The sequence below is a fragment of the Flavobacterium piscis genome (assembly GCF_001686925.1).
Classification (GTDB): Bacteria; Bacteroidota; Bacteroidia; order Flavobacteriales; family Flavobacteriaceae; genus Flavobacterium; species Flavobacterium piscis.
The window spans coordinates 634,386-865,071 of record NZ_LVEN01000027.1; the positions used below are offsets into that span (position 1 = coordinate 634,386).

A 230,686-nucleotide genomic window follows, 5' to 3' on the forward strand; every position below is an offset into this window, starting at 1 on the left:
TGATAAAGTGGTTGTTACAGATGTAAACGGAGTGTTAAAAAACAGTTCCGGTGCTATGCCCAAATTCTTTTTTATGCCCGCCATTACATTCGATACTAGTGTAATAACAGCAGGATTAACTAAGAATTTATATCAGGAATATATCAATCAGTTTACAAACGTAACGGTAAAAAGTACTAGTGCTCCTGTTAATATTCCATTTATGCCGAATAGCACTGATCTTTACTACTATGTTACCTATTTTGATCCAACTGTTTTTGCCAATTTAAGTATTGATGATAATGGTATTCTAACCTATGATATTATTGGCTCAGGCACACCGACTTCTTATTTGAATATTGTATTTGTATTAAAATAGAACATTATGAGAGTCAACTCAACAGATCATAAAAAATATCATTTTAAACTGCTGATTCTTTTGGCCTTGTTTTCTCCATTTTTTATTGTTAAAGTAAATGCGCAATTTACTTTTAAGGATGATTTTAAAAAAAATACTGCTCCGGATGTTATTATCGGCGGGAGTGGTGGAATCAACGGAACTGCTTATCTGACGTCAGGAATTGACGATCCTTTAGGTGCAGGGTGGCTTCGTCTCACAAAGGCTACTACGAATCAGGGGGGGTATGCGTATGTAAATAAATCCTTTCCATCAACTCTGGGAGTTGTAATGGATTTTGAATATAAAATGTGGAGAAATGTTCCCGATTCTTTTGACGGTGCAGATGGTATTGGGGTATTTTTATTTGATGCTGCCGCTGTTGAAGCTAATGGTTTCAGGCTTGGAGCTTATGGTGGCGCTTTAGGATATACTTCAAATACAGATGAAGGGATAACATATGGATTAAGAGGTGGTTATATCGGTATTGGCTTTGATGCTTTAGGAAATTATGCTAATACCGTGTTCGGACCTAAAAATGGTGGTGTAGGAATTCGCCCAAATGCCGTATCGCTTCGTGGTCCGACAAATGATACTGATTTAACACAATCAAATGTTTTTTTAACGGGTGTAACTATTTTAAATGGACATAACATTGTGCCTATTACTACTCAGGGAAATTGGACAGACAACGAACTTGATTATAATACAACTGTAAGCTCAAGACCTGACGATAATACTTTTTATAGAAGAATTCAAATTGAAATGCAGCCCGTTATGGGAGGCTATCGTATTACTGTGCGCTGGAAAACAGCTCTTAATAGTGATTTTGTTCAATTAGTAGATTATACCACAACATTGCCTCCTCCAGAACTATTGTCAGTAGGTTTCGCAGCTTCTACCGGTGCCGGAGTCAATTTGCACGAAGTTCGTAATTTAACTTTAACAACACCCGGAAACCTTCGAATAACAAAACAAACTGATAAAAGTTATTTACAAGCGATTACTGGTTCAGGTTTGAACCAGATTACATATTATATTGATGTTGTAAACGATACGCCGGCAGCTTTGCAAAATATCGATTTTGCAGATGTATTGACTGATGTTAACGGAAATCAAATTGCGCCTTCTATGTTTGCCATTACTAGCATTTCACATACTGGTTTTTTAAGTGGTACAAATTTGCCTGTCACTTCGGCTGTAAATCAGTTTAGCGGAACATTAAATATGGCGGCCAATAGTACAGGCCGGATTATAATTACCGGGGAACTGGCCGCCAACCAAATTCCGACAGGTAATATCCTGAACAATAGAGCCGAAGTATCTCCAACAGACATTACAGATGAAGATCTGGGAAACAACATAGCAGAAGTTGCGGTACCTGTACTCGCAGAAAATGTTGACATAGTGGCTATAGAAGAATCAAATAATTTTTGTGTTACCGGAACCAATCAATTTAAACTTCGAGTTGCCAATATAGGAACAACACCTGCAACATATAGAAGAATAGGAACTGCGGGACAACGTATTGCAGTTACAAAAACAGTTCCGTCAACTTATACTTATGATGATAGTGCAACTCCCGGTGGTTTCGATAATTCTGGTGTTTCTACTACAGCAAGATGGTCAAAATTTATTACGCCAGATTCTCCTTCAGCAGGACAAACAACCTATACTTATGTAGCCAGATCTCCTATTGATGACAACGATCATACATTGGCAGGACTAGGTACTGTTTATGAACCGGATTATCCCATTACTTATTCTATTACACCAGCAGTTGGTACTATCTCTTATGTAAACGCTGCCACTGTTTCTTATACTGATGTTTGTGCAACTGACCCTGCTAATTGTTATACAGGTGCTAATTTGGAACCTCTGACACCTTCTGATAATACGGCCAATAATACAATTTCAGAAACTATAAATACTGCACCAATTGCTCCTGCGGCCACAGCAACGATTCAATATTGCCAGAATGCTTCGGCTGTCTCATTAACTGCCACAGCAGATCCCGGAAATACTTTACTATGGTACACTACTTTAAATGGATCTTCTTCGACAATAGCGCCGGTTCCTTTAACAAATCAGTCCGGAATTTTTACTTATTATGTAAGTCAGGAAAATGGTTTATGCGAAGGGCCAAAAACGACTATTACGGTTACGATACTAGATTTACCAACAAGCGGATCAATTGCCGCTTCGCAAACCGTATGCAACGGACAATTACCAGCTTTTATTAACTCTGCTTCTGCAGGAACAGGAACAAATATTTCTTACAGATGGGAATCTTCGTTAGATGGAATTAGCTGGACAACAATAGCCGGAGCTACTGATTCTTTTTACCAGCCGCCTGCACAAACAGTAACGCACCAGTACCGACGCATATCTCAATCCAATTACCCTGGTGGTCCAGTATGTGAATCTGTTCCAACCAATGTGTCTGTAGTAACGGCAAAAAGATGCGAGGTGGTTTCAAATCCCATGGTTCGTCAACGAGTTAAATAAGAATGATTAATTCAGAAAAGAATAAAATGAAAACAAAGATTCTTATACTGCTATTTCTGTTTTTGATTAAAACATCAAATGCACAAAATGCCCAAACGGTGAATGAAGGTTTACTGCATGTAAATCCGAATACACTGGTTAGCATCGAGTGGAATTTCGACAACAAAAATACCGGTGATTACGAAAATAATGGTGAAGTAATTTTTAAAGGAAATTACAACAACGACGGAATTACTACTTTTGATCCTTTATTTCAGGGATTTACCCGTTTTGAAGGTTTTCAGAATCAAGATATTAAAGGCACAAAACCATCTGATTTTTTTGATGTATTATTCAATAATATAAATCCGCAGCCCGCTTTTAAATTATATAGCGAAATGTATATTAGTGGTGATGCTGATTTTAGTAAAGGTATCGTACAATCTGATGATTTTGGAGGAAGTATGATTTTTGAGCGAAACGCTACGCATACTCGTACTTCAAATGAGAGTTATGTTGATGGTGAGGTCACTAAAAACGGTGGTGAAGGATTTTTATATCCTATTGGCGATAAAGGATTTTTCAGATATGCCAGTATTTCTTCTTCAGGAGATAATAATGGTAGTTTTAATGCCCATTACCTTTTTGAAAATTCTAATGCATTATACCCACACGATAAAAAAGACGCTGTAGTTATTGCCATTATAGATGATAAAGAATATTGGACAGTTGATAAAAACACCAGTTCTACAGATATTATACTGACACTGAGCTGGGATGAAGCGACTACTCCAGCCGCTATCACTGCTTCTCCGCAAGACGCTATTCATATTGTCAGATGGGATCAAAGCAAACAATTGTGGATAGATGAAGGCGGAATTGTAGATGCAAATGAAAAAAGTGTTACCACAATAGCTTCAGTTTCCGGTTATGGTGCTTTTACTTTGGCACGAATAAAAGAAAATGTTGATGACGATGTTGAAATTCATGATGCAATTAGCCCAAATGAGGACGGAAAAAATGATTATTTCTACATAAAAAATATTACGAAATATCCGGATAACAGAGTGCAGATTTTTAACCGTTGGGGAATAAAAGTATTTGATACCGCAAATTATGATTCGAATGGAAATGTCTTTAGAGGCTATTCTGATGGAAGAGCTACCATTAGCCCTGATAATTTACTTCCGGACGGAACTTACTTTTATATTGTTCAATATACAAAAACAGCTGGCGGAACACTCAATACTATTAAAAAGGCTGGATATTTGTATTTAAGCAAGAGTTAATTGATCTCTCGGTATTTAATACTAAATAACATTACTTCACAAAAAGATTGCCTTTGAACTACCTCTTAAAATCAATTTACGATGTAGAAATAAAAATGTTTTTCTTTTGCCTGCATCTAAAAGTATGAGAACTATTTTTTTGAGTTCTTATGCAAATCATCTCCTGTTTTAAAACTTCCAGAATAAATTGCATTTCTGCCTTATCAGTGGTCAATTCGATACTTTCCCAACTTATAATTTTGAAATAATTAAAGAGTTAAATGTAAGTGTATTGATTTGGACAGAACTACATTTAATCTTTAGAATTTCCAACTCAATGCTAAACAAAACACGGAATTTTAGTTCGACTAAAAAAGGTTTTGAATTAAATGATTTATTGACACACGACCATATTAAATAATACATAGTGACATCAAAGACAAACAAAGCAGATTGTGTGCAGGATAACAATCTTTAGCTAATAATAAAAACAATCAAAATGCCTATAACTACTTGTACTATAAAAAATACCGAGATTATCTGGATTGATGCTGTTGACCCAACAAGCGAGGAACTCTCCAGTATTAGTGTCAAGTATAATCTAAATTCTTATGCATTATTGGATTGTCTTGATCCGGACCATCTTCCTAAATTTGAAGAACATAACAATACTCATTTTCTTATAATAAGAGTAGTCAATGATAATAAGGAAAAATTACAGACCGTTCAATCGCTGAGCTGTAAAATCGCTATTTTTTATAACGAATCTTTTATCATAACAGTACATCGTACGGCTCAGCCTTTAATTTCGACTATAAAAGAAACGTATGTTGATACAGGTAAAGTCAAATCAAGTACGGGCATAGTAATTCATATTGTTCGCGATGCATTGCATTCCTTTGAGCAGCCTGCCATAAATTTATCTAATGAAATAGATGGTTATGAATCTAAATTATTTTTGAAAAAAAATATTCCGACCGATATGATCGAAGCTATTTATTACCTGAAAAACAGAGCAAGTTTGTACAAAAAACTGCTGTTGCTCAGTAATGAGGTCGTAAATTCAATTCGTGCAGAAGGCGAAGAAGCTCCTGCGCTTCGGGATGTTCATGATCTTCATACCAAGCTTTTAATGCTCAATGACCAGGTTCAGGAAGATGCCAAAGAATTACTCAATATTTATCTTTCCTTATCGGCCAGAAAAACAAACGATGTCATGAAAGTATTAACTGTATTTTCAGTTTTCTTCATGCCGCTGACTTTTATAGCAGGAATATACGGAATGAACTTCAAATTTATGCCGGAACTAAATTATTACTGGGGATATCCGATTTCTTTGTTTGTAATGGTTTTAGTTTCTATAATAATTTTTCTTTGGTTTAAAAGAAAGAAATGGCTTTGATAGCAACAGTTTACAATATTAAATAACAGCGATAACAGAACGAAAATGAAAAAGGAAAAAATGAAAAAACGAATTGCAATTTTAGGTGGAGGACCTAGCGGACTGTTTATGTATAAAAGACTGGTAGAATCCGGTAAATCAAATTTTGAAGTGGATATTTATGAACGAAAAAATACTCTTGGTGCAGGAATGCCGTATAGCCATGAAGGAGCAAATGAGGAGCATGTAACCAATATATCGGATAACGAAACTCCCGGCATAGTTACTTCAATTTCGGAATGGATCTTAACGGTTCCCGACGATGTATTGTCAAAATTTAATATTGATTCAGGTAAATTTAATGAATATAAAGTACTGCCCAGATTACTTTTTGGATATTATCTTGCCGACCAGTTTAAACTATTGCAGCAGCAAGGTGATGAAGCCGGCATTGTAACCAGAGTGCGTCACCAAAGCAATGTTGTGGACATTAGTTACAATGAAAAAGAAAAAGAAGTATGGGTAGAAACCGTTACTGATAAAGATAAATTTGATTATGCAGTAATCTGTACCGGACATAATTGGCCAGTACGTTATGAAGGAAAAGTTAAAGGATATTATGATGCTCCATATCCACCATCAAAACTTTTACTAAAACTGAATCACGCCGTTGCTATAAAAGGATCTTCCTTAACTGCGATTGATGCCATACGAACACTCGCAAGACAAAATGGTTCATTTGAAAAAGATGAAGATGGAAATCTAAGCTTTCAAAGTCATGCCGAAAGTCCGGACTTTAAAATGATCATGCATTCCAGAAGCGGAATGCTTCCTGCTGTCCGGTTTCATCTTGAAGATTCCCATCTTAAAAGCAGCTCTCTTCTTACGGAAGAAGAAATTGAGCTGCACAGAAAAAACAATGGAGGGTTTCTATCCTTAGACTTTGTTTTTCAAAAAGATTTCAAAGAGATTTTTAAAGATAAAGATCCTGACTTTTACAACAAGATTAAAGACCTGAGTATTGAAGATTTTGTAGTAGAAATGATGGAACTTCGCGAACGACTCGAGCCATTTCAGCTTCTAAAAGCAGAATACGTTCAGGCAGAAAAATCAATAAAAAGGCAACAATCGGTGTACTGGAAAGAAATGCTGGCAGTATTGAGTTTTGCTATGAATCATCCTGCAAAATACCTTTCGGCAGAAGATATGCAGCGCCTTCAAAAAGTGCTGATGCCTTTAATTTCAATTGTAATAGCATTTGTTCCGCAAAAATCCTGTACAGAATTACTGGCCCTTCATCATGCAGGCGTTCTTGATATTATTCCTGTTGGTGCAGAAAGTACTGTAGAACCTCAAAACGGCGGCGGAATTTTGTATCATTTCTCTGATCAGGATCAAAATCCTCAATCGGTGTATTATGAAACTTTTGTTGATTGTGTGGGTCAGCCTCATTTATCTTATGCTGATTTTCCTTTTAAAAGTTTACGCTCTCAAAAAGCAATTGCACCTGCTAAAATAAAATTCAAATCCAATGAAATAGGGCATTTGGCTTTTTCAGAAGGCAATAGTGCTATAGAAAAAGACAGTACCGGAAATTACTTTTTAAACGTATCCGGAATTGCCATTAATGATAATTTTCAAATTATTGACCAGTACGGGGCATATAATGAAAACCTGTATATTATGGCTGTTCCTTACATTGGTGGTTATAATCCGGATTATTCAGGACTGGATTTTTGCGAAGCAGCATCATTGCGCATTCTAAACAGTATGGAGGAAAACGGAATTAGCTAATTAAATTTCGCCCAAATTAGGGATTGTATTTATTTTTTAAAGTGCTGATAATCTGAATCAAAATAAGTTGATTATGTGTTAAATAAGGTAAGCCTGAAGTTTTACAAAATCTGCTTTTTTTTTAATAAAACATTTCTCATTTCCCAATATTTAAAACCCTATATTTGTTATATAAAATTACAAAATTATACCACATGCAAAATAACTTCCTGGGAGGCTTGAAAGAGCACGAAAATAAATTATTAACAATATGGTCTCAGCTTTTAATCGAAAGTGGATCAGATGACGGAGCAGTTGAAGAAGAAGAATCAAAAGAATTTGCTTCTCTTTTTTTAAGCGCGCTGGCAACATTAAAGGGCAGATTTCAGGATTCTCCGGAATTTGAAAAAGTAGAAGATTTAATTGTTGGAATCTCGTCTTCAAGAGGTAAACGTGGCTTTTCACCAAGAGAAAACGCCCAATATCTTACCACTTTCAAACAAGCATCTTCGCAAATTCTTTCAGAACTAATAAACGATACTCAAGAGTTGTATCAGGCCAATTTGCAGTTGAATGCTATTTTGGATAATATGACGATTATGACTTTTGAAGCCTTCATGAGAGGAAGAGAAGATGTAATATCAAGACAAGTAGATGAAATCAGTGAAATTTCGACTCCGGTTATTACAGTTTGGGAAGGTATAGTTGCACTGCCAATTATTGGAACTTTAGACAGCTCAAGAACACAGATTGTAATGGAGAATTTGCTGCAGCAAATTGTTGATACAGGAAGTTCTATTGCTATTTTGGATATTTCCGGAGTTCCTGCGGTAGATTCACTTGTAGCGCAGCATCTTATCAAAACAGTAAGCGCAACAAGATTAATGGGAGCAGAATGTATCATTAGCGGAATTCGTCCTGAAATAGCGCAGACTGTAGTGCATTTAGGTATAGATCTTACAGGTATTATTACCAAAGCATCACTTGCAAGCGCTCTTAAAACAGCATTTGATATGTTGCAGCTTACAGTTGTTAAAAGAAAATTAGTTTAAGATTTTATAATTAATATGGAGAGAATTCCTATACTAAAAATGGGCGATTTTCTGCTTGTTACGATACAGGTAGATTTGTACGACCAACTGGCAGAAAATCTTGAATCAGATTTAATTAACACCATCAGCAAGCACAGTTCAAAAGGGGTGTTAATTGATATATCTGCTGTTTCTATAATCGACTCTTTTATGGGGCGTATTTTAGGAAACATAGCAGTCATGTCCAAAATTATGGATGCACAAACAGTTGTAGTTGGAATGCAGCCTGCTGTTGCTATTACCCTTGTTGAACTTGGATTATCCTTAAACGGAGTTATAAGTGCCCTGAACGTTGAAAAAGGCATGGATCTACTGCGCTCAAAAATGCACATCAGCGATAATGAAGAGCAGGATTATGACTACGATAACGAATAGCAGAGAAGAAGCCTTAATTGTAAAAGAACAAGATGTGGTGCCGTTACGCAACCGTGTAAAGGAGTATGGGGTAAAAATGGGTATGAGTATTTTAAATCAAACCAAATTAATTACCGCAACCAGCGAACTTGTTCGTAATCTCCTAAAATATGGCGGCGGTGGCAGAGTCATCATTGAATCGGTCAGTAATGGCCGTGATAATGGCGTACGCGTTACTTTTATAGATAAAGGTCCCGGAATAGCCGATATATCATTGGCTATGAAAGATGGATTCAGTACAGGAAAAAGCTTAGGCTTAGGACTTCCTGGTACCAAAAGACTTGTCAATGAATTTGATATTAAATCAGAACTGGGTAACGGAACTACCGTTACTATAACAAAATGGAAAAATGGATAATACTTTTTCCAGCTATAAAATTGACGATCGAAGCCTGATTGCTTTTATAAAAAGAGAAATACACAACTTAGCACTTCACATAGGTTTTACACCACACAGAGCTGCTGAGACCGATATTATTGTTGCAGAATTAACTTCTAATCTAATCAAATATGCAAAGGGAGGAGAACTTCTCTATCGCGCTAATTTGGAAGATGGAAATAAAATAATCGAAATATACTGTCTGGATAAAGGTGTGGGGTTTGAAAATTTAGCCAAAGTGATGAATGATGGCTATTCTTCATCCAACACGCTCGGTAACGGATTAGGTGCCATTAAAAGATTGAGTAACGATTTTCAGATCTATTCCATGAAAAATTGGGGATGTGTGCAGTATATCAAAATCGGTGAAAAATCAGATTTGCCTTTGACTGCTTTGCAAAGCGGTTTAAATTATGCTGCAATTGCAGTTAACTACCCGGGAGAAAAGTTTTGTGGAGACGGCTACCATATTAAGTCAACAAAAAAAGGTTTTCAAATATTTTTAGGTGACGGTTTAGGTCACGGTGAAAATGCAAATGAAGCCATTCAGTTAGCTATAAAAGCTTTCAGGCAGTCTGTAGAAACGGATCCTTCGGAAATTTTAAGGGATATTCATGTAAAGGTAAAAAAGAGCAGGGGACTTGTTGGCACAATAGCATCTGTTGATTATAATTCAGAAGTATGGAGTATCTGCGGTATAGGCAATATTAGTACCCGAATTTACGACGGATTGGAAAATAAAACCTATACGCCATATAACGGAATTATTGGCCATAATATTCCGCGTACTTTAAACAATACTATCGTTCCTTATAAAAAACATCAAATTATTGTCATGCACAGTGATGGATTACGCACCAGATGGAATTTAAACGAAATGACCTCAATAGTAAAACAGCATTCTGGTATAATAGCATCGGCTATCCTTAAAGAAAACATAAGGGGTACAGATGACGCATCAATTCTTGTAGGTAAAATAATGTAAGTGCCATGAAAGATATTATTAAAATAAATCTTGACAACGAAATGGACTTGATACTTGCCCACAAACGATGCATGAAAATTGCCGAAATGTGTGGTATGCCTTCATCATTCCAGACGAGATTTTCGACAGCGGTTTCTGAAATTGCCAGATGCGCCATTGCAAAAGGCAAAAATTCGCTTTTGGTGATTGGTATAAATACGATTAAGACAACACAAAAACAAATTGTTGCAATTATCACAGATAGTGTTGATTTAAAAAGCACTAACCCGGAAGCCTTTAATTATGCTTCTAAAATTTCAGGAGATATAGAATACAGTTTTAAAGGCAATCAATCTACTACCAGAATAATTCAGCCTGTAATCTCACCTGGGCTTCTTTCAGAAACAAAGATAAAATCGTTTGTTGATTATTTTAAGTTTGAGCCTCCTTTATCTCCTTACGACGAGATCAGGAAAAAAAATATTGAATTAATTGCGTTATCAGAGAAGCTTTCAGAAAGTGAAAACCGATACAGAAAATTAGCCAATACAATTCCGATCTTGATTTGTGAGGTTAATGATCGAAATAAAGTGCTTCTTTATAATGAATCACTGGCGAATTTTTTAAAAGTTCCGCCACCCAATTTTGAAAGAAAAAATTTGATGAATTTTGTTCATCCTGACGACATTGAAATAATGGTTGATGGATGGAATAAAGCAAAAGCGAACCGATCTTCCTTTTTAGCTGAAATCCGAATTACAGACACTACTACATACGCTTGGCATCTTGTTAGTATGATTCCGAATAAATCAGAAGATGGTTCTTTCAACAGCTGGCTCGTTTATTTTACAGATATAAACGCGCAAAAGATGGTCGTTGAAACGCTGAAAGATAATTCAGAATTAAAAATGATTCAACGTGAATTAGAAAGTGTTAATTCTAAATTACTATTTAAAAATAAAGAGCTGGAACAATTTGCCTATATTGCCAGTCACGACTTGCAAGAGCCGCTTCGTAAAATTATGATTATGCTTTCCCGTGCAGGCCAGCATTTATCAGAAGAGCAAAAGAAGCAATATTATTTTGACCGAATTACATTATCAGCAACACGATTATCAGAATTAATTACAGACGTTCTCAATTATTCAAGAATAGACAACAGCAAGCAAATTTTTAAAGAAGTAGACCTTAATGAAATAGCTGATGAAATTTTAGGTGATTTGAGCATGATCATTGAAGAAAAAAATGCAGTAATTACTATTGAACCTTTACCAGAAGTTTTAGGACTCAGTACACAGTTGCGCCAATTGTTTTACAATCTGGTTAATAATGCACTTAAATTTAATACAGCACTTCCCTTAGTTACCATTTCTTCCAAATTGATGCCCGATGAAAAAGATCAATTGGCACTATCAGGCAATTACAATATTATCTCAATTGCAGATAACGGAATTGGAATTGATAGCCAATATTCAACCCGGATCTTTAATATGTTCCAGCGATTGCATGAAAGAGATCAGTACGGAGGGAACGGAATAGGTCTCGCACTATGTCGACGTATTATTGAAAATCATAACGGAGTAATTAATTTTACAAGTACACCTGGAAAAGGAACTGTTTTTTGGATTTACTTGCCCAAAAAACAAGAATAGAAAAGAAGTATGAAAAGTGTAGAAGTTAAAGGAATATTATAAAGTATTGAAGTAAGTTTCTTTTGTATATTTTAATAACGGTGTCTTGCAGTTGATTTGTTTTTTTGGACCAGGACATTTATTCTTTAAAAAAACCTCTTAGATTTATTTCTAAAAGGTTTAACTTAAATATTGATAAGCTGCAGAATTAGTTTCCTAAATATTTTGCTTTTACTATTGGTCAATTTAACTTTCTGCTGTAAAAGTACGCTTGTCCTGACTATAATTGTGATTATTAGAGTAGGCTTCCCCTCAAAAATAATTTCAAAAACGCTTTCGTGGTATGGGCGTAATTAAGCACAACTATCCCCGTAAAAAACACTCTTAGATGTTTCCCTGGATAATCCTAAATTAATTACTAAGACCCTTGCTGTGCAGTTGTTTGATAATTTTCTATTTGCGAATTGATAACATCCTTATATTTTGCAAGTCCTATTCCTATTATTGGAATAGATAATTTTCCTATAATAGAACCAGCTTGTGTATGGCCTGTTTTATTTAAATAACTTGACAAAAGCAAAGTCCCTATCGCGCCAAAAAGAATTAATTCTCCCGGAACGTCGGCAATTTTATTTTCGATTAATGTTCTGATTTCCTCAAGATTTTCCTGATTGATTAAATTTTCCATATTTTCTGTTTGTTAAAATGTTACTACTTTAATGAACTTAAAATTACAGGTAAAATCAATCATTACTTTATATAATAGAATCATCAAGTTATATAATTATCAGGATGTTGCAGAGTGTATTGATTACTTTTTTGCTGTTGCGCAGGCTATTTTGGCAAATGATTTTTTTTTCCTATCTTAACCATAACGTTAGATCAGGTATCTGATAATACTAAAGGCAACTTGAGATTACTACTAAATAGATAATTTATGAAGGCACTTCTTATTGGAGCTACGGGCTCTACCGGAAAATTTCTGCTCAATGAACTCATTCAGGATAACGATTACACTTCTGTAACCATTTTTGTAAGGCGGTCGACAGGCAGATCGCATCCAAAATTGACAGAACATGTTATTGATTTTTCTACTATAGAACAGTATCAGCAACTCATTACCGGAGATGTTCTCTTCAGTTGTCTTGGTACGACACTCAAAGCGGCCGGTTCAAAAGAGAAGCAATGGGATATCGATTTTAATATTCCCGCAACATTTGCTGCTATCGCAAGGAAAAACAGAGTCAATTCGCTTGTATTGGTTTCCTCTGCAGATGCTTCTCCAACGAGCAGAATTTTCTATTCCAGAATGAAAGGAGAACTGGAAACCGCAATTACAGAGATGGATTTTGGACAGTATATTATATTTAGGCCAGGTCCATTATTGCGAATAGGTACAGATAGACCAGCCGAGAAAATAATGGTAAACGTGCTTAATATCTTTAACAGTATAGGACTGCTAAAAAAATACAAGCCTCTTCCAACCGAAGTCTTGGCCATGAAACTGGCAAAGGCACCTTGGAAATTACCTCAGGGAACTTCTGTTATAAAATTGGCGGAAATCGCCAGTTTTTAACAAGGCGACTTTAGAAATAAAAAAAGCAACAAAGCCTCTCTAAAGGTTTTATTGCTTTTTATTTCTTGTTTGTGTCTATTAAAAAATATTGAAAAAAGAAGAAATTTTCAATTCTGCTACTGCAGAGCGGTATAAAATTCTAGCTGTTTGTAGCTGCGCTTCCGCTACTTCCTGCTCCGCCTGAGTTGTTGTTTCCTTCATCCTCGTGACGGTCGGGATCTGTTCCTGCCTCGTCGTCGTCGTCAATATCACCCCAATCTCCTGTGTTGGGCTTTTCCCGCGGATCATTATCATTATTGCTGGCAGCCGCTTGCTTTGGGCTATGATAAGGACATTTTTGCAATTCTTCAGCTGTGTATAGATTTGAATTTTCCATGACTTTATTTTTAAGTTGTTAATACGTTTAAAATTAAGTCAGTAATGATATTAAGTTCTTACAATAAAAATGGTTTTTGTTGTGAAATTTGCATTTTGATACAACAAATTGTTACAAAAAACGGGACAAAAGAATTTATCTTTTGCCCCGAATGATGACACTTTTTAGGAGCTGAATAATTAATAAAAAAACTGTTCAAAAACTATTTTACCTTCTTGTACCTTATATACACAGATTTCATCCATTGTAAATCTGTCTCTTCCTTTAAATGTCATATCAGCTGACCATGAAACTGTAAAGTAGTCGCCACCGATCACTGGATCTGAAATAACGCGCCCATGTACCTGCTCAACTAAAGATTCAAATAATTCTGATTTTTTCAAAATTTCCTGTAGTCCTTCGACAGTTTTTGGCAGAAGAAAATCATTCGCTTCGACGCTTACGCAGTTATCGGCATACAATTGTGTTTGTGTTTCATAAAATTTATCCTGACGAACCAGTTCTATAAATCTGGCTGCAACCTCTTTTGTTGTTAAATTTTTTTCTTTCATTTTAAATGGATATTTATTTAATAATCTTATTTCAGCGGGCAAAGTTAGGATATAGAACTTACCATATGATAGTAGTTTCCTAAAGGAAAGCGCTAACCTTTACGAAAGTTTATTACCTTTCGGACATGAAAACGACAGAAAAAAAAATGGCGCAAGACCCAGCAGAATGTGCCCAATCACTCAGCAATGTGATTGATGCTATGTTTGTTCTTAACGGAAAATGGAAATTACCATTAATTCTCTGTATCTCTCAATCCCCGAAGCGTTTTTCTGAAATACAAAGCGAAGTTCCCATATCACCTAAGGTTTTATCAAATGAACTCAAGCATTTGGAATTAAATAACTTTATCAAACGTAACGTTTTTCCAACCACACCTGTTACTATTATTTACGAAGCAACGGAGTACTGCCAGACTTTAAAAAATGTGATATGTGAACTAGATCAATGGGGAGGGATGCATAGAAAAGTGCTTACAGGGAAGTAAACTTTTTTAGAAAAACTTGCTGTTATCCTGATTATTAGACGGAACAGAGGGATATTTTCCCCCAAAATCCTTAGCTGCGATCCTGATCAGAAAGCCCTGAACTTCAACATCAGTACTATTTTCTAATCAAATAGCGCTACCAATACAAGTAATGTTTTCTTAGGGTTTATTTAATTATTTAATAAATTTATTTTTTAATAATTCGCTATAAAAGATTCAGGTGAATCTGATATCTAATATCATTATTAAAATTAGAGAGTATATTTACAACTTCATATTTACTGTTTTTTCTAGATTACGAACTTCAATAAATGGCAAAACTATTATTCAAATTTTTGTGGCGGGTTCTGAGAAACGGAAACAGCATTTTACGACCCTCTTTTCAGGGGTACTTGTTCTTCTGTGTCCTCTTTTTTTCTCTTAGCAGTAAAGTTTTTTCACAAGATCTTTTATTCTCTCCAATTGAAAACAGGCATCAGCTGAATGAAGAGAAAATTAGGAATTTTATTGAGCTTCAGGATGGGAGAATAGGTGTTTTTACTGTGGGAATGCTCAACTTATACGATGGTGCAGATTTTAAGACAATAGAAATGAATGATGATAATTCTGCGCCCCTTATATCATATAGGGGATTTCATCACAGTTATGTAGAGAACAATCGCATTTGGTTTAAGCATAAAGGAAAGATCAGCCTCATTAATGTTGCAAAAGAAAGGAGTGAAGCTGATCCAATTCAAAAGCTGCGCATTTTAGGATTTAAAGGCACACCGGTTGATTTATTTGTTGATGAAAAAAAAGATATATGGGTTGTAAATGATTTGGGTGCACTGCTTTGTTATCAGCAGGATTCAAAAAAGGTAGTCTGCTTTTTAAACAAAATTTTTATAAAGGGCAGTCCTGATGAGCTGCTTTACGATCTCGTTGTTCATCAACAAAAAGTATATTTAATTTATAAGTCGGGATTAATTCGTTGTTTTGACCGCTTCACAGCAAAAGAAATTTATAAAGTAATTGTTGTCAAAGACGCATTGAATAATTTTGCTGATTGGAATCACACTACAGCGGTTGGTAAATATCTCTATCTTGTAAGGTCCGGAATCGCAAAAGGACAATTGATTCGATATGATACTCAGACCAGGCAGTCAATAGTCTTATTAGAAGCCAATACCTATTGGCTGAACACCTTTGCAGCAAATAAAAATGGAGACTTTTTCATGAGCTGCAGCAAAGGGCTTTGGTACTTTAGGTCGGGCAGTACTGCGGGCAGTTTTTATCCGGAGTTAAATTTAACAGAAAAAGACAAAATAAAAACCGAAGTAAGTACAGTTTTATTTGATTATCAGGGCGGACTCTGGATTGGGACATTAAATAAAGGAATTTACTATCAACATCCGGATCGTTCTCGTTTTAAATATTATCAGAAAAGTAATTTCAACTTAAAAGATAATGACGAATTTCAGGTAAATTGTTTTGAAGAAACTGTTGACGGGAAATTACTTATTGGTACAAATAAAGGACTCTATATAGCCGAACTTCCTCTCAGTCATAGTAAATCATTCAAGGTTTTGCTTGCTGAATTGCATTGTCATTCTCTGCTCAAAGATGCTACAGGTCAGGTATGGATTTCGACTAACAAAGGACTGTATGTATTGGACACAAATGGGTTTATAAAACAATATACAAAACAGCTTACCATTAGTGTTTATCAAACCACTAAAAAAGAGATATTTGTATGCACTGACACTGGAGTTTTCAAGTGGAATAATTCTTTTCAGTCTTTTGGTCTCTCCTTTTTGATGGATTCTCCTGCTGATGTATTTCAAATCACACAGTGGAATCATCAATTAATAGGCATTTCTTTTGATGGCCCTTTTATAATGAATATTTCAGGGGATAAAATTATAAGACCTTTAGCAAAAGGACATAAAAAAATACCAATGTTCAGCCAAAAAAGCCATAAATACAGCTGTATTTTATCTGACTCTGATCAGGATTTGTGGCTGGGCACCTATAATGGACTTACAATTTGGGATCATAAAAATCAAAAACTGTATGAATTAAATACCGATAAAGGTTTAGTAAACAATAGCATTAAGGCGATAGTGGAAGATGTAGATCGTTCCTTTTGGGTGACGACCTCACGTGGCTTAAGCCATATTATTAAAAAAAGAGCAGCAAGCGGACTTACTTTTAGAATTGTCAATTATGATAAATTTACCGGAGTGCTGGAATATCCATTTACTGATCGCGCTGCACTTATTTCATCAAAAAATGGATTGTTTATAGGGGGAATAGATGGTATGAATAATCTAAAAAGAAATGATGCCAGAGACAATCAATATATTCTTAACCCCATATTATTTAATTTTAAATTGTTTGGCAAAAATGTGAAAAGTGGTCAGAAAGTAAACAATGAGATAGTTTTAAAAAATTCTATAACATCCACAGATACCTTAAAGCTAAAACATGATCAAAACTTTTTTAGCATTGGGTTTTCCGGACTCAACTATATCAATGAGTCACACACTTATTTCAGATATAAGCTGGAGCATATTGACAGGAATTGGCGCAGCGAGAATTCTGCCTCAGGACTAGGTGAAGCCAGTTATACCAATATCGCTCCAGGCCACTATAATTTTATGGTACAGGCCAGTTCTGATGGTCTTCATTGGCCAGGCAAGAAAAAAAATCTTTTAATTATAATCGAACCTCCCATATGGAACACGATTCTTGCCAGAGTGCTTTATTTGCTAGTACTGTGTATAGGGATTTCTTTAATTTCTAAAGCACTTATAAAACGCAGTGCCGTAATTCGCAAGAAGCAACAGGATTATGCTATAGAAAGAGCAAAATCGGATTTTATAACCAACATGAGTCATGAATTGCGTACGCCCCTAACATTAATAATAACACCTTTAAAATCGCTGCTTGTAAAAGTAGAAGATGAGAAAATAAAGAAAGAACTGCTGCAAATTAGCTCCAGCAGTGACCTTTTGTTGGATACTGTGAATCAGTTGCTTGATTTTAAAAAAATCGATAACGGAGAAGAAATCGTACATCGCAATTTTTATGATAATCTTTCATTCATTACTGAATTGTGTAAAGCCTATGTGTCAATAGCAGAAGAAAAAGGAATTGATTTTATCTGGGATATCGACCCGCAAAACGATGATTTATATCTGGACAGGCAAAAAATTACCAGAGTAATAATTAACCTGCTTTCTAATGCTTTTAAATTTACAGGTTCAGGCGGTAAAGTTAAATTTTCAGCTGTAATTGACAATAAGGATAAAGCTCTGACAATTGTGGTTGAAGATTCAGGAATTGGAATTTCTAAAACAGAAATAGATAATATTTTTAATCGTTTTTATCAGGCAAAGAATCAAAATGGGCTATCCTCTGGCAGTGGAATAGGTCTGTACATGGTAAAATATTATGCAACAATACATGGCGGCTCGGCAAGTGTTACGAGTAATCCAGGCGAGGGAACTTGTTTTAAAGTACTGTTTTCAGTTGGTAAAGAAAGCGAATTAACCTCTTTTAAAGAAGAGGAAGAATCCACAAGAAAAAATATACTTATTGTCGAGGACCATATTATTTTTAGAAGTTATCTGGTTGATGAATTGAAAAAATATTATAATGTGATCGCAGCCCATGATGGAGAAGAGGGTTTAAAGAAAGCCATATTGCATGTTCCGGATCTTATCGTAACAGATATGATGATGCCCCAAATGGATGGTCCGGAATTAAGTCAAGCCGTTCGAAATAATATTGCCGTGAGCCATATTCCTATTATTATGCTTACGGGAAGAAGCTCTGATGAGGCACGATTTGAAGGTTATAACGCTGGAATCGATGCTTATATGGTAAAACCCTTTGATATTAATTTACTGATACTCCGAATTAATAAACTACTGGAGATAAACGAAGCCAGACGAAAAACGTTCAGTAATAAAAAGGAAGTGCAAATTGATGCCTTAACAGATAATCCAATTGATCAGGAGTTTTTAAAACGCGCGTTTCAGTGTGTCGTAGATAATTTGTCTAATGCTGATTATACTGTAGAAAAGTTCAGTGAAGATATGAATATGGATCGTACTGGTTTATATCGAAAACTTGTGGCACTTACAGATCATTCACCCACAAATTTTATTCGCACCATCCGACTTAAAAAAGCAGCCGAATTATTATTGGATAAAAGACTTACAATTGCAGATGTATCTGATCAGGTAGGTTTTAATAGTATTTCTTATTTTACCAAATGTTTTCACGACACTTTTGGTAAAACACCCAGTCAGAGCAGAGCGTAAAATCTTTCAAAAACAATAATTTTTATATTTTTAATGTATTGATTAGATGTGTTTTGTAATGCATTACTGAATGGTTTCAACATGAGTTATAATTATTTCAACATAGTTTAAAGGATTTCAAAATGACAAAAGTTATTTTTATTTCACTATAAACTATTTAACCCAATTGAAATGAAAATTATTTACTCCTTATGTACTATGTTGCTTTTTTGCTTTCATAGTAATGGGCAGAAATTCCAGAAAACCACTCAGGGAATTAAAACGATGGCCAATAGCCATAACATAGAAATACAGTTTTACAGTCCTGCTATTGTCAGGGTTATTAAATTTCCTGAGGCAACAAAATTTTCAAAAGAAAGCCTTTCGGTAGTTTTACAGCCTGCCAAAACTTCATTTAGTGTCAAAACGCATGGCGATATTATCTTTTTAAAGTCGGATCAATTAACGGTTAGTGTAAATACTGTTTCAGGCGATGTAGCATTTGCATCCGCTGATACTGAATTATTAAAAGAAAAATCTCAAGGAACCAAATTTGAACCTTTTGATGATACAGGAGTAAAAACATTTACAGTCACACAATCTTTTATCTTAGATAAAGAGGAGCCTATTTATGGATTAGGACAACATCAAAGGGGAGATTTGAACCAAAGGAATCAAAAATATCATCTGGAGCAGGGCAATGTAGATGATGCGGTGACTTTTTTTCAGTCCATAAAAGGATATGGGCTTTATTGGGATAATTATTCTCCAACAGAATTTACAGATGATGCCACTCAAACTTCCTTTAAATCAATTGTGGGAGATGGTGTTGATTACTATTTCATGTACGGGGGCAATGCAGATGGTGTAATTGGAAAAATGCGGGAGTTAACTGGAAAAGTACCCATGTTTCCTTTGTGGACCTACGGTTTTTGGCAGAGTAAGGAGCGATACAAAAGTCAGAATGAATTGGTTGAGGTCGTTAAAAAATACCGTGAACTATCTGTGCCGCTTGACGGAATAATACAAGATTGGCAGTATTGGGGCAACAATTATTTGTGGAATGCCATGGAGTTTTTGAACCCTGAATTTTCAGATCCAAAAAAAATGGTGGATGAGGTTCATAATCTTAATGCCCATATGATTATCTCGATTTGGTCTTCCTTTGGTCCGCAGACAAAACCCTATAAGGAAATGGATCAAAATGGAATGTTATTTAATATTAAAACCTGGCCAGAATCCGGTTCAGAAATATGGCCTCCAAATAAAGATTATCCTTCGGGCGTTAGAGTATATGACCCCTACAATCCTCAGGCAAGAGATATTTACTGGAAATATGTCAATAAAGGATTATTTTCTCATGGAATTGACGGTTGGTGGATGGACTCTACAGAACCGGATCACTTTGAGGCAAAACCAGCAGATTATGATACAAAAACATATCTTGGATCTTTTAGAAAAGTGCGAAATGCATATCCTTTAATGACTGTGGGTGGTGTTTACGACCATCAGCGTAAAGTAACATCAGACAAACGTGTATTTATTTTAACCCGATCTGCTTTTGCAGGCCAACAGCGCTACGGCGCCAATACGTGGTCTGGAGATACAGGTTCGAGTTGGGAAACGCTTCGCAATCAGATTCCGGCGGGTTTGAATTTTACACTTACAGGCATACCACATTGGAATTCAGATATAGGAGGTTTTTTTGCAGGAGCCTACAGGCAGGCATGGAATGAAAAATCAGGAGCCAAAAATCCTCTTTATCAGGAATTGTATGTACGTTGGATTCAATTTGGTACTTTCAATTCAATGATGCGTTCTCATGGTACAGATGTACCAAGGGAGATTTATAATTTTGGTATAAAAGGCGAGCCCATATACGATGCAATTGAGAAATTTATTAATCTGCGTTATGCACTTCTTCCTTATATTTATTCCACTTCATGGGAAGTTACCAGTAAGCAGTCCAGTTTTATGAGGGCATTATTTATGGATTTTCCAAAGGATAAAAAAGGATGGGACATTAAAGATCAGTTTATGTTTGGCAGGTCAATTTTGGTAGTTCCAATAGTCGAGGCACAATATACTCCGGAGAAAATAGTAAAAGTTAACGAATCAACGGGCTGGAATCAGCAAGGAGATAAAAAAAATGCAGAAAAAACAACTGTAGACTTTACTTCAGAAAAGTCAAGAAATGTTTATCTGCCCGCTGGCACAAATTGGTACGACTTCTGGACAAATGAAAAAATTAGCGGAGGTCAGGAAATTACAAGAAAAACAGCCATTGATATGCTGCCCCTTTATATAAGGGAAGGATCAATTATTCCTTTTGGTCCCAAAGTACAATTTGCAACCCAGAAAAAGTGGGATAACTTGGAGATAAAAGTATATCCGGGTAAAGATTGTTCATTTGTGCTTTATGAAGATGAATTTGATAATTACAATTATGAGAAAGGACTTTATGCTGAAATTGAATTTTCATGGAATGAGTCATCAAAAAAATTAACGATTTCAAATCGAAAAGGACAATACAATGGAATGCTAACCAGCAGAAAATTTACTGTCGTAATGCCAAATGGAATAACAAGGATTATTAATTATAATGGTAAAAAAGTGGAGGAGAGATTTCAGGACTAATTCATTACAGTTTTCCTAAACTTTCCCAGGCAATACATATCCCCAAAACAAGATATTTATTGCCTTATAACACTCTCGGAAAATCAGCCTAAAAGCTAAACCCTTTCATCTGATAAATTGCTTTTTGTTTGATTGTAAATGTGCTAGTCCTAATTGTTTACAGTTTGCACTGAAAGATAAAACAAACGTAGAGTAAGATTTGCATTGATATTTAAAGGTTTCCTTGCAGTAATGCCTCATGCAATGCTGTGCCGGGTTACTTTATGAATTTGTACTAGATGATGTAGTTGAAAATGAAAATTTACAAAACCAATTCAAATGCCGGGAAAAATAAACGAAAATATAAAAAACATCAGGGAACTTAAAGACTATACCCAGGAATATATGGCCTTAAGGCTTAACATGACACAGGCAGGCTATAGCAAGATTGAAAAAGGAGTCATAGCGTTAAGTTGCGATAAACTACAAGAAATCGTCTCTATATTTGAAATGGATCTCATTAGCATTATAGAGTTTGAAAGTAGTTTGTACCTTAAAAGCAATTATAGTAAGCCCAGAGCGTATGAGCAGGGTGATCTTTCTAATATAGAGAGGCTGTACAGAGATAAAATTGTACTGCTGGAGAAACTGCTGGACAGAACAGATAATGAACTTAAAAATTACAAGGATAAATATGGCGGCCTGTAAATAATGGCTTTTAGAATTTTTTTCAAGAATCTGGGTGATGGTAAAAACATTGCAAAGCTGAAGTGTCTTATTTATTGAAATCTTAGCAAACAATTACAACTTCATCGCTAAATGGTTTTTGATTTATAAACAGTATCGTTAATTATTACAATTAGTTATATTTTACATCCTTTGCAAGAGCATTTTAACGTCAAACTCCCGTAGTATTGCAAGGTGAGCACTTAACTTTTCGATAATATCGAAAAGGTCTTGAGATTCCCTCTTATAAATTTAACAGGAGAAGTTATAATATGACTAATTATATAGTTAACCTTAATTCGGATTTGGTTTTAGTAGGCATTGCTGTTGCCTACGGATACTATATCACGATAATAAAAAAGAAGAGAAGGTAAGCGCCTTATCAGGTGCTTACCATTTATAGAACAGATAGAAGCATAAAATGGAAGATTATGTTTTTATGGACAGCCGTCTTGCATTTGTTGCAAGGCGGTTTTTTTTATCCTATGCTGCTTTTAATAGCTCAACAGGATATCATTGCAAAGTTCTTTTTATTGAAGACTATTACGATTTTTACCCATCAAAATCATGGCAACACCAAAGCCCAGTCCTGCAAATAACGCTAAGCTAATATTTCGCTTTGTTTTTGAAGGCGGATTACCATATACCCGAAGTGGTTCTTTAGAGTTTGTCAAAACATTTCCAGAGTCATCGTTTTTATCTTTATTAAGTTTCATTTTCATGCGTAAGGCTGCAGATGCTGAATTAATGACCATTTTTGGAAATAATTTGTAAGTGGTAGTCAATGCGGCAGCAGTAAAATCAGGGAACATATCTTTTTTGGGATGTTTGGCCAGATCCACCATTTTCGCAGCAGTCTCTCTTGGATCAGAAGCTATAAAAGGAATTTTCATGTCAAATCCCGAGTATTTGGCTGAATGTAAATTACCGGTAGAATTTTGCAATTGAGGGTACAGATTGCAGATGTGGATATGCTTGCGATTGGATATTTCACCCTGCAGGCATTCCATCATTCCTCTGATTCCATATTTGGTAGCCGAATATACAGCACTGTAGGGTGCAGGCATAAAACCTCCAATAGATACATTATTAATTAAAATACCCTGATCTTGTTGTTTAAAAATTTTGATGGAATTATAAGCTCCGTGCATGTATCCAAACAAATTGGTTTTAATGACCTGCTGGTGAACTTCTAACGGAATTTCTTCAAATTTTCCACTGGCCATTACACCGGCATTATTTACCCATACGTCAATTCTTCCGTCAAGAGCCAAAGCTTGCTGTACAACTTTATCGACATCCTCTGCAACAGACATATCGGCACTAACGCCAACAGCCAAAACATTTAGATTCCGGCAATATTCTACCACCTGATTGATACCTTCCTGACCTCGGGCCACTATGACTACATTGCATCCTTCCTGCGCAAAAGCTTCTGCCGCAGCACGCCCAACACCACTGCTGGCACCAGTTATAACAACAGTTTTATCTTTAAGACTGTTGCTTAAATTTTTAGTTTCTTTCATAATATAATATTTTATATTACCTTAAGTTACTAAAAATAAGCTTTGTAGTTGCAGTAATTTAAGAAAATTTTAATTCTGATCAGTCCATAATAAAAAGTGCTTCATCATAAATTATGGTTGATGGCGTTTCAATTTAGAACTTGAACTTCGTTATCTGTTTTTTCTTTTCAGATAAAGTGATGCCGATTGGCTCATGGTAATTAATGAGGCTCCTAGTATAACTATATCTTTAAGTACCAAACGCCCACGTCCTGATAAATAAGGAAATCCGTATTGATGATCTGTCAAATGTGGCACCCAACTTTCCGGAGTTGTTACTAAAAACGAAAGTGTACCGATGGTGAGTATAAATACTAAAATGCTTCCAAACATACTTGCAAGAGGAGCCCAGTTATGAATGGCTACTAAAAAAGCAATACCAATTAATAAAATTCCCAAGCCATTCGCAAAACCATAGGTATTATTTTGAATGTTCCATTGGTGATTTTCGGTAATTAATTCACCTTCTTTATTGCTGTATTGTTTATACTCAGATGGATTGTTATAGAAAAAAGACATAAAAGGACTGTTGGCCACAAAAGGCACGATTCCATCAGCTTCATAATTAAAGAATTTAAGTCCGCCAATCCATAAAAAAACGATTACGATACCAGCGCGTACTGCATTTTTACCAAGATTATCAAGATTTGCTATTGTGTTTAAAAGAGCATTTTTCATTGTTTTGATTTTTAAGTTTTTGTCATCATTAACAATGCAAAGTTATCTCGTCGATAAGCAATAGGAAATGGATAAAAAGCGCTATTAGCTAGACAAATCTGCCACAATAGAAATACCGGTTGTTTTTCTGAAGGTCTGAGGAGAGATTTTAGTCATTTTTTTAAACACGCGGCTAAAATAATATTCATCCTGGAATTTTAAGGCATAAGCAATTTCCTTGATACTCAATCGGGTGAGATGAAGTTGCTTCTTTGCCTCAAGAATTAATCTTTCCTGAATCATTTGCGTAGGCGTTTTATTGAAACGTTTGCTGCATTGTTTAGTGAAATTATTTGGTGTCATATACAGTAATGATGCGTATTCACTTGGTTTATGCAGCGATAAGAAATTTTCTTCAAGCAATATTTTAAACTGATCCATTTTTTCATCTTTTTGAAAATTTTGTTTCTCAGTAGTCATTTTCAGACTGCTCGATTTGGCAAGTACCAGCTGAAGATAGGAGCGTAATACAATTTCTGACGGATTCTGTTGTTGTATCTCGTCAATAATATGATCGACTAACTGGCAATACAATTGATGTTGTTGAGTAGTTAATTGTATCGAAGGCTCAATGTAAATATTGTTAAATAATAATCCATTGCAGGCCACCTCTTTTCTATGATATTCTATACAGTAAAAGTCACCATGAAATTGTAATGTGGTGTAGGTTAATGGCGAAATTTCCGTGATCGATATAGATTGTTGCGGCGTTGAAAATAGTATCACAGGAGCACTAAAAGAAAAAGAAGCAAAATCAGCATGATAAATTCCTTCACCTTTACTTACCAATAAGATAGTATATTCGCTAAATTGTAAAGGAGTATCTAATAAATTAGTTTCAGATTTTTCTATTCCTAAGAGTAAGGTTTTGTTTTCTGAGAATACTTTGTTCATTTTCGACTTTGGATTGGATATGATTGTAAATTTATACAATGAATTGTTGCTATTCAATACTATTTAGAAAGATATCACAAAATAGCATTAAATTATATAATAAAGTATGCATTAAGTGCGTCGTTAGATGCTAAGACTATTTTGCTTACTATTTTGTGTTTATCAATTTGGCGAATTGTTTCAGGACTAAAAAGAGCAAATTATTTGGACTAAAAAGAATAATTTTTTTCTTAATGCGTGGGTACCATTATGCAAATTGCACACCCAACAGTTTACAATTAATTTTTATATTTGATGATTAAATGAATAAAATGAGCGAAAAAACGAAACCGTATGCCTTAATAACTGGCGCCAGCAAAGGCATTGGAAAAGCTATTGCTTATGAATTGGCCAAACAGGGTTATCCGCTATTGCTTGTTGCAAGAAGTGAAGCCGAATTAAAAGCACTATCTGATGAGCTGAAGATTAAATACGACATCAATGTAGCTATTTTATCGATTGATCTTTCGACAGATGGTGCATCGCAAAAAGTAACCGATTGGATAAAAAGCAATAACTATCCTGTTGGCGTTTTAGTAAACAATGCCGGTTATGGTGTGTGGGGCGATTTTAGTCAGTCTTCTCTAACCGATCAGCTTGGCATGATGCAGCTTAACATGAATGTCGTAGTAGAACTTTCACATTTATTAATCCCCATACTTTCACAAGAAAAACAAGCCTACATTTTAAATATATCGAGTACTGCTGCTTACCAGGCTGTACCTACGCTGGCGGTGTATTCGGCTACAAAGGCTTTTGTTTTATCGTTTACGCGTGCTTTGCGTTTCGAACTTGCCCAAACTTCCATTTCAGTAACCTGTTTTAGTCCGGGTCCGGTTGCTACTGGTTTTGCTTCAAGAGCGGGTTTAGACGCTTTCAGCAAAATGGCCGAAAAGTTTAATATGCAGCCTGATGAAGTGGCAAAAATGGCGGTAAAAGCCATGTTCAACAAAAAATCAGAAGTTATTCCGGGTTTTACCAATATCATTTCGGTTTATGCCAACCGCATACTACCAAAGGCTTTCATCGAAAAAACCGCTGCCGGAATTTATAAAATTTAATTTTTTCAAAAAAAAAATAAAAAAATATTCTTTGCAAATAAGAAATTATATTACATTTGTATAAATATCTACTAATTCTATAGAGTATATCTAATATGAGAAATAAGTTTAATTTTACTAAAGATCGAATGCACGCCAACACTATGCGAATGTGTTGCTGTTGTTGCTGTTGCTAATTCTTTAGATAAAATTTCAAACACTATTATTTCATTTATTAAATATATTTATCATGGTATCTTCATATAAAACATTTACCCTTACTGAGCAATTAACTGCTGAGCAAACAAACTTTTTTAACGAACATGGCTTCATCCATTTCAAAAAATTTATAAATCCGGAAACGGTTTCATCCATCATTGATGCATCAAAACAAGTGGAGCAAAAATGGATTGACAACGACCTTCAAAAAGTAAATGGTGTTCCCATTAAATACGGAAAAGATTTAGATGGTTCTCCAATTGTACAGCGTTTTGCTTTTATCAATCAGCATCATCAAACCTTAAGCGGACTTTTACTTGATCCAAGATTCAATAGTTTATTACCATTGGCAGGCGAGGGGTCGAGATTGGGTACTGAAGAAAAAGACGGAATGGTTTTCAATCACTATATCAACGGGCCGGAAAGTAAGTTTACTAAAATGGGCTGGCATACAGACGGTTTAAGAGATATTTTTTATGGTGGAAAATTAAACCCGATGTTAAATGTGGGTATTCACTTGAGCACTTTACAACCCGAAAACGGCGGCCTTAAAATCATTCCGGGTACGCACAAGCAAAGTATTTATCAGATGCTTTTTCGTAAAAAATACTTTTTAGATAATAAACCTGATCCACAGGAAGTTGCTATCACTCCGGAAGCTGGAGATTTAACCATTCACGATGGCCGTTTGTGGCACAGAGTGGCAGAATCAACCATCCGTGGCGAAGCAAGCAGAAGAAGAGTTATTTATGTTCCCATTATAGCCGGAAAATATGCTCCAAAAGATGAGAACAGCCCAACGGTTTTTTATCAACGTTTTGCGGGTATTGTTAAATAATTATGCTGATTGCCCTTGCATTTAGTTATCTGGTTAGATCAGGTAAGCTAAAAAGAACCAGCGATTTCTTTAAAAATACGCAAAGAAAAATAAAATTGAAAATTATAAAACTAGAATTGGCTTACTCTCAGGCTTAGTAATATTGTTTTATTAATGGGAAAAGAAACACAGGTTGAAGATTATAATGAAATTGCACAAAGAACATTTTCAGACCGTAAGCGAACTAATATTTTAAAAAAAGCAGAACAGTCAACGATTGTATTTTTGCTTCCAAAGGTGCCTAAATTCATTTCGCCCAACGTGCTCACTTTAATAGGTACATTGGGTTCGGGACTCGTTTTTTTAGCTTTTGTTTTAGGTACTTATTTAGCCAATTGGTATTTGCTTTTGGGTATTATCGGATTGGCTATAAATTGGTTAGGCGATTCTTTAGACGGAAGATTGGCTTATTATAGAAATACTCCGCGCCGCTGTTATGGTTTTGCACTCGATATTATTGCCGACTGGATTGGCATTGTACTTATAGGCTTTGGCTACTACATTTATGCTGAAAATGCCACACAAATAGTAGCTTTTGCTTTTGTCGCCTTGTATGGCTGGTCGATCATCATCAGTCAGTTACGCTATAAAATCACCAATGAATACAGTATAGATTCTGGCGCTGTCGGCCCAACAGAGCTTCGGTTTATTATTGCTTTTATTTTAATAGCAGAAGTTTTATTTCCGGGATCCATTACCTATTTGGCTGGCTTAATCACTATTATATTGCTTATAATTAATATCATAGACAGCGTAAAACTTTTAAAGCTAGGCGATTTAAAAGATAAAAACCAATACTGAAATGTTCAGGAAAAAATCCATAATCACTTTTCTACAAGCACAAGTTGCGGCATTTTTAGGCGGCATTACCGATTATGGCTTGATGATTTTACTAACTGAAGTATTCAAATTACATTTCACTTTTTCTATTCTAATCTCCGGAACCGTTGGCGCCGTTATCAATTTCAGCATCAATAGATTTTGGGTATTTAAAAATCAATCTGGTTATAGCAGTCCGATCAATAACCAGCTTTTTAAATTTGCGTTGGTGGTGTTAGGAAGTATTTCCCTAAAATCATTTGGAACGCTTATGTTGCAAAAATCATTTCAAATCGATTATAGAATCGGAAGATTGATCATTGATAGTTTTGTTTCTTATGGATTTAACTATCCGCTGATTAAAAATTGGGTTTTTAGGTCAAACGATAAACAGAATGTAGTCGAATCAAATTAAGTATATCAATAACCAGTTGGGTGTAATTTTGTGGTTTTTCTGTTCTAACACATAGTCCCAAAGCCCAATGTCATTAAGTTAAGGAAGTAGTAAAAAGACAGAGAAGTAAAACAAAGTTTGTCATCTCGACGAAGGAGAGATCACACTAGTATTTCCGGTCAGATATTCGCCAATCTTTGTCGAGTTTCTTGTGTGATCTCTCCTTCGTCGAGATGACAAGATTGCGGATTCTGAAAGAGTTAATCTTCATTAAAACATGTGAAACGCCTTTTTAAATGTCTTAAAGCTATGTTTCCAGCCTGGACTGAGCGGAGTCGAAGTGTGTTTAAATAATTACACCCAATGTCATATAAAAATTTCGTTTATGAATAAATTACCCTTTAAATATTTTACAAAATCTCTAATCGTTATAACCCTCTTAGTCAATATAATTTCCGGAAATCTATTGGCACAATCCAAAAATCCATCGCCGTTACATTTTCCAACACCTAAAAATATAGATAATATGCTGTTTTACATTCAGCGCGACCCCAATACAAACACTGCTATTTATGCCATTAACTACCAGGAAAATGGAAAAATAGACAAAAGCAATCCTATAAAAGCCTATTGGATTCGGTATGCTGAGAAAGGAGAAAAAAAAGATCTTAATTATTTACAACGCAAATTTGCCTACGGAATAGAAAGTAAAACGGTAAATAATGAAGAGTTTGAGTTTCAATTTGTATCGTATAAAAAGTTATCCTTAACCTTGAAAAAGATAGATGCAGATCAAAAATATCATGTTTTTGTAAATGTAAATCAGAAAAAAATTCAGGTAGAAAAAATATTTGTGCGCATTGAAGGAGGTTCTTTTTGGTTTCCAAATGTAAAGTATGCTGAAGTTACCGGGGTTGATGTTTCTTCTAATAAAGTAATTACTGAGAGGATGTTGTTGAAATGAGCTTTCTATACTTCGATGTATAAATGATAGCACAGAATTCTTCCGTGCCCATTCCTATATTAATAAAAAAAATTCTACAAAATATTATTGCCAATTTTAAAGACTTTTAATTCAGAGTTGATAACTAATTATATGCATTATGAACATCTAGTTTCTTATGCTTCTTCAGCTTTTAACTCACTGTATTTTTGAGACATTGATGTATTTTTAATTTTTTCAAATTTATTTCTTTCGTTATCTTTTAGATAGTCGAAAAAACTTATAATATTTTCCTTTTTTGAATTATTTACTAAATTTTTATTATTTAACAATTCACATGCATATGTTGGGGAATGTTTAAAAATCTTTGAAAATATATCGCTTAAATTATTGTTCTTTATAATAGGTTCAGATATTAAATCAAGATACTCCGTTTTGCTATTTATTGCGAAATAAGTTGCACAATATTCAAATTTTCTGTCATTTGGTTCAGTGGCTACTAAATCGACAAAGTATTTTTCGATTGCATCATCATTTTGATAAGTGAGTAGACGAGCAAAAAAATCTTTATCTCCTTTATTTACATCAGTTCTTTTTAAAAGTCCAATTAATCTAAGTATTTGTAGTTTTGATGCTGTTTCGCCATTAAGACTTTCTAAATTTGTATAATGAGTAGGTAAAGTTTGTTCTTCTAGGTTTTCAAAAGATTCGATTGCTTGGTCTATAGTTTTTGTAACCCTTTTTTTCATGTGTTCGTCAAATCGATTCTCAAAATTTTCTTCAAACTTTAGTAATAAATTTTGAGATTGTTTTAATGCATCTTGCGCAGGTTTAAACTGAAAGATATAAAATAATAGGGGAAATATAGCTCCAAATAAAGCTATTAAAATTGTAAATCCATTGTAGTATAGATCATTTAAGTCTTTATATTCTCGACTAATATTTTTTGAATAATTCATTTCAATTGAATTTACTTTTTTATCAAGAATTGATATTTTATTTTCGATTAAATTATTCCTTTTTTGTGTAGTTTCTTTTGAGAAACCAACATTTAAAATTAAAAAAGCAAATAGGGTAATTATATATCTCATATTAATATTTTGTTATTTCTCTCAACAATCTCTTTTTAACTTCTCAATCAATTCGCTATTGCATCTCCAATCGAAACTTAAATTTATTACAGATCATTATTTAGTTTTATTTTGTTTAAATCTTTTAAGATATACTTTACGGGCAGGGATTACAAATCCTCGAGATCGAGTTTTAAAGGATAATTTTACATCTCTAATCGTAATTTTTCTACTACTTTTTCTCCATCTGCAGTTAACGTATAATATTTTGCTGCACTAGTATAATTTGTCTTAAATTTGATTAAACCTATTTGTAAGAAATAGTCGAGCGATTTATCGTTATTTTGAATGGGTTCACCCCGTTGAATATTTAGACACAATCTTAAAAATTCTTCAATAGTACTTTTGCTTCTAATACGACTTATGAATGAATCTGTTTTATCTGCATTATTGGAAGACTGATCATTATCTGTTTCAGTAGTTATATTGCTTTTAATTTTGGAAATGTCTAATATTTCATTTTCTAAGTTTTTAATACGAGTTTCTAATTTTGATTTACTTTCACGTTCCTTATCTAATCGAATTTGTAATTCATCATTTTCGGAGCGAATTCTATCGTATTCTTCTTTTAAAACTATTGATTTAGAATCTGTTTTTTTATAAATCCAAGGAGTTAAGCGTTTTTCAGATAAATTGACAATAACTCTTGAAATATTTACTAATATATAAGTTAAGATTAAAAGTCCAAATGACCATAAAATATTTATTAATAGATTTTCGACAAAATTAATTTTATTATAGTAGTCATTAACGAATTTTATTCTTTCTCCACGTTTTGAATTTGGGTCAAAATTGAAAAGACTGTAAACTAAATCCCAATTTCTAATCAACCATACTAGCAAATATGTTCCAAGAAATGGATTCTTACTTTTTTCTTTAATGTTTTCTGAAAATGAAATTAAAAAATCTTTAATCATTTAATAATCTATTTATGTATAGTTTCTTGCTAATGTATGATTTAAATATGATTTTATTAAGACTAAATTTTCAAATGTTTTGGATTACTAAATCAGTTTGTGAATTTTCGTTAAAATAAATATTATCGTAATAAGAAATAATCATATTAGGATTAAAAACACATTTTAACAGGATAAGTTTATTTTTTGTTGATAATTATATTAAAATACTTAAAAAATATAATTTTATTGCAATATTTTATTCTTATTATTGTAAAAAAAGAAATATGAGTACAACTATAAATAGTGAATTGGAAATTGATAAAAGATTGTTAAAAGCATTTTCTGTTGAGTCTTTGAAAGCCGTTTTTAACTTAACAGAAAGTAAAGAACGACAGGCTGGATTATTAAACATAATTTCACGTTCGTATACTACTGACGATTTATACAGTATTGTTTTCGAGCACTTTTCATTATTGAAACAGTATGTTTATTTATATGAATTTAAAGGAGCTTTAGATGATGAATGGCTGGACAAACATCCTTCATTCATAAGCAAACAAAAAATTAGCAATAGTCACTCAATTTTTAATTTGCTTATTCCTGTTACTTATGAAGGGTATAATAAAACACAACGTGATGTTCAAGAATTTAATTTTTTAGTTCCTGTACAAATCCATAAAAAGAAAAATATCCTATCTATTCATATTAATTTACTTGAACGTGATATAGCCACAATAACATCTGATACAATTTTAAGTCCCAGACGTGATATAAATGACGAAAAAATTTTAGCAAGTATTACACCATATGCTAATCCAACTCATTTATATAAATACGATTTAAACAAGGGGATAAAAAAACTATGGCACGAAAATGAAATTGAAGCAATGAAGGTAAAATTTAAAAAGGCAAAATCAACTTCCCAAGAAGTAATGGATGAAAGCGATTTTGGTATTAAAAAAGAAATGCCTAAAGAATATGCGGAATTGATTAAAACACCAATACGTCAGACTACATTTAGATTATTAGAGAAAGAGAATTTAGTTAATTTTTTTGTTGTTGACCCAACCACTGGAATTTTTAATTTTTCAGTTTATCCGCCGTACTTAAATGGAATTAATGACTTAATAGATTTAGTAGTAAAAAACAATAATTAACATGTTTAAAAGTCTACAGGCTAAGCGAGCTCAATTAATTAAGGAAACTGACCCTGACAGAATTTATGTAGAAAATGTCAGAAGCTTTTTTAATATATCTACACGTTGGGCAAGATTTTTATGTAAGATAGCTGTTAGACAAGGTATATTCCGTAGAAAATTTGCTGTTGAATGTAAAAATGAAAATTGTACACGTATTATAAAAGTTTATAACAATTTAAATGATATACCTGAAGAGATTAATTGTTTTACTTGTGAGCTTGAAGGAAAAGAAAAATTTACTTTTAAGACTGAAGATTTAAACATTCTGGAATACTATCAATATATAGAATATGGCCACTAAGAAGGAACAGCAAAACATTAATATGTTTCGTGAAATGAATGATATAAGGCTTAAGGCAGCTATTACAATTGTACTACTAAGTTGTTACGTTATAGTACTTATTTGTTTACTGGTTTTAGTATGTTTAAATCGTCCCTTTGAAAATATGAAAATAATTGCAGTAATCGAAACACTTTTAACTTTTGCGTTACCTTTTATTTTTAGACATTTTTTTCCGACAAAAAAAAATATAACAAATGATTCGGAATAAATTTTTATATTTCTATAAATATATTCTCTTATCTGTAAACATCTGAGTAAATCGTTTCCCAAACTCCAAACTTCGTAAAGCCATGGGACATTAGTAGTAATTCTCTATACTCTTAATAGACATGAAGACATTTTATGCTGATGACACATACTGCAAATCGGACAAATCCGACAAAACGAATCGGATTCATCTTTTCGGCGGTATTCTAATTAGCAAAACTGACGAAACAAGATTACTCGAAATCATAAGCAATGCTAAATCAAAATATACACATCCAAATTTACCGATGAAATGGAATTTTAAGGACACGGTAATAAAAGATAAGTTTCTGGAATTCAAAAGACTAGACGAGTATAAAGCTATGCTTGCGGAATCAAATTGTTGGCGTAAAGAAATAATTAAAAATTCTCTCGAGTTAGATTATACAATAGTTTGTGGAATAATTGAAAGTTTTTCAGATGATATGAAATTGGCAAAAAAATCCAAACCAGAATTTCTGAAATATTCTTTTGAAAATCTTTTGATGCGTATTGGAATTGATGCTATGAACAAAGATTACGAAACTTATGTTATTTTAGATTGGCCGCCAGACGGCAATCCTCAACCTTTAGTCCAAGCATATTATCGATTATTTCATCAAGGAAAATCTTCTGCTGGAACTACAATAAAATGTGGAAAATTATCAGATTGTAATTTCTTTCATTCACTTCTGTTTGCAAAATGTAACCACAGTCCACTTTTACAATTCAGTGACTTAATAATTGGTTCGATAAAAGATTATTTAGATGCGAAACTTTCAAAACGTCAAAATTTATTTGCCACAGAAATTTTTGAACTTTACAAATGCAAAATTAGATACGGGAATGGAACTATGCTAGGTTACGGAATTATTCCTCCTAGTGGTAACCCATCTTTTAGAGGGAAAATTAAAAAAATTCTAGAAGAGTAAGAAATGCTCTTAACAACACAATGCCTCCGCTCTTCAAAGTCTTCCTTATGACAAACGCAAATGTCTCTGACTTTGTGCATTTTTTTGCTTCTTAGAAATTCTACACCTGATAAAAGTCTCTCGACTTTTTATTGTTAGTTCTTATTTTTCCTTTATTATTTTAATTAATGTACTTTTGGTTTAACCAAAATATTATTTATAAAAGTAAAATATGAAAAAAATTATTGTTAGTATGTTTGTTCTGAGTCAATGTTATACTATACAGGGACAATCGATTGATAAAATTATTACGAACAAGGAAGTAACTCGTATAGAGAAGATACTTTCGGCTGATGATATGCAGGGCAGGAGAACTTTTACTCCCGGTATAGACAAAGCATCGGCCTTTATAGAATCGGAGTTTAAAGCAATTGGTTTGCAAACTTTCAATGCAGGAACGAATTACAAACAAGAATTTTCGATGACTGACTCTAAACCACTTTCTTCAAAAATTACTATTGACGGCAAAGAAATCAATAACAATCAAGTTGCAACATTCTCGTACCTTCCTCAGGTTTATTTAACTGAAAAAAGTGATATTGCTGTTGTAAAAATCAATAAAGGAGATAACATTGGCGAGAAATTTAATGAATATTATAAAAGTCAGAAAAATCTTTTGGTACTGGTTGACCCTTCATTTGATAAAGTTTTACCGAATATTCAACACATTGAACGAATAAATGCGACTCCTGGAAACAATACGATTGTGTTTGTTTTTGGTACCACAGCAGCGACTACTTTTTCTGTTGAATTAACGAATACAATCTCCAAAAAAACATTGAATAATGTTGTTGGAATATTACCCGGAAAAACGAAACCAAACGAGTATGTGATTTTTTCAGGGCATTATGATCATTTAGGAATTGGCTCTCCCGAAGAAGGTGCTCCGCATCCTGCAGCAGATTCTATTTATAATGGTGCTAATGATGATGCCGCCGGAACAACAGCAGTTATTATGCTGGCGAAATATTTTAAAAAACAAAATAACAACGAGCGTACTATTATTTTTACCGCATTTGTAGCGGAAGAAATAGGGGGTTATGGAGCCAAATATTTTTCTAAACAGCTTGCGCCGGAAAAAGTGATTGCAATGTTCAATATTGAAATGATAGGAACAGAATCTAAATGGGGTAAAAACTCTGCTTACATTACAGGCTTCGAAAAGTCGAATATGGGACAGCTTTTACAAGCTAATTTAACAGGAGCAAGTTTTAAATTTTATGCAGATCCTTATCCGGAACAACAATTGTTTTACCGTTCAGACAACGCTACGTTAGCCAGGCTTGGAGTTCCTGCTCACACTATTTCTACTTCAAAAATGGATAATGAACTAACGTATCACACGGCCGATGATGAATTTGAAACGTTGGATATTGATAACATGACCCAAATAATAAAAGCAATTGCATTAAGTTCTTCTTCGATTATTAGCGGAAAAGATACGCCAACAAGAGTAGATACTACTCAATTGAAATAAAATAAATAAATTATAAATAATCGAAAAAGCACTGAAAATGATTGGTTTTCAGTGCTTTTTTATTATTTGTGTGTGCGGGTAACTATAAATTAGTATCTAAGAAAATTAGCTGTAAAGTCAGAGACTTTATGAAGTTTCTGTTTTCAATTATATTTCTTTAAAATGGCGCAAAGTCAGTCCCTAAGACTTTTGGGATTGCGCATCGTAAAGAAGAACACTTCGGAGAGCAGGGTTAGAGCAAAATTATATTTCCTGATCTTCTATATGAAATGTTACGGTTAACCATTCAGGATTCGTTGTCCAGAACTAATTATTTCACTAACTTTAAATCAATTAATCATTTAAACGGATTATTTTCAAATTATCTAAATAATTTAAATTATGAAAACGCACTTACATTCAAAATTTATAGTACTCCTGTTGTTTACTCAATTACTATTTTCATGTAAAGGTAATTTAAGTGCGGGAGTGGGCAGTGACGGAAAAAGTCTTGACTCGACGGTCACTAAATCGGACACGACTACCGTACCAAAAAAGAATTCGCAAGAAGTAAAAGAATAGTTTTTTAACCTCTGTTTGGTTTCATTTTATAAAATGAAACATCTTTACTATTTTTCGATACTTGGAGGCATTAGCTTGTACATTACAGGAGTTACAATTCTGGACAAAATGGTCGAACTTATTAGTCCGCCGATAAGCACAATAGCCAGCGGGGCAATTAAAGGATTCGAATTCAGCGCAAGGGGAATAAGGCCACAGATTGCCGTTACGGAAGTCAGCACCACGGGTAGAAAGCGTGTTTCTCCGGCAATAGCAATTGCTTCATCAATAGAGTGTCCTTCTTGTCTGAGCTGATTGGTAAAATCGACCAGCAGCAGTGAATTTTTAACCTGAATACCCGACAGACCAATAAAACCAATAATAGCTACCAACGACATTGGACTTCCGTTAATAAGCAGTAATACAACCCCTCCTAAAATTCCCAATGGAATAATGGAAAGTACGATGATGATCCCTTTGAATGTTTTGAATTGCAACAGCAGTACAGCAATGAAAAGGAATGTACTCAGAATAATTACCGAAAGGAAATTCCCTCCAAGCGCATCTCCTTCGGATTCTTTTTCACCTGACAATTTATAATAATAGCCTTTTGGCATTTTAAGTTTATCCAGTTTAGGGATGATCTCTGTTAGTAAATCATTAGCATAATAACCTTTGTCTGATAAAGCCGTAACCTTTGCAAAACGGGATTTATTGAAATGATTAATCGTTGTTGGCGAAGTTTCAAAAGAGATGTCTGCAATTTGATTCAATGCAATTGGCGTTCCCTGAATATTATTGACATACAGGTTTTTTAAAGCATCCAGATTAGAAAATTTATCTCTGGGCAGTGTGAGTGTGACATTTCTTGCATCACCTCTGTCATCGATGTAATCGCCAACAGTTAATCCGGCTACAGCAAGACGCACTACTTTATCTGCCTCGCTTGTCATCACACCCAGTGTTCGTGCTTTTTCTTTATTAATTTTTACTTTGACATCTGTTTTGTATGTGTTGAGTTCATTGTTGATATAAACTGTTCCTTTCTGATTGCGTAATATCGTTTCAACTTGAGAAGAAAGCTTACGCAGAACAGCCGGATCATCTCCAAAGAGCCTCACTACAATGTTGGCCTCGAGAGGCGTTCCCTGTTCAAAATCTTTCACTTCGATTTTAGCATAAGGCATTGTTTTGAATTTCTTTCGGAGCCTTTCAATCAAAGCTATTTTTTCGGTAGGTTTTGCCTCGTCTTCCAACTGTACAAAAATCTGTGCAAAATCAGGTTTTCTGTCCTGCGGGTGTACATTATAATAGATCTGCGGATTTCCCTTGCCAACATTTGCCGTATAAAAGACAATTTCTTTATGGTTTTTCAGTTCAGCTTCGATTAGTTTTGTTACCCTGTCACTTTCTGTAAGATTGGCCTGAAGCGGCATTTTTATATTAATAAGAAACATTGGTTTCTCTGAAGTTGGGAATAACTTAAATCCGGTAGCTTTAAAAAGTCCAAAGGCAGTTAGGCTCAATGCTATGGATATAGCAATTGTTGCTTTTGGGAATTGCAATGCTTTAGGCATAATCCTACTGTAAGATCGTGTCAGGAATTTTTGCAGGTACTGAAGAAAAACATTCCCCTCGCCATGTTCGTGTGTTTTTAAAAACCGGCTTCCCAAAAACGGAACCAATGTCATGGCAACAATCATTGACGCCAGTACACTTGTAATAATTGCCATAGGAAGACTTCTTATAAATTCACCTGAAACATCAGGAAGAAAAGCCAGTGGCAAAAAAGCAATAACAAGAGTGGCGGTGCAGCCCACAACAGCAAGACCAATTTGTTTGGTGCCTTTTAAAACAGCATCCATTTTAGAATGACCTTCACGAAGCCAGCGCTCGATGTTTTCGACGACCACAATACTATCATCCACCAAAAGTCCCAAAGCCACCACCAAACCTACAATGCTTAATTGATTTAACGAATAACCGAATGCATTCATGACAATGAGCCCTAAAGCCAATGAGAGCGGTATGGATATCATAACAATTAAGGAAGCCCTTGATCCTAATGGTAAAAGCGTAATGATAACCAAAACAATCGCAAGAGTGAAATCAAAACCCAAATGGCCCAGACGCTGTGACACCATATTGGCCTGGTCAAAGTTTTTAACCAGCTTTATGTTTTGAGGCAGGTCTTTAGAGAATTCTTCTACTATTGGTAAAAATTGTTTTTGGACATCGGTTATGTTGACGTTGTCTTTCATGCCTACGGTAACTAAAACACAGCGATGTCCGTTGATGCGGGTAATATGATCTACTGTTTCAGATTTGTAGCCTACTTCGGCGACATCTTTCATATAGATTATTTTACCATTTGCATTGTAGATAACCGTATTCGCAACATCATCGGCATTTTTAAATTTACCGCTTGTCTTTACATTAAACACCTTACTGTCAAGATTGATGCTTCCTCCGGGAATATCGGCAGCTTCACTCTGAAGACTTCCCATGACCACGTTTAATGGAATCTTTAACTGCGCCAGTTTATCCAGCTGCAGGTCAATTCTAATTTCCTGTTCCGGTATTCCGGCATATTTTACGTCTTTAAGATTGGTGATTTTTTCCAGTCTTGTCTTCAGCTCATCTGCTGCATCACGCAGTTTTTTATCTGATGCATTTTCTGAAATTAAAGCCACCTGAAGAATTTTTACATCTGATGAAGCAATTTTCTCGGTTTTTATCAGGTAAATATCCTTGGGAAGTTCACTGTTTTGAAGCGCATTCATTTCCGTAGAAATTTCCTGGTACTTATTATCTACATCAACTCCATATTTAAATTTTACCTGAAAGGCAGCTACGCCATCTTCAACAGTAGTGAGGATTTTATCGATGTTCTCCAGCCCGTAAATTTTATTCTCAATAGGTTTTACTACCTGTTCTTCCATATCCTTTGGACTGGTTCCGGGATAAATAACCGTAATCAGATATTGGGGAGGGTGAGTAGAAGGATCTTCTGATCGCGGCATCGAAAACAGGGTCAGATACCCTACAACAGACACGAGAAGAAATATGATCAGCGTGAACTGATAGTTTTTAACGGCAAAGTTTGTTATCTTCATGGTGCTTATTATTTAATGATCTTAATCTTTGATTCTTCGTTTAGATAGGCGCTGTTCGAGATCACTATCTGATCTGTTTTTTCAAGGCCGTCTTTGATATAGACAATTTTGTTTTCAAATTTGTAAATGGTCACAGGCTGTCTTCTCACTTTGTTATTCTCCACTAAAAAAACAAAAGCCTTATTACCGTCTGCTTCAATAAGCGCGTCATAAGGGATCGTGATCAAATCCTGGGAAGTATCGGCATGTATATCGGCTTTGCCAAACATACCCACTGCAGGTTTACTGTTTTTCATGTCTAGTTTTAATTCTACCTGAAAAGATCCCAAAGCAGCATCAGCAGACTGTGATTTTCTAAAAACCACGGCATCAAATTTTTGATCAGGATAACCATCCAGCGTCACGGATGCTTTCTGGCCAATTTTAACCGATGCCCATTCTTTATCTGTCAGTCCAATTTTTAACAGATAATTATTGTTGTGGGATGTTTCATTTATAGCTAAGATGGGAGAACCTGGCCCAACAACTTCGCCTTCATTGGCTATTTTTTGAGATACAAAGCCATCTGCCGCCGCATATATTTTGGCATAACGGGCATTAAAAGCAACGGCATCTTTTTGTTTTCGGGCAATGTCAAGACCTGTTTTTGTATTTTGAAGCTGCTCTAAAGTATATACACTGTCTTTATAGAGATTATTGGCGCGCGTATAATCCCTCTCGTATTTTTTTACGTTTAAATCGGTCTGGTTTAAACCCGCACTGATTTCGGTTTCATCTAATGCGGCTAAAAGCTGTCCTTTCTTAAAAAAATGCCCCTCCTCGACATAAATATGCTTTACTAAACCGCCAATTTTAAAGCTGTAATTGGCAGTGTTTTCTGTTGTGACCAAACCAGAAGCGCTTATATTACTTGTAACAGCTAATGATCCGGCCGGTGCTGTTTTAATGGATACAATATCCGCGGATTCAAATTGGTTATGCTCTTTTTTCTCTTCTTTACAGGCATAAAAAACAGGAAAGGCAAAAAGACATATTACTATTGATTTTTTACTCACAAGCGTAAAATATTTTTTTTTGTGTTCGTGCCCCGCGTCTGAAAGGCGAACGGATGAATTAATCTTTGATTTCATAAGTGTTGTTTTTGGATTATTTTAAAGTAAAAGTGGCGTTGGCCCTTTCTAATTCTGCATAGGCAATCCAGGAATTATAAAGAGATATATTTGTATTAAGCTGTGCATTTACCCATTGATTCTGCGCATCCAGAAGTTCAATGTAGATGGCTTGTCCTTCTTTATATAATTTGGTTATGTCCTCATTATATTTTTTGGCTGCTGCTTTTTGATTTTTATCGGCATTAAATTGTTCCAAAGCGGAGATTAAATTATTTCGGGTAACCTGAAACTGGAGCAGCAGCTGCTGTTTTACATTATCAGTCTGCGAACTTATTTTTTTACTGTCTTCCTGAACCTGTTTGAGCCTGTATTTGTTTTTGTTGCCTGAGAAAATAGTCCATTCTAAAGCAGCACCGGCAAAATAGTATCTTGATTGTTTATTCACTTCGAAATCAAAGTCCTGAAATCCGAAATCGGCAAATCCGCTCAATTTTGGGTACCAATACGATTGGGTAAGCTTACTTATATTTTCATTTATATCTTTTGCCATGGTAAGTTTTGAAAGTTCCTCCCGGTTTGAAGTGTTTTCGGCAACCAATACATTCGGCAAGCTTTCTTTATCCGAATCAATCTCAATTTCGCTGTCAAGCTTTTGATTAATTAAAAAATTAAAATATGTTTTAGCGTTATTACTGACTTGTTTGGCTGTTTCCAGATTTGCTTCAATACGGATTACTTCATTATGACTTCTAAGAACTGCCGTACGGTTTATCTTGTCATTTTTAAATAAGGACTGGTTCACCCTTTGATTTTCCTTTACCAATGCCAAAGCATCCTGATAAATATTAATTCCTTCAATTGACTGCAGGTATTTATAGTATGCCGTTTTTATTTCTTTAACCAGCTCCCTTTGGTAGATTTCAAGCTCTATTTTCTGTAAAGAAGTCTGCTGGCTTTTGATTCTTTTGTTATAAATAATTTCATAGTTCAGCAGCGGCATTGTGGTATGAATTTTAGCATCGTAGAAATTATCCGGATTAATTAAAACAGACTGGTTTTGCAGCGCAGGAAAAGCATTCGAATTGGTTATTTGATTAAGTGTGCTGTATACAGGATTCAGCATATCTCCAATTGGGATATCAATTGTTCTTCCGCCATCGGCTTTGGTATAATTTGCATTTAATGAAACAGTAGGGTAGAACAGGGAACGGGCTTCCTGCAGGGCATACATGCTTTTATTGATGTCGAAGTTATGCTGCTTGATTACCTCGTTGCTTTTTAGTCCAGTTTGGATGTAAGTATCGAGTTTGCTTTGGGAATATCCTATACATCCAAAACAAAGAATGGTAAATGTAATTGCTTTTTTCATTTTATTGTACATTGTTTTTAAATTGAACATTGTTCATTTTTTTGATCAAAAAAAAGTTTAAAGTTTCTTTATTATTTTTAAATATTCGTTGTAACCCTCAGAAAGGATCGTATCAGGATTAGAAAATTTTACACCTTTGGTTCTCTGGCGTATTTCCAGACAGCACATTCCGTGAACTAAACTCCAAATCATAAAGGATAGTGCTTCTAATGAATGTCCTTCAAAATGCCCTTCATTCATGCATTCCTCGACAGTTTTCTTTAGCGCATTAAAAGTGTCAGCACCTTCAGTCCACGCTTCTTTTTCGGTACTTTCAATAAACTCCATTGGCGCTTTAACGATAAACATCAGATCGTACATTTCAGAATTTTCCATCGCAAATTTCAAATAGGTAAATCCCATTTTTCGAAGACGTTCCATTGGATCTTTAATAGCGAACAATTCGGTAAAATACCCGCCTAACTCCTGAAAACCAATAGAGTGGAGGTCATGAAGAATAGCGTTTTTATCTTTAAAGTAAACATACACAGTTCCTACACTGTAATCAATCTCATCAGCGATGTTTCGAATCGTAGTCTGTTCAATGCCTCTTTCTAAGAAGAGTTTTTTGGCTCCTTTAAGGATCAGCATTTTTAGAGCTTCTTTTTCACGTGCTTTTCTTTCTGCTGTACTCATGGTGCAAATGTATGTATATTTTTTGAACAACGTTCATTTTTTTTTAAAATATAATTTTTAAGTGTTTTATATCTATTAGCAATTCAGCATTATATTTATTTTTAAGAATTTAAATCTCTTCATTGTCACCGTATTCTTCAAAATGATAAACCCGCCCAATACAGTTAAGTAAAGGGCGGGTGTCCATAAACATAATCTTCCATTTTATGTTTACTAAAAAATTTATCATTGTATGCTGCAATATTTGCCAATTGAGCTTTACAAGCTAAATAACAAATTAGAGATAAGAATTTTTTAATTTATTTGTTTAAAAGCAGCTAAATATAATATTCTGCCTGTTTTACAGGAAGGATTACTGTAAATTCAGCACCGTTATCTTTTTCTCCGGAGGCTGTGATAGAACCATTGTGTCTTTCTGCTATTTTTCGGCACATGGCAAGACCAAGACCATTTCCTTCGAACTCATCTTTTGAGTGCAGTCTTTCAAAGGCATCAAATATTTTCTCGGCAAAAACCGGATCCAGTCCAATGCCGTTGTCCTTTATTTTTATTTCCAGCATTTCAATGTCTTGTTCATTTTTAATCACAGTGCAAGTGATTATCACTCGCGGCGGCTGATCGGCTTTTGAGAACTTCAGGGCGTTTTGTATAAGGTTATAAAAAAGCTGGTGGATAAGTATCGGCGCACCTTCAATTTCAGGAAGCTCACTTACGATAAGTATAGCTTGCTTTTCATTTATGATGAGCTCCAGATCGGTTTTGATATGTTCAATCATTTGATCAAGATTAATCCTCTTTACAGGCTGCGATCTTTTATCCAAAGTCGAATAGGCAAGAATACCTTCAATGATGGTCTGCATTCTTTGGGCAGAATGGTCTACTTTACTGAGGTAATTTTTTGCATTTTCATTAAAAATAGTTTCCGGTTCATCCTTTAGAAGATTGCTGAAGGTTTTTATTTTACGCACAGGTTCTTTCAGGTCATGACTGACCACATTGGCAAAATGCAACAGATCATCATTAGAACGCTGCAGTTCCTGTGTGTTTTCTGCAACCTGTTTTTTGAGCTCTTCTTCAAATTGCTTTTGCTTTTGTATATCCTGTATTATCCCAATAATAGTGATGGGATTTCCATTTTCGTCTTTGATGATTTTACCATCTATTTTTACCCAGCGAAAAGAGCTGTCATCATTTACAATTCTGACTTCATAGGACATTTTTCCTGTAAGCTGTGCCTGCTGATGCGCTTTTTCTCGTACCGAATAATCCTCAGGATGCAGTTTTGCAATAAGCTGCTCATTGGTAACTTCTCCTTCAATAGACCAGATGGCATTGAAATTTCCGGAAGTTTTTATTTTTTTTGTGGCAAGGTCTATTTCATAAGTTCCCATGCCGGATGAATCAACTGCCATCCTGAGTTTCTCATCTGAGCTTTGAATATCCTGCTTGGCCTGGTGAAGGGCTGTTACCTCCGCGGCTGTATGCATGACCCCGTAGATCTGCCTTTCTGAATTAAAAAGCGGTATAAAGCTATAATTGTAATATCGAAATTGTTGTGCCTCGTCAGTAGCCAGATCTACTTTTTTGTCCCTGGCATGAAAAGGAATGCCGCTTTGAAACACCGTTAATGCCTGTTTAAAAATATGTTTTTTTTGGGCTTCCGGCAGCACATCAAGAAATTTTTCCCCAATGATATCATCACCTTTTCCCCACATTTTTATCATTGCAGGGCTGGCTAGTGCTATCTGGAGTTCATTTCCTGTATAAACGGCTGTCGGCAGAGGGGTGCTATCCACAATGTCTTTCAAAAGCATTACATTATCGTACATCGTTGGGTTGTTTAGATACTACGAAAGTATCTTTTATTTAATCCTAGTGTATTACGTAAGTATAGAAGAATGTTTCATAATTCCAATAGTATTTTTTAACTGCTTTGCCTCTAATCAAAGTTTAACATTCAAACTTGTGGGCATTGCTGCATACCTCGGCAGCAGGAATTGCAGATTAAACCGCAATGCAATATTGGCAGTTATAATTTTAAAAATACATAGGACAGTCTTTATTTTATAATATATTTTGTAAAATTAAATTGTACGCAATTTAATTATCTTGTATCTTTGCAGTATTATTTTGATTCAAATAATTTTAAGAATCAGATGTTTAATTTATAAAATAAGAAACAATGTCGTTAATAGAAGATTTAAACTGGAGACATGCCGTAAAAGCATATGACTCAACAAAAAAAGTATCAGAAGGAGATTTAAATAAAATTTTAGAAGCCGCAAGGCTGGCTCCGACTTCATCTGGTCTGCAGCCTTTTCGCGTGATTGTGATAGAAAATCAGCAATTGAAGGAGAGCATGGTAAAAGGTGCTTTAAATCCGGAAGTTATGAGAGATTGTTCTCATGTACTGGTTTTTGCAGCATGGGACAGTTACTCTGATGAGAAAATCGATAAAGTTTATGATCATCACACTGATGTAAGAGAATTACCAAGAGGCCGTTTCAGCAGTTACACCGATCAGATCAAAAAGATCTATGGAGCTCAAACCCCTGAACAGCATTTTGCGCACACAGCAAGACAGAGTTATATTGCCTTAGGTCTGGCAATGGCTCAGGCAGCTGAACTCAAGATCGATTCTACTCCGGCTGAAGGTTTCAGTAATGAAGTAGTAGATGAGATTTTGGAGCTAAAAAAATTAGGATTGAAAAGTGTTACACTTTTGTATCTAGGTTACAGAGATACTGAAAATGACTGGCTTTCTCATATGAAGAAAGTTAGAATTCCAATGGAGGAATTTATCATCAGAAAATAGTTTTTTACTCTAGTTTTTTATTCTAGTTTTTTTCTTCAGATTATGGAAAATCACCACTCGCTTCAATTGGAAAACCAGCTTTGTTTTCCTCTTTACGCTATTGCAAAGGAAATTATCGGTTTGTACCGGCCGTTTCTCGATGCGATTGATATTACCTACCCGCAGTATCTTGTAATGATGGTGCTTTGGGAGAGGGACGGCTTGACGGTAAATCAGATCGGCGCAAAACTGTATCTCGACAGTGGAACATTAACACCGCTTTTGAAAAGACTTGAAGTTAAGGGGTTTATAATTAGAAAAAGAAAAAAAGAAGACGAAAGGGTGGTTGAAGTTTTTTTAGCTGATAAGGGAAGAAATTTACAGCAGAAAGCATGTGAAATTCCGGCAAAAATGCAGGAAAAACTAAACCTGACGATAGAAGATCTGGTCGAGCTTAAAGAAACTGTTCAGAAAATTTTAAATAAAATTCAAAAATAAATGAAAACATTATATACAACCAGCGTTACGGCAAAAGGCGGAAGAAACGGACAGGTAAAAAGTGAAAACGGAATTTTGGACTTTGAGGTAAGAATGCCTAAAGCTTTAGGCGGCACCAGTGATGAGTTTACCAATCCCGAAATGCTTTTCGCAGCAGGATATGCAGCATGCTTTGACAGTGCACTGAATTTGATTATTAGTAAATCTAAAATTGAAACCGGTGAAACATCTGTTACTGCACAAGTGAGTATTGGGCAGAATCAAGACGGCGGTTTTGGTCTTGCTGCAGAACTGGAGGTGAACATTCCGGGAGTCTCTATTGAACAGGCACAGGAATTAACAGAAAAAGCGCATCAGATCTGCCCTTATTCAAATGCAACAAGATCTAATATGGAAGTTAAGCTTACGGTGAGAAATAGCTAAACATTAATTTCTTTAAATGACATAAATCTGCTTCTTTTGAGGCAGATTTTTTTTATTATATCAGGATTTTAATATAAAAAATATCTTGATCTCCAAAGTGAAGTTATTTCCCGTAAGTCTTTCATTGGCTTTGTAAATTTGGTTTCGATGTCCTGTTGAAGATTTATGAAAATTTATGTGATTGATCTGTCTGGTGATTTCTCAATTTTTTTTTTAGGGACCGGAAAACTATTTTCTATGGTTGTCTTATCGGTAAATGAAATTGTTTATAAAATTATATTATTAAATAAAGTCAGTTAACTATTTCATTTAGCATATAAATGTTTGTGCCGTTTTCCCCATTGCTCCATTTGCTGGATTATTGGCCTTAATTCATAGCCAATTTCTGTTAATTCATATTCTACTTTAGGAGGAACTTCAGCATATACCTTTCTCTTTATAATATTATCTTGTTCCAATTTTCGCAGTTGCAGCGTTAGCATACGTTCTGTAATATTTGGTATAGATTTTCTTAATTCGCTAAAACGCATTTTGCCTTGTAAGAGCCAGGAACAAATTACAAGTGACCATTGGCCGCCAATTATGTTTGCCGCGTATACTTCTGAACACTCATCTCCTAAGATTTTCTTATTTTCAAAATTTGTGCTTGTAACCTTAACTTTCGACATAACTTACATTTTTGATAGTACCTTACAATTGGTTGTGAATAAAGTCACTATGAGTTTTATGTTATAGCTTCGCAGAACTATTCTATATAATTTAAAGTTCAAAATTAAATCAAAAAAGGTAATTATGAAGAAAGGCTTAACAAATATTTTATTATTTATGTCAGTACTCAACATTTATTCTCAAAGTGAAAATCTAAAATTAAAAAAGACAACAAACATGAAAAACACATCTATATTAGTTAATGCAAACGAGCATGTAAAAAAAGGAGAATACGAAGCGTACTTATCCTATCTCACTGAAGATACCAAATGGGTGTTTGTTGGTGAGAGAACTCTTTTAGGAAAAGAAGCAGTAAGGCAATATATCAAAGAATTCTACCTGGCACCACCAGTATTTGATATGGAAAAAGCGATAGAGGAGGGCGACTTTGTAACTGCAACAGGTAACATTTCCTTAAAAAATGTGAATGGAGAATACGATCATTACATTTATTGTGACATTTGGCGATTTAATAATGGCAAAATAGCTGAATTAAAAGCATTTGTAATTGAGAAAAAGCCCTGATTTGAGTAAGCCACATGATAAGGTGGAGCTTATACTGTGCAATAATTAAGCTTTATAATTTTATTAAAAAAAATAGCGGTCTTTTATAACCGCTATTTTCAATATATCATGGCCTAATTATTTAGGAAGTTGCGCAAGAAATAACAATATATCATTACCGATTTCTTTATAATGAGTTTCAAGGGCAAAATGACCCGTTTTATAAAACTTTACAGCAGCATTTGGATTGTCATGTTTGTAGGCTTCTGCTCCTGCGGGAAGAAAATAAGGATCCTGACTGCCCCAAACAGCTAACATCATAGGCTTTTTATCTCTAAAATAAGCTTGAAATTTAGGATATAAAGCAACATTGGTTCTGTAATCTTTTAGCAGGTCAAGCTGTATCTCGATGTTTCCCGGGCGATCCAGAAAATGCTGATCCAATGTGTAGGTTTCAGGTGCGATAAGAGCAGCATCCGAAGCACCTTCGTGATACTGAAACCACGTTGATTCTTTTGAAACAAAATCCTTAAGTGCATCTCTGTTAGCCTGCGATGGCTCTTTCCAGTATTTCTGAATAGGATTCCAGCCTGTACTCAAACCTTCTTCATAAGCATTGCCATTTTGTGATATAATGCCGGTTATTTTTTCCGGATTAGCAAGAGCTAGTCTGTATCCGGTTGGTGCGCCATAATCGAAGACATACATGGCAAAACGTTTTAAACCAAGCTTATTAATAAATCCCTGCATAGTGTTGGCAAGATTATCAAAAGTATATTGAAAACTAAGATGGTCCGGTGCATCTGAATACCCAAAACCAGGCAGGTCCGGAGCTATTACATGATATTTTTTGCTTAAAATAGGAATAAGATTTCTAAACATATGAGATGATGTAGGGTAACCATGCAATAATAATAGAGTTGGAGCATCTTTAGAACCTGCTTCACGATAAAATATCTTTAATCCGTTGACTTCCATGTTATTGTAATGAGTGGTCTGAATTTCAGTGTTCTCTTTTGTTGTTAAAGAGTTTTTAACTTGTGCATTTGCAGCTGTTTGTTGTAACATAATTAGAGTTAGAATTAGAGTTAAGGATTTAATTGTGCTTTTCATGTTTTCAATTGTTTAAGACAAAAATACACTCTATATTTGATACGTGAAAACGATTTATAATGATCTAATCGATCACTAAAAGTGATACTATGAATAGTAATGACCTGAAAATATTTGAAGCCGCAGCAACACTCGGAAGTTTTACAAAAGCTGCAGAAGCAACCTTTACGGTACAATCGAACGTAACGGCTCGCATAAAAAATCTCGAAGATGAATTTGGAGCTGAACTGTTTAGAAGAGTATCCAGAAAAGTGGTTCTAACTGAAGCAGGGGAAACACTTTTGCAATATGCTAAAAAAATAGGTCGATTATTGGATGATGCAAAAAGTGATATACAGAGTGCAGACAAAATAGGAGGAACAATACGCATAGGGTGTATTGAGACCACTATGGCTTTTAAAGTACCGGAAATCATCAAAGGTTTTGCAGAGCTCTATCCCAATGTAGAGCTTGAATTTTATTCTTCAATGTTGTCAGCACTGATAACCGATGTAATCAGTTATAAACTGGATGCTGCTTTTGTTGCAGCACCCATAAATATTCCTGGTTTACAGCAGCTTATTGTTCGTGATGAAGAACTTGTAATAATTGCAGGTGGTGATGTGGATAAGCTTTCGGTCGTATTGAAACAAGAACCTTTAAAAATAGTAGTTTTTGAGCAAGGTTGTTTTTTCCGGGCGCGGCTTGAAACCTGGCTCGGTTCAAAAGGAATCCTCCGTTATAAAAGTACCGTAATCAATTCGATAGAAGGCATTATTAATTTTGTGGAGGCAGGTCTTGGTATTAGTATACTTCCTGCAGAAGTCGTAAATCAGTATTACAGCAACAGAAATATAAAAACTTTTCCTATAACTAAAGAACTTGCCACGATGACCACAGTGTTAATTTATAGAAATGATGAAGCACCTTCAAAAGCCTTAAACGTATTTTTAGATCAGTATCGAAATTAAAGTCACCTTGAGCGAAACTGAAGTTGTACAATGCTGCGTAAGATCAGATGGTTAGACCAGGGGTAACTATATTTAAATCATTCTGAAAATTAACTTTGCAACTGTTGAATTACTTAAATTCTTATATTCAATGTTGACATATGTGACAGAGCCTCAAAAAGCAGATTACTTTGAAATTTTACCTAATAATTAAAATTAAAATGTGATTACCAATTTCCCAAAATGTGAGCCACTTTCAAGTTTCTTAAAAGCATCAATTGTGTCCTGAAATAAAAAGGCCGAATCTATAATGGGATGAATTTTTTTTGCTTCTAATGCATTATTCATTCTCAGAAACATTTCTTTAGAGCCAACGTTAATACCCTGCAATTTAATTTGTTTGCTCATTAATTGTGCAGTATTTATATTTCCGGTCAGTCCGTTCATTATTCCTATTACAGAAATAGTGCCGTCTAAAGCAACGGCTTCGATAGATTTGTTGATATGGTCACTGCCCACAACCTCTACGATGTGTTTTGCACCAATTCCGTTGGTAATTTTCATGACTTCATTTTCCCATTTCGGCACACTTTTATAATTGATCAAATGGTTTACGCCCAGTTTTTTAGCACGTTCTAATTTGTCATCACTTCCGGATAATAAAATAACTTCTGCGCCTGCAGCTAATGCAAATTGCATTGAAAATAAGGATACTCCGCCAGTTCCCTGTATCAATACGCTGTCGCCGGCTTTTACATTTCCTTTTTCCATTAAACCATGCCAGGCGGTTATTGCAGCACAGGGCAGGGTAGCGGCTTCTTCATTGGTAAGATAATCAGGTACTTTAATTACTTCATTTTCTTTTAGGATAACATATTCCTGAAGCATTCCATCATTGGCATTTCCTCCCAATGAATTGACTAATTTTTCAGAAGATAGTTTTCCATCCATCCAATTGGGGAAAAATAAACCTGCGACACGATCATTTACGGCTACTTCCGTTACCTGATTTCCAGTCTCTACTACAATTCCAACGCCATCAGAAACGGGAATTCGACCAATGGGTGGTTTCCATTTATCAACGCCTTTAATAACGAGCAAATCCCTGTAATTTAGAGAAACTGCTTTTATCTGAATTAAAATTTCATTTGGGAGCAGTTTGATATTATTTTTCTCCACCTGTTTTAAAGTTTCGATGCTGTAGTCCTTCGTTATTTGATAAGCTTTCATAGGATTAAAAGTCAATGAGGATAGGCAAAATCTGATTACTAAATACAATGTTCCAGACTTCGTTTCTCAATTGGCACTACAAATGTAGGACTTAATCAAAGCTCTTAATCCGTGTTTGCCAATTGTGAGTTACTCATAAATAAGTGAGTAAGGGTATTACAGCCTGTAAAAACATTTATTAGTTTCAAGATGTAATAATTATTCTTTTGAAGAAGAAAAAAAGCTGAAATGATAACAGATAAACCTTAAGATTTTTTCAGTGAAGTAGTTGGCTGAATACGAATTTCATAAGGAATATGTAGTTTACCCCAATTACAAAGTTCATGCAAGACTTTAACTAATTCCTGTCCACTCTCTGTAATACTGTATTCTACACGAAGCGGAATTTCTTTAAAAACTTCTTTTTCAATTAATTTTTCCGCAACCAATTCGTTTAAAACTTTGGAAAGCACATTATCCGAAATGCCATTTAAACATTCCTTCATACCAGAAAAACGTGTGACATCTTGTTTTATAAGTACCAAAATCTCAGAAACCCATCTTTTTCCAATAATACGTACCACCTTGTTTAAAGTGCATCTTTCATCAAGGTAATATTCATTTAAAGTATTAGTGGAGTTCAATTTCTTTTTGCTCATAATATATTTAGTTAGTAGCAGTCAACATAAGAAAGTCTAAACAAAAATAATTAAAATTTTGCCAATGCACTTTATTAATTCAATTGGTTTTAAAACAATTAAGACAGCGTATAATTGATTTTAAAATTTTGCTCCAAAAGTAAAATCGTTTAGAATTTTGATCTAAAAAAGTGCCAATTATTATCAATTGGAAACCGTATTATCTTCATCTGGAAATTTGCATTTCTGATGATCCGGCAGCCTCTAACTGTTATTATTACCAATTATCTGTTCTAAATGGGGCTGTTGGTAAACCACTTGAGTTATAAAGCATGATTTCTCCCGGTGCATCAGCCCACAAATAACGGACTGCTATAGGATTTGAAACTTCAGAACTTGTCAATTTTATAGTCTTTAAATCGGCTTGCAAAAAAGCAGTTGCCGGATAGAATTTTTTATCGCTTCCGGCAATCATAAAACCATTTATGTTTGATTTTGCAGATTCGGTAGCGAAAGTCCCTTCTTTAAAAGTTACTGTAATCGAATTTCCGTCAGCTTTATAACTGTCAAAAACAGGTGCAGAGGCTGGAACTTCTTTTTCTCCATAAGCAATATTTTGGGCAATTAAAGCCATTCTTTTTCCAACAACTTGTTTGTGAATAGGATGTATATTGTCGTTTTCACCAACGTCAATTAGAACAGCCATTCCTGTGTTTTTCAAATTCAGTGCTTTTGCTTGTGACTCACGAAGCGTAATCCAGCGGTCATTTTGGTTATCGTAATTTGGCAATTGAGCAAAAATAAACGGAACGTCTGATTTCCAGTTTTTTCTCCAATCAGTAATCATTTCCTGAAAGAGGGTTGCGTATTCTTTTGCGTTTTTTGAATTGGCTTCGGCTTGGTACCAAATAATTCCTTTGATTTTTATTCCGAAGAAAGGTGCGACCATTCCGTTGTAAAGCGATGTTGCATATTTCGTTGGGTGTTGTCTCTCAGGAACTTCCTCGATATCTTTTGTTCCCACTTCATAACGCCATTGTCCCGCCAGTGAAAGTTTTTGTGAAGCTGTTTTTAAATTTAAAGAAGAAGCATCTCCACGAAAACCTCCAATGTCTCCTGTGTTTTTTACACGAATTGTGATGATGTTTTTTCCAGCCGTCAAAACAGTTTTTGGAACCTTGTAAAAGCGGTCTAAGTCTTTTTGAGTGCTTTCGCCAACTTTAATTCCATTGATATAAGTAATGTCTTCATTATCAACACGTCCGATGCTTAAAATGAGATCGTCTGAAGCGAGATCTTTTGCCGTCAAATCAAAACTTCTGGTTACCCAAATTACACCATCATTAGGCGTTATTTTAGCTTTGCTCCAATATACAGGAAGGTCAATTGGTTTCCAGGAGGAAGTGTTATATGTTTTTTCGTGCCATTTTTCTTGTGTTCCAACATCAAGGCGATCCGCTTTTTCTTCCCAGGCTTTAAATTGCTTTTTGTACGTTTCTACCGTATCAGCAAAATTCATTGTTTTCATTTTGTCAATGACTTTCCTTGCTGAAGCATGTTTTCCCATCAAATCTTCGCTCATCCAGGCCTCAATATTGGTACCTCCCCAAGAAGAGTTTATCAAACCTATTGCTACATTGTATTTTTGTAACAATTCTCTTCCAAAGAAATAAGCAACTGCCGAAAAGCCTTCACCGCTTTTTGGTGAACATGTTTCCCATTGGCCTTTTTCAATATCATTTTGTGGTGTTCCGGCCATTGTTCTTGAAACCTGAAGCAGTTTTATTTTTTCGTAGTTCGCTTTTGATAATTCTTCTTTTCCGTTTAAAGCATCTTCCAGTTTCCAGCCCATATTAGATTGACCGGAACAAAACCAAACGTCTCCTATATAGATGTCTTTAAAAATAACCGTGTTATCTTCTGAAATCTTCATTTCAAAAGGGCCTCCGGCTTTTTCTGCCGGGAAATCAACAGACCATTCACCTTTTTGATTGGCTTTTGTCTCCAGATTTTTATTATTAAAACTTACTTTGACTGTTTTTCCGCTATCAGCCCAACCATAAACTGTGATCGTAGCTTCGCGCTGCAAGACCATGTGGTCTGAGAAAAACTTTGGTAGTGAAACTTTTGCAAAAGCTCCTGTGAAAATCGCTAAAAAGAGTAGTGAAAATATACGTTTCATAAAGAATAGGGATAAATAAGTGCGGTAAATGTATATAATTAAAATTGGTTAACCAAAAATTATATTACGATTTTTTTAATTTTAACTAATAATAATTGCGTTGTATGTAATTATATAGTGAAATTATTGATGAATATTTAGAGATGGGAAAAGGTAGAACTTTTAAGTGTGAGGTGTAGAAAACAAAACAGGAGCCTTATCTGTTGATAGACTCCTGTTTATTGGTACGTTACACATCCATTGTGCAAAGTTGCATCGCTTGTGGGAAGTGGAAAATGGTTTTACCGTCTGAATGCAGTATAATTGTACCTTTATAAAACAAAAATACATATAAATATTAGTTTTAGTATGAAAAGTCTGTTAATAATTATGGAAAAAACGATTTATTTTACACTATTTTCTATTATTTATTGGCGAAAACGTTTTAGTTTAAATGTTAAAAGCTCACATATTTCAAATTATATAGTTTGTATTTAACCTTTGTATTGATTTATGTTTAGTATAACTGTATTTAAATTTTATTATATGTAAAAAATGAGTTAATATTTGCTAATATAAAAAAATGCGTATATTTGGTCAACCAATTTATAATTACAATGCAGGAATTTAGTTTAAATAGTTTTAAATCTCCGGAAGAAGAACAAATCATTCAAAAGTTGAAGGAATTAATTACTTCAAAAAAGTTGAAACCTGGTGACCGATTGCCTTCAGAGCGAAAATTATCTGAAGAATTTGGTGTGAGCAGAGGTAACGTGAGAGAAGTGATTCAGAAATTAGAATTTTACGGATTACTTAAAACTTTGCCACAAAGTGGAACTTTTGTTGCCAATCTTGGAGTTCCGGCATTAAGCGGAATGATTACAGATATTTTGCAATTAAAAAAACCTGATTTTAAGTCATTAGTTGAAAGCAGGATTATGTTGGAAATGCAAGTTGTGGCTTTAGCTTCTGAGAGGAGAACTGAAGCGCAACTAAAAAATATTGAAGAGGCATTAATTGCTTACAAAAATAAAGTAGAGCAAAATGAAAGTGCTGTTGAAGAAGATTTGATGTTTCACTTGAAAATTTCTGAAGCCAGTGGAAATCCAGTGCTGAATACCTTGATGTTAATCATCACTCCTGAAATTATTACAAATTTTGAAAAATACCATGTTTGTAAAAATTCAATGAATGGAGAAAATATTATAGAACACCAACAAATTTATGAAGCTATAAGAGAAAAAAATCCTGAAAAAGCCAAACGTGAATTGCAATTTCATTTTAAGACGTTATATGAGTATTGCAATAAAACAGAAACTTTAATGAATATCAACGAAAGTATTTTTTAAAATTTCTTCCAAAAATAATAGACGGTTATGACCATTGTGTGAAGTTGCATCGCTTGGGGAAGTGGATTTTACTACGCATTTAAGTCAAGATTAAACATCTGATTTTCAGATCTTATTTATGAAAAAGCATTATCGGCCATAAACCGGTCAGGATGCTCTATATCTTAATGTTACTGATTGTAAGCTTATATCTTTATGAAATTAAAAAACTTTATTTTACTCTCGGCTTTGATGCTGACCTCTTTTGTTTTTGCGCAAGAGAAATATACTTTAACGGGAACAGTCATTGCAGATTTTGATAAATTATCATTGCCTGGCGCAAATGTCACTGTTCTGGGTTCAAAAACTACAATAATTACAGATACCGAAGGTAAATTTTCTATTCCTGTAAACGAAAACAGCTCAATTCAAGTTTCTTTTGTCGGAATGAAAACCAGAGTTGTATTAGTTAACGGCCAACAAAATATTACAATTTCTCTTGTTGAAGACAGCAAAAATCTTGACGAAGTTGTGGTTGTTGGATACGGAACCCAGAAAAAATCTTCAATCACAGGATCTGTTTCCAAATTAGAAAATACAAATCTTGACGAAATTCCGGTTTCTCGTGTGGATAAAGCTTTGCAAGGAAGAATTGCGGGTTTACAAATACAGAATACAACTTCGGAAGTTGGTGAAGCGCCACAAATCAGGATTCGTGGAATGGGCTCGATTTCTGCGAGTAGCGATCCATTGGTTGTGGTTGATGGTTTCCCGATTTCAAATGGTTTGGAGTTCATAAATCCAAGCACAATCGAATCTATCGAGGTCTTAAAAGATGCAAGTTCAACGGCAATTTATGGTTCTCGCGGAGCAAATGGTGTTATTCTGGTGACTACTAAATCAGGTTCTGAAACAAAGACTTTATATCAATTTAAATCATTCTTTGGGGTTAAATCGGTTTACGAAAAAATTGATATGTATGATACTTATGAGTACACGGATATGTTGCGAAGAGAACGCCAACTGCACGAAAATTATACGGCAGGTTTAAGTGGAGCGGCTCCAGCTACAATAGGTTATACTTCTCGTGAAAAAGGAATGCGTCAAGTAGCGAATTATTCTGGTGGCGGTACTGATTGGCAAGATGAAGGAATCAGAAATTTTGCAACCATAAAAAACTATGAAATGAATGTTTCTAGTGGTGGAAAAAACGCAACATATTATATTTCAGGTCAATATATTGAAGATGAAGGTTTGATGAAAGATAATTTCCTGAAGCGTGTGAATTTTCAAACCCGCGTAAAAGCAAAATTAAGCGACAAACTTACACTTGACGTGAATGTAAGACCTTCTTATAGTTTTAAAAGAAGATCTACAATTTCTTATTCAGATTTGACCCGTTCTTTAAGTTTTATGCCTTCAAGACACAACGAGTATACTGCTGCCTTGACAGGTTATCCTGTTGGCGAGTACGCACAAGGAAGACATTTTAATAACGTAAATTTTAATTACGTAGATGAAAATGGCGTACAGCAAAACTTCACAACTTCACTTTGGGGAACAAATAACAATAGCCCGATTTCAAGAATGGAAAACGAAGAAAGGTACATTCACGATTATAGAATGCTGACCAATTTTGCATTAGAATATAAAATCAATAAACGTCTTACTTTTAAGACTTCTGGCGGCGTAAATCTGGATTATTCAAATTATGAGCGTTTCAGAAACTCGCAAGCAGATCAAACCGGCCAAGCGATCGGGGAAGATGACAGTAATTTAAAAGCAGATCTTCTTACTGAAAATACTTTAAATTATAAATGGAAAGGTAAAAATCACAGCATTGACGCCTTGGGAGGAATTACATACCAAAAAACAAATATTAAAGGAACCGGAATTTATGGAACGCAGTTTCCTTCAGATTATATTGGAACTTTAAACGGAGCCAACGTAATTGACGCCAACGAAACATTCACAAGAAAAGAACAAATTGGTTTGCTTTCTTTTCTGGCAAGAGTAAATTATGCTTATAAAGATAAATATTTGCTTTCGATTGCAGCACGTGCTGACGGTTCATCTTTGTTCGGACCAGATAATAAATACGGAATGTTCCCTTCTGCCTCTGTGGGATGGAATGTGGGCGAAGAAAATTTCTGGAAAGAAAACATCCAATGGATCAACAGATTTAAATTGAGAACAAGTTTCGGAATCACCGGAAACAATGATATTACCAATTATTCTTTCACGAATTTATTATATTCTTCCAATTATTCTTTGGGTCAGGGTGCCGGAAGCGTGACTTCAGGACTTGGTGAAACTGGTGATGTTCTTGGGAATCCGGAAATCGGTTGGGAGCAAACCTTAGAGTATGATTCAGGTGCTGACTTGAGTTTCTTTGGAAATAAATTAAACGCGACTGTTGACTATTATTATTCGATTACAGATAAATTGTTATTGCAACAAAACGTTTCTTACATCACAGGACACAATCAATTTTTCAACAACATCGGAAAAATCCAAAATAAAGGTTTTGAGGTAGAAATTTCAGGAAATGTTCGTGCCAAAAACTTCACCTGGAAACCAGCATTTAATATTTCTTTCAATCAAAACAAGCTAATTTCTCTTGGTGGTGAAGCGCAATTCATTAGTCAGGGTGAAAGAAACGAAGAATATATTGCCAAAGTTGGCGAGGAAGCAGTTCAATTTTATGGTTATAAAATGATTGGAGTTTGGCAGACTGCTGATGAATTGGCAAACAATCCACACTCTGCTGATGATGCTGTTGGAGGTATTAGAGTAGCTGATATTAACGGTGACGGAGTTATCAATGCTTCAGACAGAACCACTTTAGGCAGCCCATTCCCGGATTTTACCTGGGGGTTTTATAATGCTATCACTTTCAACCGTTTTGATATGAATTTCCTAATTCAGGGTTCTGTTGGCGGCGAAGTTTTCTTTGGAGACGGTTACTATAATGAGATGCGTTATTTATACAAAGATTTTGTCCAGGACAGATGGTTCAGCGAAGGTGTTCCGGCTTCAAAACCTCGTGAAAATAATGGTAGAGCCTGGCAAAACACTTCTTATTTAGTTCAGGATGCAACCTATATGTCTTTAAGAAATGTGACTTTAGGTTTCTCTGCACCCGAAACTTTTACAAGTAAATTAGGAATTACAAAAGCAAGATTTTATTTGTCTGGCGAAAATCTGCTTTTTGTAAAATCATCAGGATTCTTCGGATTAAATCCAGAAGGAATTACAAATTCAGGAGTTTACAGCTCGCCATTGATTTCAGGTTATCAAAGAGGTGCTTTCCCTGTTCAACGAACAATTTCTTTCGGAATTGACATTAATTTCTAAAAAAATATAAAAGGTTATGAAAAAATATAATTGGTCTTTCAAAAACTTAAAAGTTTTAATATTAAGTACGGCTTTTCTTTTTGTAAGCTGTGATGAGACACTTGATTTACAACCCGTTTCAGAAATTAGTGTAGGGGAATTTTATACTACTGCGGCAGAAGTAAACCTGGCAGTAATCTCGATTTACAACAGTCTTTATGGAATGCAGAATAGAGAATGGCTGCTGACAGAAATTCGTTCTGATAATACCTATATGAATCCAAATTCGACTGAAACTAAAGACTTGGCTGTTAGAGAAGTGGATCGTTTTGTGCAAAGTTCACAAAATGTTTATCTCCAGGAATACTGGAAAGCGTGTTACAAAACTATCAATCTTTCAAATGTTGTTTTGCAAAATTTAAACGTAGTTGCTGATCAGGCACAAAGAAATCAATATGAAGGAGAAGCACGTTTTTTAAGAGCACACGCTTACTTTAATTTGGTGCGTCTTTGGGGTGGGGTTTTCATCGTTGAAACTCCTGTTTCAGGAAAGGATGCCAAAACAATGGATAGAAGTTCGCAAAGCGAGATATATGAATTTATTGCAAACGACCTGCGTTTAGCATCAGAAATGTTGCCTCCAACGCAAAGCGGATCAAACCTTGGAAGAGTGGCATCTGACGCGGCAAAAACATTACTTGGAAAAGTATTTCTTACTTCAGGCGGCAACGCAAATTTAAGTGAAGCAATAACTGTTCTTACAGAAGTTGTTAGTGGTAATTTCAGTTTGCAACCCACATACGGAGCGGTTTTCAATATTGGAAATGAATACAATAACGAAATTATGTTTGCAGTTCGTTACCAATCAGGAAGCGTTGGTTTAGGTTCGCCTCACCCCAACTTTTTCGCGCCTTTGCAAAGCGATAATTATGTAGTTTTTGGCAACGGCGATGGTTTGAATGTGCCAACAGATAATATGTCGCAGGCTTACACGGCTGGCGATCCGCGAAAAGCAGCTTCTATGGCTAACACCTGGTTAGGTTTCAATGGAGCAATTAAGGCAGATAAGCATATTACAAAATACAATTCGACATTTAACGCAGTTGATGATGGCGGAAACGACTGGATTATCCTTCGTTATGCTGATGCTTTGCTTTTGTTGTCAGAAGCAATTAATGAGCAAAGTGGCCCAAATTCAGAAGCCTTGAGTTACCTGAATAAGGTTAGAATGCGATCACTTGGAGCGAGTGCTGGTTTAAAATTGGCAGATGTTTCGACTTATTTCAATTTCAAAATTGCTTTGGAAAATGAAAGAAGAGTAGAGTTTGCTTTTGAAAATCATCGTTGGTTTGATTTGGTCAGAACCGGCAGAGCAGAAGTAGTTATGACACAGCATTTTGCTACTGAATTTCAATATAATGATCCGGCGCATCCTTCTTTAAATACAGGTCCGTTACAACATTACCAAATTTTATTGCCGATTCCGCAATATGAAATCGACCTGAATCCAAAGATTGCACAAAACACAGGATATTAATTTTAAGTATATGAAAAGTTTAAAATATTCACTAACAGCTTACTTGTGTTTGCTTTTTTTAGCCAATGCCAATGCCTCAGAAATAAAAGTTTCAAATACGGAGGAATTGACAGAAGCTATTGCAAAAGTAAAACCGGGAGACAGAATTGTAATGTCAAATGGAATCTGGAAAGACACGGCAATTGATTTTAATGCAAAAGGAGTTTTAAAAGATTCTATTTTTCTGGAAGCAGAAACAGCAGGAAAAGTAATTCTTTCCGGCAAGTCTTCACTGAAATTATCAGGTGATTATTTGGTTGCAAAAGGGCTTTGGTTCAAAGATGGTTACAGCACATTTGTAATCTCTTTTATGAACAAAAGCAAAGTGGCCAATAATTCAAGAGTGACCAATTGTGCCATCACAGATTTTAATCCTGAAACAAAATCAGAATCAAACCATTGGGTAGAATTATGGGGAAAAAACAATCGTTTTGATAACAATTATATCGCAGGAAAAACAAACGACGGATGTACTTTGGTCGTTTGGCTAAAAGGCGAAGAAAATCATCAGAATAACCACAGAATTGACCACAATTATTTTGGAGAACGTTCTCCTTTAGGTTCAAATGGTGGTGAAACGATCCGCATTGGAACAAGCCATAATTCGATGTTTCAATCCAATACAATCGTGGAATGGAACAAGTTTGAAAAATGCAATGGCGAAGTAGAAATCATTTCGAACAAATCGTGCAATAACATTTTCAGAAACAATTTATTCTTAGAATCTCAAGGTTCTATGGTTTTTCGTCATGGAAATAACTGCCTGGTTGAAAATAATGTTTTCCTTGGAAATAACCAGCCATACACTGGTGGGGTTCGAATTATAAATGAAGGTCATACGGTAAAAAACAATTATTTCTACGGGTTAACAGGTCAAGATTTTAGAGGTCCGCTGGTGGTGATGAACGGTGTTCCAAACAGTCCGTTAAATCGTTACAATCAGGTGAAAAATGCCAAAGTAATAAATAATGTGTTTTATAATTCCAGTTCTTTTCAATTAGGCGCCGGAAAGGATGAAGAACGATCGTTAGCACCTGTTAATTCTGCGATTTACGATAATATTATTTATAATGAAAGCGATACAGAAGCGATCGTTTTCTTTGATGAGATGAAAGGAATTGTATTCAAAAACAATATAATTGACAGTAAAAATTCAAAGAAAATAGAAGGCTTCACGGCAAAGAAATTATCGTGGAAAAAAGAAGGGGAAATTTTTATACCAAATGAAAAAAATGGTATTGATTTTTCTGTTTTTCCCAAGGTAATTGCAAATAAAACCGGTACTTCCTGGAATCCAAAGACATCAAAAGATGCCATTCAAGAGCAAACTATTAATGTAGAACCAGGAATTGGAACTCTTGAAAAAGCAGTAAAAAAAGCAAAAGGAAAAACAAAATTGATTCTGGCATCTGGAGATTATCTTTTGGATCGTTCGGTTGTAATTTCGGATAACATTTCGATCATTGGTGAAAGTGCCGAGAAGACAATTATCAGCTTCAATCCAGCTGCTGAAAAAAACTCAAATTATTTGTTTAGAGTGGAATCCGGCGCAAGATTATCTTTTGAAAATGTAAGCCTTACGGCAAAAAATACGGCAGCGGTAAAATACGCAATTGTTTCTCCAAAGGAAGATACTCCGGGTTCTTACAGCATTTTTGTAAACAGATCAATTATCTCGGATTTCACAAATGCAGAAGGCGGTTCTGTGATTAAAGTTTCAAAGGGAACCTTCGCAGATACTATTAAAATAAGCAATTCGATCTTGAGAAATAATTTCCGCGGCATCAACCTTTCTTCTGAAAAAGACGACACAGGAAAATACAATTCAGAGAATGTAATTCTGGAAAACACAGTTTTTATCGATTTCAACCAATGGGTTTTGAATTATTACAGGGGTGGAAATGATGAGTCGACTGTGGGCGGAAATTTAGTTGTAGACCATTGCATTTTTACCAGAACAGGAACTACAGAAAAAGATATGGTTTTTCAAAACAAAGGAATCGTGAACGTAAAAATTACCAACAGCGTTTTCTTTGATAATCCAAAAGTGGCTAACCCAATTCGCCTGAACGGAAAAAACAACTCCATTAAAAATTCAGTAATCTACAATTCAGGAGAAATGAAATTATCCGGAAAAGCCGTTTCAGAAAATATCATCGATAAAAATCCTTCGTATCAAGAGACTAAGAATTTTATATTAAAGGATAAATCGCCTTTAAAAGCAGCGGGTACAGATAAAAAAGACATAGGAATTTTAGTTGTTAAATAATTTTAAAAAAAACATATGAGAAGTACAATACTTAAAAATATTTACAAATCAATCTGCTTGGTTCTGGTAGTTGCAGTTTTTGCCTGCGATGCTAATATAGAAGTGGATAAGACTTTTGAAGAAATATTGGCAGCACAACCAACGGTAGTATCATTTACACCAGCGTCTGCACCCATCCAAAGCTTGGTAACCATTACGGGAACAAACTTAAATTTTGTAACGCACGCTTATATTGGCGGCGTAGAAGCTGAAATTTATTCTCGTGAAAACCAGCACACTTTAATCATAAAAGTACCAGCCAGCGCAACAGGTGGTACTATCAGACTGACAACAGATTCTAATAAAGAAGCTTCATCGGCAGAAAGTCTGGTTATCCTTTATCCGGTTCCGGAAATTAAATCTGAGATTCCAATAATGTCTGCGGTAAACGAAGTGATTACGATTACGGGAAAAAATCTTCAAGTGGTAACAAGGGTGACTTTTGGAACCGTTGACGGAGTTATCGAGCACCAGGATGACCGGACTCTAATTGTGAAAACGCCAAACACAGGACCTAGTCCATTGGTTTTAGCGTATAGCTACAACACCGTTTCGGGCGAAGTTTCGGTTCCGTTAAAAGACAATTATACCGTGGATATTCCAACTCCGGAAGTTTCGGGTTTCCCAAAAGCAATCTTGAAAAATACGCAAGTTGTTATTGGAGGAACGGATATGAATTTAGTTACGGCAATTAGTTTTGGCGGAACTGCAATTGCAACTTTTGACGTAACGCCAACAAGTGTTTCATTCGCACCGCCGGCAGATTTGCCAACAGGGTTTTACGTAATCAATTTGATTTATGGCGAAGGAATGGTAGTTTCAAGTCCGCAAGTGGCCTACATCAATAGAGATGTTGAGACGTATTTCAACTTTGAAACACAAGGGATGGAAGTAGTTACCGCGGGTCAGGCAGCACAAATTAAAGCGAACCAGCTCAACGGAACGGTAGAACAACCTCCGTTTCCAAGCAGTACAAATTACCACCACTTAAAAATGCTGTCTCCAACAGATAATGGAAGCACTATCGCATACATGAGATTCTCTTTTGCAACTAACACCACTTGGAAAACAGCATTTGACAAAGGTGCTTTTAACAACAATCCGGTATTGCATTTTTGGTTGAATACAAACAATACTACACCAACATTACGCTTATACGCAACTGCTGCAGCAAGCAAAAAACTGGTTCGTTATAATACAAACGGAAAATGGGTTTTAGTGGCTGTTCGTTTGAGAGATATGTTTCCAACGGTTACAGCTTCTGATTTCGTAAGCGGAAACTACATGAGAATGAACTACTTGACAGATAATCAAGCCAATATTCCTTTAGAAGTAAACACAGATTGGTACATCATCACAGATGAAGTTTTGACAGGAGTTGGAGCAGTCGATTTGACAAACTCTTTTAATTAAAAAATACAAGAATGAAAATTAAAACCATAAAAGCAATAGGGCTTACAGCACTTTTTTTAGTGCTTACAAATACTGCTTTTTCCCAACAGTATGAGCCTCTTTTACTTTTGTCAAAAGCTGAAGCGAAGAATATCAGTCAGCATTTAGGTGACTATAAAATCTTAGAAAAATCTTTTTCAAAAGTAGTAAAGGATGCTGATAAAGCATTGGAAAATAAAATTGAAGTCCCAATTCCTGTAGATAATGGTGGCGGTTACACGCACGAAAAACACAAAAAAAATTACAGGGAATTGTATTATGCCGGACTAGCTTTTCAGGTTACCGGCGAAAAGAAATATGCCAAATTCGTTGAAGAAATGCTTTTGGAATATGCCAGGATTTATCCGGATTTGCCCCTGCATCCAAAGAGAAAAGCAGAGCAGAATTCCGGAAAATTATTCTGGCAGGGACTAAACGATTGCGTTTGGCTGGTTCACGGAATCCAGGCGTATGATTTGGTTAAAGAAAGCATCGATGCAAAAAATCGTGAAATTATAGAGAGAGATGTTTTCAGAAGTATGGCTGCATTTTTAAGCGAAAGTACAGGCGGAAAGGATACCTTCAATAAAATCCACAATCACGGAACCTGGGCTGTAGCCGGGGTAGGAATGACCGGTTATGTTTTAGGCGATAAAGATATGGTGGAACGTGCATTGACTGGTTCTGCAAAAGACAAAAAAACAGGTTTTCTGAAACAAATTGATATGCTTTTTTCGCCTGACGGATATTATTCTGAAGGACCATATTACCAACGATATGCATTGCAGCCGTTTATTGTTTTTGCAGAAGTGATCAATAGAAATCAACCGGAACTGAAGATTTTTGAATATAGAAAGCAATTGCTAAAAAAAGCATTAAATACCGTTTTGCAATTGACGGATGCCAAGGGTTATTTCTTCCCGATAAATGATGCTTTGAAGGAGAAAAATTATATGACAGAAGAATTGGTTTTTGCCACCAATATTGTCTTTGAAAATTATAACGATGCTTCGGTTTTGCCGGTTATTCAACAGCAAAATGAAGTTTCAATTACAGGCGCGGGTTTAAAATCTGCAGCAGCTGTAAATGGGATGAAGAAGCAGGAATTCGTGAAAAACCCGTTGATTATTTCAGACGGACCAGAAGGAAAATCAGGAGGTTTGGCACTTTTCAGAATGAATACGAAGAAAAAAGACGAACAGTTGACGGCCGTTTTCAAATTTGCTTCGCAAGGTATGGGTCATGGACATTTTGATCGTTTGGGAATACTGCTCTTCAATAATGACAAAGAGATTCTGCAAGATTACGGTGCGGCACGTTTCTTAAATGTAGAATCAAAAAGCGGTGGAAGATATTTGGATGAAAATAAGACTTGGGCACAAACTTCAGTTGCACATAATACGGTAATTGTTGATGAAAAATCACATTTCGATGGCGATTGGAAAGAAGCTGAAAAACAAGTACCAAAAACAATTTTCTCTGATATTTCGTCTCCGGAAAAAATACAGATTGCAAGTGCTTTGGAAGTAAATGCTTATCCTGGCGTTGAAATGCAAAGAACAGTTGCTTTGATTGGAGCTGATACGCCGTTTATCATCGATATCTTTTCTTTGAAATCAAAAGAAAACCATCAATACGACTTGAACTTTATGTTCAGCGGTCACGTTATGGAAACCGATTTTAAATACGAACCAGCCTTAACAACGCTTTCTCCATTAGGGAAAAATAACGGTTACCAGCATTTATGGAAGTTGGCAGAAGGCAAGGGAAATCAAGGTATTTCAAAATTTACCTGGTTAAACGACAGCCGTTTTTACACGATTTCTACTTTGACAGATGATACAAATAGTTTGGTTTTGACAAGACTTGGAGCAAATGATCCAAATTTCAACTTGAGAAATGAGTCGGGTTATATGGTAAGAACGAAAGACAAGAAAAATTACACATTTGTCAGCATTATTGAGCCTCACGGAAGCTTTGACCCAAAACTAGAGTCGGTTCAGGACCCGCATTCAAAGGTAGAAAGTATTCAAATTTTGAAACAAGATGAAAGTTACACAGCAGTTTTGGTGACTTTCAAAAATAAGAAATCATATACGTTGGCATTTTCAAATAAAGAAGCAAAACCAGATTCAAAACATAAGCTTTCCATTAACGGAAAAAGTATGGAGTGGAAAGGAAATTACATATTAATTACAAATTAAGACAAAATGAATATTAGAACAGAAGCATTTTATGTAGAAAACGAAAATCCCTGGGAAACAGTTTCTCAAGGTGTAAAAAGACAAATTACAGGTTATGATGTGAGTATTATGATGGTTAAAGTAGCCTTTGAAACAGGAGGAATTGGTCCAGTTCACCAGCATTATCATTCGCAGACTTCTTATGTTGTTTCGGGAAAATTTGAAGTGACAATTAATAACGAAAAGAAAATTCTTCAAACCGGAGACGCTTTTTACATTGAGCCAAACATTCTTCACGGAGCAATTTGTCTCGAAGCCGGAATGTTAATAGATGTTTTCAGTCCCATCAGAGAAGATTTTTTACCGTAATCCGCGTATGCTGTAAGATTGGAGTAATAAATCAATACTTAATAAACAAGATTTTGGAGCCGTTGACGATCTCGAATCATCATGCGATTCTCCAACTAAGGATGTGGGTGAATTTAAAGTCGGGAATATTGCAGAATATCCAAATCTCATGAAGAATGTTTTGAAACGAAATAGTAATCTGGCTTAAAAAAGCCTTTTAAAGTAAATTATGAAAGTAAAAGGATTAAGATGGTGGATCATTACCTTGATTGGTATTGCAACAATCATCAATTACATCGACCGTTCTGCATTATCGATTATGTGGCCGGCTATAAGTAAGGATTTGCAAATGGATGAAAAAGATTATGCTTTTGTCCTCAATTGCTTCATGGTCGCTTATGCAGTGGGACAATCTTTGTCGGGTAAGCTTTTTGACAAAATTGGTACGCGTCTTGGGTTTGTAATTGCCATCGGAGTTTGGTCGCTTTCTTCGTTATTTCATTTTGCTGTAAAAGGTGTAATGTCATTAACATTAGTAAGAGTGACACTCGGAATTTCTGAAGCCGGAAACTGGCCAGGTGCCGTAAAAAGTAATTCGGAATGGTTTCCTTTAAAAGAAAGAGCAATTGCACAAGGAATTTTTAATGCAGGAGCTTCTATTGGAAATGTAATTGCGCCACTTTTCATCGCTTACATGTTTGCAGGTTATGGATGGAAAACAACCTTTGTTGTTATTGGTGCTATGGGATTAATCTGGATTATACCATGGTTAATTGTGTATAAAAAACTTCCAAAAGACCATCCCTGGATTACCGAAGAAGAGAGAAGATTAATCTTAGACGGAAAAGCAGCAACATCAACAGTAGAAGAAGATGTAGTAAAAGGTAAATCAATATCAGAGATATTGTCTTTTAAAGAAAGTTGGGGCGTCATTGCCTGTCGCTTTTTTATGGAACCAATATGGTGGCTTTTTGTGGGTTGGATGCCCTTATATCTTCAAAAAACGTATGGTTTTGATGTAAAACAAATAGGTCTTTTTGCATGGGTTCCTTATGTTGGGGCAGCAATAGGAAGTTTAGCAGGCGGATGGTGTTCCGGAATGATTATAGCCAAAACACAATCGGTTGATAAAGGCAGAAAAATTGCCATTATCATTGGCGGAGTCATTATGTTTTTAGGATTATTGGCTACCATATTTTACGGAGACACACCACTGAAATTCGTGGTAATTGTTTCTTTCGTATTGTTTGGATTTCAGTTTGCCATTGGAAATATTCAAACATTGCCAAGCGATTTGATGGATAAAAAATCAGTAGGAACATTAGCAGGTTTAGGCGGTTCAATTGGAGTTGTTTCTGTTATTTTAATGAATTTTCTGATCCCTGTAATCACTCAGGCATCATACACTCCCGCATTTATTATCATCGCCGCATTTGTGCCGCTCGGAGTTTTTTCAGTCTTCGCATTAATCAAGAAAATAGAGCCAGTAAAATAGTTAAAATTTAAATAAACATTAAATAGAATCAAAATGAAATTAAAAGGAAAAACAGCCGTAGTAACAGGGGGAGCAAGAGATATTGGAAGAGAAGTGGCTATCAAATTAGCTAAAGAAGGTGCCAATGTTGTTGTAAATTATTTTCTAAATCAAGAAGACGGGGACACAACTTTGAAATTAATAGAGGAAGCCGGCGGAAAGGCAATCATCGTACAAGGTGATATGACAAAACAGGAAGATATCGATAACCTGGTAAGCGAATCTAAAAAAGCTTTTGGTGAAGAAGTACACGTTTTAGTAAACGTTGCCGGAGGACTCATCGCTCGTAAAACAATTGAAGAAATGGACGTAGATTTCTTTGACGTGATGATTAACGTGAACTTCAAATCTGTTTTCCTGGTAACAAAAGCATTCAAGCCATTGATGAAATCAGGTGCTTCAATCATCAATTTCGCTTCGCAGGCTGGTCGTGATGGTGGTGGTCCGGGTGCTGCATTATATGCTTCTGCAAAAGGTGCTGTGATGACTTATACTAGAGGTTTGGCAAAAGAATTTGGTCCTCAGGGAATCCGTGTAAATGCGCTTTGCCCAGGGATGATTGCAACAGCTTTTCACGATACTTTTACAAAACCTGAAGTTCGTACAAACGTGGCAAACGGAACACCTTTGAGAAGAGAAGGAAAAGCATCCGAAGTAGCTGATTTAGTAGCTTATCTGGCTTCTGATGAATCTTCTTTCCTGACAGGGAACAATATTGATATCAACGGTGGTTTGGCATTTAGTTAATAATTTTCAATAAAAATAAATGAAAAAAGTAGTCACTTTTGGTGAAATACTAGCAAGGTTGACACCTCCGGGATTTAAAAAAACATCCCAGACCAATCAGCTTGAAATTTATTATGGAGGGACCGAGATTAATGTTTCGGTTTCCCTTTCCATTTTAGGTTGCAATGCTGTTCACGTTAGCCGGGTTTCAGATGATTTTTTAGGAAAAGCTGCTATCTGCAATCTAAAAAGTAATGGAATCGATACTTCTTTTGTGCAAAAAGGCGAAGAACCTTTGGGTTTATATTTTGTAGAATCAGGAGCTGTTGTTCGTTCAGGAGTCATTGCTTACAACCGGGAACATTCGGCTTTCCGGGCTTTAAAACCAAATTCAGTTCCGTGGGCCACAATCTTAAAAGATGCCGATTGGTTTCACTGGACAGGAATTACGCCTGCTCATTGTGAAAATAATTTTTTGGCTTTAAAAGAAGGTTTGGTGCTTGCCAAAGAAATGGGAGTAACCGTTTCCTGTGATCCTGCATACCGCGCCGGACTTTGGAAATATGGAAGAAAAGCTGAAGAAGCCTTAAAAGAATTAGTAGCGCTTTCAGATGTTTTTATCGGAGGAAGTGAACAATTCAATGAACTTTTAGGTACTGATTTTTCGCTTTCTGATGAAGACTTCAAAGAGGGAAGCAAGGCATTGATGGCACAATTTCCTAAATTGAAAAAGGTTTATGACAAGACAAGAACCGGAAAGAATGCATCCTGGCACAAAATCGAATCCCGAATGTGGAATGGCAAAGAGATGTTTTCTTGCGAACCGATTGAAATAACCCACATCGTGGACCGGATAGGGACAGGAGATGCTTTTGCAGCCGGAGCGATTTTTGGAGAACTGCATAATTTTTCTGAAAAAGATTCAGTGGCTTTTGCCAATGCAGCTTGTGCCATAAAACATACGATCGAAGGTGATGCCAACCTGGCCGACTTTAACGAAATAAACCAAATTGCGGAAGGAAATACTTCTGGTAGATTAATACGATAAACAATGGCAGGATTTTCAAAATTACAGGTTTTAAATGCGATAAATGAAAACGGAATAGTTCCTGTTTTTTACCACCACGAAGTGAATGTCTGCAAAGAAATTCTAAAAGCGGTCTATGATGGAGGTATTCGGATTTTCGAATTTACAAACAGGGGAGACAATGCACACAAGGTTTTTGAAGAATTGGTGATTTTCGCCAAGGAAACATTGCCGGATTTAATCCTGGGCATCGGTTCGGTAATTGACGCAGGTACTGCTTCGTTATATATTCAGAGTGGTGCCAATTTTATAGTTGCACCAATTGTTAACCCAGAAGTTGCTTCAACATGCAATCGAAGAAAAATTCCCTGGATGCCGGGCTGTGGTTCTTTGACGGAAATTAATTATGCTGAAAGTCTTGGTGCCGATATCGTAAAGATTTTTCCGGCACAGCAGGTGGGTGGCCCAGAATTTATCAAAGCGGTAAAAGGTCCGTGTCCGTGGTCAAATATTATGCCTACAGGCGGTGTACAACCTGAAGAGGAAAATCTAAAAGAGTGGTTTTCTGCAGGAGCCCATTGCGTTGGTTTAGGTTCTCAGCTTTTTGTGAAAAATATGGAAGGCCATTTTGATTTTGAAGAAATTAATAGGGCAGCAAAATTATCTGTTGAAGCGTTTAAAAAATATAAAAAGTAGGCTAAGTCAAACATTTAGCTTTGCGAAACTTTATAAAAAAACTTAAATGCACATTAAAAATAAGATTTCGCAAAGAAAAAAAAATCCGGAAACATGAAAATAGTACATCTTTCAATCTTCTTACTAGCCCAAATTTCTTTGGCTCAAGTTACATTATCTGCAGATGGTCCAGGAAATACCTATGAATTAATTAATAGCGTTTTTGCTCCTGGTTATGACGTTACGGAAACCCCGGATTGTGTTCATACTAATTTTGGTCGCCACATAGAAGAAGTTTGGGACGCACAATTGAAAAAGTACGTTTTCAAATTTCACATTCACGTTACGCCGGATAACGACCGATGCATTAAGTTTGACAGACAGCGTAATGAAATCAAGACCTACAATCAATCGGCAGATAATTTGATTGGAACGTATGGAGAAACAGTGATTTACAAATGGAAATTTAAGCTGGATGCAGGTTTTCAGCCATCGAATAAATTCACGCACATTCACCAGATAAAAGCCTATGGAGGTCCGCACGAAAGTATTCCTGTAGTTTCCTTGATTACAAGAGGAGGAAGTAACCAAAAAATGCAGGTAATGCATTCTGATAGTTTGGTAGCAAACGAAGTAGCGAGCGCAAGTTTGTCTTCTTTTAAAGGAAACTGGGTCGAAGTTACCGAAACAATTACCTATGGGGAGAATGGAAAATATGCTGTTTTAATTAAGAAAATCAGCGACAATTCTACATTGATAAATTACTCCAATAATAATATCAGAACGTGGCGCGACAATGCAGAGGGAATCCGTCCAAAATGGGGAATTTACAGAAGCCTTTTAAGTCAGGAGCAATTACGCGATGAAGAAGTATTGTTTGCAGATTTCTCTATACAAGAAATTGTAAGTTCATCACTTTCCACTTTAGATATCGAAAAAAAAGAATCTTTTCTATTTCCAAATCCGGTAAAAGACATGCTGAATTTTAATCAGCAAAGGCAATTTGAATATATCATAATTGTGGATGTTCAAGGCAAAAAAGTTTACGAAAGAAAAGATGTAAATGTAAGTTCAATTGATGTTTCCCAACTGGAAGAAGGGACTTATATATTAAAATTCAAAACCGATAAAAAGTCATTTACGGAAAAATTTATAAAGAAATAACAGGTCCGTTTTTCATGTGATACGATTTTAAATACAATTCAAACAGAAATTCAATTCTAAGAGATTTAAATCATAGAAAAATATTCTTTTTCATTACTACTGGTGTCTATTCGATTAAATCGATTACCTGTTTACCAAAATCCGAAAAATTGTCTTTTTCTTCCTTATAACTCTGATGGCTGATCATTCTAACGGCAACAATATTATTTATTGGATCAACAATAATGTAATTACCTAAATATCCATCGGCACGATAGGTTACCTTGCCGCTAAATTCTCTTTTGCGAAGACGTAATCCCGATGTTAGATTCTTATTAATATCTTGATAAGGATTCTCGCCAAAAACCGATTGGAGTTTTGTCAAATACTCATCATTAGAATGGTAAACACCTTTCATTTTAATAGCCTTTTTGATGAATTCCTTTGATGCATTACCTTTTTTTAATTCGGTGATAATTTGCTCATCAACAATTGAGGTTGTATTTTCATAATCCAGCCACCATAACATTCCGTAGCCTTGATACTGAGTACATGGTTTTACAACTTCATTGATATGTTCTTCAGAAATAATCTGATTATTATTGTATTTTCCTTTGTTGGCTACTAACAACCCCAATTTAATCATATCCTTCGGCTTAATTTGGCATCCCGACATAACGTGGGGATTTCCTTTCTGATCCAGAGTCCAGCTGTAATCTGTAATCTGCAGATTTTTAAAAAGTCTTTCGCCTATGTACTCATCCATGCGTTTGCCAGTTATTTTTTGTATTACGCCGGCCATGAGATTTAAAGATTTATTATTGTATTGCCAAACCTCTCCCGGTTTTTTTGAAAGTTCGGCGGCAAGGGCCAATTGTACAAAATCTGGGCTAGGATAAATTTCTACCGATGCATTGGGATTGTTTTGCATACCTGAGGTCATATTCACCAAATGCCGTATGGTAACGAACTGTTTTTGACCTTGCATCCATTCAGGGTAATATTTGGCTATTGGAGTATCCAGATTTTCAATAAGTTGATCAGTAAGCATACAAGCGACTGCTAGTCCTACTATACTTTTGGTACAGGACATGCTTTCAATTTTCGTGTCTGGCTGTCCAATTCCAAAATATTTTTCAGCAACCAGTTCATTGTCTTTATAAATGATGACAGCTTCTGAGTGTGTTTCGTCAGCCTTTGTTAAAAGTGATTCAAGTTTACTTTTGTTGATATTTTGTCCATAAGTATAACCTACCAGCATTCCAAAGAATACTATTAAAGCTTTTTTGCGCATTTTTTTTTTATTTAATTAAAACTCCACTTATTTGATTGAATTTTAATTATTCAATTCAGAATTATTAATACACATCTCAAATATTTCATTTGCAAAGAAACCAAATGGTTCTCTTTTGAAATTGTAAAAATGGAAACACCATTAAATAAAAAGCCACACATTTTCTTTTTGTGTATCTACATTTTTAAAGAAAAATTTTGGATTGTTATGGGTCAAGTCCTGGAAATCTTTAATGAAATGCGATTGATCATAGAATAAGTTATTGCACGATAATTCGGTTAAGTTTTTTGCTTTGTTTTTTTCAATAATTGATCTTCTGAATCGGTGTATTTTTCGATATTCAGAGGGAGGTTTTCCAACATTTTTTTGAAATATTTTGTTGAGATACTGTCTTGAAATTTTATGTTTGTCTGCCAGTTCAGTGATTTTGGCATCCGTTTCTATATCACGGATCAATTCCTGAACCTGTGAAACATCCTTTTCTCGGAATTTCGATAACCAGTAAAGCTCTAGTGTTTCAATCTGTTTTTGCCTGTTGCTGATATTAAAAATTTTCTCCATTTCCGTTTTAAAATCAGTATAGGGATCAAATTCAATTTTCTTTGTATGATCTTTGGAATAAAAATCATCTACATTATCGATAAAAAAATTCAAACCCAGCGGCTTAAAATATAGGGTAATCTCATTGATTGGTTTCAGATATGATATTTCGATTGGAGTATTATATCGGTAAACTATATTAGAAAAAATATTATTTTCTTTTGAAGGCGTAATTATTATCATCCCGTCTTTCTGTTGCAATGAAATATTCTGCGCAATAGTAACAATGACATAATTATTAGGGAATGTACGATAAATTAAAGGATCAGATTTCGAATCTTCCACAATAAAATAAAATCCTTCAATATACTTTTTCAGCAGCGTATTTTTTGGTCTGTAAAATTCTAAATTCATTTTAATAATTAACTTTATAGATCACTCGAAAGAGCATTATTAAACAATAAAAAATAATATTAAACTTTTTGTCTCAAAAAACAAAAAGTTTAACATATACCTAAGAAACATGGTAACTTTTCTTTCTCGTGAGTACTTAATTTGCTTATTTTACATTTTTATTTTTGGAAGAATTTGCAAATTATCCCGTAATTCCAATAAACCTCTCAGAAAAATAATGCCGCATCTTCTGACGTTATAGCAGATAATAAATAGTATTTAAATTTATATGATTGAAATGAGTAATGACTTTAAAGCTATTCGTGAACTTGTACTGCATTATATTGATATCGATGACATCGAATGGGAGCACTGCAAATCGATGTTTAGTTTAAGGCGTATTAAGAAAAAAGAAATCATTCTTCGTAAAGGAGAGGTCTGCCGCGGCATCTATTTTGTGGTAAAGGGTTTATTGAGGATTTACTTTATTGATCAGAATGACGAAGAAAAAACATTCCATTTCTCATTAGAAAATACATTTGCTACAGATTATCAAAGTTTTTTAAAAGTGACCGCCGCGGATTTTCACATTCAGGCACTTGAAAATACAACAGTGATAATGATTAATTATGAAATGCTGCAGCTGCTTTATACTAATCTTCGACATGGGGAAAAATTAGGAAGGGTTATTGCGGAGGATTATTTTTTTTTAATGAACGATAAAATCAAGGGATTTTACACTCAGACTCCCTTGCAGCGCTACAACAATATGAACGCTTCATTTCCAAAAATACTTACCCGAGTTCCCCAGCACTATATTGCCTCCTACCTAAATATCAGCCCGGTTCATTTAAGCCGTCTCAAGCGTGGGGTAGAGTGAATTGATGCAAAACGTAAACAAATGTTATTGTTCTTTTTCTTTTTGAAACTTAATTTTGCACGCAAATAATAACGAATATTCAGCGGTTTATCACTTGCAGGCTCTTGATGTCTGGTAGTTTGCAATGTTTTTTTTGATAAAGCTCTGGACGTAATACAAGATGAAATGTTAATAGGCGATAAGATTAAAAGTATCAGGGAGTTAAAAAATTATACACAGGAATACATAGCGGATCAGCTTGGCATAACTCAGGCCGGTTACAGTAAAATTGAAAAAGGTAAAACAAGCCTGAGCCTTGAGAAATTGGAACAGCTGGCCGTAATTCTGGAACTTCCCTTAGAGAATATAATTAACTTTGAGATTCAAGAGTATTTTAATCAAAACCATAATGACCAAAAAGTTAACGCTCTATACAGCCAGAAGAGATTTGAATTAGTCGCAAAACTCTACGAGGATAAGATTATACTTTTGGAAAAACTTCTTGGAAAAACAGACCAGGAGCTTCAGTTTTATAAAGAGAAATGTGCACTGATGTAACATTGTAATTTATTACTTACTGGTAAACATTTCATTAGATTCTTCTGATGTAATTTCAATAAATCTTTCGTAGTGTTTAAGAACATCACTTATGAGTTCATTTTTAGTAAAGTACTGAACGTCATATCCTGCTCTTGTATCGCCAAAATAAGTTTTGGGATAATAAGTTTCACTGTCCTGCAGTTCCGGAAGGTTTTGTTCTTCGACCAGATATTCTGATATTGTTTTCGCCTGCAGCTTAACTCCGTAAATAAAATTATGTACCACATTATGCGAAATTTCCATTTCCATACCGAAAGGATTCGTTGCTGACTTAATGGTTACATGAATTCCTCGCAATGCAAATTCAGTCTGCAATTCGGTAAATGCCTGCTGTACTTTGGTATGAATAAACTCTTCAACAGACGACTTGTCTTTAAAAGAAACAATTTGTCGCAAACGCTCTTTCCATAATTTCCCTGACCAGGGTACTGTTGAAACAGAAAAACTACGCTGGTAATATCTGTAATCTATTACCAATCCTTTCATCAAAGCGGCGGCTATAAAAAGCATGATAACAGCAAAGGGCAGGGCAGTTATAAGGGTCATCGTCTGAAGTGCTTTTAATCCTCCTGCCTTTAAAAGCAAAAGCGCAAGAGCGGCAAGCATTACACCCCAAAAAATTTTCTGCCATGTTGGCGAGACCTGGGAATTTTTGGTTGCAATACTGTCCATTACCAAAATCCCTGAATCAGCGGAGGTCATAAAAAATATAATGACTATCACAATTACAAGCGCCTTAGAGATTAGTGGGAAAGGTAAATATTCTAAAAAGCTGAACATTAATGCTTCTGGATTATTTACAAGACCGCTTAGTTCTCCTCCGGCCATATGAAAATCTGTCCAGATGGCACCATTGCCAAAAACAGACATCCAGATCAAATTAAATAGTGTTGGTAACAAAAGCACGGCTGATATAAATGATCTGATGGTACGTCCCTTTGATATGCGTGCTATAAACAAACCTACAAAAGGAGCCCATGAAATCCACCAGGCCCAATATAAAATAGTCCAGTTGTAGAACCAGGGAAGGGATTTTTCATCATACACATGAGTATTGAAAGATATCGTAAAAAAGCTGCTGATATAATTTCCCAGTCCATCTGTAAAGCTTCCAATTATATAAACAGTTGGACCGGCGAAAAGCACAAAAAGCATTAAAATTATAGCGGCCGATACATTAATATTACTTAAAATTTTAATGCCTTTACTTACTCCTGAGATGGCTGAAAAAATGGACAGTGTCACCAGTACTGCGACGATACACACCTGAGAGGTGAAATTAGAGCCCAATACAATATTTAATCCCTTAAGGCCTGAATTGATCTGGACTACTCCAAAACCAAGCGTGGTTGTGATCCCAAAGAAAGTGCTGCATAGCGCAAAGACATCGATGGCATTTCCCCATCCACCGTTAATTTTTTCCTTTAAGAGCGGATAAAGACAGCTTCTAAGAGACAAAGGCAAACGATAACGATAGGAAAAATAAGCTAAAGAAAGACCTACCAGACCATAAATGGCCCAAGCGTGAATGCCCCAGTGAAAAAAAGTATATAATTGTGCATTTTTGGCCTGATTGATATAATGATCACCGGTAAAAGCTTCATCAGCATAGTGCGACATGGGTTCTGCTACAGCAAAATACATCAGTCCAATTCCCATTCCGGCTGCAAAAAGCATGGAGATCCAGGAAAAGAAAGAATGCTCCGGTGTGCTGTCGTTATTTCCTAATTTTATATTTCCGTACTTACTGAACATAAGATAGACCAGAAATAGTACAAATATTGTTACAGACCATACGTATACCCAATTCAGGTTTACAAAAATGAAATTTTTAACATGGTTAAGAACGTTTTCGGTTGGTTCAGGAAATAGTACCGTAAAAGCGCAAATGCCAAGAATAAATAGCAGTCCGGGTATTGTAACGCCCTTATCAAAGGTGGTATTTTTTTTACTCTTTTCCATAGTAAGTAGTGTTTATTGCAAATTACGACTAAATTGCGTCAATTTATTTTTTTTTGAAATTTTCTGCGGGGTTGGCTCCAAAAGAGTTAATTAGGTGGAACAGGCTGCACTAGAAAAGTAAAGTATTATAGTATCTTTGTCTCATAAATGCATTCCTGCGGTATTTGTTTATTCAGCTAAGGTACAGAATTGGATTTTTTGGGCAGGCAGCATTTTAGATTAATTATTTTATCAAAAAATTACGGAAGGATAAGGTTTTATAAACTTTTATCTTAATTTTTAATCCAGCTTTCTATACATTTATATATCGAAAAGAAATCACTGGAAATTATCAGCATTTTTAAATACTTTTGCACAAATTATTAGCCTTATCTTTGGATGAGGAATGGAGAAAAAAACTTTTTAAAAAAATTATATATGCCATACAAGAATATACTTCTAATTGATGATGACAGCGACGACACCCTTTTTTTCGTTGAGGCTCTCAGTGCGGTAGACAAACCAATCAATTGCCGCACTATACTTAATCCTGCCAGGGCTTGGGAAGAGTTGCAGGTTTTGGAAGAACTGCCTGATATTATATTCTTAGATTATAATATGCCGCTTTTAACCGGACTGGAATTTATAAAGCGCATGCAGGGTGTAGAGCGTTTAAAGAATGTTGAGGTGATTGTACTCTCCACACCTTCTGAGCAGGTAATGGCGCCGTGGCTGGAGACTAACAATACTGTGGTGAAATACATATCCAAACCTGACAGTATAGAAGAGCTTACAGCCATACTGCAGGAATTGCTATGATGTAGTGTTGTAATAAATTTATCTGAATACCACTTGATGACGGTTTAAACCGTACTTAATTGAATCTTATTGCTTAGAAATAATTATAATTTAAGGATTATAAAATCTTAAAAATACAATGTTCAAACATCAGGGAAGCAGAAGAAATACAAGGCATAATCTTAAAATTGCCTCTCTATTATCGTTTGTAGCAGGACTGGTAAATGTAGCAGGATTTTTGGCAGTTCAAAAATTAACAACAAACGTTACAGGGCACTTTGCTTTTTTTGTAGATGAGATTTTTAAGTTTAATTTCAAACAGGGATTTATTTACTTTTTCTATATCTTCTTCTTTTTCCTTGGATCTTTTTTTTCAGGTTTACTTGTTGAGTTTCTCTTGCGAAAAAATGAAAAATACAGTTATGTAATTCCAACAGCAATAGAAAGCATAATCTTGTTGGGGATTGCTGTCTTTGGAGAGTATTTAATTATAAAGAATTCTGAAGTTATAGCCTATACCTTATTATTTGCAATGGGTTTACAGAATTCTTTGGTAACAAAAATATCTAATGCCACTGTAAGAACAACACACCTAACAGGGCTTTTTACAGATTTGGGAATCGAATTATCCCAACTGTTTTTTTATCATGAGGATTCCTTTAGAAAAAAGCTGTTTGTATCAATAAACCTACGAATGACCATTATCAGTTTTTTCTTTATAGGCGGTATTACGGGTGGTATTTTTTATTCTAATTTGGGATTGCATGTTTTATTAATAGGAGTTATGGCTTTGCTTTTAGGCCTCTTATATGACAGGATCAGGTTTAATGCTTTTTTGTTGCAAAGGAAGTACAGAAGGCATGCACCGCGCAGTACCAAAGTGGATCAAACTGAAGGTTCGAAAAGAACTTGACACAATACAGCAGTAAAATATTATTGAATCAAACGGGAGACTGATCGTAAAGGACACGGAGATCATCCTAAAAATATCGTGTTTGCTTATATTGGAACACTTAGAGGATTCTGACGCTCACATTTAATAAATCCATCCCATTTTAAATCCAGGAAAAATCACGAAACCATTTCTCTTACCAAAATTGAACTGCCGGTTGCTAAAAAATTACAAAGAGTATTTATTAGTCTTTATAATTTCGTACCTAAAGCAATACATTTCATACCTAATTGCCCATTTGATAACGAATTGCGGTGATTTTGAATTTATTTTGCCTCATAAATCTAAATTAAATAATTTATGAAAAAGCTATGGTTTAGGAGATTCCTATATGGTACAATAATACTGTTTGCCCTTTTGATCGGTGCATTTATTTGGGCAGATAATGAATTAAATAAAGTTTTAGGAAAGTCAACTAATGTCATAAATATTTCTTCAATAGTTAAGCCATCCACAATAACTATAATTAAAAATGTTAATGTGCTTGCAGAAGATTGCAGCTATTTTGTAAAAAATCAAGATGTGACAATTAAAGATGGGATGATAATTCAATTAGGAGAAAATAAAATACTCGATAGCATAGCTACTGTTATTGATGGTAAAAATAAATTCCTTATTCCAGGGCTTGTAGATAGTCATGTGCATTTAAAAGAAAGTAAAAACGATTTGTTCTTATATTTAATTAATGGTGTTACCTATGTGAGGGAAATGGCCGGAAGTCCTGTCATTTTAGAATGGAGAAAAGCAATACAAAAAACGGGTTTAGGACCCAGGATGTTTATTGCATCTCCGCCCATATTTAGCGAGAGCGGATTAATGGGGTATTATTATAGCTGGACACGGCATTCCATCAATTATTCGACTAAAAATGATGCTGAAAGAGCAATATCAAAAATAAACGAACAAGGCTATGATGCGGTTAAAATGTACGGTTTTGTGAATCCAGATATGTTTAAGGCAACAATAGAAAGTGCTAAAAAGCATAATATTCCGGTAATTGGTCACATCCCATTAGTGAATTTAGAAACTTTTTATCACTCAGGTCAAGTTGAGGTTGCTCATATTGAAGAATTAGCTATAAAAACTATTGATGACTTCGGAAAATCAATTTCTAAAAATCCAGAAGAATATCTCAAATTTTTAAAAGTTAATTCAATGCATATTGCAAAAAAAATGAAAGAGAATAACATTAGTGTTACTTCAACGGTTTGGTTATGTGAAAGTTTTCCAGGACAAAGATTTGATTTAAAATCCAAGCTTAAAGAGACAGCACTAAAATATGTTAACCCCAAAATTATTGAGGGAACAATGCTTTATAAATTGGGATGGCTGCCCGGTACAAATGGGTATGAATATGATGGGAAAGAGGACCAGAGTGCCAAAAAATTATCACAAACCTTTTGGAATACTTATGTTCAGGCAATTCATATCATGACAAGAGCATTAGTGGATAATAAAGTGGTAATTATGGCCGGAACCGATAGCAATGTAGCAACTGTTGTTCCCGGTTTTTCGCTTCATAATGAATTAGAATCTTTATCTAAAGCTGGAATAACCAATGCAAAAGTGCTCTACTCAGCAACTGTTGCGCCCAGCACTTGGATGAATAGTAATACCGGAAAAATAAAAACAGGCTATAGATCTGACTTAGTGTTATTGACAAAAAATCCGTTAGAAGATATTAAAAACACAAAGACTATTGAATATGTATTTTTTAATAAATATAACATCAATAAAAGCCAAATTGAAACTATTTTAAAAGCTATAGAAGATGCTAATAATGAAAACAGAAGTATAAAAATAAAGGAATACTTGTGATTTAGAAAAAATAATTCCTAATCGTCAAATTCCCGAATTTTCTAAGATGATTTAAAATTATGGATATAGTAAATGATTAATTGAATTTCTTAGGTTTGATAGATTAATACCACAGCAAAAAAAGCCTCCGCAGTGTAATCATTGCGGAGGCTTTCTGTTTAGTTAATACTTCGGTAAGATGACATCTTTAATCCTCGTCATCTTCATCCGCTTCTGACTCGTCTAAGGTTCTTCTGTCTGCATCGTCATGATCCAGTTCAGTTGGCTGATGGTCGGCCGATCTTTCATCGTCATAATGCTGGTTGACTGCCGGATCCGTGTGCTCCATGGTTTCCGAGTGGATGGATTCTTCCCCCATGTGATACATGCTATCGTCGTGATTGTACGTATCATAGTTTTTTTGTGGTATCATAATGTTTTAATTTAAATGGTTTGTAATTTTTGTAAAACCTTCCTTGTCTTTCTGGCTTATTAAAGACCTAGTCAAGGAAGAATAGTAAAATTAAAAATTAGCGGATGGATTAAATTACAGCATATTTCTGTTTAATTATATTATTTTCAGATTGTTATGATGTGATTGTATCGCATTGGGAGCAATGAGGTGTAAAATAGACAGAATGATTCAATGCTTGAATCGATGGTCTATTTAAGAATTGTTACCGGAACCGCTATATTTTGCACCCGAGCTCCAGCGAACTAGAGAAGCATCCCAGTTCATTAAAATTTTCGCTGAGAAGGTTTATTATTTTGGAGTGTACTATGACCTGTCTCATTCCGGGTAAGTTCATCGTTTTTAAGCTCCTCATTGCCAAGTTCTCCTATTTCGAATTCTTTGTTAACGGGATTGTCCGGATCTGGTTCAATGGTTTGAAATTTGTCACTTTCAGCCTCATCGCTTTGATCGGTATCAATTTGAGTTTCAAATCCTTCAGACGGATCATTATTTTTAAGATCCTCTTCAATGTCCTTCTCAGTTAAATCTTTGGATTCACTGTCCGATTCATTGTCAAGATTCTCTGAATCATATCGATTGCTGTTTGGATCGTTGCTTTGTGAGTCTGTGTTTGCATTTTGAAAATTCTTGCCATCCTGAGCGTAATTTTCCGGTGTATCTAAGTTCATTATCTTATTTTTTTAAAATTAAATTTTCACTGTTGTTTTTTTTAAAAGAGTGTCCTGAGCAAGTATACCCGTAACACCGTTATTGTCAGCGTTGTCCTTTTTTCAAATTTAAAAAGAATAGTAGCACTTTTTTTACAGAATAACGATCTGAATTTTATAAAATAACTATCAGATAATCAGTTGGGTGCATACAATAGTTTTGCAGTAATCCAAAGCATAAAAACTCATTGGTTTAATTATTTCTTTATAAGCCAACCGCCTTGCTCGCAGGCAGTAAATGAAGAATATAATCTTGTGAAAAGTAAAAATTATAAGAGGTAAGTATAAAGATGCGATTTATTATTCTACAGCTGCATGGATGACCAATGAAGAGATTGGAGTACTACTGGTAGGGCATGTCATTATATGGCTTAAATCAATTTGGTTTGAATGTCCTGTTGAGGATCGATCCTGTTTTTTGTTTTTAGAGAAAACCTTTCAAAATTCATATTGCTAACTGATATTTATTTTTGCTTGATTATATGTGATACAATGTAAATAATTCAAATTGTATGTCTTTGCCCCTCAAATTATTTTTTCCTACTGATTCTACGTTGTAGTAAGGACTAAGGTCAAGTTTCTCAGCAAGGGAGTCAGATACTAAAATATCTACATCATAATTGTTGCATAACCCTTCAATTCGTGCTGTTGTATTAAGTACATCACCGGTAAATATGATTTCTTTTTTTAAGACACCTATTTCTCCAGTGGTAACTTTTCCACAATGCATTCCTGCTTTAAACTGTGGTGATAATCCATATTTTTCTTTATAAGAAGTTGATTTGTCCATTAAGGATTTTTTCATAGCAAAAAAGCATCTTATACAAGTATTGTTTTTTACTCCTTTTTCTAATCTCCACGATATAATCATTTCATCTCCAGCATACTGATATATTTCACCTGAATAGTCAATTACCGGACCGCTTAAATCTGAAAAATACTGTTGAAGCATCTCAAAATATACGACATGTCCTAACTTTTCTGCAATCGTCGTAGATGATTTCATATCCAGAAACATAAATATTCTGTCTTCTTCGACAGGTTTATTGTATTTTCCGAGGAAAAAATTACTGAGAAGACCTGTTCCCATACTTTCACTCACCTCAGTGTAGAACTGTGTCATTAGAATAATGCTGGCAATATAGGTTAGGATTCCGAGAAAGGAATAGTCCGTAAAGAAGTCTAACATTAAAAGCCAAAAGCCCTCACTGGAAATTGCACTGGGAATTTCATTAGCGGTTGTCAGGAATATGATTATCAAAAGGAAGATAATGATGAGCAGGTAAATCGAAGATTTGTATAAAATTTTTTTAGTGAAGCTAATTTGAATAAACCATTTATTAAAGTAAAGGATTTCGAGTATACCTATTATTGTTCCAAATATAGTAGCCAACAGTGGAATCGCTATAATATTTCTACTAAAAACATATTGATTACCCGATGAAGGGTAAATGTTTAGGTCGCCTAATAGTCCTCGCTCAAGGATAGTATAAATCAAACTAAATACAAGCCATATTAAACCAAATGGTAAAATACGATTAATGTTTCTTTTGTATTTTGGTGTTATCATCATCTAAGTTGGCAAATCCCAAAGATATTCATTTTTGGTGTGCTTATGTGGTCTTAAAATTGAAAACGCCAAATAGTTACAGCTTTTTTTACTTTGTATTTTTAACTTTTAGGACATAAGTTGTTACTTCAGTGTAACTGATTTTGGACTTCTTATTCGAATAATATTTTTTTGTGATATTTAATTCAAAAACTGCTAAAAACGTTGTAATTATTAAAGTCAAAATTATCACTGTTTTTATTTCTTTGTATTCCATTTTTAAGAAGTTTTAATTTATTCAATAGGAATACAAAAATCTACGATACTCATTTTTTCCGGATGCTTATTGAAATCATTATAATAAATTTCATAAGGATTTCGATCAGCTTTTTTATATCCGTTTTCGCCCATCCAAATAAAAAGACCGCTCCATGATTTTTCAAATTCGTTTATTTGAATTTCAAAATGTCCGACAATAAATCTGCCTTTTTCTATTTTAGTTAATCCAACTTCTCCATCAACTTCCACTTTTTCTTTCAACGAAATGCAGGCACTCATTCTAACTTTTTCAGGTTCACTTATTTTAAAACTATCGTGATAAATGGCAACTATTTTTTACGTTTAAATTTTCTAGAAGCCTCCTTGAAGTTGCCCACTTAATTAATTTTGAATAAGAATTCTGCATTCCGTTGTGCCCAATTTGTGTAATATAGGCAAGATCTAATTCTGGGAGTTCTTTAATTTCAATTTTTGCTTTCATCTTAATCCAGTTTTTGAGATTATTAATGGTGCAAATATATTGGTGAGATAATCCATTTTCTTGTCCATTCTTGCTATTGGCTTTACCAATCTTGCTAAATTTATTCGAATTAACCATTCTGAATTTTTTAGGGCTGATTCCGTAAAATTTCTTAAATGTTCTGGTAAAGGAGGAGTTGCTGCTGAACCCGTATTGTAATGAAAGTTCTGAAATAGTTATTTCTCTTTTGTGGAGAAGTATTGAGGATGTTTTTTCAATTCTTTTGCGAGTAATGTATTCATTTATAGTTTCATTTGTAATTGCTTTAAAAATTCTATGAAAATGAAATGGCGAGTAATTTCCAATTTTAGCTATATATTCCAAATTCAGTTCCTGATCTAAATTTTGCTCAATTAATAATTAATACATTATTAATTCATTTTATATAATCTTCTTTCATATTTAGGTTTTCGTCGTTCTAAATTAATCTTTGAAATATTAATCAATAGCTGAATCAAAATTATTAATTTAAAAACATTTAAATGCTCTTCTGGCTAGTATGGACAATTTTTTTTAAAGATTCTTTATTTGATGATAGAATGTAAATTGGAATTAAGCAAAGCGTTTTGGGTAAAAAATAATATTAGAGGTTTTTAATATATTTGAATTTCTTAACTTTGAAAATGAAAGAGAAGATAATAAGAGAAGTTTCGAGTTTTAATAACGAACTGAAACTGCAGGGATTTAAAGCATTCCAGATAGAAGATGATGGTGCAGAAACCAGAACGTACAGCAGAAAGGAGTTCTATAAAATCTGCCTGACAACAGGTAAAAGCAAGATTCATTATTCTGATAGGACCTATGAGCAGGAGGGTACGATTCTTTTTTTTGGAAATCCTCATATTCCATATTCATGGGAAACTATTTCAACAACTTATACGGGTTATACTATTTTATTTTCAGAAGAGTTTTTTAAAAACGCCGAACGTTCTGAAAGTCTGCAGCAATCGTCTTTTTTTAAAATTGGCGGAACACCTGTTTTGAAAATCACAGAACAGCAAAGAGGTTTTCTTAATACTATTTTTCATAAAATGATTACCGAACAGGAAAGTGATTATGCTTTTAAAGATGAGCTGATTCGCAATTATATCAGTCTCATTATACATGAATCGCTAAAGATGGAACCTTCTGAGCATTTCGAACAAAATAAGAATGCCTCTACCAGATTGTCATCTGTATTTTTGGAATTATTGGAAAGACAATTTCCAATTGAAACTACTTCTAATCCACTTCAATTAAGAACAGCCCAACATTATGCCCAACATCTGAATGTGCATGTCAATTACCTGAATCGAGCTGTAAAAGAAGTTACAGGAAAATCGACCACGACTCATATTACAGAGCGAATCATCACAGAAGCCAAAGCACTCTTACTTCATACTGATTGGAGTGTATCTGAAATTGGTTACGCACTTGGGTTTGATTATCCAACCTACTTCAATAATTTCTTCAAAAAAAATACGGGTACCAATCCGTCCGCATTTCGTCAGGCAGAAGTTTGAATTTCTTAATCTTTGGTTTGAAAATCGTTACTACCTTGCTTAAAGGCAGTCTTACCTTTGTATCTGGTTATTTAATTCAAATATTATGTCAGATTCAAACTCTATTTTCGATGCCGCACCATTTCAAAAAGATATTTTTGAGAGACTTTTAATCGGTGAAACCATACTTCCTAATGATTCGCAAATAGGCAGATTGAGAGCCGAAGCATTCGCTGTGAAAGCATTACTTAATCAGATGAATAATGCTGTAAATCCTGAAGAAATCACGCAGATACTAAGCAGAATCTTAGATAAAGAACTTCAGGATGTTACTGTATTTACACCTCTTCATATCAATTGCGGAAAACATATTACAATTGGTAAAAACGTATTTATCAATTTTGACTGCACCTTTTTGGCATTGGGTGGAATTACCATTGAAGACGATGTTTTAATAGGCCCTAAAGTCAGCCTCATTACCGAAAATCATCCGCTAAATCCTGAGGAAAGAAAAGGACTAACAGGTAAACCAATTCTCATCAAAAAAAATGCATGGATTGGTGCCAATGCTACGATTTTACCCGGCGTAACAATTGGAGAAAATGCAGTTGTCGCAGCAGGAGCAGTAGTCTCTAAAGATGTTCCAGATAATACTATTGTTGGCGGAATTCCGGCAAAATTCATTAAAAATGTTTAACCTTAAAAGAGATAATTATGAAACTGAAATCTTTAGTGACAGTTATCGCTATGCTTTTTGCTTTTTCTTTTTGTAGTGCAAGTTGCAGCAATGATAACGAAAGAGCACCAAGAGAAAATAATGAGAATGGAAATAACGATACTATTTCAACAATTAAGATGAAAATTACAATTGGTACAACAGTTTTTACGGCAACATTGTATAACAATCCAAGTGCAGCAGAATTGAAAGCAATGCTCCCGCTGACCCTAAATATGACCGAATTTAATGGTAATGAAAAGTACTATGATTTCCCTGGTTCGTTTTCAGTAAATGCTTCAGTTGGAGGAGATATCAAAGCGGGCGATTTAATGCTTTACGGGGACAATGTGCTGGTGCTTTTTTATAAAAATTTCAACACTTCCTATCGGTATACAAAGCTTGGGTATATCGACAATCCAACGGGTCTTGCTACTGCACTGGGTGCCGGAAATGTAGCTGTGAAACTTGAAAACAATTAAAATTAAATTATTAGGAAAAATATAAGTTTAAAAATAATTCAAAAGAAAATGAAAAAAATATTAGCAATCGCAATATTATTCCTGATAACAGGGCTTGTATCTGCACAAAAAGTACAATCAAATTTAGAAAAAATGAATACATCAAAAGAACATTATACATTTCAACTTAGTGACAAAGTGATACGCCAAAAAGTGAGCTTCAAAAATCGTTACGGCATTACTTTAAGTGGTGATTTATATCTTCCGAAAAATACAGGAAACGAAAAATTGTCTGCATTAGCCATCAGCGGACCGTTTGGAGCGGTGAAACAACAATCGTCTGGATTATATGCCAACCAAATGGCAGAACGCGGTTTTGTAGCTTTGGCTTTTGACCCATCTTATACAGGTGAAAGTGGGGGCGAACCACGAAATCTGGCCTCTCCCGAAATCAATACAGAAGATTTCAGCGCTGCGGTTGATTTTTTAGGATTACAAGAAAAGGTAGACAGAAATAAAATTGGTATCATCGGGATTTGTGGTTTTGGCGGTTTTGCTTTAAATGCTACTGCTATTGATAAACGAGTAAAAGCCGTTGCTGCGACAAGTTTGTATGATATGACCAGGGTAATGTCGAAAGGATATAATGATTCAGTAACTCTGGAACAAAGAACCAAATCATTGGAGAATTTAGGTCAGCAACGTTGGAAAGATGCCGAAAACGGAAAACCGGCAGATGGTCCAAGAAATTTGCCGGAAAAATTGAAAGGCGATGAACCACAATTTGTAAAAGAATATTTTGATTATTACAGAACGCCCCGTGGTTTTCAAGTCAATTCTGTGAATTCAAATGGAGCTTGGCTGATAACCAATCCGATCTCTTTTATGAATATGCCAATATTAGCTTATGTAAAAGAAATTTCGCCACGACCAATGCTTTTGATCGCGGGAGAAAAGGCGCACTCAAGATATTTTAGTGAAGATATTTTTAAAGTGGCAAATGAACCAAAAGAATTAATAATTATCCCAAATGCAGTTCACGTTGATTTGTATGACAAAGTAGAGGTAATTCCTTTTGATAAATTAGATGATTTTTTTAAAGAACATTTGAAATAAAAACCAGATCAAAAAAACCGTTGATGAATATCAACGGTTTCTATATTTAAAACTAATTCAGAGCATCATTTACAGTTTGGCTATCGACAAACTGTTCGAAACTGATAATTTTACTATCTTTCAGTTTCCAAATGTGAGCCACTTTGGCGGTGAATGATTTACCTGTAATTTTATAAGTTCCCGTGTAAGTTCCGTAAGCGACTACTTTATCATCGCTGGCAACATAATCTTCAGGAGTAAATTTGTAATCAATCCATTCGCTTCCTAATCGGTGAAAGACATTTTTGGTTACATTTTCTAAGCCAATGTAAGTTCCTGCATACGGAAAACCTTTAGCTTCTGTCCACGAAATATCTTCGACAACATATTTAGCCAAATTTCGACCATTTTCTTCCGAAGTTTTTCCTTCGTAAGTGCTTTTAACTATTTCAAGATTTGTCATTGTCTTTTTGTTTAAAGAACAGCCTGACAATACAAAGAGTGCCGTCAGGCTGTAAATGATTGATTTTACCATTTCATTTCTCCAGTATTCACTTTTGCACCAATCATTAAGGCAGTTTCAAAAGTAAGTGTTGGATATTTTGTTTTCAAAGCGGTAATTAAAGCTTCTGATGTTTTATTGGTTTTCAAAGCCTCTTCGTAGAATTGAATGTAACTTTTGGTGTGATTTACAGCAGCGATATCAAATGGAGAATTGGAATTGGCATGAGCCGGAATTACAATTTCAGGTTTTAAAGCCGAGATTTTATCTAATACGGCAATCCAGTTTTTGCGGGCTTCAGCAGTTTGAGCATCCGCCATCCAAAGATGAAAACTAGTTCCAAAAACATTAATTCCGCCCAGAACTGCTTTGATAGAAGGAATCCATACAAAAGTTTTATTCGGAAATTCTTCCAAACCAACGATTTCTAATTTCTGACCTTCCAGTTCAATGCTATTTCCTTTTAAAACTTGCGGCAAAACAACATTTGACGTAATAGCTTTACCTAATCGTTCGCCCCAAACGTCTAGTTTTTTTTGCGCCGAAGCCTTAATTGCTTCTACAGAAGCAGGTGATGCATAAGCAACTACATCCGGGAAATATTTTTTAAATATTTCCAATCCAAAATAGTAATCAGGATCTGCATGAGAAACAAAGATGGTGGTTAATTTTTTGCCACTTGTTTTAATCTCCTGCGCTACTTTTTCGGCATCCGCCAAAGTAAATTGAGCGTCAATCAAAATTGCATCTGTCTTTCCGGAAACGATTACCGATGCTACGCCAAAACTGTTTTCTGATGCGTTGTAAACCTGAAGTTTTAAATCTTTAGTTTCAATTGTTTTAAAACCTTGTGCTTGTGATTCCATATTAAATAAAATTAAAATTGTTATAAATACTCTCGAGATAGTTTGTTTCATTGCTTATGCTGGTTTAAATTAACACTGCAAAGATGGAACGTAATGCGATCTCAAAACATTAAACTAGTTTAATAAATAAAAGGAAAAACTTATTTTTTGACAGCTATTTTCTTTCGAATATTACTCAAAAAAACATTGGTAATTCCCAGATAGGCAGCTATCTGTATGTTAGAAAGCCGTTGTATTAGCTGTGGGTATTTTTCTATAAATTCTATATAGCGGGATTCTGCTGTTTTACTAAGGTTATCTATCATTCTTCGTTGAAGGGCAACGTGCGTTTTTTGTGTCATTACCCGAAATAGCTTTTCAATTTTAGGCAAATTAGTATAAGCAAACTCCTTATCTTTTTTAGAAATCACAAGCACTTCGCTGTCTTCGAGTGCTTCTATGAAAAGTTGTGAAGGGGTTTCAGTAGTAAAACTATCAATATCAGTAATCCACCAATTTTCAATAGCAAAATAGAGTATTTGTTCAAAACCATTTTTATCAATATGATAAACCCGAAAAAGTCCTTTGGTAACAAAACCTTCAAATTTGCAAATCTCGCCTTCTCTGAGTAAGAAGTTTTTTTTAGGAATTAACTTTTGCTCAAATAAATTGCAAAAATCTTCTATTTCATTTTCTGAAAGAGAAATATGTTGAGCAATATTTTGTTTTAAAAGTGCTTTCATATAAAAGGCTAAAAAATGCTTGAGAAGCATTTTTTAGCCTTGCTAAGGTACATAAATATTTAAATAAAAGGATTCGAACCTTAAAATTGAAACCTGTGTATTTCCTGTATATATAATTTTTCCAGACCTTTATCTGTTGTATTATCCACCTATTATAACATTAAATGCTCCAATGATAATTGTTCCCCCATGAGCGGTTTTATCTCCTATTCTCGCAGCAGGTATACCGCATATCATAACCGTTGCCGATCCTGTAATGATAGAATCTGGAGGTTCTACACAAACCAGCATATCTCCAACTCTGGCGGCGGGCAGTCCTGCTATTAAAACTGTAGAAGCACCTGGGCCTACTATAGGCCCGCCTACATGGGGAATTGGCGGCAGCCCGGGAGTAATGTTAATAGGGATTATAGGTATAAAAATGGATTTTCCGTTACAGTCTTTGTTTTTTGATAACGAGTTTCTTATTTCGAGTGGTACAATTCTGTTCCGAGATTTACTTCGAATCTAAACTTTAAATTAAAATTCGCTTATTGGAGTAATTATTTAATTAACTAGAAGTTGCCATTTGCTGTTGAAATGTCAAAACAATAAATTCAGCAGGATGAACAAGAGCGACTTTTATTGTTACATTCATATAACCCTTTAAAAGATCATCTGGAGTCATTGTCGAGCCCAAACCGCATGCTACAGAAAAAGCGTCAGAAGCACTGGCTCCCTGCAAACCTCCTTGTTTCCAGATTGAAGTAAGAAAACTACTTATCATAGCAATTACAGCTTGCCAGGTGTTTTTATCATTAGGCTGAAATGCGTACGCCTGAGCAGCGAGTTTACAAGATTGTTCTAAGAATATTACCGTTCTTCTCACTGGAATATACCTCCAATCAAGGCTGTTTCCGTCTAGTGTTCTTGCTCCCCAGATTAGAATCCCCAATCCGTTAAATGTTCTAATGGCATTGATAGATTTACCAGACACGGGATCGATGTTTAAATTGGCTTGCTGACTTTCTGAAAGGGAAATAGGCAATGATACTACACCAACAATTGAAGTATTTGCAGGTGCTTGCCATGGCCCAATAGAATTATCTACTGTTGTAATAACTCCTGCAATACCTCCGCTTGGAGGAAGAATATTAGCAGCAGTGACGATGTGTTTAATCATCAAGGAATAAGTCTGGCTTGCATTAAGAAGCGCATTGTGATTTTGCGCCACAGTCAAAGTGCTTGCCGGATTTTGAATATTGGCAATAATTGAGGCAACGGCAGAATTAGGTGAGCTTGGAGGATTAAGAATAGCTTCAAGCTGTTTTAAATCTCCACCAAATAAAGTAGTGTAATCAATATCAGAATTTTGCATTATCGTCGTTCCTGTAAAAGGATAATATGCCGTTCCGTAGCTTAATCCAACAGAACCCGTGTACATTCTGAAGTTTGTAATGTCTTGAGTATATAAAACAGGATCTGGGGCGTCACCGCCAATAATGTCGAACAGGCACATTGCCGTTTTCATTTGTGCAGCCTGAAGAAGCATTGACTGCATTAATGTTCCATTGTCTTCTAAGCTTAATAAAGTGGCTTCGGGACAAATGTACATTGTTGGTTCCTGTTCATTTATCAATAAAGAAAGGCCTTTAGTCAAATCATTCAGCTGCACATTTAGGTTTACAAGCGGAACTCCAAGAGCCGCTGGTTTTTTTGATGGAGGTCCGTAACTGCCTACAGAAACTATATAAGCATCTCCACCGCCATTTTCGTAAAAAAGCCTTACGCTGTTATATAAATAGTAAACCGTGTCAGGATCTGGAACTATTGAATAATAGGTTCCTGCAATGAGCATGTAGTCTCCCTTTAGTGGCTGGCTTTTTTCAGCCGCCAAATAGTATTCAGGCTTGTACTGTTTAGAAATATTTGCAGGTGCAGGGGGATCTGGCAAACAGAAAAAAGCCTGAAAATCACCAAATGAAGTGATTTTTACTGGCACATTTGTATACGATTTTCCTTCGTAAGCAGCCTGAGGTGTGTACCCTATAAATGCTGGTACTGCGGTAGGAATTCCAACAACAGAATTGGGAAAAGCATTTAATTCTTGAATGTAAACACCAGGAGTTTGAATGGTAGATAAATTCATTGATTTTTGTTTTAGCAGTTTTTTATTATAATACTAAAGTACTTTGAATAAATGTTTTGGGAGTACGTATTTTTACCTGTTTTTAGTGAAACAGCTTGTTTTCAGGTATTGACAAAAAACTTATTTCCTGATTAAGGAAAATAACACGATTTCTGCGCTAGATTTACTATTGGCAAATATAATTAGATTTTATATCAGCAGTTTTTTTATTATTTTGGACTGCAGCAGGAATATAATAATATCAAGTTGCTGGTTCCAAAATCTTTATTATACGGAATACCGTAAAAAACTTACAAATAATTGAGTTATATTGCAGCTGGTATTTATATAATTTGTAAATAATGTTGGCAGGAATTTTTATTGAATACAGTAGGAATCAAACACTAAGAAAAATTGGCATTAATTAAAAAAAATAAGCTCAGCTCCATTTAAATGAAGATAATACAAAGTTTTTGGACCGGTAATTCGACTGATATCAAAAGTAATTACGGCTGGTTTTCTTATAAATACAATTGGCTGAGCTGGATTTTGAGCTCTCATCAATTAGTGAAATTTCATAAAGAAGTAGAATTGTACACAGATCGTTTTGGATATGAGATCTTAATTACAAAACTCCAGCTGCCCTACACAAGAGTTCATGTCGTTTTAGATGATTTAAATCATTATCCCAACGATCTCTGGGGTGTTTCTAAAATTAAAGTGTACCAGATGCAGACCGAACCGTTTCTGCACGTTGACGGTGATGTTTTTGTTTGGGAATCTCTGGATGTAAAATTTCGTTGTGCCGCTTTACTGACGCAGAATTTGGAAATTACTGGCGATAATTACACTAAAATGTGGAATGAAATTTCGCCAGAGCTTCTGTACATGCCCGATGAAATGGAGCGCTATCATAAACGTTCCGACAATTTTGGATGCAATATGGGAGTTACAGGAGGAAATGATATTGATTTTTTTAAAGAATACGCTGCAATCAGCATTGATTTTTTAGATAAAAATAAAAAAGCCTGGCCCAAAATCAACTGCCTTAATTTTAATTTATTTTTTGAACAGGTATTGTTTTACCAGTTTGCTCAGAATAGGGATGTAAAGATTGATTTTTTGTTCGATGAAGTATACAATGACGGCTACTATTCCGGTTTTGCTGAATTTCAGGATGTTCCCGATAAAAAGTATTTACATTTACTGGGAGCCTATAAAAAAAATCCCGCAATATGTAAAGCTATGGAAGTTTATGTAATGAAAAATTATCCAGAGTGTTATTCAAAATGGGCTGTAATGATCAATGAGGCGGAAGGGGAGCAGAATGAAATTGAATTTCTGACCCCGGAAAAGTCTGCAGAATTTATTTCGTTGTTTGATGATGAGCTTAAAAGAAGAAAGTTTTCTGCCGAGCATTATCTGCTAAAAAGGGATTTGTATACGGAAGGTCTGCCGGGCAGTTTTAAAAGTCTGCTTAGGAAAAAAGAAGATTTTAATATCGTGCTGTTAGACGGCTTGGAACAGAAGGTGTCTGAACTAAATGATGAAGAAGTGTTGTTTCTGGAAATAAAGGAGCATAATGCTGTGCCTGGGAAATACGAGCTGGACGATTTAGATCAAATTGCATTAGCTAGAATAGAACAGGGAATCCTGTATTCTGAGTTTATTACTGAAATGATGGTTCATTTTGATTGCGAAACGCAGGAGCAGCAAGACAGTGTTCTAGCACTTTTAAACGGACTTCTGACCAATTATATTGTATTAAAAATAATAGCGATTTACAGATAACATAAATCTAAAACGATATTTATAAGATCATGTTATCGGTTTATGTTTTTATGGATGATTTTAACACCTGTCTTGATGCAAAATCATGAATTGTGTTAAAATTTAAAAATAAATAGGTTTTAAGTAAGTAATTATCGTAAAAATAATTCATATTTGTAGGTATAATTTTGGTTTTGTGAACACACAACTTAATTATGATATTTCAGAGTTAATACAAAGATATGTAAGCAGAAAAAACTGCAATAACACAGACAGAAATTCCAGGTGTCTTTAAATGATTGGAATAGTAATCACTTTAAACTATAAGTTATGTTTGACAAAAAAACAAAAGACAAAGAAGTTAAAAAATTTCTACCGAGTGATGTGCAAAAGCTGACTGAAAAACAGCTAAAACAGACTATGGGAGGTTATCAGTACCCTCATCTGTGTTATGATGAAATTAGAAACAGATATTATAAGTGCTAATAGAGCCTTGAATAGAACAGCAGGATAACTGCAACTCATTTTTAGTGCTGTTCTAAAGGGATTTATCAGCCCGGACAATATGTCAAATGGGGCTGAAAGACACTTTATAATTCAAAATTAAACTGCTGGTATTTATGCCTGCAGTTTTTTTTTATCCAATTGTATCTTTATTGGTAAAGTTGAGAGCGTTGTTACTTTTTATGATGATTGGCAATGGAGAGGCTGGTTGGAGTAGAATCTTATTTGAATTAGAGTATTACTTATCTTCATTACATTGGTAATAATTTTAATGTACCTGGGCTTTTGAAGAGCTGTTTGGCTTTTTATTTTTCCATCACTGCTTAAAATGCCATTTGTACAATGTACAAAGCCTGCTGTAATTATATACTGCAGGCTTCCTATTTTACTATTTAGGTTTAAATTAGCTTGACTTTTTTAAAGTATACAGTCCGCCTGCTAAAAGAGCTGCTGCTACTCCAAGATAAAGAAAACCCTGCATTTGTCCCGATTCGTTCGAAGCATCAATTTTAAGGCCTAAAAAGTTAATTTCTTTGGTGCTGTCTGATACCCTGTTTAATCCCACATAGCCTGCGGCCAGGCTGATCACTATAAGTACAATACCCACTATTTTTGCTGTATTCATCATATTTCAATTTAATGTTTCTTAAATGTAAGAAAAATAATTTTGGTATGGAAATTAAGAAGTTAAATATTGCTGTATTTCAGAATGATTATCACCATGATATAAAGTTTCGAACCTAAACTTTTTAGACCTCTATTTTGCTTGCGTTCTATTTTTTTTTAACTATGTGCCACGATTCTGCCCAAATTAGATTATTTGCGGTATCATTGCATGATTCTTGGCGTGACTTTTTTCACTTTAAGCAGTTTTTAAGGATGATAAGATTAACCTTGCAGTGACCTCCAAAGCACTGTATTATTCACTGGAAAAATACATGAATTCAGATCAATTTGATCCGAAAAATACTTTGAGTTTTGAGTTGATACAGGATGTATTTACAACGCCATCAAAAGAAACATTTGATACCTATACAAAAGACAGTCCAGACGAACTTAAGCCAAATTCAAATCAAAATAAAGTGAAATAGATTTATCATTATTTTTTTGTTCGCTTTGTTCTATTAGTAAGCTTCTTTAAGCTAATAGTAATTTTTTTAGTTATGTAGTAAGGTTTTTATTTTTAAAATTATTAATTACAACTAGAAGTTATATTCTACAATTTAAAATAGAGTAAAAACTGGGAGTTACAAAGTATTTTTGTTAAAACGAATATTGTTTCATATTTAAACAGCATCCCTTTTTAGGGCTTTTAGAGCTCTTCCTTTGTCATTAAAGCTGTTGTCTTTCCTTTAAAAAACGGTGTCTTTTTGTAGTTTTCTACAAACAATTCTTACGGCTGGTTTGTAATAATGAGTTTAATTCTACAGGTAGAAATATGGACAGATGTAAATCTGAGGGATCATGTTCTTATATTTAAAGATCGTTTATTTTTTAAAATTAATATACTAATAAAAATGGCAGTTATTCTTGAGAAAACAAAAATTCTGGTTTATGATAAGAGCGGGGTTTTTCTCAGGTATTTTACAAAAGGAATTTCTGATTGTGACTTTATAGCTTTTTCAGGAACTGAAGGTGCTGATTTCAGTTTGTATGATTATAATTTAATTCTTTTTGTGGCGGACAACGAAATTAATTTAAATGAATTCTTTAAACTTTTAAATTCCCGAGTTCAGATACTATTTGCGTCATCATTAAAAAATAATCCTGAGGACATTGAAGAATTAAAAAGCTGGTTTGATATTAAATTTATTAATATCAACGGTACAAAAAAAGAGGTGATACTTCAGCTTAGGTTCCATTTAAATCAGTATTCTAAAAAGAGGCTTGATGCCCAAGTATATATTTAAATTTAGTCAGACGGGTAAGTAGTTTTGGAAGATTATTACTTGTTTGGGTACCCTGTAATTTCTATTGATTTTGCAGGGTACTTTTATTTTGACAATAGCGTTGATGTTAAAAAAAATCAATGCCTTTTCGGTATCATGATATTTTTGATGTTTGGAAAAATAACTAGTCTTTTCGCCAGAGATCTCTATGTTTAATTTAAAATTACTTAAGTCCTGATATGTAATTCTGACAGATGAGAGAGAACCTTATTGCTATTCTATAATAGAAACTTTGGGATTTTTAACAAACATCTTTTTGCATAAATAATTAACTTATAGTATTTTTAATTAATATCTTACAGGTTAATACGAATAGCACTACTTAAATATATGAAAGCACGTTTTTTAGAAGTCCGAAAAAAAACTGAAGAAATTTGTAATCCTTTGCTTACTGAGGATTATTCAGTACAGCCAAGTGATTTTGCTTCTCCTCCAAAATGGCACTTAGCCCATTCAACCTGGTTTTGGGAAGAATTTTTACTAACAAAGTACGCTCCTGATTATTTAGTTTACCATCCTGATTTTTCCTATTTGTTTAATAGTTATTATAATAATGTGGGAAAACGTGTGCAGCGTCCTTCCAGAGGATTGATGACACGACCAGCTGTAGCAGAGGTTTATGCTTATAGAGCTTATGTTACTGCTGCAGTCGAACGATTTATGAACAACGATTTAAACAAAGAGATACTTGATGTCATTGAAATCGGAATCAATCATGAAGAGCAACATCAGGAACTTTTGGTGTATGATATCAAATACATACTAGGAACCCAGCCGACTTTTCCGACTTACGGAAATAGTTTTTTACCAACTGCAGAAAGACAAGATGCTGGTTTTATAAAAATAGAAGCAGGAGTTTATGAAATAGGACATACAGGAGACTTTTTCTGTTTTGATAACGAATTAGGAAGACACAATGTTTATGTAGCTGATTTTGAGATTGCGAACACGCTGGTTACAAATGGTCAATATTTAGAGTTTATTGAGCACGGTGGCTACCAAAATTTTAATTATTGGCATGATGAGGGATGGGCATGGTTGAATGAAAATGAAATTGAAGCTCCATTGTACTGGCATAAAATGGAAGATCAATGGTTTGAGTATACTTTAAATGGTATGCAGAAAATTGTACCCGATTTACCTGTGATGCATATCAGCTATTTCGAAGCTTTTGCCTATGCACAGTGGAAAGGATTGAGATTGCCAACAGAATTCGAGTGGGAAATAGCCAGCAGTCAATTGAATTGGGGGAAATTATGGGAATGGACCAACAGCGCTTATCTGGCCTATCCTAATTTTAGTAAAGCGGCCGGTGCTTTGGGAGAATACAATGGAAAGTTTATGGTGAACCAAATGGTTTTGCGAGGTGCTTCGGTGGCAACACCGGAGAATCATAGCCGTAATACCTATCGTAATTTTTTCAGTGCCAAAATGCGCTGGCAGTTTTCCGGATTGCGATTAGCGAAATAATTTTTTTAAAACTAAAAGACTATGAAAAACTTTGATTATATTATTATTGGAAGTGGGCAGGCAGGTGTTCCTTTGGCGTTTAGCTTATCAAAAAAAGGTACGGTTGCTATTGTCGAAAAGAGTTTTTTAGGGGGGACATGTGTTAACAATGGCTGTATTCCAACTAAAGCCTATGTAGCAAGTGCCCGCAGAATGTGGGATGCTTTTCATGGTGATGCATTAGGCATTGAAATTCCGGATGGAACTAAAGCTAATCTTGAAAAAATTAAAGCGCGTAAAGATAAGCTCGTACATGAATCCCGATTTGGTATTGAAAAATCGCTTACGAGCAACGAAAATATTACCTTGTATAAAGCTGAAGCTTATTTTTTAAGTGATTATGTGGTTCAGGTGGGAGATACGGCAATTACGGCAAAAAAAATATTTATAAATGTGGGGGCAAGAGCAGTAGTTCCTCAAACTTACGAAGGAGTTCCTTTTTACACGAACGAAAATATTTTAGAAATCAAAGATATTCCTAAACATTTGATCATCATAGGCGGCAGTTATATTGGTTTGGAATTTGGTCAGATCTTTCGAAGGTTTGGCAGCGAAGTTACCATTATTGAGTCCCATGAAAAATTAATAGCAAAGGAAGACGATACAGTTTGTGATGCAGTAGCCGAAATATTGAAAATTGAAGGGATACAGCTTGTGTTTAACGCAAAGGAAATTGCTGCTATTGAAAACAACCAAGACGGCATTAGCGTTACAATCGACAAAAGTGAAATAAAAGGATCTCACTTGTTATTAGCTGTCGGACGTTTGCCCAATACCGATACTTTACGTATTGAGAATACCCATCTAGAAGTGGATGAGAAAAACTATATAAAAGTCAATGATTACTGTCAGACTAATGTTGAAGGTATTTTCGCCATTGGAGATTGTAACGGAAAAGGAGCTTTTACGCATACCTCGTACAATGATTTTCAAATTGTAGAAAGTTTTCTTCTAAGTAAAAAAGAGCGAAAAATTAGTGATCGAATAACTACTTACGGTTTGTTTATCGATCCGCCGCTGGGCAGAATAGGCATGACCAAGAAGGAAGCTCTAGAGAAAGGATATGAAGTTTTGGTTGCACACCGTCCTATGACAAAAGTAGGACGCGCTAAAGAAAAAGGAGAAAGCTTAGGTTTTATGGAGGCGGTAATAGATGCTAAAACCAATCTTTTTTTAGGGGCTTGTGTTTTGGGAGTTGGCGGGGATGAAATCATAAACGGAATCACCAATTTAATGTATGGCAAACAACCTTATACCATTTTTCGGGACGCAGTGCACATTCATCCTACGGGTAGTGAACTAATTCCCACGATGCTTGAAACTTTAAAACCAATTCATAAATAAAAAGTATTTTGATTTCAAAACGCTACAGTCATTTTCGAGCAAATAATTTACTATTATATGGGATGCTTTTTGGAGCTGTCTTCTTTATAAGTGGCATTTTGGCACCAGATGGTTTACTTGCTGTTTTAAGTCGGATAAATCAGCAATTATTAGCAGTTTTTAGTACCTATTATTTGGTATTGGGGCTAATTGTGGTGCTGGCTTCTGTGGCGCTTTTATTTTTACCAATTCGGAATCAACGATTGGGTAGTGAAAAACCAGCTTATTCCTATTTCAGTTGGATTGCCTTGCTATACAGTACCGGAATGGGTTCAGGGTTATTGCTTCGTGCGGTGCAGGAGCCGGTTTATTACTTGAATAACAGTCCTGTAGTGACCTCTAATGCTAAAGAAACGGCGCTGCAGTATACCTTTTTTCATTGGGGATTTACACCTTGGGCTATGTATAGTTTATTTGGATTAATGATTGGGTATAATCTATATGTAAAAAAAGCACCTAATTTATTGCACGCGATAGTACCTTATGTTAAAAGTAGTGTGCTGAAATTTAGTGCCATTCTTTTTATTGTATTGATTACCATTACCGGAGTAATTGCTTCACTGGGTCTGGGAACAGCACAATTAGTAGGTGGGCTGAATTATACTTTTGGCGCGGCGTTTGGAACTAATTTTTTAGTAGGCTGTGTCTTTATAATGGGTGCCATCGCCACATATTCCGCTTTGACCGGGATTACAAAAATGATTAAATTTTTGGCTGATTTTGATTTTCTCTTTTCCATTATTTTAATGCTATTTGTAGCCTTGTTTTTAAATTTCAGTCTTTTTATAACGCAAACTTGTACGGCTTTTTATCACTATGTAATTCATTTTTTTGAAATGAGCCTTGCAATAGGAGATTATACAACCAAGGGCCATTTTACACAGGATTGGACGGTTTTCTATTGGGCATTCTGGTTGGCCTGGGTTCCCTTTACGGGGATTTTTATTGCTCGCATTTCAAAAGGAAGAACGATCAAAGAATTTTTAATTGCTACAATTTTAGTACCCACTTTAGCCACCATTGTATGGTTTGCCATATTTGCCAATAAGGCTTTTGAAATCACATCTAGAGGTAATTCAAAACAGTTTGATGAATTATTCAGTTCTTTATTTGTTTTTTTAGAACATTTTCCTCTGCATGAGATTACCTTTTTGATTGCAGGGATTTTAGTTGCAATTTCAATTATTAATTCGATTGATTCAGCCATTTTTGTATTGGGTATGTTTAGTGATAACGGTAATGAAAACCCATCCAGACCCCATAAACTCGGTTGGGGTATCATAATTACTTCCACCGCGGTAGGGCTCACTGCTCTTGGTGCGGATGAATTGCTCAACGGGATAAGCAATTTGCTTATCATTATGGCTTTGCCTTTTAGTTTTTTGTATCTTTATTGTATCCTCTCATTCTTTAAAAAGAACATTTTTCTCAAATAATGTAACATCCGGCGGGGGGATCTCTTGTATTTTTACTTCAATTAAAAACAGATAATCACCAATAGCCATGCTTATGAAAGATGCAATGATTTTAAATAAAAAGGAAACCCTGAAAAGTATGTTAGAGCAATTCAAAAGTGAAGTGAATGAAGGTTTAAGTAATTCAGTAAAATCATTGCCTTCTAAGTTTTTTTACGATAAAAAAGGAGATGAACTTTTTGTTGAAATTATGCATTTGCCTGAATATTATGTCACGCGTTCGGAGCATGAAATCTTTAAAAATAAAAGCCTGTCAATCATTCAAGCACTACAGCTAAAGCCTGACATCTATTTTGAACTTATAGAACTTGGTGCAGGTGACGGGATGAAAACTAAAGAACTTCTGCAACAATTATCACTGCAAAATTTCAACTTTGATTACCTCCCAATCGATATTTCGCAAAACGCTCTGGATAAACTCGAAATGGATTTGAATAAAGAAATGCCTAATATTTCTGTAAAAACAAAACAGGGAGATTATTTTGATGTTCTGGAATCGCTAAAAGAAAATCAACACCCTAAAGTAATATTGTTTTTAGGTTCAAATATTGGGAATATGTCTGATGAACTGGCAACCCATTTTATATCGAACCTGGGGGAAAATTTAGGTTTTGGAGATAAGCTATTTTTGGGTGTCGATTTAATAAAGCCTTCAACAGTAGTTTTACCTGCTTATAACGACAGTCAGGGCATAACCGCTGCATTTAATCTTAACCTATTGGATCGTATCAATCGCGAACTCGATGCAGACTTTGACATTGAGCATTTTAAGCACCAACCGGAATATGACGAAAAAGAAGGAATTGCAACGAGTTTTTTAGTAAGTACCAAAGAACAAAATGTATTTATAAAAAAACTCAATAAAACCTTTCATTTTGCTAAAGGCGAGAAAGTTTTAACCGAGATTTCAAGGAAGTACAACGATAAAATTTTAAATAAAATTATAAAAAAGGCAGATTTTGCCATTAGGGACAGAATAACTGACAGTAAAAAGTATTTTGCTAATTATATTTTGGAGCGTTTATAATGAATATAAAATCACTTGGGATATTAGGATTAGGAAGTCGTTCTACTCTTTTTTATATCAGAGAATTAAACCGTCTTTATCACGAAAAAAAAGCAGGATACAGCACGTGTCCATTTAAATTATGGAGTGTCAATTTTGATCCTATTAATAAGTTACTTCCTCAAAGCTCCAAAAAACTTGAAGTACTGATTCTTAATTGTCTAGTGGAATTGCAGCAGATGAAAATAGACGCTCTTTTGATTCCTAATATAACCCTTCACGAAACCGTAGATGCCTTAGATTTAAAAATAAATATCATTCATCCCGTAGTACTTGTCATAGCCGAGCTTAAAAAACAAGGTATTGAAAAAGTGGTTTTATTTGGCTCACTTCACAGTATGGAAACCGATTATATAAAAGGTAATTTTAAAAAAGAAGGCATCGAAGTATTGATTCCTTCAAAAGAAGATCGAATTTTTATAGATACTGTCCGGAAAAATATTTATGCAGAAACAGAAACCCCGGAACTACTAAAACAATATAATAATACAGTTGTAAAATATACTGAATTTTATCCGGTAGTATTAGCTTGTACAGAATTGTCAATAGCCTGGAACGACGCCAACGGGAATGTTTATGATATGGCCCGAACTCAGATAAGAATCATTATTGACAATATGGATTAATTTTAAGATTATAAAGCAAAAAAGAAAAACGAGTTAAATATATTAACTCGTTTTTTGTTTTAGTTTTCTATTTGGATACTATGAAGCTACTCAATTCTTTCACTTTACTTTTATCTTTTAATTTAAGGTAAATAAAAAGTTTAAATTTTATTTTCGTCTTCAACAGCATCCTGCCATTTATCCCAGACTTTAACACCTGCATTGTAGCCATCATAACCGTAGTTCTGACTTAACTGACCTTTAATATTAGGCTCTATAGCAAGTCTAAATGGAATTGGCCAGTAATTATTACGTTTGTCCATAGAATAAAACTTTACACCTGGCTTAATAGAAATACCAGCTGGATATTTGTTATAAAGAGTATAATGTACAATACGTTGGTACCAATAACTTCCTCCAACTGCATCTGTTCCGGATTGTTTATCCCAATTATCTTTACTGTAAGTTTGGCCCCATTCATCTGGTTTTCCGCTAAGAGCCAAACAGTGTGAAATACGTTTTAGCTCTACATTTCTCCATTCTTCGAGATAAAGTTCTCTTCCTCTTTCTGCACAAATGTCACCAATAGTTACAGTAGTATACATTTGTGAAGCTTTTGCTCTTGCTCTTACGACATTTACATCCTGAGCTGCTCCAGAAGTATTACCTTGATAAAAACGGGCTTCTGCACGTAATAAATAGGTTTCGGCTAAACGATAGATGTATAAATGTGCACTAGCTCCTGCAGTAGCGCCCTGAAAATCATTGGCTGCCGGATTCGCTTCGGCTACAACATCATGCATAAAGATTTTATAATGTGGAAAATCATACCAATCACGAATTGAATCTTGTGCTAATAGTTTACCGGAGGCATCCCTCATTCTAAAATTTTGTCCGGCCCATGTAGCACTACCGCCTGCTCCGGGAGCATATTTAAGATCTTCCATATTCACCCAGTTTCCAACCGTGCTGTTATGTCTAAGATCCTGTTTATCCTCAATATTATTCACAACCCACATAGGATGCTGAGAATAATAAGAACCACTGATAACACCAATGCCGCGTCCTATTGCTCTTTGATAATCATATTTTGCATTATAATTCGTTTTATCGGTCAGTGGAAAACGCGGTGCTGCTGTTTTACCATCAGGAGTAATTAAATTAGCATCATTCCAGTTAGGTCCAAAAATTCTCATCGAAGAAAATGCTAAAAATGATTGTGCTCCTCCATTTGGTGCAACCAATATCGCTTCAGTATTAGCAGAAATTACCTTGTTCTCAGGTCTGTGTAAATCCCAGATCACATTTCGGGTAATAGGCCACGCAGTCGGATTTCCTCCCGGATCAAAAATCCCTAAAGTGTTTTGTACCAAAGAATATCCTGATTGATTAATCAAAATATTGGCTTGTGCTTCTGCATCAGCAAATCTTCCGGATGCTAAATAGCACTTAATTAATAACTGACGACATGCACCTTTGCTAACCATACCTACATATCCTATTTTTGATTGTTCCGGCACAAATTGTACAGCTTTTTCCATATCCGCCGTAATCATTTCAATGATGGCTTCCTTTTTAGTAGAATAATAACTCTGTTTAGGAACCGACAAGATTTTGGTAATCAATGGAATGTCTCCAAATTGATACACCAGATTAAGATAACGGTAGGCTCTGTGAAAATAAGCTTGCCCGATATATTTATTTTTAACTTCTTCGGATAAAGTGGTCACATTACCAATAAAAGTTAGTACAGTATTCGCATTTTTAATACCCGTATAGGCTTCTGTCCAGAGAAATCCAAGATAAAGTGCTTCTCCGCCTGCATCTCTTCGAAAATCTCCGGTAGGAACAATAGTATTGGCGTAATCAGCAATATTACTACCTGTATCCGTTTTTCCATAATGAGCCATATCAGAGAAAAGATATTCTGAAGCAATGGGAACACTTACACCAGAATAACCATAGTGAATATAATTATTACGCAGTTGTTTATCACAAAGTGCTAAAGTGGCCTGCAAGCCGGCTTCAGTATTAAATGTATTTTCAGGTTCGTAAAACGAAAGCGGATCTGCTTCGAGAAAATCTTTTGAACAGGAACCAGACAAGGCAGCCAATACAATAAGAGGCACCAGTCTTGTAATTTTATTTTGTATATATCTTTTCATTGTTGATAATTATTAAATTTGGAAATTAAAGCCTAAATTAAACTGTCGTGTAGCCAATCCTCCTGTTTCCGGATCTCCAAAATATTTCCATTCTTTAGAGGCAGACCATGTTGCAACGTTTTGAACTGAAGCATAAATTTTTATATTTTTAATATGCACGCGATCTAAAAGATCTCTTGGAAGCGTATAAGCTAACGAAATGTTGTCCAGACGAATAAAACTGCGATCATACAATTTTCCTGGTGCAACAGGAGTTCCGGCAGGTCCTTTAGCGTCAAGACGTGCCCAATCATTAGTTGGGTTGTCAAGTGTCCAATACGGATTTACGTATGGATTGAAGTTGAATTTATATAAACTGGCATCGTTGAACGTATTCATATAATTTGAATTAAGAGATTTACCTCCCACGTTGGAATACATACTGATTGCCAAATCCCAATTTTTATAAATCTTAAAATCATTACGAAGCGACCACTGTACAGGAGAGTTTGAATTTCCTAAAAACTGCTTGTCTTTTTCATTATAAACCGCTTTTTTATAAGGAACACCATCTGGTCCTACAGCATCTACATCGTCTGTAGTATAACTGTTTGCTACTTTAGGATCTCCAGGACGCTGTCCGAATTTTTGAGCTTCTTTCCATTCGTCTTTTTGCCAGATACCAGTCACGCGATAATCCCAGATTTGAGAGATGGGTCTGCCTATAAACCATCCGTTAGCTGAATCGTTACCCTCTTTTTTCCCAATAACATTCCCATTATCATCCTTAATATCTACCATATTACCGTATAATGAGACAATTTTATTTTCGTTATAAGATATTCCAAATGTAGTACGCCATTCAAAGTTTGGTTGTTTCATATTAAGAGTGCTAATACTTAATTCAAAACCTTGATTTTGAACCTCTCCAAGATTGGTTGCAATGGATGAAAATCCAGTAAAACCAGGCAGGGATTGACTCATAATCATATCATGAGTAGATGATTTGTAAAAGTCTAAAGTAGCCGTTACACGATCCTGCAAGAAGCCTAAGTCAAGACCAATATTTGTTGATGTTGTTTTTTCCCATTCCAAACTTGGATTTGCCATACGATCAAGTGCTAAGTACTTAATTTCAAGCGCTTTTCCCGAAGGGTCTAAATAACCCATTGTTCCGGTATTTACAAGGTTTGCAAAAGAAACGTAAGGATCCGCAAGTGACCTGTTTCCATTTTTACCCCAGGACAAACGTAATTTACCTGTGCTCATCGCATCCCAATTAAACCAGTTTTCATTTTTAAAGGTCCATGCCACTCCAAAAGAAGGGAAAACGGCGTAAGGATTTGAAGCTCCAAATGCAGAATATCCATCTCGGCGGACAGTCGCTGTTAGCATATAACGATTATCATACGAATAGAAAAGTCTTGCCATCAATCCATCTGCGGTTTCATGCGTGTCGTTTGATCGAATTGCGCTATTTGCCATTGTTGCAGTATTCACCAGATGAAATCCTAAAGCATCTGATGGCTGGATATTATAAGCGTCCATTCCATCTGACCAATAACGGCGCTCTTCTGCTTCCTGAACAAAAGTGGCTACGATGTGATGTTTTTGAGCAATTGTATAATCCCAGGTTAATGTATTATTCAGGTTGTAATCAAATCTTGTAGCATTATTTCTATTTGCTCCAGTGGTAGCTGCAGGCCAGTTTGGGTTTTGTGTTGACCTGAAATAACGATCGTGATAAAATTGATAACGAGGAGCAATGTTAAATGAATAAGTAATCCCTAAAGGCAAACTTACCTTTGCATTAAAAATGGTATTCAATGTTGTATATCCTGTTTCCTTCTCGATAAATTGGCGTTCGTAGTAATAATTATAATTTTGCCCGGAAACATTTTTCCCCATAGGCTGTCTCTCATAATTGCCATTTGCATCTCTAAAGGTTCCAAACGGGCTGGTTCTCATCATATTGTTATCCCCGGCGTTTGTACCTAAAGAGGGAGTGATATCTCCATCTGATCGGTCCTGAAAATTAACGTTTATTCCAAGATCAAGCCAGTCTGTAACTTTAGCATCCACTTTCATATTAGAACGAGCTGACTTATAATCATTTCCTACAATGGCTCCTTCTGAAGTTAAATAACCAAAAGACATATAATAATTGACTCTCTCGCTTGCTCCGGAAATACTCAAATTATTATCATGATTAATCCCGGTTCTAAAAGAACTATTGCTCCAATCGTGTGTTTTATCTGCTAAGAAATTAGCCATCAGCGAAGGATCAAAATTCAGTCCCAAACGTGCTCCCCATACTTCTTTCGAACTTTTTCCTGTTGTCTGCGCATTTGGTTGGTAAGCTAACCATTGGGCTTCAGTAATACCCCATTTACCTAAATCATTAGGACTTGAAAAATACCCCGGTTTACCAGCAGCAACTGCCCCTGATATCCACGCTTCGTATTGCCCGGTTGTTGTATTAGCTCCATAAGTTTGAGCGGTTTCCCAATCTTCACGATACTTTAAATATCCCTCTGGAGAATATACGCCGCGATAAGCACTCTTATTACTAATCGTTGTATTGGTAGTAAAACTAACCATAGGCTTGCCGGTTTTACCTTTTTTGGTTGAAATAAGAATAACACCCGCTGCTGCTCTCGATCCATATACAGATGCTGCCGATGCATCTTTTAAAATATCAAGCTGGGCAATATCATCAGGATTGATTTCTGAAAGTTCACCATAAAACTGCATTCCGTCTAAAATAATAAGCGGGGAGTTATGAGAACCTGCAGTGTAAACAGAACTCTGCCCACGAACTTGTATATTTCCTCCTCCTTTTGCAGAAGGATCATAGCCTACTCTTACACCAGGAGTACCTCTTAATATATCCTGAACGGTCTGCGGATTCTGGTTGGCTAATTTTTCTGGTGTTACCTGAACAATTGCACCCGTTAAATCCTTTTTCTTCATTTTACCATAACCTACTACAACTACCTCATCTAAGGAAGTGGTTGCTTTTTGCATTTTTAGAGTAATTGAAGTTTGTCCTTTTATGGCCACTTCTTTATTCGAATAGCCCAGAAAAGACACTATTAATACTGCATTCTCGTTATCTACCTTTAAAGTAAATTTTCCGTCAAAATCTGTTAAAGCAGCATTTTTGGTACCTTTTTCTAAAATGGTTACTCCCGGCAGCGGCATACCGTTTTCATCATTTACCTGTCCGGTAATGTTTTTTTGCTGTTGTAAATTTTGATACTCTGTTGTACCCGTAGAACTAACAGCGTATCCATCAACCTGAGATAAAGAAAGTAATACGCAAAACAGCATTACTCTCTTATTCAAATTAAATCCAGATACGCGATCAGGACTTTTTTTAATCCTAATAAAATTTGTCATTTTGGTTTTGTAATTTTTGGTTATTTAATTAGTTAGTTTTTGAAAATCCCTATAACATATGTTTAAAAGATTTAGTGATTTAAGTTGACAAAAGTGATTAATAATCTTTTTTGTAAGGAGTAATAAAATACAAATAAGGGGGTTCAATAGTCTTGTTTAATCGTTATTATTGTTTTTTTTAACCTTAAAATTTATAATTGTAAAAAAAAACACAGAAATAACAAGAATGCTTAAAATTGTAAAGTGCGTGAATAATTAATTTTAAGCCTATATGCAAAACTTTTATAAGTATATAATCGGTAAAAAAACTGCAAAAACTATTTTGCAAAATAAATATTGAAGCAAAAGTTGCAGCAGATTTATTTACTAAAAACTAATTACATATCATTAAAATTACTGAGTAATTATTGAATTAATGCTTGCAGCCGAGCAATGGAAGAACATGTAAAAATACAGGTTCGTAAATTGAGATTTAAGCACATGCGGCCTTGCATGCAGATTTGAATTTAATCCGCATCTGCATGGACATTTTGTTTGGAAGTTAATTGACCTTTTAAAATTAATGTCAAAAGAAGTGTATTTACTTCGGGAAGGTTGCTGTAGAACACAGAGATTTTTGAACTCAATTATTATTATTAATATGTTATTACTTTAATAATTTTTTAATAATAAATCAATCAACTGTTGGTTAAAAGTATAAAAAACAGTCTCAATATATAGATAATATATTGCTCCTCAGTAGTTTTGGTAAGGTTGCTGATAAGTCTTCTCTGCATCCCGACTTGGAGTTTAATGAAAAGACAAGCGAAAGAGTTTAAGAAAAATCAACTTTTATTTTGTGACAAAAAAGGTATTAACTCAAATGATCTGATAATAATACTTTGAGTCATCCTGGTATTTAGTTATAACTTTTTTTTTCTTCCCCACCAAATTAAAAATCCAGTGATTGGCAGTGTTACTGCAAAAAGGCAAACTAAAAAAGCAAGTATTTTAGTTGGGTATCCAAAAATACTTCCCGTATGTATAGGGTAAATAAGACGGCGAACTTTATCGCCTCGGCTAAAAGATTTGTAAGGTTTTATTTTTAAAAGCTCTCCCGTATATTTATCAAAATATGCAATACTTGAAATATTCGGAATCGATTTTTCAAGGTTTAGCTTAATCACCATAATACTGTTAATGGTGTCAGATGGGATTCTGATTTGAGTGTCTCCTTTATATTTATAAATACTGTCTGTTTTTGAAAACATATTTTGGTAAAAATATGTTTTGTCAACCTTAGGATCAATTTTTGTTGGATTTTCAACTTTAGCCGAAGGCTTTTTTGCGGTTCCGTCTGCCAGTAAATAAATACCGCTTTCAAACCATTTAAAAGACCAGGTCAGTCCGGTTAGTGATATGATTAAAAGGATAGAGAAAGTGTAGCAACCGAAAGTCGAGTGAAAATCCCAATTGACTCTTTTAAAAGAAGCGCTCCATTTTACGGTTAATCTTTGCTTTAGGTTTTTTATTTTTTTTGGCCACCATAAGATAATACCCGAAATGAGCATGAAAACAAAAATTAGACAGCTGCAGCCCGTAATAAATTTTCCAACTTCCCCCAAAATTAAGTGACGATGCAGATCAAGCACAACAGAAAAAAACCTGCTTTTTTCAGAAACTCTTGCCAATATGTTTCCGGTGTAAGGATCTACAGAGAAAATCTGGTCATTTTTATCGGCATCAGGTCCGGAAACAATTACAGTTCTTTGAGGATCTTCGTACGTTTGAATACGATCTAACTGAGTGATTTTATATTTTTTCTGAATAGCATTTACATAAACATCAACGGGTAATTTTTTTGTTCCGATAGTTGAAACCTGATAAAATTCAGGATTGATAAAAGCATCAATTTCATCTTCAAAAACTAAAATACTTCCGGTAAGTGCCACAATAAACACAATAAGCCCGGACGAAAGTCCGAGCCATAAATGTAAAAAGCCAATATTTTTTTTAAATGTTTTATTCATATAAATAAATACCAAAGAAGAGTTTCTGATAACTTGACTTTCTTAAAAGGAGTAACCAAGAGTTAAAAGCCAGTTGGAAGGCGCCCCGGGAAACAATCGAATATAATCATAACCACCAACCCAGTAGGTTTTATTCAATATGTTATTGGCATTTACCTGGATTTTAAATTTATTAATGCTGTAATACAATGCCGCATTAAATAAAGTATAGCCAGGAAGTGTCTGCTGGTCAGTTTGGCTAAGTGTACGTGTGGTTGCAAAATTGCTTCCAAAACCAAGTCCAAAATCTTTCAAAGCTCCTTCAGTAAAATTATAACGTGTCCATAAATTACCCTGCTGGCGTGGAGTATTTGGTTTTTGTCTTCCAATTTCAGATTCAATCGGGCTTTCAGAAATTGCAGCTTCATTATAAGAATAAGCGGCAGAGATACTCCAGTTTCGTGTAATATTTCCGTTCACATCAATTTCAATACCTTTCGATTCTTCTTCACCTACAGCACGCATTAAATCAGGATTTGTAGTATCGTTTGCCGGATATAAAGTGTTTTTCTGCTTAATTTTGAAAAGGGCAACCGTTACAAAAAGTCTCTCTTTAAACCACGAAGATTTTCCTCCAAACTCAATCATATTACTTTCTAACGGATTAAAAGGTCCTCCCGCATTTGGGTTTGATAAAGAAGAAGCCGTTTGTGGGTTATATCCTTTTACGTAAGTTCCGTACAAATTAATGTTTGGATTAACGGTATATGTAAGTCCAAAACGGGGTAAAAACGAATGCTGTTTTACTTTGTTTTCATTTGTCTTTTTGTAGTTTTCCTTATCGCTGTATTCGTCGTAACGCAACCCAATTAAAGCCTGAAATGCACCAAACTTAATATGGTCCTGAAGATAAACTCCGTATAAAGAATAAAAAGTAGGATCAAAAGGACGGGCTGCATAAAAATACTTACTCATGTCTTTTAACTGCTGTGACCCAGACGGATTTGTCAGGTCAAAATGCGCCACGTTTGGCACCGGATTGCCTTTAGAATCCAATAAATAATTGGCTTTATTAGCTGGGTTGTAGGTTGCAATCGATCCTGTATTTGCAGCATTTCTATATCCTGTAGCCTGCAATTGTGAACCTCCGGCAGGAACTTCCTCCTGTGCATAATCGTAACCTAAAATCAGGTTATGTTCTAATGCTCCGGTTTTGGCTTCGTATTTAAAAAAGGTCGAAAGATTATCGATATAGCGTTTACGTTTTCGCATAAAAACCTGCATTTCTATAGAAGTAGGAATCGTAGTCCCGTCACCAGCCGATGCATATTTATTGGCACCACGATGTTCCAAAAGATCTTCTGTATAACCGGTACGAATGTAAGATCCTGAAAAGGACAAACGATCTGTAAACTGATGATTTAAGGAAGTCGTGACAATGTATGTTTCTTCATTTAAATAATCGTTGGTAGAATTTAATGAATTGGATATTTTGGTAGAGTATAAAGTATTTTCATAAGTTGATTGTCCACGATCCAATATACTTTTTGAACTTGTATAAATCAGATCAAAATTGACACTGGTTTTATCATTTGGAAGAAAAGACAGGGAAGGAGCAAGGACAATATTTTTATCGAATTGTAAATCCCTAAAAGAATTTGCATTTTCGTAGCCTAAGTTCAATCGGTATAAAAGCGATTTATCCTCAGTCAATGGCCCTGTAAAATCGGCTAAAGCTCTTAAAGTATTAAAACTTCCTGTAGAAAAACTCACGCTGTTTGCAGCCTGATCCAAAGGTTTTTTGGTCACTCTGTTGATGACTCCTCCGGGAGAAGCGTTTCCAAACAAAGCAGATGAAGGCCCTTTCAAAACTTCAACACGTTCCAGATAATTGGCAAGTGGCTGTTTCCAGAATCCTGTAGAGGTTCGCATACCATTCAGTAACTGGGTGTTGCTTCCTCCGTTTATTCTAAAACCTCTGATAGAAATATCATCATAAAAAGTAAACTGGCTCACCCCGCTGAAATTTTTCACCACTTCGCCTACGCGGATAGCACCCTGATCGGCAATTAACTCTTTGGTAGCATACGAAACGGCCTGTGGTAAATCTTTTAAAGCAATTTCTGTTTTGGCTCCGATAAAAGATTTCGTGTTTTTATATGATTTCTCTTTACGGCCGGTAATTTCTACAGTCTGCAGCGTATTTACGTTTTCCTGTAAAACTATCGAAACTTCAAGGTTTTCATTTTCATGAAGTTCAACTGTTTTTTCCTGAACAGAAAATCCCATCGAAGAAAAAGATAAAGTATAATTTCCTGGTGTCAGATTATTGATTTCAAAATTTCCTTTGTCGTCAGAACTGGTATTTTTTTTAAGGCTTTTAATTGAGACAGAAGCAAAGGAAACAGCTTCATTATTTTCGGAAACAATCTTTCCTGTAATTTTGGCATTTTGTGCCAGGCCAATATTAAAAACGGCAAGCAGCATTAAGGAGAATGTAAACTTCATGGCGGTTATTTATTTTTGAGACTGCAAATCTAGATTTATTTAGATTAATTACAAATAATAAATAAAAAAAATAGTCTGAATTATTTATAATTTATCTGTGAGGTCTCTATAATTGAAGTTTGGATTCTAAGTGTGGTGCTGTCGCATCTGGGAATAACTTTTATTTTTGAATTTTAAATCCATTTAAAAATGAATACGAAAGGGCATTGCTATCCGAAGTATATTATATTGCAGGCAGTATATTTCAAGCTTAGGTTTACATTTATATAGACCAGTTGAAAGGTTTGGTAATACAGTTGATTTCTTATTACCATCTACTTTTTAAGAAAGAAGCTGCAATCGCAGATTATTTTTATTATTGGTACTTTCTGGATTTCAAGATTTCAATTTTACTTCGTGTATTTTACCTGTTTTTTTTCTAATTCCCCAAATATTATTTCGATATACTTTTGATGAAGAAATTAAAAGAAAAATTAATAACAAGAATCAGGTTGGTTAAATAACAAATTATTTTGTCAGCGTATTTGGCAATTCTATACTTAAAAAAGAAGCTAATTTCCCCAATGTAAAAAGGAATTAACTAATAATAAGAAAAATGGAATTAACTAACGACCAAAAAATTCTGGATGCCATTGTTAAAAAAGCCTGGGAAGATCCAACTTTTAAAAGCAATTTGATAACTAGTCCCGTCGCGACAATAGAAAGTTTTTTAGGACACCCAATTCATTTGCCCGAAGGTAAAAATATTGCATTTGTTGATCAGACAGATTCGTCGACAATTTTCATCAACATTCCTGCTGAAGTCAATATGGAAGATGTAGAATTGAATGAAGAACAGCTTGATCTAGTTGCTGGTGGAGATGGAGATATAACCCCGCCTATCATTATTAAGCCTACCAATCTTTCTGGTAATCTCTTTTAATAAAATTAACCTATTGGCAATTTTAAAAATTAAAAAACGTACCTATTCCAGAGTTGAATATGTACGTTTTGATATTTATTAAAACATACATATTCATGAAAAGAAACATAAATATTGTTTTCTCTGTATTTCTATTATTTAATGGAATGCTGTTTTTTGGTCAATCAAAAACGAAGCAAGAGATCGTGATAAATAGTAAGAATGCCGATTCCATTCTTAATTTAGGTATGAAAAGTCAGGATGCAGGCAACTATCCAAAATCATTACTGTATTTCGATAAAAGTTTAGTCTTTTATAAGTCTTTGGGTAAAAGTCGAAAAGTGGGTGATTGTTATAGTTATAAAGCGGTAACTTATTATTATCAAGGAGATTATTCAAATGCTTTGTTCTTTTTTAAGAAAAGTACCGAGGAATATAAAAAAACAAAATATAAAAAAGGAATCTCTTCGATATTAAATAATATAGGAGGTGTTTATTATTACTTAGGAAATTATCTTAATGCCTTAAACTACTACAAACAAGCTATTATTATTCAGCAAGAACTAAACGATACAAAAATGATTGCGGCAACTTCGCAAAATATTGGCGGAATCTATTCGCAGGTTGAAGACTACCCAAATGCATTAAAATACTATAATAAATCGTATTCCATTTATAAAAACAGTACGGATGTAAAAGCCATATCTCAAAACTTAAATGCTTCAGGAATCGTTTATATAAAATTACATAATTACGATAAAGCTCAGAAAAATCTGAACCAGGCACTAGTGAATGCAGGTAAAATCAATGACAAACAATTAAAAATTGAAGTATTATCCAGTTTAGGAGAATTGTTTTTTAAACAATCAAATTTTGAGAGAGCACTATATTACTATAACCTGTCACTTAAATATGCTACTGAAATTAATAGTTTACAATATATAAGTATCGCAGAAGTTGCCCTTGGAAAAATACTAAACAAATTAAATCAAAACAAAGAAGCAATTGCTAAATGCTTAAAAGGATATAAGAATGCCGAAAAAATAGGCGCAATGTCAGTTGAAAAAGAGGCTTGTGAGTGTTTGTATAATGCTTATAAGGTTGCCCAAAACGACAAATTGGCGCTTTATTTTTATGAAAAATCAAATAACTTCAAAGACAGCTTAAAATCTGGAGAAACTTCTAATAAAATGATGATTATGGAGTTTCAGCATCAACAATTACTGGATAGCATATCTCATGTAAGGAAAGATCATGTTGTTGAATCCAAGCATAAAGAAGAAGTACAAAAAAAGGAAAAGCAACAAAATATTATTATTATCTCTTTGTGTTTTATTGTTCTCATAGCTTTAGGATTATGGAATAGATTAAACTACACGCGAAAATCTAAAATAGCGCTGAAAATAGAAAAAGACCTTTCTGATGAACTTTTACTCAATATTTTGCCGGAAGAAATAGCACAAGAACTAAAACAAAAGGGTTTTGTGAATGCCCGTGACTTTAATTTAGTTTCTATACTTTTTTCAGATTTTAAATCCTTTACTCAAACCGCTGAGAAAATGTCTCCTAAAAATTTAGTTGAAGAAATAAATGCCTGTTTCAAAGCTTTTGATTTGATCACCGAAAAATACAATATAGAGAAAATCAAAACAATTGGAGACTCTTATATGGCTGCGGGAGGAATACCCAAACCAGATCAACAATCTTTGACAAATATTGTATTGGCAGGATTAGAAATGCAGGATTTTATGGCTCAAAGAAAAATTAAGAATGATGCCAGTAATAATCCGGCTTTTGAGATGCGATTAGGTATTCATGCAGGACCAATTGTAGCGGGTATTGTAGGGATAAAGAAATTTCAATATGATGTATGGGGTGATACTGTAAATACCGCCAGCAGGATTGAAAGCAACGGTATCGTAGGTAAAGTGAACATCAGTGAATCGCTTTATAATCTTATAAAAAGTGAAGAATGCTTTCGTTTTGAATATCGAGGAAGTATTCAGGCAAAGGGCAAGGGAGAACTCAAGATGTATTTTGTAGAAAAGGAGATTAATTTTTAAGTTCCTTTTTGTCAGTCTATTTGGCAAATTTATAGAAAACCCCCGCTTTATCTTTATGATTAAGAAAACTTAGTCTGCTTTAAAATTTGAGACTTTGTATGTAAAAAAACAGACAATAAAAGTTTTTAAAAAAAACACTTTTCAATTTAACAAAAAAACATTCAAATATGAGAACAACAACTTTAGAATATGAAAAAATAGAGGAATTTTTGTATTTAATTCCTTCTTTCCCAAAATCTATAGAAAGATCTTTCTTTGAAGAAGACGAAATGAAATTGTTTGAAGCTCTCCACGAAAAGGAATTAAAAGAAATATGTGGAGTGAATAAAGAAGATAGTGCAAGGATTGATAATATTCGTAAGGAATTGACTGAGATTGTAAAGGAATTGTTATCTAAAACTACGGGTTTAGATAATTCTTTTAAAAAATATTTAGCAATAGAGCAAGAAATTGAAAATTCCTTTTTAGGGAATCAATATATATATGTAAAACAGCGAACATTAACTGTTAAGGCACTGTATTATCACAAAACTGAAAATTTTGACAAAGCACTTCTTTTTACATTGGAAGCTACTGCTCTAATCGAATATTTAATAAAACAGGGGATATATACTTTATGCACAAGATGCTTTGAACAAAATAAAAATATATCGAGAATATATTTTGCAAGTAATCAAATGAAATTAGGTAATAAAACAGCAAAAAGTTTAATGCTTTATTTGTTTAACGGAGAATACAACGAAGGTTTGTTTGGAAATATCTTTAAAAACAATTTCTACTGGAGTAAAAATCCTTATGTAAGAGAGTATTTTGCTCATGAAGCCTTTATAAGTATTGTAGAAAGTACCGTTAAGTCTAATTTGAATAATCATTTTGATTTTTTGCCAAATGAATGGAACATAGATTTGAATTTTGGAATCGACAATCCTGACAGACAAATAATTTACGATTGGATTTCTGTAAATAAGCATTTAAAAAATGGCCATTATGAGGAATACTTTGATTTATTAATTTCCTTTTTTCAGCAAGCCTATAATAAACATTATGATATTCTAAAAATAGCTTTACTGATTGATTTAACAAAACTTGTCATTAAGCTAAATTTTGAAAATAAGGAATTGTTTACCGAAAAAATAAATGACTTTTTTTATCATAAAATAATTTCTAATAAGGGCTTATATAATACGTGGATTTCGAACCAATATCTCTATAATCAAGCCAGGTTTTCAATAGAGAAAAGTTTCTTCTAAAATATTTAATAAAAATCAATTTTGTCAGTTTTGGAGTATTATCTGGCAAATTTACACATAAAAGTAGTTTTATCTTTACATTATAGAAATCAAATACTATGGAAGACAGAAAGCAGCAAGTTATACAAAAGGTCATTTCTAAAGCTTGGGAAGACATCAAATTTAGAAAAGAATTATTGGTGAATCCTGTAGAAGCAATAGAAAAACTAACAGGTGTTAAGATAGTTTTGCCGGAGGGAAAAGAGTTGGTTGTTGTTGACCAAACAGATAGATCTAAAGTATATGTAAATCTGCCTGCAGAACCAGAAATAGAGAATCTGGAACTTACAGAAGACCAGCTGGAAGCAATTGCAGGAGGCGAGCAAATGATGTGGAAGAATTTAACAGATTCTTTATTTTCTACACTCAAAAATTGTATCAGGTTTTAAAGAATAATTTTTTTAAAAGACTGTGCGGAAATGCAATTTTTTAAAATTGATAAACCTGAAAGCATACAAATTAAGTATAAACATTAACCTTAAATATAAACCTTAAAATTTAAAATCATGAGTAAAATTCAATTAACAGACGATTCAAAAGTAAAAGTTAGAGAAGTTATCCTTAAATCTCTTAATGATGCTTCTTTTAAAGAAAGATTGGTAAAAAACCCTAAAGCAGCAATCGCAGAGCTTTATCCTGATCTTATCGAAAGAGAAACAAGAAACATAGTTGTATTTGATCAAACGGATAAAAATACAATTTATGTAAATGTATCTGCAACGCAATATGTTTTGCTTGATGGAGATTCAGATGCAATCGAATTAACTCAGGAAGATTTAAATTTAGTAGCTGGTGGAAAAGAGGCAGCGCTAGCTGTAGAAAGTTGTTACTTTTTATCTTGCTAAACAAAGAGTTAGTATAAAAAAATTATCAATTTTAAGAAATTGTGCTGAATACAATTTTTTAAAATTGATAAACCCAAAAACAATGTACGAGTAGCGACATTAAAAATTAAATATAAATATTAAAATATTAAAATCATGAGTAAAATTCAATTAACAGACGATTCAAAAGTAAAAGTTAGAGAAGTTATCCTTAAATCTCTTAATGATGCTTCTTTTAAAGAAAGATTAGTAAAAAATCCTAAAGCAGCAATTGCAGAGCTTTACCCTGATCTTATCGAAAGAGAAACAAGAAACATAGTTGTTTTTGATCAAACGGATAAAAATACAATTTATGTAAATGTATCTGCAACGCAATATGTTTTGCTTGATGGAGATTCAGATGCAATCGAATTAACTCAGGAAGATTTAAATTTAGTAGCTGGTGGAAAAGAGGCAGCGCTAGCTGTAGAAAGTTGTTACTTTTTATCTTGCTAAACAAAGAGTTAGTATAAAAGAATCATCAATTTTAAGAAATTGTGCTGAACGTAATTTTTTAAAATTGATAAACCCAAAAACTATGTACGACTAGGTACATTAAAAATTAAATATAAACCTTAAAATATTAAAATCATGAGTAAAATTCAATTAACAGACGATTCAAAAGTAAAAGTTAGAGAAGTTATCCTTAAATCTCTTAATGATGCTTCTTTTAAAGAAAGATTGGTAAAAAATCCTAAAGCAGCAATTGCAGAGCTTTACCCAGAACTTATCGAAAGAGAAACAAGAAACATAGTTGTTTTTGATCAAACGGATAAGAATACAATTTATGTAAATGTATCTGCAACACAATATGTTTTGCTTGATGGAGATTCAGATGCAATCGAATTAACTCAGGAAGATTTAAATTTGGTTGCTGGTGGAAAAGAAGCAGCGCTAGCTGTAGAAAGTTGTTACTTTTTGTCTTGCTAAAATAAAGAGTTAGTATAAAACTTGTTTTCAAGTAATAAAAAGAGGCTGTTTGAAAACTCAAAACAGCCTCTTTTTCTGTTAGTTGTAAATTTAAGGCGTTAAAACATTGAAATTGAGCTTTGATTAAATATAAGATAAAAAATATGAATATAATAGACACACCTTTCCAGGTTCAGGAAAAAACCAATTCGGCTATTTGCTCCTTATATGAAAAAAGTATAATAGATCTATTATCTATTAGCATTGCAAACAATAAAGATTTAATTTTTGAAGATTTTTTTGAGGATTTAAAAAATAATGACTGGAAAAACCTGGGTCAGCTATTTCCGGTTTTAGGCGAGATTTTACCACTCCAAAAAAATAATATTCAGAAATTGTATGAAAAAATATTACATTCCTATAAAAATGATTCTGCTGAGTTGTTTAATAATGGTTTGATTAAACACAATGATGAAGAAATTCAAGACATTAAACTTGGCGAAGGTGATTTTCATAATGGTGCATCAACAGCTATAATTGATTTTGAAAATGGTAACTTAGTTTATAAACCAACAAATGGAGCCATTTCATTTCCTTTTTTTCAACTATTAGATTGGTTAAATGATTCTTTTTCTTTGGGTAATTATAAGTATAACATCTTAAATAAAAACCAATACCACTGGCAAGAATTCGTAATAGAAAAAGCTTGTAATACAGAAGAAGAAATTAAAAGATATTATGAGAGAGCCGGATATTTATCCTGTGTTTTGTATGTATTAAACGCCACTGATTTTCATGCAGAAAATCTTATTGCTAATGGAGATTCACTAGTATTTATTGATCATGAAACCATAATACAGCCAATGATTAATGATAGTCTCACAAAATATTTTGGTACATCTGACCTGGATAAATATAGTGATTTAGATCAATTAGGAGATTCGCTGCTTATGTCGGGTTTGTTACCCAGCAAGGATGAAAATTCCTCTTCTTGTGTAATGTGTGGTCTGGGATACTCCAAAAAAACATATGGTTTTTATTATAAAAGAACCGGAGTCAATTCATATACTAAAGACTGGAAGATGGTAAATAAGGAAATGAAAGAGGAGTATATTAAAAAAAATATTCCGACTTTAAATGGGGAGAAGGTTTTTATTGATAAGTATTTACAGGAATTCCTTATGGGGTTCGAGGAATGTTATACCCTTTTATTAAAGCAAAAGTCCTTTCTATTATCTAAAGAATCTCCAATACAAAAATTCCATAATCAACCTATAAGACATATCTGGCGGCCTACGAATGCTTATGGACGCATTTTGAGATTGATGAGCTTACCGCAAAATTTAAAAAATAAGGAACTTTATAAACAAAAAATAGAAGATTATTTTTCAATTGCTTTCAAAAACGTGCCTCTCGACTCTAATTTGCGTTTTATCTACAAACACGAAACAGCACAAATGATGAGAGGTGACATTCCTTATTTTGAGGTAAATTCATCTTCCAGAGATTTACATACAGAGTTTGGAGTAATTAAAGATTACTTTGAACTTAGTGCAGTAGAAAATATAGAAAGAAAACTAAACAAACTTTCATTAGAAGATTTAGAATTTCAAAAAAATATAATTTTAGAAAGTCTTACCTGGAGCTACTAATTAAAAATAAACAAATAAGCTGCAACCTCAAATGTTCCCATGCTAAAAGCAAGGTACATTTGAGGTTTTGCCGTTTAAATCTTCTCACGAAAGTTAAAGCCTTATTCTGATTCAGAAAGCCCGCTAAAACGCCATTATAAAACATTTTCTTATTACTGATACTGATAAAACGATACCGCTTTTTGGTATTTAGCAATTCAATGTTGGATTAAAAAATGACATTATTTGGTACACTAATTAGTTAACTTTTCTTAAAATATAATATTTAAAGTAAGAATTTTAACATTTTTTACACTTTTAGTCTAAAGTAAAACTTTAAAATCGATATAGATTTGTCTAAGTAATATTACAAGTACAAGGAATTCCTAAAAACATTTTTTAATCACTCAACGGCTGATAAAAAGTTGTTGTTCCAATAAATATTTTCTAAACTAAACCAAAAAACACCATGAAACATTTTTATTATATTATCGCCATTATATCACTGTTAGCCACTTTAAATTCTTGTACTGCAGACGAAATTGAAACTGAAACGCCAAAGGCTAAAATCGAAACTCGCGCTGACGTTGATCCAAATAATCCTGGCAGCATAATCCCACCAAAAAAATAACTTTTAGTTTTTAGTATTATTTTTTAAACATATTAAAAAGTTAAAAAAAATGTACTTTTACCTTTATATAATTAAGCACGATTGAAACTACTTACAACAATATTATTTTTTAGTATTTTTTTTATTAGCTGCGAGCGTAAAAATGAAAATTCTTATGCTCTAAACGCTAGTAAGTTAGATTCGTTGATTGCCACTTCAACAAACAAAAACAAAACTAAAAATGAAAGGTTACAAAAGGCTTTATTGGCCTCAGAAATTATTCAAAATAATGACACTTTAGTAACCTCTGCTGACTATTATTACCAATTGGCAGATTCATTTTTACAACTTGGGGAGACTGAAAAATGTCTGGAGTTACTTCAAAAACTGTATAAAAAATCAACATTATTAAAAGATAATGAAGGTATTCAAAATGCAAGCTACAGTATTGCAACTGTTTACAATAAAGAAACAAAATATGATTCTGCCTATTATTACTTTACAAAATCAGAAAAAGTTCTTTTGAAAAAAAAAAATGAGAATTTACTGGGAAATGTAAAGATATGGAAAGCAGAAATTTTATCTTTTAAAAATGACTACGTAGGTGCTGAAAAATTAGCGATTGAAGCCTTAAAATTTGGAATTGAAAAAAATAATAATCTACTGATTTACAATTGTTATCTCACTTTAGGAAGCACGCTGGTAGGTTTAAATAATTACGAAAAAGCTGTAGATTACTATAACAAAGCTATCGAAATTTCTGAAAAGTTAAAATCAAATCCAAATTATTTATCTTACAAATGCCAGCCTTATAATCATATCGCCAATATATATGTAAAAACCCAGGAATACGAAAAAGCGATTGCATTTGCGAAACAAGGATTAGCTATAGCCAATTTCAAAAAAACAGATCCTCCAATTTATTGTTATCTTACCAATAAACTGGCTTATTCTAAATTTAAACTGGGTAATAAATCGTCATTGAAACAGTTTGAAGAAACCTTAAAAATTGGCGAAAAAATAAATAATATTCCAGTTCAGATTACCTCAAAAACTTATTTAGGAGAATATCATTTAAATCAAAGAAACTTTTCAATAGCAAATTACTACTTAAAAGACGCATTGCTCAAGGCGCATGAAAATAATCTTTTTGAAGACGAACTCAACATTCTTAAATTATTAACCGTCGCAAATCCTGAGAACGAATTCTATTATACCAATAGATACATTAATCTTAAAGATAGTCTTCAGGCTGTAGAGCGTACTTCTCGTAATAAATATGCCCGGATAGAGTTTGAAACCGACCAGATAATTCAGGAAAAAATAGTAGCCGAGAATAAAAAGAATGAAATCTCAAAACAATTCATTCTGTATGCAATAATGAGTGCCCTGGTATTGCTATTATTGTTAATTATTTTATATCATAAAAACAGAAACATCAAACTTGAAAAACTGTTTCGCAAACAAGAACAAGCGCTAAACGATTCGCAGATTTATAATTTGATGCTTTCAAATCAGCAAAAAATGGAAGAAGGCAAACTTATCGAAAAGCAGCGTATTTCCAGAGAACTGCATGATGGCATAATTGGAAAATTGTCGGCAATACGAATGAATTTGTATGAAATAAAATACAGTCAATCAGAGGAAACAATAAAAAAACATCTGGTATATATCGCTCAGATGAGAAATATCGAAGAAGAAATTCGCAATCTGACACACGAACTCAATACGAATGTTTTTTCAGGATCTGATGATTTTGAAACCACGATAAAAGCATTATTTACGGAATTAAACCAAAATCCTATAACTAAAATAGATATAGAAATTGATCCGAGGATAGACTGGTCATTGGTGGATATAAATGTAAAAATGAATCTTTACAGAATTTTTCAGGAAGCATTGCAAAACATCAATAAATATGCTGATGCTCATGTCATAACAATTGCAATTGCCAAGAGTGAAACAGGTATAAGTATTCAAATTGCCGACAACGGTAAAGGTTTTGATTTGACGCAATCAAAAAAAGGAATTGGATTAAAAAACATGAATCATCGCGCAATGGAACTTAAGGGGCAATTCTCCCTGGAATCTCAACAAAATATTGGTACAAAAATAAATTTGTCAATTCCGATAGAATTCAATAGTTTTGAGTTTTAAAGACCAATGACAAAAAAAATACTAATAGTTGAAGACCACTCTTCGATGATTACTGGATATCAAACCATTCTCTCTCACAATAAGTTAGGGCATGAGTTAGAGTTTTATTCTGCAAATAATTGTAAGGCTGCTTATGATCGTATTTCAGATGAAACCCAGCCAATTTCTTTTGATTTGGTAATGCTGGATTATAGCTTGCCACCTTTCCCTGAAAAAGACATTTTGAATGGTGGTGATTTAGCACTTTTAGTTCACAAACATATTCCCGGTGCAAAAACATTAATTATTACTTCGCATTTTGAAAGTGTTATTTTGTACAATATTTTTCAAAAAACTCATGTCAACGGAATAATGGTCAAAACTGATTTTGACGATGAAGAATTGTTGTTGGCTTATGAAAAGCTCATGAATGGCGAAAGCTATTTTAGTAAAACTGCTAAAAAAGCAAAAACAGAACGCTTGTTGGCCGAAGGGCATTTTGATAGTGTTGACCGCCAAATCATAACACTTATTTCTCAGGGTTGTCAGATTAAAACCATTGCAAACACTATAAAAGTTTCTGAAGACACTGTTAAAAAACGCAAAAGTAAAATAAAAGATATTTTAGGCATTGATAAAGGCAATGACGAAGATATCCTGCGTGAGTGCAGATTACTACAAATGATATAGACGCAGTTTCCAACATCTTGTGTTATGCAAATCCTTTTTGCAGACTTCTTTCTTTTATACGAAATCATTTAAAAAATTCAAAATTTAGTAATTCTCTTTTAGATATTTTTTATCAAAAGAGTTCCTGTTACATTATTTTTTGATGTTTCTGCACGATTTATATTTTGGGTCAATTCTTATCTAGTAGCTGCCTTTTTCGTCTGTATAAAAAATGCGTAAACAACTTAAAATTTAAGTTCCATCCCTTAAAGGAGCTGAACTGTTCCTAATTTTTAACTTTTTTTACACTTTAGGTGTAAAACCGCACAAAACTCTTACACTAGCTTTGACATATCAAATTACTTCAGAATTATTTATAACCAGGAATTTTGAAGTTCATAAAAGCCATAAAAACAGCCTAATTGTATAGTAATACAAACATATCAATTGTTTGTAAAGTCTGTTTTTTTAGATTTTTCAAAATGAAAAGTCAAATGGTTCTGAATCTGCTTAAAAAGATAGTAGTACTCGATTTTTGAAAATTAGTAATCATAGAATTAATTACCAGTACAAATCATGAATACAACAGCAAAGAAAACGGCAATAGATTGGTCTTCACCAGATATTTTAAATCATCTGTTCCTGCATATAAAAAGTCCATTAGATTCTATTATCACCGCCAGTACTCCCAGCACATCCGGAAACGAGGTTAAAAATGAAATTATTTTTTCAAGCAGTAATGAAATTAATGATTTGATTGAGCAAATATTAAATGAAATTAAATCTAAATCAGTAAGCTTAACCATACAAAGCCGGCCTGATATTTTTGATATTTATGAATCAAATAAGAATGTTCAGGATGTATGTTCCGGCAAGATAACTCCCGAAAAAGTGACAAAAAACGATCAGAAATGGCTGATAAACTTAGAAAAAGAAATTTATAATTCTATTTCTAAAAACGATCTCGACTTATGTTATTTATCCTATAAAATGGCAGTAAGCGAAAGACAGCTTCATAGAAAAATTGCCAATTTAGTTTACTTAACTCCCAATAAATACATTCGAATCTTAAGGCTGCATAAAGCAAAGCAGCTAATCGATAATTATATTCAGGATTCCATTTCTCAGGTTTCTTATTCAGTTGGATATAATGATTCCCATTATTTTTCAAAATTGTTCATTGATCAATATAATATATCACCCAAAGCATTAATAAACTCATTAGCCTAAAGAGTCACAAAAGTCTATAAGATTCTTTAATGATTTTTTTAATCAAGCATAATTAAATAAACATAACCTTAAAAATATATATTATGAAACGAGTGCTTTTTTTCTTAGGCCAATTAGATGACAGAGATCTGGAATGGATGATCCAGAATGGTCAAAAAATAGAATTAAAAACTGGAGAAACATTGATCAGGAAAGGAAATTATGTAGATAATTTATACATTTTATTATCTGGCGAATTGTCTATTTTTTCAGATGGAATTGACGGAAAGGAAGTTGCTCTTCTTGGAGCGGGAGAAGTTGTTGGTGAAATGTCTTTCTTAGAATCCAGACCACCTTCAGTTTCTGTTATTTCAAAAAAAACATCTGTAATTTATAAAATATCCCGAAACGCAATAGAATTGAGGCTTTCTTCAAATCCGGATTTCAAAGCTAATTTTTATTATTCACTAGCATTATTTCTTTCCAACAGGTTAAGAAAAACAACAGATCGTTTGGGATATGGAATTCCTGAGGAAGAGGATTTAATTGATACAAAAGTATTAGATGTAGTTTCTCAGGCTGGTGCGCGCTTCGGTCAAATATTAAATAAGTTTTCTGAAGTTAAGTTAAGTGTTAATTATTAAGGCTCAAATATGAGGAATTACTTTTTGTGTGGCATTTTATTGATTAGTAGTCTCTTATACAGTCAGTCTGAAATTAAGTGCGATTTGATAGAGGTTTCAACTATTGCTTTTAGTAAAAATCCAAATATTAAATTTGCTAATTACGCTATTCAAAATGCTGAGGGTAATTTTCTAATTCAAAAGAGTATTTTTGACTTTAACCTAAATTCTGAAATTGCATATAAAAATGATAGATACAATCTTTTGGATGCTGATTCGAGGAATAAATACGTCGATAAAACGCTAAAAAGTAATTCGCTGGATGTTTCAGCGGGATTACAAAAAGCATTACGTTCCGGACAAATCCTGGATCTAAGCTTAAATTATAATTATAAAGATAGTAACTATCCGTACAACAATTTTAATGAGCTCGTTGGTCCTTTTTATGGTAATCATTTAAGCACTGTTAATCTTCAATTAACCCAGCCTCTTTTAAGAGGAAGGGGAGCAAAGATAACTACAGCCTTAGAAAAAGCTTCTGTTTTTTATATCAATAAAAGTAAATATGATTCTGAATTTACCAATTCTTATGAAGTTGAGCAAATTGGTATTGCCTATTGGAATTACTATACGTCGTATAAAAGTCTGGCCATTTATATTCAAAATGAAAATAGGGTAAGAGACGTATTAAATATGACTATTGAACTTGTAAAAGCGGATAAAAAACCAGAAAGTGATTTAGCTCAGGTCAATGCCGATTTAAGCAATCAGGAAAGGTTAACCGCTTCTGCAAAACAAGATTTATATAATGCAAGATTAAATTTAGGGAGAGTTATTGGTCTAATCGATGAAGAAAGTCAAAAATTGGATATTCCGGTTAATGACTTTCCCACTATTTCAGAATCCGGATATGTGGGGAGTATTAATAAAGAGGCACTTATTAAACTTGCCAAGGATAACAGAGGTGATGTAAAGGCAAATGGAGAAGAATACAAAGCAGTTGAATTTCAGTACCTTGTAGCAGAAAACAATCTAAAACCTGTATTGAATTTATCAGCATTTGCTTATTATGGAAGTACAAGCGCCGGAAATGGTATTGACCAATCCTGGGCTTCTCTTACTAATAATCACGGTCGGGACGTAGGAGGCGGAGCTAAACTAACATTTGCTTTTCCACTGAATAACAATCTGGCCAAAGGGAATTATGCAATACGTAAAATCGCTTTGCAAAATCAATCTACAATAAATGAAAACACGCAAAGAAATATTGAATTGAATATCGATATAGCAATCAATAATTTGATTAACAATGCTTTAATTGTCGAGAAATCAGAAGAAGCTTATGGTTTTTGTCTAAATGCATATAACAATGAACAGATAAAGTTTCAGGCAGGTTTGACTACACTTTTAAATTTGATGATATTTCAGGAAAGACTTACTTCTTCAGAATTACAAAATTTAAGCGCACGGGAACAATTTTCAAATGCAATCCTAATTCTTAGACATGAAACCGGTACCCTTATTTCTAAAGAAGAGCTTGGGTTCAAAATCACTCAAAATGCATTTTATACGATTCCGAAGACGGAAAATTAAAAATAAATAACATTATGTCAGCACCTTTTTTTAGAAAATCGGCATTAGAAAAACTTTCTACTCCAGAAAAACTTGATCAATTGATTAAAGTTACCGGCACAAAAGCCTGGATAGCTCTAATTACCATTATGGTGGCAGTTTTTACAGCATTAATCTGGTCATTTATGGGTACTGTAAAAACAAAATTGGATGTGGTTGGCGTTGTATTGGGTGGAGACGTTCATGAAGTAGTGGCTACTGCACAAGGACAATTAATAGACTTAAAAATAGCCATAGGTAATAATGTTAAAAAAGGAGATGTTATAGCTACAATACGTCAACCGGAACTATTTCAACAAATAGAAGATGCAAAAGTGGTATTGTCAGACAGAAAATTTGAAATGGAAAAGCTAATGTCTTACGGAAATCAAGGCGCTCAGTTACAAGGTCAAATAATTAGTCAGTCACGTGTAAGTATTACAGGTGAAATCGAATCCGAAAAAAAGAAAATCATATTTCTGAATAATCAATTGGAATCAGAGAATGCCCTTCTTGAAAAGAGTTTAATAACGAAATCGCAAGTTGCAACTACAAAACAACAAATAGAGGCTTCAAAAAATACAATCGAGAGATTAAAAGGACAAATCGTAGAAACATCCAGTCAACAAAATAATTTGGGATTTGATACACAACAGAAAGTTACATTACAAAGACAAAGAATTGCGGAAGCGGAAAGAAATCTTCAGTTTTTAACTGAAAAATATGACAATCAAAGAAATGTAAAAAGTCCGTATGACGGAGAAGTAGTGGAAGTTTTAACCGATGCCGGAATAGTAGTTTCAGCGGGATCTCCCTTATTTAAACTTAAAAATACACTTAATACAAAACAATCTCAACTAAGAGGAATTCTTTACATTCCTTCCAAAGATGGAAAAAAAATTAAAAAAGGAATGGAAGCTCTAATTGTACCTTCGACCGTGCAACCTGAAGAATATGGTTTTATAAAAGGAAAAGTAACGTATGTATCTGATTTTCCGATAACACAACAAGGAATGCTAACCTCTGTTAAAAATGATCAGCTTACCAAACAACTATTAACAGGCGGTCCTTTGTTTGAGGTTTACGTTGATTTTGAAAAAGATGCTGTATCGTATAGTGGCTATAAATGGACTTCTGCTAAAGGACCTGATATTTTTCTGAAAGAAGGCACGTCATGTTTAGGTAAAATTACTATTAAACAAGAGCCTCCTGTAACACTAGTTGTTCCTGCATTTAAGAAATTTTTCGACCTATATTGATCCATCAAATGAAAAATAACACAAACATACTTATCAAGAAACCAGCTAAGCCTGTTAAAGTACCGACTGTTTTACAAATGGAAGGCGTTGAATGTGGTGCCGCAGCTTTAAGTATTATTTTAGGACATTTTGGCAAGTTTGTTCCGTTAGAAAAATTGAGAATAGCGTGTGGAGTATCACGAGACGGATTGAAAGCGACCAATATTTTAAAAGCAGCCAAAGAGTACGGATTAGAAGGAAAAGGCTATGCGAAATCTATTGAAAAACTAATGCAATTAGAAACTCCATCGATTATCTTCTGGAATTTTAACCATTTTTTAGTCCTGGAGGGTTTTACAAAAAAGAGGGTTTACCTTAGTGATCCTGCACAAGGAAGATATTCTGTAAGTCATCAGGAATTTGACGATTGTTATACAGGTGTAGTTTTAACCTTTAGTCCATCAAAAGAATTTGAAAAAGGAAATCATAAAAAAGGATTAATGACATCTTTGATTTCAAGAATTGCTAATTCTAAATTAAGTATTGCCTACATTGTTATTACGAGCTTATTTTTAGTAATTCCAGGTTTAGTAATTCCTTCATTCCTTAAAATATTTATAGATAAATATTTGATCAATAATTTTTCAGGTTTTGTAATGCCCCTTTTACTAATTATGGGTGTAGTCTTAATTGTGAATGCTTCTTTGGTTTATCTCCAGCAGTACTTTTTACTTAAATTAGAAACAAAATTGGCGCTGGTAACTTCCAGTAAATTTCTTTGGCATGTTTTTCATTTACCAATTGCTTTTTTTACTCAACGATACAGTGGCGAAATAGGTAACAGAGTCGCATTAAATGATAAAGTAGCAAAACTACTAAGTGGTGATTTGGCAAATGCTGCATTAAATGTTATCGTGGTGATTTTTTATGCCATTTTAATGTTCTCTTATGATGTTCTCCTGACTTTAATTGGTGTTTTTATGGCAGCACTAAATGTTGCCGCCTTAAAGTATGTTTCAACAGCCAGAAAAGACGGAAGTAGAAGATTAAGCAATGAAATGGGAAAGTTATTAGGAACAACTACCTCAGGAATTAGTATGATTGAGACATTGAAATCATCTGGTAGAGAAAATGATTTTTTTACCAATTGGATCGGATATTTGGCAAAGGTAATGAACGCTCAACAGGAATTTGGATGGTTGACAATAAGGCTCAATATACTTCCAAATCTAATTTTATCTTTAACCAATACTCTCATTTTAGGAATCGGCGCATTAAGGATAATGGAAGGAGAAATGACTTTGGGAGCTTTAGTTGCTTTTACTTTCTTAATGAATAATTTTATTACTCCGGTCAACCAACTGGTATCGGCAGGAGCCATGCTGCACGAAACAGAAAGTGATATGGCGCGTATCGATGATGTAATGAACTATGAGATTGACAAACAATTTATAGAAACGGAAGATGAAACTATCCAAAAGACAAAAAATCAATTTACTAATAATAAATTGATTGGCTACTTCGAAATGAAGAATGTCACTTTTGGATATACTCGCACCATGCCTGCGTTAATAGAAAACTTTAGTTTAAAATTAAGACCCGGAAGCAGAGTAGCATTAGTTGGAGGTTCGGGGAGCGGAAAGTCGACCATTGCAAGAATAGCTTCAGGACTTTATGATCCGTGGGAGGGAGATATTTTACTTGATAATAAAAACAGAACTCATATACCCAGACATATCATAACAGAATCGTTAGCGGTAATAGATCAGGATGTCCTGGTTTTTAATGGTACCATCAAAGAAAATATTTCTTTTTGGGATACTATGATTCCTGAAAAAAACATCATAAACTCAGCAAGAGATGCTGATATTCATGATGTTATTGCTGCCAGAAGTGATGGGTACGAAAGTTCTGTATTAGAAGGTGGTTCGAATTTTAGTGGCGGACAACGTCAGCGAATAGAAATTGCAAGAGCATTAGTTTGTAACCCAACAATTTTAATTATGGATGAAGCTACAAGTGCGTTAGATTCTACTACAGAAAAAATTGTGATGGATAATATTAAGAAAAGAGGATGTACTTGTTTAATCGTTGCCCATAGATTAAGCACTATAATGGATTGTGATGAAATAATTGTAATGGAGTTAGGTAAAATCGTAGAACGAGGCTCTCATAAAGAATTATTAAAACAAAATGGTGTTTATGCAAAATTGATTGAAACAAAATAAAATTAAGATATGTCAACGAAAGATAAAATAGCTATAGGAGTTGAAGAACCATTGATACTGAATAGTTCCGGTAAATTCTGGATGGTACTTTCTGGTGAAGTAAATGTGTTTTATGCCAGAGTTGATGAAAACGGAGAATACCTATGTGCGCTAAAATATCTTTATTCTGCAAAAAAAGGAGAGCTATTATTTAGTTTACTATCTCCTGACTGTAAGGATGATATACGTTTAATTGTTTTTTCAAACGAGGCCAATTTATTATGTATAAATAAACACGAGCTCATTACTATAGATCATTTCTTTCTAAAAAGTATGATTGATAAATGGATCTTAAAAACGTCATTTAAAATTAATTCGGGTAACGCTCCAAAATCTTACACCACATTTGACAGCTATAATGATTTTATTTTAAATCAAAATACCATAGCATACCCTTCTCAGGGAATAAATTGGATCAGTTTAATTCAGGGAAAACTTTCCGTTTTCTCCGAACAGGAAGCTATTAACTCAGACGATACCCTACAATTTCCAATTCCTGTTTGTAATAAGTTATGGGTTAGATCCTTGTCTGAATTTTGTGAGCTGAAATTGATGAGTACCAGAGAGGTTTTAGAAGATGAAATTAATTTTTTAATTGCTTTAGAAAAATTACAAGTCCATTTTTACAATCAGCTTTGCAAAAATATGGAGATCAATAGTTTGTTCGAAAACAATAACCTCAATGATAAATTAATTCATCAGGAAGAAGAATTAAAAAATACTTTAGAAAAAATAAAATCTATAGTTACAGGTAGTAAAAAAAAATTACATCACCCGAATAATAAAAAGCAAAACATACTGTATTTAACATGTCAATTAATTGGAGAACATGCCGGCTTTACATGTCAGGAGCCAAAACATTTTGAATCAGATATACACAACGCAAACAATCTTCTATATGCTATTGCTCAAAGCTCTAAAGTAAGAATACGAAAAATTATTTTGAGAGATGTCTGGTGGAAAGATGAAAACGGGCATTTATTAGCCTTTATAAAAGAGTCTAATGAACCTGTTGCTCTTATACAGCAAAATTCGACAACTTATATCATCAAAAATCTTTCAAAAGGAACAGAAACTGTTGTCGATAATGAAATAGCCCAATCTTTAGATCCTATAGGGTATATGTTTTTTTCTGGATTTGATGTAAAAATGGATTCCATAAAAAAAGTAGTAAGTTTTGCTATGAATGGCGTAAAAAAAGATGCCAAACTATTATTACTGGCTTCTTTTCTCGGAAGTCTGATTGGTCTGTTAATTCCTGTACTGTCCGGGATGATATATGATGATGTAATACCAACTGCAGACAAATCTATACATTTAGAAATCTTCACGATTATGATCATTATAGCTTTGGTATCTGCCGGACTGCAGCTTACGCAAGGAGTCTTACAAATGAGAGTAGAGTCAAAATCCAGTATTAACCTGCAAGCCGGAGTGATGGACTATATACTTAGATTACCTGTAACCTTTTATAAAAAATATACTTCTGGTGACCTTACAAATAGAGTTCTAAGTATTAATTCAATAAGACAAATCCTTTCAAATACACTTATGACAGTTGTACTTAGTGGTGCATTTTCATTTGTAAATTTATTACTTCTTTTTTATTATGATTCGGGTTTAGCATGGGTAGGAGTTGGACTTGCTCTAATTGCTATTGTTTTTATGGTTGTAATGGGCTGGCTAAAATTGAAGCATGATCGTGGTGTGTCTCGATACGAAGGAGAAATTCAGGGTTTTCTTTTTGAGTTTTTATCCGGAATTAGTAAAATAAGAATAACCGGAGGTGAGAAAAGAATTTTTTCATTATGGGGTGACAAGTTTTCAAAATTAAAAAAATTAGGATTTAGTTCGGGGAGTTATCAAAACTTTGTAGAAGTTTTTAATAGCTCATATCCACTTTTTACAAGTATTTTATTTTTTTCATTTATATATTACACGGTTTTAAATGCTCAAAATGCTCAAAATCCCGCGATATTATCGGTAGGATCATTTATGGCTTTTATCATTTCCTTTAATAAATTTTTAAATGATAGTTTACGATTAAGTATGGCATTTATTACGTCTCTTAGCGTTATTCCTTTGTACGAAAGAGTAAAACCAATTTTAGAAGAAAAACCAGAATCGATAGAAGATAGTATTGATCCGGGTGAGTTAATGGGAGAAATTGAACTGAATTCTATTTCCTTTAGATATTATGAAGACCAGCCGCTAATTTTAAAAAATGTTACATTTAAAATAAAGCCCGGCGAAATGGTTGCTTTTGTTGGCGCGTCTGGTTCTGGAAAGTCAACAATCATGAGACTTTTATTAGGTTTTGAACACGCGGAGTTAGGTTCTATATTCTATGATGGAAACACATTTGACGCAATGAATAAAGAACTCACAAGACGACAAATAGGTGTAGTCCTGCAAAATGGAACTCTTATGTCGGGGAGTATTTATCAAAACATTGTGGGCAATTCAGAATTAACACTTGAAGATGCCTGGGAAGCAGCGCGTATGGCCGGTATGGAAGATGACATAAAGAATATGCCTATGGAAATGCATACCTTTATTAGTGAAGGAGCAGGCACATTTTCAGGAGGTCAAAGACAAAGATTAATGATTGCCAGAGCAATTGTTCATAAACCCAGATTATTATTTATGGATGAGGCCACAAGCGCTCTGGACAATAAAACTCAAAATATTGTAGCCGAAAGTTTAGATAAACTTCAGGCTACCCGCATCGTTATTGCACATAGGTTGAGTACTATAAAAAATGCTGACCGTATTTTTGTTCTGGAAAAAGGAGAAATCAAAGAATCAGGAACTTATGATGAGTTAATTCAAATGGAAGGTTTGTTTACAGAACTTGCTAAACGTCAAATTGCTTAACAATGGTAAATCAATCTCCTTTTAAAGAAGAAGTACCTCTCATTGATAATGGTCTTTCTGAGGAACTGAAAACCTACTTATCAAATAAATTTAAATCAAACAAAACAATACTTTCTTTCGAAAATGAAACAGGTATTGAATACTGGGAAGATCTTGCCAAAAAAATTACTGAGGATAAATTATTATTTAATGAATTAAAAAAGTGCTATCCGCAATTGAACTTTCCAATTGAATTAGGGATAGAAGAAAAACAAGAATACAAAGATGTAGTTTTGAAAGGTAAAACAGAAAATATAAAATTGGCTTCTGCATTAAGATTAAACGATCCTAAAAATATAACCCTCAAAATTGGTGAAAGTATTGCGGGTAAAATACCAATACTAACAGTTCCAGATCAAGAAGACTTTATAAAAATTCTGCAGTGCTTATTGTATAAAAATAATCCTAAACCTGTGCCGCAATCAATGGGTGCAGTTTTGATTAATGGACTCAATAATTGGCAAAAAATAGCTAGTTTAAAAAGTGATTGGTTAACAAGCCATACTGTAGATAATTGGAGCAAAGAGTTTTACCTGAATATTTTACCAAATTATAGCTTATATAAAGATAAGTTAATCATTATAAGTACAAAACCTTATAGTAATGTGTCTGCAAAGCAGTTGGGATTGAATGAAAGTCTTTGGTTATTGTATTCCCTTTCGATTAGAGAAAAACATGAATGTACCCATCTGTACACTCTTAAAAAATTCGGAATAGCGTCGAATAACCTGCACGATGAGTTAATTGCAGATTACATAGGAATTGTAAAAACAATTGGTAAATATAATAAGTCATGGATGTTTATGTTTATGGGGATTGAAAACTCTCCTAAGTACAGGCAAGGGGCAAGGTTGGAAAATTATATATCAGACGATAAATTGTCTAAAAATGATTTTATAAAGTTAATTGAGATAGTAAAAATGGCTATTGAAAACATTTCTATATTTGATGAATCTGCAGGGAAATTACAATCAAATATAGATCAAATGTGTAGAATAGACGCCCTTTGTGAAACAAGTCTGGAAGAATTATCATCTACAAATGGAGCTTCTTTACTTATTGATAATTATAATAAAAGGTTGTAAAAGGGAATTAAATTTTGAAGTATAGTCTTGTATTCTGTTTTGTAGGTTTGTCCCAGCCTGAAATAGCTTTAATAATTGTTGTTGTAAATGTCCTTTTTTGGGAAGTTATGAAAAGAGAATTTCATATGCCAGAGATTTGCTAGATAATAGATTTAAAGTGATGATTACTACATTAGTAGGCAAATAGCTTTAATAAAAAAGGAAAAAAAAGAACATTTTTACTTTGAATCTAAATCTATTAAAAAAAAGCTTGGCACGATGTAAAGGAAAAAGTTATCAATAGAAATTTTATTTTTCAGAACTTCCACCATTTTTTGTCCTTGTTTTTAGCTGTATCGGTAGCAATGTCTGAACCTAAACTCTCGCCTGAAATAGCTTTTGCGTCTTTACCAAATTGCTGATCCTCTGAAGACTCTGCATCTGCAAGCTCATTGAGGTTCTCGTCAAATGGATTTTTTTGGGATTTCAAATGAGATTGTAAATCCTGTGCAGAATCTTTATTAATATTTTCATTTGATTCTGAAGTAGAATCGTCGGTTATTTTTTGCAGGAAGCGGAAATTGAAGTCTATTGGCTTTTCTTTGCCAATTTCAAAAAAGTCGATTATATATTGGTTTTTATCCAGATTTACTGCCTTGATTCTCCCTTTTTTAAATACCTGGTGGGAAACCAGATCTTGACAAAACTTTGTTGTAGACAGTTTATTGTTATTCGAGTAACCATTCTTTAGATTTTGTTATGGTTTTTGTGTTATCTGAAACTTCAACATCAGGAGTTATCTTTCCGATGTATTTTTTCTTTGTTCTATCTTCGCAATAGGCAGTCGCTAAAAAAAGCATTGCTCCATTTGATAATTTAAAATTCTGATTTGCTGTAGTATAACCACTTGTTTTTGTTCCAAAAGATTTTGAATTTTCCCTGCCTAACAATGATATTGCTGCCATTTCTCCACTGCTACCTGTTAATGAATCAATTAATATTGCTATCTTGTTATGTAGGTTTTTGCATTTATACTTGTTTTTAGAAGTACTTTGCCATTTTATTCTTTTTCCTTTTGACACGAAATATCCGACAGTTCCATCTTCAATAATTGGGTTTAGCCCTGCTAACATTGGCCACATATTTCCGCCCCCATTTCCTCTTAAATCTACAATCCAGCCTTTTATGGAATATTTTTCATCCAATAATCGAATTTGTTTTCTTAATGTATCGGCATAGATAAAATTATCTTTTTCATTCATCGACAAATGTGTAGGTAGAGAAATATAGCCAATTGAATCATCGATAATTTTTGATGATGGATAATTTAAAGTTGTATCGTTTGATACTATTTTTTTTAAATTAGACTTATCAGAATAAAAAGAATGAAAATCTCCGTACTGTCGTAGTTTATCCAGAATTGAAGAAAAGATAATTTTATTTGAATCAACGTCATCCAATTTTGTAATTTTTGTCAAAATATCTCTACGGAATTCTTTCCAGTTTATGGAGTCAGTAACTATTGAGTATTCTTTAATGTATGTCAATATCTCATTGGATACTTTTTTTAACTCCTCTCTATCTTTATTTTGACTATAACAATTAGTCATAAGGATAACTACAAAGAATAGTGTAAATATATACTTCATACGATTATGATTTTAAATTTATGTGGTGTCCAAAATTGCCTACAACTTTCTGGCACTACCGCAGGTTTGATATTAAATTAATCTCTATTTTCGGATTTGCCGAACACGCGAAGCATCCGAGTCCTTGGAAAATATTGAAATTTTAAGTTGAAAACGAAGATTAGATAGTCGATTTTGGCATTTTAGAATAGTCTGTCAATCCCAATTTATTTCCGAACGGATCTTTGAACTCAACAGAGAGTCCGGTCTTAATCTCGAACGGCTCACTTAAAAACTCAACTCCTTTTTGTTTTAGGTCTTCGTATGCATCTTGAACATTGTCAACGGTGAACCAAATTGCGGGTTTCGCATTTTTAATAGTGGTCACAATAATTGCAGGTTCGTTACTACCAACTTTAAAAGCAGTCATACCTTTATCAGGAAAGTCAAACTTGATGCCAAGCCCAAGCTTTTTTGTATAGAACTCTTTTGCTTGGTCAATATTGTCGACAGGCAGAAAGAAATTATCGTAATTGTTAATGATACTCATGTTTTTCTGATTTTATTTGTGAATGGTCTATCGCCAGTTTTGTAAATTCTTGCCGCCCCTTTTGTCAGATGTAAAAGTGTTTGTTATTCGGATTATCCTTTGCAATCCACCCTTTATCTGCGAAATGGACTAAAAGAAAGATTCCAATTGTCCCGCCAATGAGTATGGCTTTTATAGCCGGCTTTGTGCCATTGGTAAGATTCTTTAGCGAATATAACAATAATATATTAAATCTCTTAGCTGTGCAGCAGTAGACTTTGAATGAGTTGTTTTACCTGGATGCTGTTTTGCTGTAGCTTAAAATCAGCTGATTTAGTTTTAGACCTCTATTGATCCAGTATCAGGAATTGCCCGGGGAATCTAGACCAGGGTATGCCCATCACTATTTAGTAAGCATAAAGATGAGTTTAAAGCAGGGCTGCAGATTTCAGCTTTATTCCGATTGATTCTCGCTTTTAGTTTCCTTTGAAGCTCGCCTTACAAGTGTATAGAACTCTTTTAAATGCCACCAGGCAGGGCACATCTCAAGGTCTCCTTTATAATGGTATATAGTAAGGAAACAGCTTTTAAGGAAAAGCTGGGAATCTGTGATTTTAGCCCAGGGCTTTAACTCCACTTCCTCAGGCAGGGGAGTGGCTTCAAAATAGCGTTTTATTTCTTCTGGGGTCATGGGGCAAAAATAGGTAAAAAGTTCAGGTTTGTCAAGGGGTGAGGGGGGGTTGTTGGCTTAAAATTTAAGTTATCTTCTCTGCTTTTGTTCCAACTATACTGGCAGTCATTAAATTATCGTGCCGAATTTATTTTTAGTTTTTAGAATCGGTTTCAAACCCCCTTTAAAGGGTCATTCTCTACAAGGTCCTTCAATGTCCTTTCAGGTTATGTCTTTGGGGCCGCTTTGGGGTTCCTTATAAGGGTTGTGCGGGTTATAGGGGTTGGGTGTTTTCTGCTGCGGTTTTTGGGTCTTTGATTTGGTTTGGGAATTACGGTGGTGCTTGTCGTAATTTTTTGCTATATCTTTTTCGGTTTGATATTATTTTTTTTTTTTGAGTTTTTTCCCGCTATCCGTTGCAATCTTTTCTGCCGAACGCCGGCAAAAAAGGATTTCCACTTCTATCGGGTAGGGCTGCTGAGGAGCCCGGCTCTTTAGACTAATAAAAATAAGTGAGATTATAAAAAAATGGCGCCAATTGTCTTCAATTGGCGCCATTTGGCTTGTTTGTGACCCCGACGGGACAAATTTCAACATTTTTTTTGGATGATTTGAAGATATTGGCCTACTACTGGTAAAGGCTGTCTTTCGTTGGCTTAAAGTATTTGGTTTGGATGTCCTGTTGGGGATGCTCTAAATAAAATTTAAAAAAGTAATTTTATTTAGAGCAGAAATTATTATTTCATTTTATTATGCTTGACTAAAACTTAATCTATTTATCTTTAAAATGAATTGTAATGGTTAATTTTTTTGATATGGTTTAATTAGATTTTTTATATTTATGCATTTTACTTTTAAGAGAATGAATACAGAAATTCCAATACCACACAACGAATTAGCGCGTTTGGCAGCTTTAAAGCGCTATAATATTCTGGACACTTTACCCGAACATGCTTTTGATGATGCAACTAAACTTGTTTCTTATATCTGTGGCGTACCAATAGCGCATATTTCCTTTATTGATGAAAGCCGTCAGTGGTTTAAATCTGAAATTGGAATTGGTGTACCAGAGGTGCCGAGGGAAATTAGTTTTTGCCGATACACCATTTTGGAGTCGGATATGGTTGAAATACCGGATACGCATTTAAACGAAAGATTTAAAGATGATCCCAATGTTACTGGCGGTTTTAAGGTGAGGTTCTACGCAGGAGTTCCGTTAACAACACCCGACGGTTATAATATTGGAACTATTTGTGCCATCGATCATGTTAGTAAAGAACTTAACGAAAACCAGCGTAATGCCATTTCTATAGTAGCAAAACACGTGATAAACCAATTGGAATTAAGAACAAAAAACATTGAACTTGACGCCCAGAAAAAGATAGCCGAACGTGCTGTCTTGGCGAAAGATAGTTTTTTGGCCAATATGAGCCACGAAATCAGAACTCCGTTAAATGCCATTATTGGTTTTACAGACCTTTTAGCCCAAACCAAATTGGATACGGTTCAACAGGATTACATTGGTAGTGTTCAGATAGCAGGAGAAAATTTACTTTTGATTGTTAACGACATTTTAGATCTTTCTAAAATAGAATCTGGTAACTTGGTTATTGAAGGGCAGTCCTTCAATTTAAAAAAGACACTTAAACATATTTATAAGCTGCTAAAAGTAAAAGTTCCGAAAGACATTGAATTTAATCTTTTCCTTGATGCTGATATGCCCGACAATGTAATTGGTGATCACGGAAGACTAAATCAGATTTTGGTTAACCTTACAGGAAATGCCCTAAAATTTACCGAAGAAGGAGAAGTTACGGTTTCTGTAAAATTAGTTGATGAAACAGAGGATCATTATGCGCTCAGATTTTCAGTTAAAGATACCGGTATTGGTATACCTGAGGATAAACTTGCAACTATTTTTGAACGATTTAAACAAGCAGAAGAAAGTACAACCAGAAGATTTGGCGGTACCGGTCTTGGTCTCAATATTGTCAAACAGCTGGTTGAATTGCACGGAAGTGAAATTCAGGTGAAAAGCAAACCAAACAGAGGCTCGGAGTTTTTCTTTGTGTTTCAGTATAAAAAAGTAAACCATGATGAAATAGCTGCAGAAGCAGTTTCAGAAGATAAACTGGGTAAACTTAAAATACTGCTTTGCGAAGACAATCTTTTAAACCAGAAATTGGTAAGAAGTGTTATTCAAAATTTTGGTTTTGAATTGGATATTGCCGAAAATGGAGAAGAAGGAATAGCATTGTTATCCAAAAACAGATATGATCTGGTACTGATGGATCTTCAGATGCCCGTTAAAGATGGTTATCAAACGACAGAATATATCAGGAATGAAATGAAATTAACCATTCCGATTATCGCCATGACAGCGCACTCGCTGGTAGGTGAGCAGGAACGTTGTTTTGATGTCGGTATGGATGCTTACGTACCAAAACCATTTAAGCAGCCAGTACTTTTAAAGGCTATTAAGACGGTAATGAACAAAGATCTAAATGCTGTAAAGAAAAGGAAAATCGACTTTTCTTATTTAGACGAGATGGCGTGTGGTGATCCGGCGTTTAAAAAAGAAATGATAAGTCTTTTTATAGAAAAAATCCCGGCCGAATTGGAGCATTTAGAAGAAGCATTCAATAGCAAAAGTCATGATAAAGTAAAGAAATTATCGCACAACATGAAGTCTAGTGTAGACATGTTTATGCTAATGGATCTTAGTCATTCTTTGTCTATTATTGAGGGAGATGCTACAATGGGACAGTTCACTTCTGAAACGGCCAATCAAATTAACCTGTTAAATTATGGCGTTAAAGAAGTAGTTAAAATTCTAAATGAGCTATGAAAAGAGAGAAATATACTCTAGCTTTACGTTAGATCCAAAAGCTATAAAAGCAAATTTGCCTCAAAATTAAGTAACCTATGAGAATCATTTTATCTGAAGATAATGATATGCTGCGTAAATCATTATCCTTTTTCCTGGAGTCGAAGGGATTTTCCGTTGACCAGTTTTCTGATGGAAAAGAAGCATTAGATGCAATTGAAACAAATAATTATGACTTGATCCTGACAGACATCAACATGCCAGGCATAAGCGGAATGGAAATTACGCAATATGTGAGAGAAACCATAGGCTCTGATGTTCCGATCATTATTTTTACTTCTTCAGGTGTAGAGCAAACGGAACTCGATTCATTTGATCTTGGCGCAAACGAGTTCATTGCGAAACCCGTTAGTCCGGCCGTGCTTTTAGTGAGAATTAATAAATTACTAAAAACGCGTGCTTAATGAAGTTTCTATATTATACAATTTTCCTGCTGCTTATTTCTCCTGTCGTATTGGCACAGAAAGATACTATTGATGATGTAATGAGGCACGCAAAGCGTGAAGCAGAGAAAGGTAACTATGATGCTGCTTTAGCACTCACTGAACCTTTAAGTGTAAAATTCCCTGAGAATGAAGAAATAAAAATTTACAACGGACGTATTTACAGCTGGAAAAAAGACTACAACGCTTCCATTAAAATTTTAGAGCCAATGGTAGACAGGATCAATTCAAGTCCCGATGCTTTATTGGCGATTATCAATACGTACTATTGGTCACAACAATTCGATAAGTGTATTACGTATTGCGATCGGTATTTGGCTATTGAACCCAATTCGCTTGATGTTTTACGGATTAAAGTGACCTGTCTTGAAAAACTAAATCGCGACAAAGAAGCTTTAGCCATTATCGAAAAAGTATCAATTACAGATAACAGTACTCAGGCCTTTAGAGGAGTGAGAACACTGATTGGAGAGAAGGCAACTAATGCAATATCGGCTTCTTATTTAAATATTTCTACGTCGAGTCCCGGACAATCACCATTGCATTATGGCTATGTCGAGTACTCTCATAAGTTCACCAAATCAGCACTTGTGGGACGCGCTAATGCAGGTCATGTAAATGGCGATACACAAATGCTGTTTGAAGCAGACTATTATCAAACTTTCGCTAAAAAGAACTATTTGTATGTGAATGGTGGGGTTTCAACAGGAGAGACTGTGTTTCCTGTAGCAAAAGCCGGTGTTGAGTATTATTTTGTTCCGCATAAAAAGTTTGACTATGCCTTGGGTGTTCGGTATATGCATTTTGAAACAGAAGATGTAACCTTATTAACAGGACAATTGGCATACCATATTGGTGCCAATACAATTTCCTACAGACCTTATTACGATACGACAAACGAATTATTTTCTCATGTCTTGAGTTTTCAGAACACAAATGAAGAAAAAGAAAGCATCATAAGGTTTGAACTGCAATATGGAAATGTCCCATATCTTTATCTTTACAATAACCTGACGCAACCTTTAAGGTCATACAGAGCAGGTATACAATACCAACGTCGTCTTGGTAATTCCTTTTTTATCAGACCTGTCTTTCTTTACGAGTACGAAGAGTATCTGCCTGATGCCTACAGAAATAGATTCAATGTTCAGGTAATTCTAACGAAACGCTTCTGATATGACGAAACTATGGGAACTTTATAAGAGCGGAACCTGGGTAGAACCTTTTTTAATTCTGTCCATAGGCCTGTTTATACTAACATCATTTATTCTATATTTAATAATAATAAGCAGCCGAAGCAGGAAGATAAGAAGAAACAGACGCCTTACGGAATATACTATCATTATTGAAAAATTAATGTTTTCGGTGGTTTTTCAGGACATGTCCTTTTCAGAAGTTAATAAGGAGGAAAATTTTAATAAACTCTTTCGTAATTCCTTTTTCAGGGAAGTTATGATCGATTCGATTATGAATCTTCATAAAAATTACCAAGGAAATTATGCCGAAAAGTTAGAGCAGTTTTACAAAGATTCAGGATTGATAAAAGATTCCTTCAAAAAACTCAGGAGCCTGAGGTGGGAAGTAAAATGCAAAGGAATTACAGAATTATCAGAAATAAATTGTACTGATGCTTTTGATAGTATCGTTAAAGCTTCTAAAAGCGGAAATAAAATTTTAAAAATCACAGCCGTGAATGCTGCTATAAAGCTTGGAGGTACAAAAAGCCTGCCGTATCTCACAGAGCATCCAGATCCAATTGATGACTGGACTCAGATCAATATCATACATGCTTTCAAAAAGCACGATATTGGCGATATTAAAGGGGTTGAGTTATTACTTGAATCTCAAAATACAACCGTAATTGCACTGGGCTTAAAACTTATTAAGGAGCTTAAACTAACACAAAAAATTCCTTACCTGACAAAGCTGGTTGCTAATGCACCCAATACATTAATAAAGTACGAAGCGCAAAATGTACTTCAGCAATTAACTGTTTAATAGAATAAACAATGACTTTTTTTACTACTGAATTAGCAATGTTTTTTGAGGAATATCTGATCCTTATAATTGGTTATGCAGTACTGATTATGTCTTCTTATCTTTTACTGGCTCACTTATCTACCAGAGAACTTAGGGAATATCTTAAAAAGAATAGTTTTGTTGATTATGATGTGCTTCTGACAAGTGAATTTGCGCCAAGCCTCTCTCTAATAGCTCCTGCTTACAATGAAGGTTTTACAATTGAAGAAAATGTAAAATCACTACTTTCCCTTAATTACAATAATTACCAGGTTATTGTGGTCAACGACGGAAGCAAGGACAATTCTATGGAAATCCTGATTAAAAAGTACGATCTTGTCCTGACAGAACTTGCTATTCATCCAAAAATAGAAACAAAAAAAATTAGGGGAATTTATAGTTCCAGAAATGCTGCTTTCAAAAAACTAATCGTAGTTGATAAGGAAAATGGAGGTAAAGCCGATGCACTAAATGTCGGACTTAATATCGCCCAAAATCCTTATGTGGTTTGTATTGATGTTGATTGTATACTGGACAAAGATTCGTTACTCAAGCTGGCGAAACCTTTTCTGGAATCTTACGGTAAACGTATTATCGCTACTGGTGGCGTAGTCAGGATAGCAAACCAGTGTGTTATTAAAAACGGTCGTTTAGTTGAGGTAAATATTCCAGATAAGATGCTCCCGAGAATACAAGTGTTAGAATATTTGAGAGCGTTTCTTTTAGGCAGAATGGCATGGAGCAGGCTGGATGGCTTATTGCTTATAAGTGGTGCATTTGGCGCCTTTGACAAAGAGATCGCTTTACTGGCTGGTGGTTATAACACAAAAACAGTTGGTGAAGATATGGAACTGGTGGTGAGAATGCGCCGTTATATGCTGGAAAATAAAATACCCTACTGTGTTAGTTACATACCGGATCCGCTTTGCTGGACAGAAGCACCTGAAGATTTTAAAATATTTAAGAAACAGCGCAGCCGCTGGATGAGAGGGACAATTGAAACACTTAGTCTGCACAAAAAAATGTTTCTGAATCCGAAGTACAAATTGTTGGGTATGATTAGTGTGCCTTATTGGACATTGTTTGAATTCCTAGCTCCCGGTATAGAATTTATTGGCCTTGTAATAACATTTGTATTTATTGTAATGGGCTTACTCAACTGGCATTTTTTCGTATTGCTGGTTCTTTTTGTTTACTTTTTTGCTGTTATGTTTTCGGTTATAGCACTTTATAGTGAAGAGTATTCTTATCACAAATACCCAAAACAAACCGATTTTTTTAAACTTTTGATTGCTGCTCTCATAGAACCTATCTATTTTCATCCACTAACAGTTTATGCCGCCTTAATTGGTTATAAAGAAAAAATCATGGGAACTAAAGGCTGGGGAGAAATGACAAGAAAAGGTTTTACGAAGAAATAAAAAAATGATCTAATATATTGCTAAATAGTTTTTTTTAATAAAAATGGCGCCAATTGGCGCCATTTGGCTTGTTTGTGACCTCGACGGGACAAATTTCTATACATTTTATGGAGGATTTAAAGACATTGGCTTACTGGAAGTAGAGGCTGTCTTTCATTGGCTTTATGAATTTGGTTTGGATGTCCCGTTGGGGATTGATGGAAAATTATTAGCATTAATCCCTATACAGCTGAGTGTTCTCTATGTTTTTTATAAGTTTAAAAAATCGTAGCTTTTTTTTATTTGGAACTTGAATTTTAGTCAAGGCTTCTTTTTATGATATTATCAACAAAAAGCCGATACCGGCTTTTAATTCACTTTTTGGTTCATGTTAACAATGTCCCACCATCAATAACGAGGCTTTGTCCTGTCCCATGCTGTTGTTTCATCAGATATAAGAATCCGTCGGCAACATCTTCAGTTTCGCCCACTCTTTTCAGGAGGAGCGTATCTTCATAATGATTATACATAGCCTCGCGATCGGCATGGGGCATTATATCCCACAAATTGCTTCTTAAAACACCCGGCACTACACAATTAACCCGAATAGGAGCTAATTCAACTGCCATAGCCCTTACAAAAGCCTCCATAGCGCCGCATATAGCAGAAGCAATTGACCATCCCGCTCCCGGACGTGCATTGGCAGTTCCGCTGGTGAGGGAAATAGAACCACCCTGATTTATAAAAGGCGTAGCATATTTTACCGCCGTAACAGCACTCCAGAAACGCAGGTCAAAAAATGATTTTGTAGTATCAATATCGGTTTCACTAATAAGGTTTAATTGAAGATTCTCACCAGCTGTATAAATCAGATGGTCAAAATTTCCAATTTTCGTAAAGAAGCTCCCGATATTACTCTCCTTGCTTAAATCTATCGCAAAGCCTTCTGAATTTTTAGGCAGCTGACTTAGAGCAGTATTGATTCGATCCAGATTACTGGACACTATAATAACTTTTGCTCCCTCTTGCGCAACGGCGATAGCAGTAGCTAATCCAATGCCGGAACTGGCACCCAATAAAATGATCTTCTTACCCGAAAGGGTTTTTAAATTTGTATTCATAAAATTAAATTAGATAAATGGAGATTAGTAATAATTAAAAAGAGCAAGTGGCATTATCGATATTTCATTATTTAATTATGATTGCAAATCTCTTGAGAATAAAACTTGCGACACTTAACAAATGGTAAAAACGTATCGGTTTTTTGTAAGGTCTTATTCAAAATTAAGTTATAATTTTGATTACCTAACTAATTGGGATCAACATGCCAGTCATCACTAACAACCTCATTTCTTTTTTGCAGCAGTATCATATATTTGACGAAAATGAAAAAGAATTAATTTTAGAATATTTTATAGAAAGTAGCCATAAGGAAGGAGATTATCTTTTTTATTGTGGGCATGTACCAGATGAATTATTCTTTATCAGTTCGGGTGTCCTCAGAATTTTAGTGCAAAATGAAAAAGGTAATAATGTTACCCATTTCTTTTTAAAAGAAAATCAATTTTGCACTATTTTAAACAACTTTAAGAATGGTACAATTGCTACAGAAAGCATCCAGGCAGCTTGTAATACCCTGGTATTTACGATTTCAAAAAAACAACTGGAAGCACTCTATTTAAAAATTCCTGCCATTGAATCAATTATAGCACAAAGTATTCAACAAACTCTATTAGACAAGATTCTGATCCGTAATAGTTATCTGGGACAGGATTCAACAACTAAATATCGAAAATTCATGGAGCAGCAGCCCGATATTGCATCTCGTGTATCGCTAAGTGATATTGCAGCTTATCTTGAAATAACACCACAATCTCTGAGCAGGATTCGAAGAAATATTAAGTAAAATAGTCACCTCATAAAAGGATGATGAAAAAAACAAAGAAATCAATCTCTAGAACTCAGTTGGAGATGTTTTTAAAAAATATAGGTTTCGACTTGGATTCAATATGAGCGAGCAGGTTTTAATTTCAATTATACCCAAAACTAATATTTGTTTTAAATAATTAATACTTATAAATCCGTATAGCCTTTGAAAATTCATTTAAAACAATCTAGAGAGTATAAAACTTAATTTTCGGTGCGTTCTTGGTGTTCGAATCCTCTTAAGTTATCATACATTAAATTTAAAATTTCTATTATTTTTTATTGGAAGATGTATTTTTTTTCAAACAATTTTCTGATTTGTATGTCTAAAAAAAAGGAAACGAAAATAAAAAAATCAGTAATATAATGATTAATAGTTTTGTTAAATAAAAAATGGCGCCAATTGTCTTCAATTGGCACCATTTGGCTGTGTAGTGACCCCAAGGGGACAAATTACTATAAAATTTTTGGAGGATTTAAAGAGATTGGCTTACTACTGGTAGGGCATGTCTTTCATTGGCTTTATGAATTTGGTTTGGATGTCCTGTTGGGATTGAACTGTTATAGATCAATAGTTATTTACAGCAAGTTTCAGGATTAAATTTGCTAACTTATCTGGGTATTTCTGATACAGTTCGAAAATTGTTTGCAAAAGCTAATAACGTCTATGAAAGATTGATCTTATATGTTTTTTCAATTTGAGAAGAAGCGTGTGTCGGTGAAAGCTGTCCAATTTGAAATACTTTTTCAATAAAGTCAATACTTTCATCCACGCAAGTATTTTCATTTTTCAAGTGGCTTGCAAAGTGGTTTGTTATTTTTTGAATAATCCTGGCGCTAATTAAATCAACCTGAGCGACATCAAAATTGCTTGTTTTCTTTCTCTGAAAAGCCAATTCGCTTGCCACAATATCATTAAGTTTAGCTTTTAACGCATGGATAGTTGGCGCATATTTTCGACCATTTATCCATGTATTGAATTCTAATTTCATATCCTCAATAATAGCTTCTGCAGCAGGAATATGTTGCTTTCGTCTCTCAAGGGTATCATCTGTAACCTGAGACAAATAATCGAGATGTATTAAAGTTATTCCTGGAATTTGCGCTACATCTGGATTTACATTTCGTGGAATCGATAAGTCCAAAATCAGTAAGGGTTTCTTTCTGTTAAGTAGTGTTTTGTCTATAGTTGGATTTTGTGCACCTGTTGCGACTATCAACACATCGGTCTGTTTTATTTCTTCTTGTAAATTCAGAAAATCCTTTACAATAACGTTTAGTTTACCAGCTAATTCTATGGCCTTGTTCTTTGTTCTGTTTATAAGGGTAATATGGGTATTCTTTGTATGTTTTACTAAATTTTCGCACGTATTGCTGCCAATTTTCCCTGTTCCGAATAGTAAGATATTTTTATTTCTAATATCTTCTACATTTCTGATAATATATTGAACAGCTGCAAATGAAACAGATGTAGCACCGGATGAAATTTCAGTATCTGTTTTGACTTTTTTGCTAGCCTGTATAACCGCGTTTATTAAACGATCCAGGAATGTATTGATTAAGTCCTCGAGTTTGCTATTATTAAAAGCGATTTTAATTTGACTAATGATTTCAAAATCGCCTAAAATCTGACTATCTAAACCCGTTCCCACACGAAACATATGGTTAACAGCTTCCTGATTCTTGTATATATAAGCGACTTGTTGAAATTCTTCTACGGAGCCCTTGCTGTTTTGGCAAAGTAATTTGATTAATTCATATGGATGATTGGCAAAACCATATATTTCGGTTCTGTTACAAGTAGAAATGACAATTAATGATTCGATCCCTTCTGCCTTTGCCTGCAACAAAAGATCAGATTGTGCTTTAGTATCCAAACTAAACTTCCCTCTAATTGCTGCATCTGCTTTTTTATAACTTAAGCCTAAAGCATAAAAGGTGGTATTTTTGGACATGTTATATTTTTCCATATTATGCTTTTCTTAAAGTTCAAAAAAATATTAGTAGGTTATTGTAAAACACGATGAAACTTGCTTTAATCCTAAAGAATAATGGATTCAGACATAATTGTATATAAGTTGTCAGCAGGATTCAAATATAAAACGCTACCTGTTTTTCAGGTAGCGTTTAAGATAAATTATTTTTGAACTATTGGAGTTCTAAGTGATTCTAAGACCGCAACAATATCTGTATAAAGCTCTGTATTTGAAGCCACACCATTTGCATTTGCAGCTGCTCCTACATATCCTTCAAATTTTGTATAATCCGCAGTACTTGATTTTGTTCCCATACGAGGATTTTTCGCAGGATCGTGCGCAGCTACCATATTCAAACCAGAATAGGTATTTACGGCATTTGTACCACCAGTGTTAAACGAAAAGAAATCAGTCAGATTGTCTGATAGTTTAGCAATATTTGTAGACTGGGTAGTTCCTGTTTCGGCTAATACGGGGGCAAAATGCGCTTGTAGATTCCCCGCTGCATTCGACTGAACATCGGCAACAATTAATCCTATAGTTGAATTTACCACCTTGCGGAAACTCAAACGCCCTTGCTCGATCATTTGGCCAGCGTTATCCGGATCTGAAACCATTTTAGTTCCGCCTAATCTTTCGTAAATAGATGCCTTTACTGGAGGAGTTACAGGGGCGTCATCATCATTACTACTGCACGAAGCCAGTGTTGCAGAAGCTGCGAGTAATACACTAAGTGTAATTTTGGAATAAATTTTCATAATAAAAATATTAAAGGGTTAATTAAAAAAGCGGTTAAGTTTTTGAGACATTTTATAACTCAAACTATTTTGATTCACTGGACAAACTTCTTTGCCAGCCAAATTTTCTGGTAAAATATAACGCTGAGCATCATAATGTCCTATGGCTATCAACTGGTCAAATACTTTTTTAGAATTAGTGATCTTGTTGTTGTGGAAGTAAACAACCACATTTCTTTTTACGATTATAGAATCGGAGGTTAATCCTTTGATAGATCTCAAATCTGAACATATTTGTTTGGCTTGCACGGAATCTATATTGGTTTTAAAATCGATTCGGCTTACCTGAAGATTAGGGCTTTCGTAAACAGCAGGCTTAGCGGTAATGATGTGGAATAGAAAAATGGCAAAAAATAGTACAAAAATGATCAATCCCGACCAAAGTATTTTTTTAATAAATTTGTTAATTTTCATATAGCGGATTTTTAAAATGATTTTAGGTTTTCAAGATCATATACGAGCCCTTTTCTGGCTTGGTTTTATTTAAAACGGGCAAAATAGTAGTTTAGATTTGTTTTAAATAACAACACGTTGAATTACAGAGTTTTTTAGAAAACTCTCGCTAAATTAAACCCAAAAAAAACATCTCCCTTAGTCCAGTCTCCTGTAGTTCTTCCAAGATATCCAGCCTCGTCAATGGCCTGGGAGCTGGTAAAATGCATTTGAAAAACATGTCCGCCGGTTTCAAGGTCAAAACCAATGGATAATGGATTTTTATAAATAGAATTTGAGGCCCTGTTTAAGTGTGCCGCATAATCCATATTCAATGACCAGCGTTTAGCAAATTTATATCTACCGCCAAAGCCAATGGCATATTGCGAGTTGTTTTGCTGGGGGTCCAGCACGAAATTTTCATGGAAAAATGATGGAACAATCTCCAAAGAGAGTTTTTCAGAGAATTTTCTGGAAATTAAAAGTTGAGCCACATAGGTGAGCCTGTTTTCAAATTCAAGTTTAGGATATAGGCTTTCCTTTAGCGTGTTGTTGATAGACAAACTATTAAACCCTGCAATAGTGACCGGAAATCCGTCTTTTATTTGCGGCAATAACATATATTTTGTGGCAAAGTCATAAGCAAATTCACTTCTGGCGGCGCTTATGTTAATTCCCGGGGTCAATCCATAGATGAATTTTATTTGAGTATTGGCATTGTCCAGTCCATAGAAGCCCTCAAATCCGTCTTTTATAGAACCAAACCGGTGTGCAACAACAAAATACAAATCTCCTTTTGCTGCCAGTTTGGTGGATTCGAGATTGACAATCTTCAGGGCTTTAAATGCCGATGTCACCTTTTCTTTTGTGATTGGCACTTCAACTCCCGATAATAGGTCGTCTTGCGAATAGGTTAGTAGTGGAAATAAAAACAATAATAGAATGAGCTTTTTCATGTGGTTAATTTTAATTGTTATTTGTTTTGGTGTACAAGGGAAGATTGATCTATTTTAAATTCCTGTAAGAGCTCATCATATCCTAAAAAACGCCCTTTAATTTTTAGCATTCTGCCAATTTCAATGTTTATGGGCAAACTGTCTTTGAAGGTTGCAAATATTTTTTCGCCAATAACGATTCCCTTACTGGCGGGTTCAACAGCTGTTACTATTGCAGTTACTTCAATTGTTTTGTCCTGGTATTTGATGGTAGCCAGACTATCGCTCAAAGTGAATTCTTTTTCAAGATCATCAACTGTTACAACATAATCTGCAGTTTCTGATTCGATATCCCTATGGCCTTTGTAACTGTAGAGGTAAATGCAGATCCCGGTTATCAGGAAGAGGGGAATTGTGATAAGTATTTTTTTTCTCATGGCTGGTTTTTAGTATTTGGATTATCTACGTTAAAAAATACCTATTGGATTTAAATCATCAAATATCACTGTTGCTAAATCTGTATGATCCATTTCACCGTATATGATTTCAAAATGCTTTAAATATTAAATCATTTAGCCTTTCTAAAACTAAAAACCAATCCCATGAATTTAAAAACTTGTTTGCTTATTCCATCATTTGTTTTACTGCTAGTAAGTTGTACAGATGATAATCCCAGTACTTTAATTGACACTCCACCAATTACCGGTGTTGCCACATACAATCAGAATGTGAAATCTATTATTGATAATAATTGTGTGGTATGCCATGCAGCTGTTCCCAAAAATGGGGCGCCTATGTCATTGGTTACTTATGACCAGGTTAAAAATGCGGTCTTAAATCGCGGGCTGCTCAACCGTATTTCTTTAGAAAACGGAAATAGCTCCTTAATGCCGCAGGGAGGGCCAAGACTGCCTCAAACCACAATTGATGTTATTAAAAAATGGGAACAAGATGGATTATTAGAGCAATAATCCATAGTAAAAAACATGAAAAAAATCATAGTAATGCCAATGATATTGGCTTCGTTCCTTGTTTTTTCGCAGGAAAAAATCTTAACTAAATCATCAACAATCACTTTTGAGGCTTCGGTCCCGTCTTTTCAGCCGGTTTTGGGAACCAATACCAATGTGACTTTTGTTTTAAATCCGGCAACAGGTGAAATTGCATCCTTAGCCCTGATAAAAGGATTTCAGTTTGAAATGCCTTTGATGGAAGAACATTTCAATGAAAATTACATGGAGACCGATAAATATCCGAAAGCTATTTTTAGAGGAAAAATAGAAAAATTTGATCCAAAAAATTTGACTGAGGATTATAAAGATTACTTAATAAAAGGAAATTTAGAACTTCATGGGAAATCAAGAGATATAAATGCGAGCGCAAAAATCACCAGAACGGGTTCCCGAATTACCATTATTTCAGATTTTTTTGTTAATGCTAGTGATTTTGGCATTCCAATTCCATCGCTTATCAAGTATAAACTTGATGATAAAGTAAAAGTTCAGATTATTGCTGTTTTAAAATAAAAAAAAATCAAAAGGATTTTTAACATAACATAATATAAAAGCAAACCATGAAAAAAATTATACTCGTTGCCATGCTTTATGTCTGCGCTATTGGTCTCGCGCAAGAAAAAATGATCAGTAAAGCAGGTAAAATAACTTTTGAAGCGTCTGTTGCTTCTTTTGAAGAGGTAAAGGCAATGAATACTAACGTCACTTTTGTCTTAAATCCTAAAACAGGGGAAATTGCAGCTTTAGCCTTAATGAAAGGATTTCGCTTTAAAGTAGCCTTAATGGAAGAACATTTTAATGAAAATTATATGGAGAGCGATCAGTATCCAAAAGCAACATTCAAAGGAAAAATAGAGGCCTTTGACCTGGATAACCTTAGCGCAAATCCTAAAGATTTTATCATAAAAGGTAAATTAGAACTTCACGGAAAATTGAAAGACATAAACATCCAGGCAAAGGTAAGCAAGTCAATATCAGGAATTAGTATTCTATCAAATTTTACCGTACTAGCCAGTGATTTTAATATAGAAATTCCAAGTCTGGTTAAAGGTAAGCTATCCAATAAGGTTAACATCTTAATCGATGCAGTTTTAAAATAAAAGATCTAAGATGAAAGAAGAAATAAAAGTTGAAGAGGACTTTACTATTGTCTGTTTTCAGAATGACAGTTCAGAACCTTTTTTTACGCGCTGTCAATTAAACAGTGCTCTAATACAGTTTCATTTCGTACTGAAGGGTAATGCCAAATTTTCGTCCAATGATGTTAATTATGATTTGGAATTGAATGAAGAAAAATCATTGCTGTTGTACAATGCACAATGGGATTTGCCACTGCATTTAGAGCTTTCTCCAAATTCGTGGGTCGTTTCTGTTATTGTTTCGATCAACAAATTTCATGCGCTGTTTTCTGTTGACACAAGTTTAATTACTTTTTTAAGCCCTGACAATAAAGTTAATAATTATTACAAAAAAGCAAATATCAGTCCTTCAATGGCAATTGTTTTAAGTCAGCTTTTTCATTATAACCTTCATCCCTCTATAAAAAAACTTTATTATAAAGGAAAAGGATATGAATTACTAAGTCTGTATTTTAACCGAAACGAAGATCCAAATGCAGAACAATGTCCATTTTTGATTGATGGCGATAATGTTTTAAAAATAAGAAAAGCAAAAGAAATCATTATTGAGAATATGGCTGAACCACCTGGTTTACAGGAATTGGCTGATGAAATTGGCCTGAATTTGAAGAAACTAAAAATGGGTTTCAAACAAATTTATGGCGATACTGTATATGGCTTTCTATTTGATTACAAAATGGATTTCGCCAGAAAGTTATTGGATAGTGGCTCTTATAATGTAAATGAAGTGGGGTTGAAGATAGGTTACAGTACCGGAAGCCACTTCATTGCTGGATTCAAGAAAAAATTTGCCACAACTCCGAAAAAATATTTGATGTCGATTAATACGAATTTTTAAAAGACATAGATTATATTGATTAAAGCCCAGTGCTTAAAACATAAAGAAAAAAATAATGAAAGGCATACTATTAGTAAACCTAGGATCACCGGAAAGTCCAACTACAAAAGATGTAAAACCATATTTAGACGAGTTTTTAATGGACAAACACGTGATCGATGTTCCGTATTTGTTGAGAGCATTTTTAGTTCGTGGTATTATCCTAAGAAAAAGACCGGAAGAATCAGCACATGCATATGCTAAAATCTGGTGGGATGAAGGTTCTCCGTTAGTGGTCCTTTCTGAAAGAATGCAGAAAAAAGTACAGCCTTTAGTAAATGTTCCGGTTTCTTTGGCAATGCGTTACGGAAGTATGACTATCGAAAAAGGGCTTCAGGAATTGCACAATAAAGGAGTTACTGAAGTAATGCTTTTTCCGTTATACCCACAATATGCAATGGCTTCGACTTTGACTATTTTGGTTAAAGCGGAAGAAATCCGCAAGAAGAAATTCCCACAGATGATCTTTACTGATGTTCCTGCGTTTTACAACAAACCAGATTACATCAAGAATTTAGCTGATTCGATCAATAAACATTTAGTTGGGTTTGAGTATGATCATTTATTATTCTCGTATCACGGAATTCCGGAGCGTCATATTCGCAAAACAGATGTAACCAAATCTCATTGTAAAATTGATGGTTCTTGTTGTAATACGCCTTCGGCGGCACACGATTTCTGTTATCGTCATCAATGTTATGAAACTACAAAACAAGTTGTAAAACTACTAGGACTGCCTGCTGATAAATACAGTTTGACTTTTCAATCGCGTTTAGCGGGGGATAAATGGCTAGAGCCTTATACTGATGTTGAAATTGATAAAATGCCAGCAAAAGGAATTAAGAAATTAGCAGTTGTAACACCAGCTTTCGTATCGGATTGTTTAGAAACTCTGGAAGAAATCGCCATGCGTGCCAAAGAAGATTTTGAAGCACAAGGAGGTGAGGAATTCTTAGCGGTTCCGTGTTTGAATGATGATGATGAGTGGTGTCAGACGGTGAGTAATTGGATTAATGATTGGGCTAAATAAGTCTAAATTAATAGCATAGAATATTACATTTACTATTTGTAGTTTTTTTAATCACTACATTCATATCACTCTATTTGTTTTAGTTTAGTACGCTAAATAACTTTAAATTTGGAAGATTTGAATTAAGTTTACCTCGTTAATCACTTTTGATTATTAATTTATTTAATTAAATACAAGTAGTAAAAAATAGATTTTTCCTGTTTTAGATTATCTAATCTTTTTGCTTAATCCTCAACTTTGCACTTGATGCTTTTATGTCCTTTAAAAAAGGAAACAAAAATAAAAAAATAGCTAATATATTGATTAATATTTTTTTAAATAAAAAAAGGCGCCAATTGTCTTCAATTGGCGCCTTTTGGCTGTTAGTGACCTCGACTGGATTCAAACCAGTAACCTCTTGAGCCGTAATCAAGTGCGCTATTCAGTTGCGCCACGAGGCCTTTTTTGTTATCAATAAGCTGATTTTTCGTAGCTTTGTTGATTGCTTATTGCGGGTGCAAAGATAGACATAAATGCGAGATATGCAAGCATAAAATAACATAAAAATAAAAAAAAATGACGATTAAAAATTATGTACGTGATATTCAGGGATTTCCAAAAGAAGGAATTTTGTTTAAAGATATTACTCCACTGCTAAATGACCCAATTGCGACCAAAAAGTGTTTGTCGGTTTTAGTTGAATCTTTAAAAGGACATAAAATAGATAAAGTAGTAGGAGCAGAGAGCAGAGGGTTTTTCTTTGGAATATTATTAGCTCAGGAATTAAACGCAGGTTTTGTTCCTGTTAGAAAGCCTAAAAAGTTACCGTATGAAACCATTTCGGCTACATATGAACTGGAATATGGTACAGATAGTTTAGAGATGCATACAGACGCAATAAAAAAGGGAGACAGGGTTTTTCATGATGATGTTTTGGCAACAGGAGGGACCGCAAAAGCGGTTTGTGAGTTGGTCGAGAAACTAGGAGGCGAAATTGTACAATGCAATTTCCTGATGGAATTAACTTTCTTAAACGGAAGAGAAAAAATTAAAGACCATCCTATTTTTGCTGCAATCACATACTAACAATAAAGGCGACAAAAAAAATCCCAATTCTAAAATATTTTCAGAATTGGGATTTTGCATTTTACTACAATAATTTTTATCTTAAACTAGCGCCAAGCTCCGTTTCAAAAGCATGTTGCAGTTTCGACATGATTTTATCAATCTGAACATCTGTAAGCGTTTTTGTATTGTCCTGAATGGTAAAGCTCAAAGCATACGACTTTTTGTCTTCAGGAAGCTTACTTCCTTCATAAACGTCAAATAGATTAACATCTTTTAAAAGTAACTTCTCTGTTTGCTTAGCAAGATTAAAAATACTTTCATAAGTCGTGTTCTTGTCAATCAATAAAGCTAAATCCCTGCGAACTTCAGGATATTTAGGAATGTCAGAATATTTGATTTTTCCGGTGATAATCTTCAATATCAAATCCCAGTTAAAATCAGCAAAATAAACATCTTGTTTGATTCCGAAATGTTTTAGGATTGACTTTTTAACCACGCCCATTTCTACTAATGTATCATTGTTGTAGCAAATTGCAGTTCCTTCCGAAAAAATATCAGATTGTACAGGAGCATTCGAAATTTTATCAATTCCTAAACGAGCCAGAATTCCTTTTACATATCCTTTTAATAAAAAGAAATCAGTAGTTTTTTGCGGATTGGTCCAGCTTTCTTTGTTTCTGTTTCCGGAAATCAACAAAGTTAAATGTTTGTGTTCTTCGTATCCGTTAAGATATTTATGATATGATTTTCCGAATTCGAATAATTTTAAATCAGCATTTTTTCTGTTAATGTTATACGAAATCGCTTCTAAACCAGAGAACAATAATGATTGACGCATAGTAGATAAATCGCTGCTTAACGGATTCAGCATTGTAACATTATGCTCTTCTTTTAAAACAGTTGATAATTTAGCGTAAGCTGCTGTTGTCAAAGAGTTGGCCATCATTTCATGAAATCCCTGAGAATTCAATTGCGATGCGATTACGTTTTGTACTTTATAATCTTCTGTTCTTGGTGAATTAGAAACCGTTGCATTGAATTTTTTAGAGAAATTAATATTGTTATAACCGTAAACTCTTAAAATTTCTTCGATAACATCAATTTCACGCTGCACATCTACACGATAGGCAGGTATTGTTAGTCCTAAACCCGAATCAGAAACGCTGTTTACTTTTATATCTAAAGAAACCAGGATTTTTTTGATCGTATCTTTTGGAATTTCCTGTCCGATAATTTTAGAAACATGACTAAAGTTCAGTAAAACAGAGAAATCTTCTATTTTTTTAGGATAAACTTCTACAACATCAGATGTTATTTTTCCGCCTGCAACTTCCAGAATTAAAAGAGCAGCACGTTTCAATGCATATTCTGTAATCGTTGGGTCAATTCCTCTTTCAAATCTAAAAGAGGCATCCGTATTCAATTGATGTCTTTTTGCTGTTTTACGAACACTTACAGCATCAAAATAAGCACTTTCTAAGAAAATAGTTGTTGTACCATCAGATACTCCTGATTTTTTTCCTCCAAAAACACCTGCAATACAAAGTGGGCCTTTTTCGTCGCAAATCATTAAATCTTCTTTGTGTAATGTTCTTTCAACATCATCCAAAGTAACAAATTTAGTACCTTCAGGAAGTGTTTTTACAATTATTTTTCCGTTGATTTTGGCAGCATCAAAAGCATGTAAAGGTTGTCCTAACTCATGCAAAACATAATTAGTAACATCGACAATATTATTTTTTGGAGTTAAACCAATAGCTTTTAAACGATCTTGCAGCCATGCTGGAGATTCCTGAACAGAAATTCCTGAAATGGTTACACCGCAATATCTTGGAGCCATAAGCGGTTCTTCGACATTAACATCAATTTTTAAAGTACGCATGTCTACTCTAAAATTACTCACAGAAGGTGTGATCAATTCTACGTTTACACCACGCTGAAGCATTCCGGCTCTTAAATCACGCGCAGTTCCAAGATGACTCATGGCATCAGCACGATTTGGTGTTAAGCCAATTTCGAACACTTCATCATTAGCTACCTTAAAAACTTCAGCAGCAGGAGTTCCTGGTATTAACTTTTCATCCAGAATCATGATTCCGTCATGGCTTGTACCTAAACCCAGCTCATCTTCTGCACAAATCATTCCGTGACTTTCCTGTCCACGTATTTTTCCTTTTTTAATGGTGAATTCACCACCATCTTTATCATATAAAACGGTTCCTATAGTGGCTACAGGCACTTTTTGTCCTGCTGCAACATTAGCTGCACCACAAACAATTTGTATAGGAGCTTCTAAACCAATATTTACAGTTGTAACTTTTAATCTATCTGCATCAGGGTGCTTCTCGCAAGTAAGTACGTGTCCTACAACTACTCCTTCTAAACCGCCCTTAACTGATTGGTATTTTTCGACAACTTCTACTTCAAGACCTAAATCTGTAAGTAATTCTGAAGTTTGCTCAGAGGTCCAGTCTGTTTTAATAAATTGTTTTAACCAGTTGTAAGATATTTTCATGTTAACTTTTTTATTCTTGTATAAGGATACAAATATAAGGATTGCGGGTGGTAGTAAGAAAGAATTTATTTGGTTTTTTTGTGATGTTTTAATTTCCTTCAAAATCGATTTGTATTGAATAGTTGCTATTTTTAATGCTAATATTTTACTAATTAATTACTAAAACATTGTTATAAAAACGAATGTGTAAGTTTTGTGCTAGTAGATGAATGAAAAGTGCTATTCTGTTTCAGATTATGAAGGTAAATTTGAAATGAATCAAAAATGATAATGTTATGAATAATGCCACACAAAGACCTGAATTTAAGGCAAAATACGATAATTACATTAACGGAAAATTTACAGCTCCGGTAAAAGGAGAATATTTTGACGTTCTTTCTCCAATTGATGGAAAAGTATTTACAAAAGCAGCACATTCAGGAAAAGAGGATTTAGAATTGGCTGTTGATGCAGCTTATGAAGCGTTTAAGACATGGGGAAAAACCTCAGTTACCGAAAGAAGTATTTTACTCAATAAAATTGCGCAAAAAATAGAAGACAATCTTGAGTATATTGCAACGGTAGAAACAATCGATAACGGAAAACCAATTCGTGAAACACTTGCGGCGGATATTCCACTGGCAATTGACCATTTTAGATATTTCGCAGGTGTAATTCGTGCCGAAGAAAGCTCTATTGCAGAATTGGATTCCCAGACGGTTTCGATTGCTTTAAGCGAACCATTAGGTGTTGTTGCCCAGATTATCCCGTGGAATTTCCCAATTCTAATGGCAGTATGGAAAATCGCTCCTGCACTTGCCGCAGGAAATACGATCGTTCTGAAACCTGCAGAAAGCACACCAATTTCTATTTTAGTTTTAATGGAATTAATAGGCGATATCCTGCCTCCGGGAGTGCTGAATATCGTAAACGGTTTTGGTGCCGAGCTTGGTCGTCCGTTGGTTACCAATAAAAAAGTGGCTAAGGCAGCCTTTACCGGATCAACCACTACAGGACGATTGGTAATGCAATATGCTACAGAAAATATTATTCCGGTAACGTTGGAACTAGGAGGAAAATCTCCAAATATTTTCTTCCCTTCAGTAGCAGATCACGATGATGATTTCTTTGATAAAGCAATCGAAGGCGCGGTATTATTTGCGTTAAATCAAGGTGAAATTTGTACTTGTCCGTCGAGATTGTTAATTCATGAAGATATTTACGAAAAATTTATTGCTAAAGTAATCGAAAGGACAGAAGCTATTATTGCCGGAAATCCATTGGATAAGTCGACTATGATAGGTGCGCAGACTTCATTGGTTCAGAAAGAAAAAATCATGTCCTATATAAAATTGGGTAAAGAAGAAGGAGCAGAACTTTTAACAGGTGGAGACGAAAATCATTTAGGAGGAGATCTTGAGGGTGGTTATTACATTAAACCAACCTTGTTTAAAGGACATAACAAAATGAGAATTTTTCAGGAAGAAATTTTTGGACCTGTTCTCGCTGTTACTACTTTTAAAACTACCGAAGAAGCGATCGAAATTGCCAATGATACGATGTATGGTTTAGGTGCCGGGGTTTGGACACGTGATGCACATGAAATCTATCAGGTTCCAAGAGCCATTCAGTCAGGTCGTGTCTGGATCAATCAGTACCATTCTTATCCGGCCGGAGCACCTTTTGGAGGTTATAAACAATCCGGAATTGGTCGTGAAAACCATAAAATGATGTTAGGACAATACCGTCAGACAAAAAATATGCTGATTTCTTATGATAAAAAGAAATTGGGCTTCTTTTAATTTGTTATTATGTTGGTTTGAAAAGGGTAAGTTTCTGACTTGCCTTTTTTTGTAAATTTAATTTTAAAAAAAAGATCATGATAAAGAGACTGGATGCCACCGATAATGCCATTGATTTGATAAAGATTCTAAAAGAAAAACACGGTGATTTGATGTTTTACCAAGCAGGAGGATGTTGCGAAGGAACACAGCCACAATGTTTTGAAAAAGGAGGATATTATCAGCGAATGGGAGATGTTTGTATTGGCACTATTGAAGATACAGAATTTTGGGTCGATAAAGATTTATTCGAATATTGGAAACACGCGCATTTTACATTAAAAGTAATCGATGCTTTTGGAGTTGGCGGTTTTTCGTTAGAAACTCCTTTAAAGAAAACATTCCAAATCGAATATAGAATTTTTACCGAGGAAGAGGAAAAGGATTTGGAACCGGTTAGTTTTATAGAATAGGTTCTAAGTGGCTAAGATTCTGAGGTTCTAAGGTTTCAGAGAGACAAAGCTTCAGAGATACAAAGAGTTCAGAGGAACAAAAAGACAAAGGTTTTGATGCGCAAAGATTAACCGTAGATAGGAAGCAGTGCGTCTAACATGTTCTGTAAATTGAAAGGGAAAATTGGTATGTAAAACAGGAGTGTAGACCCACTGCTGTTCGTCTCTACAATAAATGGTATGTTCATAAACGTTGATTTATAAACTTTGAGAAATGAATATTACACAATAAACAGCCTAAAAAAACTCAGAATCTTAGAACATTCAATTAACATACAACAACTGATATTGTTTAGGCGTAATTCCTTCATGCTTTTTAAAAAGTCTTGTAAAATAATTAGCATCTTCAAAACCGGATAAATAGCATACTTCATTAATCTGAATACCAGGATTTCTTAGTAGCTTTTTGGCATGTTTGATTTTTTCATTCAAAACATACTCAATCGGACTCATGCCTAATTCCCGTTTGAAAAAGCGATAAAAAGAAGCTGTACTCATGCAGGCTTTCTCGCTCAAACTTTTAAGGTTGATGTTTTCTTTTAAATTTAGTTTGATAAATTCAGTAACTTCAAAAATTGGATTATTCGATTGGATTAAAATTCCTTCGTCGATAGCTTTTACGGTCTGCGTCTGAATAATTCGGATTAATAATTCCTGCAATGTTAAGTCGGCGAGCGCGTCTTTTGTAATCGATGTGCTCATGCATTCTTTGATTAGTTTATTGATGGTAGCGGCAAGATCAATATTATTGTAGAAAAAATAATTCTGATAATTTAATTGCCAGTAGGCGTCGCTGCCTTCTTTAGGATAACGTTCATTTAAAAAATTTAAAGTATCGGTTATTTTAGATTTGTCTATTGCCAGAGCCAGGCATTGTGTTGGGTTTTCTCTTGAGGCTTCCGGAAAGTCAATTTTCATTTCGACGTTTGACGGAATAACGACTGTTTCTCCCGGTAAATAATCGAATCCGGGATCATCAAAAAGGTGCATAATCTTTTTACCTCTTAACATACTGGTTACTACAAAATCATTAAACTTTAGCGGAACTAGTTTAGAAGATTCGTAAGTTTCAAAAATATTTAATTCACAATGATTTAAGGTGTAAACTGTTCTGTTCTCGACAAGTGTTTTTAATGATTTTTCATTGGATAAATGAGGAGGATTGATGAAAGCACGTTGATTGTTCATTGCGATTAAATTTTTTAGTGGCGACTTTAAATTTAATCAAAATAGAAGTAACAATGGCAGTTTTAACGTTTTATTAAATCAGTTCCTCAACATGTTTTTTGATGTTTTCGGCTATTTTTTTGGTAGGTAAATCATTTTCATCGTCACCAAACGGATCTTCTATTTCCTCTGCAATAAGCTCTAAACTCGCCAGTACATAAAAAATAAAAACCACAACCGGAGCAACAAAATACCCCAGACTAATGGAGTAACCAAAAGGCAGTGTCATAGTATAAAAGAAAATAAATTTTTTGATAAAAGCACTGTAAGAGTAGGGAATAGGCGTGTTTTTTATTCTTTCGCACGCACCACAAATATCTGTAAAAGATTGTAATTCTTCGTTTAAAATGATGAGTTGTTCTCCGGTAATTTTTTTAGAATCATACAAATCATTGATTTTATGAAACATCATTCTTTTTACCTGATTGGGTTTGTGTTTGTGATGATCAATTTCTAAATCTACATCATCAAAAAGCTGTTTACTGGTTTCAGAATCATGAAGATGCCTGTGCAAAATTAAAGCATAAGTTGGAATGAATTTTCTGAAGAATTTTCGATCATTTTCATCTTTAAGCATTGCCGAAAGTTTAATAGCCAGATTACGACTATTATTTACGAGACCTCCCCATAATTTTCGTCCTTCCCACCAGCGATCGTAAGCAGTATTGGTTCTAAATACAAGCAGTAATGAAATCACAAAACCTAACATTCCGTGCATGATTGGGATGTTATGGATATAATCATTTTTACCAACTTTAAAATAGGCGATTTCAAGATACCCAATTATAGAAGAATAAATTCCGATAGCAATCATTATCGGAAACAGTTTTCTTACTGTGTCTGATTTATGAACATGGAAAATAAAAGTAAACCAATCCTTGGTATTATATGAGATCATTTAGTTTGTTTTGAAACAAATTTACTTTAAAAATTAATATTTCCTGCTAATTCTTTCAAGGCAATTTCAGATAATTTAGCCTCGTATTGTGCGTTGCTGTAACGCACTTTGGCATTCACATAATTCAGCTGAGCCGTTCTGAAATCAAGAGTTGTTATGGTTCCAATTCTGAATTTATCAAGCGTAATGTCTAAATTTTGTTTCGCAATAGCTTGATTATCTTCTTCTAAATCAATTAATTCTAAGTTGGTTAAATACGTTTGAAAAGCCGTGCTCAATTGCGAATTCAAAATCATACTTTGCTGTTCGATGGCAATTTGCGAATTTTCAATTTGCAATTTGGCTACTTTTTCATTTCTATGCTGATTCAATCCATCAAAAATATTCAGCGAAGCATTAAAACCATAATTAAAACCTTTTGAAGAGTTTTCGCTTGTAAATCCTAAACTTGACTGGCTTTCAGAAAAATTATAACCTGAAGTTAAATTTACCGTTGGATATCGGTTTGCTTTTACTTGTTTTAGTTGTAATTCGGCAATACGTTTATTGATTATTTGCGATTCTAAAGCCGGATTTTGTTTTTTTGCAAGATCCATTAAATCTATCAAAACCAATTTGTTATCTACTGTAACCACATCAGTTACTGCAAAATCAATCTGGGGGTCACGTGCCAAATATTGATTCAGTAAAATCTTGGCATTTTTATACGATTCTTTTTGTCTTAGTAAAGCAACCTGATCTGTGTTTAAATCAACCTGAGCATTTAGAACTTCTAATTTTGAAGCTTTACCAATGGTAAAACGGTTTTGTGCTAATTGAACTCTTTGTTTAGAAATTACAATTGTAGTATCTAAAGCTGCTAATTGATGTTGTTGCTGCACTAGATCATAATAAGCAGAATTTACCTGACCAATTTTAACCAAAATAGTTCTTTTCAGTTCCGCATCACCTAATTTTTGGAGTTCTTTTAACTGATCATATCTGGCAAACATTCTCATTCCGTCAAAAACAGTCCAGCCCAAACTAACGCCATATGTTAAACTGTTGTTTTTGGCATTGTTTAATGTAGTTGATGTTCCGTCCTGGCGTACCTGCGTTGAGTTTGTAACGTTGTTATTGTCTACAATATTAGCTGTTGCGGTTGGCAAGATACCAGCGTTTCCAACGGTAACGTTTGTTTCGCTTATGGTTGAATTATTTTTAGCAATCTTAATTTCAAAGTTATTTTCTAAAGCTATTTTCATAGCATCCTCAATAGTCAGGACTTGTGCGCTACTTTTTGCTATACAAAACAAAAATAAAATGAAACTTATTAAGGTTATTTTAGTTTTCATATGATGACTTATTAGCTGCGGAATTTTATTAAAAAGAAATTCCCAGCTTCTATATTATTTCAAATTTAAATATCTATTTATGGCTTTCTCTTTCATATTCTTCAATATGATCAAATTCAGGATAATGTTTTCTGGCTTTGGACCACATCAGATAAATAGCCGGAATTACAAAAAGTGTCAAAGCCAATGAGAAAATAGTTCCTCCAACAATTACAACTCCCATCCCGATTCTACTGGTAGAAGCAGCTCCAAGCGACATTGCAATTGGTAAGGCTCCTAAAGCAATTGCCAAACTGGTCATTAAAATAGGACGTAAACGCGCTTCTGACGCTTCCAGAATAGCTTCTAGTTTTGGTTTTCCCTGTTCTCGTAACTGATTGGCAAATTCTACAATCAAAATACCGTTTTTAGTTACCAAACCAATAAGCATTACGGTACCAATCTGGCTAAATATATTCCAGGTTTGATTGAATAACCATAATGAAAATAAAGCTCCCGCAACTGCCATTGGCACGGTCAGAATAATAATCAACGGATCAATAAAACTCTCAAACTGCGCTGCAAGAATCAAAAATATTAATAACAAAGCCAATCCAAAAGCAAAAGAAGTATTCGAACTACTTTCGACAAAATCTCTCGATTCACCACTTAAATCGGTGGTAAAACTCTGATCCAAAACTTTAGCTTTAATTCGATCCATTTCCTGAATACCATCGCTAATACTTTTGCCTGGTGCTAAACCTGCAGAAACTGTAGCCGACATGTATCTGTTATTATGATACAATTGCGGCGGATTACTTTGTTCTTCGACTTTTACAACATTATCCATCTGAATCAGCTGACCGGATTTGTTGCGCACAAACATTGAGGTTAAATCCAATGGTTTCGAACGGTCTTTTTGATCAAACTGACCAATTACCTGGTATTGTTTTCCGTTTTTAATGAAATATCCAAAACGTTGTCCGCTTAGCGAAAGCTGTAAAGTTTGTGCAATATCCATAATTGATATTCCCAAACTTTCTGCCTTTTCACGATCAATACTTACATTGATTTCGGGTTTATTAAATTTTAAATTAACATCCGAAGTCGAGAAAACATCACTTTTACCTACTTCATTCATAAAAACAGGAATTTTTTCTCTTAGTTTTTCAAAATTTGGAGCCTGAATGATGTACTGAATTGGTAAACCTCCACGTCTGTTCACGGCAATTGTAGGCTGCTGAATGACAGATGTTTTGGCATCCGGATATTTTTTAGTCCATTTGGTTAATTGATCAGCAATTTCTTTTTGAGACTTAGTTCTTTCACCCGGTTCTTTCAGCGAAAGCCTGATAAAACCTGAATTTGTTGCAGAACCTCCGGAACCTCCCGCGGTAATAACCAGACTTACTTTTTTCTCCGGAATAGAATCATCTACCAATCTTGACATTTCCTGCATAAAACGATTGGTATATTCATAAGAAGAACCTTCAGGAGTAGTCATACGCATCGTTACAGAACTACGGTCATCATAAGGAGCAGTTTCTTTTGGAAGTATGGTAAAAAATAAATAAATCAACCCAAAACAAGCAATAAGAATAGGGAAGGAGATCCATTTTTTATTCATAAAACGGCTCAATGAGTCAGCATATCCGCTATTTAATTTTTCGAAAAAAGGTTCGGTTTTAATGTAGAACTTTGATTTTTTCTGTTCTCCGCCTTTCATCAAATAAGCATTCAGCATTGGTGTTAATGTCAGGGATACAAAGGCCGAAATTAAAACCGCGGCCCCAATTACGACTCCAAATTCCCGAAAGAGTCGGCCTACGAATCCTTCTAAGAAAATTACGGGCAAAAATACGGCAGCGAGCGTTACTGAAATTGAAATTACAGCATAGAAAATTTCATTAGAACCTTTAATAGCCGCTTCAATTGGCGACATTCCTTCTTCGACTTTTTTGAAGATATTTTCTGTTACAACAATTCCGTCATCAACCACAAGACCGGTGGCTAAAACAATAGCCAAAAGCGTTAATACATTAATGGAAAATCCAAAAAGCCACATGATAAAAAATGTAGCAATTAAAGACACTGGAATATCTATTAAAGGTCTGAAGGCAATGGCCCAATCCCTAAAAAACAGATAAATAATGATAATTACCAAAATAATCGAAATTCCTAAAGTTTCAGCTACTTCAAGTACCGATTTTTTTACGAAAAGTGTATTGTCAAGTGCAATGTTTAATTTGATATCCTTTGGGAGATCCTTTTTTAAAGCGTCATATTTTTTATAAAATTCTTTTGAAATATCAAGATAATTGGCTCCCGGCATTGGCACAATGGCCATACCAATCATTGGAAGTCCAGAAGATGTTAAGGAAGTCTCGATATTTTCAGGGCCTAATTCAGCACCGCCAACATCGCTCAAGCGAACAATTTTATCTCCGTCTGTTCGAATGATAATATTATTAAATTCTTCCGGTTTCGAAAGATTTCCAATTGTTTTTACAGTCAATTCGGTATTGTTTCCGGTTAATTTTCCGGAAGGCAATTCTACGTTTTGTGCGTTCAATGCGTCCCGAACGTCAGAAACCGTGCAGTTATAAGCATTTAATTTTACCGGATCGATCCACAAACGCATGGCATAACGTTTTTGTCCCCAAATCTGAACACCACTCACTCCGGGAATTGTTTCTAAACGCTGTGAAATAACATTTTCAGCATAATCACTTAATTCCAAGGCACTTCGGCTATCACTTTGTACCGTCATCGAAATAATAGATTCACTATCAGCATCGGCTTTAGAAACTACCGGTGGCGCATCAATATCCTGTGGCAGACTTCTAACAGCTTGCGAAACTTTATCACGGACATCGTTTGCAGCTTCTTCAAGATCTTTGTCCAGATTAAACTCTATGGTAATATTACTACTTCCCTGATTACTTGAAGATGTGATGTTTCGAATCCCGTCAATTGCATTTACCGCTTTTTCAAGAGGTTCTGTAATTTGTGATTCAATAATGTCAGAATTGGCTCCTGTATAATTCGTTCTAATGGAAACCTGCGCAGGGTCGATCGAAGGAAATTCGCGAACACCCAAAAAAGTATAACCAATGAAACCGAACAGAATAATCAGAAGATTCAGTACAATGGTTAAAACAGGTCTTTTTATACTAGTAGTTGATAAGCTCATGATGAGATTTTATATTTTAGAGTTCAGATTTTAGATTTTAGAAAATAGAATAAAGAAAATAGAAATAAGACTTGATGCTTAAAACCTATAACTCGGATCTAACTCAGAACCCATAACTCTTAACTTAAAATTATTTTTTTATTTTGACTTTTATTGGTGCCTCATTTTTTAATGACATTACGCCACTGGTAATTAAGGTGTCTCCGGCTTTTAATCCTGATAAAATCAAAATCGAAGCATCAGTTCTTGTAGTAGCATCCACCATCACTTCTTTGGCTTTGCCCATATTGGCGATGTATACTTTTTTACCGCTTTGTACCGGAACAATAGCTTCTGTAGGTACTACAATCGCATCTTTGATAATATTTAAGGGTAATTTTACATCAGCAAAAGTTCCCGGAAAAAGTTTTCCATCCATGTTATCAGCAATAGCGCGAATTTTTAAGGTACGTGTTGCTACTTCAACTTCTGGCTCAATGGCATAAATTTTTGCATTGTATACTTTATCAGATCCTGAAACCGAAAAATCGATTGTTGAACCAGATTTTACTTGCGAAGCATATTTTTCAGGAATAGAAAATGTGATTTTTAATTTTCCTGTATTTACTAATTTGGCTACTAAAACGGTTGGAGTAATGTAGGTTCCTGGTGATATAGAACGTAAACCAATTTTGCCAGAGAAAGGTGCTTTTACAGCGGTTTTTGCAATTTGCGCTCTTATCAATTGGGTTTGTGCTTTCATCGAAGCATAGTCAGCATTTGCAACATCAAATTCTTCCTGACTGATAGCTTCTTTCTGCAATAGCAATTTTGCTCTTCTTTCGTTTTCACCCGCGAGGCCTTCTTTGGTTACAGCCTGTCTTAATTGAGCTTTAAGTTCGATATCATTTACCTTAAACAGAACCTGACCTTTATTTACGAAACTACCCTCAGTAAAATAAATCCCTTCAACAATTCCCGAAACTTCACTATGAATTTCTATTTGTTCATTTGCTTCAATAGATCCTGAAAGTGATAAGTTATTATCGAAAGTGGCAGTTTTTACTATAATTCCCGTTACTGTGGTAGGTTTATCCTTGTCTCCAAAATTTTTCGATTCGTCATTCTTCTTTTTATTCGAAACTATTCTATAGGTGATAAATCCTCCGATGCATATAATCAGCAGGGCATAAATAAGGTTTTTTACTTTCATAAAATTGAGGTAAATGTTTTTTTGGTATGTGTTTTTAGTAAGCCAACAAAATTAACTTTTTGAAACGAAAACAAAAGACGTTGTGTTTTATTTAACACTTGTATAATGTTAATTTTAAATGTCTTTTAACAGCTTTGTTCCTTTCTTTTTTGTAATTAGATATGCTTTTCGGAAAAAGGTTTAATGAGGTTGAATTTATTTTGAGGTTTTAATCTTTTAGGATTAGATAATCTATTCCTGATTTAACCAAAGTATAAAAAATGACTTCATTTTGAAGGAGTTATAGATCTTGAAACATAAGAAGATTTCTAGAAATCCCAATTTTTAAAATCCCAAATTTCAAATTTTTGTTCTAAAAAAAACTCAGAAACTTAGCACCTCAGAACCTTAGTCCCTTTCCTAGCTAATATAATTCCAAATATTCTTCTTCTTAGTCAATTCTATAAAAACGGCCTTTAAAACGGCATGTTCCGGTTTTTGTAAAGGGCCGTCTTCTTTTAAGATTTTCATGGCGTAGTTTCTGGCTAAGCCTAAAATATCCCGGTCACGAACAATATCAGCAATTTGAAGGTTTAAAACCCCGCTTTGTTGTGTTCCCATTAAATCTCCAGGTCCGCGTAGTTTAAGATCTACTTCGGCAATTTCGAAACCATCATTGGTTTGTACCATGGTTTGCATTCGGGTTTTACTGTCATCGCTTAATTTGTGGCTTGTCATTAAAATGCAATAACTTTGTTCAGCACCACGACCCACACGGCCACGCAATTGATGCAGCTGAGACAATCCAAAGCGTTCTGCACTTTCAATAATCATTACACTGGCGTTTGGTACGTTTACACCAACTTCAATTACAGTTGTTGCAACCATAATATTGGTTTTTCCTTCAGAGAAACGTTTCATTTCAGCATCTTTATCTGCCGGTTTCATTTTTCCGTGTAAGATGGAAATCGAATATTGAGGCAATGGAAAATCGCGAGATATACTTTCGTAACCGTCCATTAAATCCTTGTAATCCATTTTTTCGGATTCCTGAATCAGCGGATAAACAATATATATTTGTCTTCCCAGCGCGATTTCGTCTCTTAGGAATTTCCACACTTTCAATCGGTTACTATCAAAACGATGTACGGTTTGAATAGGTTTTCTGCCGGGAGGCAATTCATCAATTACCGAAATATCAAGATCGCCGTACAAACTCATCGCCAAAGTTCTCGGAATAGGAGTGGCAGTCATCACCAGAACGTGCGGCGGAATATCATTTTTCTTCCACAATTTCGATCTTTGTTCTACACCAAAACGGTGCTGTTCATCAATTACAGCCAAACCTAAATTCTGGAATTTTACTTTATCTTCAAGCAAAGCATGTGTGCCAATTATAATATGTAAACTTCCGTTTTCCAGTTCTTCGTGGATGATTCTTCGTGCTGCTATTTTAGTCGAGCCCGTTAATATTTTTATGTTAATATTTAAGGTTTGAGCCAACTCAGATAATCCAATAAAATGCTGATTGGCGAGGATTTCCGTTGGCGCCATAAGGCAAGCCTGAAAACCGTTATCAATAGCCAAAAGCATACTTAAAAAAGCGACAATGGTTTTTCCTGAACCCACATCTCCTTGTAGTAATCGGTTCATTTGGGCATTACTTCCCATGTCTGAACGAATTTCTTTTACTACTCTTTTCTGGGCATTTGTGAGTTGAAACGGCAAATGATTCTGGTAAAAATCATTAAAAAGTTCACCCACTTTTGTAAATGGATGTCCTTTTATTTTGTGTTTCCTAATCAGGTTTTTGGTGATCAATTGTAATTGAATAAAGAATAGTTCTTCAAATTTCAATCGGAATTGGGCTTTCGCCAAAGCATCAGTGCTTTTAGGAAAATGAATGTTGAATAAAGCGGCTCTTTTTGGGATTAATTTTAATTCTTCGATTAAATAAGGCGGAAAAGTTTCTGTGAATAGCGCCTGCGTTTCAAGAAACAATTGCTCCATCATTTTATTGATCGTTCGGTTTGAAATTCCTCTGTTGGTCAGCGTTTCAGTCGACGGATAAACGGGCTGCATAGCAGATCGAAGACTTTTTTCGTGCTCGCTTAACAATTCAATTTCCGGATGCGCCATACTGAACTGACTTCCGTAAAGTGAACATTTACCAAAAATTACACAAACCTCATTTATTTTTAAACTCTCCCGAATCCATTTATGTCCCTGAAACCAGTTTAAGTCAATTTGCCCTGTATCATCCACGAAAGTGGCCACCAGACGCTTTTTGTTTTTAGCAAATTCAACGGTTTTTATATTGATGATTTTACCAATAATCTGTACTTCGGCACCAGTATTCTGTAGTTCGTTAATCTTATAATAACGTGTTCTGTCAATATACCTGTTAGGAAAAAAATTAACTAAATCCCTGTATTTATGAATGCCCAATTCCTTACGAAGCAATTGGCCACGACTCGGACCAACACCTTTTAAGTATTCTATTGGGGTTTCAAGGAGATTATTAGACATTAATTATTTTAGATTTTAGATTACTGATTTTAGAATAGTGAACAAAGACGAAATCTATATTCTATTATCTTTCTTTTCAGAAAAGCGAAGATAGTTTTTTGTTGGGAAAATTAAAAATAAGAGAATTTAAAGTATAGAAAATAATATCTTTGAAAAATGACAAAATATTTAGCACTTCGCAAGGTATAATATAAGTGCACTTTCCTTTAAGATATTTTTTGTCAAAGTGTTCATGAGTGTAAAAATAAAAAAAAATAAAAGAATTAAAATTTAACATTTGATATTGAGTCCTAAGAAAATTTTTATCTTTAGTACAGATATAAATATTAATTAAATGGAAGAATACAGCAATGGTTTAGTTATTTTTATTAGTGCTTTAATACCAACCTTGTTAACCCTTTGGTTGAATGAAAAAGTTAAAGGTAATGTGAAAAATTCTTTTGATGAAAAACTTGCGCAATTCCAAATAGAGCTTAATCATTTAAAAACCAAAGAGAATTTTAAGTTTACAAAACTGCACGAAAGAAGATTCGAAGTCTTGCAAAAGACTTTTGAATATTTGAATAATAATCTCAATATTTTAGCAAGTCTTACAGCACCATTCAAAATTATACCACAAGGTCAAAACTATGATGAAAGTGAACAATTAGCAAGTCAGAAATATCGTGATGCACACAATGAATTTTTAAAGTACTTTAATTATAATTCGATTTATTTTGATGAAGAAACTGAAGCATTGCTTTTAAACTTCTTTCATGAATCTGGGAATATTTTTAATGCTTATGACCAGAAACAAATTTATCAATCGATGGGTGAGAAATTAGATAAGGAAGGTCATTTAAATTTCGCAAATGCACACAAGAAAATTCCAGAAATAATTCATCCTTTAAAAAAACAAATTGAAACTAAATTTCGTGAGTTATTAGGTGAATAACCTTTTCAAAAAATGCTATTATGAATTATACAGACTACATATATCAGATATTAGGTTTTGTTGGCTTGCCAGCCTTATTTACATTGTATTTAACTGAAAGAGCTAAAAGTAGTATCAAAAGCACATACGACCGTAAGTTAGAAGAAATTAAAAAAGAAAATACTAAAGAAATTGAAGAAGTAAAAAAAGAACATTCAAAAGAAATTTCTCAATTTCAATCAGAGTTAAATTATATCAAATCTAAAGAGAATTTTAAGTTTACAAAACTGCACGAAAAGCGGTTTGCAGGCTTAGCGGAAATTTACAGTTATTTATCACAGCTATTAGAACTTTTACATGTATACAGTGTATCTATAAAGAATCAACAAAGTAATAATGCAGATAGCATTGAAATTGGTAATGCTCAAAATAGTTTTATAAATATCTATGCTGAATCAACAAAGTATATAACTCGAAATATGTTATTCTTTGATGACAAAACGGAGCAATTACTTATAAAATATATGATACATTGTAGAGATTTTTTTAATACATATGACCAATATAAGTATATGCAAGAAATTAATAAAGAAGACAATCTTGACTTTACATTTAACTTTGATTCAGAATATCAAAAACTGGAAAAATTAATATTCCCTCTTAAAAAAGAAATTGAAAAGGAGTTTCGTAAATTTTTAGGTGAATAATTATTTTAATCCGATGGCTTTTTTGAAATCATTCTGAAGATAATTATCAAATTTGGATGAGTCGACAGTCTTAGTACCCAAACTGATTTTTGTAATTAATTGGTGAGCAATCTTTTTTGTAAACTGATAAAACTTTTCATTTGTTGGAAATCCTTCTCTAAAATCCGTTTCATCAGTTATAAGTTGTGCTTGGATAGTAGTAATAAGTAATTCCTGAAATAGATTAGAATATGCATTTACTTCAAACATTAATGGCTCATCAAGATATGCATTTGATAGTACATTTAGCCTTATTAATTTTTTAAATAATTCGTCGGTATCAATTATTGATTTGATTCTATCGAGTTCAACTTTGTAATCCTCAAAATAGTCACGAGTTAAACTACTAATGTCATTTAAGTTATTATGATATTGTTGAAGACTAAAGTAAAGTTTATGTAATAAATCATATTCGACAATTGTTGATGAAAGTAATTCATAAATTTCTTCACATTTACCAACTATAACTTGCTTTCTATTATCTTCTGAGCTTATTCTTATGGCACGTACTGCGACTATTAAAGCTCCAACCGCCACTAATGATGATATTAAACCATTATATGTATTTATTAGCTCGAAAAAATAAATTACACAACCTATTATGATATCAATTATCCCCATTTACAAGTATTTGTTTTCTTTTACGACGTTTTGAAACTCTAATGTTATACACAGGGTTATCAGTTTAATTGATTAAAAATTCACACTCTCTTATTAATTCATCTTTAATTGCTTCCTTATCATTTTTGTGATTTTAAATTAAATTATCCTACTAAGATACAGGATTGATTTAACGCCTTTTGGCCGCATAAAATTTTTTATTAACAGATTTATTAGGTTGTATTGAATTTGTAAATTAAGGGATGAAAAATAACAATTATTTATATCATTATTGGAGATTCTTTTAAATCCAAGCTTAGAAAATAATATCTTTGAAAAAATAATATTCAAAAAATGACAACACATTTAGCACTTTTACGCGCCATCAACGTTTCTGGTCACAATATGATGAAAATGGAAGCTTTGAAAACCATGTTAGAAAATATTGGTTTTACCAATGTGCGTACGTACTTGCAGTCCGGAAATGTTTTTGTTGATACGGAAGAAGAAAGTGCTTCGAAAGTAGGTTTTATGATCAAACAGGAAATTTTTAAGGTATTTGGTCATGAAGTTTATACCATTGTAATAAAAAAAGAAGATTTAGAATTGTGTTTTAAAAACAGCCCTTTTTTAAAAGAAAAAGAGGTGGATACCAAAAAACTATACGTTGCTTTTGCTTCGGTGGAATTAAAAAAGGAGAATATAAACGATCTGAAAATTAGTCAGTTTAAGCCGGATGAAGCCAGTATTGACGGAAACCGGATTTTTATTAAATATGCCGTTGGTGCCGGAAAAACAAGATTGGAAGGTAAATATATCGAGAAAAAACTGAATGTTATTGTAACAATGCGAAATTGGAATACTATTACGAATTTGCTGAATATGTATTCAGAATAGTTTTTAAAATTAGAAAATTTTCTAATCTTCGAATTGGCGCATTAATCCCTTAACCATTTTTGCATTGCAGGAAAAGCTTCTTTATCTTCTTTAAGTGCACGATCTTTACTGAGCGTAATTCCAATCCATTCTAAAAATGGTAATCCAATATAATTTTCATCATTAAAATTAGAAATAAACCATTCCGATGCATTTTTATATCCATTAGGATGAAACACAAATTCAAGCGGTAATTGCAAATGATTTACAGCCGCAAATGACCATAAAATCGCACCAATTTCTTCAGCCTGAGTGGGCCATTCCGGTGACATTTCGCTTGTGCCAACTTTATTTCTTTCAGAAGATGTGGTAACTGCTAAGTGTCCCGCTTCGTGCAAAATATCACCAGGATATAATAATTTATCGTAATCAACATAAATGCAATTTGGTCCCAGGCTTAATCCGGGTAAAAAACTTTCGTTTACTTCTTTTTCAATGACATCAATTCTTATTTCATTAAGAAATTTTAAAACCTTTTTTATTTCGCAACTAATTTCTTTTACAGGCATATTATGGTTTAATGAAATTAATATTTGGATTAAAACTGAATTCTAAATTTAATAAAAAATAAATTATTTATCGACAGCTATTATTGGAGCTTTTTTTAAGAATATAGTATCACAATTATGAACAGCTCCTTTTCTGATTCCACCACCAAACGGATTAAACAATTCGATCGATTTTTTTTCGTAGCCTTCTTTATAAATTGCTTCATTTACCATTAACGGAGGCGCTTCGTAACCAACAAAAGTAAACTCAGAATAACGCAATTCTTTTAATTGAAAATAACCTTTTATGTCCGTAAGATTTTCTCCAACGTTACAGTTTTCAATTGGCTTTCTGGTGATCGAATCATAAATATATCCAGTAATTTGGGGTCTTTTACATCGGCTTACCAAACAACTCTGGCAAACAAATGTTATAGTTAATACTAATATAATTGTACAAAACTTTTTAAAATAGAGTATTTTCATCTTTGTTAAATAAGGTCACAATACCAAAATCCATAATCAAAAGCATCGCTGGCACTTGTGTCACAAGCCGTATCAGAAGAATTTTCATTTTTTGGCTTTTCGTATTTACGATAAACAATTTCTCCAATTTCAAATTGTATAGGTGCTGAAAAAATCGGACCATCAAAAGTAAAAGTATGAAATTCTCCATTTTCACCGCAAACGTCTACATTATCAGGTAAATCGCCAATAAATTTCTGATCGATAATTCGGCCAACAAAACTTTTATCAAGATAACGTTCGTTTACACAAACCACAATTGTTTTAAACCCTAACGAAATAAATTCCTGAATTAAATCCTGAGTTGGAATTTTCCAAAGCGGAAAAACGCCTTCAAAACCCATTTTCGCTAACTGGTTTTCGCGGTATTGCCGTAAATCTTCTAGGAAAATATCACCAAAAACAGAATGCGTAATTCCTTCATTTTTTAATTCGATTAAAGTCTCAGTCATCACATTTTCGTATACTTCCATTGTTGGCATTTCAGGAATTTGCATGATTTTAAGAGGCAAACCAATGCTTTTTGCCTGTGATTCTAATAATTCGACGCGAACGCCGTGCATAGAAATTCGCTGAAATTGCTGGTTCACGCTAGTAAGTAAAAATTCAATTTTAAAATCAGGATTTTGTAATGTTTTATATAATGCCAAAGCAGAATCTTTTCCACTGCTCCAGTTAAATAAGGCTTTTTTGATTGTTGACACGCTGCTGTAATTTTCTAAGGTAAACATACAAATTTCATTCGATTTGTTGACGAAACCTTTGTAACTTTGGGATTCTTACACGCCAAAAAATGACATTATTTAAAGATAAGTTTAAAATGGATTCAAATAGATTGAAAAATTGGGATTATTCCAGTTCAGCAGTTTATTTTATTACTATGGTTACTCGAAATAGAGAATATCTTTTTGGATCTATTGAAGAGAATAAAATGGTTTTAAACGAAAATGGTCAAATTGTAGAAAATGAATTGTTGAAATCTATAAAAATTCGTAAAAATTGGTTTTTTCATAATTGGATCGTTATGCCCAATCATGTTCATTTATTAATTGAAATTCAAAATAATGAGGTTTCTTCAGAAATGAATGATATACAAACGCAAATCGAACGATCGCATATCGTAGAGACGCACAGCAGTGCGTCTACGTCCGGCACATCGACAACGAATATTGCGGCAAACAATTCGATAAACAATGTGACAAACGTTGTGAAGACGCACCGCTGTGCGTCTCTACCGAATAACCATGAGAATAACCATGAGAATAACCATGAGAATAACCATGAGAATAACCATGAGAATAACCATGAGAATAACCATGAGAATAACCATGAGAATAACCATGAGAATAATTACGCGAATAAATATGGGTTTGAATTATCTCGAAAATCAAATTCTATTTCATCATTTGTTGCTATCTTTAAATCGGTAACTACAAAACAAATTAATGGATCTGCTTCGATATGGCAAGCTAATTATCACGATCATATTGTTCGCAATTACAAAAGATTTGAAACTATTTATAATTATATAAAAACCAACCCAAGTTCTTGGGAAACGGATTCTATGAAACTTTAATCCTCAATGAAATACATCTTTCTTTTTATCACCAGTTTCGTTTTTGCACAACAAACCCAATTTGTCGATTTTAAATCGGTTAACGGAAAATTAAAATTAAATGCCACAGAAAAATCTGTTTCTGGAATTGTCGATTACCGATTCGAGGTTTTAAAACCTATTGATACCATTAAAATCGATGCCAAAAACATGGAGTTTTCTAATGTTCAGCTTAATAATAAAGAGGTTATTTATAGTAACACCGGTAAGGAATTACAGATTGTGAATAATTTTCAGAAAGGAGAAAACCGCTTAACTTTCGAATATTCGGTGAAGCCAAAGCAGGCTTTGTATTTTATAAATATTGACAATACAGAAACTCAAATCTGGACACAAGGCCAAGGAAGATATACCAGCAATTGGTTTCCGAGTTTTGACGATGTGAACGAAAAAGTTATTTTTAGTCTCGGAATTACTTATGACAAAGAGTATCAGGTTGTTTCGAATGGAGTTTTAAAAGAAAAGAAACCTGAGGTAAATTCAATTTATTGGCAATATCAAATGGAAAAGCCAATGAGTTCTTATTTGTTGATGTTGGCCATTGGAAAATATGATAAAAAAGAATTTAAAGCAAAATCTAAAATTCCGCTAGAATATTATTTTGAGAATAAGGATGCCAGTCGTTTTGAGCCTACTTACAGATATTCAAAACGTATTTTTGATTTTTTAGAGAAGGAAATAGGAGTAAAGTATCCCTGGGAAATTTACAGAGAAATTCCAGTTCGTGATTTCTTGTATGCCGGTATGGAAAATACCACCACAACACTTTTTGCAACGCGTTACGTTGTTGATTCGATAGGTTTTACAGATCGTAATTATACGAATGTTGATGCTCACGAGTTAGCACATCACTGGTTTGGAGATTTAATTACAGCCGAAAGCAGTACACATCACTGGCTTCAGGAAGGTTTTGCAACGTACTACGCAGCAATGGCTGAAAGGGAAATTTATGGAGATGATTTTTTTTATTCGAAATTGTATGAAACGGCACAACAGATAAAATTTGCTTCAAGAACTGATTCTGTTCCGGTTTTGAATGCCAAAGCGAGTTCATTGACTTTTTACGAAAAAGGTGCGTGGGCTTTGTTTGTTTTGCATGAATCTATTGGCGATAAAGCCTTTAAAAAAGCAGTGAAAAGTTACTTAAGTAAATACGCTTATCAAACGGTAAATACACAAAATTTCTTTGACGAAATAAAAAAAGTTTCCGATTTTGATTTGGATAAATTCCAAAAAACCTGGTTAGAATCTACAGCTTTTGATACGCCAACAGCGAATGCTTTATTAAGCAAAAACAAAGTAATTCAGATTCGTTTAGAAATTGATAAATTAAAAAAAACGCCCCTGCCGGAAAAAATAGAGTTCTTAAGAAAAACTTTAGCCTCTAATATTTATGAAGCTGTAAAAGAAGCAATTGTCAATCAAATAGAAACTGAAAAGTACGAAGCTAAAAAAGAACTCCTGCTAATCGCTTTACAAACCAATAATGTGCAAGTGCGTCAAGCTGTTGCAGGATCATTGTCGAAAATTCCGGAAGATTTCAGAACAAATTACGAAAGTTTACTAGATGATAAATCCTATCAGACACAGGAAATTGCTCTGTTTTATTTATGGAAAAACTTCCCGGATCATCGAACAGACTATTTAAGCAAATCTAAAAACTGGATTGGCTTCAACGATTTTAATCTTAGAACATTATGGCTTTCATTGGCATTATCAACTCCGGATTATAGCCAGAATCCTGATGTTTTAGCGAATGAATTAATTTCATTTTCATCTACAAAATACGAGGCAACGACACGACAAAATGCACTTGAAAAGCTTATTGCCTTTAAAATAATTAACGATCAGGTTTTAAGTAACTTAGTTAATTCTACTACTCATCATATGTGGCAATTTTCAAAATACGGAAGAGATACAATACGCGTTTTATTAAAAAATTCAGAGATGCGTGCTTCGTTTGAAAGAATTTTGCCTAATTTGACCCCCGAAGAACAATTTCAGTTGAATCGTTTGTTGAAAGAATAGAATATAGATTATAGAAGAAAGAGAATAGAGTAAAGCGCAAATAAAATAGATTTTTGCGCGTAGCTTTTAGTCTTTTTTCTATATTCTATTTTCTCAAAAAAATCCAAAAACAAAACCTACAATAATATTTATGAGAGCATTGGTTATTTCTGGTGGAGGAAGTAAAGGCGCGTTTGCCGGTGGTGTAGCGCAATATTTAATAGAAGAAAAAAATCATGAATACGATTTGTTTCTGGGAACTTCTACAGGAAGTTTACTTATTCCGCATTTAGCTTTGGGACATATTAAACAAATTCACTCTATTTATACTAATGTTACAATGGGAAGTATTTTTAATATTTGTCCTTTTGTAGTTAAAACCAAGGATGGGGTTGACATTGTAACTATAAATCACTTCAATGTACTGCGTCAGTTTTTTAAAGGAAAGAGGACTTTTGGAGAGAGTAAAGGACTTAAGAAATATATTAGAAACAATTTCTCCTTATCCGATTTTAATAAATTAAAGAAGTTAAAAAATGATGTTGTCATTACGGTAACCAATTTTACCCGAAATGAATCTGAATATAAATCGATTAAAGATTGTACTTACGAAGAGTTTTGTGATTGGTCTTGGATTTCAAGTAATTACGTTCCGTTTATGAGTTTGGTAGAGAAAGACAACTTCGAATATGGCGACGGAGGATTTTCAAGTCTGGTGCCAATTCGTGAAGCGATTAACCGTGGTGCGACTGAAATTGATGTAATTATTCTGGAAACCGAAGTCAATATGAATAAGACCGTTATTGGTAAAAATCCATTTTCGTTGATGATCGATTTGTTTAGAATTGCGCTTGATCAGGTTGAAAAACACGATATTGCTATAGGAAAGCTGATGGCAAATAATAAAAACGTGAAACTTAACTTATATTACACTCCAACAAAACTAACAGATAATGCCTTGATTTTTAATAAGGAAGTAATGAAAGAATGGTGGGAGCAAGGTTATGAATATGCTCAGAATAAGTCTGAGGTTATGAGTGATAATAGGTAATTTTAGCTTGACAATGATTTATGATAATATCTTTTGACCTTGATGACACTTTAATCTCAAATAAGTTTGAAGCAGAAAAATCAAATTGGTTTCATCAATTTTTGGGTGCCGAAAGTTTGCGAAAAGGAACGATACATTTGTTTAAAGAATTAAAAAAACAAAATCATAAAATTTATATTTACACCACTTCGTACAGAAGTGAATCCAGGATAAAATGGATGTTTTATTCTTACGGAATATCTGTTGATTTTATAATAAACCAGCAAAGGCATCAAAAGAGGCTTCGTAAAAAAGATGTTTATTACTCAAAATTTCCTCCGATATTTAATATTGATATTCATGTAGATGACTCAATTGGTGTTGAAAGAGAAGGTGAAAAATATGGTTTTAAAACTATAATCATTTCTGAAACTGATGATAATTGGACTGAGACAATTTTGAAAGAAATAAATTTAAAAATACAATGTATATAGGCAAAATCTTGAAAAACATGAAAAACATAATTGTATTCTTTCTTTTCTTTTTTGCATTAAATGCATTCAGTCAGAATAAAATATGCAGAAGTGCTATTTGGGATAATTCGGAATTATTTCAAATAAATAAAGTAGACAAGTACACAAGTTATAATTTTTCAAGTTTGTGGAATGCAACTGAAAACAATGCTGTTTATGGCGTTATAGGAGATAATTATCAAAGAATATTCATAAAGTTTACATCCGTTAAAAGAAACGAAAAAGATAAAACAGAATATATTGTTCAGGGAAAGTCAAGTGTCAAATCGAATATTTGTGATTTTACAGGCACAATAACCATCGTAAAAATACAAGAACTTAAAAAGCCAAAATTTGGCGTTGATGATGAATATAAAAATGCGAGTATAAAAAGCCAGGGATTACTCACTGCTAGTTATAAATTTGTTGAAAATAAAAAACAAAAAAATACGGGTGAATTTCATGGAAAACTACAAACCATATTTTATATTGATCAACATAATTTAGCCAAATACAATGACATTGAAAGTTACAGAGATAACTATTTTAATAATGTATTTGTTGGTATATGGAAATCTAATACTACCGGAAAAGATAAAATTTGCAACTGGGGAGATTATAGAGTTCCCAATGTAAATTGCGATTTTGATAGTGGAGCGGGAGAACTCAGTATCTCTCAAAAATACTTAAAAAATGGATGGAATGTTAAGCCAAAACAAAACTGGTGGAAATAAAAACAATTGCAGAGTTCAGATTTTAGATTGACAAAGCATAATCTAAAATCTGAATTCTAAAATTAAAATTCTACCACAACTCAGATACCTCATTTTTAATATAAGCTAAAGCAGCATTACTTGGTGATTGTTTCTCTAACAAATCATTCAAAATTACTTCGCGCAATTTATCACCGCTGTCTACACGATCACTCATGGCAGCTTTTCGGATGATTTGAATGGTAGAGTTTTTGGCTGTTGCAATAATCGTCCAGCATTCATCAGACATATAAATTTGCTGCGTTAGATTGTGTTCGAATTCCTGTTCGATCTGGTCGATTAGAAAGTTTTCGTAATCGTGTTTTTCGTTTGATATTGGCGCAATTCTGATCAATAATTTAGTCAGATTGATACGTTCCAAATATAAAGTCATGCGTTCGTAAGCCTGTAAGCGTATTGGTAAAGACTGTTTTTGATATTCTCTATTCAATAAAAAAGCACGTTTTTTATCATTGTTTTTGATGTGCAATTCAAAAAAACGGTATGCTACAAATCCGGTAACAATGGCAGGTAAAGTATAACTGGCTAATTCTATAATTCTATTAAAATCCATTTGGTTCAAATTTCCAACAAAAATATACTTTTTGGGGAGAAATCCACTTTAAAATTATTGTAATAAATAAAAATGGAATTCTATTTTTGTAAAGATTTTTTAAAACCGCCTGAAACACAATAATAATGGATTCATACATCATATTTTTTCTTTGTTTAGCTGCATTTGCAGCCGGATTTATTGATGCAATTGTTGGCGGAGGAGGATTGATTCAAACTCCAATGGGATTGATTTTATTGCCCAATTTACCCGTTTCGACAGTTATAGGAACTTTGAAAATTCCTGCCTTCAGCGGAACAGCTTTTGCAGCTTTTCAATACATGAAAAAAGTAGTAATTCAATGGAAGCTGCTTTTGATCATGATGTGTCTGGCAGTTCCTTCGGCATTTTTAGGATCTACTATATTAACATTAGTTAGTAATGATTTTATGAAACCGCTTTTATTGGTCGTTTTATCCTTATTATTTGTTTACACTTACGCGAAAAAGAATTTTGGTCAACATGTAGCCAAAGATTATTCTGCAACAACACAAATATTTTATGCTGTGGTAATTAGTATCATTGTTGGTTTTTACGATGGATTTATTGGGCCGGGAACGGGAAGTTTTTTTGTGGTTGCTTTTATTGCTCTTTTAGGTTTTGACTTCCTGCACGCATCTGCGAACGCTAAAATGGTAAATCTGGCAACGAATTTTGGTTCAATTTGTTTGTTTATGATCAAAGGAAAAATCATTTGGTCAATTGCAATTCCAATGGCAATCAGCAACGGATTTGGCGGATGGCTGGGTGCAAAGCTAGCCATTAATAAAGGAAATGGTTTTATCAGGATTTTCTTTTTGATCGTGGTTGTAGGTACGTTGATTCGCTTTGCTTATGATGTTTTTTATAAATAAAGATGCTAAGGCACTAAGATTCTAAGCTTCTAAGTTTTTAGCTAATTACTTAAAAAGAAAATTTCATAAATTATTTGTCTTCTCAATTAAATTCAAAAAAAACTTAGCATCTTAGAATCTTTGTAACTCAGCAACTTTCTTAAAAAAGCCAATTGTTTCTAATTTAGCCCCGATAGAGGCGGTATCCTCGTAGTGAAACGGAGAGATATAGCCGAAAGCGGGAACTATGTTTCTTAAAAAGCCAATTGCCGTGCTCCTTATAATGTGACGGCAATTGGCTTGAAATATTTATTGTTTTTCTCTAAATTTTGATCGTTTTGATAATTGCAACTTTCTCCTGAGCATGTATTTTTACAAAATAAAAACCTGAAGTTAAAGATGTAAAATCAATTTTAAGATTGTTATTACTGTATGTATTGCTTAATAAAAGCTGTCCAGCTAAATTGTAAACTTCTACCTTGGTTATTTCTTCACTATTCGATATTGTATAAAAATCTTTTACAGGATTTGGATAGGTTACTAAATTGGGAAGTTCGTGTTTTTTAGTGTCTAAAGTAGCAGAATAAGCGGTGACGGGTAATCTGTAGCTGCTTTCTGTGCCATTAATGGTTTGCGATGCATAATAGGTCATTCCGTTGACCAATAAGGTAGATGGAGGAAGTACCGTTTCAGGAAGATTGGTTCCTTTTTTTGTAATCGTATTATTTATACCACAAGCGCTCTGAACGGCGTACCAATTGATATTAGTTCCTTCAATTTTAAGATCGGCCAAAGTTTGTCCGTTTGTAAAAGGCTGAAATACTTCGCCAGCAGGATTTGGATTTGAAGGTGTATTTGATGTTTTATAGCGAACGATGCCATTTTTATTGACGTCTCCAATGTTAGTAATATAGCCATAAAACAATACATCTTCGCAATTTTGAATTTCAAACTCGTTGGTAGTATTGTAGTCTACGGTGTTTAGCAATGTTCCTTCTGAACTAAAAGTTAATTTTTTTGTTGAGCTTGAAGTTAAAAATAAACTGATTTCGCCGTTTTCGTAGTAATTAAATTTATTGAAATTTCCCTTGGCAAAGGAATAAGATGTAAACGAAGCATCTGTAGAACCGTCAGAATTTAATCTGGTTAGCAAAAGGTTGTTGTTTATTGCCAATATTTTACCATCACTTAATTCTTTTATTCTATACAGGAGTAAATTACCTGATTTAAAAGAGGAATCTGTAGTTCCGTTTTCGTTTAATTTTAAAACCGGAAAATATTTATAATCATATGTATTCTGTAAAAAAGAAATTAAGACTTTATTATCAGATAATGTAGTGATTTTTATTGGTTTGTGGAAAAAACTGGCTTTGTAATTGGTATCTAAAGAACCGTCTGAATTAAGCTGAATGACATTGTATGAATAGTAATTTCCTATTTTTTTTGTAAAAAGACCGCTTTCTCCTATAATTAAAAATTTTCCGTTATTTAAAATTTTTATATCTTTTATAACAGCTGTTCCAATATTATCAAAAGTATTATCTTTTGGACTGAAATTGAAACTATTATCGATGCTTCCGTCATTATTTAATCGAATGATACTTGTTCCTTTACCATTTGCTGAAATACCGCCGTTGTGCAGTAAGATTATCTTTCCATCATTTTGCGGAATGATGGTGTAATCACTTTGTGATATTTCGGCATTTATTTTTACGGCGGGATCTAAAGTAAAAGTAGGGTCAAATTCTCCGTTTTGATTAATTCGGCATATATTTCGGGCTGGTTTATCATTATAAGTAGAAAAATCTCCGGCTAATAAAATTTTTTGATCCAACAGTGTTTTTGCAGTAAATGGATATGAGGTTTTACTGTTTTGCTCATCAAAAAATAAATTTGGGCCTGAATGCGGATTAAATGTGAAATCGAAACTTCCGTCAGCATTTATTCTATGAATTCTTGATCTTGTTATTCCTTCACTATTTTTATAATTACCGGTAACGACTATTTTATTCCCTTGAAAGAATAATTTACCTTCTGTGTAGAATAAAGGGGCAGAATTTGAATAATTAAAAGTAGTATCTGTTGTTCCATCCGTATTTAAACGAATTAAAGCGGGACCACTTTTTGCAAGGAGGATAATTTTATTGTCGCTTTGCAAATATACCCTGGTTAGATTTGGAGTCTGACTGTCGAATCTTTTAAAAGATGTATCTCTTGTACCATCAGCATTCAAGCGTACTATTTGGTAAGAAAAGGTTTTGCCATTTTCTACAAAATTACATCCAACAGCTATGATTTTTCCGTCGGGCTGTACTGCTATATCCTCAATTAAGCTATTGTTATCGGTTTCAAAACCATTAGTGACATATTTTTGCACAGGATCAATCGTGGTCTTTACTTTAAAGCTGGGATCGTTTTTTCCGGTAGCAAGATAGCGGTATATAGTAGTTCGACTTGTGGTAACTGATTTTCCATCACTTAATAGTATTAATTTATTACCTCCTGATTCTAATTTGAAAGTAGAATCAAGACTTCCGTCCGGATTTAAACGTATCATACCTCCCGTGTAAACATCATTTGTCATATCGAATGCACCATTAATAATAAGTTTTCCGTCATCCTGATAAATTATATTTTTTACCTGTACAGGATTACTATTAACATTTTTTAAAGTAGTAGTAGGAAAAACGGAATTAAGGGTTCCATTTGCATTGAAGGCTCTTACTATGCCACCATATGCAAGTGTGATAAACGCACCATCTGATTTGGCAATTATTTGAATTTCGTTTACTGAATAAGAATCAGTGGTATTAAATGTTCTAACAGGGCTTCCGTCAGGATTTAAAAGCATTGCATTATATCTGCTGCCACTTTCAAAAACAGTTAGAATTTTATTGTCAGGAAGAACAACAGCATCATAACCAATATTTTGTTGGTATATTCCTGTATCCTTGACATTAAAGGTAGGATCAAGCTCTGGATTTTGAGCAAATAATTTAAAACTAAGCAGAAAGAATAAAAAGTAGTTTTTTTTCATAAATTGTTTTTAGAATTGTATTCAAAATTAAGTTTTTATTCCAATTAATCTTATGTTTTGTATAAAATTTTTGGGTTATTGTCAGCTCTCTAAAACATTGGTATTTTTAAGATAAATTCTAAAACAGCTTTGTTGCAGCTTTGAAGAGATTAAATTTTTTGGGTTTAAAGTTGCTTCTTTGGTGTTAGTTTATTCATTCATAAATTCTTATTTTTGCAGTAATTATGGAGAAAAATTTCATGCAAAAATACATTGACCAGCTCAATGAAGCACAGAGACAGCCTGTTTTGAAGAAAGACGGGCCAATGATTATTATTGCTGGTGCAGGTTCAGGAAAAACCCGTGTTTTAACTATTAGAATTGCTTATTTGATGGCGCAGGGTGTTGATGCTTTCAATATTTTGTCACTTACGTTTACGAACAAAGCTGCTCGTGAGATGAAACACAGGATTTCGGATATTGTGGGTGCATCTGAAGCAAAAAATCTTTGGATGGGAACTTTTCACTCGATTTTTGCCCGTATTCTTCGAGCAGAATCAGATCATTTGGGATACCCGTCTAATTTTACGATTTATGATTCTCAGGATTCAGCGAGACTGATTTCTTCTATTATTAAAGAAATGCAGCTCGATCGTGATATCTATAAGCCAAAACAGATTTTAGGTCGTATATCCAGTTATAAAAATAGTTTGATTACGGTAAAGGCCTATTTTAATAATCCTGAATTGGTAGAGGCCGATGCAATGGCAAAACGACCGCGTTTAGGAGAAATTTATCAGCAATATGTTGAGCGTTGTTTTAAGGCAGGAGCAATGGATTTTGATGACTTATTGTTGAAAACCAATGAATTATTAACCCGTTTTCCAGAAGTTTTATCAAAGTACCAAAACCGTTTTCGTTATATACTGGTTGATGAGTACCAGGATACGAATCACTCTCAGTATTTGATTGTTAGGGCTTTATCTGATAAATTTCAGAATATTTGCGTGGTAGGTGATGATGCACAGAGTATTTATGCTTTCCGAGGGGCGAATATTAATAATATTTTGAATTTCCAGAAAGATTATGAAGGCGTAATCATGTTTCGTCTGGAGCAAAATTACCGTTCGACGAGAAATATTGTTGAAGCGGCAAATACTGTAATGGAACATAACAAGACCAAACTGGATAAAGTAGTTTGGACAGCCAATGATTTTGGACAAAAAATTAAAGTGCATCGCAGTTTGACCGATGCCGAAGAAGGTCGTTTTGTAGCAAGTACCATTTTTGAACAAAAAATGATGAATCAGCTGCATAATGGTTCTTTTGCTATTTTGTACCGTACGAATGCGCAGTCGCGTGCGATGGAGGATGCTTTGCGTAAAAGAGATATTCCGTATCGTATTTATGGTGGATTATCATTTTACCAACGTAAGGAAATTAAAGATGTTTTGTGTTATTTACGTTTGGTTATTAATCCAAAAGACGAAGAAGCACTAGTTCGTGTGATCAATTATCCAGCTCGTGGAATTGGAGATACAACAGTTGAAAAACTAACAATCGCTGCCAATCATTACAAACGCTCGATTTGGGAAGTGATGGTGAATATTGATAAAATCGATTTAAAATTAAACACAGGAACAAAGAATAAAATCAATGATTTTGTTACGATGATTCAGAGTTTTCAGGTGATTGATCAAAATCAGGATGCTTTTTATATCACGGATTATGTGGCTAAAAAAACCGGATTAGTTCAGGAATTAAAAAAAGATGCCACTCCGGAAGGAATGGCTAAGATTCAGAATATCGAAGAACTTTTAAATGGTTTAAAAGATTTTACTGAAGGACAAAAAGAAATTGATGGAGCAAGAGGAGCTTTATCTGAATTTATGGAAGATGTAGCGCTTGCAACTGATTTAGATAAAGATACATCTGATGAAGATCGCGTGGCATTAATGACGATTCACCTAGCAAAAGGACTGGAATTTCCTCATGTTTTTGTAGTAGGTATGGAAGAAGATTTGTTTCCGAGTGCGATGAGTATGAATACCAGAAGCGAATTAGAAGAAGAACGTCGTTTATTTTACGTAGCTTTAACTCGTGCAGAACATCAGGCTTATTTAACTTATGCACAATCGCGTTACCGTTGGGGGAAATTGACAGATAGCGAACCATCGCGTTTTATTGAAGAAATTGACGGACAATATTTGGAATATTTAACTCCAGCCGAAACGAATTACCGTTATAAATCACCTATTGACGGGGATATTTTTGGAGATATTGATAAATCGAAGTTAAGACTGGCAAAACCTATTGGATCAACGCCACCGAAACACGTTACGGACAATCAGCCAAAACCTGATTTGAACATTCGTAAATTAAAACCTGTTGCCGGCAATAATCCTAATAGTGCTGCACCTAATTTATTCGATAATTCGTTAACTATTGGAAATGTCGTGATGCACGAACGTTTTGGAAAGGGTGAAGTGGTGAATTTAGAAGGTGTTGGAGCTGATAAAAAAGCCGAAATAAAATTTGAAGTTGGTGGAATCAAGAAATTGTTGCTAAGATTTGCTAAATTAGATGTTATTGGTTAAAAAAAAGTTTCAGTTTTCAGGTTGCTCTGCGTTGAACATAATTTAAACGCAAGTTTGAAAGCCAGTACTTAAAAATGTAAAACTTTGCGCTCTTAGCGTAAATCCTTGAGAACTTTGCGGTTAAGAATAAAGATGTAGACGTGAAACCTGAAACAAAGTAAAGCTCAAACAATTAAAAAACAAAAATTAAAAAATGGCTGAGTTCATAAAAATATATCCAGATAAACCCAGTGAAGCTGCTATTGCCAAAGTGGTCAAAGTACTTCAAAATGGAGGTTTAGTAATTTATCCAACAGATACCGTATATGGTTTAGGTTGTGATATTACCAATTCGCGTGCTTTAGAGAAAATTGCCAAAATAAAAGGAGTGAAATTAGAGAAAGCAAATTTTTCCTTTATTTGTCATGATTTGAGCAATCTTTCAGACTATGTACGTCAGATCGATACGGCTACATTTAAGATTTTAAAAAGAGCATTACCAGGTCCTTACACTTTTATTTTGCCGGGAAATAATAATTTACCAAAAGAGTTTAAAAAGAAAACCACTGTAGGTATTCGTGTTCCGGATAACAATATTGCATTAGAAATTGTTCGTCAACTAGGAAATCCTATTGTTTCAACTTCTATTCGTGATGAAGATGATGTAATAGAATATACTACAGATCCGGAATTGATTTTTGAAAAATGGCAAAATATTGTTGATCTTGTTATCGATGGAGGTTACGGAGACAATGTAGGTTCGACGATTATAGATTTATCAGAACATGAGCCCGTTATAATACGAGAAGGAAAAGGAGATATAGATATTTTGTAAGAATAATTTATAAAATATTTAGGATAATATAAAAAGGTTTGGTTAATTAGCTAAAAATTAACCAAACCTTTTATTTTTTATGAAAAAACTTTATCTTTTTGCGTTTCTGTTTGCATCTATTACTATGTTTTCACAAAACATTTTAAAAGGTAAAATTTTAGGTAAAGACAATATCCCTTTAGAAGGAGTCAATATTTATTTTGACGGTACTACATTTGCAACCATTTCAGATGCAGCCGGAAATTATTCTATAACATATGAAGCCAATACCAATGGTGTTTTGGTAATAAGTTTCATGGGATACGAAAGAGAATACCTTACTGCTTTGGATCCTTCTAAACCCTTAAATGTTAGACTTACAATTTCTAAAAATCAACTTAAAGAAGTTGTTGTTAACCAAAAAGAACTGTTTACCAGAGCTCAGAAATTAAAAATATTTAAAGAATATTTTTTAGGCAAAACTAATAATGCAAAATTTTCTGTAATAAATAATGAAGATGATATTAAGTTCAGGTATGACAAGAAAAAATTAATTTTGACCGCTTCATCTAATAAACCTTTGATTGTAATTAATAGCTCTTTAGGTTATAAAATTAATTATGAATTAGCAGGATTTGAAATTACATTTGATAAAATCAGTATGAATTCCAAAGATGTAGTTAATAACTTTTATCAGGGAGTGAGCCGTTTTGAGGAAGTTAACAATGCTGCAGAAATTTTAGAACGCAGAGAAAAAGCTTTTCAAGGTTCGCAGGTTCAGTTTTTCAGGAATTTAGCAAATAAGGATTGGGGGCAAGAGAAATTTTTATTGTTTAATGATACTCATAATCTTGATCCAAATGCACGTTTTTCAATTAGTAAAGAAGATGATATTGTAAAAGTAAAAATTCTTCCTCAACGAAAAGGAGAAATGAAAAACGAAGAAAATATAAAAGATATAGTGGCATCTTATAATGTTACATTTAATAATAACGAATCATCCAAAATAGTTTTCCTCACAGATAGTTTTTATATTTATAAGTACGGTAATAATTCAAATATTAATGATATACTTTTTTTAGGCAAAATTGGAGAAAAGAAAGTAGGTGATTTATTACCTTTAAATTATGGTATGTAGTGCATGTGGCGTATTTGTAAATAAATACTTAAATCATATAAAAGTTAAAAAATAATAACTAACTTTAGATTAGTTAAAATTTAGTTAGTTTAAAGATAATGCTATTCTTAATTTATATTTAATTGGTTATTAAAAAAGTTAAGGATACATAAAAGCAGGTCAATTGACCTGCTTTTTCTGTTTAATAAAGTATGTAAAAACGAGATTATTTCGCTTGTTTCTTCATTTCTTTTTCAATCATATCATAAAATTGATCGATTTTTGGCATAACCACAATACGAGTTCTTCTGTTACGAGCTTTGTCCTCTTGAGTATCATTAGCAACTAATGGTACATAAGAACTTCTACCAGCTGCGATTAATTTTGCAGGGTTCACACCAAGATCATTTGTTAATACACGTACAATAGATGTAGAACGTTTAACACTTAAATCCCAGTTGTCTAGCAAAATTCCGTTGCTTTTGTAAGGAACGTTATCTGTATGACCTTCAACCATACATTCGAAATCTGGTTTGTCGTTTACTACTTTTGCAACTTTAGCTAAAACACCTTTAGCTTTGTCAGTTACATCATAGCTACCGCTTTTAAATAATAATTTGTCTGCGATAGAAATAAATACAACACCTTTTTCTACATTGATTTCGATATCCGGATCATTAATTCCAACAGCTCCTTTTAAGCTTGTAACCAATGCTAAAGTTACACTGTCTTTTTTAGTTAATGCATCCTGAAGTCTAGATATTTTTAAATCCTTTTCTTTTAAACTTTCTAAAGATTTTTCAAGATTTTCAGCTCCTTTAGTTGTTAATACAGTTAAGTCTTTAGAAGTGCTTATTAAATCTTGATTATGTTGTTTATAGCTTTCTGCTGTAGCTGCTAATCCTGCTTTTTCCTCTAAACAAGCATTTAGTTTTACGGTGCAAGAGTTTAATAAATCTTGTGTTTCTTTGTTCTTAGCTTCTAAAGCTGCGTATTGCTTTTTCGATACACACGAAGTTAAGGCCATTAATACTGATAGTGCAATTACTATTTTTCTCATAGTTATTATATTTAATTAAACGTTGATTACAAATTTAGTTTTTAATATTTTGATTACTGTTAAAGATTTCTTTAAATACGGACAGTTTCTTTATGTAATACAGGAAAACGATACTTTTTACAGTATAGTATTGCTGTATCTGAAAATCTTTTCGCTTACGCAGATATTTTAAAGATATACAATAAAATGAAAAATGCGCTTTCAAAATAGCAAAAGCATGCTCAAATTTTCCTTGTGTTAAAAAACGGATACTGGCAATACCGTCTAAAACCATTCTAAAGAAAATGACAAAAAATAACCCTTTTTTAGGTAAATTTTTGACAAGCATTAACAATGAATTTCTAAAATTCAAGTATGTTTTTTTGGGATTTCCTTGTTGTAAGGTTGCGCCGCCAACATGATAAACAACTGATCCTGAATTGTATTTAATTATGTGTCCTTCGTTTGCAGCGCGCCAGCACAAATCTATTTCTTCCTGATGTGCAAAAAAGCTTTCGTCAAAACCTCCTAATTCATGATAGACTTCGCTTCTTATAAAAAAACAAGCACCGGAAGCCCAGAATAGCTCACAATTATCATTGTACTGACCATTATCTTTTTCGATAGTGTCAAAAATGCGGCCACGGCAAAACGGAAAGCCAAATTTATCAATGAATCCGCCTGCAGCGCCGGCGTATTCAAAATATTCTTTGTTTTTAAAATCAAGAATCTTGGGCTGGATTATAGCTGTTTGTTTTTCTTTATCGAAAGTTTCAATAATTGGATTTAGCCAATTTTCAGTTACCTCGATGTCTGAATTTATTAACGCATAAATTTCGGCATCAATATGTTGTAAAGCATCATTATAGCCTTTTGCAAAGCCATGATTGCCGCTATTTACAACTATTTTAATTGTGGGAAAATTTTGTCTGATAAAATTTATAGAATCATCTGTTGAAGCATTATCAGCAACATATATTGGGGTTCCTTCCGAAAATTGAACGACAGAAGGTAAAAATTGCTCTAACAATTTTACGCCGTTCCAATTTAAAATGACAACTGCAATTTTATCCAAAAGTAACTTTATTTATTTTTAATACTATTTATTCTTTATAGTCCGGTAAGTTTCTTAGAAACTCATATTTTTCATTCTCAAAATCCATTTGACAATAAAAATGACTTAGACCATTCGTCACATTCAAAAACCGTGCCTGCATTGTCATATTATAACGTGCAATTTGATCAAAAGTTGCCTGAGAAATTTTTACGCCAGGTGCTTTACATTCTACTAATATATGTATAGAACCATCGGTATTAAAGACAACAACATCGTATCTTTTTCGTAATCCGTTGACTGTTAAAACTTTTTCAACATTGATTAGTGATTTAGGGTATTTTTTTTCATCGATTAAATAATGAACAACATGCTGGCGAACCCATTCTTCTGGGGTAAGAATGATAAATTTTTTCCTGATTTCATCGAAAATGGACACTTTATTTTCGCTATTTTTGAATCGGAAAGTATATGATGGAAAATTTAATTGCTGCATAGGGCAAAAATATAAAATAGTTTCAGGTTTCAGGTTTAAAGTTTCAACTTATTGAAGCGAGAACGTGAAACCTGAAACTTTAAACAAAAATATTTGAATGGACGAAGTTGTAAAAATTGTTAATGATATTAAAGCCGGAAATATAAAACCTATTTATTTTTTAATGGGCGAAGAGCCTTATTATATTGATAAATTATCAGAATATATAGAACAAAATGTCCTGTCTGAAGAAGAAAAAGGATTTAATCAAACCGTATTATATGGTAGGGATGTTACTGTAGAGGATATTGTTTCAACGGCCAAGCGCTATCCTATGATGTCTGACCGTCAGGTTGTTATTGTGAAAGAAGCACAAGACTTATCAAGAACAATTGATAAAATAGAGTCGTATGTGAATAATCCTATGGAGTCTACGGTGTTGGTTTTCTGCTACAAATACAAAACACTCGACAAGCGTAAAAAAGTAACTAAATTATTAGCCCAAAACGGAATTGTATACGAAAGTAAAAAACTATACGAAAACCAGGTTGGAGATTGGATAAAACGTGTACTTGCGGGGAAAAAATACACAATCGACCCAAAAGCTAATGCAATGTTAGTAGAATTTCTAGGTACAGACTTGAGTAAAATCAACAATGAGCTGGAAAAATTACAGATTATTTTGCCACAAGGATCGTTAATTACACCACAACATATCGAGGAAAATATAGGTTTTAGTAAAGATTATAATGTTTTCGAACTTCGAAAAGCAATTGGTGAACGCAATCAGTTAAAAGCCTACAAAATAGCGGAGAATTTTGCTCATAATCCTAAAGAATATCCATTGGTAATGACTACGGGATTGGTTTTTGGTTTTTTTATACAGCTCTTAAAATACCACGGACTTAAGGATAAAAATCCTAAAAATGTAGCTGCAGCAATTGGCGTAAATCCTTATTTTCTGAAAGAATATGACTTAGCCATAAAAAATTACCCAATGCGAAAAGTGAGTCAAATAGTGGGAGCACTGCGAGATGTAGATATTAAAAGTAAAGGTGTAGGTGCAAATGCTTTACCTCAGGCGGATTTATTAAAAGAAATGCTGTACAAAATATTTAATTAAGCCGTGAAAATTCACGATATTTGCATCTCTAAAAAAAATACTACTTTTAAAATAATAATTACACAATTATGGGAATGAATAAAAATACCGTTTTAGGATGGGCTACTTTTATAATGGTACTTATGGGATTGTTACTTATAGGTCTTGGCGCTTTTAGATACAGAGATGTTTCTGGTTGGGGATTCGTAGCCGTTGGGGTTGGTTTTTTTGCCAATGCCTGGGTTTTTAATGCTTTAAAAGGAAGAGTTTAGCAAAATTTAATTGCGATATAAAATCAATAAAAAATAATTAATTAAAATAAAAAATATAAAAAATGTCAGACGATAAGAAAGTAATTTTCTCAATGCAGAAATTGAGTAAAACCTATCAGGGAGCAGACAAACCAGTGCTTAAAAACATTTATTTAAGTTTCTTTTATGGAGCTAAAATTGGTATTTTAGGTTTAAACGGTTCAGGAAAATCTTCTTTATTAAAAATTATTGCCGGAGTAGATAAAAATTATCAAGGTGATGTTGTCTTTCAACCAGGCTATACTGTTGGTTATTTAGAGCAAGAACCAATTCTTGATGATTCTAAAACCGTGATCGAAATTGTTCGTGAAGGAGCTGCAGAAACTATGGCAGTTTTAGAAGAATACAATCAAATTAATGATTTATTCGGTCTAGAAGAAAACTATTCCGATCCTGATAAAATGGATAAGTTAATGGATCGTCAGGCAGCTTTGCAGGATAAAATTGATGCTCTTGGTGCTTGGGAAATCGATACAAAACTAGAAATCGCAATGGATGCTTTGCGTACTCCGGAAGGAGATACGCCAATCAAAAACCTTTCAGGAGGAGAGCGTCGTCGTGTAGCTTTATGTCGTTTGTTATTGCAACAGCCTGATGTATTGTTACTTGATGAGCCTACCAACCACCTTGATGCTGAATCTGTCCTTTGGTTAGAACAGCACTTGGCACAATATGCAGGAACTGTAATTGCGGTAACGCACGATAGATATTTCCTTGATAATGTTGCAGGTTGGATTTTAGAGTTGGATAGAGGAGAAGGTATTCCGTGGAAAGGAAATTATTCTTCTTGGTTAGATCAAAAATCTAGTCGTATGGCACAAGAAGAAAAAGTAGCTTCAAAACGCAGAAAAACGTTAGAGCGTGAGTTGGACTGGGTACGTCAGGGAGCTAAAGGTCGTCAAACGAAACAAAAAGCACGTTTACAAAACTACGACAAGTTATTAAACGAAGATCAAAAACAACTGGATGAAAATCTGGAAATCTATATCCCGAACGGTCCGCGTTTAGGAACCAATGTTATTGAAGCTAAAAATGTAGCCAAAGCTTTTGGAGATAAATTATTGTATGATAATTTAAACTTCACTTTGCCACAAGCCGGAATTGTTGGAATCATCGGACCAAATGGTGCTGGTAAATCCACCATCTTCAAAATGATTATGGGCGAGCAAGCTACGGATAGTGGAGAATTTTCAGTTGGAGAAACTGTAAAAATAGCTTACGTAGATCAATCTCACTCTAATATTGATCCGAATAAATCAATCTGGGAAAATTTTGCCGACGGTCAGGAATTGATTATGATGGGAGGAAAGCAAGTAAATTCCAGAGCTTATTTATCACGTTTTAACTTTGGTGGAGGAGAGCAAAACAAGAAAGTTTCAATGCTTTCCGGTGGAGAACGTAACCGTTTACACTTAGCAATGACTTTGAAAGAAGAAGGAAACGTACTTTTACTGGATGAGCCAACGAATGATTTAGATGTAAATACACTTCGTGCATTGGAAGAAGGTTTAGAGAATTTTGCTGGTTGTGCCGTTATTATCTCGCACGACAGATGGTTCTTAGATAGAATTTGTACGCACATTCTGGCTTTCGAAGGAGATTCTGAAGTTTATTATTTCGAAGGAGGTTTCTCTGAATACGAAGAAAATAAAAAGAAACGCTTAGGTGGTGATTTAACTCCGAAACGTTTGAAATACAGAAAGTTGATTAGATAATATTCTAGTTAAAATTCAATTTTAAAATCCCAAATTCCAATTTAAAAACTGGAGTTTGGGATTTTTTTTGTAGTAGTTTGTCATTTCGACGAAGGAGAAATCCTCGTTAGAAGCTCTATAAAGATTGGATTCTCGTTGCGGAATTACTTGCGAGGATTTCTCCTTCGTCGAAATGACCATATTGAGATAATTTGAATTTGGTATTTATAAATTGGAGTTTTTTAAAGAAACTTAGTCTTCAATTCCGGAGTTGGAATCATGCAACTCTCTTTTTTGCCATACCATTTGTAGCGATTTTTAGCAATGTAATCGTAAATATAGTTTCGTAGTTTTTCCGGGAATATTTTTAAAATTGAAATCAAACTGTAAATTCCTCCAAGTTCTTCTGCAATTTCAATAGCTGCTGAAGATTTAAAATAATAAGCAACGCCAGGATTATAAAAAACAATGCTGTCAATTTTATTTTGATCAACCCCAATATATTTACAAATTTCATTTCCCAATTCTGATTGCAAAGCCACAAAACGAAAAATATCTTTTTTATCATTTTTGATGACAAACTGAACTGCGTTGTTGCATAAATTGCAAACACCGTCGAATAGGATTATTTTTTTATTTGGAGGAAAGCTTTGCATTGATTGATTTTCAAGTTTAAGTTTTTTTGTCATTTCGACGAAGGAGAAATCACACCAGAAACTCCTCAATCAAAATCGTCTATCATTGTTGATTTTCGATTGTGATTTCTCCTTCGTCGAAATGACAAGATTGTGGTTATTCTTTTTTTTTAATAATTCTTTATTATTGATTTTTATTATCGAAACACACTGTTTTATAAATTTTTTAAATCAAAGACAGCCTTCATAAATTGTATAGAATTAGTTTTTATAAAAAAATCATCTTCCTAATCGTATTTTTTAAAATATTACCTTAAAAGGCTTTATTTTAATTATAGAGATTTTTCATCATAATTTTGAACCTGAAAACTGCCACTGCGACTGAAAAACTTATTTCTTTCCAGCTTCTACAAATTCCAATTCATCCAGACTTACTTTCGAAGTAAAAATTCCGTAATTTACTGTTGCTTTATTTTTTTCTATTGAATCTATGCTTCCAACAGATCTTCCGTCGAGCATTCGTACTCTGTCACCAACTTTTAAAATTGGTTTTGGTTTTTCGACAACAGGCTTCAATTTCTTTTCTTTTTTCTCTTTTCGGATTTCTTCAACCTGAACGGATACTTCTGCGATCACTTCTTTTTTCTTTTCGATTATGGCTTTCGCTTCTTTTGGAGTTGCTTTTTTGCGTTTTGAATTTTCAATTTCTATGATTTTCAAAAATTCTCCAATTAATTCTTTTTTGTTTTTATTGTTGAAATATTTCTCAGAGATATCTTCAATTTTCTGACCAATGTAAATTGTCTTTTGGTTGCTATCATACAATTCCTGATAGCTTTCCAGTTTTTGTTTGATTTTTACATTGATGTTTTCCATCTTTTTACTTTCCTCTCGCGCACGAGTTTCTTCTTCTTTAAGATTTATAGAAGTTTTTTCTAGCTTCGATCTTTCTTTCTGAAGAGTAGCAATGGTTTTGTCAAAGCGAACTTTACCCACTTCGATTTTCTTTTTCGCACGATTAATCAATCCGAAGGGAATACCATTTTTTAATGCAACCTCAAAAGTAAATGAACTTCCGGCTTGGCCAAGAGCTAACTTATACATAGGTTCTAATGATTTTTCATCAAACATCATATTTGCATTGTTAGCAAAAGGCAATTCGTTTGCCAAAATTTTCAAGTTTGAATAATGTGTTGTAATGATTCCGAAAGCTTCACGATGATAAAATTCTTCCAGGAAAATTTCAGCCAAAGCGCCACCCAATTCAGGATCAGAACCTGTACCAAACTCATCAATCAAAAACATAGTTTTCTTATTACATTTCTTTAAAAAGTAATTCATGTTTTTTAATCGGTAACTATAAGTACTCAAATGATTTTCAATAGATTGATTGTCTCCAATGTCTGTAAGAATTCTATCGAATAAGAAAGTTTCGCTACGCTCGTGAACAGGAATCAGCATCCCGGATTGCAACATCAACTGCAATAAACCAACTGTTTTAAGCGAAATAGTTTTTCCTCCGGCATTTGGTCCTGAAATTACAATGATTCGGTTATCTTGTTTTAATTCAATGGTTTGCGGATGGGTAACTTCGTTTTTTTGTTTGTTATTCAAATACAAAATTGGATGATATGCTTCTCTAAAAAACAATCTTCTTTCTTCTGTAATGGTTGGCAGGATTCCGTTGATTCTGTTGGCGTATTTTGCTTTTCCGGCAACAACATCAATATCACTTAAAAACTCCTGATATTCAATTAGTAAAGGTAAATACGGACGAATTTGATTCGACAATTGTTTTAAAATTCTGGTAATTTCTTCTTTTTCTTCGTACTCAAGATTGGCAAGTTCTCTGGAATATTGCAAAGTTGCTTCCGGCTCGATATAAGCTATACTTCCAGTTTTAGAACTTCCCAAAATTGAGCCTTTTACCTTACGGCGATACATGGCTAAAACCGCTAAAACTCTACGATTTTGCACGAAACTTTCTTTAATATCGTCCAAATAACCAAGGCTATTATTATGAGAAAGAGCAACTCCAAAACTTTGGTTTACTTTACCGCGAACAATATTCATATTCTGACGGATGCTTAATAATGCAGGCGAAGCGTTATCTTTTATTTCTCCGTATTTATCTACAATTGCATCGATAAAAGTTACAATATCTTTAGTATATTCAACTCTTGAAGCTCTTGCGTTTAAATTAGGATAATAATCATCAAACTTTTTAAGGAAATTCAACAAGAAATTTGCTGTTGATGAAAGTGTTGCAATTTTTCTAAAACTTCCTACTTCAAGAAAACTATCTTCGATTGCCAGAAATTTAATTTCATGAGTAATCGCGTCAAATCCGTGATTAGGAATGGCGTTATTATTTTCGAAAGATGAAACGTACTCTGATGTTTGCATTAAAGCCTGCATCAAAGTTTCTTTATCTCTAAATGGTGTTATTTCTAAAGCTTTTTCTTTTCCAATGTCTGTATTGCAGCCAGCCGAAATAGTTTCGAGCACTGTTGGAAATTGTAAATCTTGTAATGTTTTTTCGGTAATGGATATCATTTATTTTCTTTAACAAAGTACACGCAAAAGTACGAAAACATTACTATTCAATTCTATAAAGTTTATATCTAAATTTATGATTGGTAAATATGATTTAAATAAAAAAATCCTGAAATTCGCATAAAAAAAGATATGGATGTAAAAATGCATGATTCCTGGAAACCGGTTTTAAAGGAAGAATTTGAAAAATCATATTTTACTGAATTAATTGATTTTGTAAAATCAGAATATACAACTAAGGTTTGTTATCCAAAAGGGAATCAGATTTTTTCAGCTTTTGATCATTGTCATTTTGATCAGGTCAAAGTTGTAATTATAGGTCAGGATCCCTATCATGGGCCTAATCAGGCAAACGGATTATGTTTTTCTGTAAACGACGGGATTTCGTTTCCGCCATCCCTTCAAAATATTTTTAAAGAAATCGAAACCGATTTGAATATACCAATTCCTAAAACAGGAAATTTAGAACGTTGGGCAGATCAGGGTGTTTTTCTTTTAAATGCTACTTTAACCGTTAGGCAATCAGAAGCAGGAAGCCATCAGGGAAAAGGTTGGGAAAAATTTACAGATGCTGTAATAAAACAAATTTCGGCTAATAGTAAAGATGTTGTTTTTTTATTGTGGGGAGGTTTTGCTCAGAAGAAAGCTGCGCTAATCGATGCCTCAAAACATCATATTTTAAAATCAGGACATCCATCTCCTTTAAGTGCCAATAGAGGTTTTTGGTTTGGAAATAAACATTTTAGTCAGGCAAATACTTTTCTGAAATCAAAAGGACTGAAAGAAATTGAATGGTAAAACAATAATTCCACAAATTTTTACTAATTATCAATCTTGATTTCTATAATCTTGTCATTTCTGACGAACGAGAAATCTTCGCAATTAACTCCGGAACCAGAATCAAGGTTTTGTCGAGCTTCTCGCGAAGATTTCTCCCTTCGATCGAAATGACAACTAGACGAAAATATTCTTATGAAAATGATTGTCTTAGCCCCGATAGAAGTGGAAATCCTTTTTTATTTTTTCTTTAAAATAAAAAAGATTGGAACGGATAGCGGGATTAGCTCCTGATAAAAAAATTACTTTTCCAGAGGTTTCTTTACAATCTCGTCTAAAACAGCTTTGTTTTCGTAGTTAATTACTTTAAGGATAATCTCTTGGTTTTTAACTGTTTTTCCTTCAATAATGTAAAGTTTTCCTTTTTTGAAAGGAACATTACTCTGGTCAAAATCAACATCGCCAAATTTCAAGGTATTTTTAATATCGGCGGTATCGATCCATTTTTCATTTAAAGTCTGAACTGCTTTTTCAGAATACTGGAAAGGTTTTGTACGTAAACTATTTAAAACACGGGCATTTGGAAAATAGTTGCAACGGGTATCTTTTCCGCTAAAAACGAGGGCTACAAAAAAGCATCCCATAACCAAACCAATCAGATAATAAGCAAAACGATGTACGAACTTCATGAAATAAAATTTTTGCAAAGGTACACTAAAGTTCCCTTAAAATACAAGTAAATTGATGTCGTTATCGGGTAAATCAAACCATTCGCCAATTGCTTTGTTGGTTAAAATTCCGTGATACAGGTAAATTCCGTTTTTTAAACCTTTATTGCATCTTATCGCACTTTCTAAACCTCCGTCTTCTGCTATTTGAAGTAAATATGGAGTTAGTATGTTACTTATTGATAATGAGGCTGTTTTAGAATATCGGGATGGTATATTAGGAACGCAATAATGTAAAACATTACTCTTTATAAAAGTTGGTTTTTCATGAGTGGTAACTTCTGAGGTTTCAAAGCAGCCTCCGGTATCGATACTTACATCCACAATAACAGCACCTTTTTTCATGTGCTCTACCATCGTTTCTGTCACTATAATCGGACAACGCTCTTTTCCGCGCATGGCCCCAATAGCAACATCGCAACGTCTTAGCGCTTTTAGTAACGCTTTTTGCTGCACTGTAGAAGTAAAGATTCTTTGATTTAGATTATTTTGTAAACGACGCAACTTTGTAATTGAATTGTCAAAAACTTTTACATTTGCTCCCAAACCAATAGCGGTTTTAGCAGCAAATTCTCCTACTGTTCCAGCTCCTAAAATTACAACTTCGGTAGGAGGGACGCCGGTAATGTTTCCAAATAAAAGTCCTTTTCCAAACTCATCTGTAATCATCAATTCGGCAGCAATAAGTATTGAGGCTGTTCCTGCGATTTCGCTTAGCGATTTTACAGCAGGATAAGATCCGTCTTCATCTTTTATATATTCAAAAGCAAGTGCAGTAATTTTTTTCTGCGCTAAGGCCTCGAAGTATTCTTTCTTTTTGGTTTTTAACTGAATAGCCGAAATAATAATCGTCTCCGGATTGATCATTTTAATTTCTGCTATAGTAGGAGGTTCTACTTTTAGCAGCATTGGGCATCCAAAAACTTTTTTGGTATCTTTTGTTACTTCAGCTCCCGCGTCAGAATATTCTTTATCAGAATAACTGGAACTTTCTCCCGCTCCGGATTCAATCATTACGCGATGACCTTCATAAGTCAAGGAGTTGACAGCATCTGGAGTTAAGCAAATACGACGTTCCTGATAACTCGTTTCTTTAGGAATCCCTATAAAAAGTTCTCTTTTGAATCGGCCAACTTCAAGTTTTTCTTCTTGTGGCAACAATTGTTGTTTCGTAAATGGAGTTAAGGTGATTGACATGGGTTGTGCGAAAATTAAGAGTACAAATTACGTAAAAAGTTTTAAAATCAATGTAAAAATTCTGGTAATACTATATGATGAAATTAATGCATAATTTTTTCCATTTTAATATCGGCCCTTTCATAACTTACATTTCCTAAAGGAACTTCTATAAAACCGAATTTTTCATACAAATGAATTGCAGGCAGTAATTTTCGGTTCGAATATAAAATGAGTTTTTTTATGTTGTTTTTTTCGGCTACAGCCAAACAATGAATTAGTAATTGATTGCCAACTCCCAGGCCTTGCGCTTTATCTGAAACGGCCATTTTGCTTAATTCAAATGTGTCATGATCAATTTTTATTAAAGAAACTGTACCGATAATTTCACCTTTATATTTAGCGTAGAAAATCAATCCGCCTTTGTCGATAATTTCTTCTTGCGGATTAGAAAGTACTATTTCATCTTGTTCCTCAACTTTAAAATATTTTTGAAGCCATTCTTTATTTAAGGTTTTGATTGGCTCTTTTGATTCTGCTGAAAAGGGAATAATTTCTACGGTAGTCATTTATATATGTATATTTTTTCACAGAGATTCACGAAGATTTCGCAAAGTCACAAAAAGAATTATTATAAGATCTTTGTGAAATCTTCGTGAATCTCTGCGGAGGATTTATTCTAATTTCAATTCTCTTTTTCCATCTGCCAATAACTCAATTGTAACCACCGAATGTTCTTCAGGAATTAAACTAGCGATTTTTTCAGACCATTCGATAAAACACCAATTTCCGGAGTACAAATAATCATCCACGCCCATATCCAGAGCTTCAGTTTCTTTATTTAGTCGATAAAAATCAAAATGATAAACGATCTGATTGTTAGGAGTGTAGTATTCATTAACTAAAGAAAAGGTTGGGCTGCTTGTAGCATCTTCAACTCCAATATTTTTACAAAGTTGTTTGATTAAGGTAGTTTTTCCAACTCCCATTTCTCCATTAAAAAGAATAATTTTCTTTGGATTTTGAACTAAAATTTTCTCTGCTACTTCTTTAATCTGATCTAATGAAAAAACGATATTCATTTTTATTGCTTATTAATTATAGTCTCAATTTTGAGTTTTCAGTCACGGTTTTCAGTCACAGTTTAGGACTGTAAACTGTGACTGTGACTAAAAACCGCGGCTAAAACTTTTCTATTTCGGGTTAAATACCAAGAACGGAATAATCATTTCTTCTAACGAAATTCCTCCGTGTTGATATGTATTTCTGTAATAACTCACATAATGATTGTAGTTGTTTACGTAGGCTAAAAAGAAATCATTTTTAGCAAAAATAAACGAACTGCTCATGTTTATTGCCGGTAAACCAATATCTTTTGGTTCTTTTACTACGTAAACATCTTTTTGTTCGTACGTTAAACTACGACCTGTTTTATAACGCAAATTTAAACTTGTATTTTTATCTCCCACCACTTTTGACGGGTTTTTTACATTAATTGTTCCGTGATCTGTTGTTAGGATCAATTTGAAACCTAAAAGTTGTGCTTGCTGGATAATTTCTAAAAGCGGAGAATTTTTAAACCAGCTTAAAGTTAGTGAGCGATACGCTTTATCATCAGAAGCTAGTTCTTTTACAACATCCATTTCGGTTTTTGCGTGAGACAGCATATCAACGAAATTGTATACTACGGTAACTAAGTCATTGCCTTTAAGTGCTTTGAAGTTTTCGGCTAATTTTTTACCTCCGGCATAATTAGTGATTTTAAAATAATCTTCTTTTATGTTTAGGCCTAAACGTTTTAATTGTGCGGTTAGAAATTCAGCTTCGTAAAGGTTTTTTCCTCCGTCTTCTACATCATTTTTCCAGTATTGCGGAAATTGTTTTTCCATTTCTGTTGGCAATAAGCCAGAGAAAATAGCATTTCTGGCATATTGTGTTGCAGTAGGAAGTATAGAGAAATAAGGAACTTCTTTTTCTAATTTGTAATAATTTGCTACAACGGTTTCAAAAGATTTCCATTGGTCGTAACGTAAATTATCAATTACAACGAATAAAATGGGTTTGTCTTTCTTTTTGATTTCAGGAACAACTAATTCCTTGAATAAATTATGGGATTGAATTGGTTTATCTGCTTTTGGTGCAAACCAGTCTTCATAATTTCTCTCGATGAATTTTCCGAATTGAGAATTGGCTTCAACTTTTTGAGATTCAAGGATTTCGATCATTCCCTGATCGTTGATGTTTTCGAGTTCAAGTTCCCAAAAAATCAATTTTTTATATAATTCTACCCAATCTTCATAGGAATTAACCATAGCCATTTCCATGGCGATTTTTCTAAATTCCTTTTGATAATCCAGCGTTGTTTTTTCAGAAATTAATCTTGAATGATCGAGGTTTTTCTTTAAACTCAGTAAAATCTGATTCGGATTTACCGGTTTTATTAAATAATCTGCGATTTTAGAACCAATAGCTTCTTCCATTATGTACTCTTCTTCGCTTTTGGTAATCATAATCATTGGTATGGCCGATTTTTTTTCTTTCATTTCAGAAAGTGTTTCCAGGCCACTCATTCCAGGCATATTTTCATCCAAAAAAACAATGTCAAAATTATCTTCTTCAAATAAGGCAATAGCATCCAAACCATTGTTACAAGTGGTTACAGCATAGTTTTTTTTCTCGAGAAATAATATATGTGGTTTCAAAAGATCGATTTCGTCATCGACCCAAAGTATTTTTATCTTATCCATAAACGTGTTTAATTTTAATGCAATTTAGAGGTATAGAACTTAAAAAGTATTAAAAATAGTATAAATTTCAGAATAACAAAAGTTGGTTTTTGTATATTTTTTTAAATGTAATTCAGTAATACTCTGGAAATCATCACACTTTAATGTCAATTTTTAAATGAAAAACACAAAGCTGTTTATAGTTAATTACTTATATTTGTTGACCTAAAAAGAACCAAATAGTGACTCATATCAATAAGTTAAAAATATTCAATGATCCCATTTACGGGTTTATTTCTATCCCGAACGAACTTATTTACGACTTAATTCAGCATCCGTATTTTCAGCGTTTACGCCGTATTTCGCAAATGGGAATGTCGTATTTGGTTTATCCCGGGGCCAATCATACTCGTTTTCATCATGCTTTGGGCTGTATGCATTTGATGCAAAAGGCTGTAGAAACACTTCGTTTTAAAGGAGTTGCTATTTCAAATGATGAAGAATGTGCTTTGTTAATCGCTATTTTACTTCATGATATTGGTCATGGGCCGTTTTCGCATGCAATGGAAAAAAGTATTGTTGAAGATGTAAATCATGAAGCCATTTCATTATTATTCATGAATCAGTTGAATGATGAATTCGAAGGTAAATTGAGTTTGGCAATTCAGGTTTTTAAAGGAGAATATCACAGGAAATTTATGCTGCAATTGATTTCAAGTCAGTTGGATATGGATCGAATGGACTATTTGAAACGTGATAGTTTTTATACTGGTGTTGCTGAAGGAAATGTTAATTCCGAACGTTTGATTCAAATGATGAATGTCGTTGACGGCGTTTTGGTAATTGAAGAGAAAGGAATTTATTCTGTAGAGAAATTTTTGCTTTCAAGAAGATTAATGTACTGGCAGGCTTATTTGCATAAAACAAGTTTAGTTGCAGAGTTAATTTTGATGAATGTGCTAAAAAGAGCCAAAGAATTAACCTTAAAGGGGATTATTTTGCCTTGCAGTGAGCCTCTTTTGTATTTTATGCAAAACAAAGTGACTTTAGAAGATTTTGATGCTGAAAAATTAGATTTGTTTTCTCAACTAGATGATTTTGATATAATTAGTGCTTTAAAAGCATGGCAAAAGCAAGATGATTTTGTGTTGTCTACTTTGAGTAAGATGTTGATTAATAGAGATTTATTAAAAATTAAATTAAGTGCTGAGAAAATTTCGGCAGAAGAATCTCAATCTTTAAAAGAAGAATTTGCTAATGCACACCATATTACGCAATTAGAGGCGGGATATTTTATTTTTAGAGGAAAAATAAAAAATCAGGCTTATAGTAAAGAAGCTGAACCTATACGAATTTTGAAAAAAGATAAAACAATTGAGGATGTCGTAGAAGCATCTGATCAGCTGAATTTGAAATCGTTATCTAAATTGGTTACAAAATATTACATCTGTTTTCCAAAACAACTTATCTAAAATTAACATTTAAAATCTATTTTTTATATTTTTGTCGCAATGAAATTTACAGCAGAACAAATAGCAGGAATTTTAGAAGGAGAAGTTGTTGGAAATCCCAATGCAGAAGTTTCTCGGCTGTCTAAAATAGAAGAAGGTGAGGAAGGATCGCTCACTTTTTTGGCTAATCCAAAATATATCAACTACATATATACCACAAAAGCATCAGTTACTATAGTGAATGACAGCTTTATACCTGAACAGGAAATCACTACCACTTTAATAAAAGTAGAGGACGCTTATGCCTCTTTTTCTAAACTTTTGCAATTTTATAATCAGGTAAAATTGAATAAAAACGGAATAGAAGCGCAATCTTTTTTAACTGAAGGAACTAAATATGGTGAGAATTTATATCTGGGAAGCTTTAGTTATATAGGACAAAACGTGGTTTTAGGTGACAACGTAAAAATTTATCCAAACAGTTTTATTGGTGATAATGTTGTTATTGGAGATAATGTATATATTTTTGCAGGCGCCAAAATTTATTCTGAAACTATAATTGGTAACAATTGTACTATTCATTCAGGAACTATTATTGGTGCAGATGGCTTTGGTTTTGTACCAAATGAAGAAGGAGTATATAGTAAAGTTCCTCAAATTGGAAATGTAATTATAGAAGATAACGTCGATATTGGAGCAAATACCACAATAGACAGAGCAACTCTTGGTTCTACGATAATTAGAAAGGGAGTTAAATTAGACAATCAGATTCAGATTGCTCACAATGTAGAAATAGGTAAAAACACGGTAATTGCAGCGCAATCAGGTGTTGCCGGTTCTACAAAAATAGGAGAAAACTGTATGATTGGCGGGCAAGTAGGTATCGCAGGCCACTTAATTATAGGTAATAATGTTAGATTGCAGGCCCAGTCAGGAGTTGCAAGAAACATTAAAGATGATGAAACATTGCAGGGAACACCGTCTCTTGCATATACTGATTTTAACAAATCGTATGTACATTTCAAGAATCTGCCTAAAATAGTTGCCGAAGTTGAAGAATTAAAAAAACAAATAATAAACCCAAAAAATGGAAATAATGGTTAAACAGAAGACCATCAAAAATGAAATTTCACTAACAGGCGTTGGATTACACACTGGAAAAGAAGTTACAATGACTTTTAAACCGGCTCCAATTAATAATGGTTTCACTTTTGTAAGAGTTGATTTGCAAGGTCAGCCCGTGATCGAAGCAGATGCTAACTATGTTGTTAATACGCAAAGAGGCACAAATTTAGAAAAACTTGGTGTAAAAATTCAAACTCCGGAACACGTTTTAGCGGCTTTAGTTGGTTGTGATCTGGATAACGTTATTATAGAATTAAATGCCTCTGAACTTCCTATCATGGATGGTTCATCAAAATATTTTGTTGAAGCGATTGAAAACGCAGGTATCGAAGAACAAGATGCTAAACGTAATGTTTATGTAGTAAAAGAAGTAATTTCGTTTACTGATGAAACTACCGGAAGCGAGATCTTAGTGATGCCAAGCGATGATTATCAGGTAACTGCAATGGTTGATTTTGGTACTAAAGTTTTAGGTACCCAAAATGCAACGATGAAAAGCATAGCCGATTTTAAAGAAGAAATTGCGAATTCAAGAACGTTTAGTTTCTTACACGAATTAGAATCTCTTTTAGAAAACGGATTAATCAAAGGTGGAGATTTAAATAATGCTATTGTATATGTAGATAAAGAAATATCTGAGTCTACAATGGAAAATTTAAAGAAAGCTTTTGGTAAAGATAAAATTTCGGTTAAGCCAAATGGTGTTTTAGATAACTTGACTTTACATTATCCAAACGAAGCTGCACGACATAAATTATTGGATGTTGTTGGAGATTTATCTTTGATTGGAGTTAGAATTCAGGGAAAAATTATTGCTAATAAACCAGGGCACTATGTAAATACACAGTTTGCCAAAAAATTAGCAAAAATTATTAAAATAGAACAAAGAAATCATGTTCCGGTTTATGATTTAAATCTGGAGCCATTGATGGATATTCATAAAATTATGGCAGTTTTGCCACACAGACCTCCGTTTTTATTGATTGACAGAATTATTGAAATGTCTGACAGTCATGTTGTGGGTATGAAAAATGTAACGATGAACGAAAATTTCTTCGTAGGACATTTTCCCGAAGCTCCAGTAATGCCAGGTGTTTTAATTGTTGAAGCAATGGCGCAAACAGGTGGGATTTTAGTATTAAGCACTGTTCCGGATCCTGAAAATTATTTGACCTATTTCATGAAAATTGATAATGTTAAATTCAAACATAAAGTATTGCCGGGTGATACCTTAATTTTCAAATGCGAATTAATTTCTCCTATCAGAAGAGGAATTTGTCATATGCAGGCAAATGCATACGCAAACGGAAAGTTGGTAACAGAGGCAGAATTAATGGCTCAAATTGCAAGAAAACAATAATAATTTAATCAAATTTATTGTTTACGTTTGTTGCCCAAATTAGACTATTTTAATATAAAATATAAAACTCACAGATGAATCAACCATTAGCATATGTTCATCCCGGCGCTAAAATCGCTAAAAACGTTGTAATTGAGCCTTTTACAACAATTCACAATAATGTTATTATTGGTGATGGTACGTGGATTGGTTCAAATGTAACCATCATGGAAGGTGCAAGAATTGGAAAAAATTGTAATATTTTTCCAGGAGCAGTTATTTCTGCAGTACCGCAAGATTTAAAATTTGGAGGAGAAGATTCTTTAGCTATTATAGGAGACAATTGTACTATTAGAGAGTGTGTAACGATCAATAGAGGTACAGTTGCTTCGGGTCAAACAATTTTAGGTAATAACTGTTTGGTTATGGCTTACGCGCACATTGCACACGATTGCGAGATTGGTAATAATGCTATTATTGTAAACGGTGTTGCTTTGGCAGGTCACGTTGTGGTTGGTAATCACGCTGTAATTGGTGGTTTGGCCGCTATTCATCAATTTATTCATATCGGTGATCATGCCATGATTTCTGGTGGATCATTGGTTAGAAAAGATGTTCCTCCTTATACAAAAGCGGCAAAAGAACCGTTATCGTATGTAGGGATCAATTCAGTTGGTTTAAGAAGAAGAGGTTTTACTACTGAGAAAATCAGAGAAATTCAGGAAATTTACAGAATTTTATACCAAAAGAACTATAATACAACACAAGCTTTAAGTATAATTGAAGCTGAAATGGAGGCTACTCCTGAGAGAGATGAAATTCTGGATTTTATCAGAAATTCATCTAGAGGAATTATGAAAGGTTATTCGGGAAATTATTAATTTAAAATTTTAGAGTTTAGATTTCTGATTTTAGATTTCAGGCTTCATCATTAATAATTCAGATAAAAATAAAAATAATATGTAATGTAGGCTGATTCATTTTACAGAATCTAAAATCTACATTCTAAAATCTAAAATTAAAAAAAAATGGCATCTACATCAGATATTAGAAACGGATTGTGTATTAAATTCAATCACGATATTTATAAAATTGTTGAATTTCTTCACGTAAAACCTGGAAAAGGTCCGGCTTTCGTAAGAACAAAATTGAGAAGTTTAACTACAGGAAGAGTATTAGATAATACATTTTCTGCAGGACATAAAATTGATGATGTGCGTGTAGAGACGCATAATTACCAGTTTTTATATGCTGAAGGAGATGAATTTCATTTTATGAATACAGAATCTTTTGAGCAAATTTCTTTGAATAAAAACATTTTGGATGCTCCGGGATTATTAAAAGAAGGAACAAGTGTAATGGTTCAGGTAAATACTGAAACTGATTTGCCATTATCTGTAGATATGCCATCTTCTGTAATTCTTGAAGTTACTTATGCAGAGCCAGGAGTAAAAGGTAATACTGCTACAAACGCAACTAAATCTGCTACGGTAGAAACTGGTGCTAATGTAAACGTTCCGTTGTTCATCAACGAAGGTGATAAAATTAAAATTGATACAGCTTCAGGTAATTACATGGAGCGTGTAAAAGAGTAGTTTTTATAAGTTTTCAGTTTTCAGTCGCAGTTAGCAGTTTGTTGATAGATTGAAAACTGAGACTGAAAACTGAGACTAAAAACTAATTATAAAATATGAAATTTCCAAAGATTCATTCTTTACAAGAAATTGCAAATTTGCTTCAATGCGAATTTATTGGTGACCCAAACTTTCCGGTTTCAGGCATGAATGAAATACATGTAGTTGAACCTGGAGATATAGTTTTTGTCGACCATCCAAAATATTATGACAAAGCTTTACAATCGGCAGCTACTATTGTTTTAATCAATAAAAAGGTAGATTGTCCGGAAGGTAAGGCTCTTTTGATTTCTGATGATCCTTTCAGAGATTTTAATACCCTGACCAAACATTTTAGACCTTTTCTGGCAACAAGTGTATCTGTTGCTCTTTCTGCAACTATTGGAGAAGGAACTGTAATTCAGCCCAATTGTTTTGTTGGGAACAACGTTACAATTGGTGAAAATTGTCTGATACATCCTAATGTTACGATTTACGACCACACTGTAATTGGTGATAATGTTATCATTCATGCAGGAACAATTTTAGGAGCTGATGCATTCTATTATAAAAAACGTGCGGATGGTTTTGATCAGTTAATTTCCGGAGGAAGAGTAGTAATACATGATAATGTTGGTATTGGTGCCCTTTGTACAATAGACAAAGGTGTAACAGGAGATACTACTATTGGTGAAGGAACAAAGCTGGATAATCAGGTACATGTTGGGCATGATACTGTGATTGGGAAAAAATGCTTAATAGCATCGCAAACTGGTATTGCAGGTTGTGTTATTATCGAGGACGAAGTTACTATTTGGGGACAGGTTGGTACTACAAGCGGTATCACGATAGGAGCAAAGGCTGTTATTATGGGGCAAACCGGAGTTACTAAATCAGTCGAAGGAGGGAAATCTTATTTTGGTACTCCAATCGAAGAATCAAGAGAAAAGTTAAAACAATTAGCCAATATCAAAAAGATTCCTGAAATTTTAAATAAATTGAAGTAATATGTCTATTAAAGAATTTGTTCAGAAATTTTACAAGTCAGACGCCTTGATTGATTGCGAAGTTATGAAAACTTATTTGCATCCTGAGGTTAAATTAGATTGGCATAGTACCAAAGGATTAATCGAAATGGATTATAACTCGATGTTAGATATGGCCAACGAGCTTAGTCGTGCTTATGTGCGGTCAAAAGTTAGAATAAGCCACATTCTGGCCGAAGAGGATCTGGTTTCTATACGATATTCTCATTTTGTGAAAACGATTGAGAACCCACGAGAAGAGATGTTATTGGCCCATTTTTCTACAATTTGGCAAATAAAAGATGATAAATTATATCGTGGTTATCAAATGAGTCAATTTTCTTGATTTTTTTGAAGACAAAAAGGTTAAAATACGTTACAAAACCTTACTTTTGCATCACAATTTTAAAAACTACATAAAATATATATCATGAGTGTTTTAGTTAATAAAGATTCCAAAATAATTGTTCAAGGATTTACAGGAAGTGAAGGAACTTTCCACGCTTCTCAAATGATTGAGTACGGTACTAATGTTGTTGGTGGTGTTACTCCGGGTAAAGGAGGAACTAGCCATTTAGATCGTCCGGTTTTTAATACAGTAAAAGACGCTGTTGATCAAGCTGGAGCTGATACATCTATCATTTTCGTACCACCGGCTTTTGCTGCTGATGCAATTATGGAAGCTGCTGATGCTGGAATTAAAGTAATTATTGCTATTACAGAAGGAATTCCTGTAGCAGATATGATTAAAGCAAATAATTATGTTAAAGAAAGAAATTCCAGATTAATCGGGCCAAACTGTCCAGGAGTAATTACTCCGGGTGAAGCTAAAGTTGGTATTATGCCAGGTTTCGTTTTCAAAAAAGGAACAGTTGGTATCGTTTCTAAATCAGGAACTTTAACTTACGAAGCTGCTGACCAGGTTGTAAAACAAGGTTTAGGAATCACTACAGCTATTGGTATTGGTGGAGATCCAATTATTGGAACTACAACTAAAGAAGCTGTTGAATTATTAATGAACGATCCTGAAACTGAAATTATCATTATGATTGGTGAAATTGGTGGTCAATTAGAAGCTGATGCTGCTAAATGGGTTAAAGCTGATGGTAACCGTAAACCAGTAGTTGGTTTTATCGCTGGAGAAACTGCTCCTGCTGGTAGAACAATGGGTCACGCAGGTGCTATTGTTGGTGGTTCTGATGATACAGCTGCTGCTAAAAAGCAAATTATGAGAGACAACGGAATTCACGTTGTTGATTCACCAGCTGAAATTGGTAAAAAAGTAAAAGAAATATTAGGATAATCCCTAATATTAAAAATAAAAAATTCCAAAAAAAAAGTCTCAATATTTTGTTGAGACTTTTTTACATTTTTAAAATATTGGAATATAATTTAAAAACTTAGCAACTTAGAACCTTAGTTTCTTAGAAGCTTAAAATAAGAAATATGTACAAAGAATTAGAAAAATTTAAAGTAAGCAATAGTTTTACTTTTACTATTGAAGATAGTTTAGAACAAGCTTGTAACGCATCTGAAGGTGCTGGAGTTTTTGTTGTTTATGCTGTTGAAGGTGGCGCAAAAGAATTAATCATGGTGGGTTCTACAGGAACTGTTCAGAACGACGGAACCTTAAAAAGTAAAAATGGCGGTTTATACGATAAAATTGTAAACGGACATCAATTTGCTAAAACCGGAAGAAAATATTCATGGCCGGCTCAAATGAAGCTAGAGACTATCGCTGCTCTTGAAGTGGTTTGGTACGAAACTTTTAATGCAGATATAAAGTCTATCCCAACTGCTGTTGAAGGACAGGTTTTGCAAAATTTCTTAGATGAAAATGCAAAATTACCTAGATGGAATGTGGCTTTCTAAGTCGGTTTTATTATAATATAATTTAAGGTCTTACTAATTTTAGTAAGGCCTTTTTTTTTTTTTGCTTTATTAAAAATTAATTGTGGTTTGTAATTAGCCACTACTTGCAGTTCGGTAATATTTATTCTTGACTATTCTTTGTTTTTAGGTGATCTAATTTTACTCTGTTCTCGATTTTAACTCATAAAATTTTCTTATAGTGTGTTTTGGTAAAGTGTGAAAATTACGTTTTTGAAAATGTTAAAAATATATTAAAAAAATATGGTAGTTTAATCTTACAATAATTATGTTTTTATAAATAATCTGTTTTTTTTAATTAAGGCTAATTCCTCATTAAATCAATAGATATGGGCTTTTTCCTATGTTACGAATCGGTTTATTGTATGTAAAAAAATTGGTTTTGTATTTTAGCTTTTATATATTTATCGCACAGAACTAAAGGATAATGTTAAAAAACCGTATTCTTTATGTTAAAACTAAGTGCTTATTTTCAAGAATTCTATCCAAATTAATATGAAGACCAAAACTTTACAATTCAAAACTTTTGACGACATCACGCTTTGGAATAACTTGAAAGATGGAGATGAAAAATCATTTTCAATCCTATTTGAAAAATACTACGCAGACCTGGTAAATTACGGTAATTCACTTTCTTCTTATACCGAAAAAGTACAGGACTGTGTTCAGGACGTTTTTACTGATATTTGGGTATATCGCAACGGACTTCAAAGTTCAGTTGTGGTAAAAGCTTATTTATTGTCAAGCGTACGTAAGAGAATTGCGCGTTTGTACGAACGTGATCATATTTTTCGTAAATCTACGAGCACTGACGCTATTGCTTTTTTATTAGAATTTTCAGTAGAACATGACCTTATCGATGATGATTACGCGACGAGGGAAAAAGTTGTTCATTTAAATAAATTATTAAATGACTTACCACCACGTCAAAAAGAAGCATTGTATTTACGTTATCACCAAGGCTTAACAGTAGAGCAAATTGCAGATATGTTGGATGTTAATTATCAGTCGGCAAGTAACTTGTTACATCGCGGTTTACTTACGCTGCGTAAAGAATGGAAGGGGAGTATTTCATTAATTGTTGTACTATCTTCAATAGTGTGTTAAATTTATTTTAAAAAAATGTAAAAAAAATCACAATTTGGTGAGTATATAATAAAAGAACTGTCCTCTATGTTTTTGTAACCTCATTTTTAGATGCAAAAACGTAATAAATATACCGAAATTGAAGATTTTTTATCTGACGAATCATTCCAGTCATGGATTTTATTTAAAATTGACGAAGATGGTTGGGAAGAATGGACTTTAGAAAGCCGCCAACGTGCTAAGTTGGTAGAAGATGCAAGATTGTTATTATTGGCCATGAAAGCGCCGGAAACTAATTTATCATCTTCTGATCTTCATAATGCTTTACAAACTACATGGATTAAAATTGAAGAAAAGGAAAATCAAAACAATTTAATTCAGGATTTAAAAGTAAAATTTCTAAGAAAAAAGATCTTTAGCTCAGTCGCAGCTGCTATAGTGATTGGTTTGATATCGATTTGGTTTTACCAAAATCAAGTAGGGCCTGAAAGTAAAGTTGTTACCTATAAAGAACTTATCGACGAAAATAACGAAGGATTGGTAGAACAAACCAATAATTCTAACAAACCACAAATCATCACATTATCTGATGGTAGTTCGGTTTTATTACAACCCAATAGTAAATTAAGTTATCCTAAAATCTTTACCGGGAACGAAAGAAAGGTGTATTTATCTGGCGAAGGTTTCTTTGAAATTAGTAAAAATCCTAAAAAGCCTTTTTTTGTTTACGCAAACGAAATTGTTACAAAGGTAGTTGGAACGAGTTTTAGAGTAAAAGCTTATTCTGATCAGCCTGATGTAGAAGTTCTTGTGCGCACCGGTAAAGTTAGGGTAAAATCGAACGAGTTAGTTTCGAGTTCAAATCAGGAAGAAGTGATCTTGCTTCCTAATCAGGCTTTGCGTTTTTTACGCAGTGATTTAAGTTTTAATAAAATCACAAACATCACCGAGGATGAAACGTTGACCCGCAATGTTGGTAATATCGAGCAATTGAGCTTTGAGTTTACAGATATTCCGGTAGCGCAGATTTTTGAAACTATAGAGCAGGCCTATCTGGTAGATATAGATTATCCCAAAGATAAATTGAAAGATTGCCACTTGACCACTTCACTTAGTGATCAACCTTTAACAGAAAAACTAAAAATTGTCTGTAATAGCATAGGTAATAATACTAGTTTTCAAATGAATGGTAATCAAATCATTATAACATCTCAAGGATGTAATTAATTCGCTCTGTAACTGTAATTATGAGTTGATTTAAATTTTAATAATTTCAAAAATAAAACTAAACCAAACTAAAACCAATAATAATAAATGCCTATGTAAAAGATGATAATGCAGAAAAAAAGTGCCGAAATGCTGTAACATTATCGACACTTCAATTAGTTGAATTTCTCTCTGTAAAGAGTTATTCATTACGTTTCAAAATACACTCGAATAAGTATTAATCAAAACAATCCAAAATTATGAAAAAACCAGTTGTTAAACAACGATTACTCCATCGAATCATGAAAATAACACTATTTCAGTTTGTCTTGGCGCTTGTATTTTCAAGTGTTGCCATGGCAAATAATGTAAATGGGCAAAAAAAACTAGATACCAAGGTTACCATCAATGTTGCTAATTTAACATTAGATAATGCCTTGACTAAACTAGAAAAGTCTGCTAACGTAAAATTTTCTTATAACTCAAGATTGCCTCAACTTACCCAAAAGGTAAGTATAGATGCCAATCAGGAAACTCTTTCAAGTATTCTAAACCGTATTTTGATACCATTTAATATAACTTATACAGAAGTAAGTAATCAAATTGTTTTGCAAAAAAATGCTGCAACAGATTCTTTTGCAGATTTAGATGCAGGTAATTCTTTATTTGAAATATTAGCTGCAGGTCCAATTATCAAAGGTGTAGTTACCGATGCAACTGGTAGTCCACTTCCAGGTGCTACTGTGTTGGTAAAAGGAACAAAAATTGCGGTCCTTACTGATTTTGATGGTAGGTTTAGTATCGAAGTACCATCAAATAGTGATAAACTTGTAATTTCTTATGTTGGTATGGAGTCCAAAGAAATTGGTTTAGGAAACACTAATCCAACAATTGTTTTAAGCGAAGAAGGGCAAAATTTAAAAGAAGTAGTAGTTACAACAGGTTACGAAAAAACATCTAAAAGGACATTTACAGGTGCTATCAGTAAAATTTCAGGGGCTGAACTAAAAGTTGATGGTGTAGTAGATGTTAGCAGAATGATTGAAGGTAAAGCCGCCGGGGTTACTGTACAAAACGTTACAGGTTCTTTTGGTGCTACTCCTAAAATTACAGTGCGTGGATCTTCTTCTATTTTTGGAGATACTAAACCACTATGGGTTATTGATGGTATTGTTCAGGAAGATATCATTAACGTTTCATTTGCAGATTTAGCTTCAGGAAATTCAGCTACTCTATTAAGTTCTGCTGTTGCAGGATTAAATGCAAATGATATACAAAGTATTGAAATTCTTAAAGATGCATCAGCTACTTCTATCTACGGTTCAAGATCGTTAAATGGGGTTGTAGTTGTTACAACTAAACAAGGACGTAGAGATTCTCCTTTAAAAGTAAATTATTCTGTAGAGAATACAGTAAGAACAGTTCCAAGCTATACTCAATATGATATTTTAGATTCTCAGGAATCTATGAGTGTTTTTCAGGAAATGAGATCAAAAGGTTATTTAGATCAAAGTTCATCTTTAACAGCAAGATTTAGCGGTGTGTTTGGTATTTTGGCAAAACAAGTAAATCTTTACCAAGAATCAAATGGTTTATATGGTGTTAAAAATGAGCAGCCTTATGTTAATGAATTTTTGAAAAAATATGAATTAGGAAATACAGATTGGTTCAAAGTTTTATTTAGACCATCTATCACTCAAAATCACTCATTAAGTTTTTCTGGCGGTGGAAAAAACAATACATTCTACGCGTCTTTAGGTTATTATACAGATCCGGGTTGGACTTTGGCTGATAAAGTAAAACAATTATCATCAAATATTAAAGGTACATTCTTTCTTAATGACAGGTTAACTGTTACTTTGTCTACTTTAGGATCTATTCGTGATCAGGAAGCTCCGGGTACTTACGAAAGCAAAAATGATGTTGTATTTGGTAAAATTACAAGAGATTTTGATATTAATCCATTTAACTATGTATTAAGTACAAGCAGAACGCTTAGGCCTTATGATGAAAAAGGTAATTTAGAATATTACCAAAATAACTGGGCTCCAATGAACATTCTGAACGAATTGAAGAATAATACACTTGGAATTAAAGTACAGGATATTCGTTTTCAAGGTGATTTAGATTATAAAATCAACAAGAACTTAACGTATAATTTTACAGGTTCTGCTCGTTACGCTAATACATCTAGAGAGCACAAAATTTATGAAGATTCAAATGTTGTTGGCGCTTACAATGCAGGGGTAGGTGAAAATTTAAATACTCAAATTCAAAAAGATAACGTATTCTTATATCAAAATCCAAATGATTTAACAGCTCCAAAAATTTCTGTATTGCCAAATGGTGGTTTCTTAAGAAAATATACTAATGATATGACCTCATACAATATTAGAAATAGTATTACTTACAGAAATACATTTAGTGATAAACATGAAGTTGAAGGATTTTTTGGTACAGAGTTTAGATCTGTAGATAGAAATAATGACAACTTTACTGCGGCAGGGATTCAATTTGCAAAAGGACTTAGTTCTTTTACTGATCCTAAATTAATTGAAAAATTAATAAATGAAGGAAACTCTTATTATGATTTTGGAGCAGAAAGAGAACGTACAGTTGGTTTCTTTGGAAAAGTAGGTTACACTTACGATCGTCGTTATACAGCTTCTTTTACAGGTCGCTATGATGGATCTAACAGACAAGGTGATAGTGGTGCTTCGAGATGGCTTCCTACTTACACGGTTAGTGGTAAATGGAATATTAAAGAAGAAAGTTTTATGAAAGATGTAGAGTCTGTTAATACTTTGGCACTTAGAGCTTCTTATGGTTTAACAGCAACTGCAGGACCAGCTACAAACTCATTGGCTATTTACAAAAGTTATATCACAGACCGTTTCAATACTGGTGATAGAGAAAACGCAATACGTATCGAAGATTTGCAAAACAAAGATTTGACATGGGAAAAACAATATGAAACGAATATTGGTTTAGATTTAGGAATGTTTAGAAACAGAGTACAGCTTACTACAGATGTTTACAGTCGTAAAGCATTTGATTTGATCGATTATGTAATTACATCAGGAGTAGGAGGACAAGAGATTAAACAAGGAAATAATGCTGATATGGAAACTAAAGGTCTTGAGATTGGTATTACTACTCAAAACATTGCTTCTCATGATTTTAAATGGTCTACTACGTTGAACTTTTCAATCTATGATCAAAAAATTACAAAATTAGCTAACAAACCATCTGTCTTTGATTTAATTGCTACAAATGGGGGTAACACCGTGGGACGTCCTAGAAATTCATTGTATTCTTATCAATTTACAGGATTAAACAATGAAGGATTACCGACTTTTAAATTACAAGATGGTGCTACAAGTAATATTGTTGATGCTAATTTTCAAGATACTAATGATGTTACAAAGTACTTGAAATATGAAGGATCTGTCGAACCTAATAAATCAGTTGGTCTTGCCAATACACTTACCTACAAAAACTTAACTTTATATGTGTTTATCGTAGGATCTGGAGGAAATAAAGTAAGATTAAACCCAGTGTATAGTAATACTTATACAGATCAAACTGTTTTTACAAAAGATTTTGCAAACAGATGGATCAATCCTGGTGACGAAAACAATACAAATGTTCCGGTTATTGCAGATAAATTAATGAATAGAAATTATGGTGCGAGCGATTTGCAAATTGCATATAATACTTATAACTTTTCTGATGTTAGAATTGCCAGCGGTGATTTTGTAAGATTAAAAAATATTTCTCTTGCATGGGAATTTCCAAATGATTTCAAGAGAAAATTAGGATTAGCTACTTTTAATTTAAAAGGATCAGCAGTTAACCCATGGTTGATTTATTCTGATAAAAGATTAAACGGACAAGATCCTGAATTCCGTAACACTGGAGGGGTAGCTTTTCCTATTACGGCACAATATACATTTGCAATAAATCTTTCATTTTAACAATAAAAATTGATTATGAAAAATATAAAAATAACACTGTCATTATTATTACTGATTGGCTTTAGCAGCTGCGATGAGTTTCTTTCAGAAATACCAGATAACAGAACACAAATAGATACGCCTGAAAAAATATCAGAATTATTAGTTACAGCTTATCCAAACAAATCTTATTTCGCAATTGGCGAGGTAATGTCAGATAATGTTTTTGATACTGAGTCAACCAATGTCAGCAGTGTCATTAATGAGGAAAGCTTTAATTGGGAAATGCACAGCCAGATCGGAACTGATAGTGAAAGTCAATTCTGGTCGGCATCATACGAAGCAATTGCGGCAGCAAACCAAGCTTTAGAAGCTATTGAAAAGTTAGGAAATCCAGCTAGTTTAAATCCACAAAAAGGAGAAGCGTTAATAGCAAGAGCCTATAATCATTTTATGCTGGTTCAATTATGGGGAAACCGTTACAATCCTGCAACAGCAACTACAGATTTAGGCGTTCCTTACATAACAAAACCAGAAACAGAATTATTAGTAAAATACAAGCGTAATACGGTAAAAGAAGTATTTGATTTTGTTGAGCAAGATATTAACGAAGGGTTGAAATATATTACAAATGAATATAAAGAGCCTAAATTTCATTTTAACATTGATGCATCCAAAGCTTTCGCAGCCCGTTTTTACTTAATAAAAGGAGATTGGGATAAAGTACTTGAATTTACGGAAGGAATTGGTTCTAAACCAACAAAAATTAGAAACTGGACTGCTTTTAATGCTGTGGCTTTTGCTCAAATGCCTATTGAATATTCTAGAGCAGAACTAGAGACTAATTTGTTGATCAATTATCCAAATTCAATTGCTAACAGAGTTGCGACTTACAGATTTAGTCTTCCGGGAAATAAATCAGATGAGTTATTAGGAACACAGACAAACATGTGGGGTAAAGCCAATTTAATTAGAGCGAATGGCCAATATTTTGGAGGTACAAATGTTTTCACACCTAAGCTTTATGAGTATTTTAAATTTACGAACTTAACATCTGCTACAGGGATACCTTATACAGCGTCAGTATTATTTAGTAATGACGAATTGTATTTGAACCGTATTGAAGCATTAGTTATGAAAAACCGATTTGCAGAAGTTAATACAGAGTTAGGATACTTTTTAGGAACCAGAACTACCGGATACAATCCTGCAACAGATTTATTAAATGAAACAGTAGTAGCGGCAAAATATCCTGTAATTGATAATGAGTTTACTCCGTACTATACATTAAGTCCTCTTCAGGCTTCTTATATTAAAGCAATCGCTGAAGCAAGAAGAAAAGATTTTCTTCGTGAAGGCCTTAGATGGTTTGATGTTAAGCGTTTTAATCTTGTTGTAACGCATAATACGCTTCAATTTGGTAAAATAACAAGAAGCAACATTTTGGCAAAAGACGATAAAAGGAGAGCATTACAAATTCCGCTTAGAGCTTCAGATAACGGTATTGAAAAAAATCCTAGATAAATTTTTAATTAGAAAGTATTATGAAAATATTCAAAACATATAAAACAGTTGTAATTGCCGGAGTCTTACTCCTTGCATCTTGCGCTCAGGAGGATCAGCCAAAAGAAAGCCAATTAGATTTTTCAGTACCGGTAAAAACAGATTTAGACAAATGGATTGGTACTAATTTCTTAGATCCTTATAATATTGCTGTATATTATGAGTGGAACCAAAATTTGGTAGACAATAACAAGTATTTATTCCCTCCCTTAGTATCTAAAGTACAGCCGGCGATGGAAGTGGTTAAGAAAATCTGGATTGATAGTTATTCAACTATTGGAGGTGTAAATTTTGTTAAGAAAATCGCTCCAAGAGAATTTGTCCTTGTTGGAGGTGTGAACTTAAATACAAATGGTACTGTTACATTAGGACTTGCAGAAGCAGGTCAGAGAGTTTCTCTTTTTCAAATTGATAACCTGAATAAAAAAAGCAGAGCTAGTGTAACACAGTTTATTCATACTATTCAGCACGAGTACGTTCATATTTTAAACCAGACTAAACCTTTTGATGAGCAGGCCTGGGCAAAACTTACACCATCAGGATATACTTCTACATGGTATAATGAAGCAACTGCTACCTCAAGATCATTAGGGTTTATAACAAGTTATGCGAGATTAAATATTTATGAAGATTTTGCCGAAACTGCAGCTACAATTTTAACAAGTTCAAAAGCAGAATATGATGCAATATTAGCAGGTGTTACAGATGCAACTGCCAAAGCTAACATTAAAGCAAAAGAGGCAATTGTTGTTAAATATTATAAAGACGCATACAACGTAGATTTCTATGCTTTAAGAGATGAAGCTCAGAAAAATACAGATGCGGTAATAAATAATTAGAGATATTAAATTTTTATAAAAATCAATATTATGAAAGCAAAATATATATATAAGTGCTTAATGATTTCTTTTGCAGCCTTGCTATTGGGGTCATGTTCAAGCCCTGAGGTGGATGCAAAATTTGATCAAAATGCTACTGAGAGGCTAAGTGGACGTCAAAAAGAATTAAATGATTTGCTGCTTTCGTCAGCAGAAGGATGGAAAGCTGTCTATTATACAGATAGTACACAATTAGGAGGATGGACACATTTATTTAAATTCCTTCCAGGAGGAAAAGTTGATATGGCATCAGATTTTGATAGTGATACAAAAACATATACAAGTCAGTATGATATTCAGGTAGGAAGTACTGTAAGTTTGGTTTTTACAACAGAAAACAGAATTCACCTTTTGTCTAATGCAGCTGATTATCCTACTGCGGGACTTCTTGCAAAAGGTTATTTAGGTGACTTTCAGTTTTATTACTATGGGCAAAAAAATGGGGATATTATTTTTAGAACCAATAGAAACGGACATTTTCTGCGTTTTGTAAAAGCAACACCGCAAGATTGGACAGATTTACCAAAAAACACTCCAATCATTAGTAACATCACTGGTGATATGACAAGTCCGCTGTTTAGATTGTTAGAAATTAATGACGGAACGACAACTAAAAGCTATGATTTTGATTATAATACTGATGCTCGTTTTGGTACAGGATATTCTTTAGATCCTGCCGTTAATACGAGTTATGATTTAGCCTTTTCATTTAATCCTACAGGTGCCTATTCAAAAACTCCATTAGATGTTAAAGGTCAGAAACTTACAGATTTCCTTTACAATAGCACAGATAATAGTTTTGTGGCAACAGGAAAAGATGGAGTTAAAGCGACTATTAAATACACAAATGCACCACCTATAATAACGGATGATTATAAACTATTTTTAAGCGGAAAAGGAAATCCTCAAATGGTTCTGGGCTACATAGCAGCTAACTTGTATACAGCTCCAACTACTTCAGATTACTTTAGATTTTTGATTAACAAGGTTAATGCGACTTTACCAGCAGCTCAATCCATTGCCAGAGTTCAGGTTGTGTTTAATAACGTTCCAAATGGAACATATATTCAGTACCTGTTTAATGGAGGTAAAGCAACTATAATTCATTGGTTAACATCAAAAGAAGATGCAGTAAATAAAACAATTGTATTAGTCGATGATGGTTGGTCAGTAGCTCCGGCTGCTGCGGCATTCTTAAAAGATATAGACAATGAATTGGTAAATCCAAAAGGTTTATATGTTAAGAAAGAAAATTTTAAAATTTCATTCACTAACACAATTTATACTCTAACTAGTGCTTCAAGCAGTTTTAGAACAACAACATATCAATTAAACTAAAAAAAAACAGCTCAAAACTGAGCTGTTTTTTAAAATAAAAATAAAAGATGAAAAAACTCATTACACCAATTAATATCGCAATCTTTTTTTGGGGCTTAATGCTTATTGCGATATCACAATTATATCCTGATTATACGAGATATTATTTGTATTTGTCAATTGCAGTAATCGTTCCTGTATCAATTGTTAATCTTGTAAAAGAAAAAAAAGAAGACAAACTTAATAATACAGAAAACTTTAAATTTTCAATTTACAGAATGTTATTTATGGTTGTTATTCTTTGTGTTTTCTTTTTTATAACGAAACAAAATCATATTTAATAATTTTAGTTTTAATTTTTATTTTTGAAAGAAGCAGCTCATTTTTTGAGTTGCTTTTTTTTTGAAAAATAGTAATAAAATCTTATAAAAATAATCGTTTTTCGATTGTTTTTTCTTATATTTATACTGAAAATCAGGTAATTGTATTTGGTTTTTTGTCTGAAACTCAACAGACAAAAATGGATTGAGTATACAAAACATCAAACAATTTAAACACTATGTTAAAAACAATTTTAAATTTTTCCGGAGTTAAAATGTTAAGTAGAGAGGAACAAATAAATATTATAGGAAAAGGAGATTCTTATCAAGTTCCCAGATGTGATCGATATGCCCCACCGGGCTCAAATCCTATTGATTACCCACGTTACCCATGCGCTGATCCGCAACCAGATTGCAGGATAACAGTTGACGGCACTGTAATTTGCGGTTAAGAAAGCTTTTTATGCTATTTTCAGATAAAAACTATTAAAATATAAACACTAAACAACTAATCATTATGTTAAAAACAATCTTAAATTTTAAAGGAATTGAGGTACTTAGTATTAACGAACAAAAAAATGTTATGGGCGGTGCCGGAACAGTAATATGTATGATACCATGGACACCTCTTCCTTATTACGGACCATGCATTATGGAACCACAAATAAAACCAGTTGAACCAATATGCAAACCAACAATTGATGGCATAGAGTGCTTGTAATAAAATTATTTCTTTTAAAACCGTTTCATAATTCCTGAAACGGTTTTTTTAATTTCTTTAATTTTTTAAAGTAAGATCCATATTCATAAAATATACTATTGTTATTTTTTTAAAAAGGGAATTATCATATATTTGACAAGTCGTTCATAACCCTGATAGAAATAGAAATCTTTTTGTTTTTTCTCTAAAAAATAAAGATTGAAATGTCCCGAGGCTTCGGGAGCAGGATTGGCTACAAATAAATATTAAAATTAATTTTGAATATGAAATTACTAGAAGGAAAAGTTGCCATTATCACCGGCGCTAGTCGTGGAATTGGAAAAGGAATTGCTGAAGTTTTTGCTAAACATGGTGCAAATGTCGCTTTTACATATAGCTCATCTGTAGCATCTGCAGAGGCTTTAGAAGCTGAACTTAATGGTTTAGGAATTAAAGCAAAAGGATACCAATCGAATGCGGCCGATTTTAATGAAGCCCAAACTTTTGTGGATGCTGTTTTAGCTGATTTTGGAACAGTTGATATTTTAATTAACAACGCCGGAATTACAAAAGATAACTTATTGATGCGTATGTCTGAGGCTGATTTTGATCAGGTTATAGACGTAAACCTGAAGTCAGTATTTAATATGACAAAGGCAATTCAGAAAACTTTCCTGAAGCAGCGTTCTGGTTCTATAATCAATATTAGTTCTGTAGTTGGAGTTTCAGGAAATGCAGGACAAACAAATTACGCAGCTTCTAAGGCAGGTGCAATTGGTTTTACAAAATCAGTAGCATTAGAGTTAGGTTCTCGTAATATTCGTTGTAACGCAATCGCACCGGGATTTATTGAAACCGAAATGACGGCAAAATTAAGCGAAGACGTAGTAAAAGGATGGAGAGAAGGAATCCCGTTAAAACGTGGCGGAACTGCTGAAGACGTTGCAAATGCTTGTCTTTTCCTTGCTTCTGACATGAGTGCTTACGTTACCGGACAAGTACTTAATGTTTGTGGAGGAATGTTAACCTAAGAAAGTTTTCAGTGTTCGGTTTTTTAGTATTCAGTTTACTGATTTAAAATTCTGATCACTAAAATTCGATGATTTAAATAACTGATCACTACAAACTGATTACTGAACACTAATATATATGACTACAAACACGATTCTATTATTATTGCTTTCTTTAGTAATAGCTGGTGGTTTATCGTATTTTCAATATTATTTTAAAGCCAAAAATAAATCCCGTGTGGTTTTGTTTTTGGCTTTTTTACGTTTTTTAGCCATTTTTGGATTATTAGTTTTGTTGATAAATCCTATAATGACAAAGAATTCACTGGAAATTACCAAAACTCCGTTGGCAATTGCAGTAGATAATTCGAGTTCTATTGCGGTTTTAAAATCAGATAAAAAAGCGGAAGAATTATATCAGAAATTAATTTCGAATCCTGCTCTTAAAGAAAAATTCGAAATTCAGTCGTATCAGTTTGATGCTGATTTCAAGCCTTCGGATAAATTTGATTTTAAAGGAAAACAAACCAATCTTGACAAAGTTGCCAAGAATCTCAAAAGCATCAATAAAAACCTGATTTTTCCAACGGTTATTATTACCGACGGAAATCAAACTACAGGAAACGATTATGTATATCGTTTTGATCCTGTTAATAAAGTTTATCCTTTGGTTGTAGGAGATACAACTACGTTTCTTGATCTTAAAATCAATCAGCTTAACGTAAACAAGTACGCGTTTCATAAAAATAAATTTCCGGTAGAAGTTTTTCTTCAATATTCAGGGGATAAAAATGCAAATACTGATTTTACCATTACACAAGGAAATACAGTTGTTGCCAAAGAGAAAGTTTCGTTTTCGGCATCAAAAAAAACAGCAACTTTAAATTTACTTTTACCTGCTGATAAAGTAGGATTGCAAATTTTTAAAGCAAGTATTTCCTCCGGTTCTAAAGAAAAAAACAGCTACAATAATACTAAGAATTTTGCTGTTGAAGTTATAGATCAAAAGTCGACTATTGCAATCGTTTCAGCTATAAATCATCCCGATATTGCGGCATTAAAACGATCGATAGAAGTTAATGCACAACGTAAAGTAATACTGGTTAAACCAAATGATCTTAATCAGTTACAGGAAGTTTCGGTTTTAGTCTTGTATCAGCCAACATCGGCTTTTAAAGCTATTTTTGATAATAACAAACTAGCCGGAACAAATACCTTTATCATTACCGGAAACAACACCGATTTTAATTTTCTGAACCAGCAACAAAATAGTCTGGTGTTTAAAATGAGCGGACAAAGAGAAGATTATTTATCAGAGTTTCAATCGCAGTTTAATTTGTTTGCGATAGAAAATATTGGTTTTGAAAATTTTCCGCCGCTTCAGAATTTATTTGGAACCATTACCACAAACGGAAATGTATCAGTTTTACTTTCGTCAAAAATTAGAAACGTTGCTACAAATGCACCTTTGTTGGCTTTCGCCGAAAATCAAGGCAAGCGAACTGCATTTCTTTTAGGAGAAAACAGCTGGAAATGGCGTTTGCAAAGTCATATCGATAACCAGTCGTTTGAGAAATATGATGTTTTTATAGATAAGATCATTCAATATCTGGCTTCGACAACCTCAAGAAAATCACTTGTAGTAACCCATGAAAGCTTTTATAATTCAGGAGAAGCAATTGTAATCAATGCGCAATACTTCAATAAAAATTATGAGTTCGACGAAAAAGCCAGACTTACAATTACAGTTACAAATGCTGAAACGAAGCAAGCAAAAAACTACGACTTGCTAAAAGGAAACAATTCTTTCTCAGCAAATCTTGACGGTTTAGCTGCTGGAAAATATAATTTCACAGTAAAAGAGTTAAATTCAAACACAATATATTCAAGTCATTTTGAAATTTTAGATTTTGATATCGAAAAACAGTTTGTAAATCCTGATGTGCTAAAACTAAAACAATTAGCATTGCAAACCAACGGAAAAGCTTTCTTCGAAGACCAAGCCGATGATTTGATTGAACAACTTTTAGAAAATAAAGAATACAAATCGATCGAAAAGAATATCTCAACCAAAACACCATTAATTGATTGGGTTTGGTTATTAATTTTGATTGCAACTTTATTGACGACTGAATGGTTTGTTAGGAAATATAATGGTTTGCTTTAAAAAAGTTGCAAAGGTTCAAAGTGACAAAGGGGTAAAGTTTTCTCAATTTTTGAAACACTAAACTTGAAATAAAATAACATAGGATTCAGTTAAATATAAAATCTGAGTTCTTGAAAATTAAACTTAGTGTAACTTTGTGAGACCTCTGTGAATCTCTGCGGAATAACAAACAAAGTATTAGTTCGTGAAAATTAGTGAAATTCGTGTTTCACTTTCAATAAAATAAACAATGGATTTCAGGCTAAAAGTTTTCTATACCGTTGCGCTCCGCTTAAATTTTACTAAAGCGGCGACAGAATTATACATCTCGCAGCCTGCGGTTTCTAAGCATATCCAGGAACTCGAAGAAACCTATAAAACCAAACTTTTCGAACGTAATGGTTCTAAAATTGCCTTAACTCCAGCCGGACAAATTCTATTAAAACATACCAAAAACATCTTCGAAATTTATCGCGAAATCGACTTTGATATGAGTTCCTTTATCAACGAACGCCAGGGATTATTAAGATTAGGAGCAAGTACAACTATTTCGCAATATATTATTTCGCCTGTTTTAGCACGCTTTCATCAAAAACAGCAGGACATCAAAGTCAATTTGCTGAACGGAAATACAGAACAGATCGAAAATGCCTTAATCAATAAAGAAATCGAAATCGGAATTGTCGAAGGACAATCTAAAAATCAGTCTATTAAGTATATTCCGTTCTTAAAAGACGAATTGGTTTTGGTTTGCAGTACCAAAAATCCTTTGGTGAAGCAAAACGAAATCTCGCTTGAAGATTTAAAAGCAATGAAATTTATAACACGTGAACGTGGTTCAGGAACACTTGAAGTTATAGAATATGCTTTAAAACAAATTGATTTTAAAATAACCGATTTGCAAATCGAAATGCAATTAGGGTCTACAGAAAGTATAAAATCGTATTTGCTAAACTCAGATTGTTTTGCTTTCATGTCAATACACGCGGTAGATAAAGAGCTTAAAAATAATGAATTGATTGTTTTGGATGTAGAGAATTTATCAATAGAAAGATACTTTTATATCATTACTTTATTAGGTAAATCAGATTCTTTATCAGAGCTATTTATTCAAAATATTGCTACTTATTATAACTTAGGGTTATAGTCGATTGCAATTTACGATTGGTAATTAACGTATAAAGAGCAGACCTTTGTAAGGAAATATCAAATTCCTTATTTTGAAAACGAAACAACATACCGCATCACATTTAATAGAAGTTAATCTTTACCTGCAACAAGCCATTTTTGCTTTGATCATTGTGTTGTGTTTGTTTTCGATAATTTCTCCACCAATTGCTTTATTGCTAGGAGTAGTTATGGTAAATGTTTTTGGGAATCCATTTGTAGCGTTCAACCATATTGCAATTACTTATTTATTACAATTCTCTGTTATTGGTTTAGGTTTTGGGATGAATGCCACAGCCGCAATTTCAGCCGGAAAAGAAGGTTTTATACTCACGATTTTCTCTATCTTTAGTACTTTAATACTAGGAGCATTTTTAGGAAAATGGCTCAAAACCGATAAAAAAACATCGCACTTAATCTCGTGTGGAACCGCGATTTGTGGCGGAAGTGCCATTGCAGCGATTTCTCCTGTAATCAAATCAAACGAAAATCAGACCTCAATAGCTTTAGGCGTTATTTTTATTCTAAATTCAATTGCATTATTTGTTTTTCCGTTTATTGGGCATCAGCTTGATTTGTCGCAAAAAGAATTTGGTTTATGGTGTGCTATTGCCATTCATGACACCAGTTCAGTTGTAGGTGCGGCCAATAAATATGGAGCTGAAGCCTTGCAAATTGCTACAACCGTAAAACTGGCCAGAGCATTGTGGATTATCCCAATTTCACTTTTAACAGCCATAATTTTTAAAAACAAATCTCAAAAAATCAAAATCCCGTACTTTATTGGTTTGTTTATTCTGGCCATGCTTTTTAATTCTTATGTGCCGCAAACTGCTATTGTTTCACCATATATTGTTAATATCGCCAAGATTGGTCTAACAATTACTTTGTTTTTAATAGGAGCAACTTTAAATATAAATACTTTAAAAGCAGTAGGAGTGAAGCCCTTGCTTCAGGGCGTTTTTCTTTGGATATTTATTGCCGGTTTAGGTTTGGCTTCGATTTTATATTTAAACTAAAAGCTATTTGATAATTGTTTATAAAGATTTAATAGTTAAAGATTTAAATTGATTGCCTCCAATTATCAATGATGCGATAAAATTGATTATTTTTGATACATAATGAACTACAGAAAATCATTGCAAATTGACGTCATTAAACGGAGTGTTAATTACTGTACATGATAAGTAAAAACCATTTTTTGATCGCCACTATCAAAAGGTTTTATTAATAAAAAGATTCAAAAACAGCCAGAATATAATACCCGATTCGGTTGGTAAACAAGTCTAGACGAAAGTAATTTAAATAAACTGACAGACCTGTAACTTCAAACATGATATAGGTATTGCTATACAGACAATCAAATTTATTAATTTATTATATACAGTTATGACTTTACCATTTTCAATAATAGCGGCGACAAATTTTTCTGAAACAGCAAATAATGCTGTTACTTATGCAGCAGGATTTGCAAAAGCGACCGGAGCAAAGCTTACTCTTTTTAATGCATTTTCCTTATCTATACACAGTGCAAATTCGAGAATTTCTGCCCAGGGTATGCAAAACGAACTCAACATGGCTACAGCAAGACTTGAAGTTTTGGCGAAAAATCTCTCTGAATTATTTGATATTGAAGTCGATTATTTTTGCAGTTACACGTTTTTAGAAGATCAGATCTCTACTTTGATTACAAATATTAATGCAGAACTTGTTGTAATGGGAATGGCAGAACGTTCCTTTGAGCAAGATCTATTAGGAAACTCAACTACATCAGTTATAAAAAATTTAAATATTTCAGTATTAGCAGTGCCTAAAAACGTTCGTTTTTCCCAGTCAAAAAAAATACTATTTGCTATTGACAGCTTAAGATTATTCTCTGTAAAAAGATTTAGCAGATTTCTGGAAATAGCAAAAAAAATACAGTCCGAAGTTGAGTTTTTTAGTGTTGGTAAAAAAGTAGAAGATTTGATAGAACAACAAAGTCAATTGGGGGTAGAGGAAACCGAAGCACTAGAACATGTTAAGTTTCTATACAAAAGCATCCAATCAAACAGTGTCATTAATGAAATAAAAAAAGAAGCCAAAAATTACAATGCTGATATTTTGGTTATGGTACCACAAAAATACGGCTTTTGGGATTCTCTTGTTCATGTAAGTAAAACCAGAATTATGGCAACCGGTTTGCATATACCATTATTAATTCTTCGTGTTAACTGATTTATTTTCAAGTAAATACGCTATGATTAAACATATAGAAATATTCTTTTGTAGATAAAAAAGAATATTTCTATGTATTAATAAAATTTTTCGATCTGCTAAAAATTAAACGCAAATAGTTTATGTATAAATAAGCAGTATTTTTATTGCTTTTTAAGATCTTTTTACATTACAGTACAGGTCTTCAAAAGATAGGAAATAAAAAACTATTTAACATTCGAAAACCTCACAATTGGTTTGTCGATCATTTTGTAAAACTTTCCTTTAAACGAAAAACGTCTTTCAATCTCAAAATTAAATTGGTTTTTTGATTTTGCCATTGCAGCTATTTCTTTTGGCGGATTTAATTCGAATTCGCCATTATCTTTTCCTGCCTTGTTAAAAGAGCCATTTGTTTTTATAATAATATCCCTAAAATGTTTTTTGCCATTATCATTTACTACTTTATACGAGCTTGACCATTCTAAACTGGCCACATTTGTTAATTTATAATCATTGACTTCCATAATGGGCTGATATTTACCATCAAGTCCGGCAATAAGATAAAGAATTCCTTCAAAAGGACCACCAGCGCCACCATTAATATGCATTAAAGTAAAAGCATATTGGTCTTCTCCAATTTCTATTAGTTTTGGTTTTGGCGCCTGCGCAAAAGAACCAAAGGCAGCAATTCCAGGCTGAAAAGATCTCATTTGCCAAGCGTTACCATTTTTTGCAAATTTAGCTACACCTACAAGACCACCAGAAAATCTTCCGGTTTGCAGGCCGTCTTCATCATAGTAGGAATGATTAAAAAATAGCAATCTGAATTCGTTTCCCTTAGAATCCTTATAAGTTATATTGTCAAGGATTCTGGTCGCAATACCACTTTCGTAAGGAAACATTTGATCTCCTTCGAGACCATTTACATCCGTATAAGCACTCGGTTTGCAGTTTTTACATTTCCAGCTCA

The 230,686-nt window shown here is 33.9% G+C and carries 201 protein-coding genes, 1 tRNA gene and 1 pseudogene (2 of these 203 only partly in view); 131 read left to right on the forward strand and 72 right to left on the reverse strand.

Translation table 11 applies throughout. The features are described from left to right. From FLP_RS13105 to FLP_RS13150, 10 genes are all read left to right on the forward strand, one after another. Positions 1–358, forward strand: the end of a protein-coding gene (locus FLP_RS13105) for a beta strand repeat-containing protein (RefSeq protein WP_065449935.1). Its footprint begins 5,072 nt before the window's first position; only the last 358 of its 5,430 coding nucleotides appear in the window; its start codon lies beyond the left edge, outside the window; it ends in the stop codon at positions 356–358. A gap of 6 nt (positions 359–364) precedes the next feature. Next, on the forward strand, positions 365–2,884 hold the full coding sequence (locus FLP_RS13110; protein WP_065449936.1) for an Ig-like domain-containing protein: 2,520 nt from the start codon (positions 365–367) through the stop codon (positions 2,882–2,884). Between the two features lie 26 nt (positions 2,885–2,910). Continuing rightward, positions 2,911–4,152 (forward strand): T9SS type B sorting domain-containing protein, encoded by a 1,242-nt coding sequence (locus FLP_RS13115; protein ID WP_065450292.1) that lies wholly within the window; start codon positions 2,911–2,913, stop codon positions 4,150–4,152. Positions 4,153–4,630: 478 nt separating this feature from the next. Continuing rightward, positions 4,631–5,533, forward strand: coding sequence for a magnesium transporter CorA family protein (locus FLP_RS13120; protein ID WP_065449937.1), 903 nt, complete (start codon positions 4,631–4,633; stop codon positions 5,531–5,533). A gap of 45 nt (positions 5,534–5,578) precedes the next feature. Further along, positions 5,579–7,306: an FAD/NAD(P)-binding protein gene (locus tag FLP_RS13125; protein WP_065449938.1), complete on the forward strand. Its 1,728-nt coding sequence runs from the start codon at positions 5,579–5,581 to the stop codon at positions 7,304–7,306. 194 nt (positions 7,307–7,500) lie between these two features. After that, positions 7,501–8,337: an STAS domain-containing protein gene (locus tag FLP_RS13130; protein ID WP_065449939.1), complete on the forward strand. Its 837-nt coding sequence runs from the start codon at positions 7,501–7,503 to the stop codon at positions 8,335–8,337. A gap of 39 nt (positions 8,338–8,376) precedes the next feature. Then, positions 8,377–8,751, forward strand: coding sequence for an STAS domain-containing protein (locus FLP_RS13135; protein ID WP_243397596.1), 375 nt, complete (start codon positions 8,377–8,379; stop codon positions 8,749–8,751). Then, positions 8,732–9,148: an anti-sigma regulatory factor gene (locus tag FLP_RS13140; protein WP_065449941.1), complete on the forward strand. Its 417-nt coding sequence runs from the start codon at positions 8,732–8,734 to the stop codon at positions 9,146–9,148. Before FLP_RS13135 ends, FLP_RS13140 begins: the two co-directional genes overlap by 20 nt. Next, a complete protein-coding gene (locus FLP_RS13145; RefSeq protein ID WP_065449942.1) occupies positions 9,141–10,154 on the forward strand; it encodes an ATP-binding protein in 1,014 nt (337 codons plus the stop codon). Before FLP_RS13140 ends, FLP_RS13145 begins: the two co-directional genes overlap by 8 nt. Positions 10,155–10,159: 5 nt before the next feature. Continuing rightward, on the forward strand, positions 10,160–11,785 hold the full coding sequence (locus FLP_RS13150; RefSeq protein WP_065449943.1) for a sensor histidine kinase: 1,626 nt from the start codon (positions 10,160–10,162) through the stop codon (positions 11,783–11,785). 397 nt (positions 11,786–12,182) lie between these two features. Here FLP_RS13150 and FLP_RS13155 read toward each other — a convergent pair whose 3' ends face one another. Continuing rightward, on the reverse strand, positions 12,183–12,452 hold the full coding sequence (locus tag FLP_RS13155; RefSeq protein WP_065449944.1) for a hypothetical protein: 270 nt from the start codon (positions 12,450–12,452) through the stop codon (positions 12,183–12,185). Between the two features lie 31 nt (positions 12,453–12,483). On the opposite strand from FLP_RS13155, the gene FLP_RS25505 reads away from it, so the two are divergent. After that, positions 12,484–12,633 (forward strand): hypothetical protein, encoded by a 150-nt coding sequence (locus FLP_RS25505; protein WP_165606675.1) that lies wholly within the window; start codon positions 12,484–12,486, stop codon positions 12,631–12,633. A 68-nt stretch (positions 12,634–12,701) separates the two neighbouring features. Then, positions 12,702–13,340 (forward strand): NAD(P)H-binding protein, encoded by a 639-nt coding sequence (locus FLP_RS13160; RefSeq protein ID WP_065449945.1) that lies wholly within the window; start codon positions 12,702–12,704, stop codon positions 13,338–13,340. Between the two features lie 139 nt (positions 13,341–13,479). Here the strand turns inward: FLP_RS13160 and FLP_RS13165 are convergent, their stop codons facing one another. Both FLP_RS13165 and FLP_RS13170 read right to left on the reverse strand, forming a co-directional pair. Beyond that, positions 13,480–13,716: a hypothetical protein gene (locus tag FLP_RS13165; RefSeq protein WP_065449946.1), complete on the reverse strand. Its 237-nt coding sequence runs from the start codon at positions 13,714–13,716 to the stop codon at positions 13,480–13,482. Positions 13,717–13,895: 179 nt separating this feature from the next. Further along, entirely contained in the window at positions 13,896–14,267 is a 372-nt protein-coding gene (locus tag FLP_RS13170; RefSeq protein ID WP_065449947.1) for a SnoaL-like domain-containing protein, read from the reverse strand. A gap of 125 nt (positions 14,268–14,392) precedes the next feature. Between FLP_RS13170 and FLP_RS13175 the strand changes: the two genes are divergently transcribed. The 4 genes from FLP_RS13175 to FLP_RS13190 all read left to right on the forward strand — a co-directional run bounded on the left by FLP_RS13175 (position 14,393) and on the right by FLP_RS13190 (position 22,365). After that, the gene (locus FLP_RS13175) at positions 14,393–14,752 is read left to right on the forward strand and encodes a winged helix-turn-helix transcriptional regulator (protein WP_065449948.1); all 360 of its coding nucleotides are present in this window, start codon (positions 14,393–14,395) and stop codon (positions 14,750–14,752) included. 311 nt (positions 14,753–15,063) lie between these two features. Continuing rightward, a complete protein-coding gene (locus FLP_RS13180) occupies positions 15,064–19,062 on the forward strand; it encodes a hybrid sensor histidine kinase/response regulator transcription factor (protein WP_065449949.1) in 3,999 nt (1,332 codons plus the stop codon). 171 nt (positions 19,063–19,233) lie between these two features. Next, positions 19,234–21,678 carry a glycoside hydrolase family 31 protein gene (locus FLP_RS13185; RefSeq protein ID WP_065449950.1) on the forward strand — a complete coding sequence of 815 codons (2,445 nt, stop codon included), beginning with the start codon at positions 19,234–19,236 and terminating at the stop codon, positions 21,676–21,678. A gap of 318 nt (positions 21,679–21,996) precedes the next feature. Further along, on the forward strand, positions 21,997–22,365 hold the full coding sequence (locus FLP_RS13190; protein WP_065449951.1) for a helix-turn-helix transcriptional regulator: 369 nt from the start codon (positions 21,997–21,999) through the stop codon (positions 22,363–22,365). 548 nt (positions 22,366–22,913) lie between these two features. Here FLP_RS13190 and FLP_RS13195 read toward each other — a convergent pair. From FLP_RS13195 to FLP_RS13205, 3 genes are all read right to left on the reverse strand, one after another. Beyond that, positions 22,914–23,909 carry an SDR family NAD(P)-dependent oxidoreductase gene (locus tag FLP_RS13195; protein WP_065449952.1) on the reverse strand — a complete coding sequence of 332 codons (996 nt, stop codon included), beginning with the start codon at positions 23,907–23,909 and terminating at the stop codon, positions 22,914–22,916. 150 nt (positions 23,910–24,059) lie between these two features. Then, on the reverse strand, positions 24,060–24,626 hold the full coding sequence (locus FLP_RS13200; protein WP_165606676.1) for a DUF417 family protein: 567 nt from the start codon (positions 24,624–24,626) through the stop codon (positions 24,060–24,062). An 84-nt stretch (positions 24,627–24,710) separates the two neighbouring features. After that, the gene (locus FLP_RS13205) at positions 24,711–25,559 is read right to left on the reverse strand and encodes a helix-turn-helix domain-containing protein (RefSeq protein ID WP_083195866.1); all 849 of its coding nucleotides are present in this window, start codon (positions 25,557–25,559) and stop codon (positions 24,711–24,713) included. Positions 25,560–25,870: 311 nt separating this feature from the next. Between FLP_RS13205 and FLP_RS13210 the strand changes: the two genes are divergently transcribed. The 5 genes from FLP_RS13210 (at position 25,871) to FLP_RS13230 (ending at position 29,911) form a co-directional block, all read left to right on the forward strand. Next, the gene (locus tag FLP_RS13210; protein WP_065450294.1) at positions 25,871–26,659 is read left to right on the forward strand and encodes an SDR family NAD(P)-dependent oxidoreductase; all 789 of its coding nucleotides are present in this window, start codon (positions 25,871–25,873) and stop codon (positions 26,657–26,659) included. 229 nt (positions 26,660–26,888) lie between these two features. Then, positions 26,889–27,695, forward strand: a complete 807-nt coding sequence (locus FLP_RS13215; RefSeq protein ID WP_065449954.1) for a phytanoyl-CoA dioxygenase family protein — start codon at positions 26,889–26,891, stop codon at positions 27,693–27,695. A gap of 153 nt (positions 27,696–27,848) precedes the next feature. Beyond that, a complete protein-coding gene (locus FLP_RS13220) occupies positions 27,849–28,535 on the forward strand; it encodes a CDP-alcohol phosphatidyltransferase family protein (protein ID WP_065449955.1) in 687 nt (228 codons plus the stop codon). 1 nt (position 28,536) lies between these two features. Further along, positions 28,537–28,968: a GtrA family protein gene (locus FLP_RS13225; protein ID WP_065449956.1), complete on the forward strand. Its 432-nt coding sequence runs from the start codon at positions 28,537–28,539 to the stop codon at positions 28,966–28,968. Between the two features lie 364 nt (positions 28,969–29,332). Further along, complete coding sequence (locus FLP_RS13230; protein ID WP_065449957.1) at positions 29,333–29,911, forward strand: DUF4833 domain-containing protein; 579 nt, start codon at positions 29,333–29,335, stop codon at positions 29,909–29,911. A gap of 155 nt (positions 29,912–30,066) precedes the next feature. Here the strand turns inward: FLP_RS13230 and FLP_RS13235 are convergent, their stop codons facing one another. Together FLP_RS13235 and FLP_RS13240 are read right to left on the reverse strand one after the other, a co-directional pair. Further along, positions 30,067–30,981 carry a hypothetical protein gene (locus FLP_RS13235; RefSeq protein WP_065449958.1) on the reverse strand — a complete coding sequence of 305 codons (915 nt, stop codon included), beginning with the start codon at positions 30,979–30,981 and terminating at the stop codon, positions 30,067–30,069. Positions 30,982–31,166: 185 nt separating this feature from the next. After that, a complete protein-coding gene (locus tag FLP_RS13240; RefSeq protein WP_065449959.1) occupies positions 31,167–31,937 on the reverse strand; it encodes a hypothetical protein in 771 nt (256 codons plus the stop codon). Between the two features lie 266 nt (positions 31,938–32,203). Between FLP_RS13240 and FLP_RS13245 the strand changes: the two genes are divergently transcribed. The 5 genes from FLP_RS13245 (at position 32,204) to FLP_RS13270 (ending at position 36,695) form a co-directional block, all read left to right on the forward strand. After that, positions 32,204–33,076, forward strand: a complete 873-nt coding sequence (locus FLP_RS13245) for a hypothetical protein (RefSeq protein WP_065449960.1) — start codon at positions 32,204–32,206, stop codon at positions 33,074–33,076. Between the two features lies 1 nt (position 33,077). Beyond that, a complete protein-coding gene (locus FLP_RS13250) occupies positions 33,078–33,419 on the forward strand; it encodes a hypothetical protein (protein WP_065449961.1) in 342 nt (113 codons plus the stop codon). Positions 33,420–33,790: 371 nt separating this feature from the next. Then, positions 33,791–34,618, forward strand: a complete 828-nt coding sequence (locus FLP_RS13260; protein WP_065449963.1) for a DUF3800 domain-containing protein — start codon at positions 33,791–33,793, stop codon at positions 34,616–34,618. 211 nt (positions 34,619–34,829) lie between these two features. Beyond that, on the forward strand, positions 34,830–36,134 hold the full coding sequence (locus FLP_RS13265; RefSeq protein WP_065449964.1) for a M20/M25/M40 family metallo-hydrolase: 1,305 nt from the start codon (positions 34,830–34,832) through the stop codon (positions 36,132–36,134). A gap of 381 nt (positions 36,135–36,515) precedes the next feature. Beyond that, on the forward strand, positions 36,516–36,695 hold the full coding sequence (locus FLP_RS13270) for a hypothetical protein (protein ID WP_065449965.1): 180 nt from the start codon (positions 36,516–36,518) through the stop codon (positions 36,693–36,695). A 47-nt stretch (positions 36,696–36,742) separates the two neighbouring features. Here the strand turns inward: FLP_RS13270 and FLP_RS13275 are convergent, their stop codons facing one another. The 5 genes from FLP_RS13275 to FLP_RS13295 form a co-directional block, all read right to left on the reverse strand. Beyond that, entirely contained in the window at positions 36,743–39,790 is a 3,048-nt protein-coding gene (locus tag FLP_RS13275; protein ID WP_065449966.1) for an efflux RND transporter permease subunit, read from the reverse strand. Between the two features lie 8 nt (positions 39,791–39,798). Then, positions 39,799–40,920, reverse strand: coding sequence for an efflux RND transporter periplasmic adaptor subunit (locus tag FLP_RS13280; protein WP_065449967.1), 1,122 nt, complete (start codon positions 40,918–40,920; stop codon positions 39,799–39,801). A 16-nt stretch (positions 40,921–40,936) separates the two neighbouring features. Next, positions 40,937–42,301, reverse strand: coding sequence for a TolC family protein (locus FLP_RS13285; RefSeq protein WP_243397597.1), 1,365 nt, complete (start codon positions 42,299–42,301; stop codon positions 40,937–40,939). A 27-nt stretch (positions 42,302–42,328) separates the two neighbouring features. Continuing rightward, positions 42,329–42,946, reverse strand: coding sequence for a TetR/AcrR family transcriptional regulator (locus FLP_RS13290; RefSeq protein WP_065449968.1), 618 nt, complete (start codon positions 42,944–42,946; stop codon positions 42,329–42,331). A gap of 317 nt (positions 42,947–43,263) precedes the next feature. Continuing rightward, on the reverse strand, positions 43,264–44,775 hold the full coding sequence (locus FLP_RS13295) for a PAS domain-containing sensor histidine kinase (protein WP_065449969.1): 1,512 nt from the start codon (positions 44,773–44,775) through the stop codon (positions 43,264–43,266). Between the two features lie 353 nt (positions 44,776–45,128). Between FLP_RS13295 and FLP_RS13300 the strand changes: the two genes are divergently transcribed. From FLP_RS13300 to FLP_RS13310, 3 genes are read left to right on the forward strand one after another with little or no spacing between them, the layout of a single operon-like run. Next, complete coding sequence (locus FLP_RS13300; RefSeq protein WP_065449970.1) at positions 45,129–45,761, forward strand: NAD(P)H-dependent oxidoreductase; 633 nt, start codon at positions 45,129–45,131, stop codon at positions 45,759–45,761. 42 nt (positions 45,762–45,803) lie between these two features. Further along, positions 45,804–46,238 (forward strand): MarR family winged helix-turn-helix transcriptional regulator, encoded by a 435-nt coding sequence (locus FLP_RS13305; protein WP_065449971.1) that lies wholly within the window; start codon positions 45,804–45,806, stop codon positions 46,236–46,238. Next, positions 46,239–46,661, forward strand: a complete 423-nt coding sequence (locus FLP_RS13310; protein ID WP_065449972.1) for an organic hydroperoxide resistance protein — start codon at positions 46,239–46,241, stop codon at positions 46,659–46,661. It begins immediately after the preceding gene. A gap of 305 nt (positions 46,662–46,966) precedes the next feature. On the opposite strand, the gene FLP_RS13315 is transcribed toward FLP_RS13310, so the two are convergent. Next, the gene (locus FLP_RS13315) at positions 46,967–47,329 is read right to left on the reverse strand and encodes a winged helix-turn-helix transcriptional regulator (RefSeq protein ID WP_065449973.1); all 363 of its coding nucleotides are present in this window, start codon (positions 47,327–47,329) and stop codon (positions 46,967–46,969) included. Positions 47,330–47,453: 124 nt separating this feature from the next. On the opposite strand from FLP_RS13315, the gene FLP_RS13320 reads away from it, so the two are divergent. After that, a complete protein-coding gene (locus FLP_RS13320; RefSeq protein ID WP_083195867.1) occupies positions 47,454–47,894 on the forward strand; it encodes a nuclear transport factor 2 family protein in 441 nt (146 codons plus the stop codon). 117 nt (positions 47,895–48,011) lie between these two features. On the opposite strand, the gene FLP_RS13325 is transcribed toward FLP_RS13320, so the two are convergent. After that, positions 48,012–48,986: an alpha/beta fold hydrolase gene (locus FLP_RS13325; protein ID WP_083195868.1), complete on the reverse strand. Its 975-nt coding sequence runs from the start codon at positions 48,984–48,986 to the stop codon at positions 48,012–48,014. Between the two features lie 89 nt (positions 48,987–49,075). Here FLP_RS13325 and FLP_RS13330 point away from each other — a divergent pair, with 89 nt between their 5' ends. Next, positions 49,076–49,936 (forward strand): LysR family transcriptional regulator, encoded by an 861-nt coding sequence (locus FLP_RS13330; RefSeq protein WP_065449974.1) that lies wholly within the window; start codon positions 49,076–49,078, stop codon positions 49,934–49,936. Positions 49,937–50,131: 195 nt separating this feature from the next. Here FLP_RS13330 and FLP_RS13335 read toward each other — a convergent pair whose 3' ends face one another. From FLP_RS13335 to FLP_RS13345, 3 genes are all read right to left on the reverse strand, one after another. After that, positions 50,132–51,145: a zinc-dependent alcohol dehydrogenase family protein gene (locus FLP_RS13335; protein ID WP_065449975.1), complete on the reverse strand. Its 1,014-nt coding sequence runs from the start codon at positions 51,143–51,145 to the stop codon at positions 50,132–50,134. 245 nt (positions 51,146–51,390) lie between these two features. Further along, positions 51,391–51,783 carry a winged helix-turn-helix transcriptional regulator gene (locus tag FLP_RS13340; protein WP_065449976.1) on the reverse strand — a complete coding sequence of 131 codons (393 nt, stop codon included), beginning with the start codon at positions 51,781–51,783 and terminating at the stop codon, positions 51,391–51,393. A 256-nt stretch (positions 51,784–52,039) separates the two neighbouring features. Then, positions 52,040–53,944 (reverse strand): sialate O-acetylesterase, encoded by a 1,905-nt coding sequence (locus FLP_RS13345; RefSeq protein ID WP_065449977.1) that lies wholly within the window; start codon positions 53,942–53,944, stop codon positions 52,040–52,042. 572 nt (positions 53,945–54,516) lie between these two features. Here FLP_RS13345 and FLP_RS13350 point away from each other — a divergent pair. The 12 genes from FLP_RS13350 to FLP_RS13405 all read left to right on the forward strand — a co-directional run bounded on the left by FLP_RS13350 (position 54,517) and on the right by FLP_RS13405 (position 71,559). Beyond that, positions 54,517–55,272 (forward strand): FadR/GntR family transcriptional regulator, encoded by a 756-nt coding sequence (locus FLP_RS13350; RefSeq protein WP_342341554.1) that lies wholly within the window; start codon positions 54,517–54,519, stop codon positions 55,270–55,272. Between the two features lie 195 nt (positions 55,273–55,467). Beyond that, positions 55,468–58,608: a SusC/RagA family TonB-linked outer membrane protein gene (locus tag FLP_RS13355; protein ID WP_083195869.1), complete on the forward strand. Its 3,141-nt coding sequence runs from the start codon at positions 55,468–55,470 to the stop codon at positions 58,606–58,608. A gap of 16 nt (positions 58,609–58,624) precedes the next feature. Continuing rightward, positions 58,625–60,124 (forward strand): RagB/SusD family nutrient uptake outer membrane protein, encoded by a 1,500-nt coding sequence (locus FLP_RS13360; protein ID WP_065449979.1) that lies wholly within the window; start codon positions 58,625–58,627, stop codon positions 60,122–60,124. 10 nt (positions 60,125–60,134) lie between these two features. After that, on the forward strand, positions 60,135–62,432 hold the full coding sequence (locus FLP_RS13365) for a polysaccharide lyase 6 family protein (RefSeq protein ID WP_065449980.1): 2,298 nt from the start codon (positions 60,135–60,137) through the stop codon (positions 62,430–62,432). A gap of 15 nt (positions 62,433–62,447) precedes the next feature. Beyond that, the gene (locus FLP_RS13370; RefSeq protein ID WP_065449981.1) at positions 62,448–63,884 is read left to right on the forward strand and encodes an IPT/TIG domain-containing protein; all 1,437 of its coding nucleotides are present in this window, start codon (positions 62,448–62,450) and stop codon (positions 63,882–63,884) included. Positions 63,885–63,895: 11 nt separating this feature from the next. Continuing rightward, positions 63,896–66,106, forward strand: a complete 2,211-nt coding sequence (locus FLP_RS13375) for an alginate lyase family protein (protein WP_065449982.1) — start codon at positions 63,896–63,898, stop codon at positions 66,104–66,106. Positions 66,107–66,112: 6 nt separating this feature from the next. Continuing rightward, positions 66,113–66,454, forward strand: coding sequence for a cupin domain-containing protein (locus FLP_RS13380; RefSeq protein WP_065449983.1), 342 nt, complete (start codon positions 66,113–66,115; stop codon positions 66,452–66,454). Between the two features lie 208 nt (positions 66,455–66,662). Further along, complete coding sequence (locus tag FLP_RS13385) at positions 66,663–67,928, forward strand: MFS transporter (RefSeq protein ID WP_065449984.1); 1,266 nt, start codon at positions 66,663–66,665, stop codon at positions 67,926–67,928. 33 nt (positions 67,929–67,961) lie between these two features. Next, positions 67,962–68,714: an SDR family NAD(P)-dependent oxidoreductase gene (locus FLP_RS13390; protein WP_065449985.1), complete on the forward strand. Its 753-nt coding sequence runs from the start codon at positions 67,962–67,964 to the stop codon at positions 68,712–68,714. A gap of 19 nt (positions 68,715–68,733) precedes the next feature. Beyond that, complete coding sequence (locus FLP_RS13395) at positions 68,734–69,741, forward strand: sugar kinase (RefSeq protein ID WP_065449986.1); 1,008 nt, start codon at positions 68,734–68,736, stop codon at positions 69,739–69,741. Positions 69,742–69,744: 3 nt separating this feature from the next. Beyond that, the gene (locus FLP_RS13400) at positions 69,745–70,416 is read left to right on the forward strand and encodes a bifunctional 4-hydroxy-2-oxoglutarate aldolase/2-dehydro-3-deoxy-phosphogluconate aldolase (protein ID WP_065449987.1); all 672 of its coding nucleotides are present in this window, start codon (positions 69,745–69,747) and stop codon (positions 70,414–70,416) included. A 93-nt stretch (positions 70,417–70,509) separates the two neighbouring features. Beyond that, positions 70,510–71,559, forward strand: coding sequence for a T9SS type A sorting domain-containing protein (locus FLP_RS13405; RefSeq protein ID WP_065449988.1), 1,050 nt, complete (start codon positions 70,510–70,512; stop codon positions 71,557–71,559). A gap of 106 nt (positions 71,560–71,665) precedes the next feature. On the opposite strand, the gene FLP_RS13410 is transcribed toward FLP_RS13405, so the two are convergent. Together FLP_RS13410 and FLP_RS13415 are read right to left on the reverse strand one after the other, a co-directional pair. Then, positions 71,666–72,832 (reverse strand): serine hydrolase domain-containing protein, encoded by a 1,167-nt coding sequence (locus tag FLP_RS13410; RefSeq protein ID WP_065449989.1) that lies wholly within the window; start codon positions 72,830–72,832, stop codon positions 71,666–71,668. Between the two features lie 141 nt (positions 72,833–72,973). After that, entirely contained in the window at positions 72,974–73,786 is an 813-nt protein-coding gene (locus tag FLP_RS13415) for a helix-turn-helix domain-containing protein (protein ID WP_083195870.1), read from the reverse strand. A 268-nt stretch (positions 73,787–74,054) separates the two neighbouring features. Here FLP_RS13415 and FLP_RS13420 point away from each other — a divergent pair, with 268 nt between their 5' ends. After that, a complete protein-coding gene (locus tag FLP_RS13420) occupies positions 74,055–74,645 on the forward strand; it encodes a Crp/Fnr family transcriptional regulator (RefSeq protein ID WP_065449991.1) in 591 nt (196 codons plus the stop codon). Positions 74,646–74,810: 165 nt separating this feature from the next. Then, on the forward strand, positions 74,811–75,182 hold the full coding sequence (locus FLP_RS13425) for a helix-turn-helix domain-containing protein (protein WP_065449992.1): 372 nt from the start codon (positions 74,811–74,813) through the stop codon (positions 75,180–75,182). Between the two features lie 12 nt (positions 75,183–75,194). On the opposite strand, the gene FLP_RS13430 is transcribed toward FLP_RS13425, so the two are convergent. Next, positions 75,195–77,186, reverse strand: coding sequence for a BCCT family transporter (locus tag FLP_RS13430; RefSeq protein WP_065449993.1), 1,992 nt, complete (start codon positions 77,184–77,186; stop codon positions 75,195–75,197). A gap of 417 nt (positions 77,187–77,603) precedes the next feature. Between FLP_RS13430 and FLP_RS13435 the strand changes: the two genes are divergently transcribed. The 3 genes from FLP_RS13435 (at position 77,604) to FLP_RS13445 (ending at position 80,733) form a co-directional block, all read left to right on the forward strand. Continuing rightward, positions 77,604–77,984, forward strand: a complete 381-nt coding sequence (locus FLP_RS13435; RefSeq protein WP_165606677.1) for a response regulator — start codon at positions 77,604–77,606, stop codon at positions 77,982–77,984. A gap of 118 nt (positions 77,985–78,102) precedes the next feature. Further along, positions 78,103–78,876, forward strand: a complete 774-nt coding sequence (locus FLP_RS13440) for a YoaK family protein (RefSeq protein WP_065449995.1) — start codon at positions 78,103–78,105, stop codon at positions 78,874–78,876. Positions 78,877–79,215: 339 nt separating this feature from the next. Further along, positions 79,216–80,733: an amidohydrolase family protein gene (locus FLP_RS13445; protein ID WP_083195871.1), complete on the forward strand. Its 1,518-nt coding sequence runs from the start codon at positions 79,216–79,218 to the stop codon at positions 80,731–80,733. Between the two features lie 187 nt (positions 80,734–80,920). Here FLP_RS13445 and FLP_RS13450 read toward each other — a convergent pair whose 3' ends face one another. The 6 genes and pseudogenes from FLP_RS13450 to FLP_RS25920 form a co-directional block, all read right to left on the reverse strand. Next, entirely contained in the window at positions 80,921–81,145 is a 225-nt protein-coding gene (locus FLP_RS13450) for a hypothetical protein (RefSeq protein ID WP_065449997.1), read from the reverse strand. A gap of 305 nt (positions 81,146–81,450) precedes the next feature. Further along, the gene (locus tag FLP_RS13455; protein WP_065449998.1) at positions 81,451–81,855 is read right to left on the reverse strand and encodes a hypothetical protein; all 405 of its coding nucleotides are present in this window, start codon (positions 81,853–81,855) and stop codon (positions 81,451–81,453) included. A gap of 517 nt (positions 81,856–82,372) precedes the next feature. After that, complete coding sequence (locus FLP_RS13460; protein ID WP_207797839.1) at positions 82,373–83,467, reverse strand: adenylate/guanylate cyclase domain-containing protein; 1,095 nt, start codon at positions 83,465–83,467, stop codon at positions 82,373–82,375. Between the two features lie 270 nt (positions 83,468–83,737). Then, positions 83,738–84,001 carry an AraC family transcriptional regulator gene (locus FLP_RS25635; protein ID WP_065450000.1) on the reverse strand — a complete coding sequence of 88 codons (264 nt, stop codon included), beginning with the start codon at positions 83,999–84,001 and terminating at the stop codon, positions 83,738–83,740. A gap of 31 nt (positions 84,002–84,032) precedes the next feature. Continuing rightward, positions 84,033–84,320, reverse strand: a complete 288-nt coding sequence (locus FLP_RS25770; protein WP_243397598.1) for a GyrI-like domain-containing protein — start codon at positions 84,318–84,320, stop codon at positions 84,033–84,035. 54 nt (positions 84,321–84,374) lie between these two features. Continuing rightward, positions 84,375–84,566, reverse strand: a pseudogene (locus FLP_RS25920) (helix-turn-helix domain-containing protein); the annotation flags it as partial. A gap of 299 nt (positions 84,567–84,865) precedes the next feature. Between FLP_RS25920 and FLP_RS13475 the strand changes: the two are divergent. The 4 genes from FLP_RS13475 to FLP_RS13490 all read left to right on the forward strand — a co-directional run bounded on the left by FLP_RS13475 (position 84,866) and on the right by FLP_RS13490 (position 88,015). Next, positions 84,866–85,744, forward strand: a complete 879-nt coding sequence (locus FLP_RS13475) for a helix-turn-helix domain-containing protein (RefSeq protein WP_065450002.1) — start codon at positions 84,866–84,868, stop codon at positions 85,742–85,744. Positions 85,745–85,829: 85 nt separating this feature from the next. Next, positions 85,830–86,420 (forward strand): DapH/DapD/GlmU-related protein, encoded by a 591-nt coding sequence (locus FLP_RS13480; protein ID WP_065450003.1) that lies wholly within the window; start codon positions 85,830–85,832, stop codon positions 86,418–86,420. A 17-nt stretch (positions 86,421–86,437) separates the two neighbouring features. Beyond that, positions 86,438–86,920: a cyclophilin-like fold protein gene (locus FLP_RS13485; RefSeq protein WP_065450004.1), complete on the forward strand. Its 483-nt coding sequence runs from the start codon at positions 86,438–86,440 to the stop codon at positions 86,918–86,920. 48 nt (positions 86,921–86,968) lie between these two features. Continuing rightward, a complete protein-coding gene (locus FLP_RS13490) occupies positions 86,969–88,015 on the forward strand; it encodes an alpha/beta hydrolase (protein WP_065450005.1) in 1,047 nt (348 codons plus the stop codon). Between the two features lie 52 nt (positions 88,016–88,067). Here FLP_RS13490 and FLP_RS13495 read toward each other — a convergent pair whose 3' ends face one another. The 5 genes from FLP_RS13495 to FLP_RS13515 all read right to left on the reverse strand — a co-directional run bounded on the left by FLP_RS13495 (position 88,068) and on the right by FLP_RS13515 (position 92,212). Next, positions 88,068–88,457, reverse strand: a complete 390-nt coding sequence (locus tag FLP_RS13495; protein WP_065450006.1) for a nuclear transport factor 2 family protein — start codon at positions 88,455–88,457, stop codon at positions 88,068–88,070. Between the two features lie 65 nt (positions 88,458–88,522). Further along, positions 88,523–89,413 (reverse strand): MBL fold metallo-hydrolase, encoded by an 891-nt coding sequence (locus FLP_RS13500; protein WP_065450007.1) that lies wholly within the window; start codon positions 89,411–89,413, stop codon positions 88,523–88,525. Between the two features lie 89 nt (positions 89,414–89,502). Then, positions 89,503–90,084, reverse strand: coding sequence for a Crp/Fnr family transcriptional regulator (locus FLP_RS13505; protein WP_065450299.1), 582 nt, complete (start codon positions 90,082–90,084; stop codon positions 89,503–89,505). A 141-nt stretch (positions 90,085–90,225) separates the two neighbouring features. Beyond that, on the reverse strand, positions 90,226–90,507 hold the full coding sequence (locus FLP_RS25150) for a PAAR domain-containing protein (protein WP_083195872.1): 282 nt from the start codon (positions 90,505–90,507) through the stop codon (positions 90,226–90,228). A gap of 127 nt (positions 90,508–90,634) precedes the next feature. Next, the gene (locus tag FLP_RS13515) at positions 90,635–92,212 is read right to left on the reverse strand and encodes a phage tail sheath family protein (protein ID WP_065450009.1); all 1,578 of its coding nucleotides are present in this window, start codon (positions 92,210–92,212) and stop codon (positions 90,635–90,637) included. A 432-nt stretch (positions 92,213–92,644) separates the two neighbouring features. Here FLP_RS13515 and FLP_RS13520 point away from each other — a divergent pair, with 432 nt between their 5' ends. Then, positions 92,645–93,982: a DUF6734 family protein gene (locus tag FLP_RS13520; RefSeq protein ID WP_065450010.1), complete on the forward strand. Its 1,338-nt coding sequence runs from the start codon at positions 92,645–92,647 to the stop codon at positions 93,980–93,982. Positions 93,983–94,868: 886 nt separating this feature from the next. On the opposite strand, the gene FLP_RS13525 is transcribed toward FLP_RS13520, so the two are convergent. Further along, the gene (locus tag FLP_RS13525) at positions 94,869–95,090 is read right to left on the reverse strand and encodes a hypothetical protein (RefSeq protein WP_065450011.1); all 222 of its coding nucleotides are present in this window, start codon (positions 95,088–95,090) and stop codon (positions 94,869–94,871) included. 313 nt (positions 95,091–95,403) lie between these two features. Here FLP_RS13525 and FLP_RS25510 point away from each other — a divergent pair, with 313 nt between their 5' ends. From FLP_RS25510 to FLP_RS13560, 7 genes are all read left to right on the forward strand, one after another. Then, positions 95,404–95,556 carry a hypothetical protein gene (locus FLP_RS25510; RefSeq protein ID WP_165606678.1) on the forward strand — a complete coding sequence of 51 codons (153 nt, stop codon included), beginning with the start codon at positions 95,404–95,406 and terminating at the stop codon, positions 95,554–95,556. A 426-nt stretch (positions 95,557–95,982) separates the two neighbouring features. Then, the gene (locus tag FLP_RS13535; RefSeq protein ID WP_121323131.1) at positions 95,983–96,375 is read left to right on the forward strand and encodes a hypothetical protein; all 393 of its coding nucleotides are present in this window, start codon (positions 95,983–95,985) and stop codon (positions 96,373–96,375) included. Between the two features lie 369 nt (positions 96,376–96,744). Further along, complete coding sequence (gene egtB, locus FLP_RS13540) at positions 96,745–97,884, forward strand: ergothioneine biosynthesis protein EgtB (RefSeq protein ID WP_065450014.1); 1,140 nt, start codon at positions 96,745–96,747, stop codon at positions 97,882–97,884. Positions 97,885–97,905: 21 nt separating this feature from the next. Further along, positions 97,906–99,267, forward strand: coding sequence for a mercuric reductase (locus tag FLP_RS13545; RefSeq protein WP_065450015.1), 1,362 nt, complete (start codon positions 97,906–97,908; stop codon positions 99,265–99,267). Positions 99,268–99,275: 8 nt separating this feature from the next. Then, positions 99,276–100,742 (forward strand): BCCT family transporter, encoded by a 1,467-nt coding sequence (locus FLP_RS13550; RefSeq protein WP_123921672.1) that lies wholly within the window; start codon positions 99,276–99,278, stop codon positions 100,740–100,742. Positions 100,743–100,815: 73 nt separating this feature from the next. Next, positions 100,816–101,808 (forward strand): L-histidine N(alpha)-methyltransferase, encoded by a 993-nt coding sequence (locus FLP_RS13555; protein WP_243397599.1) that lies wholly within the window; start codon positions 100,816–100,818, stop codon positions 101,806–101,808. Beyond that, the gene (locus tag FLP_RS13560; protein WP_065450017.1) at positions 101,808–102,473 is read left to right on the forward strand and encodes an aspartate/glutamate racemase family protein; all 666 of its coding nucleotides are present in this window, start codon (positions 101,808–101,810) and stop codon (positions 102,471–102,473) included. Before FLP_RS13555 ends, FLP_RS13560 begins: the two co-directional genes overlap by 1 nt. Before the next feature lie 140 nt (positions 102,474–102,613). On the opposite strand, the gene FLP_RS13565 is transcribed toward FLP_RS13560, so the two are convergent. The 4 genes from FLP_RS13565 to FLP_RS13580 all read right to left on the reverse strand — a co-directional run bounded on the left by FLP_RS13565 (position 102,614) and on the right by FLP_RS13580 (position 112,494). Further along, entirely contained in the window at positions 102,614–104,617 is a 2,004-nt protein-coding gene (locus FLP_RS13565) for a RagB/SusD family nutrient uptake outer membrane protein (protein WP_065450018.1), read from the reverse strand. Between the two features lie 12 nt (positions 104,618–104,629). Continuing rightward, positions 104,630–107,998 carry a SusC/RagA family TonB-linked outer membrane protein gene (locus tag FLP_RS13570; RefSeq protein ID WP_065450019.1) on the reverse strand — a complete coding sequence of 1,123 codons (3,369 nt, stop codon included), beginning with the start codon at positions 107,996–107,998 and terminating at the stop codon, positions 104,630–104,632. A 902-nt stretch (positions 107,999–108,900) separates the two neighbouring features. Next, on the reverse strand, positions 108,901–110,007 hold the full coding sequence (locus tag FLP_RS13575) for a PepSY-associated TM helix domain-containing protein (protein ID WP_065450020.1): 1,107 nt from the start codon (positions 110,005–110,007) through the stop codon (positions 108,901–108,903). A gap of 42 nt (positions 110,008–110,049) precedes the next feature. Continuing rightward, positions 110,050–112,494, reverse strand: a complete 2,445-nt coding sequence (locus FLP_RS13580) for a TonB-dependent receptor (protein WP_065450021.1) — start codon at positions 112,492–112,494, stop codon at positions 110,050–110,052. Between the two features lie 595 nt (positions 112,495–113,089). On the opposite strand from FLP_RS13580, the gene FLP_RS13585 reads away from it, so the two are divergent. The 18 genes from FLP_RS13585 (at position 113,090) to FLP_RS13665 (ending at position 134,514) form a co-directional block, all read left to right on the forward strand. Next, positions 113,090–113,416, forward strand: coding sequence for a hypothetical protein (locus FLP_RS13585; protein WP_065450022.1), 327 nt, complete (start codon positions 113,090–113,092; stop codon positions 113,414–113,416). Positions 113,417–113,511: 95 nt separating this feature from the next. Next, complete coding sequence (locus tag FLP_RS13590; RefSeq protein WP_065450023.1) at positions 113,512–115,458, forward strand: adenylate/guanylate cyclase domain-containing protein; 1,947 nt, start codon at positions 113,512–113,514, stop codon at positions 115,456–115,458. A gap of 167 nt (positions 115,459–115,625) precedes the next feature. Beyond that, entirely contained in the window at positions 115,626–116,708 is a 1,083-nt protein-coding gene (locus FLP_RS13595) for a hypothetical protein (protein ID WP_065450024.1), read from the forward strand. 98 nt (positions 116,709–116,806) lie between these two features. Then, on the forward strand, positions 116,807–117,136 hold the full coding sequence (locus tag FLP_RS13600) for an NHLP leader peptide family RiPP precursor (RefSeq protein WP_065450025.1): 330 nt from the start codon (positions 116,807–116,809) through the stop codon (positions 117,134–117,136). Positions 117,137–117,253: 117 nt separating this feature from the next. After that, a complete protein-coding gene (locus FLP_RS13605) occupies positions 117,254–117,592 on the forward strand; it encodes a hypothetical protein (protein ID WP_065450026.1) in 339 nt (112 codons plus the stop codon). A gap of 135 nt (positions 117,593–117,727) precedes the next feature. Then, positions 117,728–118,066, forward strand: a complete 339-nt coding sequence (locus tag FLP_RS13610; RefSeq protein ID WP_065450026.1) for a hypothetical protein — start codon at positions 117,728–117,730, stop codon at positions 118,064–118,066. Positions 118,067–118,201: 135 nt separating this feature from the next. Next, entirely contained in the window at positions 118,202–118,540 is a 339-nt protein-coding gene (locus tag FLP_RS13615; RefSeq protein ID WP_065450027.1) for a hypothetical protein, read from the forward strand. 143 nt (positions 118,541–118,683) lie between these two features. Continuing rightward, positions 118,684–120,171 carry a type 2 lanthipeptide synthetase LanM gene (lanM, locus tag FLP_RS13620; RefSeq protein WP_065450028.1) on the forward strand — a complete coding sequence of 496 codons (1,488 nt, stop codon included), beginning with the start codon at positions 118,684–118,686 and terminating at the stop codon, positions 120,169–120,171. Between the two features lie 448 nt (positions 120,172–120,619). Then, positions 120,620–120,781: a hypothetical protein gene (locus FLP_RS25515; protein ID WP_158596328.1), complete on the forward strand. Its 162-nt coding sequence runs from the start codon at positions 120,620–120,622 to the stop codon at positions 120,779–120,781. Positions 120,782–120,862: 81 nt separating this feature from the next. Beyond that, the gene (locus FLP_RS13625) at positions 120,863–122,917 is read left to right on the forward strand and encodes a tetratricopeptide repeat-containing sensor histidine kinase (RefSeq protein WP_065450029.1); all 2,055 of its coding nucleotides are present in this window, start codon (positions 120,863–120,865) and stop codon (positions 122,915–122,917) included. A 6-nt stretch (positions 122,918–122,923) separates the two neighbouring features. After that, complete coding sequence (locus FLP_RS13630; RefSeq protein ID WP_065450030.1) at positions 122,924–123,586, forward strand: helix-turn-helix domain-containing protein; 663 nt, start codon at positions 122,924–122,926, stop codon at positions 123,584–123,586. A 555-nt stretch (positions 123,587–124,141) separates the two neighbouring features. Next, on the forward strand, positions 124,142–124,795 hold the full coding sequence (locus FLP_RS13635) for a helix-turn-helix transcriptional regulator (RefSeq protein ID WP_065450031.1): 654 nt from the start codon (positions 124,142–124,144) through the stop codon (positions 124,793–124,795). Positions 124,796–124,878: 83 nt separating this feature from the next. Continuing rightward, a complete protein-coding gene (locus FLP_RS13640) occupies positions 124,879–125,418 on the forward strand; it encodes a cyclic nucleotide-binding domain-containing protein (RefSeq protein ID WP_065450032.1) in 540 nt (179 codons plus the stop codon). A 9-nt stretch (positions 125,419–125,427) separates the two neighbouring features. Beyond that, on the forward strand, positions 125,428–126,990 hold the full coding sequence (locus FLP_RS13645) for a TolC family protein (protein WP_083195874.1): 1,563 nt from the start codon (positions 125,428–125,430) through the stop codon (positions 126,988–126,990). A gap of 14 nt (positions 126,991–127,004) precedes the next feature. Beyond that, positions 127,005–128,267 carry an NHLP bacteriocin system secretion protein gene (locus FLP_RS13650; protein ID WP_065450034.1) on the forward strand — a complete coding sequence of 421 codons (1,263 nt, stop codon included), beginning with the start codon at positions 127,005–127,007 and terminating at the stop codon, positions 128,265–128,267. Positions 128,268–128,275: 8 nt separating this feature from the next. Then, on the forward strand, positions 128,276–130,474 hold the full coding sequence (locus FLP_RS13655) for an NHLP family bacteriocin export ABC transporter peptidase/permease/ATPase subunit (protein WP_065450035.1): 2,199 nt from the start codon (positions 128,276–128,278) through the stop codon (positions 130,472–130,474). A 9-nt stretch (positions 130,475–130,483) separates the two neighbouring features. Beyond that, on the forward strand, positions 130,484–133,390 hold the full coding sequence (locus FLP_RS13660; protein WP_065450036.1) for an NHLP bacteriocin export ABC transporter permease/ATPase subunit: 2,907 nt from the start codon (positions 130,484–130,486) through the stop codon (positions 133,388–133,390). Positions 133,391–133,392: 2 nt separating this feature from the next. After that, on the forward strand, positions 133,393–134,514 hold the full coding sequence (locus FLP_RS13665; protein ID WP_065450037.1) for a DUF7005 family protein: 1,122 nt from the start codon (positions 133,393–133,395) through the stop codon (positions 134,512–134,514). A 295-nt stretch (positions 134,515–134,809) separates the two neighbouring features. Here FLP_RS13665 and FLP_RS25520 read toward each other — a convergent pair whose 3' ends face one another. From FLP_RS25520 to FLP_RS13680, 4 genes are all read right to left on the reverse strand, one after another. Further along, the gene (locus tag FLP_RS25520; protein WP_165606679.1) at positions 134,810–134,983 is read right to left on the reverse strand and encodes a hypothetical protein; all 174 of its coding nucleotides are present in this window, start codon (positions 134,981–134,983) and stop codon (positions 134,810–134,812) included. A 238-nt stretch (positions 134,984–135,221) separates the two neighbouring features. Further along, positions 135,222–136,142 carry a S41 family peptidase gene (locus FLP_RS13670; RefSeq protein WP_083195875.1) on the reverse strand — a complete coding sequence of 307 codons (921 nt, stop codon included), beginning with the start codon at positions 136,140–136,142 and terminating at the stop codon, positions 135,222–135,224. A gap of 160 nt (positions 136,143–136,302) precedes the next feature. Next, positions 136,303–136,671, reverse strand: a complete 369-nt coding sequence (locus tag FLP_RS13675) for a VOC family protein (protein WP_207797840.1) — start codon at positions 136,669–136,671, stop codon at positions 136,303–136,305. A gap of 433 nt (positions 136,672–137,104) precedes the next feature. Continuing rightward, the gene (locus FLP_RS13680) at positions 137,105–137,341 is read right to left on the reverse strand and encodes a DUF6965 family protein (RefSeq protein ID WP_065450039.1); all 237 of its coding nucleotides are present in this window, start codon (positions 137,339–137,341) and stop codon (positions 137,105–137,107) included. 841 nt (positions 137,342–138,182) lie between these two features. Here FLP_RS13680 and FLP_RS13685 point away from each other — a divergent pair. From FLP_RS13685 to FLP_RS13710, 6 genes are all read left to right on the forward strand, one after another. After that, complete coding sequence (locus FLP_RS13685) at positions 138,183–140,168, forward strand: GAF domain-containing hybrid sensor histidine kinase/response regulator (RefSeq protein WP_065450040.1); 1,986 nt, start codon at positions 138,183–138,185, stop codon at positions 140,166–140,168. Between the two features lie 77 nt (positions 140,169–140,245). Next, on the forward strand, positions 140,246–140,611 hold the full coding sequence (locus FLP_RS13690; protein WP_065450041.1) for a response regulator transcription factor: 366 nt from the start codon (positions 140,246–140,248) through the stop codon (positions 140,609–140,611). Continuing rightward, the gene (locus FLP_RS13695; RefSeq protein ID WP_065450042.1) at positions 140,611–141,825 is read left to right on the forward strand and encodes a YaiO family outer membrane beta-barrel protein; all 1,215 of its coding nucleotides are present in this window, start codon (positions 140,611–140,613) and stop codon (positions 141,823–141,825) included. The genes FLP_RS13690 and FLP_RS13695 overlap by 1 nt, the downstream gene beginning before the upstream one ends. A gap of 1 nt (position 141,826) precedes the next feature. Then, a complete protein-coding gene (locus tag FLP_RS13700; protein WP_065450043.1) occupies positions 141,827–142,648 on the forward strand; it encodes a HEAT repeat domain-containing protein in 822 nt (273 codons plus the stop codon). Positions 142,649–142,659: 11 nt separating this feature from the next. Continuing rightward, positions 142,660–144,090, forward strand: coding sequence for a glycosyltransferase family 2 protein (locus FLP_RS13705; protein WP_065450044.1), 1,431 nt, complete (start codon positions 142,660–142,662; stop codon positions 144,088–144,090). 43 nt (positions 144,091–144,133) lie between these two features. Next, positions 144,134–144,361: a hypothetical protein gene (locus FLP_RS13710; RefSeq protein ID WP_065450045.1), complete on the forward strand. Its 228-nt coding sequence runs from the start codon at positions 144,134–144,136 to the stop codon at positions 144,359–144,361. Positions 144,362–144,455: 94 nt separating this feature from the next. On the opposite strand, the gene FLP_RS13715 is transcribed toward FLP_RS13710, so the two are convergent. After that, a complete protein-coding gene (locus FLP_RS13715; protein ID WP_065450046.1) occupies positions 144,456–145,190 on the reverse strand; it encodes an SDR family oxidoreductase in 735 nt (244 codons plus the stop codon). Positions 145,191–145,393: 203 nt separating this feature from the next. Between FLP_RS13715 and FLP_RS13720 the strand changes: the two genes are divergently transcribed. Beyond that, complete coding sequence (locus tag FLP_RS13720; RefSeq protein ID WP_089477474.1) at positions 145,394–145,975, forward strand: Crp/Fnr family transcriptional regulator; 582 nt, start codon at positions 145,394–145,396, stop codon at positions 145,973–145,975. Positions 145,976–146,660: 685 nt separating this feature from the next. Here FLP_RS13720 and hemA read toward each other — a convergent pair. From hemA to FLP_RS13745, 5 genes are all read right to left on the reverse strand, one after another. Continuing rightward, positions 146,661–147,965, reverse strand: a complete 1,305-nt coding sequence (hemA, locus tag FLP_RS13725; protein ID WP_065450047.1) for a glutamyl-tRNA reductase — start codon at positions 147,963–147,965, stop codon at positions 146,661–146,663. A gap of 167 nt (positions 147,966–148,132) precedes the next feature. Further along, on the reverse strand, positions 148,133–148,729 hold the full coding sequence (locus tag FLP_RS13730; protein WP_035688600.1) for a globin family protein: 597 nt from the start codon (positions 148,727–148,729) through the stop codon (positions 148,133–148,135). A gap of 18 nt (positions 148,730–148,747) precedes the next feature. Beyond that, on the reverse strand, positions 148,748–149,182 hold the full coding sequence (locus FLP_RS13735; RefSeq protein ID WP_065450048.1) for a hypothetical protein: 435 nt from the start codon (positions 149,180–149,182) through the stop codon (positions 148,748–148,750). Positions 149,183–149,316: 134 nt separating this feature from the next. Then, positions 149,317–150,156 carry a DUF5777 family beta-barrel protein gene (locus FLP_RS13740; protein WP_065450049.1) on the reverse strand — a complete coding sequence of 280 codons (840 nt, stop codon included), beginning with the start codon at positions 150,154–150,156 and terminating at the stop codon, positions 149,317–149,319. Between the two features lie 17 nt (positions 150,157–150,173). Then, positions 150,174–150,572, reverse strand: a complete 399-nt coding sequence (locus FLP_RS13745) for an OB-fold protein (protein WP_065450050.1) — start codon at positions 150,570–150,572, stop codon at positions 150,174–150,176. 165 nt (positions 150,573–150,737) lie between these two features. Between FLP_RS13745 and FLP_RS13750 the strand changes: the two genes are divergently transcribed. The 5 genes from FLP_RS13750 to hemH are packed head-to-tail and all read left to right on the forward strand — an operon-like array spanning position 150,738 to position 154,194. Further along, a complete protein-coding gene (locus tag FLP_RS13750) occupies positions 150,738–151,106 on the forward strand; it encodes a hypothetical protein (RefSeq protein ID WP_065450051.1) in 369 nt (122 codons plus the stop codon). A gap of 15 nt (positions 151,107–151,121) precedes the next feature. Continuing rightward, positions 151,122–151,661 (forward strand): YceI family protein, encoded by a 540-nt coding sequence (locus FLP_RS13755; protein ID WP_065450052.1) that lies wholly within the window; start codon positions 151,122–151,124, stop codon positions 151,659–151,661. A gap of 47 nt (positions 151,662–151,708) precedes the next feature. Next, positions 151,709–152,248: a YceI family protein gene (locus FLP_RS13760; protein ID WP_065450053.1), complete on the forward strand. Its 540-nt coding sequence runs from the start codon at positions 151,709–151,711 to the stop codon at positions 152,246–152,248. Between the two features lie 10 nt (positions 152,249–152,258). Continuing rightward, positions 152,259–153,125 (forward strand): helix-turn-helix transcriptional regulator, encoded by an 867-nt coding sequence (locus FLP_RS13765; RefSeq protein ID WP_042566878.1) that lies wholly within the window; start codon positions 152,259–152,261, stop codon positions 153,123–153,125. A gap of 55 nt (positions 153,126–153,180) precedes the next feature. Continuing rightward, entirely contained in the window at positions 153,181–154,194 is a 1,014-nt protein-coding gene (gene hemH / locus FLP_RS13770; protein ID WP_065450054.1) for a ferrochelatase, read from the forward strand. 366 nt (positions 154,195–154,560) lie between these two features. On the opposite strand, the gene FLP_RS13775 is transcribed toward hemH, so the two are convergent. After that, positions 154,561–154,634 (reverse strand) — tRNA-Arg (locus FLP_RS13775). Positions 154,635–154,749: 115 nt separating this feature from the next. On the opposite strand from FLP_RS13775, the gene FLP_RS13780 reads away from it, so the two are divergent. After that, positions 154,750–155,259, forward strand: a complete 510-nt coding sequence (locus FLP_RS13780) for an adenine phosphoribosyltransferase (protein WP_065450055.1) — start codon at positions 154,750–154,752, stop codon at positions 155,257–155,259. Between the two features lie 76 nt (positions 155,260–155,335). On the opposite strand, the gene pheT is transcribed toward FLP_RS13780, so the two are convergent. After that, positions 155,336–157,756, reverse strand: coding sequence for a phenylalanine--tRNA ligase subunit beta (pheT, locus tag FLP_RS13785; protein WP_065450056.1), 2,421 nt, complete (start codon positions 157,754–157,756; stop codon positions 155,336–155,338). Between the two features lie 275 nt (positions 157,757–158,031). On the opposite strand from pheT, the gene FLP_RS13790 reads away from it, so the two are divergent. Both FLP_RS13790 and FLP_RS13795 read left to right on the forward strand, forming a co-directional pair. Continuing rightward, complete coding sequence (locus tag FLP_RS13790; protein WP_065450057.1) at positions 158,032–159,537, forward strand: aldehyde dehydrogenase family protein; 1,506 nt, start codon at positions 158,032–158,034, stop codon at positions 159,535–159,537. Positions 159,538–159,614: 77 nt separating this feature from the next. After that, the gene (locus tag FLP_RS13795) at positions 159,615–159,989 is read left to right on the forward strand and encodes a DUF779 domain-containing protein (protein ID WP_065450058.1); all 375 of its coding nucleotides are present in this window, start codon (positions 159,615–159,617) and stop codon (positions 159,987–159,989) included. Positions 159,990–160,292: 303 nt separating this feature from the next. Here the strand turns inward: FLP_RS13795 and FLP_RS13800 are convergent, their stop codons facing one another. From FLP_RS13800 to recG, 6 genes are all read right to left on the reverse strand, one after another. Next, positions 160,293–161,216, reverse strand: coding sequence for an AraC family transcriptional regulator (locus tag FLP_RS13800; RefSeq protein ID WP_065450059.1), 924 nt, complete (start codon positions 161,214–161,216; stop codon positions 160,293–160,295). Positions 161,217–161,289: 73 nt separating this feature from the next. Further along, positions 161,290–162,153, reverse strand: a complete 864-nt coding sequence (locus FLP_RS13805) for a bestrophin family protein (protein WP_065450060.1) — start codon at positions 162,151–162,153, stop codon at positions 161,290–161,292. Positions 162,154–162,179: 26 nt separating this feature from the next. After that, entirely contained in the window at positions 162,180–163,487 is a 1,308-nt protein-coding gene (locus tag FLP_RS13810; protein ID WP_065450061.1) for a TolC family protein, read from the reverse strand. A gap of 73 nt (positions 163,488–163,560) precedes the next feature. Beyond that, entirely contained in the window at positions 163,561–166,659 is a 3,099-nt protein-coding gene (locus FLP_RS13815) for an efflux RND transporter permease subunit (RefSeq protein ID WP_065450062.1), read from the reverse strand. Positions 166,660–166,789: 130 nt separating this feature from the next. Then, on the reverse strand, positions 166,790–167,851 hold the full coding sequence (locus tag FLP_RS13820; RefSeq protein WP_065450063.1) for an efflux RND transporter periplasmic adaptor subunit: 1,062 nt from the start codon (positions 167,849–167,851) through the stop codon (positions 166,790–166,792). A gap of 399 nt (positions 167,852–168,250) precedes the next feature. Then, positions 168,251–170,359 (reverse strand): ATP-dependent DNA helicase RecG, encoded by a 2,109-nt coding sequence (recG, locus tag FLP_RS13825; protein WP_065450064.1) that lies wholly within the window; start codon positions 170,357–170,359, stop codon positions 168,251–168,253. Positions 170,360–170,693: 334 nt separating this feature from the next. On the opposite strand from recG, the gene FLP_RS13835 reads away from it, so the two are divergent. After that, positions 170,694–171,293 (forward strand): hypothetical protein, encoded by a 600-nt coding sequence (locus tag FLP_RS13835; protein WP_065450066.1) that lies wholly within the window; start codon positions 170,694–170,696, stop codon positions 171,291–171,293. A 20-nt stretch (positions 171,294–171,313) separates the two neighbouring features. Further along, a complete protein-coding gene (locus FLP_RS13840; protein WP_065450067.1) occupies positions 171,314–171,979 on the forward strand; it encodes a hypothetical protein in 666 nt (221 codons plus the stop codon). Here FLP_RS13840 and FLP_RS13845 read toward each other — a convergent pair whose 3' ends face one another. Continuing rightward, entirely contained in the window at positions 171,980–172,639 is a 660-nt protein-coding gene (locus FLP_RS13845) for a hypothetical protein (protein ID WP_065450068.1), read from the reverse strand. A gap of 333 nt (positions 172,640–172,972) precedes the next feature. Between FLP_RS13845 and FLP_RS13850 the strand changes: the two genes are divergently transcribed. Continuing rightward, positions 172,973–173,515, forward strand: coding sequence for a DUF1697 domain-containing protein (locus tag FLP_RS13850; protein ID WP_065450069.1), 543 nt, complete (start codon positions 172,973–172,975; stop codon positions 173,513–173,515). A 41-nt stretch (positions 173,516–173,556) separates the two neighbouring features. On the opposite strand, the gene FLP_RS13855 is transcribed toward FLP_RS13850, so the two are convergent. From FLP_RS13855 to FLP_RS13865, 3 genes are all read right to left on the reverse strand, one after another. Then, entirely contained in the window at positions 173,557–174,063 is a 507-nt protein-coding gene (locus FLP_RS13855; RefSeq protein WP_065450070.1) for a hypothetical protein, read from the reverse strand. 63 nt (positions 174,064–174,126) lie between these two features. Next, positions 174,127–174,528 (reverse strand): peptidase associated/transthyretin-like domain-containing protein, encoded by a 402-nt coding sequence (locus tag FLP_RS13860; RefSeq protein WP_065450071.1) that lies wholly within the window; start codon positions 174,526–174,528, stop codon positions 174,127–174,129. Positions 174,529–174,533: 5 nt separating this feature from the next. Next, complete coding sequence (locus tag FLP_RS13865) at positions 174,534–175,298, reverse strand: Dph6-related ATP pyrophosphatase (RefSeq protein WP_065450072.1); 765 nt, start codon at positions 175,296–175,298, stop codon at positions 174,534–174,536. A 149-nt stretch (positions 175,299–175,447) separates the two neighbouring features. Here FLP_RS13865 and FLP_RS25270 point away from each other — a divergent pair, with 149 nt between their 5' ends. From FLP_RS25270 to FLP_RS13890, 5 genes are all read left to right on the forward strand, one after another. Beyond that, positions 175,448–176,143: a transposase gene (locus FLP_RS25270; RefSeq protein ID WP_165606680.1), complete on the forward strand. Its 696-nt coding sequence runs from the start codon at positions 175,448–175,450 to the stop codon at positions 176,141–176,143. Between the two features lie 6 nt (positions 176,144–176,149). Next, positions 176,150–178,210 carry a M1 family metallopeptidase gene (locus FLP_RS13875; RefSeq protein ID WP_065450074.1) on the forward strand — a complete coding sequence of 687 codons (2,061 nt, stop codon included), beginning with the start codon at positions 176,150–176,152 and terminating at the stop codon, positions 178,208–178,210. Between the two features lie 130 nt (positions 178,211–178,340). Then, positions 178,341–179,240 (forward strand): patatin-like phospholipase family protein, encoded by a 900-nt coding sequence (locus tag FLP_RS13880; protein WP_065450075.1) that lies wholly within the window; start codon positions 178,341–178,343, stop codon positions 179,238–179,240. Positions 179,241–179,260: 20 nt separating this feature from the next. Further along, a complete protein-coding gene (locus tag FLP_RS13885) occupies positions 179,261–179,713 on the forward strand; it encodes an HAD family hydrolase (protein WP_065450076.1) in 453 nt (150 codons plus the stop codon). Positions 179,714–179,730: 17 nt separating this feature from the next. After that, the gene (locus FLP_RS13890) at positions 179,731–180,465 is read left to right on the forward strand and encodes a hypothetical protein (RefSeq protein WP_123921673.1); all 735 of its coding nucleotides are present in this window, start codon (positions 179,731–179,733) and stop codon (positions 180,463–180,465) included. A 70-nt stretch (positions 180,466–180,535) separates the two neighbouring features. On the opposite strand, the gene FLP_RS13895 is transcribed toward FLP_RS13890, so the two are convergent. Beyond that, on the reverse strand, positions 180,536–181,057 hold the full coding sequence (locus tag FLP_RS13895; protein WP_065450078.1) for a DUF7935 family protein: 522 nt from the start codon (positions 181,055–181,057) through the stop codon (positions 180,536–180,538). 125 nt (positions 181,058–181,182) lie between these two features. On the opposite strand from FLP_RS13895, the gene FLP_RS13900 reads away from it, so the two are divergent. After that, positions 181,183–181,950 (forward strand): sulfite exporter TauE/SafE family protein, encoded by a 768-nt coding sequence (locus FLP_RS13900; protein WP_065450079.1) that lies wholly within the window; start codon positions 181,183–181,185, stop codon positions 181,948–181,950. Positions 181,951–182,251: 301 nt separating this feature from the next. Here the strand turns inward: FLP_RS13900 and FLP_RS13905 are convergent, their stop codons facing one another. Next, entirely contained in the window at positions 182,252–184,966 is a 2,715-nt protein-coding gene (locus FLP_RS13905) for a T9SS type A sorting domain-containing protein (protein ID WP_065450080.1), read from the reverse strand. A gap of 239 nt (positions 184,967–185,205) precedes the next feature. Between FLP_RS13905 and FLP_RS13910 the strand changes: the two genes are divergently transcribed. The 3 genes from FLP_RS13910 to FLP_RS13920 all read left to right on the forward strand — a co-directional run bounded on the left by FLP_RS13910 (position 185,206) and on the right by FLP_RS13920 (position 189,473). Next, entirely contained in the window at positions 185,206–187,542 is a 2,337-nt protein-coding gene (locus FLP_RS13910) for an ATP-dependent helicase (RefSeq protein ID WP_065450081.1), read from the forward strand. A 193-nt stretch (positions 187,543–187,735) separates the two neighbouring features. Further along, a complete protein-coding gene (locus FLP_RS13915) occupies positions 187,736–188,356 on the forward strand; it encodes an L-threonylcarbamoyladenylate synthase (RefSeq protein WP_065450082.1) in 621 nt (206 codons plus the stop codon). A gap of 79 nt (positions 188,357–188,435) precedes the next feature. Continuing rightward, a complete protein-coding gene (locus FLP_RS13920) occupies positions 188,436–189,473 on the forward strand; it encodes a carboxypeptidase-like regulatory domain-containing protein (RefSeq protein WP_083195877.1) in 1,038 nt (345 codons plus the stop codon). Positions 189,474–189,678: 205 nt separating this feature from the next. On the opposite strand, the gene FLP_RS13925 is transcribed toward FLP_RS13920, so the two are convergent. Genes FLP_RS13925 through FLP_RS13935 form a run of 3 tightly spaced genes read right to left on the reverse strand, consistent with a single transcriptional unit; the run spans position 189,679 to position 192,041 of the window. Continuing rightward, positions 189,679–190,512, reverse strand: a complete 834-nt coding sequence (locus tag FLP_RS13925) for an OmpA/MotB family protein (RefSeq protein WP_065450084.1) — start codon at positions 190,510–190,512, stop codon at positions 189,679–189,681. A 34-nt stretch (positions 190,513–190,546) separates the two neighbouring features. After that, complete coding sequence (locus FLP_RS13930) at positions 190,547–191,566, reverse strand: glycosyltransferase family 2 protein (RefSeq protein WP_065450085.1); 1,020 nt, start codon at positions 191,564–191,566, stop codon at positions 190,547–190,549. A 28-nt stretch (positions 191,567–191,594) separates the two neighbouring features. After that, positions 191,595–192,041 carry a type I restriction enzyme HsdR N-terminal domain-containing protein gene (locus FLP_RS13935; protein WP_065450086.1) on the reverse strand — a complete coding sequence of 149 codons (447 nt, stop codon included), beginning with the start codon at positions 192,039–192,041 and terminating at the stop codon, positions 191,595–191,597. Between the two features lie 97 nt (positions 192,042–192,138). Here FLP_RS13935 and holA point away from each other — a divergent pair, with 97 nt between their 5' ends. The 3 genes from holA to ettA all read left to right on the forward strand — a co-directional run bounded on the left by holA (position 192,139) and on the right by ettA (position 195,148). Further along, positions 192,139–193,143, forward strand: a complete 1,005-nt coding sequence (holA, locus tag FLP_RS13940) for a DNA polymerase III subunit delta (protein WP_065450087.1) — start codon at positions 192,139–192,141, stop codon at positions 193,141–193,143. Between the two features lie 68 nt (positions 193,144–193,211). Then, a complete protein-coding gene (locus FLP_RS13945) occupies positions 193,212–193,394 on the forward strand; it encodes a CAL67264 family membrane protein (RefSeq protein ID WP_035680915.1) in 183 nt (60 codons plus the stop codon). 62 nt (positions 193,395–193,456) lie between these two features. Beyond that, positions 193,457–195,148 carry an energy-dependent translational throttle protein EttA gene (ettA, locus tag FLP_RS13950; RefSeq protein WP_026985169.1) on the forward strand — a complete coding sequence of 564 codons (1,692 nt, stop codon included), beginning with the start codon at positions 193,457–193,459 and terminating at the stop codon, positions 195,146–195,148. 221 nt (positions 195,149–195,369) lie between these two features. On the opposite strand, the gene FLP_RS13955 is transcribed toward ettA, so the two are convergent. After that, positions 195,370–195,783: a thiol-disulfide oxidoreductase DCC family protein gene (locus FLP_RS13955; RefSeq protein WP_065450303.1), complete on the reverse strand. Its 414-nt coding sequence runs from the start codon at positions 195,781–195,783 to the stop codon at positions 195,370–195,372. Between the two features lie 369 nt (positions 195,784–196,152). Further along, positions 196,153–198,318 (reverse strand): endonuclease MutS2, encoded by a 2,166-nt coding sequence (locus FLP_RS13960; RefSeq protein WP_065450088.1) that lies wholly within the window; start codon positions 198,316–198,318, stop codon positions 196,153–196,155. 132 nt (positions 198,319–198,450) lie between these two features. On the opposite strand from FLP_RS13960, the gene FLP_RS13965 reads away from it, so the two are divergent. Beyond that, complete coding sequence (locus FLP_RS13965; RefSeq protein WP_065450089.1) at positions 198,451–199,116, forward strand: uracil-DNA glycosylase; 666 nt, start codon at positions 198,451–198,453, stop codon at positions 199,114–199,116. 281 nt (positions 199,117–199,397) lie between these two features. Here FLP_RS13965 and FLP_RS13970 read toward each other — a convergent pair whose 3' ends face one another. The 5 genes from FLP_RS13970 to porX all read right to left on the reverse strand — a co-directional run bounded on the left by FLP_RS13970 (position 199,398) and on the right by porX (position 203,746). Further along, complete coding sequence (locus FLP_RS13970) at positions 199,398–199,784, reverse strand: DUF4258 domain-containing protein (protein ID WP_065450090.1); 387 nt, start codon at positions 199,782–199,784, stop codon at positions 199,398–199,400. Positions 199,785–199,820: 36 nt separating this feature from the next. Beyond that, positions 199,821–201,020: an alanine dehydrogenase gene (locus FLP_RS13975; RefSeq protein WP_065450091.1), complete on the reverse strand. Its 1,200-nt coding sequence runs from the start codon at positions 201,018–201,020 to the stop codon at positions 199,821–199,823. An 83-nt stretch (positions 201,021–201,103) separates the two neighbouring features. Continuing rightward, positions 201,104–201,568 (reverse strand): GNAT family N-acetyltransferase, encoded by a 465-nt coding sequence (locus FLP_RS13980; protein WP_065450092.1) that lies wholly within the window; start codon positions 201,566–201,568, stop codon positions 201,104–201,106. Between the two features lie 105 nt (positions 201,569–201,673). After that, the gene (gene tsaE, locus FLP_RS13985) at positions 201,674–202,081 is read right to left on the reverse strand and encodes a tRNA (adenosine(37)-N6)-threonylcarbamoyltransferase complex ATPase subunit type 1 TsaE (RefSeq protein ID WP_065450093.1); all 408 of its coding nucleotides are present in this window, start codon (positions 202,079–202,081) and stop codon (positions 201,674–201,676) included. 111 nt (positions 202,082–202,192) lie between these two features. Then, the gene (porX, locus tag FLP_RS13990) at positions 202,193–203,746 is read right to left on the reverse strand and encodes a T9SS response regulator signal transducer PorX (RefSeq protein WP_065450094.1); all 1,554 of its coding nucleotides are present in this window, start codon (positions 203,744–203,746) and stop codon (positions 202,193–202,195) included. A gap of 221 nt (positions 203,747–203,967) precedes the next feature. Between porX and FLP_RS13995 the strand changes: the two genes are divergently transcribed. From FLP_RS13995 to FLP_RS14110, 22 genes are all read left to right on the forward strand, one after another. Continuing rightward, the gene (locus tag FLP_RS13995) at positions 203,968–205,197 is read left to right on the forward strand and encodes an HD domain-containing protein (RefSeq protein WP_065450095.1); all 1,230 of its coding nucleotides are present in this window, start codon (positions 203,968–203,970) and stop codon (positions 205,195–205,197) included. A gap of 39 nt (positions 205,198–205,236) precedes the next feature. Further along, complete coding sequence (lpxD, locus tag FLP_RS14000; protein ID WP_065450096.1) at positions 205,237–206,280, forward strand: UDP-3-O-(3-hydroxymyristoyl)glucosamine N-acyltransferase; 1,044 nt, start codon at positions 205,237–205,239, stop codon at positions 206,278–206,280. Next, positions 206,273–207,661 carry a bifunctional UDP-3-O-[3-hydroxymyristoyl] N-acetylglucosamine deacetylase/3-hydroxyacyl-ACP dehydratase gene (locus tag FLP_RS14005; RefSeq protein ID WP_065450304.1) on the forward strand — a complete coding sequence of 463 codons (1,389 nt, stop codon included), beginning with the start codon at positions 206,273–206,275 and terminating at the stop codon, positions 207,659–207,661. Before lpxD ends, FLP_RS14005 begins: the two co-directional genes overlap by 8 nt. A gap of 74 nt (positions 207,662–207,735) precedes the next feature. Beyond that, positions 207,736–208,521: an acyl-ACP--UDP-N-acetylglucosamine O-acyltransferase gene (lpxA, locus tag FLP_RS14010; protein WP_065450097.1), complete on the forward strand. Its 786-nt coding sequence runs from the start codon at positions 207,736–207,738 to the stop codon at positions 208,519–208,521. Between the two features lie 147 nt (positions 208,522–208,668). Then, positions 208,669–209,235: an elongation factor P gene (gene efp / locus FLP_RS14015; protein ID WP_035680954.1), complete on the forward strand. Its 567-nt coding sequence runs from the start codon at positions 208,669–208,671 to the stop codon at positions 209,233–209,235. Positions 209,236–209,330: 95 nt separating this feature from the next. Beyond that, entirely contained in the window at positions 209,331–210,260 is a 930-nt protein-coding gene (locus tag FLP_RS14020; RefSeq protein ID WP_065450098.1) for a UDP-3-O-(3-hydroxymyristoyl)glucosamine N-acyltransferase, read from the forward strand. A 64-nt stretch (positions 210,261–210,324) separates the two neighbouring features. Beyond that, complete coding sequence (locus tag FLP_RS14025; protein WP_243397600.1) at positions 210,325–210,624, forward strand: nuclear transport factor 2 family protein; 300 nt, start codon at positions 210,325–210,327, stop codon at positions 210,622–210,624. A gap of 84 nt (positions 210,625–210,708) precedes the next feature. Next, the gene (gene sucD, locus FLP_RS14030) at positions 210,709–211,581 is read left to right on the forward strand and encodes a succinate--CoA ligase subunit alpha (protein WP_065450100.1); all 873 of its coding nucleotides are present in this window, start codon (positions 210,709–210,711) and stop codon (positions 211,579–211,581) included. 143 nt (positions 211,582–211,724) lie between these two features. After that, positions 211,725–212,150, forward strand: a complete 426-nt coding sequence (locus tag FLP_RS14035) for a hypothetical protein (protein ID WP_065450101.1) — start codon at positions 211,725–211,727, stop codon at positions 212,148–212,150. A gap of 513 nt (positions 212,151–212,663) precedes the next feature. Further along, positions 212,664–213,275, forward strand: coding sequence for an RNA polymerase sigma factor (locus FLP_RS14040; protein WP_065450102.1), 612 nt, complete (start codon positions 212,664–212,666; stop codon positions 213,273–213,275). A gap of 90 nt (positions 213,276–213,365) precedes the next feature. Next, positions 213,366–214,481: a FecR family protein gene (locus tag FLP_RS14045; RefSeq protein WP_065450103.1), complete on the forward strand. Its 1,116-nt coding sequence runs from the start codon at positions 213,366–213,368 to the stop codon at positions 214,479–214,481. 239 nt (positions 214,482–214,720) lie between these two features. Continuing rightward, complete coding sequence (locus tag FLP_RS14050) at positions 214,721–218,437, forward strand: SusC/RagA family TonB-linked outer membrane protein (RefSeq protein WP_065450104.1); 3,717 nt, start codon at positions 214,721–214,723, stop codon at positions 218,435–218,437. A gap of 15 nt (positions 218,438–218,452) precedes the next feature. Further along, on the forward strand, positions 218,453–219,940 hold the full coding sequence (locus FLP_RS14055) for a RagB/SusD family nutrient uptake outer membrane protein (RefSeq protein ID WP_065450105.1): 1,488 nt from the start codon (positions 218,453–218,455) through the stop codon (positions 219,938–219,940). Between the two features lie 20 nt (positions 219,941–219,960). Further along, positions 219,961–220,818 (forward strand): zinc-binding metallopeptidase, encoded by an 858-nt coding sequence (locus FLP_RS14060; protein ID WP_065450106.1) that lies wholly within the window; start codon positions 219,961–219,963, stop codon positions 220,816–220,818. Between the two features lie 30 nt (positions 220,819–220,848). Continuing rightward, on the forward strand, positions 220,849–222,195 hold the full coding sequence (locus tag FLP_RS14065) for a DUF4302 domain-containing protein (RefSeq protein ID WP_065450107.1): 1,347 nt from the start codon (positions 220,849–220,851) through the stop codon (positions 222,193–222,195). A 47-nt stretch (positions 222,196–222,242) separates the two neighbouring features. Further along, the gene (locus tag FLP_RS14070) at positions 222,243–222,515 is read left to right on the forward strand and encodes a hypothetical protein (protein WP_065450108.1); all 273 of its coding nucleotides are present in this window, start codon (positions 222,243–222,245) and stop codon (positions 222,513–222,515) included. Positions 222,516–223,011: 496 nt separating this feature from the next. Further along, positions 223,012–223,215: a hypothetical protein gene (locus FLP_RS14085; protein WP_065450111.1), complete on the forward strand. Its 204-nt coding sequence runs from the start codon at positions 223,012–223,014 to the stop codon at positions 223,213–223,215. A gap of 263 nt (positions 223,216–223,478) precedes the next feature. After that, positions 223,479–224,225: a 3-oxoacyl-[acyl-carrier-protein] reductase gene (fabG, locus tag FLP_RS14090; protein ID WP_065450112.1), complete on the forward strand. Its 747-nt coding sequence runs from the start codon at positions 223,479–223,481 to the stop codon at positions 224,223–224,225. Positions 224,226–224,343: 118 nt separating this feature from the next. Further along, positions 224,344–226,371 (forward strand): hypothetical protein, encoded by a 2,028-nt coding sequence (locus FLP_RS14095; RefSeq protein ID WP_065450113.1) that lies wholly within the window; start codon positions 224,344–224,346, stop codon positions 226,369–226,371. Positions 226,372–226,600: 229 nt separating this feature from the next. Next, a complete protein-coding gene (locus tag FLP_RS14100; RefSeq protein WP_065450114.1) occupies positions 226,601–227,497 on the forward strand; it encodes a LysR family transcriptional regulator in 897 nt (298 codons plus the stop codon). Between the two features lie 73 nt (positions 227,498–227,570). Beyond that, positions 227,571–228,536 carry a YeiH family protein gene (locus FLP_RS14105; protein ID WP_065450115.1) on the forward strand — a complete coding sequence of 322 codons (966 nt, stop codon included), beginning with the start codon at positions 227,571–227,573 and terminating at the stop codon, positions 228,534–228,536. Between the two features lie 370 nt (positions 228,537–228,906). Further along, positions 228,907–229,734 carry a universal stress protein gene (locus FLP_RS14110; protein ID WP_065450116.1) on the forward strand — a complete coding sequence of 276 codons (828 nt, stop codon included), beginning with the start codon at positions 228,907–228,909 and terminating at the stop codon, positions 229,732–229,734. Between the two features lie 206 nt (positions 229,735–229,940). On the opposite strand, the gene FLP_RS14115 is transcribed toward FLP_RS14110, so the two are convergent. Next, on the reverse strand, positions 229,941–230,686 hold the 3' portion of the coding sequence (locus FLP_RS14115; RefSeq protein WP_065450117.1) for a hypothetical protein. The gene runs 211 nt beyond the window's last position; the window shows 746 of its 957 coding nt (coding positions 212–957); its start codon lies off the right edge, out of view; the stop codon is at positions 229,941–229,943.

Bases quoted from the DNA above. Each gene is read 5' to 3' on its own strand.
- FLP_RS13110 (WP_065449936.1), top strand. From the start codon at position 365: ATGAGAGTCAACTCAACAGATCATAAAAAATATCATTTTAAACTGCTG.
- FLP_RS13115 (WP_065450292.1), top strand. From the start codon at position 2,911: ATGAAAACAAAGATTCTTATACTGCTATTTCTGTTTTTGATTAAAACA.
- FLP_RS13120 (WP_065449937.1), top strand. From the start codon at position 4,631: ATGCCTATAACTACTTGTACTATAAAAAATACCGAGATTATCTGGATT.
- FLP_RS13125 (WP_065449938.1), top strand. From the start codon at position 5,579: ATGAAAAAGGAAAAAATGAAAAAACGAATTGCAATTTTAGGTGGAGGA.
- FLP_RS13130 (WP_065449939.1), top strand. From the start codon at position 7,501: ATGCAAAATAACTTCCTGGGAGGCTTGAAAGAGCACGAAAATAAATTA.
- FLP_RS13135 (WP_243397596.1), top strand. From the start codon at position 8,377: ATGGGCGATTTTCTGCTTGTTACGATACAGGTAGATTTGTACGACCAA.
- FLP_RS13140 (WP_065449941.1), top strand. From the start codon at position 8,732: ATGACTACGATAACGAATAGCAGAGAAGAAGCCTTAATTGTAAAAGAA.
- FLP_RS13145 (WP_065449942.1), top strand. From the start codon at position 9,141: ATGGATAATACTTTTTCCAGCTATAAAATTGACGATCGAAGCCTGATT.
- FLP_RS13150 (WP_065449943.1), top strand. From the start codon at position 10,160: ATGAAAGATATTATTAAAATAAATCTTGACAACGAAATGGACTTGATA.
- FLP_RS13155 (WP_065449944.1), bottom strand. From the start codon at position 12,452: ATGGAAAATTTAATCAATCAGGAAAATCTTGAGGAAATCAGAACATTA.
- FLP_RS25505 (WP_165606675.1), top strand. From the start codon at position 12,484: ATGAACTTAAAATTACAGGTAAAATCAATCATTACTTTATATAATAGA.
- FLP_RS13160 (WP_065449945.1), top strand. From the start codon at position 12,702: ATGAAGGCACTTCTTATTGGAGCTACGGGCTCTACCGGAAAATTTCTG.
- FLP_RS13165 (WP_065449946.1), bottom strand. From the start codon at position 13,716: ATGGAAAATTCAAATCTATACACAGCTGAAGAATTGCAAAAATGTCCT.
- FLP_RS13170 (WP_065449947.1), bottom strand. From the start codon at position 14,267: ATGAAAGAAAAAAATTTAACAACAAAAGAGGTTGCAGCCAGATTTATA.
- FLP_RS13175 (WP_065449948.1), top strand. From the start codon at position 14,393: ATGAAAACGACAGAAAAAAAAATGGCGCAAGACCCAGCAGAATGTGCC.
- FLP_RS13180 (WP_065449949.1), top strand. From the start codon at position 15,064: ATGGCAAAACTATTATTCAAATTTTTGTGGCGGGTTCTGAGAAACGGA.
- FLP_RS13185 (WP_065449950.1), top strand. From the start codon at position 19,234: ATGAAAATTATTTACTCCTTATGTACTATGTTGCTTTTTTGCTTTCAT.
- FLP_RS13190 (WP_065449951.1), top strand. From the start codon at position 21,997: ATGCCGGGAAAAATAAACGAAAATATAAAAAACATCAGGGAACTTAAA.
- FLP_RS13195 (WP_065449952.1), bottom strand. From the start codon at position 23,909: ATGAAAGAAACTAAAAATTTAAGCAACAGTCTTAAAGATAAAACTGTT.
- FLP_RS13200 (WP_165606676.1), bottom strand. From the start codon at position 24,626: ATGAAAAATGCTCTTTTAAACACAATAGCAAATCTTGATAATCTTGGT.
- FLP_RS13205 (WP_083195866.1), bottom strand. From the start codon at position 25,559: ATGAACAAAGTATTCTCAGAAAACAAAACCTTACTCTTAGGAATAGAA.
- FLP_RS13210 (WP_065450294.1), top strand. From the start codon at position 25,871: ATGAGCGAAAAAACGAAACCGTATGCCTTAATAACTGGCGCCAGCAAA.
- FLP_RS13215 (WP_065449954.1), top strand. From the start codon at position 26,889: ATGGTATCTTCATATAAAACATTTACCCTTACTGAGCAATTAACTGCT.
- FLP_RS13220 (WP_065449955.1), top strand. From the start codon at position 27,849: ATGGGAAAAGAAACACAGGTTGAAGATTATAATGAAATTGCACAAAGA.
- FLP_RS13225 (WP_065449956.1), top strand. From the start codon at position 28,537: ATGTTCAGGAAAAAATCCATAATCACTTTTCTACAAGCACAAGTTGCG.
- FLP_RS13230 (WP_065449957.1), top strand. From the start codon at position 29,333: ATGAATAAATTACCCTTTAAATATTTTACAAAATCTCTAATCGTTATA.
- FLP_RS13235 (WP_065449958.1), bottom strand. From the start codon at position 30,981: ATGAGATATATAATTACCCTATTTGCTTTTTTAATTTTAAATGTTGGT.
- FLP_RS13240 (WP_065449959.1), bottom strand. From the start codon at position 31,937: ATGATTAAAGATTTTTTAATTTCATTTTCAGAAAACATTAAAGAAAAA.
- FLP_RS13245 (WP_065449960.1), top strand. From the start codon at position 32,204: ATGAGTACAACTATAAATAGTGAATTGGAAATTGATAAAAGATTGTTA.
- FLP_RS13250 (WP_065449961.1), top strand. From the start codon at position 33,078: ATGTTTAAAAGTCTACAGGCTAAGCGAGCTCAATTAATTAAGGAAACT.
- FLP_RS13260 (WP_065449963.1), top strand. From the start codon at position 33,791: ATGAAGACATTTTATGCTGATGACACATACTGCAAATCGGACAAATCC.
- FLP_RS13265 (WP_065449964.1), top strand. From the start codon at position 34,830: ATGAAAAAAATTATTGTTAGTATGTTTGTTCTGAGTCAATGTTATACT.
- FLP_RS13270 (WP_065449965.1), top strand. From the start codon at position 36,516: ATGAAAACGCACTTACATTCAAAATTTATAGTACTCCTGTTGTTTACT.
- FLP_RS13275 (WP_065449966.1), bottom strand. From the start codon at position 39,790: ATGAAGATAACAAACTTTGCCGTTAAAAACTATCAGTTCACGCTGATC.
- FLP_RS13280 (WP_065449967.1), bottom strand. From the start codon at position 40,920: ATGAAATCAAAGATTAATTCATCCGTTCGCCTTTCAGACGCGGGGCAC.
- FLP_RS13285 (WP_243397597.1), bottom strand. From the start codon at position 42,301: ATGTTCAATTTAAAAACAATGTACAATAAAATGAAAAAAGCAATTACA.
- FLP_RS13290 (WP_065449968.1), bottom strand. From the start codon at position 42,946: ATGAGTACAGCAGAAAGAAAAGCACGTGAAAAAGAAGCTCTAAAAATG.
- FLP_RS13295 (WP_065449969.1), bottom strand. From the start codon at position 44,775: ATGTACGATAATGTAATGCTTTTGAAAGACATTGTGGATAGCACCCCT.
- FLP_RS13300 (WP_065449970.1), top strand. From the start codon at position 45,129: ATGTCGTTAATAGAAGATTTAAACTGGAGACATGCCGTAAAAGCATAT.
- FLP_RS13305 (WP_065449971.1), top strand. From the start codon at position 45,804: ATGGAAAATCACCACTCGCTTCAATTGGAAAACCAGCTTTGTTTTCCT.
- FLP_RS13310 (WP_065449972.1), top strand. From the start codon at position 46,239: ATGAAAACATTATATACAACCAGCGTTACGGCAAAAGGCGGAAGAAAC.
- FLP_RS13315 (WP_065449973.1), bottom strand. From the start codon at position 47,329: ATGTCGAAAGTTAAGGTTACAAGCACAAATTTTGAAAATAAGAAAATC.
- FLP_RS13320 (WP_083195867.1), top strand. From the start codon at position 47,454: ATGAAGAAAGGCTTAACAAATATTTTATTATTTATGTCAGTACTCAAC.
- FLP_RS13325 (WP_083195868.1), bottom strand. From the start codon at position 48,986: ATGAAAAGCACAATTAAATCCTTAACTCTAATTCTAACTCTAATTATG.
- FLP_RS13330 (WP_065449974.1), top strand. From the start codon at position 49,076: ATGAATAGTAATGACCTGAAAATATTTGAAGCCGCAGCAACACTCGGA.
- FLP_RS13335 (WP_065449975.1), bottom strand. From the start codon at position 51,145: ATGAAAGCTTATCAAATAACGAAGGACTACAGCATCGAAACTTTAAAA.
- FLP_RS13340 (WP_065449976.1), bottom strand. From the start codon at position 51,783: ATGAGCAAAAAGAAATTGAACTCCACTAATACTTTAAATGAATATTAC.
- FLP_RS13345 (WP_065449977.1), bottom strand. From the start codon at position 53,944: ATGAAACGTATATTTTCACTACTCTTTTTAGCGATTTTCACAGGAGCT.
- FLP_RS13355 (WP_083195869.1), top strand. From the start codon at position 55,468: ATGAAATTAAAAAACTTTATTTTACTCTCGGCTTTGATGCTGACCTCT.
- FLP_RS13360 (WP_065449979.1), top strand. From the start codon at position 58,625: ATGAAAAAATATAATTGGTCTTTCAAAAACTTAAAAGTTTTAATATTA.
- FLP_RS13365 (WP_065449980.1), top strand. From the start codon at position 60,135: ATGAAAAGTTTAAAATATTCACTAACAGCTTACTTGTGTTTGCTTTTT.
- FLP_RS13370 (WP_065449981.1), top strand. From the start codon at position 62,448: ATGAGAAGTACAATACTTAAAAATATTTACAAATCAATCTGCTTGGTT.
- FLP_RS13375 (WP_065449982.1), top strand. From the start codon at position 63,896: ATGAAAATTAAAACCATAAAAGCAATAGGGCTTACAGCACTTTTTTTA.
- FLP_RS13380 (WP_065449983.1), top strand. From the start codon at position 66,113: ATGAATATTAGAACAGAAGCATTTTATGTAGAAAACGAAAATCCCTGG.
- FLP_RS13385 (WP_065449984.1), top strand. From the start codon at position 66,663: ATGAAAGTAAAAGGATTAAGATGGTGGATCATTACCTTGATTGGTATT.
- FLP_RS13390 (WP_065449985.1), top strand. From the start codon at position 67,962: ATGAAATTAAAAGGAAAAACAGCCGTAGTAACAGGGGGAGCAAGAGAT.
- FLP_RS13395 (WP_065449986.1), top strand. From the start codon at position 68,734: ATGAAAAAAGTAGTCACTTTTGGTGAAATACTAGCAAGGTTGACACCT.
- FLP_RS13400 (WP_065449987.1), top strand. From the start codon at position 69,745: ATGGCAGGATTTTCAAAATTACAGGTTTTAAATGCGATAAATGAAAAC.
- FLP_RS13405 (WP_065449988.1), top strand. From the start codon at position 70,510: ATGAAAATAGTACATCTTTCAATCTTCTTACTAGCCCAAATTTCTTTG.
- FLP_RS13410 (WP_065449989.1), bottom strand. From the start codon at position 72,832: ATGCGCAAAAAAGCTTTAATAGTATTCTTTGGAATGCTGGTAGGTTAT.
- FLP_RS13415 (WP_083195870.1), bottom strand. From the start codon at position 73,786: ATGAATTTAGAATTTTACAGACCAAAAAATACGCTGCTGAAAAAGTAT.
- FLP_RS13420 (WP_065449991.1), top strand. From the start codon at position 74,055: ATGATTGAAATGAGTAATGACTTTAAAGCTATTCGTGAACTTGTACTG.
- FLP_RS13425 (WP_065449992.1), top strand. From the start codon at position 74,811: ATGTTAATAGGCGATAAGATTAAAAGTATCAGGGAGTTAAAAAATTAT.
- FLP_RS13430 (WP_065449993.1), bottom strand. From the start codon at position 77,186: ATGGAAAAGAGTAAAAAAAATACCACCTTTGATAAGGGCGTTACAATA.
- FLP_RS13435 (WP_165606677.1), top strand. From the start codon at position 77,604: ATGCCATACAAGAATATACTTCTAATTGATGATGACAGCGACGACACC.
- FLP_RS13440 (WP_065449995.1), top strand. From the start codon at position 78,103: ATGTTCAAACATCAGGGAAGCAGAAGAAATACAAGGCATAATCTTAAA.
- FLP_RS13445 (WP_083195871.1), top strand. From the start codon at position 79,216: ATGAAAAAGCTATGGTTTAGGAGATTCCTATATGGTACAATAATACTG.
- FLP_RS13450 (WP_065449997.1), bottom strand. From the start codon at position 81,145: ATGATACCACAAAAAAACTATGATACGTACAATCACGACGATAGCATG.
- FLP_RS13455 (WP_065449998.1), bottom strand. From the start codon at position 81,855: ATGAACTTAGATACACCGGAAAATTACGCTCAGGATGGCAAGAATTTT.
- FLP_RS13460 (WP_207797839.1), bottom strand. From the start codon at position 83,467: ATGATGATAACACCAAAATACAAAAGAAACATTAATCGTATTTTACCA.
- FLP_RS25635 (WP_065450000.1), bottom strand. From the start codon at position 84,001: ATGAGTGCCTGCATTTCGTTGAAAGAAAAAGTGGAAGTTGATGGAGAA.
- FLP_RS25770 (WP_243397598.1), bottom strand. From the start codon at position 84,320: ATGGTTAATTCGAATAAATTTAGCAAGATTGGTAAAGCCAATAGCAAG.
- FLP_RS13475 (WP_065450002.1), top strand. From the start codon at position 84,866: ATGAAAGAGAAGATAATAAGAGAAGTTTCGAGTTTTAATAACGAACTG.
- FLP_RS13480 (WP_065450003.1), top strand. From the start codon at position 85,830: ATGTCAGATTCAAACTCTATTTTCGATGCCGCACCATTTCAAAAAGAT.
- FLP_RS13485 (WP_065450004.1), top strand. From the start codon at position 86,438: ATGAAACTGAAATCTTTAGTGACAGTTATCGCTATGCTTTTTGCTTTT.
- FLP_RS13490 (WP_065450005.1), top strand. From the start codon at position 86,969: ATGAAAAAAATATTAGCAATCGCAATATTATTCCTGATAACAGGGCTT.
- FLP_RS13495 (WP_065450006.1), bottom strand. From the start codon at position 88,457: ATGACAAATCTTGAAATAGTTAAAAGCACTTACGAAGGAAAAACTTCG.
- FLP_RS13500 (WP_065450007.1), bottom strand. From the start codon at position 89,413: ATGAAACAAACTATCTCGAGAGTATTTATAACAATTTTAATTTTATTT.
- FLP_RS13505 (WP_065450299.1), bottom strand. From the start codon at position 90,084: ATGAAAGCACTTTTAAAACAAAATATTGCTCAACATATTTCTCTTTCA.
- FLP_RS13515 (WP_065450009.1), bottom strand. From the start codon at position 92,212: ATGAATTTATCTACCATTCAAACTCCTGGTGTTTACATTCAAGAATTA.
- FLP_RS13520 (WP_065450010.1), top strand. From the start codon at position 92,645: ATGAAGATAATACAAAGTTTTTGGACCGGTAATTCGACTGATATCAAA.
- FLP_RS13525 (WP_065450011.1), bottom strand. From the start codon at position 95,090: ATGAATACAGCAAAAATAGTGGGTATTGTACTTATAGTGATCAGCCTG.
- FLP_RS25510 (WP_165606678.1), top strand. From the start codon at position 95,404: ATGAATTCAGATCAATTTGATCCGAAAAATACTTTGAGTTTTGAGTTG.
- FLP_RS13535 (WP_121323131.1), top strand. From the start codon at position 95,983: ATGGCAGTTATTCTTGAGAAAACAAAAATTCTGGTTTATGATAAGAGC.
- egtB (WP_065450014.1), top strand. From the start codon at position 96,745: ATGAAAGCACGTTTTTTAGAAGTCCGAAAAAAAACTGAAGAAATTTGT.
- FLP_RS13545 (WP_065450015.1), top strand. From the start codon at position 97,906: ATGAAAAACTTTGATTATATTATTATTGGAAGTGGGCAGGCAGGTGTT.
- FLP_RS13555 (WP_243397599.1), top strand. From the start codon at position 100,816: ATGAAAGATGCAATGATTTTAAATAAAAAGGAAACCCTGAAAAGTATG.
- FLP_RS13560 (WP_065450017.1), top strand. From the start codon at position 101,808: ATGAATATAAAATCACTTGGGATATTAGGATTAGGAAGTCGTTCTACT.
- FLP_RS13565 (WP_065450018.1), bottom strand. From the start codon at position 104,617: ATGAAAAGATATATACAAAATAAAATTACAAGACTGGTGCCTCTTATT.
- FLP_RS13570 (WP_065450019.1), bottom strand. From the start codon at position 107,998: ATGACAAATTTTATTAGGATTAAAAAAAGTCCTGATCGCGTATCTGGA.
- FLP_RS13575 (WP_065450020.1), bottom strand. From the start codon at position 110,007: ATGAATAAAACATTTAAAAAAAATATTGGCTTTTTACATTTATGGCTC.
- FLP_RS13580 (WP_065450021.1), bottom strand. From the start codon at position 112,494: ATGAAGTTTACATTCTCCTTAATGCTGCTTGCCGTTTTTAATATTGGC.
- FLP_RS13585 (WP_065450022.1), top strand. From the start codon at position 113,090: ATGGAATTAACTAACGACCAAAAAATTCTGGATGCCATTGTTAAAAAA.
- FLP_RS13590 (WP_065450023.1), top strand. From the start codon at position 113,512: ATGAAAAGAAACATAAATATTGTTTTCTCTGTATTTCTATTATTTAAT.
- FLP_RS13595 (WP_065450024.1), top strand. From the start codon at position 115,626: ATGAGAACAACAACTTTAGAATATGAAAAAATAGAGGAATTTTTGTAT.
- FLP_RS13600 (WP_065450025.1), top strand. From the start codon at position 116,807: ATGGAAGACAGAAAGCAGCAAGTTATACAAAAGGTCATTTCTAAAGCT.
- FLP_RS13605 (WP_065450026.1), top strand. From the start codon at position 117,254: ATGAGTAAAATTCAATTAACAGACGATTCAAAAGTAAAAGTTAGAGAA.
- FLP_RS13610 (WP_065450026.1), top strand. From the start codon at position 117,728: ATGAGTAAAATTCAATTAACAGACGATTCAAAAGTAAAAGTTAGAGAA.
- FLP_RS13615 (WP_065450027.1), top strand. From the start codon at position 118,202: ATGAGTAAAATTCAATTAACAGACGATTCAAAAGTAAAAGTTAGAGAA.
- lanM (WP_065450028.1), top strand. From the start codon at position 118,684: ATGAATATAATAGACACACCTTTCCAGGTTCAGGAAAAAACCAATTCG.
- FLP_RS25515 (WP_158596328.1), top strand. From the start codon at position 120,620: ATGAAACATTTTTATTATATTATCGCCATTATATCACTGTTAGCCACT.
- FLP_RS13630 (WP_065450030.1), top strand. From the start codon at position 122,924: ATGACAAAAAAAATACTAATAGTTGAAGACCACTCTTCGATGATTACT.
- FLP_RS13635 (WP_065450031.1), top strand. From the start codon at position 124,142: ATGAATACAACAGCAAAGAAAACGGCAATAGATTGGTCTTCACCAGAT.
- FLP_RS13640 (WP_065450032.1), top strand. From the start codon at position 124,879: ATGAAACGAGTGCTTTTTTTCTTAGGCCAATTAGATGACAGAGATCTG.
- FLP_RS13645 (WP_083195874.1), top strand. From the start codon at position 125,428: ATGAGGAATTACTTTTTGTGTGGCATTTTATTGATTAGTAGTCTCTTA.
- FLP_RS13650 (WP_065450034.1), top strand. From the start codon at position 127,005: ATGTCAGCACCTTTTTTTAGAAAATCGGCATTAGAAAAACTTTCTACT.
- FLP_RS13655 (WP_065450035.1), top strand. From the start codon at position 128,276: ATGAAAAATAACACAAACATACTTATCAAGAAACCAGCTAAGCCTGTT.
- FLP_RS13660 (WP_065450036.1), top strand. From the start codon at position 130,484: ATGTCAACGAAAGATAAAATAGCTATAGGAGTTGAAGAACCATTGATA.
- FLP_RS13665 (WP_065450037.1), top strand. From the start codon at position 133,393: ATGGTAAATCAATCTCCTTTTAAAGAAGAAGTACCTCTCATTGATAAT.
- FLP_RS13670 (WP_083195875.1), bottom strand. From the start codon at position 136,142: ATGAAGTATATATTTACACTATTCTTTGTAGTTATCCTTATGACTAAT.
- FLP_RS13675 (WP_207797840.1), bottom strand. From the start codon at position 136,671: ATGAGTATCATTAACAATTACGATAATTTCTTTCTGCCTGTCGACAAT.
- FLP_RS13680 (WP_065450039.1), bottom strand. From the start codon at position 137,341: ATGACCCCAGAAGAAATAAAACGCTATTTTGAAGCCACTCCCCTGCCT.
- FLP_RS13685 (WP_065450040.1), top strand. From the start codon at position 138,183: ATGAATACAGAAATTCCAATACCACACAACGAATTAGCGCGTTTGGCA.
- FLP_RS13690 (WP_065450041.1), top strand. From the start codon at position 140,246: ATGAGAATCATTTTATCTGAAGATAATGATATGCTGCGTAAATCATTA.
- FLP_RS13695 (WP_065450042.1), top strand. From the start codon at position 140,611: ATGAAGTTTCTATATTATACAATTTTCCTGCTGCTTATTTCTCCTGTC.
- FLP_RS13700 (WP_065450043.1), top strand. From the start codon at position 141,827: ATGACGAAACTATGGGAACTTTATAAGAGCGGAACCTGGGTAGAACCT.
- FLP_RS13705 (WP_065450044.1), top strand. From the start codon at position 142,660: ATGACTTTTTTTACTACTGAATTAGCAATGTTTTTTGAGGAATATCTG.
- FLP_RS13710 (WP_065450045.1), top strand. From the start codon at position 144,134: ATGGCGCCAATTGGCGCCATTTGGCTTGTTTGTGACCTCGACGGGACA.
- FLP_RS13715 (WP_065450046.1), bottom strand. From the start codon at position 145,190: ATGAATACAAATTTAAAAACCCTTTCGGGTAAGAAGATCATTTTATTG.
- FLP_RS13720 (WP_089477474.1), top strand. From the start codon at position 145,394: ATGCCAGTCATCACTAACAACCTCATTTCTTTTTTGCAGCAGTATCAT.
- hemA (WP_065450047.1), bottom strand. From the start codon at position 147,965: ATGGAAAAATATAACATGTCCAAAAATACCACCTTTTATGCTTTAGGC.
- FLP_RS13730 (WP_035688600.1), bottom strand. From the start codon at position 148,729: ATGAAAATTTATTCCAAAATTACACTTAGTGTATTACTCGCAGCTTCT.
- FLP_RS13735 (WP_065450048.1), bottom strand. From the start codon at position 149,182: ATGAAAATTAACAAATTTATTAAAAAAATACTTTGGTCGGGATTGATC.
- FLP_RS13740 (WP_065450049.1), bottom strand. From the start codon at position 150,156: ATGAAAAAGCTCATTCTATTATTGTTTTTATTTCCACTACTAACCTAT.
- FLP_RS13745 (WP_065450050.1), bottom strand. From the start codon at position 150,572: ATGAGAAAAAAAATACTTATCACAATTCCCCTCTTCCTGATAACCGGG.
- FLP_RS13750 (WP_065450051.1), top strand. From the start codon at position 150,738: ATGAATTTAAAAACTTGTTTGCTTATTCCATCATTTGTTTTACTGCTA.
- FLP_RS13755 (WP_065450052.1), top strand. From the start codon at position 151,122: ATGAAAAAAATCATAGTAATGCCAATGATATTGGCTTCGTTCCTTGTT.
- FLP_RS13760 (WP_065450053.1), top strand. From the start codon at position 151,709: ATGAAAAAAATTATACTCGTTGCCATGCTTTATGTCTGCGCTATTGGT.
- FLP_RS13765 (WP_042566878.1), top strand. From the start codon at position 152,259: ATGAAAGAAGAAATAAAAGTTGAAGAGGACTTTACTATTGTCTGTTTT.
- hemH (WP_065450054.1), top strand. From the start codon at position 153,181: ATGAAAGGCATACTATTAGTAAACCTAGGATCACCGGAAAGTCCAACT.
- FLP_RS13780 (WP_065450055.1), top strand. From the start codon at position 154,750: ATGACGATTAAAAATTATGTACGTGATATTCAGGGATTTCCAAAAGAA.
- pheT (WP_065450056.1), bottom strand. From the start codon at position 157,756: ATGAAAATATCTTACAACTGGTTAAAACAATTTATTAAAACAGACTGG.
- FLP_RS13790 (WP_065450057.1), top strand. From the start codon at position 158,032: ATGAATAATGCCACACAAAGACCTGAATTTAAGGCAAAATACGATAAT.
- FLP_RS13795 (WP_065450058.1), top strand. From the start codon at position 159,615: ATGATAAAGAGACTGGATGCCACCGATAATGCCATTGATTTGATAAAG.
- FLP_RS13800 (WP_065450059.1), bottom strand. From the start codon at position 161,216: ATGAACAATCAACGTGCTTTCATCAATCCTCCTCATTTATCCAATGAA.
- FLP_RS13805 (WP_065450060.1), bottom strand. From the start codon at position 162,153: ATGATCTCATATAATACCAAGGATTGGTTTACTTTTATTTTCCATGTT.
- FLP_RS13810 (WP_065450061.1), bottom strand. From the start codon at position 163,487: ATGAAAACTAAAATAACCTTAATAAGTTTCATTTTATTTTTGTTTTGT.
- FLP_RS13815 (WP_065450062.1), bottom strand. From the start codon at position 166,659: ATGAGCTTATCAACTACTAGTATAAAAAGACCTGTTTTAACCATTGTA.
- FLP_RS13820 (WP_065450063.1), bottom strand. From the start codon at position 167,851: ATGAAAGTAAAAAACCTTATTTATGCCCTGCTGATTATATGCATCGGA.
- recG (WP_065450064.1), bottom strand. From the start codon at position 170,359: ATGTCTAATAATCTCCTTGAAACCCCAATAGAATACTTAAAAGGTGTT.
- FLP_RS13835 (WP_065450066.1), top strand. From the start codon at position 170,694: ATGGAAGAATACAGCAATGGTTTAGTTATTTTTATTAGTGCTTTAATA.
- FLP_RS13840 (WP_065450067.1), top strand. From the start codon at position 171,314: ATGAATTATACAGACTACATATATCAGATATTAGGTTTTGTTGGCTTG.
- FLP_RS13845 (WP_065450068.1), bottom strand. From the start codon at position 172,639: ATGGGGATAATTGATATCATAATAGGTTGTGTAATTTATTTTTTCGAG.
- FLP_RS13850 (WP_065450069.1), top strand. From the start codon at position 172,973: ATGACAACACATTTAGCACTTTTACGCGCCATCAACGTTTCTGGTCAC.
- FLP_RS13855 (WP_065450070.1), bottom strand. From the start codon at position 174,063: ATGCCTGTAAAAGAAATTAGTTGCGAAATAAAAAAGGTTTTAAAATTT.
- FLP_RS13860 (WP_065450071.1), bottom strand. From the start codon at position 174,528: ATGAAAATACTCTATTTTAAAAAGTTTTGTACAATTATATTAGTATTA.
- FLP_RS13865 (WP_065450072.1), bottom strand. From the start codon at position 175,298: ATGTTTACCTTAGAAAATTACAGCAGCGTGTCAACAATCAAAAAAGCC.
- FLP_RS25270 (WP_165606680.1), top strand. From the start codon at position 175,448: ATGGTTACTCGAAATAGAGAATATCTTTTTGGATCTATTGAAGAGAAT.
- FLP_RS13875 (WP_065450074.1), top strand. From the start codon at position 176,150: ATGAAATACATCTTTCTTTTTATCACCAGTTTCGTTTTTGCACAACAA.
- FLP_RS13880 (WP_065450075.1), top strand. From the start codon at position 178,341: ATGAGAGCATTGGTTATTTCTGGTGGAGGAAGTAAAGGCGCGTTTGCC.
- FLP_RS13885 (WP_065450076.1), top strand. From the start codon at position 179,261: ATGATAATATCTTTTGACCTTGATGACACTTTAATCTCAAATAAGTTT.
- FLP_RS13890 (WP_123921673.1), top strand. From the start codon at position 179,731: ATGAAAAACATAATTGTATTCTTTCTTTTCTTTTTTGCATTAAATGCA.
- FLP_RS13895 (WP_065450078.1), bottom strand. From the start codon at position 181,057: ATGGATTTTAATAGAATTATAGAATTAGCCAGTTATACTTTACCTGCC.
- FLP_RS13900 (WP_065450079.1), top strand. From the start codon at position 181,183: ATGGATTCATACATCATATTTTTTCTTTGTTTAGCTGCATTTGCAGCC.
- FLP_RS13905 (WP_065450080.1), bottom strand. From the start codon at position 184,966: ATGAAAAAAAACTACTTTTTATTCTTTCTGCTTAGTTTTAAATTATTT.
- FLP_RS13910 (WP_065450081.1), top strand. From the start codon at position 185,206: ATGCAAAAATACATTGACCAGCTCAATGAAGCACAGAGACAGCCTGTT.
- FLP_RS13915 (WP_065450082.1), top strand. From the start codon at position 187,736: ATGGCTGAGTTCATAAAAATATATCCAGATAAACCCAGTGAAGCTGCT.
- FLP_RS13920 (WP_083195877.1), top strand. From the start codon at position 188,436: ATGAAAAAACTTTATCTTTTTGCGTTTCTGTTTGCATCTATTACTATG.
- FLP_RS13925 (WP_065450084.1), bottom strand. From the start codon at position 190,512: ATGAGAAAAATAGTAATTGCACTATCAGTATTAATGGCCTTAACTTCG.
- FLP_RS13935 (WP_065450086.1), bottom strand. From the start codon at position 192,041: ATGCAGCAATTAAATTTTCCATCATATACTTTCCGATTCAAAAATAGC.
- holA (WP_065450087.1), top strand. From the start codon at position 192,139: ATGGACGAAGTTGTAAAAATTGTTAATGATATTAAAGCCGGAAATATA.
- FLP_RS13945 (WP_035680915.1), top strand. From the start codon at position 193,212: ATGGGAATGAATAAAAATACCGTTTTAGGATGGGCTACTTTTATAATG.
- ettA (WP_026985169.1), top strand. From the start codon at position 193,457: ATGTCAGACGATAAGAAAGTAATTTTCTCAATGCAGAAATTGAGTAAA.
- FLP_RS13955 (WP_065450303.1), bottom strand. From the start codon at position 195,783: ATGCAAAGCTTTCCTCCAAATAAAAAAATAATCCTATTCGACGGTGTT.
- FLP_RS13960 (WP_065450088.1), bottom strand. From the start codon at position 198,318: ATGATATCCATTACCGAAAAAACATTACAAGATTTACAATTTCCAACA.
- FLP_RS13965 (WP_065450089.1), top strand. From the start codon at position 198,451: ATGGATGTAAAAATGCATGATTCCTGGAAACCGGTTTTAAAGGAAGAA.
- FLP_RS13970 (WP_065450090.1), bottom strand. From the start codon at position 199,784: ATGAAGTTCGTACATCGTTTTGCTTATTATCTGATTGGTTTGGTTATG.
- FLP_RS13975 (WP_065450091.1), bottom strand. From the start codon at position 201,020: ATGTCAATCACCTTAACTCCATTTACGAAACAACAATTGTTGCCACAA.
- FLP_RS13980 (WP_065450092.1), bottom strand. From the start codon at position 201,568: ATGACTACCGTAGAAATTATTCCCTTTTCAGCAGAATCAAAAGAGCCA.
- tsaE (WP_065450093.1), bottom strand. From the start codon at position 202,081: ATGAATATCGTTTTTTCATTAGATCAGATTAAAGAAGTAGCAGAGAAA.
- porX (WP_065450094.1), bottom strand. From the start codon at position 203,746: ATGGATAAGATAAAAATACTTTGGGTCGATGACGAAATCGATCTTTTG.
- lpxD (WP_065450096.1), top strand. From the start codon at position 205,237: ATGAAATTTACAGCAGAACAAATAGCAGGAATTTTAGAAGGAGAAGTT.
- FLP_RS14005 (WP_065450304.1), top strand. From the start codon at position 206,273: ATGGTTAAACAGAAGACCATCAAAAATGAAATTTCACTAACAGGCGTT.
- lpxA (WP_065450097.1), top strand. From the start codon at position 207,736: ATGAATCAACCATTAGCATATGTTCATCCCGGCGCTAAAATCGCTAAA.
- efp (WP_035680954.1), top strand. From the start codon at position 208,669: ATGGCATCTACATCAGATATTAGAAACGGATTGTGTATTAAATTCAAT.
- FLP_RS14020 (WP_065450098.1), top strand. From the start codon at position 209,331: ATGAAATTTCCAAAGATTCATTCTTTACAAGAAATTGCAAATTTGCTT.
- FLP_RS14025 (WP_243397600.1), top strand. From the start codon at position 210,325: ATGAAAACTTATTTGCATCCTGAGGTTAAATTAGATTGGCATAGTACC.
- sucD (WP_065450100.1), top strand. From the start codon at position 210,709: ATGAGTGTTTTAGTTAATAAAGATTCCAAAATAATTGTTCAAGGATTT.
- FLP_RS14035 (WP_065450101.1), top strand. From the start codon at position 211,725: ATGTACAAAGAATTAGAAAAATTTAAAGTAAGCAATAGTTTTACTTTT.
- FLP_RS14040 (WP_065450102.1), top strand. From the start codon at position 212,664: ATGAAGACCAAAACTTTACAATTCAAAACTTTTGACGACATCACGCTT.
- FLP_RS14045 (WP_065450103.1), top strand. From the start codon at position 213,366: ATGCAAAAACGTAATAAATATACCGAAATTGAAGATTTTTTATCTGAC.
- FLP_RS14050 (WP_065450104.1), top strand. From the start codon at position 214,721: ATGAAAAAACCAGTTGTTAAACAACGATTACTCCATCGAATCATGAAA.
- FLP_RS14055 (WP_065450105.1), top strand. From the start codon at position 218,453: ATGAAAAATATAAAAATAACACTGTCATTATTATTACTGATTGGCTTT.
- FLP_RS14060 (WP_065450106.1), top strand. From the start codon at position 219,961: ATGAAAATATTCAAAACATATAAAACAGTTGTAATTGCCGGAGTCTTA.
- FLP_RS14065 (WP_065450107.1), top strand. From the start codon at position 220,849: ATGAAAGCAAAATATATATATAAGTGCTTAATGATTTCTTTTGCAGCC.
- FLP_RS14070 (WP_065450108.1), top strand. From the start codon at position 222,243: ATGAAAAAACTCATTACACCAATTAATATCGCAATCTTTTTTTGGGGC.
- FLP_RS14085 (WP_065450111.1), top strand. From the start codon at position 223,012: ATGTTAAAAACAATCTTAAATTTTAAAGGAATTGAGGTACTTAGTATT.
- fabG (WP_065450112.1), top strand. From the start codon at position 223,479: ATGAAATTACTAGAAGGAAAAGTTGCCATTATCACCGGCGCTAGTCGT.
- FLP_RS14095 (WP_065450113.1), top strand. From the start codon at position 224,344: ATGACTACAAACACGATTCTATTATTATTGCTTTCTTTAGTAATAGCT.
- FLP_RS14100 (WP_065450114.1), top strand. From the start codon at position 226,601: ATGGATTTCAGGCTAAAAGTTTTCTATACCGTTGCGCTCCGCTTAAAT.
- FLP_RS14110 (WP_065450116.1), top strand. From the start codon at position 228,907: ATGACTTTACCATTTTCAATAATAGCGGCGACAAATTTTTCTGAAACA.